216 protein-coding genes, 3 tRNA genes, 2 pseudogenes and 1 riboswitch are annotated in these 223,553 nt (G+C 62.1%); of the genes and pseudogenes, 119 read left to right on the top strand and 102 right to left on the bottom strand.

The window, feature by feature from the left end:
• Positions 1 to 139 precede the first annotated feature (139 nt).
• The 4 genes from NKI06_RS03715 to erpA all read right to left on the bottom strand — a co-directional run bounded on the left by NKI06_RS03715 (position 140) and on the right by erpA (position 2,058).
• Positions 140 to 394, bottom strand: coding sequence for a hypothetical protein (locus NKI06_RS03715; protein WP_352984105.1), 255 nt, complete (start codon positions 392 to 394; stop codon positions 140 to 142).
• Positions 395 to 510: 116 nt separating this feature from the next.
• Positions 511 to 1,305 carry an exodeoxyribonuclease III gene (gene xth, locus NKI06_RS03710; RefSeq protein ID WP_352984104.1) on the bottom strand — a complete coding sequence of 265 codons (795 nt, stop codon included), beginning with the start codon at positions 1,303 to 1,305 and terminating at the stop codon, positions 511 to 513.
• Positions 1,306 to 1,313: 8 nt separating this feature from the next.
• Positions 1,314 to 1,706, bottom strand: a complete 393-nt coding sequence (locus tag NKI06_RS03705) for a VOC family protein (protein ID WP_023681658.1) — start codon at positions 1,704 to 1,706, stop codon at positions 1,314 to 1,316.
• A 4-nt stretch (positions 1,707 to 1,710) separates the two neighbouring features.
• Complete coding sequence (gene erpA, locus NKI06_RS03700) at positions 1,711 to 2,058, bottom strand: iron-sulfur cluster insertion protein ErpA (RefSeq protein WP_027050337.1); 348 nt, start codon at positions 2,056 to 2,058, stop codon at positions 1,711 to 1,713.
• A gap of 76 nt (positions 2,059 to 2,134) precedes the next feature.
• On the opposite strand from erpA, the gene NKI06_RS03695 reads away from it, so the two are divergent.
• The 13 genes from NKI06_RS03695 to NKI06_RS03635 all read left to right on the top strand — a co-directional run bounded on the left by NKI06_RS03695 (position 2,135) and on the right by NKI06_RS03635 (position 18,353).
• Entirely contained in the window at positions 2,135 to 3,349 is a 1,215-nt protein-coding gene (locus NKI06_RS03695; protein WP_023716245.1) for a deoxyguanosinetriphosphate triphosphohydrolase, read from the top strand.
• Between the two features lie 62 nt (positions 3,350 to 3,411).
• The gene (gene argS, locus NKI06_RS03690) at positions 3,412 to 5,175 is read left to right on the top strand and encodes an arginine--tRNA ligase (protein WP_023739016.1); all 1,764 of its coding nucleotides are present in this window, start codon (positions 3,412 to 3,414) and stop codon (positions 5,173 to 5,175) included.
• Between the two features lie 103 nt (positions 5,176 to 5,278).
• Positions 5,279 to 8,683, top strand: a complete 3,405-nt coding sequence (locus NKI06_RS03685; protein WP_352984102.1) for an SPOR domain-containing protein — start codon at positions 5,279 to 5,281, stop codon at positions 8,681 to 8,683.
• Between the two features lie 133 nt (positions 8,684 to 8,816).
• Positions 8,817 to 9,836, top strand: a complete 1,020-nt coding sequence (gene nagZ, locus NKI06_RS03680) for a beta-N-acetylhexosaminidase (RefSeq protein WP_023735289.1) — start codon at positions 8,817 to 8,819, stop codon at positions 9,834 to 9,836.
• Between the two features lie 174 nt (positions 9,837 to 10,010).
• Positions 10,011 to 10,811 carry a segregation and condensation protein A gene (locus tag NKI06_RS03675; protein WP_023667690.1) on the top strand — a complete coding sequence of 267 codons (801 nt, stop codon included), beginning with the start codon at positions 10,011 to 10,013 and terminating at the stop codon, positions 10,809 to 10,811.
• Positions 10,808 to 11,575, top strand: coding sequence for an SMC-Scp complex subunit ScpB (gene scpB / locus NKI06_RS03670; protein ID WP_352984101.1), 768 nt, complete (start codon positions 10,808 to 10,810; stop codon positions 11,573 to 11,575). Before NKI06_RS03675 ends, scpB begins: the two co-directional genes overlap by 4 nt.
• A 180-nt stretch (positions 11,576 to 11,755) precedes the next feature.
• Positions 11,756 to 11,977 carry a twin-arginine translocase TatA/TatE family subunit gene (locus tag NKI06_RS03665; RefSeq protein WP_023667688.1) on the top strand — a complete coding sequence of 74 codons (222 nt, stop codon included), beginning with the start codon at positions 11,756 to 11,758 and terminating at the stop codon, positions 11,975 to 11,977.
• An 86-nt stretch (positions 11,978 to 12,063) separates the two neighbouring features.
• A complete protein-coding gene (tatB, locus tag NKI06_RS03660) occupies positions 12,064 to 12,804 on the top strand; it encodes a Sec-independent protein translocase protein TatB (protein ID WP_352984100.1) in 741 nt (246 codons plus the stop codon).
• Entirely contained in the window at positions 12,801 to 13,676 is an 876-nt protein-coding gene (tatC, locus tag NKI06_RS03655; protein WP_023667686.1) for a twin-arginine translocase subunit TatC, read from the top strand. The genes tatB and tatC overlap by 4 nt, the downstream gene beginning before the upstream one ends.
• 109 nt (positions 13,677 to 13,785) lie before the next feature.
• Complete coding sequence (gene serS / locus NKI06_RS03650) at positions 13,786 to 15,090, top strand: serine--tRNA ligase (protein WP_352459112.1); 1,305 nt, start codon at positions 13,786 to 13,788, stop codon at positions 15,088 to 15,090.
• Positions 15,090 to 15,851, top strand: coding sequence for a 5'/3'-nucleotidase SurE (surE, locus tag NKI06_RS03645; RefSeq protein ID WP_352984098.1), 762 nt, complete (start codon positions 15,090 to 15,092; stop codon positions 15,849 to 15,851). Before serS ends, surE begins: the two co-directional genes overlap by 1 nt.
• A gap of 26 nt (positions 15,852 to 15,877) precedes the next feature.
• On the top strand, positions 15,878 to 16,531 hold the full coding sequence (locus NKI06_RS03640; RefSeq protein WP_023667683.1) for a protein-L-isoaspartate(D-aspartate) O-methyltransferase: 654 nt from the start codon (positions 15,878 to 15,880) through the stop codon (positions 16,529 to 16,531).
• A gap of 322 nt (positions 16,532 to 16,853) precedes the next feature.
• Positions 16,854 to 18,353, top strand: coding sequence for a peptidoglycan DD-metalloendopeptidase family protein (locus NKI06_RS03635; protein WP_352984097.1), 1,500 nt, complete (start codon positions 16,854 to 16,856; stop codon positions 18,351 to 18,353).
• Positions 18,354 to 18,463: 110 nt separating this feature from the next.
• Here the strand turns inward: NKI06_RS03635 and NKI06_RS03630 are convergent, their stop codons facing one another.
• The gene (locus tag NKI06_RS03630) at positions 18,464 to 19,339 is read right to left on the bottom strand and encodes an ATP-binding protein (protein ID WP_023667681.1); all 876 of its coding nucleotides are present in this window, start codon (positions 19,337 to 19,339) and stop codon (positions 18,464 to 18,466) included.
• A gap of 271 nt (positions 19,340 to 19,610) precedes the next feature.
• On the opposite strand from NKI06_RS03630, the gene yajC reads away from it, so the two are divergent.
• From yajC to NKI06_RS03605, 5 genes are all read left to right on the top strand, one after another.
• Positions 19,611 to 19,958, top strand: a complete 348-nt coding sequence (gene yajC / locus NKI06_RS03625; protein ID WP_023667680.1) for a preprotein translocase subunit YajC — start codon at positions 19,611 to 19,613, stop codon at positions 19,956 to 19,958.
• A gap of 54 nt (positions 19,959 to 20,012) precedes the next feature.
• A complete protein-coding gene (locus NKI06_RS03620; RefSeq protein ID WP_352984095.1) occupies positions 20,013 to 21,008 on the top strand; it encodes a SecDF P1 head subdomain-containing protein in 996 nt (331 codons plus the stop codon).
• A 217-nt stretch (positions 21,009 to 21,225) separates the two neighbouring features.
• Complete coding sequence (secDF, locus tag NKI06_RS03615) at positions 21,226 to 23,778, top strand: protein translocase subunit SecDF (RefSeq protein ID WP_023667677.1); 2,553 nt, start codon at positions 21,226 to 21,228, stop codon at positions 23,776 to 23,778.
• A gap of 11 nt (positions 23,779 to 23,789) precedes the next feature.
• Positions 23,790 to 24,179, top strand: a complete 390-nt coding sequence (locus NKI06_RS03610) for an Mth938-like domain-containing protein (protein ID WP_023667676.1) — start codon at positions 23,790 to 23,792, stop codon at positions 24,177 to 24,179.
• A 25-nt stretch (positions 24,180 to 24,204) separates the two neighbouring features.
• A complete protein-coding gene (locus NKI06_RS03605; protein ID WP_023681641.1) occupies positions 24,205 to 25,023 on the top strand; it encodes a phytoene/squalene synthase family protein in 819 nt (272 codons plus the stop codon).
• Between the two features lie 36 nt (positions 25,024 to 25,059).
• Here the strand turns inward: NKI06_RS03605 and trmFO are convergent, their stop codons facing one another.
• A complete protein-coding gene (trmFO, locus tag NKI06_RS03600; protein WP_023681640.1) occupies positions 25,060 to 26,472 on the bottom strand; it encodes a methylenetetrahydrofolate--tRNA-(uracil(54)-C(5))-methyltransferase (FADH(2)-oxidizing) TrmFO in 1,413 nt (470 codons plus the stop codon).
• An 18-nt stretch (positions 26,473 to 26,490) separates the two neighbouring features.
• Between trmFO and NKI06_RS03595 the strand changes: the two genes are divergently transcribed.
• Entirely contained in the window at positions 26,491 to 26,817 is a 327-nt protein-coding gene (locus NKI06_RS03595; RefSeq protein ID WP_352984093.1) for a hypothetical protein, read from the top strand.
• A 171-nt stretch (positions 26,818 to 26,988) separates the two neighbouring features.
• On the opposite strand, the gene NKI06_RS03590 is transcribed toward NKI06_RS03595, so the two are convergent.
• Positions 26,989 to 27,132, bottom strand: a complete 144-nt coding sequence (locus tag NKI06_RS03590) for a DUF1127 domain-containing protein (protein WP_023667673.1) — start codon at positions 27,130 to 27,132, stop codon at positions 26,989 to 26,991.
• Positions 27,133 to 27,183: 51 nt separating this feature from the next.
• Positions 27,184 to 27,324, bottom strand: coding sequence for a DUF1127 domain-containing protein (locus NKI06_RS03585; RefSeq protein WP_006335194.1), 141 nt, complete (start codon positions 27,322 to 27,324; stop codon positions 27,184 to 27,186).
• Between the two features lie 235 nt (positions 27,325 to 27,559).
• On the opposite strand from NKI06_RS03585, the gene NKI06_RS03580 reads away from it, so the two are divergent.
• From NKI06_RS03580 to NKI06_RS03570, 3 genes are all read left to right on the top strand, one after another.
• The gene (locus tag NKI06_RS03580; RefSeq protein ID WP_352984092.1) at positions 27,560 to 28,672 is read left to right on the top strand and encodes a DUF2157 domain-containing protein; all 1,113 of its coding nucleotides are present in this window, start codon (positions 27,560 to 27,562) and stop codon (positions 28,670 to 28,672) included.
• Positions 28,669 to 29,250, top strand: coding sequence for a GDYXXLXY domain-containing protein (locus tag NKI06_RS03575; RefSeq protein ID WP_352984117.1), 582 nt, complete (start codon positions 28,669 to 28,671; stop codon positions 29,248 to 29,250). The genes NKI06_RS03580 and NKI06_RS03575 overlap by 4 nt, the downstream gene beginning before the upstream one ends.
• 75 nt (positions 29,251 to 29,325) lie before the next feature.
• On the top strand, positions 29,326 to 30,774 hold the full coding sequence (locus tag NKI06_RS03570; RefSeq protein WP_023710679.1) for an aromatic amino acid lyase: 1,449 nt from the start codon (positions 29,326 to 29,328) through the stop codon (positions 30,772 to 30,774).
• Positions 30,775 to 30,875: 101 nt separating this feature from the next.
• Here NKI06_RS03570 and NKI06_RS03565 read toward each other — a convergent pair.
• Positions 30,876 to 30,960, bottom strand: a tRNA-Leu gene (locus NKI06_RS03565).
• A gap of 352 nt (positions 30,961 to 31,312) precedes the next feature.
• Here NKI06_RS03565 and tig point away from each other — a divergent pair.
• From tig to NKI06_RS03545, 4 genes are all read left to right on the top strand, one after another.
• Positions 31,313 to 32,788 (top strand): trigger factor, encoded by a 1,476-nt coding sequence (gene tig / locus NKI06_RS03560; protein WP_352984090.1) that lies wholly within the window; start codon positions 31,313 to 31,315, stop codon positions 32,786 to 32,788.
• A 260-nt stretch (positions 32,789 to 33,048) separates the two neighbouring features.
• On the top strand, positions 33,049 to 33,429 hold the full coding sequence (locus tag NKI06_RS03555) for a c-type cytochrome (protein WP_023667668.1): 381 nt from the start codon (positions 33,049 to 33,051) through the stop codon (positions 33,427 to 33,429).
• A 153-nt stretch (positions 33,430 to 33,582) separates the two neighbouring features.
• Positions 33,583 to 34,515 carry a heme o synthase gene (locus NKI06_RS03550; protein ID WP_023805335.1) on the top strand — a complete coding sequence of 311 codons (933 nt, stop codon included), beginning with the start codon at positions 33,583 to 33,585 and terminating at the stop codon, positions 34,513 to 34,515.
• 179 nt (positions 34,516 to 34,694) lie between these two features.
• The gene (locus NKI06_RS03545) at positions 34,695 to 35,516 is read left to right on the top strand and encodes a DUF2189 domain-containing protein (protein ID WP_352984088.1); all 822 of its coding nucleotides are present in this window, start codon (positions 34,695 to 34,697) and stop codon (positions 35,514 to 35,516) included.
• A gap of 63 nt (positions 35,517 to 35,579) precedes the next feature.
• Here the strand turns inward: NKI06_RS03545 and NKI06_RS03540 are convergent, their stop codons facing one another.
• The 7 genes from NKI06_RS03540 to NKI06_RS03510 form a co-directional block, all read right to left on the bottom strand.
• Positions 35,580 to 35,978 (bottom strand): cytochrome C oxidase subunit IV family protein, encoded by a 399-nt coding sequence (locus tag NKI06_RS03540; protein WP_023667665.1) that lies wholly within the window; start codon positions 35,976 to 35,978, stop codon positions 35,580 to 35,582.
• 9 nt (positions 35,979 to 35,987) lie between these two features.
• Positions 35,988 to 36,710 carry a heme-copper oxidase subunit III family protein gene (locus NKI06_RS03535; protein WP_352984087.1) on the bottom strand — a complete coding sequence of 241 codons (723 nt, stop codon included), beginning with the start codon at positions 36,708 to 36,710 and terminating at the stop codon, positions 35,988 to 35,990.
• A 13-nt stretch (positions 36,711 to 36,723) separates the two neighbouring features.
• Positions 36,724 to 37,428, bottom strand: a complete 705-nt coding sequence (locus tag NKI06_RS03530; RefSeq protein ID WP_023681632.1) for a cytochrome c oxidase subunit 3 — start codon at positions 37,426 to 37,428, stop codon at positions 36,724 to 36,726.
• Positions 37,425 to 39,194, bottom strand: a complete 1,770-nt coding sequence (gene ctaD, locus NKI06_RS03525; protein WP_023681631.1) for a cytochrome c oxidase subunit I — start codon at positions 39,192 to 39,194, stop codon at positions 37,425 to 37,427. The genes NKI06_RS03530 and ctaD overlap by 4 nt, the downstream gene beginning before the upstream one ends.
• 22 nt (positions 39,195 to 39,216) lie before the next feature.
• Entirely contained in the window at positions 39,217 to 40,101 is an 885-nt protein-coding gene (locus NKI06_RS03520) for a cytochrome c oxidase subunit II (RefSeq protein WP_023667661.1), read from the bottom strand.
• A gap of 228 nt (positions 40,102 to 40,329) precedes the next feature.
• Entirely contained in the window at positions 40,330 to 41,256 is a 927-nt protein-coding gene (locus tag NKI06_RS03515; RefSeq protein WP_352984085.1) for a DMT family transporter, read from the bottom strand.
• A gap of 132 nt (positions 41,257 to 41,388) precedes the next feature.
• Positions 41,389 to 42,030, bottom strand: coding sequence for a glutathione S-transferase family protein (locus NKI06_RS03510; protein WP_031203521.1), 642 nt, complete (start codon positions 42,028 to 42,030; stop codon positions 41,389 to 41,391).
• 158 nt (positions 42,031 to 42,188) lie between these two features.
• Between NKI06_RS03510 and NKI06_RS03505 the strand changes: the two genes are divergently transcribed.
• Complete coding sequence (locus NKI06_RS03505) at positions 42,189 to 43,103, top strand: LysR family transcriptional regulator (protein ID WP_023695468.1); 915 nt, start codon at positions 42,189 to 42,191, stop codon at positions 43,101 to 43,103.
• A gap of 25 nt (positions 43,104 to 43,128) precedes the next feature.
• On the opposite strand, the gene NKI06_RS03500 is transcribed toward NKI06_RS03505, so the two are convergent.
• The 4 genes and pseudogenes from NKI06_RS03500 to NKI06_RS03485 form a co-directional block, all read right to left on the bottom strand.
• A complete protein-coding gene (locus NKI06_RS03500; protein WP_023695467.1) occupies positions 43,129 to 43,749 on the bottom strand; it encodes an isochorismatase family protein in 621 nt (206 codons plus the stop codon).
• A gap of 172 nt (positions 43,750 to 43,921) precedes the next feature.
• On the bottom strand, positions 43,922 to 44,320 hold the full coding sequence (locus tag NKI06_RS03495; protein ID WP_023695466.1) for a RidA family protein: 399 nt from the start codon (positions 44,318 to 44,320) through the stop codon (positions 43,922 to 43,924).
• 196 nt (positions 44,321 to 44,516) lie between these two features.
• Positions 44,517 to 44,678, bottom strand: a pseudogene (locus NKI06_RS03490) (JAB domain-containing protein); the annotation flags it as partial.
• A 114-nt stretch (positions 44,679 to 44,792) separates the two neighbouring features.
• Positions 44,793 to 45,017, bottom strand: coding sequence for a helix-turn-helix domain-containing protein (locus NKI06_RS03485; RefSeq protein ID WP_352984083.1), 225 nt, complete (start codon positions 45,015 to 45,017; stop codon positions 44,793 to 44,795).
• 491 nt (positions 45,018 to 45,508) lie between these two features.
• On the opposite strand from NKI06_RS03485, the gene NKI06_RS03480 reads away from it, so the two are divergent.
• The 3 genes from NKI06_RS03480 to NKI06_RS03465 all read left to right on the top strand — a co-directional run bounded on the left by NKI06_RS03480 (position 45,509) and on the right by NKI06_RS03465 (position 49,658).
• On the top strand, positions 45,509 to 47,350 hold the full coding sequence (locus tag NKI06_RS03480; RefSeq protein WP_352984082.1) for a mechanosensitive ion channel family protein: 1,842 nt from the start codon (positions 45,509 to 45,511) through the stop codon (positions 47,348 to 47,350).
• Positions 47,351 to 48,138: 788 nt separating this feature from the next.
• Positions 48,139 to 48,447: a hypothetical protein gene (locus NKI06_RS03470; protein WP_352984080.1), complete on the top strand. Its 309-nt coding sequence runs from the start codon at positions 48,139 to 48,141 to the stop codon at positions 48,445 to 48,447.
• A 170-nt stretch (positions 48,448 to 48,617) separates the two neighbouring features.
• A complete protein-coding gene (locus NKI06_RS03465; protein WP_352984079.1) occupies positions 48,618 to 49,658 on the top strand; it encodes an NAD(P)-dependent alcohol dehydrogenase in 1,041 nt (346 codons plus the stop codon).
• A gap of 145 nt (positions 49,659 to 49,803) precedes the next feature.
• Here the strand turns inward: NKI06_RS03465 and NKI06_RS03460 are convergent, their stop codons facing one another.
• From NKI06_RS03460 to NKI06_RS03435, 6 genes are all read right to left on the bottom strand, one after another.
• The gene (locus NKI06_RS03460; protein WP_352984115.1) at positions 49,804 to 50,634 is read right to left on the bottom strand and encodes a bile acid:sodium symporter family protein; all 831 of its coding nucleotides are present in this window, start codon (positions 50,632 to 50,634) and stop codon (positions 49,804 to 49,806) included.
• Between the two features lie 97 nt (positions 50,635 to 50,731).
• A complete protein-coding gene (locus tag NKI06_RS03455; RefSeq protein WP_352984077.1) occupies positions 50,732 to 51,766 on the bottom strand; it encodes a catalase family protein in 1,035 nt (344 codons plus the stop codon).
• Positions 51,767 to 51,847: 81 nt separating this feature from the next.
• The gene (locus NKI06_RS03450; protein WP_352984075.1) at positions 51,848 to 53,167 is read right to left on the bottom strand and encodes a Dyp-type peroxidase; all 1,320 of its coding nucleotides are present in this window, start codon (positions 53,165 to 53,167) and stop codon (positions 51,848 to 51,850) included.
• Positions 53,168 to 53,200: 33 nt separating this feature from the next.
• Complete coding sequence (locus tag NKI06_RS03445; RefSeq protein WP_352984073.1) at positions 53,201 to 53,731, bottom strand: hypothetical protein; 531 nt, start codon at positions 53,729 to 53,731, stop codon at positions 53,201 to 53,203.
• A gap of 148 nt (positions 53,732 to 53,879) precedes the next feature.
• Complete coding sequence (locus NKI06_RS03440) at positions 53,880 to 54,341, bottom strand: hypothetical protein (protein ID WP_352984072.1); 462 nt, start codon at positions 54,339 to 54,341, stop codon at positions 53,880 to 53,882.
• A 124-nt stretch (positions 54,342 to 54,465) separates the two neighbouring features.
• Entirely contained in the window at positions 54,466 to 54,774 is a 309-nt protein-coding gene (locus NKI06_RS03435) for a hypothetical protein (RefSeq protein WP_352984070.1), read from the bottom strand.
• 119 nt (positions 54,775 to 54,893) lie between these two features.
• On the opposite strand from NKI06_RS03435, the gene NKI06_RS03430 reads away from it, so the two are divergent.
• The 13 genes from NKI06_RS03430 (at position 54,894) to NKI06_RS03370 (ending at position 69,509) form a co-directional block, all read left to right on the top strand.
• Positions 54,894 to 56,615, top strand: a complete 1,722-nt coding sequence (locus tag NKI06_RS03430) for a hypothetical protein (RefSeq protein WP_352984069.1) — start codon at positions 54,894 to 54,896, stop codon at positions 56,613 to 56,615.
• 431 nt (positions 56,616 to 57,046) lie between these two features.
• Positions 57,047 to 58,015 (top strand): ABC transporter substrate-binding protein, encoded by a 969-nt coding sequence (locus tag NKI06_RS03425; protein ID WP_352984113.1) that lies wholly within the window; start codon positions 57,047 to 57,049, stop codon positions 58,013 to 58,015.
• A 44-nt stretch (positions 58,016 to 58,059) separates the two neighbouring features.
• On the top strand, positions 58,060 to 58,743 hold the full coding sequence (locus tag NKI06_RS03420; protein WP_352984111.1) for a L,D-transpeptidase: 684 nt from the start codon (positions 58,060 to 58,062) through the stop codon (positions 58,741 to 58,743).
• Positions 58,744 to 58,767: 24 nt separating this feature from the next.
• Entirely contained in the window at positions 58,768 to 59,094 is a 327-nt protein-coding gene (locus tag NKI06_RS03415) for a hypothetical protein (RefSeq protein WP_352984066.1), read from the top strand.
• 337 nt (positions 59,095 to 59,431) lie between these two features.
• A complete protein-coding gene (locus NKI06_RS03410; protein ID WP_352984065.1) occupies positions 59,432 to 60,556 on the top strand; it encodes an HlyD family secretion protein in 1,125 nt (374 codons plus the stop codon).
• Positions 60,546 to 61,592, top strand: a complete 1,047-nt coding sequence (locus NKI06_RS03405) for a DUF2955 domain-containing protein (protein ID WP_352984063.1) — start codon at positions 60,546 to 60,548, stop codon at positions 61,590 to 61,592. The genes NKI06_RS03410 and NKI06_RS03405 overlap by 11 nt, the downstream gene beginning before the upstream one ends.
• 395 nt (positions 61,593 to 61,987) lie before the next feature.
• The gene (locus NKI06_RS03400) at positions 61,988 to 63,358 is read left to right on the top strand and encodes a DUF3300 domain-containing protein (RefSeq protein ID WP_352984061.1); all 1,371 of its coding nucleotides are present in this window, start codon (positions 61,988 to 61,990) and stop codon (positions 63,356 to 63,358) included.
• A 26-nt stretch (positions 63,359 to 63,384) separates the two neighbouring features.
• Complete coding sequence (locus NKI06_RS03395) at positions 63,385 to 64,341, top strand: DUF2950 family protein (RefSeq protein WP_502900569.1); 957 nt, start codon at positions 63,385 to 63,387, stop codon at positions 64,339 to 64,341.
• Between the two features lie 178 nt (positions 64,342 to 64,519).
• Positions 64,520 to 64,783, top strand: a complete 264-nt coding sequence (locus tag NKI06_RS03390; protein ID WP_352984059.1) for a hypothetical protein — start codon at positions 64,520 to 64,522, stop codon at positions 64,781 to 64,783.
• A gap of 233 nt (positions 64,784 to 65,016) precedes the next feature.
• Complete coding sequence (locus tag NKI06_RS03385) at positions 65,017 to 66,270, top strand: alpha/beta hydrolase (protein WP_502900570.1); 1,254 nt, start codon at positions 65,017 to 65,019, stop codon at positions 66,268 to 66,270.
• 71 nt (positions 66,271 to 66,341) lie between these two features.
• On the top strand, positions 66,342 to 67,352 hold the full coding sequence (locus NKI06_RS03380) for an Lnb N-terminal periplasmic domain-containing protein (RefSeq protein ID WP_352984107.1): 1,011 nt from the start codon (positions 66,342 to 66,344) through the stop codon (positions 67,350 to 67,352).
• Between the two features lie 209 nt (positions 67,353 to 67,561).
• Positions 67,562 to 68,872: a hypothetical protein gene (locus NKI06_RS03375; RefSeq protein WP_352984055.1), complete on the top strand. Its 1,311-nt coding sequence runs from the start codon at positions 67,562 to 67,564 to the stop codon at positions 68,870 to 68,872.
• Positions 68,873 to 69,092: 220 nt separating this feature from the next.
• A complete protein-coding gene (locus tag NKI06_RS03370; RefSeq protein WP_352984053.1) occupies positions 69,093 to 69,509 on the top strand; it encodes a hypothetical protein in 417 nt (138 codons plus the stop codon).
• On the opposite strand, the gene NKI06_RS03365 is transcribed toward NKI06_RS03370, so the two are convergent.
• The 4 genes from NKI06_RS03365 to ltrA form a co-directional block, all read right to left on the bottom strand.
• Positions 69,463 to 69,993, bottom strand: a complete 531-nt coding sequence (locus tag NKI06_RS03365; protein WP_352984051.1) for a Ros/MucR family transcriptional regulator — start codon at positions 69,991 to 69,993, stop codon at positions 69,463 to 69,465. The two genes, NKI06_RS03370 and NKI06_RS03365, sit on opposite strands and share 47 nt — an antisense overlap.
• 538 nt (positions 69,994 to 70,531) lie before the next feature.
• Complete coding sequence (locus tag NKI06_RS03355; RefSeq protein WP_352984049.1) at positions 70,532 to 70,780, bottom strand: conjugal transfer protein TraD; 249 nt, start codon at positions 70,778 to 70,780, stop codon at positions 70,532 to 70,534.
• A 1-nt stretch (position 70,781) separates the two neighbouring features.
• Positions 70,782 to 71,108: a conjugal transfer protein TraD gene (locus NKI06_RS03350; protein ID WP_352984047.1), complete on the bottom strand. Its 327-nt coding sequence runs from the start codon at positions 71,106 to 71,108 to the stop codon at positions 70,782 to 70,784.
• A gap of 292 nt (positions 71,109 to 71,400) precedes the next feature.
• Positions 71,401 to 72,927: a group II intron reverse transcriptase/maturase gene (ltrA, locus tag NKI06_RS03345; protein ID WP_352984045.1), complete on the bottom strand. Its 1,527-nt coding sequence runs from the start codon at positions 72,925 to 72,927 to the stop codon at positions 71,401 to 71,403.
• 634 nt (positions 72,928 to 73,561) lie between these two features.
• Here ltrA and traA point away from each other — a divergent pair.
• Positions 73,562 to 76,609 (top strand): Ti-type conjugative transfer relaxase TraA, encoded by a 3,048-nt coding sequence (traA, locus tag NKI06_RS03340; protein ID WP_352984043.1) that lies wholly within the window; start codon positions 73,562 to 73,564, stop codon positions 76,607 to 76,609.
• Positions 76,610 to 76,739: 130 nt separating this feature from the next.
• A complete protein-coding gene (locus NKI06_RS03335) occupies positions 76,740 to 76,943 on the top strand; it encodes a helix-turn-helix transcriptional regulator (RefSeq protein ID WP_352984039.1) in 204 nt (67 codons plus the stop codon).
• Here the strand turns inward: NKI06_RS03335 and NKI06_RS03330 are convergent.
• Positions 76,934 to 77,164: a helix-turn-helix domain-containing protein gene (locus NKI06_RS03330; protein WP_352984038.1), complete on the bottom strand. Its 231-nt coding sequence runs from the start codon at positions 77,162 to 77,164 to the stop codon at positions 76,934 to 76,936. The genes NKI06_RS03335 and NKI06_RS03330 overlap by 10 nt on opposite strands.
• Before the next feature lie 135 nt (positions 77,165 to 77,299).
• On the opposite strand from NKI06_RS03330, the gene NKI06_RS03325 reads away from it, so the two are divergent.
• Positions 77,300 to 77,905, top strand: a complete 606-nt coding sequence (locus NKI06_RS03325; protein WP_352984036.1) for a hypothetical protein — start codon at positions 77,300 to 77,302, stop codon at positions 77,903 to 77,905.
• A 564-nt stretch (positions 77,906 to 78,469) separates the two neighbouring features.
• Here the strand turns inward: NKI06_RS03325 and NKI06_RS03320 are convergent.
• The 4 genes from NKI06_RS03320 to NKI06_RS03305 are packed head-to-tail and all read right to left on the bottom strand — an operon-like array spanning position 78,470 to position 80,638.
• Entirely contained in the window at positions 78,470 to 78,919 is a 450-nt protein-coding gene (locus tag NKI06_RS03320; protein ID WP_352984035.1) for a ubiquitination-like system serine protease family protein, read from the bottom strand.
• Entirely contained in the window at positions 78,916 to 80,109 is a 1,194-nt protein-coding gene (locus NKI06_RS03315) for a ThiF family adenylyltransferase (protein ID WP_352984033.1), read from the bottom strand. Before NKI06_RS03315 ends, NKI06_RS03320 begins: the two co-directional genes overlap by 4 nt.
• Complete coding sequence (locus tag NKI06_RS03310; protein ID WP_224670365.1) at positions 80,084 to 80,380, bottom strand: multiubiquitin domain-containing protein; 297 nt, start codon at positions 80,378 to 80,380, stop codon at positions 80,084 to 80,086. Before NKI06_RS03310 ends, NKI06_RS03315 begins: the two co-directional genes overlap by 26 nt.
• A 15-nt stretch (positions 80,381 to 80,395) precedes the next feature.
• Positions 80,396 to 80,638 carry a DUF2188 domain-containing protein gene (locus tag NKI06_RS03305; protein ID WP_224670364.1) on the bottom strand — a complete coding sequence of 81 codons (243 nt, stop codon included), beginning with the start codon at positions 80,636 to 80,638 and terminating at the stop codon, positions 80,396 to 80,398.
• 114 nt (positions 80,639 to 80,752) lie between these two features.
• On the opposite strand from NKI06_RS03305, the gene NKI06_RS03300 reads away from it, so the two are divergent.
• Both NKI06_RS03300 and NKI06_RS03295 read left to right on the top strand, forming a co-directional pair.
• A complete protein-coding gene (locus tag NKI06_RS03300) occupies positions 80,753 to 81,109 on the top strand; it encodes a helix-turn-helix domain-containing protein (protein ID WP_352984031.1) in 357 nt (118 codons plus the stop codon).
• Positions 81,106 to 81,996 carry an ImmA/IrrE family metallo-endopeptidase gene (locus tag NKI06_RS03295; RefSeq protein ID WP_352984029.1) on the top strand — a complete coding sequence of 297 codons (891 nt, stop codon included), beginning with the start codon at positions 81,106 to 81,108 and terminating at the stop codon, positions 81,994 to 81,996. The genes NKI06_RS03300 and NKI06_RS03295 overlap by 4 nt, the downstream gene beginning before the upstream one ends.
• Before the next feature lie 310 nt (positions 81,997 to 82,306).
• On the opposite strand, the gene NKI06_RS03290 is transcribed toward NKI06_RS03295, so the two are convergent.
• From NKI06_RS03290 to map, 3 genes are all read right to left on the bottom strand, one after another.
• Entirely contained in the window at positions 82,307 to 83,560 is a 1,254-nt protein-coding gene (locus NKI06_RS03290; RefSeq protein WP_352984027.1) for a tyrosine-type recombinase/integrase, read from the bottom strand.
• A gap of 147 nt (positions 83,561 to 83,707) precedes the next feature.
• On the bottom strand, positions 83,708 to 84,373 hold the full coding sequence (locus NKI06_RS03285; RefSeq protein WP_352984025.1) for a JAB domain-containing protein: 666 nt from the start codon (positions 84,371 to 84,373) through the stop codon (positions 83,708 to 83,710).
• 113 nt (positions 84,374 to 84,486) lie between these two features.
• A complete protein-coding gene (map, locus tag NKI06_RS03280) occupies positions 84,487 to 85,320 on the bottom strand; it encodes a type I methionyl aminopeptidase (protein ID WP_023695465.1) in 834 nt (277 codons plus the stop codon).
• A 279-nt stretch (positions 85,321 to 85,599) separates the two neighbouring features.
• Here map and NKI06_RS03275 point away from each other — a divergent pair, with 279 nt between their 5' ends.
• From NKI06_RS03275 to NKI06_RS03265, 3 genes are all read left to right on the top strand, one after another.
• A complete protein-coding gene (locus NKI06_RS03275; RefSeq protein ID WP_023688240.1) occupies positions 85,600 to 85,896 on the top strand; it encodes a DUF982 domain-containing protein in 297 nt (98 codons plus the stop codon).
• 146 nt (positions 85,897 to 86,042) lie between these two features.
• A complete protein-coding gene (locus NKI06_RS03270; protein WP_023691124.1) occupies positions 86,043 to 86,318 on the top strand; it encodes a DUF6074 family protein in 276 nt (91 codons plus the stop codon).
• A 335-nt stretch (positions 86,319 to 86,653) separates the two neighbouring features.
• Positions 86,654 to 87,322 carry a DUF2161 domain-containing phosphodiesterase gene (locus NKI06_RS03265; RefSeq protein WP_023705981.1) on the top strand — a complete coding sequence of 223 codons (669 nt, stop codon included), beginning with the start codon at positions 86,654 to 86,656 and terminating at the stop codon, positions 87,320 to 87,322.
• 140 nt (positions 87,323 to 87,462) lie between these two features.
• Here the strand turns inward: NKI06_RS03265 and NKI06_RS03260 are convergent.
• The 3 genes from NKI06_RS03260 to phaC form a co-directional block, all read right to left on the bottom strand.
• Positions 87,463 to 87,537 (bottom strand) — tRNA-Glu (locus tag NKI06_RS03260).
• 263 nt (positions 87,538 to 87,800) lie between these two features.
• Positions 87,801 to 88,922, bottom strand: a complete 1,122-nt coding sequence (locus NKI06_RS03255; protein WP_245259993.1) for a D-Ala-D-Ala carboxypeptidase family metallohydrolase — start codon at positions 88,920 to 88,922, stop codon at positions 87,801 to 87,803.
• Positions 88,923 to 89,282: 360 nt separating this feature from the next.
• Positions 89,283 to 91,118: a class I poly(R)-hydroxyalkanoic acid synthase gene (phaC, locus tag NKI06_RS03250; RefSeq protein ID WP_352984022.1), complete on the bottom strand. Its 1,836-nt coding sequence runs from the start codon at positions 91,116 to 91,118 to the stop codon at positions 89,283 to 89,285.
• A gap of 97 nt (positions 91,119 to 91,215) precedes the next feature.
• Between phaC and NKI06_RS03245 the strand changes: the two genes are divergently transcribed.
• The 4 genes from NKI06_RS03245 to recJ all read left to right on the top strand — a co-directional run bounded on the left by NKI06_RS03245 (position 91,216) and on the right by recJ (position 96,332).
• On the top strand, positions 91,216 to 91,626 hold the full coding sequence (locus NKI06_RS03245) for a hypothetical protein (RefSeq protein WP_023818133.1): 411 nt from the start codon (positions 91,216 to 91,218) through the stop codon (positions 91,624 to 91,626).
• A gap of 90 nt (positions 91,627 to 91,716) precedes the next feature.
• On the top strand, positions 91,717 to 92,934 hold the full coding sequence (locus tag NKI06_RS03240; RefSeq protein ID WP_352650309.1) for an LL-diaminopimelate aminotransferase: 1,218 nt from the start codon (positions 91,717 to 91,719) through the stop codon (positions 92,932 to 92,934).
• 50 nt (positions 92,935 to 92,984) lie between these two features.
• Complete coding sequence (locus NKI06_RS03235; RefSeq protein WP_023815393.1) at positions 92,985 to 94,298, top strand: homoserine dehydrogenase; 1,314 nt, start codon at positions 92,985 to 92,987, stop codon at positions 94,296 to 94,298.
• 249 nt (positions 94,299 to 94,547) lie between these two features.
• Positions 94,548 to 96,332 (top strand): single-stranded-DNA-specific exonuclease RecJ, encoded by a 1,785-nt coding sequence (gene recJ, locus NKI06_RS03230; RefSeq protein WP_352984020.1) that lies wholly within the window; start codon positions 94,548 to 94,550, stop codon positions 96,330 to 96,332.
• A gap of 15 nt (positions 96,333 to 96,347) precedes the next feature.
• Here recJ and NKI06_RS03225 read toward each other — a convergent pair whose 3' ends face one another.
• The 3 genes from NKI06_RS03225 to folE form a co-directional block, all read right to left on the bottom strand.
• The gene (locus NKI06_RS03225) at positions 96,348 to 97,319 is read right to left on the bottom strand and encodes a patatin family protein (RefSeq protein ID WP_023667624.1); all 972 of its coding nucleotides are present in this window, start codon (positions 97,317 to 97,319) and stop codon (positions 96,348 to 96,350) included.
• Between the two features lie 84 nt (positions 97,320 to 97,403).
• Positions 97,404 to 97,862 carry a phosphoribosyl-AMP cyclohydrolase gene (hisI, locus tag NKI06_RS03220; protein ID WP_023695458.1) on the bottom strand — a complete coding sequence of 153 codons (459 nt, stop codon included), beginning with the start codon at positions 97,860 to 97,862 and terminating at the stop codon, positions 97,404 to 97,406.
• A 35-nt stretch (positions 97,863 to 97,897) separates the two neighbouring features.
• Entirely contained in the window at positions 97,898 to 98,533 is a 636-nt protein-coding gene (gene folE, locus NKI06_RS03215) for a GTP cyclohydrolase I FolE (RefSeq protein ID WP_023667622.1), read from the bottom strand.
• Positions 98,534 to 98,774: 241 nt separating this feature from the next.
• Here folE and NKI06_RS03210 point away from each other — a divergent pair, with 241 nt between their 5' ends.
• On the top strand, positions 98,775 to 99,221 hold the full coding sequence (locus tag NKI06_RS03210; RefSeq protein WP_023821420.1) for an iron-sulfur cluster assembly scaffold protein: 447 nt from the start codon (positions 98,775 to 98,777) through the stop codon (positions 99,219 to 99,221).
• An 87-nt stretch (positions 99,222 to 99,308) separates the two neighbouring features.
• On the opposite strand, the gene NKI06_RS03205 is transcribed toward NKI06_RS03210, so the two are convergent.
• Positions 99,309 to 100,226, bottom strand: coding sequence for a LysR substrate-binding domain-containing protein (locus NKI06_RS03205; protein WP_352984017.1), 918 nt, complete (start codon positions 100,224 to 100,226; stop codon positions 99,309 to 99,311).
• Between the two features lie 93 nt (positions 100,227 to 100,319).
• On the opposite strand from NKI06_RS03205, the gene NKI06_RS03200 reads away from it, so the two are divergent.
• The 6 genes from NKI06_RS03200 (at position 100,320) to NKI06_RS03175 (ending at position 107,062) form a co-directional block, all read left to right on the top strand.
• The gene (locus NKI06_RS03200; RefSeq protein ID WP_023667618.1) at positions 100,320 to 100,478 is read left to right on the top strand and encodes a hypothetical protein; all 159 of its coding nucleotides are present in this window, start codon (positions 100,320 to 100,322) and stop codon (positions 100,476 to 100,478) included.
• 123 nt (positions 100,479 to 100,601) lie between these two features.
• Positions 100,602 to 100,967 carry a membrane protein insertion efficiency factor YidD gene (yidD, locus tag NKI06_RS03195; RefSeq protein ID WP_352984015.1) on the top strand — a complete coding sequence of 122 codons (366 nt, stop codon included), beginning with the start codon at positions 100,602 to 100,604 and terminating at the stop codon, positions 100,965 to 100,967.
• A 161-nt stretch (positions 100,968 to 101,128) separates the two neighbouring features.
• A complete protein-coding gene (blaOXA, locus tag NKI06_RS03190; protein ID WP_352984012.1) occupies positions 101,129 to 101,944 on the top strand; it encodes a class D beta-lactamase in 816 nt (271 codons plus the stop codon).
• A gap of 134 nt (positions 101,945 to 102,078) precedes the next feature.
• Positions 102,079 to 103,842, top strand: a complete 1,764-nt coding sequence (locus NKI06_RS03185; protein ID WP_023825667.1) for an adenylate/guanylate cyclase domain-containing protein — start codon at positions 102,079 to 102,081, stop codon at positions 103,840 to 103,842.
• Between the two features lie 222 nt (positions 103,843 to 104,064).
• On the top strand, positions 104,065 to 106,038 hold the full coding sequence (gene thrS / locus NKI06_RS03180; protein WP_352984010.1) for a threonine--tRNA ligase: 1,974 nt from the start codon (positions 104,065 to 104,067) through the stop codon (positions 106,036 to 106,038).
• Positions 106,039 to 106,123: 85 nt separating this feature from the next.
• The gene (locus tag NKI06_RS03175) at positions 106,124 to 107,062 is read left to right on the top strand and encodes a lysophospholipid acyltransferase family protein (RefSeq protein WP_023725700.1); all 939 of its coding nucleotides are present in this window, start codon (positions 106,124 to 106,126) and stop codon (positions 107,060 to 107,062) included.
• An 84-nt stretch (positions 107,063 to 107,146) separates the two neighbouring features.
• On the opposite strand, the gene NKI06_RS03170 is transcribed toward NKI06_RS03175, so the two are convergent.
• Together NKI06_RS03170 and NKI06_RS03165 are read right to left on the bottom strand one after the other, a co-directional pair.
• Positions 107,147 to 108,037, bottom strand: a complete 891-nt coding sequence (locus NKI06_RS03170) for an ankyrin repeat domain-containing protein (RefSeq protein ID WP_352459103.1) — start codon at positions 108,035 to 108,037, stop codon at positions 107,147 to 107,149.
• 156 nt (positions 108,038 to 108,193) lie between these two features.
• A complete protein-coding gene (locus NKI06_RS03165; protein WP_023695450.1) occupies positions 108,194 to 109,156 on the bottom strand; it encodes an RgsD C-terminal domain-containing protein in 963 nt (320 codons plus the stop codon).
• Between the two features lie 165 nt (positions 109,157 to 109,321).
• On the opposite strand from NKI06_RS03165, the gene NKI06_RS03160 reads away from it, so the two are divergent.
• Positions 109,322 to 109,906 (top strand): nitroreductase family protein, encoded by a 585-nt coding sequence (locus tag NKI06_RS03160; RefSeq protein WP_023723386.1) that lies wholly within the window; start codon positions 109,322 to 109,324, stop codon positions 109,904 to 109,906.
• Between the two features lie 111 nt (positions 109,907 to 110,017).
• A complete protein-coding gene (locus NKI06_RS03155; protein WP_352984007.1) occupies positions 110,018 to 111,919 on the top strand; it encodes a CASTOR/POLLUX-related putative ion channel in 1,902 nt (633 codons plus the stop codon).
• On the opposite strand, the gene NKI06_RS03150 is transcribed toward NKI06_RS03155, so the two are convergent.
• Positions 111,916 to 112,791, bottom strand: coding sequence for an HpcH/HpaI aldolase/citrate lyase family protein (locus NKI06_RS03150; protein ID WP_352984004.1), 876 nt, complete (start codon positions 112,789 to 112,791; stop codon positions 111,916 to 111,918). The two genes, NKI06_RS03155 and NKI06_RS03150, sit on opposite strands and share 4 nt — an antisense overlap.
• The gene (locus tag NKI06_RS03145; protein ID WP_460221626.1) at positions 112,791 to 113,303 is read right to left on the bottom strand and encodes a MaoC family dehydratase; all 513 of its coding nucleotides are present in this window, start codon (positions 113,301 to 113,303) and stop codon (positions 112,791 to 112,793) included. The genes NKI06_RS03150 and NKI06_RS03145 overlap by 1 nt, the downstream gene beginning before the upstream one ends.
• A 91-nt stretch (positions 113,304 to 113,394) precedes the next feature.
• On the opposite strand from NKI06_RS03145, the gene NKI06_RS03140 reads away from it, so the two are divergent.
• Complete coding sequence (locus NKI06_RS03140) at positions 113,395 to 114,516, top strand: DUF2336 domain-containing protein (RefSeq protein ID WP_352984002.1); 1,122 nt, start codon at positions 113,395 to 113,397, stop codon at positions 114,514 to 114,516.
• A 4-nt stretch (positions 114,517 to 114,520) separates the two neighbouring features.
• On the opposite strand, the gene NKI06_RS03135 is transcribed toward NKI06_RS03140, so the two are convergent.
• Both NKI06_RS03135 and parE read right to left on the bottom strand, forming a co-directional pair.
• Positions 114,521 to 116,590 (bottom strand): FUSC family protein, encoded by a 2,070-nt coding sequence (locus tag NKI06_RS03135; protein WP_352983998.1) that lies wholly within the window; start codon positions 116,588 to 116,590, stop codon positions 114,521 to 114,523.
• 102 nt (positions 116,591 to 116,692) lie between these two features.
• On the bottom strand, positions 116,693 to 118,747 hold the full coding sequence (gene parE / locus NKI06_RS03130; protein WP_352983996.1) for a DNA topoisomerase IV subunit B: 2,055 nt from the start codon (positions 118,745 to 118,747) through the stop codon (positions 116,693 to 116,695).
• 257 nt (positions 118,748 to 119,004) lie between these two features.
• Here parE and cpaB point away from each other — a divergent pair, with 257 nt between their 5' ends.
• The 10 genes from cpaB (at position 119,005) to NKI06_RS03080 (ending at position 129,165) form a co-directional block, all read left to right on the top strand.
• Positions 119,005 to 119,910 (top strand): Flp pilus assembly protein CpaB, encoded by a 906-nt coding sequence (gene cpaB, locus NKI06_RS03125; RefSeq protein ID WP_352983993.1) that lies wholly within the window; start codon positions 119,005 to 119,007, stop codon positions 119,908 to 119,910.
• Positions 119,911 to 119,988: 78 nt separating this feature from the next.
• Entirely contained in the window at positions 119,989 to 121,389 is a 1,401-nt protein-coding gene (locus NKI06_RS03120; RefSeq protein WP_031197419.1) for a type II and III secretion system protein family protein, read from the top strand.
• A 4-nt stretch (positions 121,390 to 121,393) separates the two neighbouring features.
• A complete protein-coding gene (locus tag NKI06_RS03115; protein ID WP_023667602.1) occupies positions 121,394 to 121,660 on the top strand; it encodes a hypothetical protein in 267 nt (88 codons plus the stop codon).
• A gap of 44 nt (positions 121,661 to 121,704) precedes the next feature.
• Positions 121,705 to 122,919, top strand: coding sequence for a CpaE/TadZ family protein (locus NKI06_RS03110; protein ID WP_352511669.1), 1,215 nt, complete (start codon positions 121,705 to 121,707; stop codon positions 122,917 to 122,919).
• Positions 122,916 to 124,337 carry a TadA family conjugal transfer-associated ATPase gene (locus NKI06_RS03105; protein ID WP_023667600.1) on the top strand — a complete coding sequence of 474 codons (1,422 nt, stop codon included), beginning with the start codon at positions 122,916 to 122,918 and terminating at the stop codon, positions 124,335 to 124,337. The genes NKI06_RS03110 and NKI06_RS03105 overlap by 4 nt, the downstream gene beginning before the upstream one ends.
• A gap of 4 nt (positions 124,338 to 124,341) precedes the next feature.
• Positions 124,342 to 125,307, top strand: a complete 966-nt coding sequence (locus NKI06_RS03100; RefSeq protein ID WP_023704530.1) for a type II secretion system F family protein — start codon at positions 124,342 to 124,344, stop codon at positions 125,305 to 125,307.
• Position 125,308: 1 nt separating this feature from the next.
• On the top strand, positions 125,309 to 126,274 hold the full coding sequence (locus NKI06_RS03095) for a type II secretion system F family protein (RefSeq protein WP_352983989.1): 966 nt from the start codon (positions 125,309 to 125,311) through the stop codon (positions 126,272 to 126,274).
• Positions 126,275 to 126,405: 131 nt separating this feature from the next.
• On the top strand, positions 126,406 to 127,236 hold the full coding sequence (locus tag NKI06_RS03090) for a PA3715 family protein (protein ID WP_352983986.1): 831 nt from the start codon (positions 126,406 to 126,408) through the stop codon (positions 127,234 to 127,236).
• Positions 127,237 to 127,369: 133 nt separating this feature from the next.
• Positions 127,370 to 127,840: a hypothetical protein gene (locus NKI06_RS03085; protein ID WP_352983984.1), complete on the top strand. Its 471-nt coding sequence runs from the start codon at positions 127,370 to 127,372 to the stop codon at positions 127,838 to 127,840.
• 161 nt (positions 127,841 to 128,001) lie between these two features.
• Positions 128,002 to 129,165 (top strand): GGDEF domain-containing protein, encoded by a 1,164-nt coding sequence (locus tag NKI06_RS03080; protein WP_352511665.1) that lies wholly within the window; start codon positions 128,002 to 128,004, stop codon positions 129,163 to 129,165.
• Between the two features lie 12 nt (positions 129,166 to 129,177).
• Here NKI06_RS03080 and gcvP read toward each other — a convergent pair whose 3' ends face one another.
• From gcvP to gcvT, 3 genes are read right to left on the bottom strand one after another with little or no spacing between them, the layout of a single operon-like run.
• Positions 129,178 to 131,988, bottom strand: coding sequence for an aminomethyl-transferring glycine dehydrogenase (gcvP, locus tag NKI06_RS03075; RefSeq protein ID WP_352983980.1), 2,811 nt, complete (start codon positions 131,986 to 131,988; stop codon positions 129,178 to 129,180).
• A gap of 17 nt (positions 131,989 to 132,005) precedes the next feature.
• Positions 132,006 to 132,374, bottom strand: a complete 369-nt coding sequence (gene gcvH, locus NKI06_RS03070; RefSeq protein WP_023688297.1) for a glycine cleavage system protein GcvH — start codon at positions 132,372 to 132,374, stop codon at positions 132,006 to 132,008.
• A 5-nt stretch (positions 132,375 to 132,379) separates the two neighbouring features.
• Positions 132,380 to 133,480, bottom strand: a complete 1,101-nt coding sequence (gcvT, locus tag NKI06_RS03065) for a glycine cleavage system aminomethyltransferase GcvT (protein ID WP_352983978.1) — start codon at positions 133,478 to 133,480, stop codon at positions 132,380 to 132,382.
• A 149-nt stretch (positions 133,481 to 133,629) separates the two neighbouring features.
• Positions 133,630 to 133,716: riboswitch (glycine riboswitch) on the bottom strand.
• A gap of 198 nt (positions 133,717 to 133,914) precedes the next feature.
• Here gcvT and NKI06_RS03060 point away from each other — a divergent pair.
• A complete protein-coding gene (locus tag NKI06_RS03060) occupies positions 133,915 to 134,916 on the top strand; it encodes a hypothetical protein (RefSeq protein ID WP_352983976.1) in 1,002 nt (333 codons plus the stop codon).
• 152 nt (positions 134,917 to 135,068) lie between these two features.
• On the opposite strand, the gene NKI06_RS03055 is transcribed toward NKI06_RS03060, so the two are convergent.
• From NKI06_RS03055 to NKI06_RS03030, 6 genes are all read right to left on the bottom strand, one after another.
• Entirely contained in the window at positions 135,069 to 135,860 is a 792-nt protein-coding gene (locus NKI06_RS03055; RefSeq protein ID WP_352983974.1) for a molybdopterin-binding protein, read from the bottom strand.
• 1 nt (position 135,861) lies between these two features.
• On the bottom strand, positions 135,862 to 136,737 hold the full coding sequence (locus NKI06_RS03050; protein ID WP_352983971.1) for a cytochrome b/b6 domain-containing protein: 876 nt from the start codon (positions 136,735 to 136,737) through the stop codon (positions 135,862 to 135,864).
• Positions 136,738 to 136,873: 136 nt separating this feature from the next.
• Positions 136,874 to 137,566, bottom strand: a complete 693-nt coding sequence (locus NKI06_RS03045; protein WP_352983968.1) for a DUF1345 domain-containing protein — start codon at positions 137,564 to 137,566, stop codon at positions 136,874 to 136,876.
• 21 nt (positions 137,567 to 137,587) lie between these two features.
• Positions 137,588 to 138,061, bottom strand: a complete 474-nt coding sequence (locus NKI06_RS03040; protein ID WP_023695438.1) for a YaiI/YqxD family protein — start codon at positions 138,059 to 138,061, stop codon at positions 137,588 to 137,590.
• Between the two features lie 64 nt (positions 138,062 to 138,125).
• Positions 138,126 to 138,695, bottom strand: coding sequence for an S-(hydroxymethyl)glutathione synthase (gfa, locus tag NKI06_RS03035; RefSeq protein WP_023725716.1), 570 nt, complete (start codon positions 138,693 to 138,695; stop codon positions 138,126 to 138,128).
• Positions 138,696 to 138,817: 122 nt separating this feature from the next.
• Positions 138,818 to 139,945 (bottom strand): S-(hydroxymethyl)glutathione dehydrogenase/class III alcohol dehydrogenase, encoded by a 1,128-nt coding sequence (locus NKI06_RS03030; protein WP_352983964.1) that lies wholly within the window; start codon positions 139,943 to 139,945, stop codon positions 138,818 to 138,820.
• A 236-nt stretch (positions 139,946 to 140,181) separates the two neighbouring features.
• Here NKI06_RS03030 and NKI06_RS03025 point away from each other — a divergent pair, with 236 nt between their 5' ends.
• The 4 genes from NKI06_RS03025 to NKI06_RS03010 all read left to right on the top strand — a co-directional run bounded on the left by NKI06_RS03025 (position 140,182) and on the right by NKI06_RS03010 (position 147,507).
• On the top strand, positions 140,182 to 142,194 hold the full coding sequence (locus NKI06_RS03025) for an acetyl-CoA carboxylase biotin carboxylase subunit (RefSeq protein ID WP_352983962.1): 2,013 nt from the start codon (positions 140,182 to 140,184) through the stop codon (positions 142,192 to 142,194).
• A gap of 260 nt (positions 142,195 to 142,454) precedes the next feature.
• Positions 142,455 to 145,982 (top strand): DNA polymerase III subunit alpha, encoded by a 3,528-nt coding sequence (gene dnaE / locus NKI06_RS03020; protein ID WP_352983959.1) that lies wholly within the window; start codon positions 142,455 to 142,457, stop codon positions 145,980 to 145,982.
• A gap of 169 nt (positions 145,983 to 146,151) precedes the next feature.
• Positions 146,152 to 146,550, top strand: coding sequence for a nuclear transport factor 2 family protein (locus NKI06_RS03015; RefSeq protein WP_352983956.1), 399 nt, complete (start codon positions 146,152 to 146,154; stop codon positions 146,548 to 146,550).
• Positions 146,551 to 146,703: 153 nt separating this feature from the next.
• On the top strand, positions 146,704 to 147,507 hold the full coding sequence (locus NKI06_RS03010; RefSeq protein WP_023667582.1) for a potassium channel family protein: 804 nt from the start codon (positions 146,704 to 146,706) through the stop codon (positions 147,505 to 147,507).
• Positions 147,508 to 147,514: 7 nt separating this feature from the next.
• Here the strand turns inward: NKI06_RS03010 and NKI06_RS03005 are convergent, their stop codons facing one another.
• Complete coding sequence (locus NKI06_RS03005) at positions 147,515 to 148,396, bottom strand: DMT family transporter (protein WP_023729857.1); 882 nt, start codon at positions 148,394 to 148,396, stop codon at positions 147,515 to 147,517.
• A gap of 183 nt (positions 148,397 to 148,579) precedes the next feature.
• Between NKI06_RS03005 and NKI06_RS03000 the strand changes: the two genes are divergently transcribed.
• Positions 148,580 to 149,086, top strand: coding sequence for a hypothetical protein (locus NKI06_RS03000; RefSeq protein ID WP_352983954.1), 507 nt, complete (start codon positions 148,580 to 148,582; stop codon positions 149,084 to 149,086).
• 6 nt (positions 149,087 to 149,092) lie between these two features.
• Here NKI06_RS03000 and NKI06_RS02995 read toward each other — a convergent pair whose 3' ends face one another.
• Complete coding sequence (locus NKI06_RS02995) at positions 149,093 to 150,421, bottom strand: DNA polymerase IV (RefSeq protein ID WP_352983951.1); 1,329 nt, start codon at positions 150,419 to 150,421, stop codon at positions 149,093 to 149,095.
• A 67-nt stretch (positions 150,422 to 150,488) separates the two neighbouring features.
• Between NKI06_RS02995 and NKI06_RS02990 the strand changes: the two genes are divergently transcribed.
• The gene (locus NKI06_RS02990) at positions 150,489 to 151,064 is read left to right on the top strand and encodes a GNAT family N-acetyltransferase (RefSeq protein ID WP_352983949.1); all 576 of its coding nucleotides are present in this window, start codon (positions 150,489 to 150,491) and stop codon (positions 151,062 to 151,064) included.
• Positions 151,065 to 151,163: 99 nt separating this feature from the next.
• Positions 151,164 to 152,651 (top strand): hypothetical protein, encoded by a 1,488-nt coding sequence (locus tag NKI06_RS02985; RefSeq protein WP_352983947.1) that lies wholly within the window; start codon positions 151,164 to 151,166, stop codon positions 152,649 to 152,651.
• 24 nt (positions 152,652 to 152,675) lie between these two features.
• Here NKI06_RS02985 and NKI06_RS02980 read toward each other — a convergent pair whose 3' ends face one another.
• On the bottom strand, positions 152,676 to 153,329 hold the full coding sequence (locus NKI06_RS02980; protein WP_352983945.1) for a hypothetical protein: 654 nt from the start codon (positions 153,327 to 153,329) through the stop codon (positions 152,676 to 152,678).
• Positions 153,326 to 153,625 carry a DUF3572 domain-containing protein gene (locus tag NKI06_RS02975; protein WP_023691161.1) on the bottom strand — a complete coding sequence of 100 codons (300 nt, stop codon included), beginning with the start codon at positions 153,623 to 153,625 and terminating at the stop codon, positions 153,326 to 153,328. Before NKI06_RS02975 ends, NKI06_RS02980 begins: the two co-directional genes overlap by 4 nt.
• 239 nt (positions 153,626 to 153,864) lie before the next feature.
• On the opposite strand from NKI06_RS02975, the gene NKI06_RS02970 reads away from it, so the two are divergent.
• Both NKI06_RS02970 and NKI06_RS02965 read left to right on the top strand, forming a co-directional pair.
• Positions 153,865 to 154,236: a response regulator gene (locus NKI06_RS02970; RefSeq protein ID WP_023667574.1), complete on the top strand. Its 372-nt coding sequence runs from the start codon at positions 153,865 to 153,867 to the stop codon at positions 154,234 to 154,236.
• Between the two features lie 24 nt (positions 154,237 to 154,260).
• The gene (locus NKI06_RS02965; protein WP_023681572.1) at positions 154,261 to 155,634 is read left to right on the top strand and encodes a PleD family two-component system response regulator; all 1,374 of its coding nucleotides are present in this window, start codon (positions 154,261 to 154,263) and stop codon (positions 155,632 to 155,634) included.
• Positions 155,635 to 156,040: 406 nt separating this feature from the next.
• On the opposite strand, the gene rpmG is transcribed toward NKI06_RS02965, so the two are convergent.
• From rpmG to NKI06_RS02925, 8 genes are all read right to left on the bottom strand, one after another.
• Positions 156,041 to 156,208 carry a 50S ribosomal protein L33 gene (gene rpmG / locus NKI06_RS02960; protein WP_006201775.1) on the bottom strand — a complete coding sequence of 56 codons (168 nt, stop codon included), beginning with the start codon at positions 156,206 to 156,208 and terminating at the stop codon, positions 156,041 to 156,043.
• 424 nt (positions 156,209 to 156,632) lie between these two features.
• Positions 156,633 to 157,088 carry a YqfO family protein gene (locus NKI06_RS02955; protein ID WP_352983942.1) on the bottom strand — a complete coding sequence of 152 codons (456 nt, stop codon included), beginning with the start codon at positions 157,086 to 157,088 and terminating at the stop codon, positions 156,633 to 156,635.
• A 114-nt stretch (positions 157,089 to 157,202) separates the two neighbouring features.
• A complete protein-coding gene (locus NKI06_RS02950; protein ID WP_023688313.1) occupies positions 157,203 to 158,378 on the bottom strand; it encodes an MFS transporter in 1,176 nt (391 codons plus the stop codon).
• Positions 158,379 to 158,457: 79 nt separating this feature from the next.
• Complete coding sequence (locus NKI06_RS02945; protein ID WP_352983939.1) at positions 158,458 to 159,198, bottom strand: NUDIX hydrolase; 741 nt, start codon at positions 159,196 to 159,198, stop codon at positions 158,458 to 158,460.
• A gap of 87 nt (positions 159,199 to 159,285) precedes the next feature.
• Entirely contained in the window at positions 159,286 to 159,738 is a 453-nt protein-coding gene (locus NKI06_RS02940) for a DUF983 domain-containing protein (protein ID WP_031194788.1), read from the bottom strand.
• Positions 159,738 to 162,044, bottom strand: a complete 2,307-nt coding sequence (gene rnr / locus NKI06_RS02935; protein ID WP_352983936.1) for a ribonuclease R — start codon at positions 162,042 to 162,044, stop codon at positions 159,738 to 159,740. The genes NKI06_RS02940 and rnr overlap by 1 nt, the downstream gene beginning before the upstream one ends.
• A gap of 4 nt (positions 162,045 to 162,048) precedes the next feature.
• Positions 162,049 to 164,712: a type I DNA topoisomerase gene (gene topA, locus NKI06_RS02930; RefSeq protein ID WP_352983935.1), complete on the bottom strand. Its 2,664-nt coding sequence runs from the start codon at positions 164,710 to 164,712 to the stop codon at positions 162,049 to 162,051.
• 316 nt (positions 164,713 to 165,028) lie between these two features.
• Positions 165,029 to 165,406, bottom strand: coding sequence for a COG4315 family predicted lipoprotein (locus NKI06_RS02925; protein WP_023751518.1), 378 nt, complete (start codon positions 165,404 to 165,406; stop codon positions 165,029 to 165,031).
• A 218-nt stretch (positions 165,407 to 165,624) separates the two neighbouring features.
• On the opposite strand from NKI06_RS02925, the gene NKI06_RS02920 reads away from it, so the two are divergent.
• The 4 genes from NKI06_RS02920 (at position 165,625) to NKI06_RS02905 (ending at position 170,735) form a co-directional block, all read left to right on the top strand.
• A complete protein-coding gene (locus NKI06_RS02920; protein ID WP_352983932.1) occupies positions 165,625 to 166,371 on the top strand; it encodes a cytochrome c biogenesis CcdA family protein in 747 nt (248 codons plus the stop codon).
• A 121-nt stretch (positions 166,372 to 166,492) separates the two neighbouring features.
• Complete coding sequence (gene glmU / locus NKI06_RS02915) at positions 166,493 to 167,866, top strand: bifunctional UDP-N-acetylglucosamine diphosphorylase/glucosamine-1-phosphate N-acetyltransferase GlmU (RefSeq protein ID WP_352983931.1); 1,374 nt, start codon at positions 166,493 to 166,495, stop codon at positions 167,864 to 167,866.
• 194 nt (positions 167,867 to 168,060) lie between these two features.
• Positions 168,061 to 169,884, top strand: coding sequence for a glutamine--fructose-6-phosphate transaminase (isomerizing) (glmS, locus tag NKI06_RS02910; RefSeq protein WP_352983928.1), 1,824 nt, complete (start codon positions 168,061 to 168,063; stop codon positions 169,882 to 169,884).
• Positions 169,885 to 169,976: 92 nt separating this feature from the next.
• Entirely contained in the window at positions 169,977 to 170,735 is a 759-nt protein-coding gene (locus NKI06_RS02905; protein ID WP_027050381.1) for a DUF502 domain-containing protein, read from the top strand.
• Here NKI06_RS02905 and recG read toward each other — a convergent pair.
• Positions 170,687 to 172,795 (bottom strand): ATP-dependent DNA helicase RecG, encoded by a 2,109-nt coding sequence (gene recG / locus NKI06_RS02900; protein ID WP_352983924.1) that lies wholly within the window; start codon positions 172,793 to 172,795, stop codon positions 170,687 to 170,689. The two genes, NKI06_RS02905 and recG, sit on opposite strands and share 49 nt — an antisense overlap.
• Before the next feature lie 314 nt (positions 172,796 to 173,109).
• On the opposite strand from recG, the gene NKI06_RS02895 reads away from it, so the two are divergent.
• The 3 genes from NKI06_RS02895 (at position 173,110) to NKI06_RS02885 (ending at position 178,414) form a co-directional block, all read left to right on the top strand.
• Complete coding sequence (locus NKI06_RS02895; protein ID WP_023681561.1) at positions 173,110 to 173,397, top strand: FAD assembly factor SdhE; 288 nt, start codon at positions 173,110 to 173,112, stop codon at positions 173,395 to 173,397.
• Between the two features lie 10 nt (positions 173,398 to 173,407).
• Positions 173,408 to 176,905 (top strand): transcription-repair coupling factor, encoded by a 3,498-nt coding sequence (gene mfd / locus NKI06_RS02890; RefSeq protein ID WP_352535543.1) that lies wholly within the window; start codon positions 173,408 to 173,410, stop codon positions 176,903 to 176,905.
• A 135-nt stretch (positions 176,906 to 177,040) separates the two neighbouring features.
• Positions 177,041 to 178,414 carry a class II 3-deoxy-7-phosphoheptulonate synthase gene (locus tag NKI06_RS02885; protein WP_352459085.1) on the top strand — a complete coding sequence of 458 codons (1,374 nt, stop codon included), beginning with the start codon at positions 177,041 to 177,043 and terminating at the stop codon, positions 178,412 to 178,414.
• A 58-nt stretch (positions 178,415 to 178,472) separates the two neighbouring features.
• Here the strand turns inward: NKI06_RS02885 and NKI06_RS02880 are convergent, their stop codons facing one another.
• The 3 genes from NKI06_RS02880 to NKI06_RS02870 form a co-directional block, all read right to left on the bottom strand.
• Positions 178,473 to 179,243, bottom strand: coding sequence for an RES family NAD+ phosphorylase (locus NKI06_RS02880; protein WP_352983921.1), 771 nt, complete (start codon positions 179,241 to 179,243; stop codon positions 178,473 to 178,475).
• On the bottom strand, positions 179,203 to 179,601 hold the full coding sequence (locus NKI06_RS02875) for an antitoxin Xre/MbcA/ParS toxin-binding domain-containing protein (protein ID WP_352983919.1): 399 nt from the start codon (positions 179,599 to 179,601) through the stop codon (positions 179,203 to 179,205). Before NKI06_RS02875 ends, NKI06_RS02880 begins: the two co-directional genes overlap by 41 nt.
• Positions 179,602 to 179,706: 105 nt before the next feature.
• A complete protein-coding gene (locus NKI06_RS02870; protein WP_352983916.1) occupies positions 179,707 to 180,777 on the bottom strand; it encodes a GGDEF domain-containing protein in 1,071 nt (356 codons plus the stop codon).
• A 338-nt stretch (positions 180,778 to 181,115) separates the two neighbouring features.
• On the opposite strand from NKI06_RS02870, the gene NKI06_RS02865 reads away from it, so the two are divergent.
• The 3 genes from NKI06_RS02865 to NKI06_RS02855 all read left to right on the top strand — a co-directional run bounded on the left by NKI06_RS02865 (position 181,116) and on the right by NKI06_RS02855 (position 182,603).
• Entirely contained in the window at positions 181,116 to 181,535 is a 420-nt protein-coding gene (locus tag NKI06_RS02865; RefSeq protein ID WP_023667555.1) for a GFA family protein, read from the top strand.
• A 75-nt stretch (positions 181,536 to 181,610) separates the two neighbouring features.
• Positions 181,611 to 181,970, top strand: a complete 360-nt coding sequence (locus NKI06_RS02860) for a diacylglycerol kinase (RefSeq protein ID WP_023830668.1) — start codon at positions 181,611 to 181,613, stop codon at positions 181,968 to 181,970.
• Between the two features lie 45 nt (positions 181,971 to 182,015).
• On the top strand, positions 182,016 to 182,603 hold the full coding sequence (locus tag NKI06_RS02855; RefSeq protein WP_352983913.1) for a hemerythrin domain-containing protein: 588 nt from the start codon (positions 182,016 to 182,018) through the stop codon (positions 182,601 to 182,603).
• Between the two features lie 3 nt (positions 182,604 to 182,606).
• Here the strand turns inward: NKI06_RS02855 and NKI06_RS02850 are convergent, their stop codons facing one another.
• Positions 182,607 to 183,215: a DedA family protein gene (locus NKI06_RS02850; RefSeq protein ID WP_023688331.1), complete on the bottom strand. Its 609-nt coding sequence runs from the start codon at positions 183,213 to 183,215 to the stop codon at positions 182,607 to 182,609.
• Positions 183,212 to 183,775, bottom strand: coding sequence for a DUF1003 domain-containing protein (locus NKI06_RS02845; RefSeq protein WP_352983907.1), 564 nt, complete (start codon positions 183,773 to 183,775; stop codon positions 183,212 to 183,214). Before NKI06_RS02845 ends, NKI06_RS02850 begins: the two co-directional genes overlap by 4 nt.
• A 91-nt stretch (positions 183,776 to 183,866) precedes the next feature.
• On the opposite strand from NKI06_RS02845, the gene NKI06_RS02840 reads away from it, so the two are divergent.
• The 6 genes from NKI06_RS02840 (at position 183,867) to NKI06_RS02815 (ending at position 190,917) form a co-directional block, all read left to right on the top strand.
• The gene (locus NKI06_RS02840) at positions 183,867 to 184,583 is read left to right on the top strand and encodes a DNA-3-methyladenine glycosylase I (protein WP_352983904.1); all 717 of its coding nucleotides are present in this window, start codon (positions 183,867 to 183,869) and stop codon (positions 184,581 to 184,583) included.
• A 62-nt stretch (positions 184,584 to 184,645) separates the two neighbouring features.
• Entirely contained in the window at positions 184,646 to 186,361 is a 1,716-nt protein-coding gene (locus NKI06_RS02835; RefSeq protein WP_023681548.1) for an NAD+ synthase, read from the top strand.
• A gap of 32 nt (positions 186,362 to 186,393) precedes the next feature.
• Positions 186,394 to 187,278, top strand: coding sequence for an SPFH domain-containing protein (locus NKI06_RS02830; RefSeq protein ID WP_352983901.1), 885 nt, complete (start codon positions 186,394 to 186,396; stop codon positions 187,276 to 187,278).
• Between the two features lie 13 nt (positions 187,279 to 187,291).
• Positions 187,292 to 188,242 carry a diacylglycerol kinase catalytic domain-containing protein gene (locus NKI06_RS02825; RefSeq protein ID WP_352983897.1) on the top strand — a complete coding sequence of 317 codons (951 nt, stop codon included), beginning with the start codon at positions 187,292 to 187,294 and terminating at the stop codon, positions 188,240 to 188,242.
• Positions 188,243 to 188,312: 70 nt separating this feature from the next.
• Positions 188,313 to 188,723, top strand: a complete 411-nt coding sequence (locus NKI06_RS02820; protein WP_352983894.1) for a GNAT family N-acetyltransferase — start codon at positions 188,313 to 188,315, stop codon at positions 188,721 to 188,723.
• Positions 188,724 to 189,111: 388 nt separating this feature from the next.
• The gene (locus NKI06_RS02815; protein ID WP_352983891.1) at positions 189,112 to 190,917 is read left to right on the top strand and encodes an ABC transporter ATP-binding protein; all 1,806 of its coding nucleotides are present in this window, start codon (positions 189,112 to 189,114) and stop codon (positions 190,915 to 190,917) included.
• Positions 190,918 to 190,960: 43 nt separating this feature from the next.
• Here the strand turns inward: NKI06_RS02815 and NKI06_RS02810 are convergent, their stop codons facing one another.
• The 7 genes from NKI06_RS02810 to NKI06_RS02780 all read right to left on the bottom strand — a co-directional run bounded on the left by NKI06_RS02810 (position 190,961) and on the right by NKI06_RS02780 (position 195,326).
• A complete protein-coding gene (locus NKI06_RS02810) occupies positions 190,961 to 191,374 on the bottom strand; it encodes a GFA family protein (protein ID WP_352740015.1) in 414 nt (137 codons plus the stop codon).
• Between the two features lie 20 nt (positions 191,375 to 191,394).
• Positions 191,395 to 191,859: an SRPBCC family protein gene (locus NKI06_RS02805; RefSeq protein ID WP_023681542.1), complete on the bottom strand. Its 465-nt coding sequence runs from the start codon at positions 191,857 to 191,859 to the stop codon at positions 191,395 to 191,397.
• Positions 191,856 to 192,176 (bottom strand): ArsR/SmtB family transcription factor, encoded by a 321-nt coding sequence (locus NKI06_RS02800; protein WP_023741436.1) that lies wholly within the window; start codon positions 192,174 to 192,176, stop codon positions 191,856 to 191,858. Before NKI06_RS02800 ends, NKI06_RS02805 begins: the two co-directional genes overlap by 4 nt.
• A 185-nt stretch (positions 192,177 to 192,361) precedes the next feature.
• A complete protein-coding gene (locus NKI06_RS02795; protein WP_023667541.1) occupies positions 192,362 to 192,859 on the bottom strand; it encodes an NUDIX hydrolase in 498 nt (165 codons plus the stop codon).
• A 206-nt stretch (positions 192,860 to 193,065) separates the two neighbouring features.
• Positions 193,066 to 193,566, bottom strand: coding sequence for a xanthine phosphoribosyltransferase (gpt, locus tag NKI06_RS02790; RefSeq protein ID WP_023667540.1), 501 nt, complete (start codon positions 193,564 to 193,566; stop codon positions 193,066 to 193,068).
• Between the two features lie 87 nt (positions 193,567 to 193,653).
• On the bottom strand, positions 193,654 to 194,487 hold the full coding sequence (locus NKI06_RS02785; RefSeq protein ID WP_023681540.1) for a universal stress protein: 834 nt from the start codon (positions 194,485 to 194,487) through the stop codon (positions 193,654 to 193,656).
• Between the two features lie 98 nt (positions 194,488 to 194,585).
• Entirely contained in the window at positions 194,586 to 195,326 is a 741-nt protein-coding gene (locus NKI06_RS02780) for a competence/damage-inducible protein A (protein ID WP_352983887.1), read from the bottom strand.
• A 175-nt stretch (positions 195,327 to 195,501) separates the two neighbouring features.
• Between NKI06_RS02780 and NKI06_RS02775 the strand changes: the two genes are divergently transcribed.
• Positions 195,502 to 196,503 (top strand): alpha/beta fold hydrolase, encoded by a 1,002-nt coding sequence (locus NKI06_RS02775; protein ID WP_352983884.1) that lies wholly within the window; start codon positions 195,502 to 195,504, stop codon positions 196,501 to 196,503.
• Positions 196,504 to 196,568: 65 nt separating this feature from the next.
• Complete coding sequence (locus NKI06_RS02770) at positions 196,569 to 196,838, top strand: hypothetical protein (protein WP_352983882.1); 270 nt, start codon at positions 196,569 to 196,571, stop codon at positions 196,836 to 196,838.
• A gap of 117 nt (positions 196,839 to 196,955) precedes the next feature.
• On the opposite strand, the gene NKI06_RS02765 is transcribed toward NKI06_RS02770, so the two are convergent.
• The 4 genes from NKI06_RS02765 to NKI06_RS02750 all read right to left on the bottom strand — a co-directional run bounded on the left by NKI06_RS02765 (position 196,956) and on the right by NKI06_RS02750 (position 199,153).
• Entirely contained in the window at positions 196,956 to 197,195 is a 240-nt protein-coding gene (locus NKI06_RS02765) for a DUF2188 domain-containing protein (RefSeq protein ID WP_023667535.1), read from the bottom strand.
• A 59-nt stretch (positions 197,196 to 197,254) separates the two neighbouring features.
• A complete protein-coding gene (locus NKI06_RS02760) occupies positions 197,255 to 197,533 on the bottom strand; it encodes a DUF982 domain-containing protein (protein WP_032891817.1) in 279 nt (92 codons plus the stop codon).
• 83 nt (positions 197,534 to 197,616) lie between these two features.
• Positions 197,617 to 197,931 (bottom strand): SH3 domain-containing protein, encoded by a 315-nt coding sequence (locus NKI06_RS02755; protein WP_023691186.1) that lies wholly within the window; start codon positions 197,929 to 197,931, stop codon positions 197,617 to 197,619.
• Between the two features lie 124 nt (positions 197,932 to 198,055).
• The gene (locus NKI06_RS02750) at positions 198,056 to 199,153 is read right to left on the bottom strand and encodes an NADH:flavin oxidoreductase/NADH oxidase (protein WP_352983879.1); all 1,098 of its coding nucleotides are present in this window, start codon (positions 199,151 to 199,153) and stop codon (positions 198,056 to 198,058) included.
• 144 nt (positions 199,154 to 199,297) lie between these two features.
• Between NKI06_RS02750 and NKI06_RS02745 the strand changes: the two genes are divergently transcribed.
• Positions 199,298 to 199,876 (top strand): NUDIX domain-containing protein, encoded by a 579-nt coding sequence (locus NKI06_RS02745; RefSeq protein ID WP_352983877.1) that lies wholly within the window; start codon positions 199,298 to 199,300, stop codon positions 199,874 to 199,876.
• A gap of 88 nt (positions 199,877 to 199,964) precedes the next feature.
• Positions 199,965 to 200,936, top strand: a complete 972-nt coding sequence (locus tag NKI06_RS02740; protein WP_352983874.1) for an ATP-grasp fold amidoligase family protein — start codon at positions 199,965 to 199,967, stop codon at positions 200,934 to 200,936.
• Between the two features lie 367 nt (positions 200,937 to 201,303).
• On the opposite strand, the gene NKI06_RS02735 is transcribed toward NKI06_RS02740, so the two are convergent.
• Together NKI06_RS02735 and NKI06_RS02730 are read right to left on the bottom strand one after the other, a co-directional pair.
• Positions 201,304 to 201,492 carry a hypothetical protein gene (locus tag NKI06_RS02735; RefSeq protein ID WP_023688348.1) on the bottom strand — a complete coding sequence of 63 codons (189 nt, stop codon included), beginning with the start codon at positions 201,490 to 201,492 and terminating at the stop codon, positions 201,304 to 201,306.
• 724 nt (positions 201,493 to 202,216) lie between these two features.
• The gene (locus NKI06_RS02730) at positions 202,217 to 202,438 is read right to left on the bottom strand and encodes a hypothetical protein (RefSeq protein ID WP_023681532.1); all 222 of its coding nucleotides are present in this window, start codon (positions 202,436 to 202,438) and stop codon (positions 202,217 to 202,219) included.
• 86 nt (positions 202,439 to 202,524) lie between these two features.
• Here NKI06_RS02730 and NKI06_RS02725 point away from each other — a divergent pair, with 86 nt between their 5' ends.
• Positions 202,525 to 203,388 carry an ATP-dependent DNA ligase gene (locus NKI06_RS02725; protein ID WP_023667527.1) on the top strand — a complete coding sequence of 288 codons (864 nt, stop codon included), beginning with the start codon at positions 202,525 to 202,527 and terminating at the stop codon, positions 203,386 to 203,388.
• Here the strand turns inward: NKI06_RS02725 and NKI06_RS02720 are convergent.
• From NKI06_RS02720 to NKI06_RS02700, 5 genes are all read right to left on the bottom strand, one after another.
• Complete coding sequence (locus tag NKI06_RS02720) at positions 203,385 to 203,633, bottom strand: hypothetical protein (protein WP_023695401.1); 249 nt, start codon at positions 203,631 to 203,633, stop codon at positions 203,385 to 203,387. The two genes, NKI06_RS02725 and NKI06_RS02720, sit on opposite strands and share 4 nt — an antisense overlap.
• A gap of 953 nt (positions 203,634 to 204,586) precedes the next feature.
• On the bottom strand, positions 204,587 to 204,778 hold the full coding sequence (locus tag NKI06_RS02715) for a hypothetical protein (RefSeq protein WP_023667524.1): 192 nt from the start codon (positions 204,776 to 204,778) through the stop codon (positions 204,587 to 204,589).
• A gap of 747 nt (positions 204,779 to 205,525) precedes the next feature.
• Positions 205,526 to 205,611, bottom strand: a tRNA-Leu gene (locus NKI06_RS02710).
• Between the two features lie 127 nt (positions 205,612 to 205,738).
• Positions 205,739 to 206,401 (bottom strand): outer membrane protein, encoded by a 663-nt coding sequence (locus tag NKI06_RS02705; RefSeq protein WP_352983872.1) that lies wholly within the window; start codon positions 206,399 to 206,401, stop codon positions 205,739 to 205,741.
• Between the two features lie 128 nt (positions 206,402 to 206,529).
• Entirely contained in the window at positions 206,530 to 207,381 is an 852-nt protein-coding gene (locus tag NKI06_RS02700) for an alpha/beta fold hydrolase (RefSeq protein ID WP_352983869.1), read from the bottom strand.
• Positions 207,382 to 207,635: 254 nt separating this feature from the next.
• Here NKI06_RS02700 and ade point away from each other — a divergent pair, with 254 nt between their 5' ends.
• Positions 207,636 to 209,447, top strand: coding sequence for an adenine deaminase (gene ade / locus NKI06_RS02695; protein ID WP_352983867.1), 1,812 nt, complete (start codon positions 207,636 to 207,638; stop codon positions 209,445 to 209,447).
• Between the two features lie 22 nt (positions 209,448 to 209,469).
• On the opposite strand, the gene NKI06_RS02690 is transcribed toward ade, so the two are convergent.
• From NKI06_RS02690 to NKI06_RS02680, 3 genes are all read right to left on the bottom strand, one after another.
• Positions 209,470 to 210,633: an alpha/beta hydrolase gene (locus NKI06_RS02690; RefSeq protein ID WP_352983864.1), complete on the bottom strand. Its 1,164-nt coding sequence runs from the start codon at positions 210,631 to 210,633 to the stop codon at positions 209,470 to 209,472.
• Between the two features lie 133 nt (positions 210,634 to 210,766).
• Positions 210,767 to 211,840, bottom strand: coding sequence for an alpha/beta hydrolase (locus NKI06_RS02685; protein WP_023695396.1), 1,074 nt, complete (start codon positions 211,838 to 211,840; stop codon positions 210,767 to 210,769).
• 146 nt (positions 211,841 to 211,986) lie between these two features.
• On the bottom strand, positions 211,987 to 213,390 hold the full coding sequence (locus NKI06_RS02680; protein ID WP_352983863.1) for an aminopeptidase P family N-terminal domain-containing protein: 1,404 nt from the start codon (positions 213,388 to 213,390) through the stop codon (positions 211,987 to 211,989).
• 124 nt (positions 213,391 to 213,514) lie between these two features.
• On the opposite strand from NKI06_RS02680, the gene ilvA reads away from it, so the two are divergent.
• The 3 genes from ilvA to NKI06_RS02665 all read left to right on the top strand — a co-directional run bounded on the left by ilvA (position 213,515) and on the right by NKI06_RS02665 (position 216,168).
• Positions 213,515 to 214,771 (top strand): threonine ammonia-lyase IlvA, encoded by a 1,257-nt coding sequence (gene ilvA / locus NKI06_RS02675; RefSeq protein WP_023725751.1) that lies wholly within the window; start codon positions 213,515 to 213,517, stop codon positions 214,769 to 214,771.
• Entirely contained in the window at positions 214,768 to 215,313 is a 546-nt protein-coding gene (locus NKI06_RS02670; RefSeq protein ID WP_352983861.1) for a DUF1697 domain-containing protein, read from the top strand. Before ilvA ends, NKI06_RS02670 begins: the two co-directional genes overlap by 4 nt.
• Before the next feature lie 150 nt (positions 215,314 to 215,463).
• Positions 215,464 to 216,168: an outer membrane protein gene (locus tag NKI06_RS02665; protein ID WP_352983859.1), complete on the top strand. Its 705-nt coding sequence runs from the start codon at positions 215,464 to 215,466 to the stop codon at positions 216,166 to 216,168.
• Positions 216,169 to 216,273: 105 nt separating this feature from the next.
• Here the strand turns inward: NKI06_RS02665 and NKI06_RS02660 are convergent, their stop codons facing one another.
• Complete coding sequence (locus NKI06_RS02660) at positions 216,274 to 216,567, bottom strand: DUF2218 domain-containing protein (protein WP_023681521.1); 294 nt, start codon at positions 216,565 to 216,567, stop codon at positions 216,274 to 216,276.
• A gap of 133 nt (positions 216,568 to 216,700) precedes the next feature.
• The gene (locus NKI06_RS02655) at positions 216,701 to 217,141 is read right to left on the bottom strand and encodes a VOC family protein (protein ID WP_023681520.1); all 441 of its coding nucleotides are present in this window, start codon (positions 217,139 to 217,141) and stop codon (positions 216,701 to 216,703) included.
• A 353-nt stretch (positions 217,142 to 217,494) separates the two neighbouring features.
• Between NKI06_RS02655 and NKI06_RS02650 the strand changes: the two genes are divergently transcribed.
• From NKI06_RS02650 to NKI06_RS02625, 6 genes are all read left to right on the top strand, one after another.
• Positions 217,495 to 218,091, top strand: coding sequence for a cold-shock protein (locus tag NKI06_RS02650; protein WP_352757901.1), 597 nt, complete (start codon positions 217,495 to 217,497; stop codon positions 218,089 to 218,091).
• 113 nt (positions 218,092 to 218,204) lie between these two features.
• Positions 218,205 to 218,777, top strand: a complete 573-nt coding sequence (locus NKI06_RS02645) for a DUF192 domain-containing protein (RefSeq protein WP_352983858.1) — start codon at positions 218,205 to 218,207, stop codon at positions 218,775 to 218,777.
• 10 nt (positions 218,778 to 218,787) lie between these two features.
• Positions 218,788 to 219,555, top strand: a complete 768-nt coding sequence (locus tag NKI06_RS02640; RefSeq protein ID WP_352983856.1) for an alpha/beta fold hydrolase — start codon at positions 218,788 to 218,790, stop codon at positions 219,553 to 219,555.
• A 101-nt stretch (positions 219,556 to 219,656) separates the two neighbouring features.
• Positions 219,657 to 219,983: a hypothetical protein gene (locus NKI06_RS02635; protein WP_352983854.1), complete on the top strand. Its 327-nt coding sequence runs from the start codon at positions 219,657 to 219,659 to the stop codon at positions 219,981 to 219,983.
• Positions 219,984 to 220,053: 70 nt separating this feature from the next.
• Complete coding sequence (locus NKI06_RS02630; protein ID WP_023710587.1) at positions 220,054 to 220,368, top strand: hypothetical protein; 315 nt, start codon at positions 220,054 to 220,056, stop codon at positions 220,366 to 220,368.
• A gap of 39 nt (positions 220,369 to 220,407) precedes the next feature.
• The gene (locus NKI06_RS02625) at positions 220,408 to 220,908 is read left to right on the top strand and encodes a GNAT family N-acetyltransferase (protein ID WP_023822942.1); all 501 of its coding nucleotides are present in this window, start codon (positions 220,408 to 220,410) and stop codon (positions 220,906 to 220,908) included.
• Here the strand turns inward: NKI06_RS02625 and NKI06_RS02620 are convergent.
• Positions 220,905 to 221,519: an HD domain-containing protein gene (locus tag NKI06_RS02620; protein ID WP_352983852.1), complete on the bottom strand. Its 615-nt coding sequence runs from the start codon at positions 221,517 to 221,519 to the stop codon at positions 220,905 to 220,907. The two genes, NKI06_RS02625 and NKI06_RS02620, sit on opposite strands and share 4 nt — an antisense overlap.
• Positions 221,520 to 221,652: 133 nt before the next feature.
• On the opposite strand from NKI06_RS02620, the gene cysE reads away from it, so the two are divergent.
• The 3 genes and pseudogenes from cysE to NKI06_RS02605 form a co-directional block, all read left to right on the top strand.
• On the top strand, positions 221,653 to 222,501 hold the full coding sequence (gene cysE / locus NKI06_RS02615) for a serine O-acetyltransferase (protein WP_023667506.1): 849 nt from the start codon (positions 221,653 to 221,655) through the stop codon (positions 222,499 to 222,501).
• A 256-nt stretch (positions 222,502 to 222,757) separates the two neighbouring features.
• Complete coding sequence (locus NKI06_RS02610; RefSeq protein WP_006200852.1) at positions 222,758 to 222,961, top strand: DUF3126 family protein; 204 nt, start codon at positions 222,758 to 222,760, stop codon at positions 222,959 to 222,961.
• Positions 222,962 to 223,215: 254 nt separating this feature from the next.
• Positions 223,216 to 223,553, top strand: a pseudogene (locus NKI06_RS02605) (hypothetical protein); the annotation flags it as partial.

Raw genomic sequence — 223,553 nt, 5'->3', positions numbered from 1 at the left:
CAGAAGCTCAATCGTCTCGGCCCAGCCGTCATCAACAAGCGATTCGTGTGTCATCGCAGTGTAGAATCACACCCGATTCCGCAGGGCAATACCTATCTTAGCGCCTATGCCCGCAAGGGGGGAGATTAGCTCACATCCATCAGTTCTCGGTGAGTTCCGCCGGCGCCGCTCTGTGTACCGGCACCGAGATCGGCGTGACGTGCAGATGCGGCTTCATCGTGCTGTCGGGGCAGCTGTCGCCGATCTTGGTCCATGAGGTGTTGTTGAGCACCAGGTCGCAGCGGGCCATATGGCTCTTGTCTGACACCGTCAGGCAGGTGACCTGGCCGACCTGGTAGGACTTGCCATTGGCCAGGCACTGCTGGTCGGCAAGTGCCGCTGCAGGGGAGGCCATGGCAAATGCTAGGCCGATCGGGCAAAGGAGGAATCGTAGTGCCATGGAACCCCAGCCGCCATGCTGATCTCTGACTGAATGGCGCGATTGTGGCGATATCAGGGTTTCGGCTGATATCAGGCCGGCAGCAGCGCCAGATCAATCGCCACCGGCACATGATCGGAAGGCTTTTCCCAGGCGCGCACATGCTTTTCGATCGAGGCCGAGGAAAAGCGGTTGGCCGCTTCGGGCGACAACAGCAGATGGTCGATGCGGATGCCGTTGTTCTTCTGCCAGGCGCCGGCCTGGTAGTCCCAGAAGGTGTAGACGTCGGCCGCATCGGTGACGGCGCGCACCGCCTCGGTAAAGCCGAGATTCTTCAGTCGCCGGAAGGCTTGCCGGGTCTGCGGCTGGAACAGCGCATCGCCAAGCCAGTTCTCGGGGAAGCGCGCATCGACCGGCTCGGGGATGACATTGTAGTCGCCGGCCAGCACCAGCGCCTCCTCCAGAAGCAGCCGTTGCTCGGCCCAGCGATGCAGCCGTTCCATCCAGGCCAGCTTGTAGGGAAACTTCTTCTCGTCATCGACCGGGTTGCCGTTGGGCAGATAGAGCGAGGCGACGCGCAGCGCGCCCTGGTCGGTCGAGATCACGCCCTCGATGAAGCGCGCCTGCTCGTCGGTGTCATCACCGGGCAGGCCCCTGATAACCTCGTCGAAGGGAAGCTTCGACAGCAGGGCGACGCCGTTAAAGCCCTTCTGGCCATGGGTTTCCACGTTGTAGCCAAGCGCCTCGATCTCGGCGCGCGGGAACTGCTCGTCGACCGACTTGATCTCCTGCAGGCAGACGATGTCGGGCTGGCTTTCGCTCAGCCAGTGGGTGAGGTTGCCGATGCGGGCGCGAATGCCGTTTATGTTCCAGGTGACGATTTTCATGGGCGGCCTCAGGGATGTTCGGGCGAAAGACGTTCGACAAGCCCGATCGTATTGCCTGCCGGGTCCTTTAGAAAGGCCATCCACTCGCTTTCCCCCGCCGTTCCGAACGTGCCTTCGGTGTCGTTGTGGACGAGCGCCGGCGGTGCGGTGAAGGGAACGCCGGACGCTTTCGCCTCGGCGTGGAAGGCTTCGAGCCCGGCTATATCGAGATAGACGGTGCCGGCCGGAACGCCATCGGTGAACAGCAACCTGATATCACCGGCCATGATGAAGGCGATGCCCGGCGGATCGTAGCGGGCATGAACGCTGAGGCCGAGCACATCGTGCCAGAAGGCCAGCGTGACGTCGAGGTCGCGCCCGGCCGACAGTGCGACCTGACGGACCGCGCCGACGCCGGACATCTGCCTAGATGGAGAAACTGGTGCCGCAGCCGCAGGAGGCGACTGCATTGGGGTTGCGGATCTGGAACGACTGGCCCATCAGATCGTCGACGAAGTCGATCACCGAGCCGCCCATATAGACCAGCGACAAATCGTCGATCAGCACGGTGGCGCCGTCCTTTTCGATGGCGACGTCGTCGTCATTGCGCGTATCGACCAGGTCGAACTTGTAGGAAAAGCCGGAGCAGCCGCCGCCCTCTACTGAGACGCGCAGCGCCGTCTTGCCGGCCTCGCCAGAGACGATTTTCGCGATCCGCCTGGCGGCGGACTCGGTCATCTCGACTTTCATGGCAGTCTTGGCATCAGCGCCCATGGGCGTCACCTTGCTTTCGGTTTCACATGATAGGTATGAAGCGGGAAGGGGCAAGTCAACTGCGGCGGCATCAGCCATGACAAATGAGCTTGGCGACATTGGGTTCGGCTATCGGCCGCGCGCGGCCTATGCCAGCGACCCAGCCAGGTCGCGCGGGCGGCTCTATGACGAGGTCGAGAGCCCGACTCGCACGCCATTCCAGCGCGACCGCGACCGCATCATCCATTCCACCGCGTTCCGCCGCCTGAAGCACAAGACGCAGGTGTTCGTCGCCCATGAAGGCGACCACTATCGCACCCGGCTGACGCATTCGATCGAGGTCGCGCAGATTGCGCGGGCTCTGGCGCGAGCGCTGCGCGGCGACGAGGATCTGGCCGAGGCGGTCGCCTTGGTGCACGATTTCGGTCACACGCCGTTCGGCCATACCGGCGAGGACGCGCTGAACGAGCGGATGGCCCAATGGGGCGGCTTCGACCACAATGCGCAGTCGCTGCGCGTGGTGACGCGGCTGGAGCGGCGCTATGCCGAGTTCGACGGGCTAAACCTGACCTGGGAAACGCTGGAAGGGCTGGTCAAGCACAATGGGCCGCTGACAGATGCCAAGGGAAAAGGGCTCAAAGGCCCGGTGCCGCAGGCGATCCGCGACTATTCCGAGCTGCACGACCTCGAACTCGACCATTTCGCCGGCATCGAGGCGCAATGTGCTGCGATCGCCGACGATATCGCCTACAACACCCATGACATCGACGACGGCCTGCGCTCCGGCTTCCTGACCTTGGACATGCTGGAAACGGTGGCGCTGCCGGGATCGATCCTGGCAAGCGTGCGCGCGCGCTATCCGGGCCTGGACGATGTGCGCACCGGCCATGAGCTGATGCGCCGGCAGATCACGATGATGGTCGAGGATGTCATTGTTTCCACCACCGCCAATCTTGAGCGCATCAAGCCTGACAGCGCCGAAGCGGTGCGGGCGGCGGGCGAAACGATGGTGACCTTTTCCGCTGACGTGGCGGCGACCGAGAAGGAATTGAAGACCTTTCTCTACAAGCATCTCTACCGGCATGACGAGGTGATGCGCGTTCGCACTGAGGCCGAGCAGATCGTGCGCGACCTGTTCGATGTCTATTTCGCCGATCCGCGCGCCATGCCGGACGGCTGGCGGGAGGGGCTCGACCGGGCGGAGGACCGCATCAAGGCGCGCAGCGTCGCCGATTTCCTGGCGGGGATGACGGATACCTACGCCTTGAAGGAACACCGCCGTCTGTTTGACCATACGCCCGATTTAAGCTAGGGCGGGCGCGATTTGCCGGCCAATGAGCCGGTTCCCCTGCACAGTCCGCCAGAGCAAGACCCATGAACATCTTCGCCGATTTCAGCGCGCGAATCACAAAAGCCGTCGAAGCGCTTGATTTGAAAGACAGTAATGGCGTTTCGCCCGACCTGTCGCGCATCGCCGTCGAGCCGCCGCGCGACGCCAGCCATGGCGATCTCGCCACCAATGCGGCGATGGTACTGGCCAAGCCCACCGGGCAGAACCCGCGCGCGCTGGCCGAGCGGCTGGTGGAAGTGCTGCGCAGCGACGCCGATGTTGCCGAAGCCGACGTCGCCGGTCCCGGCTTCGTCAATCTCCGGCTCAAGGACGCTTTCTGGCAGGCACATCTGACTGCGCTGCTGGGCGAGGGGCAAAACTACGGCCGCTCGACCATTGGTGGCGGCAAGAAGACCAATGTCGAATATGTCTCGGCCAATCCGACCGGGCCGATGCATGTCGGCCATTGCCGGGGCGCGGTTGTCGGCGACACGCTTGCAAATCTGATGGCCTTCGCCGGCTATGACGTCACCAAGGAATACATCATCAACGACGCCGGCGCGCAGATCGACGTGCTCGGGCGTTCGGCCTTCCTGCGCTACCGCGAAGCGCTGGGCGACGACATTGGCGAGATACCGGCCGGTCTCTATCCCGGCGATTACCTTGTGCCGGTCGGTCAGGCGCTGGCTGCCGAATTTGGCCGCAAGCTCTTGCAGATGCCCGACGATGAGTCGCTGGTAATCGTCAAGGACCGCACGATCGACGCCATGATGGTGATGATCCGCGAGGATCTGGCGTTGCTCAATGTCCATCACGACGTTTTCTTCTCCGAGCGCACGCTGCATGCCGACAATGCCAGGAGGATCCGCTCGGCGATCAACGATCTGACGCTGAAGGGCCATATCTACAAGGGCAAGCTGCCGCCGCCCAAGGGCGAGAAGCCGGACGACTGGGAAGACCGCGAGCAGACGCTGTTCCGCTCGACGGCGGTCGGCGACGACATGGACCGGGCGCTGGTCAAGTCCGACGGCTCGTTCACCTATTTCGCCGCCGACGTCGCCTATCTCAAGGACAAGGTCGACCGCGGTTTCGTCGGCCTGATCTATGTGCTGGGCGCCGACCATGGCGGCTACGTCAAGCGGCTGGAAGCGCTGGCGCGGGCGATTGCAGGCGATGATCTGAAGCTGCAACTCACGGTGCTGCTGTGCAATCTGGTGAAGCTGTTTCGCGATGGCGAACCGGTTCGGATGTCGAAGCGGTCGGGCGACTTCGTGACCTTGCGCGAAGCGGTGGAGGAGGTGGGCCGCGATGCTATCCGCTTCATGATGCTCTACCGCAAGAGCGACGCGCCGCTCGACTTCGATTTCGCCAAGGTCACCGAACAGTCCAAGGACAATCCCGTGTTCTACGTGCAGTACGCTTCGGCGCGCTGTCATTCGGTGTTCCGGCAGGCGAGCGAGCAACTGGGCGAGGCCAATTTCGACCGCAACAGCCTGGCCGCGGCCTCGGCGTCGCTCACCGACGAGGGCGAGATCGGCCTGATCCGGAAGCTGGCTGAATATCCAAGGCTGATCGAATCCGCGGCCCTTGCGCTGGAGCCGCACCGGCTGGCATTCTACCTCTACGATCTGGCTTCCACCTTCCATGGACACTGGAATCGGGGCACCGAGAATCCCGACTTACGTTTTGTTAAGGTTAACGACCGACAATTGACTCATGCCAGACTAGGGCTGGTGCAGGCTGTTTCGGATGTTTTGACTTCCGGCCTGACGCTGATTGGGGCTGATGCGCCCACTGAGATGCGTTAGGTTTAACTAAAACACCTGTCACCATTTGCCCACATTGCGCTGGTAAGGGCCAACCCTACGCGACGTCCATGGCGTCCGAATGAGTGCGAGTTCGGGAACAATAATGGCAGACAGAACCCAGCTGAGAGTAGCCGACAACAACGACATCGCCGAAGATGATCCGTTCGCTGAACTGACCAGGATCATGGGTTTCGATCCGCGCCAGCCGGTCAAGCCGCAGGCGCCAGCCGTCGAGACGGCTGCGGACGAGGGCGATTTCGACATCGACCTCGAGAAGGAGTTGATGGGCGAATTCGGCGATGAAGTCGGTTCCATGGAGGCCAGCCAGCCAGCTCCCGAGGTTCACCAGCCTGCCGCTGAACCCTACGACTCTGCTGCCGAGATTCACGAGCCGGCTTTCGAAACCACCGATGCCGCGATGGACGATGCGCTGGCTGCTTCGCTGGAATATGATTTCGTCTTCGACGATGCCGCCGATCTGGATTTCGGCGCTGCCCCGCAGGCTGCGGCTGCTCCCGTTGAACCCTCGTTTGCCGAACCTTCGTTTGCCGAGCCCGCATTCGACGAAGCTGCATTCGACGATGATTTCGACAATGCCGTCGCCAGCTCGCTGGAAAACGTATCGCCGCTCGAAGACGACCTGCCGATGGATGACGAGCTTGCCGCTTCGCTCGAGCAGGGGTTGCTGCTCGATGACGATGCGACCGTCGCCCATGCCGCAGATGTCGCCCAGGTTGCTGCTGCGACTGCCGACGATCTCGCGTTCGACGATGATTTCGACAATGCCGTCTCGATGTCGCTGGAAGACGAGCTGACGCTGGACGGTCCTGCGCCGGCCCAGGACCAGTATGCCGCGCCAGTAGCCGAGGCGCCGATCCATACCTTCGACGCCGTCGGAGTCGCCGACCACACTGTTGCCGACGAGGATTTTGCGGGTCATTTCGATGACGCGATGGCCGATGTCGACATGGACTTTGCGGCCCAGGATTTTGCAGCTCAGGATTTTGCAGCCCAGGATTTTGCAGCCGAGCATTTCGAGCCGCAGGCTTTCGAGGCTCAGCCTGTTGAGGCCGAGGATCCGGAAGAGAGCGATCTGCAGGTCAGCGCGCCGGTTGAGATGGATGCGCCGGAAGTGGACGAGACGCCGGCCTGGACCGTGGAGGCCAGCCCCTCTCATGAGACTGCGCACGAAGCATTCGACGATTTCGATCTGAGCATCGATGATGCGCTTGCCGATCACGAGCCGGTGGCCGAGACCGCACCCGCTCCGGTTCAGCCAACTCCGGTCGCACCAGCCTATGTGGCGCCTACCAATATGGCGACCCCGGCCGCTCCGGTAGCTGACGAACGGACGTTGGAAGATGAACTCAACGCGCTGCTTGGCGCCATGACCACACCACGCCCGGCGCCAGTCGCCCCGATTCCGGTGGTCACCGAGCCCACCAGGGCTGCCGCCATCGAGCCCACCAGGACTTATGAGCCGGTTGCCCCGGTGCAGCGGTCCGTCGCGACGCCGGTCGCTCCGGTCGATAATCTCGACTGGGACCTAGACGAACACGCGCCTGCTCCTCAGGAGGCCCAGGCGGACGATGCCGATTTCGACGATCTGCTTGCCGGCGAACTTGAAGGCCATGTGCCCGAGATCGAGTTCGATGATCACGCCTTCGACGCGGCGCTGGCCAACGGCATCGATCTCGGTCATGACGATACGGCAGCACCGGTCGCTGGCGATTGGCGCTCGACGCCGCCGGAGCCGGCGCGTTCGTGGAGCCGCGTGACTCCCACCCCGGCCCAGCCTTCCTTTGCAGCGCAGCCGCAAGCTTCTTTTGCAGAAAAGCCGTCCATGCCGCCGGCGGCAGCGCCAAGCTATCGCGACCAGCCGGTTGCCGCTGCTGCCTATGTGGCGCCGACGCCATCGCGCCAGGCGCCGCCTCAGGCCTATGACGAGATGCCGGATGTCGAGACGGTCGATGTGCCGGAGCGTGTGGTGGCGATTGCCGACGACCTCGACATTCCAGAACTCAGCTTCGAGCAAGACGAGCCGGCCGCCTATGACGACATCGACGCCGAATTCGCCGGCATGCTCAACGACATGAACGCGGTGGAAGTGGCGCCGCCCACTGCCGCACGCAGTGCCGGCTATGATGACGATTCCTACAGTTCCGGCTTCAGTTCGGGCCACGAGCTCGACCAGCGCGCCTATGCGGCGCGGCCAGCCGAAGTGCTTGCAGCCACGCAAGCTCACCACGCCGATGCCGCCGGCGGCTTCGACATGGACGATCTGCCCGGCAGCCAGCCGGTTTCGCAGGCCGACGATTTCGCGGTCGACGAACTCGACTACGATCCGGATCTGGACGAGGCAATGGCGGTGCCGGGCCTCGCCGAGCAGGAAGCCGCACGGCCGCGCAGGAGCGGCCTGCTGGTCGCGGGGGTCGTTGCTGCGGTTGCGATTGCCGGCGGCCTTGGCGCCTTCGCCTTGTCGTTCGGCGGCAAGGGCGGCAGCGATGCGCCGGTCATTGTCAAGGCCGACAACAGGCCGATCAAGGTCAAGCCCGAAAATCCGGGCGGCGCCGTGGTGCCGAACCAGGACAACAAGGTTTATGATGCGGTCGCCAAGGGCACCAAGCCGGCCGAGCCGGTTCAGGAGAAGCTAGTCACCAACACCGAAGAGCCGGTCGATGTGAAGGCGCAGGAGCCTGAAAGCCGCGTCGTCGATCTGTCGCCCGACGATACCGACGCTGCCCCAGGCCCCGACGCTGCCGGCAACCCCGAAGCTGCCGTCAACCCCGACGCGGCTGTCGCGCCGGCGCCAAAATCCGAGGACCGCATCGCGCAGGTGCTGCAGGAAGCCGACAAGAACCCCGATACCGTCGCCGTTGCCCCGCGCAAGGTGCGGACCATGGTGGTCAAGCCCGACGGCTCGTTGGTGGCCCGCGAGGACTCGACGCCGGCCGCGCCGCAGGTTGCGGCGACTGAGCCGCTTGACCCGGCGCCGCAGCACGTCGCCCCTTCGGCCGATGCCGAGCAGACCGGCACCGTGGCGCCTGCCGATCAGGCAAATAGCGACCAGGCAAGTGCCGAGACCGCCAAGCCGGTCAAGCCGGTGAAGCCGGCGGCCACGCCGAAGGCTGAGACCCAGTCCGCCAACACGCCGCAGACGGTTGCCGTGGCGCCGCAGCGCCCGTCCGACCAGCCGGTCGACGTGGTCGGCGAGGTCAAGCCCGACCAGGTTGCCTCCATTCCGGCGACGGCTTCGACATCGGGCGGTTCGTGGTCGATGCAGATCGCTTCGCAGCCGACGGTCGAAAGCGCCCAGGCCAACTACGCCGACCTGCAGCGCCGCTATGGAAATGTGCTCGCCGGTCGCACCGCCAACATCGTCAAGGCGGAGATCGCCGGCAAGGGCACCTTCTACCGTGTCCGGGTGCCTGCGCAATCGCGCAACGATGCGATCAATCTGTGCACCAGCTACAAGGCTGCCGGAGGCAACTGCTTCGTGTCGCGGTAAGGCCGGATCCATTTATCAGAGCCGGTGCGTTCCCAAGGGTCGCGCCGGCTTTTTCATGTGGATGGGCGAGAGGTTGAGGCGCTTGCCGTCCGGGGAGATTCCCTTTGGCGGCGCGAAGCCCTAAACTGGTGGAATGACCGAATCAAAATCCATGATCCTCGGCTGTGCCGGGAAATCGCTGACCCGCGAAGAAATCCGTTTCTATCGCAATGAATGCCCGTGGGGCTTCATCCTGTTTGCGCGCAATATCGGCGAAACGGAGCAGATCCGCGATCTGGTCGCCGAAATGCGCGACTGTATCGGGCGCCCCGATGCGCTGGTGTTCATCGATCAGGAAGGTGGCCGGGTGCAGCGCCTGCGGCCGCCGCTGGCGCCGAACTATCCCGCCGGCGGCGCGCTCGGTGCATTGTGGCGCAAGGACCATGATGCCGGCACCCGCGCTGCCTGGCTGATGGCGCGGCTGCACGCCTTCGACCTGTTGCGCTTCGGTATCTCGGCCGATTGCCTGCCGGTGCTGGACGTGCCGATCGAGGGCGCCAGCGACGTCATCGGCGCGCGCGCCTATGGCAAGGAGCCGCGCCCGGTCATCGAACTTGGCCGCGCCGCCGCGGAAGGGCTGATGTCCGGCGGCGTGTTGCCGGTCATGAAGCATATTCCGGGCCATGGACGCGCCTTCGCCGACACGCATTTCGAGCTGCCTGTGGTCGACGCCTCGCTGAGCGACCTGCAGCGGCATGATTTCGCCCCTTTCCGCGAGCTTAGCCATCTGCCGATGGCGATGACGGCGCATGTCGTCTACAGCGCCATCGATCCGAACAACCCAGCGACCACCTCAGGCAAGGTCATCGACGAGATCATCCGCCGCGAGATCGGCTTCGACGGGCTGTTGATGAGCGACGACACCTCGATGAAGGCACTTTCTGGGGATTTCCCGACAAAGGCGGCCTCGATCCTTGCGGCGGGCTGCGATCTGGTCCTTCACTGCAATGGCGTTTTCGAGGAGATGGCAGGCATCGCATCGCGAACCACGGGACTTGAAGGGACGTCGCTGGAGCGCGCCAACCGGGCGCTGACCTATATAAGGGATCGCGACCGGGCCGACGAAACCGAGATACGCGCCGAGTTTGCCACCTATTTCGATGCGGTGGCCTAGAGACGGATGATTTCAGGTCTGTTCGACCTGAAATCTGAATCCGTCTCTAAATCAGATAGAGAGAGCATGATGTCGTCCGAAAACCGCTTCACACTTTTCGGCATCATGCTCTAACCAGAGGTAAAGGAACAAGTGGCGGAGACATTGGACAGCAAGGCTGCGAAGGCCGCACCGATGGACCGTCTGTGGGCCGAGAACGACGATTCACGGGTCACCGGCGACCCGTCGCTGGTCGTCGACGTCGCCGGGTTCGAAGGTCCGCTCGACCTCTTGCTGCATCTCGCCCGCAACCAAAAGGTCGATCTGTCGCGGATTTCCATCTTGGCGCTGGTCGAGCAATATCTGACCTTCGTCGAGACGGCGAGGGCGCTGAGGCTTGAGCTTGCCGCCGACTACCTGGTGATGGCGGCGTGGCTGGCCTTCCTCAAGTCGAAGCTCCTCATCCCCAAGCAGCCCGGCGAGGAAGGCGAAAGCGGCGAGGAACTGGCCGCGGTGCTGCAGTTCCGGCTGAAGCGTCTGGAGGCCATGCGCGACGCCTCGGCAAGGCTGGTCAACCGCAACCGGCTCGGCCGCGACGTGTTTGCACGCGGCATGCCTGAGATGGTCATCGTCGAGAAGCGTAACGCCTATTCGGCCTCGCTCTACGATTTGCTCACCGCCTATGCGCAGCAGCGCCAGAAACAGGCGATCACCAATGTGACAATTGCCCGGCGTGGCGTGTGGTCGCTCAAGGATGCGCGCGATATCCTGACCCGGCTGATCGGCTCGCTGCGCGACTGGACGGCGCTGGACAGCTATCTGATCAATTACCTGACCAGCCCGGACGAACGGCGTACCGCGATTGCCAGCTCGTTTGCGGCGTCGCTGGAACTGGTGCGCGAAGGCAGCATCGAGATGCGACAGGACCAGGTGTTCGCGCCGCTCTATCTGCGCGGCCGCGCGCAACCAATCAAGGCAGTCGAGGTGGCATCATGAGCGAACGCGCCAACGCTTCGGTCATTCCGTTCAAGGTCGAAGAAGAGACCGAGGAGGGCATTATCGCCCAGGATCCGACTGATACCCTGCTTCTGAATCCTGGCGAACGGCTGCATATGGCCGAAGCCATACGCATGGCCGAGGCGATTGTGTTCGCCAGCGCCGAGCCGGTCAGCGAAAAGCAGCTCGCAGCCAGATTGCCCGACGGCATCAGCATAGCCGCTGCCATGGCTGAGCTGCAGCAGATCTATGCGCGGCGCGGCGTCAATCTGGTCCGGGTCGGCGATGCCTGGGCTTTCCGTACCGCCGGCGATCTCGCCTTCCTGATGAGCCGCGACACGGTGCAGCAGCGCAAGCTGTCGCGCGCGGCGCTCGAAGTGCTGGCGATCATCGCCTACCACCAGCCGGTGACGCGCGCCGAGATCGAGGACATCAGAGGCGTCGAGACCTCGAAGGGCACGCTGGATACGCTGCTCGAAACGGAATGGGTGCGCATGCGCGGCCGCCGCCGCACGCCCGGCCGTCCCGTCACCTACGGCACGACAGACACTTTCCTCGACCATTTCGCACTGGAGGATATCCGCGATCTTCCCGGCATGGACGAACTGAAGGGGGCAGGGCTGCTTTCCGGCCGAATGCCGTCGAATTTCGCCATCCCGTTGCCGCCGGCCGATCCGGACGCGCTGGCCGAGGACGAGGATGCGTTGACCGACATCGATCTCGAGGAACTCGGCCTGCTGACGCCGCGCGTCACGGAAGATTGACCGCAAGCGGCTGTCAAAAAGCTGCATTGCTGCGGTAGATGCGCCGATTGGTAGCGGGCAGCTTTGCCGAAAATGCGTGACATAAGCCGCGCCTTCATAAACTTTGTCGCTGTTGTGTTTGAATCCCAACGCGAAAACGCATAGATCATCGCCAGGGAAAACATTCGAGAGAGAGTTACAATGGGTTCATTTTCGATTTGGCACTGGATGATCGTGCTGGTGATCGTGCTGCTGGTGTTCGGCCGCGGCAAGATTCCCGAGCTGATGGGCGACATGGCCAAGGGCATCAAGAGTTTCAAGAAGGGCATGGCCGACGACGACACCGCCGATGACAAGCGCACCGTCGAGCACCGCCCGGACGAGACCGTTTCGGCAGTGAAGGAAAAGGCCAGCAAGAGCTGAGCCGAAGGTTGTTGCTTTTGTGCAAGTCGTTGTCCCAAAACCGCTTCGCACTTTTGGGCGACAAGCACTAGTCGGAACTGATTGCCATGTTTGAAGTCGGCTGGACCGAAATGCTGGTGATCGCGATCGTCATGATCGTGGTCGTCGGACCCAAGGATTTGCCCAATATGCTGCGCACCTTCGGCCGCACGACGGCGAAGCTGCGTGCCATGGCCTCTGACTTCCAGAAGCAGTTCAACGAGGCGTTGAAGGAAGCCGAGCTCGACGACGTCAAGAAGTCTGTCGATACGCTGCGCGGCCTCAATCCGGCGGCCGAGATCCGCAAGCAGCTCAATCCGTTCGAACAGGCGGCAGCAGAGGTTCGCTCCGGCGTCGATGCGGTGATGAAGCCGAAGCCCGCCGTCGACCCCGCAACGCCGGCGGCAGAAACACCACAGGCGGCCGAGCCGCTCAAGAACGGCGCGACGGTGATGCCCGGCGTCAACGGACCGGAAACAGCGCCGGCGGCGCCGATCCTTCCGGCGAAGACCGACGAGGCGGGGGTGACACCGGCTGCAGCAACAGCAGCGCCACGAAACGCGCGCGCCAAGGGGGCTGCGATATCAAAGGCCCCGGCAACCAAAACAGCGGCAGCCAAGGCAGCACCGGCAAAGCCGGCGCCTGCGGCGAAGGTTGCGGCCAAGCCGTCAGCGGCGCCCGCCAAGGCTGCACCCGGAAAAGCCGCCACCAAGCCGGCTGCTGCACCGAAGGCAGTCACAAAGGCTGAGCCGAAGCCTGCGCCGGCCACGAAGCCCGCGTCCAAGAAGACGGCGGGGGCCGCCAAGTGAGCATTACGGACAGCGAAAAGGACGAGATCGAGAAGTCGTCGGCTCCGCTGATGGAGCATCTGATCGAACTGCGCCGGCGGCTGATCTGGTCGATCGGCGGTTTCTTCGTCGCCTTCCTCGTCTGCTTCTTCTTTGCCAAGAAGCTGTTCAATCTTTTGGTCGTTCCGTTCAAATGGGCCACGCAGTGGGCCGGGCTCGATCCGCACAAGGTCGAGCTGATCTATACGGCGCCGCAGGAATTCTTCTTCACCCAGGTCAAGCTCGCCATGTTCGGCGGCATGGTCATCGCCTTTCCGCTGATCGCCACGCAGATCTACAAATTCATCGCGCCAGGCCTCTACAAGAACGAACGCAACGCCTTCCTGCCGTTCCTGATCGCATCGCCGATCCTGTTCCTGATGGGAGCGTCGCTGGTCTATTTCTTCTTCACGCCGATGGTGATGTGGTTCTTCCTCGCCATGCAGCAGGCCGGCACCGACGACCAGGTGCAGATTTCGCTGCTGCCGAAAGTGTCGGAATATCTCAGCCTGATCATGACGCTGATCTTCTCTTTCGGCCTGGTGTTCCAGCTGCCGGTGGTGACCAGTCTGATGACGCGCGTCGGCATGCTGTCGTCGAAGGCGCTGGCCGAGAAGCGCAAATGGGCGATCGTCATCGCCTTCGTCGTCGCGGCGGTGCTGACGCCGCCTGATCCGATGAGCCAGATCGGTTTGGCCATCCCGACCATCCTGCTCTACGAGGTGTCGATCTGGGCGGCCCGGCTGATCGAGCGCGATCAGGTCAAGCAGAAGCTGGCGCGCGAGAAGCAGGAAGCCGCCGAAGCCGTGGCCGAAAAGGCGGCGGACGCGTCCTCAAAGCAGGCTCGTTCATAGGCTGTCGCGTTCGGGTATCCGCGTTAGCGGAAAAACGCGACAGCCGCCATCTTGCATCGATGAAGGATGCGGTTTACCCCCTCAGCCTTATTCTGAGGACGAACCAACCATGCTTGATATCAAATGGATTCGCGACAACCCGAAGGCCCTTGTCGAGGCGCTGGCCAAGCGCTCGTGGTCGGTTGACGAGGCGCAGTCCACGGTCGATGAGCTGATCAAGAAGGACGAAGCGCGGCGCGAGCACGTCACCGAGCTGCAGACCAAGCAGGAACGCCGCAACGCCGCCTCGAAGGAGATCGGCAACGCCATGCGTTCGGGCGACACGGCACTTGCCGAAAAGCTCAAGGCCGAAGTCGGCGATATCAAGACCTTCATCCAGAATGGCGAGGCGCGCGAGCGCGAGCTCGACAAGACGCTGAACGATGCGCTGGCGGTGCTGCCGAATGTGCCGCTCGACGACGTGCCGGTCGGCAAGGACGAGCACGACAATGTCGTCAAGCATATCGTCGGCGAGGTGCCGACTCGGCCGAACTGGGTGAAGGAGCATTTCGAGATCGGCGAAGCGCTCGGCATGATGGATTTCGAGCGGGCGGCAAAGCTGTCGGGATCACGCTTCACCGTGCTGAAGAGCGGGCTGGCGCGGATGGAGCGCGCCATCGGCCAGTTCATGCTCGATCTGCACACGACCGAGCATGGCTATGAAGAAGTCATCCCGCCACTGATGGTGCGCGACGAAGTGCTTTTCGGGACCAACCAGCTGCCGAAATTCGAGGACGACCTGTTCTTCGTGCAGCATGGCGATGGCCGGCTCGGGTTGATTCCAACCGCCGAGGTCCCGCTCACCAACCTGGTGCGCGAAGAAATCACGGCCCATGAAAAGCTGCCGCTGCGCTATACGGCGCTGACGCCGTGTTTCCGCTCGGAAGCGGGCTCCGCCGGCCGCGACACGCGCGGCATGTTGCGCCAGCACCAGTTCTACAAGGTCGAGCTGGTCTCGGTCACCGACCAGGAGTCTTCGCTCGCCGAGCACGAGCGGATGACGCAGTGCGCGGAAGAGGTGCTGAAGCGACTGGAGCTGCCGTTCCGCACCATGGTCCTGTGCACGGGCGACATGGGGTTTGGCGCGCGCAAGACCTACGACATCGAGGTCTGGCTGCCCGGCCAGAACGCCTATCGCGAAATCTCGTCCTGCTCGGTCTGCGGCGACTTCCAGGCCAGGCGCATGGATGCCCGCTACAAGGACCGGGATGGCAAGGGCAACCGCTTTGTGCACACGCTGAACGGTTCGGGCACCGCTGTCGGCCGTGCGCTGATTGCCGTCATCGAAAACTACCAGAATGAGGATGGCAGCGTAACCATTCCTGAAGTGCTGCGGCCTTATATGGGCGGTCTGGCGAAGATCGAATCGAAGTAATGCGCATCCTTCTGACCAATGATGACGGCATCCATGCCGAGGGCCTGGCGTCGCTCGAACGCATCGCCCGCACGCTGTCGGACGATGTCTGGGTCGTGGCGCCGGAGCAGGACCAGTCCGGCTACGCGCACTCCCTGTCGATCTCGGAGCCGCTCCGGCTGCGCAAGATCGGCGAGAAACACTACGCCGTGCGCGGCACGCCGACCGACTGCGTCATCATGGGCGTCAAGAAGATCCTGCCTGGCGCGCCGGACCTGATCCTGTCCGGTGTCAATTCCGGCGCCAACATCGCTGACGACGTCACCTATTCCGGCACCGTCGCCGGCGCCATGGAAGGCGCGCTGCTCGGCATCCGCTCGATCGCACTCAGCCAGGGTTATTCCTATGTCGGCGAGGACCGCGTCGTTCCCTATGAGACCACCGAGGCGCTGGCGCCGGCGTTGCTGAAAAAGCTCGTCGCCATGCCGCTGCCGGACGGCGTGCTGCTCAACGTCAACTTTCCCAACTGCCTCCCTGAGGAGGTTGCCGGCACCGTCGTGACGTCGCAGGGCAAGCTGGTGCACAGCCTTTGGGTCGACGAGCGCCGCGACGGGCGCGGCCTGCCTTATTACTGGCTGCGCTTCGGCCGCGAGCCGGTCGAGGGCAAGCAGGGCACCGATCTCCATGCTCTGCGCAACCGGCTCGTGTCTGTGACGCCGCTGCAGCTTGACCTCACCGCGCATGAAATCCGTGACCAACTGACCAAGGCGCTGTCTGAATAAGGTGTTCGCATGAAGAAGGTTCTGGCATGAACTTGCCGCTCGACGATCGCGAGGGTTTTGCCGCTTTCCTGCTGCGCCTGCGCGGCCAAGGCGCGGTGCCGAAGGCGCTGATCGCAGCCTTCGAGGCGACGCCGCGGCGCGGCTTCCTCAACGGCCAGTTCCATTCCATCGCCTGGTCGGACGGCATGCTGCCGATCGAATGCGGCGAGGCGATCGAGGGCGCCGATCTGCAGGCGGCGGTGATTGCGGCCCTGGCAATAGAGCCCGGCAACCGGGTGCTGGAGATCGGCACCGGCTCGGGCTACACGGCAGCGGTGATGTCGCGGCTCGCGGCGCGCATCGTCAGCGTCGACCGCTACAAGACGCTGGCCGAGCAGGCCAGGCAACGCTTCGAGGCGCTCGGCATCGGCAATGTCATCGTGCGCCAGGCCGACGGTTCCAACGGGCTTGCCAATGAAGCGCCGTTCGACCGCATCGTAGCCTGGGCGGCTTTCGACAGCCTGCCGCGCTTCCTGCTCGACCAATTGTCGAGCGGCGGCATCGTCATTGCCCCGATCGGGCCGGAGGAGGGCGAGCAGGTGCTGGCCAAGCTGACCAAGGTCGGCAGCCGCTTCGAGCGCGAGGATATCGGCACCGTGCGCCTGCAGCCGATCCTGCGCAGCGTCGCGGCGGTTATTTAGGTGCGCTGATATTCATGTGAGGCCGGCCTGCAAATGGCAGGTTCCTGCGCTTCCGGTGCTCACATGTTTGAGTACGCTCCGCTCCGGCCTTCGCCGGTCGAAGCCGTCATAAATGCCTCCGCTCTATGAAGGCTACGGCCGGCGTAGGCCGGTTCTCAGAACCTGTCATTTTCGACTCGGGCCGATCTGAATCAACGCAGCTTCGGCGCATTCGAAAATGTTTTAAGAAAATTTGCGTCTGATTCTATGGGGTTAACCCGCCAGTAACATTAACGCGCTTTAATCATGACCAGTGTGTACCGGGTCTGTGCGGGTTAGTGCGATGCAATTCAGTGTTTTGAAGGCAAACGGGCGTACTCTGTCGCGGGGCTGCGCTGTCCTCATGCTAGCCGGAGTGGCGGCGGGGTGTAGCTCCCAAGTCTCGCGGTTCAATGGTGTCGACGACGTCTTCACCTCCTCGACCAACAATCAGCGCGCCATCATCGACAAGCAGAGCACTGCGCAGCCCTATCCGGGCGATGTGGCGGCCGAGCCGATCGCTGCGGCACCTGTCGATGGCAGCCATAACCAGTCGGTCAGCCGCTCCAGCCTGGAGCCGGTCACCGTCCAGCAGCTGCCGCCGCCGAGCGCGCCCAAAGCTGCTCCGATGCGCACCGCTTCCGCGCCGGCGCTTGCACCGGCACCGCATGTCGACAGAACGACTACCGGCACCGTCCAGCCGGCGAGGCCGTTCAAGAATGCCGGTGACTCCGATCCGAAACCACTTGCGGCTGGTACGCCGCATGCGACCGAGATCGTGGTCAGCGACGGCGAGACCATTTCCGGCATCGCTCATCGCTATCATGTGCCCGCCGACGTGATCATGAAGGTCAACGGCTTGAGCGCCACCAAGGGGCTGAAGACCGGTCAGAAACTGGTCATCCCGGCCTATGCCTATTCAAGCAAGGGGACAGAGCCGAAACTTGCCGACGGCAAGCCGGCAAACAGCCCCAAGGCGCCGGCGCCGGAGAAGGTCGCCGTACTGCCGCAGCAGCCGAAACTCAAGGACGGCAAGTCCGCCGCGCAGGTTGACGCTTCGGCAGCGAACAAGCCGAAGACCGACAAGCCGGCGCAGACGGCCTCGGCCGCGCCAAAAGCCGGCGCGGGCACCTACACGGTCCAGTCGGGCGACAGCCTGTCCTCCATCGCCAGGAAGACCGGCGTTGGCGTCGTGGCGCTGAAGCAGGCGAACGGCATGCAGGACGGCCTGCTCAAGATCGGCCAGACGCTGAAGGTTCCGGCAGGTGGCACCGCAACGGTCGCCAGCGCCAAGCCGGCCAAAGTTGATCCGGTGACGACCGCGACCACCCAACCGCCGGCAAAGCCGACGGAGACACTCGCCACCTACACGCCGCCGAAGAAGGACGCCAAGGTTATCCAGCAGGCCGAGGACGACGATGCTGTTGCGCCCGATGCCACCGGCATCGGCAAGATGCGTTGGCCGGTGCGTGGCCGCGTCATCTCCAATTTTGGTGGCGGCAAGGATGGTGTCGACATCGCCGTGCCTGAGGGGACGCCGGTCAAGGCGGCCGAGAACGGCGTGGTCATCTATGCCGGCGACGGCCTCAAGGAATTCGGCAATACGGTGCTGGTGCGCCACGAAAACGGGCTGGTCACCGTCTATGGCCACGCCAGGTCGATCGAGGTGCAGCGCGGCCAGAAGGTCAAGCGCGGCCAGGAAATCGCGCTGTCGGGCATGAGCGGCACCACCGACTCGCCGAAACTGCACTTCGAAGTGCGCAAGAACTCGGCCCCGGTCGATCCCTCAGGTTATCTCGAATAGTCGGGAATAGAACAATAAACGTTTTGCAGGCCGTCTGACCTCCAGTCCGGCCCGCCGGCTCAGCCCGCTCCGCAAGGGGCGGGCTTTTTCAGTGACCTGACGGAAATCAATCAGTCGTTCAGCGGCTTGCCGAGCCGGCCGGCCAGATCCTGAGTGAATTGCCAGGCGACGCGGCCCGAGCGGCTGCCGCGTGTCGTTGCCCATTCCAGGGCGTCGGCGCGCAGCTGCTCCGGGTCGATCTTCAGTCCATGATGGGTGGCATAGCCGTTGACCATATCGAGATATTCGTCCTGCGAACATTTGTGGAAGCCGAGCCACAGGCCGAAGCGGTCGGACAGCGAAACCTTTTCCTCGACCGCCTCGGACGGGTTGATGGCGGTCGAGCGCTCATTGTCGATCATGTCGCGCGGCAACAGGTGCCGGCGGTTCGACGTGGCGTAGAAGATGACATTGGCCGGGCGGCCCTCGACGCCGCCTTCAAGGGCTGCCTTCAGCGACTTGTAGGAGGTGTCGTCATGGTCGAAGGAGAGGTCGTCGCAAAACAGGATGAAGCGAAACGGCGCCGCCTTCAGCAGGCCCATCAGCCTGGGCAGCGTGTCGATATCCTCGCGATGGATCTCGATCAGCTTGAGCGGCAGGTCGGATTTGGCCTGGGCGTTGATCTGCGCATGCACGGCCTTGACCAGCGAGGATTTGCCCATGCCGCGCGCACCCCACAACAACACATTGTTGGCGGCATGGCCGGCGGCGAAACGTTCCGTGTTTTCGACCAGAATGTCGCGCACGCGGTCGACGCCGCGGATCAGGCCGATGTCGACGCGGTTGACCTTGCGCACCGGCTCGAGATAGCCGGGGTCGGCCTGCCAGACGAAGCAATCGGCAACCGCAAGATCGGTTTGCGGCACCGGCGGCGGGGCGAGGCGGGTGACCGCCTCGATCAGGCGGTCGAGCTTTTGGTTCAGGGCCTCGATGGTGCTGTCGGTCATGTCTCGTCTTTTATGTTTCCGCACGAACGTGCGTAGGGGCCGAAATCGTCTTGATCCGGGCGAGATAGAAACGGGTTCCAAGCTTTTGTTTGGGCATGATCTTTTGCGAAAACCACGCCCGTATTCCGGGAGCATGCTCTAACACGGGTCAACCGGCCGGAAAAGCAGCTGAAAGCCCGGCCGCGCAGTTGCATTGGTAACTTTACCCACTATATTCCGGCCAAATTTGGCGAGGCCGCCCTACGGCCTTCTTCGTAACCAGGAGTTCTTGATGTTCGTCACACCGGCATACGCCCAAGCTACCGGAACTCCGCTTGGTCCGTTCGGGGATATCGGCATGATACTCCCGTTCGTTCTGATCTTCGTGATCATGTATTTCCTCATCATCCGGCCGCAGCGCGCCCAGTTGAAGAAGCGCCAGGAGATGATCTCGGCCGTGCGCCGTGGCGACACGGTCATCACCGGCGGCGGCTTCGTCGGCAAGGTGACCAAGGTGATCGACGACAATGAGCTTGAGATCGACCTTGGCGGCGGCACCAAGGTGACGGCGCTGCGCTCGACGATCGCCGATGTTCGGGTCAAGGGCGAGCCGGTGGCCAACCAGAACGCCAAGAAGTAAGCCAGTTTCCCAAGCGGAGCGATCCGCGGGCAGAGCTCTGACAAAAGACGGCGTATGGTCCATTTTTCGCGCGTGAAAATGATCCTGATCTGGCTTGCTATGGCCACAATGCTCGTTGACGCGCCCAGTCTTCACGCTGCCGGCGCGGACGTGCTGCTTCGATTGGACGCGACCGATGTGATCGATCGCCGGTTGGAGGCGACGCGTGACGAAATCAGGACGCTGCTGCGCGATGCAAGGATCGGCTATACTGGTCTTGCTAAGTCGGGTCGGGCCGTTCAGGTGCATATCACCGACGCCGCTCAGGTCGGCGCGGCCAAGATGGCATTGGAGGCGGTGACTGATCCTGTCCTTGGCAGCGCTGGTCCGGTCCAGGAAGTGATCCTGGATGATACCGGAGCAGCGTTGCTCAAGTTCACGGTAACAGACACAGGTATCAAGTATCGGATGTCGATCGCGCTTGCGCAGTCGATCGTGGTCATTAAGAATCGCCTGCGTGATCTTGGTGTAGCCGACCCAGTAGTGCGGCCAGAGGGCGAAGACGGTATGCTGGTCCGGACCTCGGGCGTTGCGGATTTGCAAAGGCTGAGGAGAATTCTCACCCGAACCGGAATGCTGACTTTTCAGTGGGTTGATGAGTCGATGCCGGTCGCTGATGCGATCAATGGCCGGACGCCCGCTGGCTCGGTGGTGGTTTATTCGAAGGACGATCCACCGGTTCCCTATCTGGTTGAGAGCCGAACGATCGTTTCCAGTGACGACATTGTCAATGCTCAGGCGACTCCCAACTCCGTCACAAATGAGCCGGCGGTTTCGTTCACCTTCGATTCCAGGGCAACGGCACGCGTTGCGCAGGCGACCTCGCAGAATGTCGGCAAGCTATTTGCGATGATCCTCGACAACCAAGTGCTTTCGGTGCCAGTCGTCCGCGAGCCAATTCTTAACGGCCGCGGCCAGATATCGGGCAACCTTACAAAGGAGAACGCCGATGATCTGGCCTTGCTTTTGCGTTCCGGACCGATGCCTGCACAATTGAAAATAGTCGAGTAGCGCACGATAGCGCCCGGCGGTGATCAGAATTAGAATGGAACCGACAGAGGCGATTGACGCCGAAACCGCTGCCGGCGGCAGCGCCAAATTGACCTCAGCGCGCTCGACAATCGGCGAAGTGCGGGTTAAGGGCGAGCCGGTGGCAAATAAGAACGCCAAGAAATAACCGAATTGTCGGCGGAACGATCCGCCAGTACGCCCTGACGGACAACGCCATATGCTGTATTTTTCGCGCCTGAAGATGATCCTGATCTGGATCGCCGTGGCCGTCACATTCATCCTTGCCGCGCCAAATCTCTTCCCGGCCAGCACATTGGCGCAATTGCCCAACTGGGTGCCGAAGCGGCAGATGACGCTTGGTCTCGATCTGCAGGGCGGTTCGCACATCCTCTTGCAGATGGACCAGAATGATCTCGTCAAGGCGCAGCTGGAAACGACGCGCGACGAGATCCGCACGCTGCTGCGCGATGCCAAGGTGGGCTATACCGGCCTTGGCGGCACCGGCAGGACCGTACAAGTGCGCATCACCGATCCAACCCAGATCGATGCCGCCAAGGCGGCGCTTAAGCCGCTGACCGATCCGGTCGCCGCCGGCCTGTTCACCGGTGGCTCCATCCAGGAAATGTCCCTGGATGATTCCGAAGCCGGGCTGCTCAAATTCACCGTCACCGACGCCGGCATCAAATACCGCACCTCAGCCGCATTGGCGCAGTCGATCGAAGTCGTCGAGCGTCGCGTCAACGAACTCGGCACCACCGAGCCGATCGTGCAGCGGCAGGGCGACGACCGTGTGCTCGTCCAGGTGCCGGGCCTGCAGGATCCGCAAAGGCTGAAGGAGATCATTGGCCAGACCGCCAAGATGACCTTCCAGATGGTCGATACCTCGATGTCGGTGCAGGATGCGCTGAACGGCCGCCCGCCGGCAGGCTCCTCGGTACTTTATTCGCAGGACGATCCGCCGGTTCCGTATCTGGTGGAAAATCGCGTCATCGTGTCCGGCGAGGATCTTGCCAAGGCCACCGCAACTTATGATTCCCGAAACAACGAGCCAGTGGTTTCGTTCGTCTTCAACTCGCGCGGTGCGACACGGTTCGGCCAGGCGACGCAGCAGAATGTCGGCAAGCCGTTCGCCATCATCCTCGACAATCAGGTGATTTCGGCGCCGGTGATCCGCGAACCGATCCTCGGCGGCAGCGGCCAGATTTCAGGCAATTTCACCGCCGAAAGCGCCAACGACCTCGCCGTGCTGCTGCGCGCCGGTGCGTTGCCGGCAAAGCTGACCGTGATCGAAGAACGCACGGTGGGCCCGGGCCTCGGCCAGGATTCGATCCATGCCGGCAAGGTCGCCGGCATCATCGGCTCCATTCTCGTCGTCGCCTTCATGTTCGTCGCGTACGGACTTCTCGGCTTCCTCGCCAACATTGCGCTCGCCGTGCACGTGGCGATGATCGTCGGGGTCTTGTCGCTGCTTGGCGCGACGCTGACCTTGCCCGGCATTGCCGGTATCGTGCTGACCATCGGCATGGCGGTCGATTCCAACGTGCTGATCTATGAGCGCATCCGCGAGGAGCGACGGGCCGGCCGTTCGGTCATCCAGTCGATCGACACCGGCTTCACCAAGGCGTTGGCGACCATCGTGGATTCCAACGTGACGTCGCTGATTGCCACGGTCGTGCTGTTCTATCTCGGCACCGGACCGGTCAAGGGCTTCGCCATCACCTATGCCATCGGCATCCTGACCACGGTGTTCACCGCCTTCACCTTCACCCGTCTGCTGGTGTCGATCTGGCTGCGCCGCGCGCGTCCGAAGGAATTGCCGCGTGCGCCGGTGACCTTCGTTCCGGCCGGCACGAAAATCCCGTTCATGGGCATCCGCCGCTGGACCTTCGCACTGTCCAGCCTGCTGTCGATCGCGTCGGTTATCGGATTCCTGACCATCGACATCAACTACGGCATCGACTTCAAGGGCGGCTCGATCATCGAGGTGCAGTCCAAGCAAGGCGACGCCGATATTGGCGATATCAGAAGCCGGCTGTCGGAGCTAAACATCGGTGAAGTGCAGGTCCAGCAATTCGGCGCGCCGAACGACGTGCTGATCCGCGTCGGCACCCAGGATGGCGGCGAGAACGCCGAGCAGACCGTCATCGACAAGGTGCGCGGCGAGCTCCAGGACAATTACGATTTTCGCCGCGTCGAGGTGGTGGGCCCGACGGTTTCGGGCGAGCTGGCCAAGCAAGGCACGATCGCCATGATCATCGCGCTGATCGGCATCCTGGTCTATGTCTGGTTCCGCTTCGAATGGCAGTTCGCGGTCGGCGCGATCGTGGCGACGGTGCACGATGTGGTGATGACGCTGGGCTTCTTCGTCATCACCGGGCTCGAATTCAACCAGTCTTCGCTGGCTGCGATCCTGACCATTATCGGCTATTCGCTCAATGACACGATCGTCGTCTATGACCGTGTTCGAGAAGATTTGCGAAAATACAAACGAATGCCGCTCCCGCAATTGTTGAACAACGCCATCAACGAGACGCTTTCGAGAACGACGCTGACTTCGGTGACGACCATCCTGGCGCTGCTGGCGCTGGTGTTGTTCGGCGGCGAGGTGATCCGCTCGTTCACCATGGCGATGCTGTTCGGCGTCGTCTTCGGCACCTATTCGTCGATCTTCATCGCAGCGCCCTTGCTGATCCTGTTCAGGCTCAGGCCGCAGGGAGCGAGCGCCGATGAGGAGAAGCCGGTTGGTGGCGGCAAGGCCATGGCGACCTGACGGCCGCGCTGGTGGCAAAAGGCATCGTCATTCGCGAGGCGCATTTCCCCGGACGGGCGCCGATCGAAGCCTACGGCAATGGCGGCTTCCGCTTCGCCGACATGTCGCATCGCGGCTCGCTTCTTTGCCTGCCCTCCGGCATCCATGGCTGGGAGCCGGCCGATCCGCTGGCCCTGACGGCGGCGGATTTCGACCTGCTGCTGGCCGAGGCCGACAAGGTCGAGATCCTGCTGGTCGGCACAGGCAAGGATTTGCGGCCCTTGCCGGCAGCACTTCGGGCGGCGCTGAAGGCGGCTGGCATTGGCTCCGACCCGATGTCGACGGGGGCAGCGGTGCGGACCTACAATGTTCTGCTTGCCGAAGACCGCGCCGTGGCCGCGGCGCTCATCGCCGTCGACTGACGTGACCGATACAGCTGACATCGTCATGGAGGCGGTGCGCGCCGGCGACCATGACCGCTATGTCAGCGCACTCTATGCACCGGCCGACAAGCGCGCGGCGCTGTTTTCGCTTTACGCCTTCAATGCCGAGATTGCGTCTGTCCGAGACCGCATCCACGAGGCATTGCCGGGCGAAGTGAGGCTGCAATGGTGGCGCGATGTCATCGCTGCTGAAGCCGCAGCCACAGGCAACCCGCTCGCCGATGCGCTGAAGGCGACGATTTCTGCCCATGGCCTGCCCAAAACTGCCTTCGACAACATGCTCGAGGCCCGCATCTTCGACCTCTATGACGATCCGATGCCGTCGCGCACCGATCTCGAGGGCTATTGCGGCGAGACGGCGGCCGCGCTGATCCAGCTGGCGGCGATGGTGCTCGATCCCAATGAGGCGCCGCGCTTTGCCGAACTGGCGGGCAGGGCCGGCTGCGCCCAGGCGATGACCGGCCTGTTGCTGCTGTTGCCGCTGCATCGCCGACGCGGGCAATGCTTCGTGCCGGCGGATATCCTTGCCGCGGCCGGCTCGTCGCCGGAGGAGTTCGTCAGCGGCGACGGCGGCCCCGGCGCTCAGCGCGCGGTGGCTGCGATGATTGCATTGGCGCAGGAGCATCTCCGCGCTTTCGAGCAAGGGGCGTCCGCACTTCCGGAAACGCTGCGCCCGGCGTTCCTGCCGCTGGCGCTGACCAGCGCCTATCTCGGCAAGATGGGCAATGGCCGCTCGCCGCTTGGTGGCGCAGCCCGGCTTTCGGCTCTGCGCCGGCATTGGCTGTTGCTCAGGCGCGCAACGCGGGGATGGCCAGCGAGTTGACGTAAACGTCAATCGCGTTAGGACTCTGAGACTTGGCTATTCAGCAGCTTCCGCTGTTTGCGCCGGCAGCCCTAGCCACTCCCGACAATCTGCCCGCGCGCGTGAGGTGATCGCGTGGCGCTTGGCCACCGTCTTGTCCTTGCCGCGCAGGCGTTTGCCTTCGGTCTTCGGTGCTTCCACCGGCGGGAACAGGCCGAAATTGACGTTCATCGGCTGGAACGAGCGTTTGCCCGGCTCGTCGTCTGAGACGATGTGGCCGCCGGTGATGTGGTTGAGCAGGGCGCCGAAGGCGGTGGTGAGCGGCGGCAGGGACGGCGCGTGGCCGAGACGCTCGGCGGCGGCGAAGCGGCCGGCGAGCAGGCCGATCGCCGCGCTCTCGACATAGCCCTCGCAGCCGGTGATCTGGCCGGCAAAGCGCAGGCCGGGCCGCGACTTCAGCTGCAGGGAAGCGTCGAGCAAGGTCGGCGAGTTGATGTAGGTGTTGCGGTGCAGGCCGCCGAGGCGCGCGAAGTCGGCGTTTTCCAGGCCCGGAATGGTGCGGAACACGCGCACCTGCTCGGCATGCTTCAGCTTGGTCTGGAAACCGACCATGTTGTAGAGCGTGCCCAGCGCATTGTCCTGGCGCAGCTGCACCACGGCATAGGCTTTTACCGTCGGATTGTGGGCATTGGTCAGCCCCATCGGCTTCATCGGCCCGTAGCGCAGCGTCTCGACGCCGCGCTCGGCCATGATTTCGATCGGCAGGCAGCCGTCGAAATAGGGCGTGCCTTCCCACTGCTTGAATTCGGTCTTGTGGCCGTCGACCAGCGCCTGTACGAAGGCGAGATACTGGTCCTTGTCCATCGGGCAGTTGATGTAATCCTTGCCGGTGCCGCCGGGCCCAACCTTGTCGTAGCGCGACTGGAACCAGCAGGTGTCCATGTCGATCGTGTCGAAATGGATGATCGGGGCAATCGCGTCGAAGAAGGCCAGTGCGTCGGCGCCGGTCGCCTCGGCGATCGACTGGGCGAGCGAAGGTGCGGTCAGCGGTCCCGTGGCGATGATCGCCTGGTCCCATTCCGCCGGCGGCAGGCCCGGCACTTCCTCGCGCTCGATGGTGATCAGCGGGTGCGCTTCAAGCTTTTTCGTCACCGCGTCGGAGAAACCGTCGCGATCCACGGCCAGCGCGCCGCCTGCCGGCACCTGGTTGGCGTCGCCGGCACTCATGATCAGCGAGCCGGCCAGCCGCATTTCGGCATGCAGCAGGCCGACGGCGTTGTTCTCGGCATCGTCGGAGCGGAAGGAATTGGAACAGACAAGTTCGGCAAGCCCATCGGTCTTGTGCGCATCGGTGCCGCGCACCGGGCGCATCTCATGCAAAATGACGGGAACACCGGCTTGTGCTGCCTGCCAGGCGGCTTCGGAGCCGGCGAGGCCGCCGCCGACGATGTGGATAGGATTTTTGCTCATGAGCGCCGGAATAATCGCTTGGCGCGCCGTTTGCAATTGGCCGGTGCGAGCGTGGGTCATTGTCGTGCAACGACGGAGCTCGAGTTTCTTATGTCCGCGGCGACGCTTGGATGGCGGCGCAAAGCGCCTCGATCGACCGCAAGCACAGCCGCAAACCTGCCCCAAAAACAACAACACCCGCCGCGGGAGGAGGTGCGGCGGGTGTCGTTTTTGGGGCCGATCCTCGGGAGGAGGTGGGGATCGGCCGTATTCGCCATTGCCGGGGAGGAGGTCGGCTTTGACGAAATTCTTTTCGCCGGATCGAGGGAGGCGAAATCCCTGGAAGACGACCTGCGTTCACTTTGAAGACGAACTAGCGTTCGCTTCGGAAAGACGAACTGCGTTCGCTTTGGAAACAGCGCCCGCCGCGGGAGGAGGTGCGGCGGGCGCCGTTTTGGTGGTCAACCCTCGGGAGGAGGTGAAGGCTGACCGTATCCGTCAGGGTCGGGGAGGAGGTCGACCCTGGCGAAATTCTGGTTAGATCGTCGCCCTGCGGGCGATGATCTTGATCTCGTCACGGACGATGCCGAGATCATGGAGCTGACGGTTCGAAAGGCGACCCAGCTCGGTAACGGTGTCGCGGTAAACGCGCCAGTTACGATAGTTGCGGATCAGGTTCATTGTCGTTCTCTTTTTCAAAACTGGTTCGGACCATTTGCGATCCGAAGAGGATTAGACCGCCTTGCGGGCGACGTAGTGGATGTCGCTGCGGCTGATGCCGAGGTCGGTCAGTTCACGGTTCGACAGGCGGCTCAGCTCGGAGACGGTGTCCCGGTAGCGGCGCCAGTTGCGGTAGTTGCGGATCAGGTTCATGGTAGTGCTCGTTTCGTCTTTCTTCGGATCATTCCGTTTGTGTACGAACAGTAAATAGGCTGGGTTATATCGATTTAAAAGTGCTGTTGGCGCATGGCAGCAATGCAAATTGTGCAATGCAACATTAACGCGCGTTCGCGGCTTCGTCATGAAGAAACCCGAATCGGAAAATGACGTTGCGTCAACGATTTGAGCGGATCGGCTGTCAGAAAGACCAAGGTGGGGGAGAAGCGGCATGGCGAGCTATTCGTCGCGGGCGAGGGCCGATATCGGGCGGTGGCTGCAGGCTGGCCTGATCGACGCGAAGACGGCCGATGCGCTTAAGCGCGACATCGACGCAAACGAGCGCAAATCGCTGAGCTTCGGCACTATATTGGCCATGATGGCGGCGCTGCTGTTCGGCGCCGCGATCCTGCTCTTCGTCGCCGCCAACTGGGACGCCATCCCGCGGCTGGTGCGGGTCGCGGCACTGTTTGCCGTCATTCTCGCCGGCTATGTCGGCGGCGCGGTGTTGAAGATGCGCGACCATGCGGCGATCGGCGAGGCGCTGTGGATCGTGGCCGCCGCGGCCTTCGGCGGATCGATCGCGCTGATCGGCCAGATGTACCATCTCACGGGTGACGAAGCCTCGGCCATCGTCACCTGGGGCATCGGCACCGCATTTGCCGCGGTGGCGTTGCGCTCGAACCCGCTGACGGTCGCTGCCGTCGGCATATCCGTTGCCTGGCTGTTCGTGCGCGCGTTCGACTTTTATGACCGCCCCGTATTTCCGGATTTCTTCGTCATCATGGCGCCGGTGCTTTTTGTCGTCTCGTTGTGGACGCGCAGCCAGCCGGCACGCCACCTGATCATTCTCTCGGTCATTTTCTATATCGCGGTGCGCGGCCTGGACCAGAACACGCTCGCCCTGGCTATTCCTCTCGTCGTGGTGTCGGCGCTGCTGTTTGCGGTTTCGATCTTCGCCGCCGGGCCGGCCGACCGGATCTTGCAACTCGGCGGGCGGCTGCCTTTGCACGCCTTGATCGGCTTTCTCACCGGGCTGGCGATGATCCAGATCGAACTGGGCGATGATAACGCCTTCAGCAACGGCTTTGCCGTCGCCTCGGTTATCGCGCTGGCCGGGATTGCGGCGGCGATCGTTCTGGGCGGGCGCGAGAGCAGGGGGCTGCGCTGGGTTGCTTATGCCGGCTTTGCCTTCGAACTTGCCATTATCTACGTCGTGACCTTGCAGACGATGCTCGGCACGGCCGGCTTCTTCCTGGCTGCCGCGGTGCTTTTCGGCACCCTGGCTCTCGTCATCATCCGTGTGGAAAAACGCATGAAGGCCCCGGAAGGAGCGGCAGCATAATGTCTGGAAAGAAACTTGTCATCTCGGCGCTGGTCCTGGCGCTCGTCCAGATCGGCTTCCTGAGCTGGATCATCGCCGGCCGCGCGGCGATCCTGCGCAACGGAAAGGAGGTCTTGCTGAAAGTCGAGCCGGTCGATCCGCGCGATCTGCTGCGCGGCGACTATATTATCCTCGGCTATGAAATATCGCGCTTGCCGGTGAAGCTGATCGCCAACATCCCGGCCGGCCAGCTCGTGAGCGAGATCACGCCGATCGTGGTCCGGCTGAAGCCAGGTGCCGACGGCTATTGGCATGCGACCACGGCCTGGTTCGGCAAGGCTCCGACGCCGGCGACCGCCGACGAAGCCGATATTGTCGGCCAGGTCGCGCCGGGCTGGACGCTTGATCCTGAATCCACGATCGCACCGCAATACGGCATCGACCGCTTCTACCTACCTGAGGGCCAGGGCATGGCGATCCAGAACGACATGCGGGTGCGGCCATTCGGCGTGCGCATCGCGCTCGCCGCCAGTGGCCAGGCACAGATCAAGGCGCTGATGGACGGCGACAAGACATTGTTTGAGGAACCGCTCTACTAGAAGACATTACCCAGGGCATGGATTTCGGCAACGATCGATCGCTTCGCCCTCATGCAAACCAGACGGGCGAAGACAATGCCGATTACGGTGACGACGCGCGAAGATATCAATCTCGATGCCGTTTTGCGCGTCGCCTGGAGAAACGACACGGTCGAAATCGGCGACAAGGCCTTGCAACGCATTGCCGAATGCCGCGCCTCGTTCCTGAAACTCATTGAGTCCGATCCGCCGCCGGTCATCTACGGCGTCACCACCGCGATGGGCGAGCTGGCAAGCCGCAAGCTCGAACTTGACGAGCGCGACCGCCATGCGCGCATCAAGGCTTTTGCTGCCGCCACATCGTTCGGTGAGCCATTGCCTGAGCGCGTCGTAAGGGCGATCGTGTTGGCGCGGCTGACCAACTTTATCGAAGGCAATGCCGCGACCACGCCGCGCATCGCACGGGCGGTCGCGGCGATGCTCGACGGCGGCCCGATGCCGGTGGTGCCGTCGCAAGGGCAGGGTGGCGCCGGCGAGATCCTGGCGCTCTATCCGCTGTTTGCTGCGCTTACCGCCAGCCTTGAGCTTGAGGTGAAGGAGCGCGGTTCGCTGATCAACGGCTCGCCCTGCGCTGCGGCACTGGTGGCGGACGCAGCACTTGCCGCGCGTCGTCGCCTCGCCATGGCGCACAAGGTGTTCGCGCTGTCGATCGAAGCGTTTCGTGCGCCGCTCGAGCATTATGATGCAGCGCTCGACGGGCTCTGGGGCGACGAACACGAAGCGGCCGCCTTGCAAGGGTTGCGGCAGTTTCTGGTCGGCGCAGGGGATGGACGGCGCAATTATCAGGCGCCGGTCAGCTACCGCATCGTGCCGCGTGTGCTCGGCCATGCGCATCGGGCGCTGGCCGGCGCCGAGCAGGCGGCGACCGTATCGCTGGCCTCGATCTCGGACAATCCAGTCTATATCCCGCCCGACGCGGCGCACCCGCTGGGGCGCTGCATCTCGACCGGCGGCTATCACAATGCCATGGCGACGCCGGCGCTCGACGATCTGGCGGCGATCTGGGCCGATCTCTGCCTGCTCTGCGACCGCCACGCCTCAAAGCTGCTGAACGGCAAGGTGTCGCTGCTGCCCGACCTGTTGATGACCGGGCGGCATTGGGCCGACAGCGACGGGCACGGCAATGTCGGCTATGTGCCGATGGCGATCACCGGCTATCTCGAACAGGCCAAACTCGCGGCGCAGCGCACCTTCATTCCGGGCACCGAATCGGCCGGCGCCGGCCAGGACGACGTCGCCACCACCGCATTCTTCGCCTGGACCAAGGAAGCGACGGCCGGCCGCTGCCTCGATGCGGCAATGGCGATGCTGGCGATGATCGCCTCGCAGGCCCTGTACGTGACTGAACGCGCCGCGCCGCCGGCATTGCAGGATTTTGTCGCGGATATCAGGAAGATCGTGCCGCCGGTCGACGCCGACCGGGTGCTGGGGCCGGAGCTGGCGAAATTGGCGGAGTGGTTTACCGGTCAAGTGTTTGAAGTGTAGGCCGTCGCCGCCAGTCCTCCTACGCCACGGCTTCGGAGGACACCCTTCGCTTTATCAAGCTCCTGGGTGGCCTGCCACCCGAAGCTCGATAGAGCGAAGGGTGGTGCGGATGAAGGGACTCGAACCCCCACGCCTTTCGGCACTGGAACCTAAATCCAGGGCGTCTACCAGTTCCGCCACATCCGCATTTGTCGGCAATCCCATGTAGCCATCATTCTGTCAATGTCGGGGCGAAAATGTCTGCCGTTGGGGCGGTCATTCGCTGCAACGCGAAGATGGTTGAAAATTGGCCTCGCCTGTGACAAAAGGCGTGTCAAATGTGACGGGACGCGCCGATCCGCTTCTGCAGAATGTGATAAGAAGTAGGAAAAACAAGAACTTATTCACATCTTGGAACGCAGTTTGGAACAATTTGAGCCGTAATTTCGGTCAAATCGCCAGGTTCCGTACCAAAAGCCATTCCCGGCAAGATTGTACCGGCAGGCTGTGAACGGCAAGACGCCGTGGCAGCCTCTTTGGTGAAGATAAAGGTTTTACGATGCAGGTCACCGAAACGCTCAACTCCGGTCTCAAGCGCGAGATCAAGATCACCGTGCCGGCCGGTGATATGGAAGCCAAGCTGATGGCGCGGCTGTCCGACGCCAGGAACAAGGTCCGCATCAACGGCTTCCGTCCCGGCAAGGTGCCTGTGCAGCATTTGCGCAAGGTCTACGGCAAGTCGTTCATGGCCGAAGTGGTCAATGAGATCCTCAACGATTCGACCCGTTCGATCATCACGGGGCGCGGCGAAAAGGCCGCCATGGAGCCTGAAGTGATCATGACGGAAGACGAGAAAGAGGCCGAGAAGATCCTGGCCGGCGGCGCCGACTTCGAATTCCGCCTCAACTACGAGGTCATCCCGGCGATCGAGATCAAGGATTTCTCCGACATCAAGGTGACGCGCCAGGTATTCGAAGTGCCGGACAGCGAGATCGACGAGCAGGTCCAGCGCGTTGCCGAATCGGCGCGAAGCTTCGAGCCGAAGACCGGCAAGGCCGCCGAAGGCGATCGCGTTTCGATCGACTATGTCGGCAAGATCGACGGCGAGGCCTTTTCCGGCGGCGCCGGCACCGACCAGCCGCTGGTTCTGGGGTCCAAGGAATTCATTCCGGGCTTCGAGGACCAACTGATCGGCGCCAAGGCCGGCGACGAGAAGCAGGTCACGGTCACTTTCCCGGAAAACTACCAGGCCGCGCATCTGGCCGGCAAGGAAGCCACCTTCGACGTCACCGTCAAGGAAGTGTCCAAGCCCGGCGCGCTGGAAATCAACGACGAGATGGCCAAGAACCTCGGCCTGGAATCGCTGGAGCGCCTGCGCGACGTGGTGCGCGGCCAGATCGAGAACCAGTTCGGCTCGATGACGCGCCAGAAGGTCAAGCGTCAGCTGCTCGACCAGCTTGACGCGGCCTATTCGTTCGAGGCGCCGTCGAAGCTCGTCGATGCCGAGTTCAACAACATCTGGACCCAGGTCAACCGCGATCTCGAAGCCGCCGGCCGTACCTTCGCCGACGAGGAGACGACGGAAGAAGAGGCACGCGCCGAATATCTGCGGCTTGCCGAGCGCCGCGTGCGTCTCGGCCTGGTTTTGGCCGAGATCGGCGAGAAGGCCGGCGTCACCGTTTCCGACGAGGAACTGCAGCGCGGCCTGTTCGAGCAGGTGCGCCGCTACCCGGCCAACCAGCAGCAGGAAGCCTTCGAGTTCTATCGCAGCAATCCGGAAGCCCTGAACACGCTGCGCGCGCCGATGTTCGAGGAGAAGGTCGTCGACCATCTGCTCAGCCAGATCTCGGTCACCGACGTCAAGGTCAGCAAGGAAGAGCTGATGGCTGACGACGAAGAGGGCGATACAGCCAAGGCCAAGCCGGCGAAGAAGGCCGCTGCCAAGAAGGCCGACAAGGCTGAAAAGGCCGACGACGCGGAAGAGCCGAAGAAGAAGGCAGCCCCGAAGAAGAAGGCCGCCAAGGACGCCGAATAAGCGCCTGACGACAAGATCAGAAAAGGCCGCCCTCGAGGCGGCCTTTTTCGTTGTGGCGGATGTGCCTTGAGCCACCGCAGCCCACCTGAACCTTTGTACGGTCGACCTGTTCTACCTACCGGCCAGATTCTGTGGTACACAAGTGCCGCAATTCCATCTGGGGAGGAGCGGAGAATCTATTCTGCCGTGCAGGGCGCATGCTGGTGCTACCGGCATGTGCAGACCGTCTCAGGCAAATTTGACGATCAGGGAGGAATGCCATGCGCTTGGTTGCGTTTTTCGCCGTCGTTTCCGTTGCAACTTTCATCGCCAATCCATCGCGGGCACAGGACGCCGCGGCGGGCGAGAAGGTCTTCACCAAATGCAAGGTCTGCCACGTCGCAGACCAAGATACCAACAAGATAGGCCCTTCGTTGCATGGCGTTATCGGCCGGACGGCCGGCACGCATCCGGATTTCAAATATTCCGAAGCCATGATCGCGGCCGGCACATCCGGCGTCAAATGGGATGAACCGACACTGACGACGTATCTTCACGACCCCAAGGCAATGGTCAAAGGGACGAAGATGGCGTTTCCCGGTCTCAAGAAGGACGAGGACGTCGCCAACGTCATCGCCTATCTGAAGCAATTTTCCCCGTAACCTGGCTCGTCGGCCGGCCAGAGCGTTTCACCGTCTCACGGAAACGGCGATCCGCTCGATCTCTTTGTTCTTACGCAATTCCGGACGGAAAACCGCATACGCTCTTTCTGGAATTGCTCTAGGCTGCCCGGTTTCCATCGATGGTCGTCTCAAATGTCGGTCAAGGAAAGCCTTAAGGATACCGGCGTCCGCCTCTCGGAAGCGACGGCCAGTGATTTCTTTGCGCTCTTGAAGCCTCGGGTCATGGCCCTTGCCGTCTTTACCGCCTTCGTCGGTCTGATGGTGGCGCCCGGCGCGATGAACCCGGTCATCGCCGTGATCGCCATAGGTGCGATTGCGGTTGGAGCGGGAGCGGCCGGCGCGCTCAACATGTGGTACGACGCCGACATCGACGCGCTGATGTCGCGCACGTCAAAGCGGCCGGTTCCGTCGGGCCGCGTCACGGCCGGCGAAGCTCTCGGCTTCGGCCTGGTGCTTTCCGCACTTTCGGTCATGACGCTCGGCGTGCTGGTGGGCTGGCTTGCCGCGTCACTGCTGGCCTTCACCATCTTTTTCTACGTCGTCATCTATACGATGTGGCTGAAGCGCTCGACGCCGCAGAACATCGTCATCGGCGGCGCGGCTGGTGCGCTTCCTCCGATGATCGGCTGGGCGGCGGCCACCGGCGCCATCGGCATTGAAAGCCTGATCCTGTTCCTGATCATTTTCCTGTGGACGCCGCCGCATTTCTGGGCGCTCGCACTGTTCAAGGCCGGCGACTATGCCGCTGCCGGCATCCCGATGATGCCGAACGTGGCCGGCCAGGCCTCGACCAGAAGGCAGATCTTCGCCTATTCACTGCTCCTGGCACCGATCGGAGTGCTGCCCTGGGCGTTCGGATTTACGAGCGGGGTCTATGGGATTGTTTCGGCTGCGTTGGGCGCGGGTTTCATCTGGCATGCCTGGAACGCCCTGGTCATCCTCGACAAGGAGATGAAACCGGCCAAGGCGCTGTTTGCCTATTCGATCTTCTATCTTTTCGCGATCTTTGCGGTGCTGCTTGCCGATACCATCGCGATGCGCGCGTTCATGTCAGCCGGAGGGTGACGGCATGACGCTGTGTTCGGAAACCTCGCCTTCCGGGAGCCTTTTGTAAGAACGGGCGACAAGCTCCAGTCAATGGAGTATATTGATTGCGGTGCAGGTCGCGGTTCGCGTGGCCAGTCATGCAGAACGGCAGCACCGTGAAACCGCGACCTTGCCGGACCTGGTCTGGAGGAACGGGCATGACAAGTTTTCACGTGATTGCAGGCGCCAGCGAAAAGCTGGAACACACCAAAATCCGAAAAATCAGTGTTTCCGATCTTTTCGATGCGCTCAAGCGCGGTGTTGACGATTTTATGGTCAAACCGTCGCACATCGTCTTTCTCTGCCTGATCTATCCGCTTGTCGGCGTGGTGCTCGCTGCCTGGACTTCGGGCGCCAATGCGTTGCCGATGTTGTTTCCGCTGGTGTCCGGCTTTGCGCTGATCGGTCCATTCGCGGCGATCGGCCTCTATGAGATCAGCCGCAGACGAGAAGCCGGGCTCGACACCTCCTGGACGCACGCTTTCGAGGTCAGGAATTCTCCGGCCCTGCCAGCCATCGCCGCAGTCGGGATCATGCTGGTTGCAATCTTCATCGCCTGGCTTTTGGCGGCGCAGGTGTTCTACGAATATCTCTTCGGCCCGGCTCCGCCTGTATCGATTTCGGGCTTCATCAATGAAATATTTGCCACCGGACGCGGGTGGTCTCTGATTGTCCTGGGGCACGCCATCGGCTTCGTCTTCGCCGCGGTGGTGTTGTGCACGACGGTCGTCGCCTTCCCATTGCTGCTCGACCGCGACGTCGGCGCCTACGAAGCCATCCACACGTCGGTGCGAGCGGTGCTGGCGAACCCGATCCCCATGGCTGTCTGGGGACTGATTGTCGCCGTCGCCCTGATCATAGGCTCGCTGCCGGTGTTTGCCGGGCTGGCGGTCGTGCTGCCGATCCTGGGTCACGCCACCTGGCATGTCTACCGCAAGGTTGTGGAGCCGCCATCGTCCCCGACGCGGGTAGGCCTCTGACCCTGCAGATCAGCTGATGGGAAGCTTCATCTCCGGTCTTTGACCGGAGATGAAGACTGTGCGTCAGGGCCCCGGTCCGAAGAAGGACAACCGGGTGAGAAGCGTGTAGTCCGCTTCGAAGAGCATCATCGCCACGAACACCAATATCAGAAGTGGCGGCAGGATGATCGCATAGGTCAGCGCCAGCCGCTCCCAGGCCATGTGCATGAACACGGCGACGATCAGCCCGGCCTTGAGGATCATGAAGATCAGGATCAGAGACCATCTGAGATAGCCGTGGATGCCGAGATAATCGACCATGTAGGAGCAGGCGCTGAGGATGAACAGCCATGCCCAGACCACCAGATAGAGCTTGATCGGATGTTCCTGATGAACCTCCGCGACGCCGGTCGATGGCCCTTCATGCGCATGATCAGAGTGCAGCGCGTGTTGCCCGAGGCCGTTTGCGGTTGCTTCAGCCATGTCAGCCTCTCACCAAAGATAGAAGAATGCGAAAATGAACACCCAGACCAGGTCGACGAAATGCCAGTAGAGCCCCATGATTTCGACGTTCTCGTAGCGACCCCTGCGGCTGGTGAAGAAGCCGGGACGACCGACGTCGTAGTCTCCACGCCAGACCTTTCGCGCCACGATGATGAGGAAGATCACCCCGATCGTCACATGCGTGCCGTGGAAGCCGGTGATCATGAAGAAAGTCGAGCCGAATTGTGCCGCGCCCCAGGGATTGCCCCACGGCCGTACCCCTTCGGTGATCAACTTGGTCCATTCGAAGGCTTGCATGCCGACGAAGGTGGCTCCTAGCGCTGCCGTCAGAAGCATGAGGATTGCGGTTTTGCGGCGGTCGCGGCGATAGCCGAAATTGACCGCCATGGCCATCGTTCCGCTGCTCGATATCAGCACGAAGGTCATGATGGCAATCAGGATCAGTGGAATGTCCGAACCGCCCATGCGAAGCGCAAAGACCTCGCTCGGATTGGGCCACGGCACACGTGTGGAGACGCGCGCGGTCATGTAGGAGAGCAGGAAGCAGCCGAAGATGAAGGTGTCGCTGAGCAGGAAGATCCACATCATGGCCTTGCCCCAGGACACGTTCTTGAACGCGCGCTGATCCGAGGACCAGTCGGCGGCGATGCCTTGCCAGCCTGCGGGCCGCGTCTCCGTTTGGCCGGTATGCGTCAGTGTCGTTTCTGCCATGCTCCTCGACCTCCTAGGTCAGCAACTGCCGGCAAATATCGATGAACGTCGCGGCCCAGCCGGCTAAAAGAGCGAAGATGGCGAGCCAGACGAAAAGCAGGAAATGCCAGTACATGGCGCATAATTCGACGCTGAGGCGAAGCCGTTCCGGCCGTGCCCCGTTCCAGGCGCCGGCGGTTGTCCTGCCCAGGCCCACCAGCCCTCCCACTATATGCAGGCCGTGCATCCCGGTTATCAGGTAGAAAAAACTGTTGGCCGGATTGGAGGCCAGAAAATAGCCATCGGCGGTCAGGTCCCGCCATGCCATGAGCTGCCCGATGAGGAAGGCGATCGCGGTGAGCCCAGCCGCGGCAAGGCCGAGCCTGACCGTGTCCATCTGGCGCTTGCGCGCCGCGATCGAGGCGCATTGCAGCGCGATGCTGCTCAGCACCAGCATGCCGGTGTTGAGCCAGAGCAGGCGTGGGATGGGCAGCGGCTGCCAGTCCGACAGCGCCATACGCATGAAGTAGGCGCTGGTGAACAGCGCAAACAGGCAGCCGACCACGGCGAGGAAGACACCGAGGCCGATCTTGGCGGTCGGCAGGCTCGATCGGTCGAAGGCGACAAAATCTCCTGCCACACCTTGCTCGAGCCATGGTTTCGCCATCAGCCGCTGATGCGAGAGCCACCAGCCGGCAAAGCCGGCGATCACGAGAAGGAAGACCAGGATGACGCTCATGCCGGCTCCCTGGAGGGGCCGAACGTGCCCGGCATGTTTTGCGGAATGAAGTCCTCCTTGGCGCCCGGCACGCTGTAGTCATAGGCCCAGCGATAGACGATCGGCAGATCCTTGCCGAAATTGCCATGCGCGGGTGGTGTCTGCGGCGTTTGCCATTCGAGTGTCGTGGCCCGCCATGGATTGCCACCGGCCTCGCGCCCATGGCGGATGCTCCAGATAAGATTGAACAGGAAAACGATCTGGGCGAAGCCGACGATAAACGCCATGATGCTGATGAACGAGTTCAGGTGATGCGCCGACTCCGTCATGACCGTCACGTCGGTCAGTTCGGCATAGCGCCGCGGCACGCCCATCAGGCCGATGTAATGCATGGGAAAGAAGATCAGGTAGGCGCCGAGAAATGTGACCCAGAAATGGAACCGGCCGAGCGTCTCGTTCAGCATCCGGCCGGTGACCTTCGGGTACCAGTGGTAGATCGCGCCGAAGATGACGACGATCGGAGCAACACCCATGACCATATGGAAGTGGGCGACGACGAACATCGTGTCCGACAGCGGGACGTCGACGACGACGTTGCCGAGAAACAGCCCGGTCAACCCGCCATTGACGAAGGTGACGATGAAAGCCATGGCAAACAGCATCGGTATGGTGAGATGGATGTCGCCCCGCCACAGCGTCAGCACCCAATTGTAGACCTTGATCGCCGTCGGGATGGCGATGATCAGTGTCGTGGTGGCGAAGAAGAAGCCGAAATAGGGGTGCATGCCGCTGACATACATGTGGTGCGCCCATACCACGAAGCTCAGCGCGCCGATGCCAACGATGGCCCAGACCATCATCCGGTAGCCAAAAATGTTCTTGCGCGCATGCGTGCTGATCAGATCGGAGACGATGCCGAAGGCCGGCAGCGCCACGATGTAGACTTCCGGGTGGCCGAAGAACCAGAACAGATGCTGGAACAGGATCGGGCTGCCGCCATTGTGCTGTAGCTGTTCCCCCATCTCGACGACCGCGGGCATGAAAAAGGAGGTTCCAAGCGCGCGGTCAAGCAGCATCATCACGCAGGCGACGAACAGCGCCGGAAAGGCGAGCAGCGCCATGACGGTGGCGGTGAAGATGCCCCAGACGGTCAGCGGCAGGCGCATCATCGTCATGCCGCGCGTGCGGGCCTGCAGCACCGTCACGACATAGTTCAGACCGCCCATGGTGAAGCCGATGATGAACAGGATCAGCGAGACGAGCATCAGGATGATGCCCCATTCCTGGCCGCCAGGTGTGCCGGTCATGATGGCTTGCGGCGGATAGAGCGTCCACCCGGCGCCGGTCGGTCCGCCGGGCGCAAAGAAGCTCGACACCAGCACCAGCACGGCAAGGAGGTAGATCCAGTAGCTCAGCATGTTGACATAGGGAAAGACCATGTCGCGGGCGCCGACCATCAGCGGGATCAGGTAGTTGCCGAAGCCGCCGAGGAAGAGTGCCGTGAGCAGGTAGATCACCATGATCATGCCGTGCATGGTGATGAACTGGTAGTAGGCCTCGGGGGTGATGAAATCGAACGTGCCGGGGAAGCCGAGCTGCAGCCGCATCAGCCAGGACAGCACCAGCGCGACCAGGCCGATGGCCGTTGCGGTCGCCGAATACTGGATGGCGATGACCTTGGCGTCCTGCGAGAAGACATACTTCGTCCACCAGCTGTGCGGATGGTAAAGCTCCATTTCCGCGACTTCGGCGGGCGGGACGGCATCTGCAGGCGTGATATCGACCATAGGCGGAGCACCTCCGTGCCCTTCAGCGGGACCCGACAGTTTCGAGTTTTGCCGCAACTTCTAGAGCTGACGCCGTCGCGTTGCCCGGCGCCTGTTCCACCGAGCCCGTCTGCTGCGGCGCCGACAACTGCGCGAACGTCTGCTGCTGGTCGAGCCAGGCCACATAGTCCTGCTCGGTATCGACCATGACGATGCCATGCATCATCGGGTGCCCCTGGCCGCACAGTTCGGCGCACAGAACCTGGAAGGTCCCGGTCTTGGTGGGGGTGAACCAGAAATAGGTGACCGAGCCCGGTATCATGTCCATCTTGGCGCGGAATTCCGGAACGTAGAAATCGTGCAACACATCGATCGAGCGCAGCAGCATCTTGACCGGCTTGCCGACCGGCAGATGCAGGTCGGCCGCTTCGACCACGACGTCGTCCTGGCCGCTGGGATCCTTGGCGATCACGCCCAGCGGATTTTCAGCGGTGACGTCGCGGGTGTCGGATGTGCCGAGTTTGCCGTCCTTGCCGGGCAAGCGGAAGCTCCACTGCCATTGCTGGCCGACGACTTCGACCACGGTTGCGTCGCTTGGAACGTTGACGAACCGGCTCCAGACAAACAGGCCGGGAACCAGCATGGCGGTAACACCCACTCCGGTGACGATCGTCAGCCACCATTCGAGCCGCTTGTTCTCCGGTTCGTAGGCCGCCTGGTTGCCTTCGCGGTGACGGAAGCGGAAAACGCAATAGGCCATGAATAGGACGACTGCGGCGAAGACGACGCCGGTAATCCAAAAGGTGATGATGATGGTGTTGTCGATATAGTCCCAATTCGAGGCAATCGGAGTCCACCACCATGGGCTCAGGAAGTGGAACAACACCGAGCCCACGACGATCAAAACGAGTACAACCACTATGGGCATGTCCCGTTCCTCCCGGTATTTCAGGGGGCGCGAAGCCGTCCCGGGAAAATACCAAGTGCATCATGCGTGATTTGCGATCGAAATTCTAGAGCCGGTTGTGGAAGGAGCGAAAAATTGCTTCTGCGGCGCCCGGACCTTGCTTCGTTGGTGACGCCGGAGCGACACCTGACCCCCCAAATCAGGGAGGGCAGGGGCTGGTTTGATTCGGCTTGCCTTGTTCCAGCGGGATCAAAGCGCCTTGATGATGATGCAGCCGGCCAAAAGCAGCACGACGCCGGCGAGCCGCATGCCGGAGACAAGCCGCTGCGGCAGGCGGAACCAGCCGAAGGTGTCGACGAAGATGCCGGCGACCTGCTGGCCGGCCACCGTCAGGCTGACGGCAGCTGCCGCTCCGATGACGGGGATGGCGGTGAACACGGTCGTGACATAGGTGGCGCCGGCAAAACCTCCGAGCCAGCCCCACCAGGGCATCGACGACAAGCCGGCGAGGCGAGGGCGGGGCGTCTTCGTCAGGGCAAGCGCGATCAGAAGCACCGCGGCCATGGCCAGCATCGCCACCAGGAACGAGATGGTGCCGACCGCAAACGGCGCGCCGCCAAGGTCGTGCCGAAGCAAGGCGTTTACAGCGCCTTGCACCGGAAGCACGGCGCCTGCCAGCAGCGCCAGTCCGATCCACCCTGGTCTTGAGGATGCGGTATTGTCGGCCGCGCCCTTCTGTCCCAGAACGATGAGGGCAGCCCCGGCAAGCAAGACGAGCATGCCTAAGGCAGGCCCGGCTCGCAGTCCGGCGTCGGGGATCCCGAGCCAGCCGAACGTGTCGAGGGCGAAGGATGCAAGCATCTGCCCAGCGATGAAGATCGCGACGGACACGACGGCGCCAAGGCGAGGGAACAGAAGAATGGTCGAAACAACGTAGAAGGCCGAAGCAATGCCGCCGATCGCATGCCACCATTCGGCTTGCCGAACGGCAAGCAGAGCCGGTGTCGTTCCGGTGAGGGCCGTGATCGACAACAGCACGATGGCGCCGACCGCGAGCTGAAGCGTGGTCGCGGCAAAGGGAGAGCCGACCGCCTTTGAAAGTTGGGCGTTGGCGCCAGCCTGCACTGCGAGCAGGCCACCGGCGACAAGCGCCAGAGGGATGAAGAGGATTTCCACGATCGTTTTCCTTGAATGCGGGGTGCGGCGGCTAGGGCATGATCCCAAAAAGTGGGTGCCGGGTTTTGGAAAAGATCATGCTCCAACAAAGGGTTAGGTCATGATGAGATTTCAACCAAATCTCATCATGATCTAAGCGGCAGCCGATGCTTCGGGCAGGGCGGGAACGGCAATGCCTCTGACAACTGCGGAGCGTCGGCCTATGGCGGCATACCAACGCGCCAGGTCTGGCGCGTCATCGAGGCTGAGGCCGAGCCTGGTGACGGCCGCGTTGATCCATGGCCATGTCATCACATCGGCGATGCCGTAGCTTTTGCCGACAATGTGCTCATGGTGCTTTAGCCGGCTATCGAGAACGCGGAAGACACGTCCGGTTTCGCGCTCAAAACGCTCGATCACGTAAGGGATTTTTTCCGGCGCGAAGACTTTGTAATTCCACAATTGGCCAAGCGTCGGGCCGACATGGGCCGCCTGGAACAAGGTCCAGGTCAGCGTATCGTCCGCTTCCTGCGCGCCCACCGGCTGAAGCTTGCCCGACCGTCGCGCCAGGTAGTGCAGGATGGCGCCGGATTCGAAGACCGTGCGGCGGGCGTCCCGGTCGACGATCACCGGGATCTTGTTGTTGGGATTGAGCGCCAGGAAATCAGGCTTGGTCTGGTCGCCCTTTTCGATGTCGACCAAGCGGACCGAGTAGGGCAGGCCGACCTCTTCCAGCATGATCGAGGCCTTGTGCCCGTTGGGTGTCTGGCAGGTGTAGAGTTCTATCGGCGTCATGGCTCTTCTCCGCGACCGTTCTTTCGTCGTCGGACTCCATATGGCGTGCGCGCATGCGCAGATCGACATGCCGATTCGCCCGCTTGCTCTGCGTTTTTGCACAGTGAAGCGTCATTTGACTCGCAGAGCGCAACGTTTTCTCTTATCTTTCTGCAAGAATGCACAGCTCACGCGATATCGACTGGGAAGATCTGCGCATGGTGCTGGCCGTCGCCGATGGCGCTTCGCTGGCGGCGGCGGCTCGGATCCTGGGCGTGAACCACACGACTGTGCTGCGGCGCGTCAACGCCTTCGAGGCGCGGCTGGGCATCCGCCTTTTCGATCGGTTGCCGACTGGTTATGCCCTCACCGCGGGCGGCGAGGAACTGCTGGGCGCGGCACGCACAATGGCCGAGACGGTCAATGAACTGGCGCGCAAACTGTCGGGGCAGGATCTCAGGTTCGAAGGCAGGTTGCGGGTCACCACCACCGATACGCTGATGGCGTCGGTGCTGCCGCCGATCCTGGCGGCGTTTCATAAGCTCCATCCCGGCATACGGGTCGAGGCGATGACGCAGAATTCCATCGCCAACCTGACGCAAAGGGATGCAGACGTGGCGATCAGGCCGGTGTCGCAACCGCAGGAAATCCTGGTCGGCCGGCGCATTTCGGGCGTCGCCTTCGCCGCCTACGCGACACGTTCCTATGCCGAAACGCTACCCCCGGAGCCGAGATTGGGTGCGCTGCGCTGGATCGCGCCCGACGACAGCCTGGCCAACACCGGCGTCGCCCGCTGGATGCGGTCGTCGCTGCCCGATGTCGAGATCGCCATGCGCGCCGATTCCCTGGTGACGATGTCGTATGCGGCGGGCGCCGGAATCGGGGTTGCGGCGCTGCCCTGTTATCTCGGCGACAGCCTGCCCGGGCTTGTAAGGGTCGGAGGGCTGATCGAGGAGATCGGCTCGGCGCTGTGGGTGCTGGTGCACGACGATTTGCGCCGCACGGCGCGCGTCCACGCCTTCACCAAATTCGTCTCCGGCGAATTGCAGCAGCGGCGCGACCTTCTTGAGGGCAGGCTCGTCGCCGGAGCTTGAGACGCACGCCAGCTGACGCGCGGGCTCAGCTCCGCAACAGGTTCCCAAGCTCGGCAACCGTCATCACGCGCCCGAACACCTTGCCTATGATGTCGAGGGTTGCATTGTGCGATGCCTCGTCCAGTCCGCCATTGGCGTCGCTGATGAAAGCCACCTTGTAGTCGCGCATGAAGGCGCTCCGCGCGGTGGATTCGCAGCAGATGCTGGTCACGGTGCCGATGATGATCACCGTGTCGACCCGGCCTGCGCCACGGATGTTGCGCAACACGGTCTCGAGCTGCGTGTTGTGGAAGGCATCGTAGCGGTGCTTTTTGATGACGACATCCCCAGGCAAGGGCGCAAGCGCGGCGACGATTTCGGCGCCGGCGCTGCCTTCCCGCATGCCTTTGGTTTTCAGCTTCGGCTGATAGCTGGTTTCCAGCGGCGAGATATCGAAATGGTCGCTGAGCACATGCTGGGTGTAGATCACCGGGACGCCTTGCGCGCGGCAAAGCTCGACCACCTGCCGCATCGCCGGAATGCGATGGCGGGCCATGGCCACTTCCATGACGGCGCCCTCATCGACGAAGTCGCTTTGCATGTCGATGACCAGGAGGGCTGCGCGTGGCTTGTCGAACGGCCATGGTTCGTCGCCGGGCTGGGGCATTGCGTGTTTCCTGTTTCCGACGTTGATCAGGTGAGCAGCAGGCTCTTCATCGAGACATCGCAATTCCTGCCGATGACGATGTGATCGTGGATGGATGGAGAGATCAAGGTCGTGGCAATCTCGCAGCGAGTTCCGGGATTTGTTTGGGCGACTTGACGCGTCCTCGCTTGGCCTACGGCTCGATGACCGCGATCGCATCGATCTCTATCAGGTAGCCGGGAGACATCACCGCTATCCCGACCACTACGTTTGCCGGCTTGTGATCGCCGAACAGCTCGATCTGGGCCGCTTCGATGATCGGCACGTGTTCGTCGCGTTTGTAATCGACGATGTAGATCGTGATCTTGCAGACTTGCTCGGGCCGAGCGCCGGCGGCAGCAAGCGCTCGGCCGAGATTCCCGAACGCCAGGCGCGCCTGGACTGCGAAATCACCATGGCCAACGAGCTTGCCGTGTATGTCTTCTGGCTGCTGGCCCGAGACGAACACCAGCTTGCTTCCTGTCGCAACGACGACCTGGGAGTACATTTCCGGAATCGGCAGGTCATTTGGATTTATGCATTCGAGCGTCATTGAATAGATCTCCTGCAATGGCTGTCGGGAACTGGCTGCTTCGTATTCGCGGGTCTACCACATTGTCGCCGAAGCGGGCGCTTCCGTCGCAATATCACTTCTACACCGCAACCGTGGGCATTTGAGCCAAAGCGGAATGTTGCTGATTGGCTCGCGAGCGGTGGCGTTTGGGTGACGGCGCCGGCGAGCGTCGGGCTCAGATCAGCAGCAGGCCCTTCATCGAGGCATTGCCTTTCTTGCCGATGATGATGTGGTCGTGGACGGCGATGCCGAGCGGCTTGGCGCTGTCGATGATCTGCTTGGTCATTTCGATGTCCGCACGCGATGGTGTCGGATCGCCTGATGGGTGATTATGCAACTTCCTCTCGCTGTAAGCTATCTAGTTGAAAGATATTGTAAAAATCTCTACATCCGAGAACGTGAGGGGCGGCTTCTGGGGGCGGTATTGGATGCCCCCCGTCACTAACCACGCTCACTCACCGCCGTGCATGCTGAATCGCTTTGACGCACGGCACGCCACTGTATTCTTGTGATCCCACGTCTCCAGTTCCTCAATTGGGTACAACACGGCTTTGCCAAGCTTGACGTACGCCGGACCAATCCTCTTGGCCCGCCAATTTCGCAGCGTTCCAACAGAAATGGTGCCGCGATAGCGTTCCGAAACTTCCTCAGCTGTCAAAAACTTCCTGTTATCCATCAAGCTCCCCAAATGTCCGACGTCGAGAACATGGGAGCAGGCTCAAGCACGCTCCCAAACCCTTGGTCATGCAGTTGCGCGGCCACCAGTAGGCATGTGCATCAGAAATAAAAGGCGCTAAGTGAGGGAGTAGAAGCAGGGGATATGTCTGGATAGAAATCGGATCAACTGCCAACGGAGTGTGCAAGATCGGTCGACCCGGGCCAACCGGAAAATGAGGAGTGCAATCACCGGTCCCATCGCCGCGACCCGTTAGTGTTTGCGTTGATGTCGGAGACGAATTGGATGAGGCGACGCCTTTCGGCGAGTTCGAGCCAGCCAAGAAGGCCGCGCGGGCGAGCGCAAGAAACACGAGGCGAAAGAGAGCAAGAACAAATCGGTGCGTCACTCGACCCCTGCGGGGCAATTGGCTCGCAAAAAAGCTTGAATTGTTCGACGGTCGCGCGCTGGATGATCGCCGGAACTGGCTTCCGAAGCGCTGAGGGGGGAATATGGACACGACGGCGGAACCGGACGTTACTACGTTGATTTCGGGCTTCGAAGAGCTTGCCGAGCGGTTGGTCACTGGACTGTTTGCGCGGGCTGCCGCTATAAGCGGCGTCCCCGTTGAGTTTAGTAACCTCAGGACCTCGCTCGTGGTCGCGGGAACTTCTCTTCCCACCCTCCTCTTCCAGATTGTGTTGGTTGTTGCGCTCGTCGCGGGCGTGTTCATCCTTCTCGCCCGGCGCTTCATGAGCGCGAGTACTAACAGCAGTGCCTGGCGCAGATTCTTCGCGCGCTTAGCGGCAGCTGTGGCGGCGCTGGTGATAGGGTTCATTGGTTCGCGAATACTGGCCGGTTCGGGCCTGCCTTTGCAAACCCTTCACCTTTGGACGGTAGCGACCGTGATCGGCCTCTTCATCCTGTCGGCCGTCAGAGCGCTGTTGATAGCATCGCGGCGAACCGAGTTCGCGGAGCGCTCTGTCCATCTGGCGGCACTCGTGCGCGACCTCTCGCTTGCTATTGGTTTGGCGCTCATCGGCGTCACGTTGCTCGGGACGTTGCGGCTCTGGAGCGCCGGACCAGCCTTGGGGGACCTACTGCGAACAGGGTTGGGAATTCCAATCTATTTTTTGTTTGCATGGGCGGTATGGCGGCACAGAAGGACAATGGCAGCCGCCGTCGCCGGGCCGCGTCCCAGAGGCCGCTGGCGCACGCGTCTCGCGAAAATGTGGCCGGCAATCGTAATCGCGTTCGTGATAATCACCTTTCTCAGCACCCAAGCCGCGCTGACCCTGGGAGTATCGCATCGCGGATCGGCCGTTATGGTGACCGCCTTGCTGTTCCTCGCCGCGCCACATCTCGACGCAATGATAGGAAACTGGGCGCAGCGCGGATTGGAGTCTCCCGACATCTCGATCTTGGCAGCGGCAGGGCGGCAGACCGCTCGCTTCACCATCGTGGCTGTCATGATTGCCATGCTGGGAACGCTATGGGTGGCCCCGCTGGCTGCCGGGTTCGGCATAGATCTGCGACAGGTTGCAAAGGGCGCATCCGGTGTGGCGCTGATCATGTTGGTGGCCGCGTTTCTGTGGAACGTGGTCGGCACAGCGACGGCTCGCGCCTTGCGCGCTGAATTGCCCACCGTAGATGCTGATGAGGAGGCGGTGGGTGCGCCGCGTTCGCGGCTGGGCACGCTGGTGCCTCTGATAAGCGCGGTTGGCAAATCGAGCATTCTGGCTTTGGCTTTGCTCTCGGTCCTGGTGTCGATCGGGGTCAACGTCTGGCCGTTGATCGCCGGCTTGAGCGTGTTCGGGCTGGCCATCGGCTTCGGCTCGCAGACGCTGGTGAAGGACTTGGTCTCCGGGTTGTTTTTCCTGATCGACGATGCATTCCGCTTTGGTGAATATATCGAGACGTCAGGTGCCAAGGGAACCGTAGAGAAAATCTCGGTCCGCTCGGTTTCCCTGCGCCATCAGCGCGGTGCCTTGGCGACAATTCCCTATGGGGAAATAGGCAAGATCCAGAATTTCAGCCGTGACTGGATGATCGAGAAACTGACCTTTCGCGTAGCATTCAACACCGATGTCGACAAAGTCCGCAAGATTTTCAAGAAGATCGGCCAGGATATTTCGGCCAACCCGGAGCTTGCCGGAGATTTGCTCGCCCCGTTTAAAAGCCAGGGAATTGCCGAGGTGGAGGACGGCACTCTGGTTATCCGGGCGAAATTCATGGCGAAGGCCGGCAAACACTTTATGATCCGCCGCGCCGTCTTGCTCGCAGTGCACCAGGCGTTTCAGGAAAACGGCATTAAGGCCGTCCCAAAGCCACTGACATCCAATCCCGGGGCCTGAACATTTCGGATAATCACGGCTACCTTCGTGAACTCGTGTCGCTACCGAACGTGCGCGCACGGCACCGCGCGCATTCTACGGTGTGCAGCTCCCCTTCCTTTAACTAGCTTGTCTATCTGATGCGGGGCGCTGCAGGAGGGGAGGGCGTTCGCGAAAACAATTGTGCTTGGCTGTGTGCCAGCCTGCCACTGCATCTTTCGAACCTTCCCTTGGGGGTATCTTTTGCCGGACGAGGTTGGGCAGCGTGATGTGGAAGCGGCAGAGACTTCAGGCATCCTGAAACCATGTGTCGCTGGCCACCTAGATATTTGGAGAGTACGAACTCCCGGCAGGAAATCCTTCTCGTGTCGGCGGAGGAAATAAACTCGCTTTGGAATCTAATGAGGACTGGGTCTGCGTGCTCGGCCGCCAGGTCGTACCGCTTCAGCGCGCGCCTGAGATGGCAAGCTTCGATACGAACGATCGGATACGCCGGGGGATCGAATGGTTCACTGCGGCCGAATACTTCTACTGCGATGGAATAGGCCTTGATAGGGGTCGCCTCTTCCCGGCGCTCGCGGCCGGTGGCATCAAAGTCCGCCCTGTCTAGGATCAGGGCAGGTTGGGCACGACAAGCCGCGATCGGGATTGCGCGCTCCCCAGGTGCGGGCGTCTCCGCCTGGATTGCCATTTCTTAATCCCTGCAACCGCTGCTTTTGTTGCTGTGCGGTTACATGCTTATCCACGTAACTTACCTTCTGCTGCAGTCACTTTGGAATAGGATGGCTTCAGGTCGATGAACTGGCATCATGAACACAAAAGGCGGATCGTCTGACAGATACCGAGCGGTCTCGGCGGCAGTGCGCCGATACCCCCAGTTTGAATTGACGATCCATCGGCTGATGGACCGAAGTGAGAGCTTTCGCGACATTTGCGAGGAACTCGCCGATGCAGAGTTTGCGCTTTCGAAGGTCGACGAGGCCCCGCCGGCATTGCGCGAAGCCAGACGAGCCGAATGGCAGGAACTCTTTGATCGCTTGGTTAAAGAGGTAGGAGCAGCAGTGCTGAACACCGACGCCGCCCGGAAATCAGGCATCAATCCTTGGCCGCAATGGTGAACAGTTATGTTTGCGCTGACGCTCGACGGAGAATTCACCGTAATCGGATTGACGAACCATCATCATGCGGCAGCACTAGCAACCTGAAGTCGGATCCACGAGATAATTTCGATCCTTAAAACTGGTAGAATTACGATCCATCGACCACCATCTCATCGACCAAGGGCACAATGATGAAAGCATTCCAATTCATCGCAGCGCAGAAACCGGCGGAACTCCGCGAGGTGCCGGTGCCCGAGCCGGGTGCGGGCCAGGTTCTGATCAAGATCGGGGGCGCTGGCGCCTGTCACTCCGACCTTCACATACTCGAAGCACCGCCAAAGCCAGGGCCTGCCCGAAAGCCCTTCACTCTAGGCCACGAGAACGCGGGCTGGGTCGAGAAGCTAGGGCCAGGCGCAACAGGGTTCTCCATTGGCGACCCAGTGATTGTCTACGGCCCCTGGGGTTGCGGCCTTTGCATGAACTGTCGGGTGGGTAGGGAGAACTATTGCCAAAATCCCGGCGATACCAAGGCAGGCGGCCTAGGTTCCGACGGCGGCATGGCGCCCTATTTCCTCGTCCCATCCACCCGATTCCTCATCCCGCTGGGGACCCTGGATCCTCGCGACGCGGCTCCACTTAGCGATGCCGCTCTCACAAGCTATCACGCGGTTAAACGCTCGCTTCACCTACTTGGTCCGGGCTCGACGGCTGTAGTGATCGGTGCCGGCGGCCTCGGGCAGATGGCGATTCAGATCTTGCGAGTGCTCAGCGGGGCAACGACGATCATTGCCGTCGACACTTCCTCGGACAAGCTTGCGATCGCCAAGAGCATGGGCGCCGACGAGGCGTTGATCTCGAGCGACGCAGCGGTTACGCGTATTAAGGACATGACGCGAGGACAGGGCGCTGAGCTTGTCCTTGATTTGGTCGGCGCGAATCCGACCCTCGATATGGCCGCGCGCGTGGCTCGAGTGCTGGGCCACCTCACGATTGTCGGCCTAGGTAGTGGAGCTGTTCCCGTCAACTTCCGCGGCCCGGCGATGGAGTGCTCGGTGTCGTCGCCCTACTGGGGTTACATCCCGGAGCTGATCGAGGTTGTCAGCCTCGCGCAGGCGGGAAAGATCAAGATGTTAGTGGAACACTTTCCGCTCGAGCGGGCGGCCGAGGCCTACCACCTTCTTCACGAAGGAAAGATTAACGGACGCGCGGTCATTACACCCCACGACTGACCCTAACCGCTCACGGGAATTTCAGCGGCCGACAGGGCAATGATACGGGCGCATTCACCGGGGAAACAGGCCTCCCCGCTGCGGACAGTGAAATTCCACTCGAAGCGTAGAGCTGAGGCTTTCACTCGAATTGCAACGTCTCGTGTCAACGATTGGCCAGCGCTCGGGCAAGCGGCATTAGTAGGATCAATCCGACATTCGAGACAACGATTACGATTACGACGACTTTTGGGTCGCTAAAGTTTTGACTTGCAACCACGAGGGCCGCAGCAATATTTCGCTGTGCAGTACCGAGCGCCATGACCCGTCTGGTGCCGGCATCGTCCCCACCGAGCAGCCAACCAATCGCAAAGCCCAATACGATAAAAAGAAATCCTGCAAGAATTGCGCGGGTACCGAAAACGTCCAAAATCTTGTCGAAATTCGTTATGACGATCAACAATGTCATCACGATAAGGCTGACGTTGGCAATCGAGCCAAGTACTGGCTTCACCCGGGGCGCCAAGTCCTCGTAACGCGCTTTGAAGACCAGCCCAACTGCGAGCGGGAGCAGCATGAGCAGTACGAGGGAGCGAGCAATCTTCCACGCATCGACCGTGACACCAGGAAGGAGCAGCGGCAGGACGATGGGTAGGTAGCCGACTGTGATGACCATCAACAGCACCATCGCACCAACCGCAAATGCAAGGTTGCCCTTGGCAACTTCTGCGAGCTTAGGCAAAAATGGCGCCCCGGCCGAACATCCAAGCACAAGCAGTCCAACTGCAAAGGGTTCGTCGAGCCAGAGCACCTTCGCCAGGGCGAATGCACCCAGGGGCATCAAAACAAAATTGGCCAGGATTGCGAGAAAGACCAGCCAGATATTACCGAGGGGTTCAGAGATTTGGGCGACGGTGAGACCTGAGCCCATCGCCAACATGCTCGAAACGACAAAGACCAATGTCGCAACGGTCCCTGCCAGACTTAAAAGTACCATCAAGTTGACGTCTCCCTCATCGGGATTAGAGGACACTTCACCCTCAAGTTCGGTCTACCAACGGCGAAACAAGCGTACGCCTCGACGACACGCGACCTCACTGCGGCAATGAGGTTGGTTCTGCCCGAACGACACCATTGGCGGTTCGGCGGTACTCGGACACCATCTCGTAGACCACCCTTCGCGCGCGGTTCATGTTGCCAATGGGCCGGTGCTCGGGAAGCGCATGCCACGGGTTGAAGGCAAGGGTTTCCGCCATTTCTATGCCCTTCATGGTGATGTCCTGGCGTGGAATGCGAACGATCGCCACGCGCTGGAATGGAGATTGCGATTCGTCCCAAACCGTAAGCGGTTCCTCGATTGGCATCCTCACGGGATCAGTCTGAACCTGAACCATGAAATCAAAATAGACGTCGCTCTCAACGACCTGCTTCCTCATCGCTTCGCGCAGGAAATCGGGCCCCTCAGACGCCGGCGGGCGGTTTGCCGTGTTGAAGATCGGTTTGGCACTGAATTTTATCGCATTCGGACCAAGCATGTACGGAACCTGGCTGAAATACCGAACCTGGAGCGGGTTGTAGAACGGCTCTAGTGACTGGCGCAAATATAGCGCGTGCTCTGGTCGGTGCGCTTCATAAAAGCGCGCCCGGTCTTCGGGTGCGCTGGCTATGTGCAGGGCCTCGTAGCTCTCAAAAGACCGAGCAAGGAAGCCCGGGAAATTTATCATGATGAAGTCTTGCGTCAGCGCATGCCTCTCGGACGCCAGAAGCTTTTCCCCCTCGACGCCGAGAAGTTTTATGGCCATGCCCCCGGAACGCGGGAGACGTGTGTCGGGATAGCTGAAGACGTCTCCCGCAGAAAACCGGATAAGTGCATCGAATTTGCGCGGTGTCTTGAACACGCCATGGCGCAGAGCGTAGGAAAAATCGTCGAGCACGATAAACTCCGCGGTTACGAGGCCGTGGGTTTTCGGATGTGCATCGCGCTGGATGGATGTGGAACCCGGAGGATACTGTCCACGCAGCCGATCCATCGTCAATTTCTTGAGAGTTTCAATAAAAATCTCTTCGGACGGGTGAAGCGTTTCTTCTGCCAAGCCCGGAGTGTAGGTATCTGCTTGCGCTTCGGACATTAAATCATCTCCTTCATGACGGTCGCTTGAACCTGAGACATCACCCTGCCACGGTCCATTCATAACTCGCTTCGTTCGGCCTTAGGTGTCCAGGTCCGCCAGCCAGCGCAGCGCTCGAAGTCCAGGGGCGAAGAAATACTCGCCACCTCTGTTGGTGACGAAGGCAGGCAGCCCCTTCAAACGCTGACGGATCGGTTCCTGCGGGATGGTGAACTGACCGGTTCCGTCGTTTGGACCAATCATTGGATCTTTTTCGCCTCTTGCCCCGATGAAGAGACCGTCGTTCACCCACTCTTTCTTCACAAACTCGAACTGACGCTCCAGATCGGCGCCAACGAAGACGAACACGATCCCCCGGTCCACACCGTCATCTTCCATGACGTCCGCCGGGAGCATCGGGCCATAGGCCGTGCCGCGCCGCAACACGCGATGAATGCGAGCGACCCCGATAATGCTGGAATCGCGCGGATTCATTCGCCGTGCGTGGGAGCCCATCGGGCATCTCAAGCCTCTTGGGTCTTCAGCCGCATAGAGGAAATCGTCGTTGCGGCGCCGATCGGCGCCGAGCTCTGGGTCATCGCGCTCAGGAGCAAGAGCGAGCGGCGCACCGCTGGGCCATCGCCCGACGATCTTGGCGGCGAGACGGCCTTCGTCCTCCGGACCGGAGGCGCTTGCACGCAGGTATTGTCGAAAGGCCGCCACGCGGGTGTGGTACTTCACCACGGCGAGATAGGTGCCGTTTCTGCCAAAGGCCTCGGGGACGGGCGTCGGCGACAGTTCACCCACTTCATTGGGGTAGCCAAGGAAAAACTCGCCCGCCTTGATAGGCGCCTCTTGCGGGTTCGTGCCTGGTCTGCCGCTGCCCTCTATGCCGGGATTGCTGATACCATCCTTGAACCCGAAGGGGTTACGCAAGTCGGCCGGCACATGGCAGTCGAGCCGCCAGATCGCCTCAACACCGGGCAGCCTTTTCAACGCCTCGCGCGCGGGTGCGAGAACTGCCTCAAGATGCGCGGTATCTGGCGATATCGCGCTGATGGCGATGTGGACCTCCGGCCTGCCGAGGGGCGATTCCCAGTGCTCCGGCGCATCCTCGCCGACATCGCCCAGCATGGCCGCACGCGCGGCCATGCCTTGCTGAAACGCTATCGGGAAGCTGTCGAGCGAGGCCTGCGGTACGCCCAGCGCTTTCAGGCCTTGGAAAGTCAGCGCGGTGCTGACCCAGGTTTGTGCGGCAGGATCGGCCGGGTGGGTCGCATCGGCAAGGTTTGGGATCAACCGACGTAGCAGCTCGCGACCGGCACGCCTGTCGTCGACGCGCAGGAGTATGTACGCGCCGGCGTATGGCACGGGACGGGGTTGTAAGGCCCCGTTCTGTATGTCGTCCAATTCGAGCTTCATATCCCCACCCTACGCGGCATGACCAAGTCCGACCTAGTCCGCCGCTTCAGCGAGCAACGCCTTCAAGGCCGGATGCTGCAGGGCCTCAGCGGCCCCGGGCTCGTCGAGCACGCTTTGGAACGCCTTCTGCAACCGCAGTGCCTTGCGGACTTCCTTGGCGGTAGCGCCGGGGTAGTATGAGTAGGTAAGGAGCTCCTCGACCTTGTTGTCTTTCCAGAATTTTACGAAGGCGTCGCGGTCACCAGGAGGCGGCCAGCCTTCCGTGTACTTCCACGCAGCGTTGAAGAGGCCAAACGTCGGACCTGGCGTTATTTCCATGGAATAGAAATCGCTGAGATAGCTATCATCGTCGCCATCGAAGTCGCTCGTAAACACGAGATATTTGTCGTCGATGATGAAGAATCGTTCAAAGTGGAGGATGCCCAGGATATCGGATCCTGCTCCCCAACCGCCTTCCTTTGCTACCGCCGCTACTCTACGAAGGTTCTCGAGCTCACCCGGCTTGATTTTGGCGACTAGCGTATATGTGTTGGTCGTGCCTGAAGCTGTCTGTTTGCTATCCATGGTTATTTCTCCTTGAACCGTCAGACGCGATAATCGGGTCTCGCTACAGGCCGCGAGGGTAGGGGTACTTGGTGGTGAATTCCTGGTGGGTCTACCAATCAACCGGCGTCACCTAGGGGCAGGCGACGGCAATACGTCAGGCGGGGCATCATCGCGCCCATCTGACGAACCGCACGATCACTTCCTCGACGATGACCATGGTCATGACGACAATAATCAGCGGCACCACGCCATGCAGCATCCCTTCGAAGCGAACCCTGTCCCCGAAAACGAACGTAATCGCCTCCAGGATCACGAACTTGGAAAGGAACAGCACCACCCACGCGCCGAAGAATCGCATGAACTTCATGAAGGGGCCTTGCCTTGCCTGGAAGAACACGGCGACCCGATGCTCGATAGCGATCGTCCCCTTCAGAAGGGCCTGCAACAAGATGGCGGCGAGCAACGACACGCTGAAGGAAGAGACAGTGACGCTGTCAGAAAACTCATCGAACAGGTTCAAGACCACGAGGTCGATCAGGACTCCAAAGAGATAGCGTATGATCAATCGCTGGCGGTCAGTCGGCATCTCGGCCGTGGCCGGCAAGAAACCGTGGATTTTATCAGCCATGACGTCCCCTCGGAAAACACCCTGAAACTCCGCATTACTTTAACATCGGCCGTTTCGACGCGCCACGTAACTAACTGTAAGTATCGTAGGGGGGCTCCTGCCCCTGGTGACGAAAAGATCCAGCTTACCGTGCCGGCGGAGGATTGAGACGTAATCGCACGGCGGCATCGTCGTTTCGCAATTCTGCTCCTACCTCTTTAACCAAGCGATCCACGAGTTCCTGCCATTCGGCTCGTCTGGCTTCGCGCAATGCCGGCGGGGCCTCGTCGACCTTCGAAAGCGCAGACGCTGCATCGGCGAGTTCCTCGCAAATGTCGCGAAAGCTCTCACTTTGGTCCATCAGCCGAGGAATCGTCGGTTCAAACTGAGGGAAACGACGCACTGCCGCCGAAACCGCTTGGTGTCTGTCAGACAATCCGACCATCGTGATCATGACGCCAGTTCATCGACCTGCGGTAACCCTATTGTAAAGACACCGCAGAAGAAGGTAAGTTACGTAGATACGCGTGTAACCGCACAAGAACAAAAGCAGCGGTTGCAGGGGGTTGAAACATGGTGATTGAGGTGGGAATGTCCTCAACTGAGGACCAACAGATCTCCCCCGATGCTTGTCGTGCCCAACTTGCCCTGATACTCAACAGTGCGGATTTCGATGCCACCAGCCGCGAAAAGCGCTTCCTCAGCCACGTGGTCGAGGAGACATTGTCGGGGCGCGGCGATCGCATCAAGGCCTATTCAATCGCGGTCGAAGTATTCGGCCGCAGTGAATCATTCGATCCCCAGACGGATCCGATCGTCCGCGTCGAGGCTGGCCACCTGAGGCGTGCGCTCGAGCATTATTATCTGACTTCCGGACATGCCGACTCAATTCGTATTGCGATCCCAAAAGGTGGCTACGTCCCAGCCTTCTCGTTGCGCTCGCAATCGGTGCTGCCGAACCTACCAGCGCCCGTTGTTTCTGCAGCTATCGCTGACCATCCGGGCCTGCGGTTGACGCCACGACTGCTGCTGTCGGCTGTAGTTGTGGCCTTGCTCGCGGCTGGAGCATCTGCATTGGGATGGCGGTGGCAAGCAGCCAAAGCGGGCGTGCCGGAAACACCTCGGGTGCTTGTGGAGTCATTCGAGGATCTGACCGGCACACCCGCGGCGGCAGCCATCGCAAGTGGATTGAAGCAGGACGTTATCGGTCAGCTCTCCAAGTTCAAGGACATCGTCGTCGTAGAGTCGGTTGCAAAGCAGGAAGATCCCTCGATTGCGAGACCACGATTTGTCCTGGCCGGAAGCGTCAACCTGGCGGGCGACGCCTTTCGGCTTCGGGTCCGGCTGCTCAACCGGGCGGATAACTCGGTTCTATGGGCCGAAAGCTATGATGGCGGGCTGAAAGTCACGGAAGTTGTCAAAGCCCAGACCGACATCGCGCGCAATGTTTCCACGAGCCTTGCCCAGGCATACGGCGTCATATTCCAGGCGGACGTCAATCTCCACGTCGACAATCCGCCTGACGATTGGGCCGCCTACTCTTGCACGCTTTCCTTCTATGCTTATCGGGTCGGTCTCGATGCAGAAAGCCGTTCATTAGTTCGGGCGTGTCTCGAAAAGGCTGTGAACCGCTTTCCCAGCTACGCTACCGCCTGGGGGCTTCTTTCGCTAATTTACATCGACGACTATCGCTTCGAGTTTCCAAGCGACCCCGCATCGTCTGCCGGCGCGCTCGAGCGCGCTTCGGCTGCCGCAAAGCGGGCAGTGGCACTTGACCCTTTCAACATTCGGGGGCGCCAGGCCGAGATGCTTTCGCTCTTTTTCAACAAGGAGACCGATGCGGCATTGAAAGTGGGAAAGCAAACTTTGACCATCAACCCGAATGACACGGAGTTTATGGGCGAATATGGAAAGCGCCTGGCGCTTTCCGGAAATTGGGATGATGGATGCCAGTTGATTGCGGAGGCGCGCCGACGCAATCCAGGCTCCTCAGCTTACTACGAGTCGGATCTGGCACTTTGCGCCTATTTCAGCGGCGATTACGCGCAGGCCGCCATGTGGATCAAGAAATCGACGGCTCCATCAAATCCGTTCTACCACGTGATAGCTGCCGCTATCTTCGGCGAAGGAGGATACAGAAAGGAGGCTGATCGCGAGGTTGCATGGCTGAAGCAAAATCAACCCAACCTGGTGAAGAATATGCGTCAGGTGGTTTCGACGCGGTGGGCCCGTCCGCAAGACGTCGACTTCATCACCGGCTCGCTGAGGAAAGCCGGCCTCGACATCAAGGGTTGATCGCAATGTTCAGCCCGGTTTCTATCGGTCGACTAGAACGGTCGGAAGCGATCATGAGCTTCTCATCAGGCATGGCGGCCTCCCTCGTCGGAACGTTTGCTGTCACTAGCGATCGGGGTCATGGTGAGGGCGCCGATGTCGCCTGATTTTCTATGTGATCGACATTGCTCGATACTAAGCCGTGGATGCGAGCCCCGTGGTTTTCCGGGGGAGATTCGGCGTTGCTTCGAACGACCTCGCAGTCTGAAAGTTACCCTTCTCTCCACGTAACTTACGTTCCACTGCCTGCTCGGTCCGGTACTCTTGGGCCAATGCGACCGATAGGCGGGATGGAACGCCGACTGGCAGACAGAAGCGATCTCGGCGGCGGTGTGCCGTTTCCGCGGTGGTCGGGGGACTTTTCGCCGCCGCCGTCATCGCAGGGGGAGACAATGGAAAGTCGATTTCGGGGGTATCTGCTGAAGATGTCGCTGGCGGCGCTAACGACGCTGGCGGTGCATGGCCGGTCTCTAGCCGCTGACCTCCTCATTGCAATGCCGAACTGGCCCTCGGGCCAGGCGGCGGCGAATATCATCAAGTACGGCATAAAGGAGAGACTCAATCTGGACGCCGACGTGCGCGAGATGGGATCCATGACCGCTTTTGCGGGAATGGATGCCGGGGAGGTCGACATCTATCCGGAAGTCTGGCTTCCCAATCTCGATGCACTCGTCAAGAAATACGTCGACGGGCGCAAGACCGTTGACCTCAGTCCCAGGGGTGTGTTGGCAACGCAGGGTATCTGCGTGACGCGCGAAACGGCGGACAAATATGGCGTCAGGGACATTTCCGATCTTGCCGATCCGAAGAAAGCGGCTGTGTTCGATACCGACGGCGATGGCAAAGGCGAAGTGTGGATCGGCGCGCTGGGCTGGTCATCGACGAGCATCGAGATGATCCGAGCCAAGAGCTACGGATATGAAAAAACGATGACGCTCCTTCAAATGCCGGAAGACATGGCCATGGCTGCACTCGATGCGGCCGCGGCAACCGGGCAACCGATGGCATTCTACTGCTACAGTCCGCACCATATGTTCAAGCTCCATGATATCGTGCAATTGACTGAGCCGAAACACGACCCCGCCAAGTGGCACATCGTGATGCCTAGCGACGACCCTGACTGGCTTACGAAGTCGGAGGCGCCGGTGGCGTGGGACGCATCGCATTTCTACATCGGGTTTGCTTCATCGACGGCAAAGCGCCTGCCGAAAGTGGCTGCCTTCCTCTCCCATGTCGACTTCACCGCAGAGGAGGTCACCGAGATGAGCTACGCGTTGCAGGTCGCTCGGCAGGATCCCGCCAAGTTTGCACAGGCATGGGTTGCAAAGCATCAAGACCGGCTTAGCGCCTGGTCGAACTAGAGGCAGGGACGACCATGATCTTCTCGTTCGCAAACCGGTCCGCCATGTCGAAAGGCAATGATCGCAGAACGGCAGGCCGCTGCCTCGTTCTTGGCATAGTGCTTGTCATGACCGCGATCGGTATCACATTGGCGTATGCCGCTCAGACTCAGGTATTCGATCCGCAGACGCATAAGTGGGTCGACTACGACAAGAAGAAAGCGCGGAAATATTACGCCGCTCACAAGGAGGTGCCCGAGGCATTTCGCCCGCAGATGGTCAAATTCCGCACCGCGGAGGCGCCCGGTACGATCATCATCGATGGCAATAAGCATTTTCTCTATCTTGTGCAGTCGGGTCAGCAGGCCATGCGTTACGGCATCGGCGTCGGTCGGGAAGGCTTTGGATGGGCCGGCATCGTGCGCGTCGGCCGCATGGCGGAGTGGCCGACCTGGACGCCCCCGGCCGAAATGGTCGCTCGTGATCCGAACGCTGCCAAATATGCAACGGGCATGCCGGGAGGGCCTGACAATCCGCTCGGCGCCAGGGCGCTTTATCTCTACGAGGGCGATCAGGACACGATCTACCGGATACACGGCACGCCGGAGCCGTGGACGATCGGGCTCGACGTGTCATCAGGGTGTATCCGGATGCGGAACGACGACATCACCGACTTCGCTGCCCGCGTCAACGTCGGCGCCAAAGTCATCGTTCTTATGCAAGGGGCGGCCCTTTACAGAGGCGTTTAAGCGACATTCGGAGAGGGACAAGCAATGTCGGTAAAACCTGCAGTGAAAAGTTCAATCCTGGTTATAGCTCTTGTATCCATGGTGCAGACTTTGAGTGCTTGCGTCAGCACGCCGCCGCCTGCTCCGGAGCAGATGTCGAGGACCCAGGTTGAGACCGCTCCGGCGGATCTGCAGCTCCTCTGCGCCAACGCCGTCGCCAAGTCGAGCGGGGCCGACAGCGCCAAGATCCTTCCGATGTCATCGAGCAGGATCGATTCCAAAACCTATCAGGTTGAACTCGATGCCGGCGGCAAGAAGACAAGTTGCCTCGTGGACACAGATGGCACCGTCAAATCCGTAGAGCCCATCTGATCCGATTCGGCTTTGGCATTGGAGCGATCGAGCGAGCCACCAACTATGGTTTACCAGTTGGACATCCGATGGCACGAGTAGCTTATCAAAGTGCGACATCCGCAGTTGCAACCACGTAAATAACGTCCCAGTCGGCTGTAACCGTTAAGAGACTGTGTATAGTCCAAAGGCGCCGGAGGGGGCGGTTACGCAATGAAAACCGGAACGCAGGTAAGTCATCGCTACTCGCACGTGCGCCGGGAGTCCGCATGCCGGCGTGCTTGGGCCGAAGTTGACCAGGAACCAGGCATCCGTGCGCGACGCAATGCCTTCTTAGTCTGACAGGGAGAAGATGCCCATGGCGTCCGACGCAACCGAAACCTCTCAAGACAACGCCGCCGACGGCGCCGATAGACAAGCGACGAAGGGAAATCCGCTGCGCCGGGTCGCACTGACCGTGCTGCTGCTGGCTTGCCTGCTGTTCGTCGTTGCGGTCTTCATGGAAAGGCGCACGCCTTCTTCATCGCAAGCGACTGTCAGCGCCTATGTCGTCGGCATCGCGCCGGAGGTGACCGGACGGGTCGTCGAAGTGGGCGTGACCGACAACAGCGGTGTGAAATCTGGCCAGATGCTGTTTCGTATCGATCCGCAGCAATACCAACTGGCCGTCGCCGAGGCAGAAGCAAAGCTTGCCCGGGTCGGCCAATCACTCGGCGCTTCGACAGCCGCCATCGATGCCGTCCAGGCACGCCTCGTGCAAGCTCAGGCAGTTCGCGACAACGTCCAGGAGCAAGCCAATCGGGCCATGGAGCTCGTCAAGCGCGGCGTCTATTCCAAGGCGAAGTATGACGAGGCGAAGGCGGCGGTGGACCAGGCAAATGCCTCGGTCGTTGCCGCTGAAGCGGACCTTAAGCAGGCGCAGGAAGAACTTGGCCCGTCAGGCGCCGACAATCCGCAGTTGAAAGAGGCGCTCGCGACGCTTCAACGTACGCAGCTTGATCTCCTGCGCACCACGGTCCTGGCGCCAGCGGAGGGCGTTGTCACCAACCTCCAGCTTTCCGTCGGAGGCGTTGTCGGCGCGGGCCAGAGCGCCATGACCTTCATCGATGTCGGCACGGTATGGATCACCGCTGCGTTCAAGGAGAACAGCCTCGAGAACGTCGCCGCCGGCAACCGCGCGGACGTGTTGTTTGACCTCTTGCCCGGCCAGGTTTTCGGTGCCACGGTCGAGAGCGTCGGGATGGGCGTGGCGCAGGGAAGCGTCGACCCAAAGACCGGGTTGCCGAAGATCTCTACCGAAAGCGGATGGGTGAGAACGCCACAGAGCTTTCCGGTTCGCCTGATCCTCGACGACGGCAGGCCTAAGGGCGTGCGCTACGGGTCGCAGGCGAACGTGGTGATCTATACCGGCGACCATCCGGTGACCAACACAATCGGCCGCATCTGGCTGCGCGTGTTGTCGGTCCTGACCTATGTCAGCTGACGGCGACCTTGTGCACGCCAATGCCAAGCGCAAGGGATTGCGCATCGCCGTGGCAGTAGCCGTCGGCTTCACGTGGTCGGTTCTGTCAGGGGCCATCATCCCCTTTCTGGGACCATTGTTCGCAGCGCAGTTCCTGATCTCCAGTTCCCGCCCGCTGCAGCTGAAACAAGCCCTGGGAATGGCGATTCTCATTGTCATCACCGGCGCACTCCTCCAGGCCGTCGCAATACTGACAGGCGACCGGCCACCGGTGCTGCTGCTGTTGCTCGGGCTTCTCTATTTTGTCTGTTTCTACCTGCAGGCGAATGGCAAGGGCGGTGGAGCGATCTTTCTTGTCCTGGTGGTCGCCGTGATGGTGCCGTTGCTGACCGTACTCAACCGCGATCTGGGCGATTCCATCCTGTCGATCCTTGTCCAGGGCGTGGTCAGCGGAGCGATCCTGATGTGGATCGCCCATGCGGTCGTACCCGACCGAGGCAGCGCGGATGTTCAGGCCCCGGCTCCCGCTGCAAACCCGCGCGCTGCGCGCTATGCCGTCGCGAATGCCATCATTTTGCTCATCGCCGTGCTCGCTTGCCTGACACGGGACGGCCTCGCCACGGCGATCGTCATTCCGATCACCGTCGCATCCCTGTTGTCGCAGCTCGATGTCATCGCAAGCGCAAGGGCAGCCTTCGGCCTTGTCCTGGTCAATCTCCTCGGGGGCGTGGCTGCATCCGTTGCGTTTGCATTTCTGCAGATTCGTCCCACTTCCCCTACGTTGTTTGTCCTGGTGCTGCTCGCCGGCCTGGTATTTGGCGGCCGCGCTGCGCTGGGCAATTCTGCTGCCAAGGTCTACGCGGGCGCGCTGACAATCTTCCTCATCCTGTTTGGAACGGGCGTCTCGCCCTTGCCGGGATCGGCAGCGGAATCCTTTGCCACGCGAGTAAACTACATATTGGTGGCCATCGCCTTTACGATATTCATGACGGCGTTGCTTTGGCCGGGCCCGGTGCGCAGCGCTGAAGACAGGGTGTCGGTCATGAAGCGCTTGTGACCGCTTGGGGAGGCTTCCTTCGGTTTCATCCAGACCTCGTCTTGACGGTATCCCGTTTCGCCGAAGCGGCCGACAAAAGACCTAGCCGATCGCCATCGAAAGCCGCTGGCCGGATGCTTGTTTCGACGCCCAAGAACATCTCACGGTTCGGATCCGGCGGGTATCGGCGCCGCGCCCTCGAACACTGTTGCTTGCTGGAGACATTCGATCCGAAAGATGGCTCCGAGGTTGTTTGATTTGCTGGTGAGGGCCCTCAGTTCTGCACGTAGCATACAGTTACTTACCTTCCGCATCGGCAGCCAATGCGCCAGCGTATCACCAAGGCAAGAACATCACCCGGACTTGGCGACAAGACGTCGTTGACAACGGGGTTGACGTAACGTGGGAGGATGACGATGGAGATCAAGTTTCCGCGCTCGCATGCTGGCGCTGTGGCCTTGATCGCGTTCTTGATGTGCTCGGCTCAGACTTCTTTCGCAATTGCTCAGGATCAAGCTGCTGCTACGGCTAGCGCAGCGGCTACCCAAGCGCCCGAACCGCTCGACGAGGACGAACTCGAAGTTTTGGTGGCGCGTATAGCGCTTTACCCCGATGAACTTGTCGCGGTCATTTCCGAAGCGTCGCTTTATCCATTGCAGATCGTGGAAGCGAGCCGGTTTTTGGATCAGGTCGTGAAGAAGCCTGGCCTGAAACCGAAGGAAAGCTGGGACGGCAGCGTCATCTCACTGCTCAACTATCCCGACATCGTCAAGATGATGAGCGACGATCTGGAGTGGACCCAGTCGCTTGGCGACGCACTGACGTATCAGCAAAAAGACGTTCTGGTCGCTATCCAGCAGTTGCGCGACACGGCCGTCGCCAAAGGCGTGATCAAGTCCGATGACAAGATCAAGGTTGTCGAAGAGAACGACAATGTCGTCATCCGGTCCGCCAGCGCGGACAAGGTCTACGTTCCACGGTACGAGCCTGAAATGCTCTATGCCACCGACTATCCGGCTGCTCCGATTGCCTATTATCCAGACCCCTACCCAAGTTATTATTATCCTACTGCGCCCTATTTCGCGGCCTTCGTGACGGGTGCCATCTGGGCAGCTTCGGTGGACTGGAATGGTGGGGGTGTGTGGGGAGGGCGCTGGAACGGCAACGATATCGATATCGACTGCAACAACTGCTTCAACAACATCAACGGCAAGGTCAATTTCAACGACGTCGACTGGAAAAACGTCGACCGTTCCAAGATAAATTTCGACAAAAACCAATTCGCCAAGATCGACAATACGAGTATCGGCAATCGCGTCAAAACGAACGATCGCAACAATATGCGCGATAAGGCATCCGAATTGAGGAGAGGTCAGATCAGCGCGCTGCCTGGGAATTCGGCGAAGGTGAAAGACATCCGCCAACGCCAAATCAGAGAGGGTTTGAAAGCCCGGCCCCCGGCGGCACGGCCGGATCTCAAAAAGCCAACCAACACCAAGCCAATTGCGTCGGTGCGAAAAGATGACCGTTCTGCAGTCAGGGCGCCTGGGAAAATCAATCGCCCGGTCGGCAAGCCGAGGCCCGCAGCGAGAGTGGACAACAGACCGAGGAAGCCTTCCGGTCTTGGCAACGTGAACTCGGGAAAGCGTCAGCAGATAGCCTCCAACCGCGGCGCGAGGAGCATGGGAGGCGGAATTCGCAGCGGCGGCGGCGGCCACAAGATCATCAGGCCGGGTGGTGGCAGGCAGGGCGGTGGCGGGCGCGGCGGTGGCGGGCGCAGGCGTTGATAAGTTTGGCGAGAGGAAAACCGACCATGAACACGTCCGTCCGGAGTCTTGTTCTACGTTCGCTGCTCGGTGCCGGAATGATCTTGAGCATTGGCGCGGGCTCCGCAAATTTTGCCGGCGCGCAGGAGGTGCACGGCCTCTCGGATTACGTGGCCAAAAAAGGTCCGCCGCTTTTCGATGATCCCCCGGCGGCCGTGGAAGCGTTTAAATCGGCCCTCGCGAAGGACGATTTCGATGGACTGGCGGCATTGCTTGGACTGGATGCCGCGAAGCTGCGGACAAGCGAAGGCGTGATGGATACCTACGCGCAGATCCGGCAAGGTGCTGCGAAGACGGTGATCGTGCGCGATCTTGGCGACCGCAAGGAACTCGATATTGGCGACAAGCTGTGGCCCCTGCCGTTCCCCGTCATCAAGGCTAAAGACGGCAAATGGGCTTTCGACACCCAGGCCGGTATCGAAGAAATCATCAACCGGCGTGTCGGCGAAAATGAGATCGCGGCGATCGAAACGGCCCGCTCCTACGTGGACGCTCAGCGTGACTACGCCGCCGAAGACCGCGACGGCGATGGCGTACTGGAATACGCCCAGAAGCTGATCAGTAGCGACGGCCAGGCCGACGGGCTATATTGGCCATCTGACGAGACCTATGGCGTCAGTCCGGCAGGCGATTTCATCAATCAGGCTGTTATCGACAAGGCGAAGAAAGGCAATGGCTATTTTGGCTATCGCTTCCGCATCCTGACTGGCCAAGGCAAGAAGATCGCCGGGGGCGCCTACGACTATGTCATCAACGGCAACATGATGGCCGGTTTCGCGCTTTTGGCCTGGCCTGTGAAGTATGCGGAAACGGGCGTCAAAACCTTTGAGGTCAATCAGCAAGGTATTGTCTACGAGGCCGATCTAGGGCCGAACACGGAGGCCGTGGCCCGAGGGATAAAGGTGTTCAATCCCGATGACAAATGGCAGGTGACCGGTGACTAGCTTCAGTCTGAAACCCTATGCCTTGTTGCCGATCTTAGGCTGCTTCCAAATTCAACTTCATGATCAAACAGAACTGGTGGTTCACGACCCTGCTGGAATCGGCTGGGATCGTTCACTGCAACGGGCGAGAAAGCCTTGCAAAAAGCAACAGAGGCCGTGTCGAAACAGATATTGTAAAATGTGGAAGTCGCTGGTCGCCGCCATTGCTGTTCTTGCCGTTGGTGGTTCGGCTTTGGCAGCCAGCGTGGTGAATAAGGACAGCGAGATCCGCACGCTGATCGTGACACAAGGCAGCGGCAAGATGAAGCTAGCGTTGCACGCAGGTGAAACCGTGGAATTCTGCCCAAAAGGCTGTTTCGTCACCTGGCCCAATGGTGATCTCGGAGCCCTGACCGGGTCGGAATCCATAGAGATTTCGGGTGGCGTGGCCCGCATCAAGTAACGAGTACGTTTCGACGCCAGCAGTTGCGAAAAACAGAAGATTCCGATACTTCATTTGGCAGTGTGGAGCGGCATGCCCAGCAGTCCTCGGATCCACTATCGTGGCAATCTGCATCGACTGATCGGTTGGCGACAACGGTACTAACCACCTTGTCGAGGTTGTACACTTTGGGGGGCGTTTTGGGAACCTGCGTTATAAGTAAATTAGAAGTCGGGCGTGCCACAAACGCATTCCTGGCATTTGCATTGGTCGGCCTGCTTCTCGGCTGCGCGTCTCGCCCGAAGAATGTTTTGTTGCCGGTGGCCGATACGTCCCCGTCATCAAGCAAGGTGGAGATGCTGGTGACGACGACGCGCGCCCGTTCTGCCAACCCGGCCGAAATGTATACGGGCGAGCGGGGAAGCGATCCTTCATTTGCGGACATTACGGTATCTATCCCGCCGGCGTCGGTCCGGAAGGTCGGCGAGGTCGCCTGGCCCAAGAGGCTGCCCTCAAACCCGGCTACCGATTTCGCAGTGGTGAAAGCCGACGAATTAGCACGCGACGGCGCGAAGGCATGGCTGCACGCCTCCGTCAGGAAGAGCCCGGACCACAGTGTCCTGGTCTTTATCCATGGCTTCAACAACCGCTTCGAGGACTCTCTTTATCGCTTTGCGCAGATTGCCAAGGATACCGGTACCGACAGCGCTCCCATTTTGGTCACATGGCCTTCCCGAGGCAGTACACTCGCCTATGGCTACGATCGCGAAAGCACGAACTACACGCGAGATGCGCTCGAGACACTGTTCCAATACCTGGCCCACGATCCCGAAGTAAAAGAGGTTTCGATCCTCGCCCATTCAATGGGTAATTGGCTTGCCCTGGAATCGTTGCGCCAAATGGCCATCCGCAATGGCGGACTGCCGGCGAAGTTCAAGAACGTCATGCTGGCCGCACCCGATGTCGATGTCGATGTGTTCCGCACGCAGATTGCCGACATGGGAAAACAGCATCCGCGGTTCACCCTCTTTGTCTCGCAGGACGACCGTGCGCTCGCATTTTCACGGCGGGTCTGGGGTAATATCCCGCGGCTTGGATCGATTAATCCGGAAGAGGCTCCCTACAAGGAGGAACTTGCCAGCGAAAATGTAACCGTTATCGACCTGACGAAGGTCAAATCGGGCGACAGTCTGAATCACGGCAAGTTCGCCTCGTCTCCTCAGATCGTTCAGTTGATTGGAGCGCGGATGGCTGCTGGCCAGACCCTGACCGACAGCAGGGTGGGCCTTGGCGACACGATCGTGCAGGCGACGACCGGCGCGGCGGCGGCGGCTGGCAGCGCTGCAGGGTTGGTAATTTCTGCACCCGTTGCAGTGGTCGATCAAAACACCAGGGAGAACTACGGCAGTGAAGTCGAGAACTTGACCGGCTCTCCAAACACCCAGGCCGGCAACGCCAACAAGAGTTGTACGTCACCCTCGACCCCTGCGAAGCACTGCAAGAAGTGAGGCTAGCAAAGTTTATTGATGCCCGCCGCCCCGCAGCGACGCGTCTGTGGATTTTTTACGCTAGAGGGAAGGTGCATCGCATCGCTCGGATATCGCTCGCCATTATCCTGTCACTAGCCGCTGCAATTTTGACGGCCTGGGCCGGACTTGCCATCTGGTACCGTCTGCCCTTGGCAGAGCTTGGACGGACTGTGGCCTGCGCCGTTTTCATCTTATTCGGTATTGGCACCGTCATGGCCATCTTCAGCCGTTTTCGCTTCAGGGCGCTCGTCCTATTTCTCGGCGCGTTCGCTTCGGTTCTGGTCTGGTGGAGCACCATCAAGCCCCCGGCCGACGCCGGGTGGGCGCCAGATGTCGCCCGTCAGGTAACCGGGACACTCGACGGAAATTTGTTGACGCTGAAAGACGTGCGCGACTTCGAATGGCGCAGCGACACCGATTTCACCGAACGTTGGACAGACCGGACCTACGACCTTTCCACCGTTCAGAGCGCCGACCTCTTCATGTCCTATTGGGCTGGACCTAAAATGGCCCACGTCATCATGAGCTTCGGCTTCTCCGACGGTGCCTATCTTGCCTGGTCCATTGAGGTGCGGCGTCGTGTCGGTGGCAAGTTTTCGCCCGTAGCAGACCTGTTCAAGAGCAATCCCCTGGTCATTATCGCTGCCGACGAGCGAGACGTGGTCGGCGTGAGATCAAATGTTCGGGGAGAGGATGTCCAGATCTATCGCCTGAGAGCGTCGCCGGACGCGGCCCGGGCGCTTCTGCTGGAATACGTCTCGGATGCAAATGCGCTTGCCGCGACGCCTGCGTTCTACAACTCCATCACGACGAACTGCACGACGACGATCGTCAAGATGATGCGAGCGGTCGGTGACGCCGTTCCCCTCGACTGGCGCCTTATCGTTAACGGCTATCTTCCCGAGTATGCCTACGACCGGGGTGCGCTCGACACCCGCTTGCCAATGTTGACCTTAAGGGAGCTAGCCCACATAGGCGACCGTGCGCGGAAGTCTGGCCTGTCGCCGGATTTTTCGAGGTTGATCCGTGTTGGTGTGCCGTCACCCGGGCGTGGTTCTTGACCTGGGAACAGGCTCGCAGGTGGGAACAAAGCGCCAAGGACTGGGCATCGCAGGGCCTTTTTCGACAAATGCTGAAGAGCGGGCGGCAACCTGTCGAATGGCGCAGCCACGCCGCTGGCCGCCGAACAACTCGCCCAGCGGGATCAATTTGCACCTGGCATTGGGCGGCAGTATTGAGACGCAACCGCAATCCACCGCAGAGATCCGCAATGAATGATACTGCCCATGCGACTGGTCGATCGGACAACGCCGCAGCTGACACCCATCGGAAGGCGCTGGAGGTCAATCTCGACCCAACGAGTTTCGGCTCGTTTGCCGAGATCGGTGCGGGTCAGGAGGTGGCGCGATGGTTTCTGCGCGTTGGCGCCGCGTCTGGCACGGTGGCCAAAACCGTCTCAGCCTATGACAAGGAAGTGAGCGACGACCTCTACGGCTCCGGAACACGCTATGTGTCCAGGCCACGGCTTGAGACGATGCTTGATCATGAATGGAAATCGCTTGTGCAACAGATCGGTGACACGCGTGGCAAAGATACGCGCCTGTTTGCTTTCGCCGATACCATCGCCGCCCGCAACTTTGCGGGCACCAACGATTGCCATGGCTGGATCGGCGTCCGCTTTCAGGATCAGCCGCGTGCTGAGGCGAGCCACATCTTGCTCCACGTAAACCTTCGCGATAATTCAAACCTGCTTCAGCAGGAGGCGGTGGGCATTCTCGGTGTGAGCCTGCTGCATGCGCTGCTGAGTGAGCGGGCAGCCCCCGGCGATTTGCCCGCGAGGATGTTTGACAGCCTTGCAAATGATCGCATCGAAATTGATCAGATCGTGATGGGAGGCCGCGCGTTCGCGGGTTGCGACGTGCGCGAACTGCACATGGCTTTGGCACGCGACGGCAGGGCTGAGGCGGTGACGCTGGATAGTGATGGCGTGGCCGTCGCTGCGAACGAGTTTCTCTATAGGAAGTCGGTGGCCATCGCACCGTTGGCGAGCGACCCGCGCGACGACCTTTCACCTGAAGCGTTTGCGGCGTGCCTGGCAACGCTCCGCCGCGAGGTCGCTGGGAATCCTGAGGTGAAGGATGTCATCGATGTGCGTCTGATGATCGTCGATTCTGATACCCCGTTGCCTGCAATGGGCGAGGGCGCGGCGATGATGATGCGGCACCGCCAGTTGTACCGCGCCACCGCATTCGTGCGTCGATACACGCAGGCGCCTTTGCGCTTTGCCGTGCCGCTGCCTGCGTTGATACGGGTTCTCGACGATGTGAGGTACCAGCACCTCGAAGGCCGCCTGCTCGAGGGTATCGCGCGGCTTTTCGGCTCCAACGTACGCGTACTGGCATATCCATGCTCTCGCGAGGAGTTGCTTCCCCTGCTGGAAACTGAGCTGGGACGCGGATGGGAGGTTGACGATGGCCGGCAATGGATCACTGCCGACCAGTTGCGCCCCGCACCCCCTCTAGTGCATCTTTATGAATATCTGCTGGCCAGCGGCTTCCTGGTTGCGATACCTCCCAGCTAGCGATGTATGTCGTGCAAACTCTTCAACACTCGGCGCTCCGAAACGACATCTTTCGACGCCCACCAGCAGATTGGACTGAACTACAGGTTCTGACGCGTGAGACCTGGTCATGTTCGTGCGCGAGCACCTTGGCAAGCGCTTCCTTTTCAAGCGAAATTGCAATCGTTTCCCTTCGATTCGATCGGCCTCAGCGTGTGAGGCGCAAGCGGGAGTGTCGGGGATGCAGATTTTCGATAAGATCGAGGCGCTGCTGGATGCGGGTGAAGCCTTGACGGCACTGAAGGAAGCGCGAGCGCTCGTTCATCAATTTGGCCGCAGGTCCGGTGTCCTCGCGGGCGCGATCGACGATCTCATCATTGACCTCTCGACGCTATCATTCGTCGCCGATGCTTACGGTGACCGCACCGCAGAGGCGGCGCGCACCCTGGCCCGAAGAAGATTGCTGAAGATCAAGTTGCTCGCCCCTCGTCGGAGCGGCGAGGCCCCGCCGCACCGCAGAGTGATCCGACAAAACACGAAGCCCCGCCGCAAGGCGGGGCTTCGCCATGTTCAGGTCAGGCGCAGCCTAGGCCTCTGTCAGATGCAGCAGGTTACGCTTTGGCTCGCGCCTTGCGCGCCTTCTTCACGGGCGACTTGATTGCCACCGCAGTGGTTCTCGCTGCCGCCGCACGCACGGCCGGTTTGCGTTTTTCTGCCGCGGCAGACGTGGGCGTCGCCGCCTTGCGCCCGAGCCCTATTGATTTCGCCAGGGCCGAGCGGGTGGCCGCGTAGTTCGGCGCGACCATTGGATAGTCGGACGGCAGGTTCCACTTCTGCCGATACTGGTCGGGGGTCAGATTAAAATGCTGGAGATGCCGCTTGAGCGACTTGAATTTCTTTCCGTCTTCCAGACAGATAATGAAGTCCGGCGTTACCGATTTCTTGATCGAAACTGCCGGCTCCTGTTTTACCACGGGTTCTACCGCCGGCGTGCCGATGCCATTCAAGGCGGCATGGATGTCGCCGATTAGTTTCGGCAACTCGCCAACCGGTACTGGATTGTTCGATACATAGGCCGCGACAATGTCAGCCGTTATCGACACGGTCTCCAGTTGGTTGCCTTGCTCGAGAGCAGTGGTCATATAATTTCCCTTTTTTTGTATCGGATGAATTGAGCGACGTTTGATTTTTCTGCCCTGCCCACGACGCGAATAGTACGTTTCTTCGTCAAATCCACCTCTCTTGCGCAACATAACAAGAGTAAGTTTCGCTTCTGTCGTCCCATCGGCTGGGATGCCTTTGCCGATATCACCTAAAGCGAGGAGCTTCCCTCGCTTTTCAGCCCGTTCCGGCTGTGCAGAGCAGTGCCGCTGGCTCGCACCCTGGCTATAGAGTTTCTATCGACGCGCAGTGTGCATGATCGCATCTGTGGGGCGTGGGAGGTTTCGAGGGGAACACGATCTGGCCTTTGAAGTTTGCTCATAGGGCAGCGCCTGCTTTGACGAGCTTCGCCTACTCAAGCCTTGCGCCCTTCATCATCTGTATCAAGGCTCGCGCGAGAAGATTGTCGCCGGCAGCTACGAAGATCGCGCAAGCTTCATGCGCAAGCGCGAGATAGGGGCGTCGGCGGAGATCTGCTGTTCGGGGCTTCGTGCCAGCCGTTGCTCGCGCCAACTTTGGCTAAGTTCGACGTCCCATCCGCCCTTCACGCCGTTCCGCATCGAACGCCTGCCTACCCTCCGCAGTCCATAATCGTTGTGCTCGCTCGCCTTCATGACTTTGCAGCTTTGCGGCGATCCGAAGCAACGCGCCGTAGATGGTAGCGCGATCGTCATTGGTGAACTCGACAATGCCTGCTTTGACGAGGAGTCCGCCAAGTTCGATGAGCTGCCGTGTGCGCTTGCGGCGGTCAACCTGCCACGCGCGCATGTCATTGCGCGCCTGTGCCGCTTGGCGCCGATGGTGTGCCGCCCGATTGCGCTGGAGTGCTGCGTCGGTTGCGCTGAGATGCCTGAGCAACTCGCCGGGACCGGCTCTCGAAAAACATTACTCCACGCTTGGCCCATGCCTCACGCTTTGCCGTGTCTTTCGTTTCAGTGATTGCGACCAGTGCCCCAGCCAGTTCGTCGCTGCCGAGCTGATCGGCGCCGGTGGCGATCACCAGCTCGCCAAGCTGCTGCACCTTTCGCGTTTTGAGTTCTCGCGCTTTGTCTTCCAGCGCCTTCAGTTCGGCGTCGAAGTCACGTGGTTTGCGCATGGCTGTCTCCATCGGTTGTCGATGCGGCAATGATAGGCGAGCGTGTGCCGGAAGGCTTCAAGCTTGCCGAGACAGTCCGGGACGGGCTGGTCCATCCCGAGAATTTTTCGAGGGAGGGCGCGCTTATACGTCGTGCCGACGTGCGCTTTGACGTGCAAATGGTGGAGTAGAGATGAAGCGCTACTTCCCCTTTCGGAGACAAGTTTCTCCATCCCTCTCCCCGAACCGGACAGGCAAGTTTCCCTGCATCCGGCTCTCCGTGCATGAGCGAGAGATCGCTCATGGGTGTGCCTCAGTCCAACGTGAGGCGGTAGAACGCGTCCCAGAAGTCGCCCACGCTCTCGCGCTGACGGTGCCGGGATTGGGCATTCCATCCGTTCGGTTTCTCGATGCTTTGGTGAGGGTAACGCATGGTTCCGCCGTCGCGGAGGAGCCTCAGGCGCTTCGTGCCTTCGACCCATCGATGCCGTTGTCCCGTGATGTTGACGGTGAAGCGGCGACGCAGCTCTCGCCACGTTGCCTTTCGATGCTTCTTACGCAGCCAACGTCCAACGCGCTCCCAAATCCATTTGTCGAGATGGCTGAAGTCCCGACACGCCTGCGTGGCATATCGGTAATAGTTCCGCCATCCGAGCAGGATCGGGTTGAGGTTGCCGACGACTTTGGTGAGCGGCCATCCGGTAGGAATGCTCTTCACCAGGACCTTGATCCTGTGGCGCAGGTCGTTGAGCTTGCTCCTCGGGATGAAGAGGTTGCCGACCAGTCGCCCCGTGCGGAGCGCTTTGGTGCGCACCACCCGATAGCCGAGGAAGTCGAAGCCTTCCTTGGTCTCGGTGATCCGGGTCTTTTCCATCGACAGTTCCATACGAAGTTCCGTCTTCAGGAACTCCGCCAGCGCCTGCCGTTCAGCTTCCGCCTGCTCCCTCGTGCCTTCCACGAGGACGACGAAGTCGTCCGCATATCGCACCATGTAGAATGTCGGCTTGCCGTTCTTGCGGTCCAGAGTCCGCCGGCCTGCCGCCCTGCTACTCGGTTCACGGGGGCGCATGGACCATCGTCCGTACCGTTCGTCGATGGCTGTCAGGTAGATGTTCGACAGCATCGGCGAGATGATCCCGCCTTGTGGCGAGCCGGTGACGGGATGTCGGATGGTCCCCTCGATCATCACGCCAGCCTTCAGGAATGCGAAGATCAGCCTCAGCGCCTTACGGTCGCCGATGCGCCGTCGCACGCCTTCCATCATGACGTGATGGTCGATTGCGTCGAAGCAGCCCTTGATATCGCCTTCAATGGCGTAGTCGTAGACCGAAGGTCCACGGACCGATGGGTGAAGACACTTCTGGATTCGCTCCAGAGCATCATGGGTGCTCCGTCCTTTCCGGAACCCATACGAGGTCGGATAGAAATCCGCCTCGAAGATGGGTTCGAGGATCAGCTTCATGGCCATTTGCACCAAGCGATCGGTCAGCGTGGGGATTCCGAGTGGCCGGAATGCTCCCGGTTTGCCAGGCTTTGGGATGAGCCGCTGCCTGACGGGTTCCGGGTCATATGTTCCGTTGCGAAGTGCCTCGCGTATTTCGTCGAGGAACCTTGCTGCGCCACCGGCACGCTGTTCGACCGTGCGACGCGTCATCCCGTCCGTTCCCGGTGTTCGGCTGCCGCGGTTGCGGGCGAGCCGTCGCCAAGCCTCGGAAAGGGTTCTGCGGTCGCATATGAGATTGAACAGATCAGCAAAGACCTTGTCAGGTTCGTCGCTGCTCCACCGATACAGTTTGCACTGCATGTCGAGGACGAACGGGATATTCACCCCGCCGGACATGTGCCCGCCTCCTGCTTGCAAGCCGTATCCACTGCCTCCCTTCGCCATGTGAACGGCTTTCCCGTCCTCGGACTACTACGAAGGCTCCGTCCCTCGGCACCACGGTCACTGGCCGCTTCAGTCGTCCGGCGTTCGAAACCGCCGGAGATGGTGACAAGGTTCTTGGGTTCCGCAACTGATCTCTCGCTCGCTTTAGGCGCCGACTCTACCCCGTGTGGAATCCGGCCTCGGCGCCACGCAAACTCATGCCGAGGCTGGCGCACAGCAAGCTGCGCGCCTCCAATCCGCGTACTGATAGCGCGGACCAACACTCCACCGATCCGTAGATCGACCCGCCCACTTCCGAGTCGGCAGGCTCCATCTCTAAACGGGGCGTCCGCCATCGGTTCGGTTTCCCTCGCCATGGCAAGCTCGCTGGCCGAACCGCTCACGGGGTCGGAAGTCCCCGCCCGTTCGGCTTTGATGGGTTCTGCTAATTTACGGTTCCCCGGAAGCGCCCGGTTCTCCTCACCCATCTGCTTATCGCCGCATGTTGCGTCATACAGCGTGCGGGGTCCTCCACCCCGCGAGATCCATTGCAGCATGAAGGCTGAATCCCTCCTTCCTTTCAACTCCCAACGCACATCCTGTCGCGATGGCGATCTATCATCTTCACGTCAAGGTCATTGGCCGCAAGGCTGGGAGCAGCGCTGTGGCGTCGGCCGCCTACCGCTCTGCTTCGCGGCTGCGTGACGAGCGGATCGAACGCAGCCATGATTTTTCCAGCAAGCGCGGTGTCGTCCATTCCGAGGTGATGTTGCCGGAGGATGCGCCGGAGGCCTGGCGCGACCGCGAGAGGCTGTGGAATGACGTCGAGGCGTTCGAGGCGCGCAAGGATGCGCAGCTTGCCCGCGAGGTCGAGTTCGCCTTGCCGCGCGAATTGAACCAGGCGCAAGGCATCGAACTGGCGCGCGACTTTGTACAAGTCGAGTTTGTCAGCCGAGGCATGGTCGCTGATCTCAATGTGCATTGGGACAGGGCGGAGGACGGCAGTCCCAAGCCGCACGCCCATGTCATGCTCACCATGAGGGCCGTGGACGAGAACGGCTTTGGCGCCAAGGTTCGTGACTGGAACCGCGCCGAACTGGTCGAGCGCTGGCGCGAGCGATGGGCCGAGCTTGCCAATGAACGCCTTGCCGAACTCGACATCGATGCCCGCATCGATCATCGCAGTCTGGAAGCGCAGGGCATTGCCCTGGAGCCGCAAACGCAGATCGGTGCACCGGCGCAACGCATCGAGGGTGGCGGCTTTGCTGCTGGCGACATTGAAGCAGATCGCGCCGAACTGCATCGCGACATCGCGCGCAACAATGGTGCGCGCATCATTGCCGATCCATCCGTGGCGCTCGATGCCATCACGCATCAGCAATCGACCTTCACCCGAAAGGACATTGCGAAGTTTGCGCATCGCCACAGTGACGGAATGGAGCAGTTCAACGCGGTCGTGGCAGCCATCAGCGACGCACCCGACCTGATTGAACTCGGCAGGGACCGATCCGGCGAAGATCGTTTCACCACAAGGCAGATGATCGAGACCGAACAGCGCCTTCACCGCGCTGCGGAACGCATGGACATGGACGAGCGCCACGCGGTAAGTAACGTACATCGCGAGGCAGCGCTGGCGCGGGCTGCGCAACGCGGGCTTGTCTTCTCGGGCGAGCAGAGCGATGCGCTTGCGCATATCATCGATGGTCGCGGTCTTGGTGTCGTTGTCGGTTTTGCCGGAACGGGCAAGAGCGCCATGCTCGGCGTTGCGCGCCAGGCATGGGCGGCAGCGGGCTATGAGGTCCGAGGCACGGCACTCTCCGGCATTGCCGCTGAAAATCTCGAAGGCGGATCAGGAATTGCTTCGCGCACCATCGCCAGCTTAGAACATGGCTGGGGACAGGGTAGGGATCTGCTCACCGCGCGCAATGTTCTGGTGATCGACGAGGCCGGCATGGTCGGCACGCGCCAGTTGGAGCGCGTGCTCTCCCATGCGGCGGACGTTGGCGCAAAGGTCGTGCTTGTGGGTGATCCGCAGCAGTTGCAGGCGATCGAAGCCGGCGCTGCATTCCGCTCGATCCATGAGCGTCATGGTGGCGCCGAGATCGGCCAAGTGCGCCGGCAGCGCGAGGACTGGCAGCGTGATGCCACGCGCGATCTGGCAACCGGCAGGATCGGCGCCGCGATCAGCGCTTACGACGCGCAAGGCGTGGTGCATCAGGCTGCAACGCGCGACGACGCGCGAGGTCAACTCGTCGAGCGCTGGGATCGCGACAGGCAGGCAGAGCCAGACGCAAGCCGGATCATTCTCACCCACACAAACAACGAGGTGAGCGCGCTGAACCAAGCCGCGCGCGAGCGCATGCGCGCTGCCGGAGATCTCGGCGACGACGTTCAGATAAGCGTCGAACGCGGCGTGAGAATTTTTGCCAGCGGCGACCGGGTCATGTTCCTGCGCAACGAACGCGGCCTCCGCGTCAAGAACGGCACGCTTGGAATCGTTGAGGAAGTCAGCACACAGAGCATGGCCGTGCGCACCGATGACGGTCGTTCGGTCCGCTTCGATCTGAAAGATTATGCCCACATCGACCACGGCTATGCGGCGACCATTCACAAGGCGCAGGGCATGACGGTCGACCGCACCCATATCCTGGCAACGCCGGGCATGGACGCACATGGGAGTTATGTTGCGCTATCGCGTCATCGAGACGGGATGGAACTGCATTATGGCAGCGACGACTTCGCGACCCGCGAACGGCTTGTTCGTGCGCTGTCACGCGACCGTGCCAAGGACATGGCGTTGGACTACGAGCAGGTCGACCCGGCGCAACACTATGCCGAGCGGCGCGGCATCACTTTCCGCCAGCGTGTGGTCGAGATCGTGCGTCGGATCGTTCCGGAGACGCTTCGCGACAGGATCGGCGGGCTGCTGGAGGGGCTGCGCTCGCCCGGAGACGTCGAGCCCGGCCAGGATCGTGGGCGTGGACCGGGAGGGGAAAATGTCGGAGCGCAGATCAGAGATGGCGTCGCCGCGCCGGGGCAAAAAGCTCCCGCTAGGGGAGCGCAGCGCGATGCGGATGCACCGGTGGACGCGGAAGCGGCGTTGCGGCGCGCTCGCACCAACGCGCTTGTGCGTCACGCGCGCGCGATCGATGCGATCCTGAGCACTGGAAATGCGGATGGGCAGGGCAGTCCCGAGCAGATGCGTGAACTGAGAGACGCCCGCAGCGCGTTCGAGAAGGTTCGGCCGCATGGCTGGCGTGACGCCGAAGCGGCTTATGTGAAAAGCCCCGAGCTTGTCCGTGAGGCGGGCGCCGGCCGGGTCAACCGCATCGTGCTGGCTCTCCAGCTTGAAACGGAAATCCGCACCGGATTGGACAACGATCCGGGCCGCCGCGCAGACCGGTTCGTGGAACGCTGGCAAAAGCTCGGCCGGACAAGCCAGCGTCAATATCAGGCCGGCGACATGTCGGGCTACAGGTCAACGCGTTCGGCAATGTCCGACATGGCCAAGAGCCTCGAGCGCGATCCGCAACTTGAATCCCTGCTTGCCAACCGCAAGCGCGAGCTTGGCATCAACATCGATTCCGGCCGGCGCTTGGGCGCGGAACTCGCATTCAGCCATGGTATCGGCAGGGGACGCGGCATCGGGCTATAGCAATCCTCCGATTTGCCGCCGTTTTCACGCCACAGGCGGCTAAGGCGACAAATCCGATTGTGTCCAGCGTTCGATCCGTCCTGTCTGTCCCATCAGATGTCGGCAACACCCAGCGAGAAGCAGGTGAGCTATGCCCGAGCCGGATCGCATCATACGCCTCAGAACCGTCCTTGACCGCACCGGCCTGTCCCGCTCGACCCTCTATCGCAAGATAGCAGAAGGCACGTTCCCGGCCCAGATCAAGATAAGCATCAACGGGGCGGGCTGGCGGGAATCCGATGTCAATCGATGGATCGCCGATCCTGTTGCATGGCGAAAAGAGCGTCAGTTCTGAGTGCGAGACAGACGAACGCCAGGGCCGCCTCCATTCTCTGGAATGAATTCAATGCCGGCGCTTTCGAACGTGCTTCTTATCAGATCCACAGTCGATTGCTTCAACGCCTCGCCTCTTTCGAAGCGAACAATCGTCTGGGTCGATATTTTGGCTTCCTTTGAGAGGTCTAAAACACCCCATCCTAATGCAGCCCGAGCCATACGGCACTGCACCGGATTCATAAAATCACCATTTTATGGTGATTTTGGTTGCTTAGATAATGCACTGTGTGTAGTCTCGGTTTCACTTGGCGGCCGGATGGGTGATGCAACACCAATCCGGCCTGGCCACGCCAAAGCTGTTGAGGAGCTCGGATCATGGCTGATTCCGACAATAGCACGACTTTGCCTTGCGTCACGTACGGGCGAGGGCAACGGCAGAGGGCGCACGCGAAAGTTCGTTTCGACGATGCAGACCCGGCTCTTGCGCTGCTCCAAGGTTGGCTGCGAGCACAGCATGTCTCGCAGGTCCTTTGCCGACTTCAACAACGCCTAGAGCGGCGCGTTCTCGACGCTTCGGCCGCTGACGCGATGGATAGGCAGGTTGGCTATTCGATCGCCTGCCAGGCGGAAGTCGAGGCCACGACTGCTGCGTTGAAGCTTCAAGACAAACTTCCCCACATACAGGCGAAATCGCTTCTCGGCGTCGTCGCCAAGCTCGAAATCATCGTCGGCGCCGATCGTGACATCGACGATCCAACAGATTTTCCCTGGCCGCATATTGCTTCGGTGCTTGATGATTTGAAGGAAATCGCCGGGAGCCTGCCTCTTGAACGCCCGAAGCGATCCGTCGTTCAGGAGGACTGTCGGCGCTATCAGGCGATAGCGACAGACCTGATCGATCTGGAAAAGCAGGATGCTAAGGCAGGCACGATGCAAATTGTACCGAACCTTGGGGCATGCAGCAGGCCGTCTCGAGCCTGATCGGGCCTCTGACATGGGCCGGGCCGGCCTTGGTTCGCAGAGCGCTTCAGATGCCCACTAGAAACATGCCATTTCGATGATGGCCAGACACCAGCATCTTCCAAAGCCTAGCTCATTGGGCAAGGTGGCGTCATAGTGACGATCTCTACGAATCTGGGGTTAGGAGTTCGATCCTCTTCGGGTGCGCCATTTTTATACTGTGAAAACATGCGGTTAGCAAGGACCTGCTTCGGCAAGAAGGGGTCGGGAAATACGTGGCGGAAGCACCACGGAAGCAATCGGCAGCGTGTCTAGGTTAGCCGTACATCGATTGCGATTGTGTCAGACCGCCCATTCCCTACTAAACCGATCACTGGTTGTGGCAATTACCAGGCGGGTTGCGGTGACGATTCTCTGCGAAAATGGCAGTGCGATCATGTCAACATGTCGAGATGCAGTTGGACGACAGGAGACAAGTCCTCCGCAACAGCTGTGGCGCCCGGCAGGATGAAACTGGGCACTGCTTGTGATTGTAGCCGCAATCAATTTCTGATTCCGGCAACTTGCCCTTCGCACCAGGGGCAGTTATTTCGCACGCTTAAACAGTGTCGCTACCCAGGCGATTAACCGTTGCCACCAACCTGGCGGTGTGGACGGGACCGGCGGTGGTGGCGGCGGTGGTGGCTTGATTTCGCCAGTGTAGACTTGGCTGGTGTAGTGATCAGCTCGTTGCGCGCGCTGCGTCTCACCATAGGTCATGCTCGGATACCAATCGATCCGCGACTGCCTGATCCAATAGTGTGATCTGCAGGGCAAAACGCCGAGGCCTATAGAGGGCTCAAGCGAGACCGTCGAGCCGTGATCGATCAATCGCCACTTCGAGGGATTGAGGGGCGTCACAACTTTATTGCCGCAGCCGCAGCAGCATAGGTGAGATGCGGTTTTAAAGCGGTTGGAAATGTAAAGCATGCCGTCGTTGAGATCCTTTGGGATGAACTCGACGTAGCAGTGCTCTATGGCTGTGCGCCGCGTCACTCGGTCTCCTCAATCGCGATTACGCCGGTTGCAATTTGGTAGCTGGAATAATGCTCGCGTCCGGCGTCGCGGTAGAAGCCGATCAAACGCTTCCATCTTATCACAGCCATCGCGGCGTTCAGCGCATTCAATTCTGCGATCTGGATGTTGGTAGCGTACTCGTTCTCCGCCTCATCGTCCTCGCCGAACGACATGCGGGTTGCGATATGATCGCTCTTGCCTGGCGTGCAGGTGAGGACGCGCACGATACCTTGCAAACCCGTCGGCGCACGCACCACGCCCATGCCGACGTCGATGAACGACACGTTGTGTTCAAGGAGCCAATCGACGATTGCCCGCTTGGACTTGCCGTTATCCAGGCACAGAAAGGCAAAGTTGATACCCTCAAGCTGCTCGATGTTTTCGGTGGTCAGCTTTGCGGGGTGCTTGATCAAGCCGCGTCTGCGCAGCTTGCCGTAGATGTCGCCCAGCGTATCGACCTTGGATTTCTTGCTTTCGAGCTCTTCCAGCGACCACGCCCCCGGTGCGCGGAACGCGTTGTGCGTGTCGAAACGGTCGCCGTCGAAGATATGAATCTCCGCGACGCGAGTCTTCGCCACGAAATCGAGGACGTACGATCCGGTGCCGCCTACGCCGATGATGGCGACGCGCTGCTCTTCGAGCTTCTCGTTATCGGCGCCGACGTGAACACGGCTTGACGCCGTGTCGATGTAATTGAAGACATCGTCATCGTCTTCGTCCGTGGCGTATACGGGGAAGGTCTGCGCCGTGACTTCCGGGCGGATCTTCTGCGCCTCGCCAACAATCCAGCCGAGATAGGCCTGCATCTTGTGGACGTAATCGCGATAGCTGGCCTTCGCCGAGAAGGTGAAGTCAGCTTGGACGCCTTTGCCGAAGTTCTGTGGCGCACTGGGATTCTCGAAGGCGCGGATTTTTGCGCCGTCCGCCTGACACGGGTGCTCCCCCGTCCAGTAGGCTACGTGAGCATCCGGCCTCTTGGTGCGCTCGTGCCCGTCAAGGACCTGCGTCTCCAACTTGGAGAAGAGAACGCCGTCCTCGCGGACTTCGCGCGAGGACGTGACGTAGGGCACATCCTTGACCAGGAGGTATCCGCTGCGGATTTCGAGATGAAAGCCCGCGTTGCGAAGCGCGAGCAAATCATCGCTACGAGCGAGTAGCCGGTGTGACATCGAATTCCATGTCCTTCTTCACCTGCACGGACTCGCCTTCGATAAGAGTGCCGGTCGGTTTGTCGTTGTTGCCCTTGCTATACTGAACCGCATAGCGCTGGTTCTCCGGCAGCGGCGCCGCGCTGATCAAGACCAGCAGCTGCGCATAGGAGAGGGGGCCCTTCTCGACCTCATAGGGCGTACCGTTCACGTAGATTGTGATCATGTGGTCGTTGCCGCCGCCGTGGCCGGGGCTGCCCCCGCCATTACCGTTGTTGTTACTGTTCGCCATGTCTATGCTCCTTGCTTAGTGTTTCTTGTCACGAGGCGGGAAAGGATCGCGTCCCGGAGCGACCGTATCAGAGTCGCGCCATTTCGCGTCGCGGCCCTGAATTCTAACCTCACCACCGCCGAGGCTGCGGACCGTTGCCTTTGCCTGCTGTTCGGCATTGGACTGTTTGTGGTGCACGCTTTCGGGTGTGGCCGAACCGGCCTTCTTCACCGCCCAATCCGTGCCGTGCTTCACTACAAAGCGATCATTCTTCGACATTCGCTGTCTCCAATTTTGACTTGCGCCTTGCGATTTCGTCATGGCACACTTGTTACTATCACCATCGTTTGCCTTTCATGGCGAAGATGTCAAGTTATTTATGTCGGAGACACCATGGGCGAACACCAAGCCACTGAAATCTTTAACAAACGGCTCAGAGAAGCGCGCGACCTGCGGGGTTTGAGCCAAGCCCAACTGGCGGCCAAAGCGGGTCTGCCGCCCGCTTCCGTCTCGCATTTCGAATCGGGACCTAGGAAACCGTCCTTCGATAATCTCAAGGCTCTGGCCAAGGCATTGGACGTGACGACGGACTATTTGCTTGGTCGTTCCGAAACACCCGACGCATCGGCGGAAACAGTTGGCCGACTTCACCGTGATCTACACAAATTGTCATCACAAGACCTGGAGCTAGCTCAGGATTTCGTCGAGCTTCTGCTCAAGAAGCGCAACTCCGGAAACGATCAAACATGAGTGCGGGACCGCGACTGGCTCGTCGCTTACTTGCGGAGTCGGCAGCGACCCAAGTGCTGCGCGCAAACAACATTGAAGGACCATGGGTCGATCCGATAGCGATTGCCAAGGCTAAGGGAATCGAAGTTCGCGCAAAGCCGGATACCGCCGACGGCGTATCAGGAATGCTCCTCAAGGCAGGCGACGAGTTCGGAATACTCTACGCTACGAAAATTCCAAGCCGTGGTTTCCAACGATTCAGCGTTGCCCATGAACTGGGGCACTACTGCATCGAGGGACATTCGGACGCGCTTCTCGATAGCGGGATGCACATCTCATACGCAGGGTTCCAATCTTCCGATCCTTACGAGCAGGAAGCGGATCACTTCGCGGCAGCGTTGTTGATGCCGGAGAGAGCGTTCAAGTGCGCGATTGACGAATATGATGCTGGCCTCGCTTGCGTCGAGGCACTGAGCAAGCAATGCGAAACATCACTAACCGCGACTGCCATACGTTACGTCACGCTGACTGCTGATGGAGTTGCGGTGTTGTTGACTAAGGGCGACGGCGTGGAATGGTGCTTCATGTCGGATGGCCTGAGGCAAGCGAAGGGATTGAGGTTCATTCGCAAAGGGGCGCCGGTTCCGGATACCACGCTGACGGCTTCTTTCAATACTCGCCCGGATGATGAGCGAGCTGGCCAAAGCGATTCCAGAGAGGCCTATCTCAATGACTGGATGGGCGGTGATCGTTCATATCGCGTGACGGAAGAAGTCATCGGTTTGGGTCGGTACGGACGCAGCCTCACGATACTGACTTGTAAGGGCTTGTCCATGCGCTCCGAAGCCGACGAAGACGAAGAGGACGAAGACAAGTTGATTGAAAGCTGGACGCCACGATTCAAGTGATTGCGGCTCGGTGGAGGTGGATGGCCGCGGTCTCCAGTCCTGCAAGTCGCTTTGGGCGGGCAGACGTTTCGCTTCACCTGTTCACTCGGACGTCCGCTTGTTGGACCCGGGCACGTCATCTTAACGACCGACTTTAGGCGCAGAGCTACCGTCTCTATCTTGGTGCCCAGCTTTGTTCTGAAGTGGTGGAAAATGGCGCACCCGACAGGATTCGAACCTGTGACCTCTGCCTTCGGAGGTCTGTTTCTAGGGGAAGCTCTAAACGTCTGCCAGCGATCACAGATGTGATGCCGGAGAGGAATAGCAATCGTCACGCAGCTTCCTTGAATGTGGCTTTGCGCTTCTTCTTCACCAAGATATCGCGGACAAACTTGTCCCACCGCGCCATGGCGGCACGCTTTTCCGGCATGTAATTCCAGCGATCGTAGCTCTTGGAACTGACGTCCTGCAGAGTATGGTTCTGTAATCGGTCTCGGATCTCTTTTGAGAGCCCAGCCTTGCCGGCAAGCGTCTTCCATGTTCGCCGGAGATCGCGGTTTGTCACGACGGGGATCACCTCGCGATCGCGTTGGCGCCACATGAACGAATAGAGCGTGCCATGGCTGACCGGCTTGGACGGGTCGGTCGCGGATGGAAAAAACCAGCCAAATTCATTCGGCTTGATCGACCCGATAAGTTCCGCCGCCGTCTTGGGCACGGGGATGGCGTGAGGCTTTCCATTCTTAGTCTTGGACCAATCGATAATGCACTCGGCCGCATCCCATTGATCGACGTGTAGCCGAGCGATCTCCTCGACGCGCTGGCCGGTCAGCATTAGAATTCTTACGGCACGCGTGTAAGGGGGGTGGACCGGCGCATCTGGAGATTCGAGCCAACGATAGAGACGGATAAATTCCTCCTCGTCCAACCAGCGCGTTCCAACTTTTTTCGGTTCGGTTGGAATGCCCGCCGCTGGATTGTAGACGAGACGAAAGCGACGGACCGAGGTTGTTCGGTAGTCATGCTCGGATTTCAGCCCCCAACTGTATGCCGATCGAATATAGCTGCGAACATGATCGGCCATAGACCGTTTGCCTCGCTGATAAATCGGGCGAATAAGGTCCCTGATCTCGTCAGGCTCGATGTCGCGGGCAGGGCGGTTGCGACCGAGCGAATCGGCGATCTTGTTCAAGCCCTTTTCGGCCTCCTTCCAAGACGGTTTTCCATCTGCCTTTAGCGACGCGACGTAAGCCTCGAACAGATCGGCGACCGTGCCTGGTCGCGTGTCGCCGGCTATCTTGATGCTGCGTCCCTTCTGGATCATGTCGGCGAAGTCGCGTCTGAAAATCTCGCGAGCCTGGCTGAGACTCATTGACGGATACGACCCGAGCTTTTTCTTGAGACGCTTTTGGTCTCGCCACTGCTGGGCCATCCAGTCCGCCGTTATGCGGGTCGGCATTGGCTTTATCGCTAGAACGAGGCGGCCTGTTCCATGACCCTCGCCATCGACAAGGTTCTGCTGCTTACTGGTCTCCTCGACCTGCTTCAAAGCGTGGCGAATCTCTCCATCGGTAAGGCTTGGCACTGGGGTCTCCCGTAGGCTTTCGAGTGGGATCGGCTGACGGGTAGTAGGGGTCTGTGGTTGGGTTCAAAACGGGCTTCGATCCCCCTAAAACCGACCCCAATATGCCACAATGTCCGACTCTGCGACAAGTCGAAAAAGCAATATCTATCAACGTGCTAAAGAGTGATCGTACGTGATTGAAAAGAGGCGAGTGGGATGATTATGCACCAGGATGACGGCGCTGGCCGACAGTTCGAGCGCGCGCTTGATCACTTCGCGCGGATAGACCGGCGTGTGGTCCACGGTGCCGACCTGCTGTACCTCGTCGGCGATCAGCACGTTCTTCTTGTCGAGGAACAGGATGCGGAAATGTTCGCGGTTCTCGAACGCCATCGCCGAGCGGCAGTACGCAAGAAGCTGCGTCCAGTTGGACAGCACCTCGCGGTCGCGAACCTCGGTCCGCGCCATGCGCTGCGCGGCAGCGGCAATCACCTTCAGGTCGACGGCCACGGCGGGGCCGATGCCCTTCACCTCCTGCAGCAGCGCCACCGGTGCGCCAAGCACTTCGCCAAAAGTGCCGAAGCGCGCCAAAAGCGCCTTGGCGATCGGCTTGGTGTCGACGCGCGGGATCAGGCGAAACAGCAGCAGTTCGAGAAGTTCGTAGTCGGGCAGGGCGTCTGCGCCGCCGGCAACGAAGCGCTCGCGCAAACGGTCGCGATGGCCGTGATAGTGTGGCGTCTCGGTCAGTTTGTCCTTGGGCGTCTTGTCCTTCGCCGGTGGTTCAAGCCACCGCTCGGAGAAGAACCCCCGTTCGTCGTCGCCACTCTTCCCCATCGACCCCCCACACTCCCCGAAGGCTTCGACGGCAGATTAGAGCGGTAAGCAGCGCGCGGTCGAGTTTTTTCGGCGACGGCGCCTCAAAGCTGCGGCTTGAGGCGATCTTGTTTTCAGCTGACCGGCGGCAGGCCGGGGCGGTCGAGCTTGTTTGGCGACAGGGTGAAAATCTCGCAGCCAGTTTCGGTGACGCCGATCGTGTGTTCGTACTGCGCCGACAGCGAGCGGTCGCGCGTCACCGCCGTCCAGCCGTCCGACAGCACTTTCACATGCGGCCGGCCAAGATTGATCATGGGCTCGATGGTGAAGATCATGCCCGGCCGCATCTCGACGCCTTCCGAGGCGGTGCCATAGTGCAGGATGTTGGGTGCGTCGTGGAACAGCTGGCCAACGCCGTGGCCGCAGAAATCGCGCACCACCGAGCAGCGCTCGGCCTCGGCATAGGTCTGGATGGCGGCGCCGATGGCGCCGGTGCGGGCGCCGGGCCGGACCGCCGCGATGCCGCGCATCAGGCACTCGTGGGTTACTTCGAGCAGGCGTTCGGCGGCGCGCTTGATGGTGCCGACGGGATACATGCGCGAGGAATCGCCGTGCCAGCCGTCGAGGATGTAGGTGACGTCGATGTTGACGATGTCGCCATCCTTCAACGGCTTGTTGTCTGGAATGCCGTGGCAGACGACGTGGTTGATCGAGGTGCAGGACGCTTTGGTGTAGCCGCGGTAGTTGAGCGTCGCCGGTAGCGCGCCTTGGTCCATGCCGAATTCGAAGACGAAACGGTCGATGGTCTCGGTGGTGACACCCGGCTGGACCATCGGCACCAGTTCATCAAGGCAGCGCGCGGTGAGATCGCAGGCCTTGCGCATGCCGGCAAATCCTTCTTCGCCGTAGAGGCGGATCTGGCCGGTGTTCCTGAGGGGTGCCGTGGCGGCGTCGAGATAGGTGACCATAGTGTCCGTTTGCCTGTAAGCGGGCGGCGCATATCAGCCCGTTAGAAAATTTCCCCAGATTTGGCACTGCAAGCCGCAAGGTTCAAGGAAGAACTGCCGGCAATGGACTGATACTGGCGATATTCCTGGCTTGCGCGGCCGCTCAGATGACATCCAGGTTCGCGATCTCCTCCGAATGCCGAGATCGCACTGACGACACATTTTCGCGCAAAAGCAGCCAAAGCAACTTTTGACGACGAACGGCGTTGCTGTGGTCGACGCCAGTTCGGGAGATATAGAATGGACAGATTGCAATTCGAGGTGCCGGTGCGCATCGCGCCCGCGCCCGGGCTGCCGGTAGAGGAAATATACAGCGTCGAACAGGCGCTGGATATCCTGCATGACTGGCCAAAGAAGCGACAGGGCAAGGTCTATGAAGCGGCGTTCAATGCCTGTTTCGGCGCCACGGTGGATGTGGTCAGGACTGAGGACGCATGGCGCGCCTTCATGGCGTTTTGCCGGGTCAGTGGCCTGCTGGCCAGGGACATGATGGTTACGGCCAAGCGCGCCGGCGAGGCGAGGGGCCTGAGGGTCTAGAGTTCTGCTTGGCCTGGAGGCCGGCCAACCGACTCGTTCCAATCGGCGCGGACTCCGCGGCGTTAAGGTTCCGTTTCCGACTTCACAGCTAGGCATGAGCCATAGAGCAGCGTCTGATTCGTTGCGTCGGTTTCATGGTGCAGAACATGTCTTCAGCCAATGTGCGTACCTTCCCGCTAGATCGGCAGACCGTGCTGGTGCGCGAGGTCGCCGCAAGGCTGGGCAGACTGCACGGCGACACGGCCACGTCGTTCTGGAAGGCCACGGCGCGCGAACTCCTCGACAAGGCGGTCGCGGCCGGCTGCGATGCGGCTTCGGCGGCCAACGATGTCCGCCGGTTTTTTGCCGCGGTCCAGGACGAGATGCATTTCAAGGCGGACGATGCCGCACCAGGGCAGCGCCGGACGCGCACCCGCCTCTAGCTTCGAACAGAGCACCGACACGCGCTCACTGTGGCCAACCGTGGACCGGTCTTGGCGTCGACGATCTCGGGCCTTGCGCTGTCGATCGTGCCGTCCCAGCCACGGCGAGCGCCTTGTTGAACGCGAGACAGGCGATGAAATACTGGTCGCGCTCGGCCCTGGCGACGTCGGTCATCGCCAAGGAAATCGTCGAGCGCTATGGCGGGACCGTCACGCCGGAGAACCTGCCTGACGGATGGCTTTTGCAGATGGTGGGATCGAGGCGGTTTAGCGCAAGGCGTCGGCCTCTCGGCGATCCCTGTGCCGGTCCGGTCCGAATCGGCTATGCCTGCGCGATGCAGGAAACGTCTCTCTATATCCCGGTGAAGCGGTTTCTCGAGAGCCTGGAATTCACGGTCAAGGGCGAAGTCGGCCACTGCGATATCGTGGCGGTGCGCGACGGCGAGCCGCCTGTGCTGGTCATCTGCGAACTGAAATTGCAGTTCAACCTCGAACTGGTGCTGCAAGGTGTCGATCGCGCCGCGGCATGCGACGAAGTGTGGCTGGCGGCGCGCATGTCGGCGCGTGGCAAAGGCCGCGAGCACGACCGCCGTTTTCGCGCGCTGTGCCGGCGGCTCGGCTTCGGGCTTCTGGCTGTCAGCGGCAAGGGGGAGGTCGAATTGCTGCTCAGCCCGGCGGCTCTGCCGCCGCGTCGCGATCCGAAGCGCCGCTCCCGACTGATGGAGGAACACCGTCGCCGGCGCGGCGATCCGGTGGTCGGCGGTGGTTCGCGCGCCCCGATCATGACCGCCTACCGGCAGGATGCGCTGGCCTGCGCCGCAGCCATGACCGACGGGCCGAAACGCCCGCGCGATCTGAAAGCAATTTCGCCGCGCGCGCCCAGCATCCTCTTGGACAATGTCTATGGCTGGTTCGCCAGGGCCGAGCGCGGCGTCTACGCGCTGACCGAGGGTGGTCACGCGGCGTTACAGCGCTGGCCGCAGGTAGCGCACGACCAGGGGTGAGTGGCCGGAGATTGCCGGCGCCGAGGGAAACCTCGGCACGGCAGCCGCTGTTCGCCGTTTCAACCGATGCGCCGCGCCACCCTTCCAGCCGCTGCTCGTTCGGCGGCTGCCGCGAGGCTTCCTGTTTTCCTGAAAAGATCTGGTACGCCCAAGGGGAATCGAACCCCTGTTACCGCCGTGAAAGGGCGGTGTCCTAACCGCTAGACGATGGGCGCGCTCAGACGAAGCGGCTTATAATTGCGTTGTTGCCAACCGGCAACCCATCAGCCGCCAGATGCGGAAACTTTTTTCAAGAGGGGCAAGAAAAGCCAGTTTGGTGAGCCAGCGCAGGTTTCTGGCCTCGCGTCGTTGCACATCTTTGGATGAACGCGCCGCGCAGTCGTGGGTGCCTCGGCTAATCTCGAACGTCGCTGATAGCTAATCGGAAAAAACGGCGGGCTGCTAACAGCCCCTCGGCCCGTTTGCCGAAATGGGGATGCTACCCCCGCCGGCGGCAGCGCCAATTCCAGTCGCGCTCGGGGCCGACGTCGACGTGAACGGATTCGGTATGGCAGTAGGTGCCGACGCCACCGCGGCCGGGCATGGTTCGGATGTAGCTCGCCAGTTCCCATTTGGAGACGCCGGGAACCTGGATGTCGGCGGCGGCGCAATACATGTGCAGCGAATTCTTGGCGCCGTTGGCGCGGCGGTTGCGGGCCGGGTCGCGGTAGCCTGATGTGACCATCATCTTGCGGCCGTAATGGCCTTCGATGGTCTTCAGCACACGCACCAGCGACGGCTTCAGGCAGGCGACGTCGACGCTCTCGTTTTGCTTCAACAGGCCATTGGGCGCCAGCCGGGCGAGGCCGGCGGCGGAGGCCACCTGATAGGCGCCGCCCGAACCCTCGTCCTCGTTCAGGTCGACGTCGCTTTCGTCGTCGAGGCCGGATTTGCGCTTGATCTCGAACAGCGCCGTCTGGCGCACGCCGGGCAAGGCATCGCTGCCGGTGATGTGGTTGCTCTCGTTGCCAAGCGAGGCAAGCTGCAAGGGCTTGTCGGCGGAATTGGCTGACGCTAGCGTGATGATCGGCTTTGCCGGGACGGCCTTCTGGGAAGCAACCGCAGGCTGTTCGCCCGAGCGCGAGTTGACCAGCGGAGCAGGTGCCGCCGAGGTTGGCGTGGTGCTGAACAGTGAGGCCAGGAAGCCCTTCTTCGGCGTGTCGATCTGCTGGGGCGCGGCGGTCACGTAGACCTCGTTGGTCGCGGGTGCCGCTGCCGTCGCTTTCGGTGCGGTCACGCCGGCATCGGCGGCGGCGATCTTCTGCGCCACGGCGTCCGTTGCGGCCGCGGTCTGTGCTGACTGCTGCAGCGACTGCGGCGTCTGGCCGACAATGGTTTCGGAGCCGGCGGGAACATTGACCGGGAAGCCGGTGCCGGGCTTGGCCACCGGCACATAGGCGACCTGCTCGGGCAGTGTCGCATCGCCCGCTGCCGTCATCATCATCTGCGGCCCGGTGGATGTGACCTGCACGGTCGAATCGCCCGGCGCCGCAGGGCTGGCGCCGGAAGCCGCGGCGATGTCAGAAGCGGTCGCGTTGTAGCCAGGCATGCCGACGGACATTGTGGGGTCGCTGGCGGAGGTGCAGGACGCCAGAAGCACGGAGAAAAGCGCTGCCGCTATAGTGCGACCTTCTCTCCCCGCGAGACGCGATCCTACTGATTTCAAAACTAAATTCCCCCTCGGTGTCCGGTCGGCCTGCTATTGGTGCGGCGTCGAAACGTTCACATCCAATAACCTTGTGTTCCCAAACCGGAAACGAGACTTGTGTCAATTCTGCAAGCCTCTGAATTATTTGCTCGTTGGAGGCCAATTGAGGCTTCTTGAAGGTTGACGACACCATTTCGCCCCGTTTTGCCGGCCCGTCAACTCACCAGACATTACATTCCGTTACACACAGGCACCTGCAAAAGGTGCCGGCCGTTACACGCGGACCTTCACATAGGTGCCGGGGGCATCACCCAGAGTTTTCATATGCTTGCCCGGTTTGCGGGCCGGAACGAGGGTGTCGTCCTGGGTTTCGATCCAGTGCTGCCAGTGCGTCCACCAGGAGCCGGGATGCTCCACCGCCGAGGCGAGCCACTGGCCAAAATCGCCCGTCGGTTTGCCGCCGGTCCAGTACTGGTATTTCTTGGCTGCCGGCGGGTTGACGACACCGGCAATGTGGCCGGAACCAGCCATCACAAACTCGACATCGCCGCCGAAATATTGCGAGCCGAGAAACACCGAAAGGGCCGGCGCGATGTGATCTTCCTTCGACGCCAGGTTGTAAACCGGGATGGTGACGTCGGCCAGCGACACAGTGCGGCCGGCGAGTTCCATCACGCCACGAGTCAGATTGTTCTCAAGATAACAGTTGCGCAGGTAGAAGGAGTGGTTTGCAGCCGCCATGCGGGTGGAATCGGCGTTCCAGTAGAGCAGGTCGAAGGGCAGGGGATCCTTGCCGCGCATGTAATTGTTGATGACATAAGGCCAGATCAGGTCGCCCGAGCGCAGCATGTTGAAGGCGGTCGCCATCTTGGTGCCGTCGAGGTAGCCCTTTTCGTTCATCGATTTCTCGACCGCTGCCACCTGGTCCTCATCGACGAAGACTTTCAGGTCGCCGGCATGGGTGAAGTCGACCTGCGTGGTGAAGAAGGTCGCCGATTTGATGCGGTTGTCGCCTTCCTGTGCCAGCAGTGCGAGTGCGGCCGCCAGCAGCGTGCCGCCGACGCAATAGCCGATGGCGTTGACCTCTTTCTCGCCGGTCGCCTTCTCGATCATGTCGAGGCCGTATTGCAGGCCTTCCCGTATGTAAGCTTCCCAGCCCTTGGCGCCGTGCCGCTCGTCGGGATTGATCCAGGAGATGACGAACACGGTATGGCCTTGCTCGATCGCCCAGCGGATGAAGGACTTTTGCGGGTTGAGATCGAGGATGTAGAACTTGTTGATCCAGGGCGGGCAGATCAGCAGCGGGCGCTTGAGCACCGTCTCCGTCGTCGGATCGTACTGGATGATTTCGGCGACATCGCTGCGGCCGACCACCTTGCCGGGAGATGTCGCGACGTTCTTGCCGATCTCGAAGGGCGAATAGTCAGCTTGTCTCAGCTTCAGGTCGCCCTTGCCGGCGGCGATGTCTTCGGCCAGCATCTTCATGCCGCGCACCAGGTTTTCTCCATTCGAGGCGACGGTTTCTCGAAACAGCTCCGGATTGGTCAGGATGAAGTTCGACGGCGAGATGGCATTGGACACCTGCTTGACGTAGAAGCTCGCCTTGTGGCGGGTGTGGTCGTCGAGGCCTTCGGCGTGCTCGACCAGGTCGGCCGCCCAGCGCGAGGTGACGAGATAGGCCTGTTTGAGGAAATCGAAGAAAGCGTTGCGACCCCATTCGGGGTCTTGAAAACGCTTGTCGCCGCGCTCGGGCTTGACCGCATCGTCCGGCGCTTCAGCATTCGGGCTAACCTTCTGGATGGCGTTGCCCCAGACCGTCATGTAGCCGGCGAACAGTCGCGTCTGCGCTTCCAGCGCGCGTTGCGGGTCGGCCAGCCAATATTCGCTGAGCTTGGAAAAGGTTTTGACCATGTCGACCACGGGTTCGGCGACATGATCGCGCACCTCGCCCTTTTCGCGCGGCTCGGCCCAGGCGGAGGCGGCTTTGCCGGCCTGCTCGATCATGCGCGCCATGTTCAACGCAAAGCGTTCCGGGTCTTTCACCAGATATTGCTCGACGGTCGAAGATTGATCATCTTCCGCTTTGCTCGAATCAGGTGTTTTGGACATGGCTCGCGGGGTTCCTCCCGAGGCGTTTTCTTGACATATTATCATGGGACATCTGACCGGGTCCAATGCGCTGTACCCCGGCTGCCAGGAAAACAATATGACGATTAACACCGGCAAGACCATTTTTTCGGGGGCAGGCCGCTTTTGCCGCATCGCGGTTGCAATCGCCTGTCTGGCGCCAGGGCTGCTGGCGGCAAGTGGCTGCACGAGCGCCAACACCGGCAACGGGATGAATGTCGGCCTGACTCAGGGCGCGCAGGACACCGGCTCTTATCCCAATCTCAACATCCCACCGCAGGTGGCGGCAAAGCAACTCACCCCTGAGGAGACGCAGGCCAAGCTTGCCCAGTTGAAGGGCGAACAGCAGGGGCAAGTGGCCAAGGGCGGCGGCGGTGCCCCGTCCACCAGCCCGGCGGCGCTGAATTCGCTGGCGAAGAACCATGGCAAGGACACGCTGAAGCAGATCGAAGCCAAATGCGATCCCGCCCTCGACCCTACCTGCAAATAAGGCTATATCGCGCGCCGAAAGCGGTCTTTGCCAAGGGCGCCTAGCCAAGCCAACTGTGCTGAAGCCAATCTTAAATCGTCTGGAACTGACATGGAAGAATTTCACAAGGTCCGCCGGCTTCCGCCCTACGTGTTCGAGCAGGTCAACCGGCTGAAGGCCAGCGCCCGTTCGCGCGGCGCTGACATTATCGACCTTGGCATGGGCAATCCCGACCTGCCGACTCCGAAGGCGATCGTCGACAAATTGTGCGAAGTGGTGCGCGATCCGCGCACGCATCGCTATTCCTCCTCGCGCGGCATCCCAGGTCTGCGCCGCGCCCAGGCCGCCTATTATCAGCGCCGTTTCGGCGTGAAGCTCAATCCCGACACGCAGGTGGTGGCGACGCTCGGTTCGAAGGAAGGCTTCGCCAATATGGCGCAGGCGATCACCGCGCCGGGCGACGTGATCCTGTGCCCCAACCCGACCTATCCGATCCATGCTTTCGGCTTCATCATGTCGGGCGGCGTCATCCGTTCGCTGCAGGTCGAGCCGGATGACGGCTTCATCCCGGCGCTCGAGCGCGGTGTCCGTCATTCGATCCCGAAGCCACTGGCATTGATCCTCAACTATCCGTCTAACCCGACGGCGCTGGTCGCCTCGCTCGATTTCTACAAGGACGTGGTCGCCTTCGCCAAGAAGAACGACATCATCATCCTGTCGGACCTTGCCTATTCGGAGATCTATTTCGACGGCAATCCGCCGCCTTCGGTGCTGCAAGTGCCGGGCGCCATCGATGTCTGCGTCGAGTTCACCTCGATGTCGAAGACCTTCTCCATGCCCGGCTGGCGCATGGGCTTTGCCGTCGGCAATGAGCGGCTGATCTCGGCGTTGACGCGGGTGAAGTCCTATCTCGACTACGGCGCCTTCACGCCGATCCAGGTGGCGGCGGCGCATGCGCTGAATGGCGACGGCGCCGACATCGCCGAAGTGCGCGAGGTCTATTTGAAGCGCCGCGACGTCATGGTCGACGCCTTCAGCCGCGCCGGCTGGACCATTCCGGCACCGGCTGCCTCGATGTTCGCCTGGGCGCCGATCCCGGAGCCGTTCAAGCATCTCGGCTCGCTTGAGTTTTCCAAGCTCCTGATCGAGCACGCCGACGTGGCGGTGGCGCCGGGCATCGGCTTTGGCGAGCATGGCGACGATCATGTCCGCATCGCGCTGGTCGAGAACGAGCACCGGATCCGGCAGGCGGCGCGCAACATCAAGCGCTTCCTGGCGTCCAGCGCCAAGCAGCCGAACAATGTGGTGCCGCTCGCCGGGCATCGCTAAAGTCGCCGCACATCTTATTCGAGTAGATTTTTTGAGGGGCGTCGCCGGGCATGGCTGAAGCGTTGCGTGTTGGAATTGCGGGTCTGGGTACGGTTGGCGCCTCGGTGGCGCGCGTGCTGCGCGACAAGGCAGCGGAGCTGACGCGCCAGTGCGGACGCGATGTCATCGTCACCGCTGTTTCGGCTCGCAATGCCAAGCGCGACCGTGGCGTCGACCTCAGCGCCGCCAAATGGTTCGATGATCCGGTGAAGATGGCGCAGACCGCCGACATCGACGTCTTTGTCGAGTTGATCGGCGGCGATGAAGGCCCGGCGCGTTCGTCGGTCAAGGCAGCACTTGAGGCTGGGCGCCACGTCGTCACCGCCAACAAGGCGCTGTTGGCCAAGCACGGCGTGGCGCTTGCCGAAATCGCCGAGAAGAAGGGCGTGCTGCTCAACTACGAGGCGGCAGTTGCCGGCGGCATCCCGGTCATCAAGACGATGCGCGAGGCGATGGCCGGCAATTCGGTCACCCGCGTCTTCGGCATCCTGAACGGCACCTGCAACTACATCCTGACCCGCATGGAGGCCGAGGGCATCTCCTTCGACGAGTGCCTGAAGGACGCGCAACGGCTGGGCTACGCCGAAGCCGATCCGACTTTCGATATCGAGGGCCATGACACGGCGCATAAATTGTCGATCCTGACCAGCCTGGCCTTCGGCACCAAGATCGCCGCCAACGACATCTACATGGAAGGCATTTCCAATATCAGCCAGGCCGATATCCGCGCTGCCGCCGATCTCGGCTACCGGATAAAACTGCTCGGTGTCGCGCAGCGCACCGACAGCGGCATCGAGCAGCGCGTGCACCCGACCATGGTGCCGACCGCGTCGGTGATCGCACAGGTGCATGGCGTGACCAATGCGGTGGCCATCGAAACCGACATTCTGGGCGAGCTGCTGCTCTCCGGCCCCGGCGCCGGCGGCAACGCCACCGCGTCCGCCGTGGTCGGCGATATCGCCGACATTGCCAAGAGCCGGCCGGGCTTCCAGCACGGTCCGGTGTTCGGCCTGCCGGCCAAGGAACTGCGGCCCTACAAGAAGGCGCAGATGCGCAGCCATGCCGGCGGCTATTTCATCCGACTGACCGTGCATGATCGCATCGGCGTCTTTGCCGCGATCGCCAAGCGCATGGCCGACAACGACATTTCGCTGGAATCGATCGTCCAGCATGCCGTCAGCGGTGAGACCGACGCGCAAAAGACGGTGATCCTGGTCACCCACGAGACGACGGAAGCAGCGGTGCGCAAGGCTGTCGACGGCATCACCAAGGACGGCCACCTCACAGACAAGCCGCAGGTTATCCGCATCGAGCGTGCGGGCTAGGCCAAGTCATTTTTCTCCTTTAACCGATTGATGCTGCTGCTGAAAAGTGGTTTCGGACGCCATAATGCTCTATCTCTTTGATTTGGAGCCGGATTGAGATTTCAGGTCGAACCCACCAATCATCATCGGGTTCTGGCGGAGGCGTGAGCCGCGAGATCAAGGCGCGTCACCAGGAGGTGGAAAAGTTGAGACTTTCCTGTTTAGCCGTCGCATATTGCCGGAAATGACAATCTGTAGACTACGCTCCCTATGACGGGCGACAAACGCTTCTTCCTCGATGTCAGGCAGTCGGCGACCGGTGTTTCCTGGGAACACCGGTTGAGCGAGCGGCAGGACATGACTGCGCTGGCCATAGCGCAGGGCCACGGCGTGCCCGACATTGTGGCGCGCGTGCTCGCCGGGCGGGGCGTCACCGCGGACCAGGCCGAGCGCTTCCTCGATCCGACGATCCGCAATCTGTTGCCGGATCCGGCTTCGCTGACCGACATGGGCAAGGCTGCGACCCGCATCGCCGAAGCGGTCATGGCCAAGGAGAAGGTGGCAATCTTCGGCGACTACGATGTCGACGGCGCCGCCTCTTCGGCGTTGCTCAAGCGCTTCCTGACACATTTCTCGGTGCCTTCGGAGATCTACATTCCCGACCGCATCTTCGAGGGCTACGGCCCCAATCCGGAGGCTATGCGCGAACTGGTCTCGCGCGGCGCGACGCTGATCGTCACCGTCGATTGCGGCACCAACAGCGCTGTCTCCATCGATGCCGCCAAGGCCGCAGGCGCCGATGTGGTGGTGCTCGACCACCATCAGGTCGGCGGCCCGCTGCCGGAGGCGACCGCAGTCGTCAATCCCAATCGCGAGGACGACCTTTCCGGGCAAGGCCATCTGTGCGCCGCCGGTGTCGTCTTCCTCACTCTGGTGCAGACGGCGAGGGTCCTGCGCAGCCGATTGCCCGACGCATCGCCACCGGACCTGTTGTCGTTGCTCGACCTGGCGGCGCTGGCCACGGTTTGCGATGTGGTGCCGCTCATCGGCGTGAACCGCGCTTTCGTCGTCAAGGGACTACAGATGGCGCGGCAGCAGAAGAATGAGGGGCTCGCCGCACTGGCGCGGGTGTCCCGCATCGGTGAGCCGATAAGCACCTTTCATCTCGCCTATCTGATTGGGCCGCGCATCAATGCCGGCGGCCGCATCGGCGATGCGGCACTCGGCAGCCGGCTGCTCGCCACCGACGATCCGGTTGAAGCCGGGACCATTGCCGAGACACTCGACCGGCTCAACCAGGAACGCCAGCAGATGGAGCTGGAGATGCTGGCAGCGGCGCGCGCCGAGGCTGCCGCCGAACTTGCCGGCGGCAACGGGCCGGCCATCATCCTCACCGCCAGCACCAATTGGCATCCCGGCATTGTCGGCTTGATCGCCTCGCGGCTGAAGGACCATGCGCGGCGGCCGGCCTTCGCCATCGCCTTCAACGCCAATGGCATCGGCACCGGCTCTGGCCGTTCGGTGTCGGGCTTCGATCTCGGACGGCTGGTGCGCGCAGCCGCCGATGCCGGGCTGATCGTCAAGGGCGGCGGCCACGGCATGGCCGCCGGCATCACGGTAGAACGCGGCAAGCTCGGCGAACTCCGTGCTTTCTTCGAGGAGCGCGCGGCGGCCGAAGTGTTCCGGCTGCAGGACGAAGAAAGTCTGGCCGTCGACGGCGCGCTCGCCGCCGAGGGCGCGACGGTTGCTTTGCTCGATGCGCTGGAAAAGGCCGGGCCTTTCGGCGCCGGCCATGTCGCGCCGGTGTTCGCGCTGCCGCGCCATCGGCTGGCCGACGCGCGGGCCGTCGGCACCAACCACATCCGGGCTGATCTGCAGTCGGAAAGCGGCGGCCGCATCCAGGGCATCGCCTTTCGATCCGTCGATACCGCGCTGGGCGAATTCCTGTTCAAGAACAGGGGCAACACGATCCATGTCGCCGGCTCGCTGTCGGGGAATTATTGGAACGGCAACCGTACGGTGCAGTTCCGCATCACCGATGCGGCCAAAGCCTGACATTGCCGAATTGGTTTAAGCGAGAACCGTCTGCAGCCGCTTCAACTCGCTGATCTGCGCCATCGTCGCCTGGTAACCGACGCTGATCGCCTCATCCGCGCGGTGGAATTCGGTCAAGCCGATATGGCTGAGTTTCGGTTGCAGCGACATGTCGGGCGGGTCGCCCGCCAGCCTTGCGCGTGAAATCCGGTCCTGGATGATGTTGAAGGCTTCGACCATGACGCCGGTGATGCCGAGACGGCTCTGGTGCGGCTGGTGGTCGGGGCTGGCCTGGCCTGGCCGGGGCGCGTCCTTCTCGATGAGCAGTTCGCCGGCGCTGTGCTTGATGACGGCGGCGCGGCCGAACAGATCGTAGTGAAGGTTGACCGCGACGACCAGCGGCTGCTCGTAGGCGCGGCAGACCGAAACCGGAACCGGGTTGACCAGCGCGCCGTCGACCAGAATGCGGCCGTTGCAATTCACAGGTTCGAACACGCCGGGCAGCGCATAGGAAGCCCGCATCGCGGTGATCAGCGAACCGCTGGACAGCCAGATCTCATGGCCGGTGCGAATTTCGGCGCCAACGGCCACGAAGGGTTTCGTCAGATCCTCGAAGCGGATGCCTGCCATGTGCTCGCGCAGCCTGACGTCCAGTTTCATGCCGCCGAACAGGCCGCTGCCGCGCAGATTGAGGTCGAGCAGGCCGAAGATGCGCCGCTTGGTCAGGCTGCGGGCGAACTCCTCGAGTTCGTCCAGCTTGCCGGCGAGATAGCAGCCGCCAACCAGCGCGCCGATCGAGGTGCCGGCGATCATCGAGACTTCGATGCCGGCTTCGTCGAGCGCGCGCAGCACGCCAATGTGCGCCCAGCCGCGTGCGCAGCCGCCGCCCAGCGCGAGCGAAATGCCTGTCTTGCCCGCGGGTTGCGGGTCAGGCACCCCGCCGGACGATGAGGGGCCATTGGCCTCCCGCACGTCCGGTCTGCTACGCAATGACGCCCACTCGAGCATCATGATCTCCCTTGTCCCGCGTCCGTTCTACAGGAAGGACGTTTGAGAATAGTGAATATGAGTGGTTTGCGACTGTTGAATGGTTCACGCGGGCTTCCGATACGTTTTTTCCGCATCGAACAGCGGCGTGCTGCCATCGTCGGCAAGCGTTGCCTTGCCGCCGATTAGCCCCACCGTCCGATAAAAACATGAACGCCGGCCGGTGTGACAAGTTGCGTCGTGGCCCAACACTTTGACGCGCAACCATATGGCGTCCTGGTCACAATCCGTGAGCATCTCGACGACGGTCTGAAAATTGCCTGATGTTTCGCCCTTCTTCCACAGCGTGCTGCGCGAGCGCGACCAGTAGTGCGCGATGCCGGTTTCGAGCGTCAGCGCCAGCGCCTCGGCATTCATATGCGCGACCATCAGCAGCATACCGTCAGCGGCGTCGGTAACGACGACGGTGACCAGCCCGGCAGCATCGAAGCGCGGGGAAAACACCGCGCCTTCTTCGAGAGCCTTCTTGTCTGATGGAGCCTTGGGAAATGTTAGTGCCGACATCGCCGGTCCTTGATCTAGCGATGCCGGCGAGGGGCTTACGCCCCGAGGCCGCGCACCATGGTGACGAAACGGACCTGTTCCTCGGGCGTGTCCTTGAACACGCCGGTGAAGGTCGAGGTCAGCGTGGTGGAGCCCTGCTTGCGGATGCCGCGCATGGCCATGCACATATGCTCGGCCTCGATCATGACGGCGACACCGCGCGGATTGAGCACGTCCTGGATGACGCCGGCGATCTGTGCGGTCATGGCCTCCTGGGTCTGCAGGCGATGGGCGAAGATATCGACCACACGGGCAATCTTGGACAGGCCGACGACCTTGCCGTCCGGGAGGTAGCCGACATGCGCCTTGCCGATGATCGGCACCATGTGGTGCTCGCAATGCGAGTGGAACTGGATGTCCCTGACGATGACGAGATCGTCATAGCCGGCGACTTCCTCGAAAGTGCGGCCGAGCTCTTCGGCCGGGCACATGTCATAGCCGTTGAACATTTCGAGAAAGGCCTTGGTGACGCGCTTGGGCGTGTCGATCAGGCCCTCGCGGTCCGGATTGTCGCCGGTCCAGCGCAACAGCGTGCGCACGGCGGCCTCGACCTCGGCTTCGCTCGGCCTGTCGGTGACCGGCTTGTCCAGATAGTCGGAAGGGGGCATTATTTTCTTGATGACGGCATCCATAAAGGCGTCTCCCGTAGTTCCTCTCTCAGGAGGAACGAGTTGAACGGACCACGACCTTTCGGGTGCTGAAAACTCGCCCGGTTTCCAGCCCGCAAGCGGCGTGAACGAAATGGGCAAGGACGATGGCTTTGCGTTGCCTTGTCGATACCCGACTGCCACCATTATATATGGTCGTACGCAGCGAATGAAAGACGCTACAACGGCAATCGCTGTTCGCTTGGCGGCGACGGATTGGAAAAATATGATTGACGACGTCTACAATGCGAAAATTCTGGGTTTTGCCGGAAACATCGCCCGCATCGGCCGGCTCGATCATCCGGATGCGACGGCCAAGGCCCATTCCAAATTGTGCGGCTCGACGGTGACCATCGACCTCAAGATGGACAATGGCGTCGTCACCGATTTCGCGCATGACGTGAAGGCCTGCGCCCTCGGCCAGGCCTCGTCCTCGATCATGGCTCAACATGTCATCGGCGCCAGCGCCGACGAATTGCGGGCGGTGCGCGACACCATGCTGAAGATGCTCAAGGAAAACGGCGCGCCGCCGCAAGGCCGCTTTGCCGATCTGAGATATCTGGAGCCGGTGCGCGACTACAAGGCGCGCCATGCCTCGACCATGCTGACCTTCGATGCGGTCGTCGATGCCATCGGTCAGATCGAGAAGAAACGCGCCGAACAAGCGGCGTGATGTTGGTACATGACGGCTCCTCCAACAGCCGGTGAATTGTCAAAATTGGGCGCTGAACACGTCGAGGAGCTTCTCACGTAACCGGGCTCATGCCTTGGTTTGCTGCGCCCGTCTGCTTTCGGCAAATTCGCTTCTCACCCAGTCGGCGAAGGCCATGGCCGGCTCCGCCAGGTCCTTCAAACTCCTGGCGACCAGCCAGTAGGCGCCGGATGCGACATCGATGTCGAACGGCTTGATCAGCGCGCCGGATGCAATCTCCTCGCCGATCTGCAACAGGTCGCCCAGTGCCACGCCGTGGCCGAGCAGGGCCGCCTGCTTCGACAGCGACACATCCGCCAGCATCGGGCCGCGCGCCGGAATGGCGTCGGCAGCGACGCCGGCGGCCTCGAACCAGCGCGCCCAGCCCTGGCGGTTTTCCTCGTGCAGCAGCGTGTAGCGGGCAAGGTCGAGCGGCTTTTCGAGGGTAGGGCCTGATGCCAGCAATGCCGGCGACAGGACCGGCGAATCGACGGTCGAGGCGAGCCATTCGGCCTCGCTGCGCGGCCATGAGGTGGCGCGCGCGCTGAAGCGCAGGGCGAGTTCAGGCTGATCGCTGCGGAACTCGATCGGCCTTGGGTCGACCTCGAGGGAAACGTCGATATCAGGCCGCAACTGGCTGAACCGGTTGAGCCGCGGCAACAGCCACACAGAGGCCAGCGACGGCTCGACACTGACGCGAACCACCGACTGTGCCGGGGCCGCCACCAGGTCCGAAAGCAGCCTGTCGATGTCGTCGAAACTCCTGACCAACTGATCGAGCAGGCGCTGGCCGGCCTCGGTCAGCTCGACGCGGCGGTGATGACGGCGGAACAAGGGCTGGTGCAGGAACTGCTCGAGTTCGCGGATCTGCCGGCTGATGGCGGCCTGCGAGACGAACAGCTCCTCGGCGGCCCGGCTAAAGCTCAATTGCCGGCCGGCTGCCTCGAAACTTCGCAAGGCCGTCAGTGGCAGCCGTCCGCGCTTCATTCGCATAACCCAGAGTTATCCGAAACGGAAATTATACTCGTTTGAAGGCGAAGGCCAGTGGGCGTCTAATCCGCTCTTAGAGGAGACACGGACATGATCCAGTTTCTGGAAATCTTTGGCGATGTGATGCGGATCGCGACGTTTCAATGGCGTGGCGACAGGCAGCATCATGTGCAGCGCACCGAGCAAAGGCCGGCCACCCGCTGGGCGGCTCCAGCGGAGCGGCATCCCTTTCGCCGCTCGCGACCCTGAAGCCGACAAAGAGGCGAGTGAGTGAAGAGGATTGCGTTTGCCGGCCGAAGCTCACATCTATCGGTTTGGAAACGCAAGCTGACTCGGAAGCCGGTTTCGGGTCGCGTTCGGAAAGAGACTGCGGTGGGCGACCAGCATCGGCATGTGCATGCCGCCGGACGGACCCGGCGCGGGCGCAACTGGCCCAGTCCCTGGCGCAAAACACCCGGCCGCATTTTCGGCACGTCGCTGGTGCGCCTCTATCAACTGACGCTGTCCGGATTTGTCGGCAATTCCTGCCGGCATCTGCCGACCTGTTCCGAATACGCGCATGAGGCGATCGCCCGCCACGGCCTGTGGGCCGGCGGCTGGATGGGGCTGTTTCGCGTGCTGCGCTGCGGTCCGTTCGGTACGCATGGCATCGACCGCGTGCCGGAGGTGCTCGCCCCGCGCTACGTCTGGTTCATGCCATGGCGTTACTGGCAGATCGGCAGGAAGCGCGAGGCCTGACGGCAGCGCCAGAGCAGCCTCATCCCATATCGCCGAGGCCGTATTTCTTTACGATCCGGTAGGGTTAACAACGGGCTGCACAAAGACTGCGCATTTGAGTCAAAATCGAGCCAAGACAGTTCGCTAAGCGGCTCCTGGTCATTCCCCAGGAGAGAGCTCGCATGCGCCGGATCGAAACCCATCCCTTCATCATTGCCGCGATCCTGTTCCTGCTGGCCTGGTTTTTGGGATTTCCGATGCGGGCGCAATCGGCGCCGCTTGGCGATGTCGCCTGTACGCTTATCCAGGACGCGGCGAGCGGCGAGACGCTCTACCAGAATGGCGTCTGCGACCAACGCGTCAGCCCGGCATCGACCTTCAAGGTGCCGCTGGCGCTGATCGGCTACGACAGCGGTGTCCTCAGCGACGCGCATACACCGAGCTGGGATTACAAGCCTGAGTTCAACGCCGTGAAGCGCGACCACAAGGCCGTCGACCCGACGATCTGGGAGCGCGACTCGATCGTATGGTATTCGCGCGAGATCATGCGCCGGCTCGGCGCAAAAAGCTTTGCCCTCTACGTCTCGAAATTCGGCTACGGCAACATGGATGTCTCGGGCGATGCCGACAAGGACAACGGGCTCACGCAATCCTGGATAAATTCCTCGCTTGAGATATCGCCGGTCGAACAGACAGCCTTCCTGCGCCGGCTGCTCGCCGGCAAGATGCCGGTTTCTGCCAAGGCACATGAGATGACCCGAGCCATCCTGCCGAGTTTCCAGGCCGACGGCTGGACGGTGCAGGGCAAGACCGGCAGCACCAGGCTGGGAAACAGCAACGACAAGCGCTCGCTGGGCTGGTTCGTCGGCTGGGCCGAAAAGGGCGGCCGGCGGATCGTCTTCGCCCGGCTGGTCGTCGATACCAAACCGATCGACACACCGAAGGGCCCGGCGACCCGCGGGGCGTTCCTGAGGGATTTGCCGCAACTGGTGAAGTGAGTTGCCGCGACAAATCCCGGCGGCTGTGCCAATGACCGCTGCGGAAATGTATCAGTCGACGTTCCGGCTCGTGGACTCTGTCGACCGTCGCCCTTACAATCCCGGTCCTGTTGCTCTTGAAAGCAATGCACCACATGACCGAAGGACGCGTCCAACGCCGTCTTGCCGCAATTCTGGCCGCTGACGTGGTGGGGTATACGCGCCTGATGGGCAGCGACGAGGCCGGCACACTTGCCGATCTGAAGGAGATACGGGCCCACCTTATCGACCCAAATATGGCCGAGCACCAAGGTCGCATCTTCAAAACGACTGGCGACGGCATCCTCGCCGAGTTTCCAAGTGTCGTGAACGCCGTGGCTTGTGCCGTTGCCATGCAGCGTGCCATGTCGGGTCGCAGCGCAAAACTGTCCGAGGACCGAAGAATACAATTCCGCGTTGGGATCAACCTCGGTGACGTAATCGTCGAGGATGACGATCTGTTGGGTGACGGCGTGAACGTGGCGACAAGGCTCGAAGGCATCGCTCCTGTTGGAGGTGTTATGGTTTCGGGCACGGTGCGAGATCACCTCGGAAACCGGCTTGAACTGCAATTCGACGACATTGGTGAGCAGATACTTAAAAATATTGAACGCCCCGTGCGAGCTTATGCGGTGCGCCTCGACGGTCCCGAAGCGGCGCCCACTTCGCCGGCGTCGCTTGCTGATAAGCCATCCATCGCTTTGCTGCCGTTCGTCAATATGAGCGACGACCGTCAGCAGGACTACTTTGCGGATGGGATCACAGAGAACGTCATCACCGGATTGTCTCGGTTTCGCGATCTTTCCGTCATCGCCAGTAATTCGACGTTTGCTTACAAGGGCAAAGCCACGAAGATACAGGATGCCAGCCGAGAGCTGGGTGCCCGCTATATCTTGGAGGGCAGTGTACAGAGGTCGAAGGACCGGGTCCGGATTACCGCCCAGCTCATTGACGGCAAGACTGGGCGGCACCTTTGGGCAGAGCGCTACGACCGAGGCATCGAGGACATCTTTGCCGTGCAGGACGATGTCACTGAAAGAATAATCGGCAGTTTAGCCACAGCGTACGGAGGCCGACTGTTAAAGGCGTGGCAAGAGCGCCCGGAAGTCGCGGGGACGCGGAATTTTGAGGCGCTGGACTATTTCGTGCGCGGCATGGAGTCTCTCAACCGCTACACAAAACAAGACAACTTGCGTGCTCGGGAACTCTTTGAGAAGGCAGGCGAACTCGATCCGAAGTTCGGAAAGGCGTTTGCCAAGCTCGCTTGGACGCACATGATCGACGCAAGCGACGGTTGGAGCGCGAATCCCGAGGCTTCACTGGCATGTGGCCTGAAATACGCCAATTTGGCGATCGAACGGGACGACGCCGAGGCATGGGGGCACTATGCGCTCGCAGGGCACTGCCTATTTTGCGGACAATACGAACGCGCTATCGTTGAGTATCAACGCGCCCTTGAGCTTAATCCAAATGACGCCGACGTGCTGTTGGATTACGGTTCCTGCCTAAGCTATTGTGGGAGGGCACAGGAAGGCCTTGAGACGGCGCAAAAAGCCATGCGTCTCAACCCTCACTACCCCGAGTGGTACATCCTACAGATTGGCCAGATTTACTACGACGTTCGCAGATATCGTGAAGCGATCGCGGCGTTGGAAGGTCTACGAACCCTCGACACCGTATACCAACACTTATACCTGGCAGCGAGCTACGCGGCTTTAGGGAGCGAAGACGAAGCGCAGCAGGTCATCGAGCACATTTTGCAGCTGGAGCCGCGAGCCACAATCACGATGAGAACGACCTCGGACATGGCGCCATACAAGAACTCAGGTGACTTGGAACATCTTCGCGAGAACTTGCGCAAGGCAGGCCTGCGCGAGTGAGTGAAAGCTCGCGCTAGCCTTGAACGGCTGCAAAGTGGCGGTCCTTGGTCGTTCCGATCGGGGAGGCCAATGGCAACGTTCCAACTGGAATTCAAACTGACACACTACCAGCGCTCTTTACCTCACACCGTGCTGCCTCTAAAACCCGCCCGCTGCCGGATGCCTCCGGCTTCACACCACGACCACCCGCGCTCGTTTGCGGGACTGGATAGGAGATACCCGATGCTGAATTCCGTTTCCCTGACATTTCCCGATGGCTCCGTCCGCGACTATGACGCGGCGATGACCGGTGCGGGCCTCGCCGAATCGATCTCGAAGTCGCTGGCCAAGAAGGCTGTCGCCTATGCCATCGACGGCACCGTTCGCGATCTTTCCGACCCGCTTGGCAAGTCCGGCAAGGTCGAGATCATCACCCGCAGCGATCCGCGCGCGCTGGAACTCATCCGTCATGATGCAGCACACGTGCTGGCGGAGGCCGTGCAGGAACTGTGGCCGGGAACGCAAGTGACCATCGGGCCGGTGATCGAGAACGGATTCTATTACGACTTCGCCCGCAACGAGCCGTTCACGCCTGACGATTTCCCGGTGATCGAAAAGAAGATGCGCGAGATCATTGCGCGTAACAAGCCGTTCACCAAGGAAGTCTGGTCGCGCGACAAGGCGAAAAAGGTCTTTGCCGAGAAGGGCGAGCGCTACAAGTTCGAACTGATCGACGCCATTCCCGAAGACCAGGATCTCAAGATCTATTCCCAGGGTGACTGGTTCGACCTCTGCCGCGGCCCACACATGGCCTCCACCGGGCAGATCGGCAACGCCTTCAAGCTGATGAAGGTGGCCGGCGCCTATTGGCGTGGCGATTCGAACAACCCGATGCTGACCCGCATCTACGGCACGGCCTGGGCCGAGCAGGCTGAACTCGATGCCTACCAGACGATGCTGGAAGAGGCAGAGAAGCGCGACCACCGCAAACTCGGCCGCGAGATGGACCTGTTCCATTTCCAGGAAGAGGGGCCGGGCGTCGTCTTCTGGCACGCCAAGGGCTGGAAGATGTTCCAGAATCTGGTCAACTACATGCGCCGTCGCCTCGACGAGCAAGGCTACCAGGAGGTCAACGCACCGCAGGTTCTCGACAAGAGCCTGTGGGAGACGTCGGGCCACTGGGGCTGGTATCGCGATGCCATGTTCAAGGTGACGGTGGCCGGCGACGACACCGACGACGACCGCGTGTTCGCGCTGAAGCCGATGAATTGTCCGGGCCACGTGCAGATCTTCAAGCATGGGTTGAAATCCTATCGAGATCTGCCCGTAAAGCTTGCGGAATTCGGCAATGTGCATCGTTACGAACCGTCCGGCGCCTTGCACGGGCTGATGCGCGTGCGCGGCTTCACGCAGGACGATGCGCATATCTTCTGCACCGAGGAGCAGCTGGCCGCGGAGTGCCTGCGCATCAACGATCTGATCCTGTCGACCTACGCCGATTTCGGCTTCGACGATGTCAGCGTGAAGCTGTCGACGCGGCCGGATAAGCGCGTCGGCACCGACGAGGCCTGGGATCATGCCGAGGCGATCATGGGCAACGTGCTGGATACAATCAGGACGCGCTCGGGAAACCGCATCAAGACCTCGATCAATCCGGGCGAGGGCGCTTTCTACGGGCCGAAATTCGAATATGTGCTGAAGGACGCCATCGGCCGCGAATGGCAGTGCGGCACCACGCAGGTCGACTTCAATCTGCCGGAACGCTTTGGCGCCTTCTACATCGGTTCGGATTCGGAAAAGAAGCAGCCGGTGATGGTGCATCGCGCCATCTGCGGTTCGATGGAACGCTTTCTCGGCATCCTGATCGAGCATTATTCCGGTCATTTCCCGCTGTGGTTCGCGCCGCTGCAGGTGGTTGTGGCGACGATCACCTCGGATGCTGACGACTATGCGCGAAAGGTCGTCGCACAGTTGAAGGCGGCAGGACTTTTGGCCGAACCGGATCTGCGCAACGAGAAGATCAACTACAAGGTGCGTGAGCATTCGCTGGCCAAGGTTCCTGTGATCCTCGTATGCGGCAAGCGCGAGGCGGAGGAGGAGACGGTCAACATCCGCCGGCTCGGCTCGCGCGATCAGGAATCGCTCAAGCTGGCGGAGGCGCTGAAGCTGCTTTCTGACGAGGCTATTTCGCCCGACCGCAGGCGAAGCGCGGCCTGAGCAAACAATGTTTCGTAGAAATGGCGGTGGAGCGATCCACCGCCATTTTCACATGCCTGTCACGCGAACCTTGTAACGAGCCCCCATGCTCAAGCTGAAGATACGGGAAAGACCGTTTCCCGAACTCTCCTACGCCAATGCGAGCCAGCCGGCGCTGACGCGCTGGTTCATCCATTCCATTGAAGGCCTCTCGGGGCGTGACCGGTATGCCGCGCTCTACGATTTCTGGCGCCGTCAGGTGGCGCCGACGGGCGAGCGGGTGTTCAGCCGCATGCTGGAGCTGATCGACGTCAAGGTGCGCAGCACCGATCGGTGGCCGCCGGCGGGGCTGCCGGACACGCCGCTGGTGATCGTCGCCAACCACCCGTTCGGCATTGGCGACGGCATTGCAGTGCTTTCGCTGGTCGAGCAGCTCGGGCGTCCGTTCCGCGTCATGATCCACAAGGATCTGCTGAAGGTCCGCGAAATGGAACCGTACTCGCTGCCGATCGACTTTTCCGAGACCAAGGACGCGGTGAAGAACAACATGGCGGTGCGCCACGAGGCAGTGCGGCTGTTGAAAGAGGGCGTCACCATAGTGGTATTTCCGGCCGGCGGCGTCGCCACCGCGCCGAGAGGCTTTGGCCGGGCGCGCGATCTGCCGTGGAAGATGTTTCCGGCGCGCCTCGTGCAGGACGCCAAGGCGTCGGTGGTGCCGATGCATTTTTCCGGGCAGAACGGCCGGCTGTTCCATCTGGTCAGCGGCCCGATGAACATGGGGGAGCGCGAAGGAAGGCTGGCGAAATTCGTCGGCAAGGCGTCGCTGACGTTGCGCCTTTCAATGCTCATCCGCGAATTCGCGCGGCTGTCCGGCAAAGCGATCGACGTTCGCGTCGGCAACGTACTGCGCTGGGATGAGCTGGAGCCGCTGCGCGACCGCAAGACCTTGCTTGATCGCCTTCATCGCGGCGTCTTCGATCTGGCGCCCGACGCACCGCGCAGCCGCGTCCACTTCCTGCCGCGCCGTATGCGCAAGGCAGCCTGAGAGACGCTAACTAGGGCGTGTACTCATAAACGACGTTCAGTCGGTCAACTTTTCGACAACCTCGGCCTTTTTGCTCAATAGCTCCTAGGGCAGTGGGAGCGGTTTGTCGCTGAGTGTACGCAAGTAGGCGATCAGGTTGACCCGTTCGGTCTCGTCCGGGACGCCAGGCACCTCCATGTAAACACCCGGCGTGGTGAGCATGGGCTCAAGCAGATATGTGTTCAGGTCCTCGTACGTCCATACACCCTCTAAGGCCAGCAAGGTGTCGGAGTAACGCATATTTGCCATGGATGCCTTGTCGCGGCCGACGACGCCCCATAAGTTCGGTCCCGTTTTGATCCCTCCCTGTGGCTCGGCATTGTGGCAACCGTGGCACACGTGTGTGAAGTAGGTTCGGCCTTTCTCGACATCGGCAGCAGCCAACTTCATCGAGATCGGAGCTGGCGTTGGCAACACGACGCCGTGCGACATGAGATAGTCAGCAACTTCGCGTTGCCCCTTGAATTTTGCCAGATGGAGCGGTGTCTTGCCGTCCTTTGTCTTCGCATTCACGTCCGCGCCGGCCTCAACCAGTGCTTTCACGCAATCGAGGCAACCGAGATTGACCGCGATGTGGATAGCGTTTTCGCGGCTGCGCTTCGAATTTGGATTTGCGCCCCCGTCCAGCAACAGATTGATCAAATCGGTCCTGCGTTTTGCCAAAGCCAGAATAAGGGCAGGACCCAAACGCGGGTCCGGGACGGCGTTGACGTCGGCACCGCGTTCAATGAGCAGTTTTGCCGCTGCAAAATGACCGCCTTTGACCGCAAGATAGAGTGGTGTCGTGCGCCCGTCGCTCTCATCGACGCCGGCACCAGCGTCGAGCGCTGCCGTGATCGCCGCGACATCGCCCTTCATGGCGGCGTCGTGAATGCCGGCGGCATGCGATACAATCGGTGCAAGCAGTAGTGGAATGAAAAGCAAGGACATGCGCATTTGGCATCTCCCAAGGCAAACTGCGGTACGGGTCATGCTTTCAAGGCCGCAAAAACATACCACGAATGCCGGATCGTGGCCACTCCAACCGGTGCCTAGAAACGAATCGCAAGGTCGATCCGTCCGGCTGTGGCTTCGGGCTTATGAGTCCACAACCTAGTCGGCGCCTTCCTCGGGATCGATGGCCGACGCCTCGGTGGCCAGCACCTCGATCTCCTGGTTCTGCCCAGCGACCACGGTGAAATCCTTCTGGTAGATGCGGTCGCGGTTCTTGGCGATGATGGTGTATTGGCCTTCGGCCAGCACCATCGAGGCGAAGGCGCCGACGGCCTCCTTGATCGGATCGCCGGATTCGTTGAGCAGCGACCAGGATGTATCGGCGATGGCCTCGCCGCCGGTCTCGCGCACCAGCTTCATGGTCTCCTCCGCCGCGCGATGCTCGACGGTGGCTTCGGTCAGCTTGCCGGCCTCGACGCGGATGTCGGAGCGAATGACGGCATTGACCGCGCCATAGGTGGAGACGACATGATAAACGCCGGCGTTGAGCCGCACGACGCTGTTCGGCTCGACATCGGGAATGATCAAAGCGCGGTCGCCATTGGCCTCGGCGGTGCCCTCATAAATGGAGAAGCGCAGTTTTTTCGGCGGAATACGCACGCCGCCCGACAGCACCGCGTCGAGCTTGAGGCCGCCGGCATCGAGCACCAGGCTTTCGCGCCTGGCGTCCTTGCCGACGGTGATGCGCTTGGTGGCGCCGGCGCGTCCGTATGAGGCGTGGACCAGATAGCTGCCGGGTTCGAGCTGAAACACGGCGCTGCCGCCATGCGCGGAAGCCACCATCGGCAGCTTGCCGTCGCCGGCGGCCTCGGGCTTGAAGACGCGCCAGACGATGCCGCGCGTGATGTCGGCGCCCTTGTCGGTCAACTGCGCCGACAGCGTTATGGCACCGCCACCACCGAGTGCCAGCGGCGTCTCGCCCTTGGGCGGTGCATAGCTCGAAATATCGGGGAGTTTCAGATTGCCGATGCCGTCGGCATTCTGCGCCATGGCCATCGAGGCCGGCGCAAACAGCGCTACGGCGAGCCAAATCAGGAAAAGGCGCGATGTCCCCTCAAACATGCCTTGCGTTGAAGCCCAAGGCGGTGGCAATTTCAAGGCTTAAGAGTCCGACCGCCTTGGCAACAGGTTCTTTCGTCCGGCGCGCCCGCGCCAATGCCCGAGCCGCCCCGATCCGCAATGGCGCGCTTCAGCTCAAAATCGAGTGCTTTAGGAGACCTGGCCCCCATGGCGTCGCCGATCATCGACTTCCTGCTGACCCGAAACTCCGCACCGATTCCTGAATTGAAGGAACCGGCGCCCAGCGATGGCGATATCGCGACCATGATCGCGGCTGCAAGCCGGGTGCCCGATCACGGCCGGCTGGAGCCGTGGCGCTTCATCCTTTATCGCGGCGAGGCGCGCGTCGAGATCGGCAGGAAGCTGGCGGCGCTCGCCGAACAGCGCGAAGGACCGCTGCCGGAAAACCGCCGCAACCAGGAACTGGCTCGGTTTTCGCGTGCGCCGCTGGTGATCGGCGTGGTCTCGAGCCCGAAGGACAATCCAAAAATCCCGCAATGGGAAATGTTCCTGTCCGGCGGCATGGCGGCGATGAACCTGATGATCGCAGCCAATGCGCTGGGCTACGGCACCAACATGATCAGCAACTGGTATTCCGACGTGGCGGAGGGCAGGGCGCTGCTGGGAGTGGCGCCACAGGAACGTGTTGTCGGCTTCGTCCATATCGGCTGCTATCAGGGACCGGCGCCGGAACGGCCGCGGCCCGATCCGGCAAAGCTCTATGCCGATTATGCGGGGCCGTGGAACGGCTGACACCCGAAAGCGATTCCCCTTTATTTAAACACAGGCTAAGACAGCGGCTTCGGCGATGCGTTGGGGGTTGGCGCATCGACCATGGGGATTTTTTTGGGGGTCGCCGGCGACATGAAGAAACGAGACTCGCTGCGAACCCGGCTGCGCTATGGGTTTGACAAGAGCATGGCGGCCGGGCCGATCGCGCTGATCGGCTGGCTCGCCGTCGCTTCGCTGCTGATCATCATCGCCGCCGCGGCTTTTCTTGCGGTGACCCGCATCGCGCCGGAGGGCGGCGAACCACTGAACTTCTTCGAAGCATTCTGGGAATCGCTGATGCGCACGCTCGATTCCGGCACGATGGGCGGCGACACCGGCTGGGCCTTTCGTCTCGTCATGCTCTTTGTCACGCTCGCCGGCATCTTCGTCGTGTCGGCCCTCATCGGCGTGCTCAGCGCCGGCGTCGACAGCAAGCTCGATGAATTGCGCAAGGGCCGTTCGCGGGTGCTGGAGAGCGACCACACCATCGTCCTCAACTGGTCGCCGTCGATCTTCGACGTCATCTCCGAACTCGTCATTGCCAATGCCAGCCGCCGCCATCCGCGCATTGTCGTCATGGCCAATATGGACAAGGTGGCGATGGAGGACGAGATCGCCGCCAAAGTCGGCAGACTGGGCAATACACGCATCATCTGCCGCAGCGGCGACCCGACCGACCTCTACGATCTGGCCATCGTCAACCCGCAGACCTCGCGCTCGATCATCGTGCTGTCGCCGGACGGCGACGACCCGGATTCGCAGGTGATCAAGACGGTGCTGGCGCTGGCCAACGACCCGAACCGGCGCACGGCGCCCTATAACATCGCCGCCGAGATCCGCGACGGAAAGAACGCCGAGGTCGCCCGCGTCGTCGGCGGGGCCGAGGTACAGCTTGTCCTGGCCGACCAGCTGATCTCGCGCATCGTCGTGCATTCGAGCCGGCAGTCGGGTCTCAGCGGCGTCTATTCGGAGCTGCTCGATTTCGACGGCTGCGAAATCTACACGACCGAGCAGCCTGATCTCACCGGCAAGACCTTCGGCGAGGCAGTGATGGCGTATGAGCATTGCACGCTGATCGGGCTCTGCGACCAGCAGGGGCGCGTCAATCTCAACCCGCCGTCGGAGCTGGTAATCGGCAAGGACATGCGCGCCATCATCATTGCCGAGGACGATGCCGCCATCAAGCTGGGAAGCGCCGGAGCCAAGATCGATGCCGCGGCGATTCTTCGCCATCAGCCCATCGAGGCGAAGCCGGAGCGCACGCTGATCCTTGGCTGGAACCGGCGCGGTCCGATCATAACCTATGAACTGTCGCGCTATGTCGCGCCTGGTTCGATCCTGACCATCGCCGCCGATACGCCAGGCCTCGAACAGGAAGTTGCCGGGCTGCCGGTCGTCGGCGACAATCTGTCGGTTTCCTGCCGGATCACCGACACGTCGAGCAGCACAGCACTGGCAAGCCTGGACGTGCCTTCCTACGACCACGTGCTCGTCCTCGGCTACAGCGAGACCATGGCAGCGCAGCCCGCCGATACGCGCACGCTGGTGACGCTGCTGCATTTGCGCAAAATCGCAGACGATGCCGGCACGCATATCTCGATTGTCAGCGAAATGATCGACGTGCGCAACCGCGAGTTGGCGGCGGTGACCAAGGCCGATGACTTCGTCGTCAGCAACCGGCTGGTCAGCCTGATGCTGGCGCAGGCATCGGAGAACCAGAATCTCGCCGCGATCTTCGATGACCTGCTCGACGAGGAGGGCTCCGAAATCTACATGCGTCCGGTCGGCCACTATGTCGCCATCGATCAGCCGGTGACGTTCTGGACGATCGCGGAATCGGCGCGGCTGCGCGGCGAGATCGCCATCGGACATAGGCGCGTTCGCGCTGCGCAGAGTGATGAGCGGGCTCTGGGCGGCGTCACCGTCAACCCGTTGAAGTCGCAAGCGCTGGCCTACCTGCCTGAGGACCGGGTCATCGTGCTGGCGCGGGACTAAACCCCGACTGCCTTGGCGCGAGCCAGAAGCCGTTCGGCGAGCCTGAGATGCGGCCGGTCATACATCTTGCCGTCAATGCCGACCACGCCGGGATTTCCGGCCGCCTCGAAGGCCGCGACGATGGCCTGCGAGCGTTGCACTGCCTCCGCCGATGGCGTGAAGGCGGCGTTGATGACCGGCACTTGCGCCGGATGGATCGCCATCTTGCCGGTAAAGCCGTCACGCTCGGCCTCCGTGCATTCGGCTTCGAAGGCGGCCATGTCGCGAAAGGCGGGGAAAACCGTGTCGATCGCCGCGACTTCAGCTGCGCCGGCGGCAAGGATGGTCATGGTGCGGGCAAGGCGGAAGACATCGGTGTAGCGGCCGTTGTCGTCGCGCGCAGCCTGCGCGCCGATCGCCGCCGACAGATCTTCGGCACCCCAGGTGAGGCCGGCAAGCCTGGCGCTTGCCCCGGCATAGGTCGCGGCGGCCAGCAACCCAGCAGCGGTCTCGGTAATGATCGGCAGGATCTTGATCGCGCCATCCGGCAATCCGTTTTCGGCCTCATGTACGCGGAGCTTTACGGATAGCTGCTGGACATCCTGGCCGCTGTTCGACTTCGGCAGCATGATGCCGTCGGGTTTGACCGGAACCAGGGCGGCCAGATCATCGTCGGTCAACCCGGTCGATAGGTCGTTGACTCTGATATAGATGGCGGAGCTTGTCTGCTGCCGGTTGCCGGCGATAAAGCGTGCCGCGATGTCGCGTGCCGTCGCCTTGTTTTGTGGCGCCACCGAATCCTCGAGATCGACGATGACCAGGTCGGCGCCGGCGCCAAAACCCTTCTCCAGTTTCTTTTTGGAATCCCCGGGCACAAACAGCAGCGAGCGCATCACGCCGCCTTTTTCATCATCATCGCCTGGCGCGTGCATTTGGCAACGAGCACATCGTTCTGATTGTAGGCGTGATGCTCGAACTCGACGATGCCGCGGTCCGGCTTCGATTTCGAGTCCCTGACTGAGAGCACCGTCGTTTCGACACGGATGGTGTCGCCGTGGAAGACCGGGTGCGGAAACACCGTCTCCTTCATGCCGAGATTGGCAATTGTGGTGCCGACGGTGATGTCATTGACGGAAATGCCGATCATCAGGCCGAGCGTGAACAGCGAATTGACCAGCGGTCTGCCCCATTCGCTCTTGGCGGCGAAGTCGAAGTCGATGTGCAGCGGCTGCGGGTTCAGCGTCATCACCGAGAACAGCATGTTATCGCTTTCGGTGACGGTCTTGCGCAGCGTGTGCCGAAAGACATGTCCGACGACGAACTCTTCGAGATAAAGCCCGGGCATCGTTTTTCTCCTCCGCTGCCTGACGGTTGATAGGCGCTGCCCATGCCGCCCGCAAGCCAGTTAATAAACATGGTGAACCGTTCGTAAACCATTTCTGCCTAGGGTCATTCCTGGGGCCGGAAGCTTTCCGGCAAGGGGCGTAGCAGGCAGTATGGTTGTCTCGCATTTTCTCAAATGGATCTACACCGCGAGAGTTTCGGAGCGCGCCGCGGCGGCGAGCGCGCTGGCCCGCGCCTACGTCAATTCCGACCTGCCTTTCGAAGACCGTTGCGCGGCCGAAGCGGCGCTGACGCTGCTGCTCGACGACGCCTCGTCGAAGGTGCGGCTGGCTATGGCCGAAGCGCTGTCGATGAGCCATCACGCGCCGCTGCAGATCATCAGCGCGCTTGCCTCCGATCAGCCGGAAGTGGCAGCCCTGGTGCTGGCGCGCTCCCCGCTGCTCACCGATGCCGACCTGATCGACCGCGTCGCGGCCGGGCACAAGGCGACGCAAAAACTGATCGCCGACCGGCCGGTCGTTTCGATGGCGGTTGCCGCGGCAATCGCCGAGATCGGCGAACCGGAAGCGTGTGCCGTGCTGCTCGCCAATGACGGCGCCGATATAGCCTCACTCTCTTTCCGCCGCATCGCCGAGCGGCATGGCCATATCGCTCATTTGCGCGAGGCAATGGTCACGGATGTGCGGCTGCCGGCCGACTGCCGGCACATGCTGCTGGTCAAGCTCGGCGAAACGCTGAAGGCTTCGCCGCTGGTGATGGCGCTGATGGGGGCGGCCAGGGCCGAGCGTATAACGCGCGATGCTTGCGTCAAGGCTTCGGTGCGGCTCGTCGAAGGCACGCGCGCGGAGGAACATGCTGCACTCATCGAACATCTGCGCCTGCGCGGCGACCTGACCGCAAGTTTCATCATCCGTGCCATTGCCCACGGCAAGGTCGACTTTTTCGGCTCGGCCCTGGTTGCGCTCAGCCAGCAGTCGGAGCAGCGGGTGCGGGCCTTGCTCGCCGGCGGCCAGGACGTTGCGCTGCAGGCGCTGTTCCGCAGCGCCGGCCTCGCCGCTTCCACCCACGGCATCATCCTGCGCGCGCTCAAAATCTGGCGCGAAGTCGCCAACGGCAAGCGCCTCGCCGGCGTGCAGGAGGTCAGCTGGCTGATGCTGAAGGAGCTCGGCGGTCCGGCCACCGAGGGCGATCTCGCCGGCCTGGTCAAGTCGATCCATCTCGACGCGCTGCGGGAAAACGCGCGCGGGCATGCGCTGGCGATAGCCGCGGCCTGACGCCCTAAACTCCGTCCTTGGCGAAGAAATCCGGGAAATCCTCGATCGCGGCGGCGATGATGCGCAGCGAGGCTGCGATCTGCAGCATATCCGCACCGCCGCTGCGCTCTGAAAGGCTGGCTGCATATTGCCGGGCCACAGTGACAGTTGCTGTCTGCGGATCGCCGGGTGCGCGAAAGAGCAGTTCACGCGCCAGGCCGCGCAGGAAATTGGCAATCGAGAGCGCGGTGTCGGAAGGAGTGGACGGGCTCTGCTGCGCGGCGCGCAGGCGCAGGATTTCGAGGCCGACGGCAACGGCGGCGACCCCGCCGCCCAAGATCGCATCGCCCTTCCTGCCGGCATTTTGCAAGAGCGGCATCAGCTGGTTGATGCGGTCATAGGCCAGACTCTCGAAGGCCGAACGCCGCGGTACCCGCTCGTGCAGACACAGCCGCGCCAGATCCTCGCGCATGGCGCGCACGATGCGGTTGGCCGCGCGCCATGGATCCACCGGCAGCACCACGATGAAGACGCCGATGGCCAGCAGGATGCCGACCAGCACCGACGCCGAGCCGGCGAAGAACGGGCCTGGGGCATAGGTCATCGCCTGATGCGGGCTGAGGAAGGCGAGGAAATTGATTGCAAACGCCGTCGCCACGCCGACGGTGCGTGGATTGGCCATGCCCAGCGCCGTCGGTACCAGGATCGGCACGACAAACAGCGTGAACCAGCCGAAGCCGGGCAGGGCAGGCAGCGCGACCTGGCCGACAAGGAAGGCAAAGGGCAAAGCCAGCAGCGTTCCCTTGAAGAAGCCCCAGGACACCCGCACCGGGTCAGGCCGCGCGGCGAAAAGACTGGAGACGACGGCAACGAGGATGACGGTGCCGGCCGCATCGGACCATTTCGTCGTCAGCCAGAAGGCGGCGACCGCCAACGTGGCAAGGCCGGCGCGTATGGCATTGCGCGAAGCCCCGGGATAATCGCGGTGCACCACCAGCGCAGGCGGCTGCCTGTTGCTCCGGCTGGGGCCCGTCACCGGTGCGCGCAGGGCGTCGAGGCCGCGCAGCACCTGCTTGAAGGCTTCGGCGAAATCGGCGGCGATGGTGAGGCGGGTTATGGTGCCGACCCTGTCGTCGCCCTGATCGGTCGAGGCGTCGGGCATTTGCCGGGCCTTGCCGGCAATCGCGTCGAGCCGCGTCACCCAGGGCGACGTGTCGTCCAGCGCCTCGGGCGTCGCTGCCAGCTCGCTGACCAACGACTGCAGTTCGGAGCGTACCGGAATGAGCGCTGCGTTTTTCGGCGCGGCATGCGAATGCAGCGCGCGTGCCGCCGACAGCGCCGACAGAAGCTGACCGATGGTGAGGCGGACCGGATGGGCGCGGGTGGCGAAGCTCGGGGCTTCGAGCCGGGCATAGGTGCGCATCTCGGCCAGCATCTGGGCGTCGCTGATCAGCTTGCGGTGCAGGCCGGCCAGCGTCGCCGGGTCGCCGCCGGAAAAAGCGCCGCCTGCATAGGTTGCAAGGTCGAGGATGCTGCGCTTCAGCCTGGAGATGATGGCGTCAGCGGCCAGCTTGGGCAGAATCAGCCGGCTGGTCAGGCCGGCGCAGACGATGCCGAGCACGATCTCGGCGCAGCGCGCGACAGCGAGATCGACGATCACATGCGGTTGGCCGAAAGCCGGCAGCCCAATGATCATCGCGGTATAGCCGGCAAGTGCGGCGCCATAGGCTTCCGGATTGCGCAGCAGCGACGAAACCAGCGTGCACAGCCCAATCCAGATGGATAGCGCCGTGACCAGCAGCCAGGGATTGGTGCCGAAAACCGAGGTGATGCCGATCGCCGCAAGTCCACCGGCCAGCGTGCCGAGCAGCCGGTAAAAACCTTTCGCCAGCACCATGCCGGCGACCGGCTGGGCGACGATGAAGACCGTCATCATCGCCCATTGCGGGTGGTCGAGTTTCAACGCGTAAGCAGCGAGAAGCACGATCAGACCGGCCGAAACCGTGCGCAGGGCGAAAATCCAATCCGAGCGCGTCGGCTGCGTCAGGCCCGCCAAACTGGTTTCGAAGTAGCTCTTCAGCCGCGCCCGGATCACAAGCTGGTCTCCGTATCGGAAGTGCAGGCTAGAGCAATTCGAGGAAAAGTGTGAAACGGTTTTCCGCCCGGAACTGCGTCAAAACGAAGAGTCGGCCGGCGCTCAGATATCCAGCACTTCCGTCGCGGCGAATTCGGCGCGTTCCTGGATGAAGCGGAAGCGGGCTTCCGGCTTGGTGCCCATCAGCGCGTCGACAGCATCCTTGGTCGCCGCCACGGCGTCGATGACATCGACCCTGAGCAGCGTGCGCTTCCTCGGGTCCATGGTGGTTTCCTTGAGCTGCGCGGCCATCATCTCGCCCAGGCCCTTGAAGCGGCCGATCTCGACCTTGGCGCGGCCGGTGAATTCGGTCCGCAACAGCTCGTCCTTGTGCGCATCGTCCCTGGCATAGGCAACCTTGCCGCCTTGCCGGATCGAATAGAGCGGCGGCACCGCCAGATAGAGATGGCCGCCATTCACCAGGTTCGGCATTTCCTGGTAGAAGAAGGTGATCAGCAGCGAGGCTATGTGAGCGCCGTCGACGTCGGCGTCGGTCATGATGATCACGCGGTCGTAGCGCAAATCCTCGTCGCGGTATTTCGAGCGCGTGCCGCAACCGAGCGCCTGAATCAGGTCCGATATCTGCTGGTTGGCGGCGAGCTTGTCGTTGCCGGCGCTGGCGACGTTGAGGATTTTTCCGCGCAGCGGCAGCACCGCCTGGCTCGCACGGTCGCGCGCCTGCTTGGCCGAGCCGCCGGCCGAGTCGCCTTCGACGATGAACAGTTCGGCGCCCGCGGCGGCGTTCTGCGTGCAGTCGGCGAGCTTGCCGGGAAGGCGCAGCTTGCGCACCGCGCTCTTGCGCGACACATCCTTTTCCTGGCGCCGGCGCACCCGCTCGTCGGCGCGCGCAATCACCCATTCCAGCAGCTTGGAGGCTTCCTGCGGATTGTCGGCCAGCCAGTGGTCGAAGGGATCGCGGATGGCGGTCTCGACAATGCGAATGGCTTCGATCGTTGCCAGCCTGTCCTTGGTCTGGCCGACGAATTCCGGCTCGCGGATGAAAACCGACAGCATGCCGGCCGCCGAGATCATAACGTCTTCGGAGGTGACGATCGAGGCGCGCTTGTTGCCGACCAAGTCGGCATAGGCCCGAAGCCCGCGCGTCAGCACATTGCGAAAGCCGGCCTCATGCGTGCCGCCTTCGCCGGTCGGGATGGTGTTGCAGTAGGAGTTGACGAAGCCGTCACCGCCGAACCAGGTCACCGCCCATTCCAGCGAGCCGTGGCCGCCCTGTTTTTCGCTCTTGCCGGCGAAGATCTCGCGGGTCACCTGGAAGTCGTCGCCAAGCGATGCCTTGAGATAGTCCTTCAAGCCGCCGGGGAAATGGAACTCCGCCTTGGCGGGCGTCTGGTCCTTTTCCTTGATCAGCGATGGGTCGCAGCTCCAGCGGATCTCGACGCCGCCGAACAGATAGGCTTTCGAGCGGGTCATGCGATAGAGCCGCGCCGGCTCGAAGGCGGCGCCCTTGCCGAAAATCTGCTCGTCGGGATGGAAGCGGATTTTGGTGCCGCGCCGGTTGTGCACTTCGCCGAGCTGCTCCAGCCCGCTCACCGGAACGCCGCGCGAGAACCTTTGGCGGTAAAGCTGGCGACCGCGCGCGACTTCGACTTCGAGATGGTCCGACAGCGCATTGACGACCGAGACGCCGACACCGTGCAGACCGCCGGAGGTCTCATAGACCTTGCTATCGAACTTGCCGCCCGAATGCAGCGTCGTCATGATGACTTCGAGCGCCGGCTTCTTGAATTTCGGATGCGGATCGACCGGGATGCCGCGGCCATTGTCGGTAACGGTCAGAAACCCGTCGGCCGACAGCTCAACATCGATGAAGGTGGCATGGCCGGCGACCGCCTCGTCCATCGAATTGTCGATGACCTCGGCAAACAGATGGTGCATCGCCTTGTCGTCGGTGCCGCCAATATACATGCCGGGACGGCGCCGCACCGGCTCCAGCCCCTCCAGCACCTCGATGTCGGCGGCGCTATAGCCCTCGCTGCCGTCCTTGGTCGCGGCAGGACGCTTCGTGGCCTGCACCAGCGGGTCGGCCGGGCGCGAAGGTGTCCGAGCCGGTTGGGGCTGCTTTTCCAGATTGCCGAAAAGATCGTTGTTGTCGTCCATGCCTGCCATAGAATCCGGTGCCGCGAATCACCCGTCGATACTGCCACGCTTTTCGGCGCCAAGCGACGGAAGTTCCTGTTACGTTCGGGGATTAAACCCTTCTTATCCTAAAACCTTTCGATAACCAAGCCGGCGGAAATAGGTCCAGCGAGAGGGGCCGCGATTCCTGAATCTTTAACAAAGCGGCCTAGCGTCGCCTCAACAAAACAAAAGACCACGAATGTCAGGGGTTGGTTGTGAGGGGCAAGGCCATAACGATGATTGGCATCGCTGCCGTCTTCGGCGCGATTTCAATCTTTGCCGCGGATTTCTGGGTGAAAAGCCAGGCCAAGGCCGATGCCGAAGAGAAAACGGCGTCGATCCCGGCGCCCGCCGTCCCCAAGATCGTCTTCAAGACCATCGTGGTGGCCAACGCGCCGTTGCGTTACGGCATGGAGCTTGACCGGGCGCAGCTCAGCGAAATCCCATGGTCCGAGGATTCGGTGCCGCAGGGCGCGTTCACCACAGTCAATGCATTGCTCGCCGAAGGCAGCCGCGTGGTATTGTCGCCGATCGAGATCAACGAGCCGGTGCTGATCAGCAAATTGTCGGGGCCGAACGGCCGCGCGACGCTATCCAACATGATGACGCCCGGCATGCGGGCGGTGACAATCCGCACCGACGAGATCGCCGGTGTCGGCGGCTTCGTCATGCCGGGCGACCGGGTCGACGTGGTGCTGACACGCGATGCGGGCGAAATCCAGGAAGTGGCCAAGAACGCGCAGGGCGCTGCCGGATCGACCGTTACCTCCGAGATCGTCGTCTCCGACGCCAAGGTGCTGACCGTGGGGCAGGGCGCCGACGAGCGCCAGACCACACCGCAGATCGCCAATTCCGTCACCATCGAGGTGACGACCGAAGGCGCGCAGAAAGTGGCGCTTGCCCGCACCGTCGGCACCTTGTCGCTGTCGCTCCGCTCGGCCGCAGACGGAGGGGCCTCCAAGGACGGCGTCACCACCATCTCGTCCTTCGGCGGATCGGTCGCCTCCGGCGTCCAGGCCGCTGCCGGCGCGCTGTTCACTGCCGCGACCAAGGAGCCTGAGAAGCCGAAATTCAAGACGATCATCGTGACGCGCGGCACGCAGGTCGAAGAATACCAGGTTCCTGCGCGGGACCAGCAATAACTGCCGGTGGGGACCGGGCGAGGGACGGGACAGATGTCGGGACTTCATGCATTTCGAACTACGAAAGGGCTGCGCCCAATGCGGGCGCTTGCGGTGGGGGCTTGCCTGGCCGCGGCCGCAATGCTCGGCCTCAGTGCGCCAGCCAAGGCCGACAACGATATCGTCCATGTCTCGTCGACAACGAATGCGTCGATCAAGGTAGCCAAGGGCAAGCCGAAGACGGTCATGACCAATGCCGCCTTCTACCAGATCGTCATCGGCGATCCGGAGATCGCCAACGTCAATCCGCTGACCGACAAATCCTTCTATGTGCTGGGCAACAATCTCGGCACCACCGGCATCGCGCTGTTCGACGAGAACAAGCAGTTGGTCGGCACCGTCGACATCGAGGTGACGCTGGACACCGACCAGCTGGCCAGCACCATTCGCGCCAGCGTGCCGGACGCCAAGATCAAGGTCGGCTCGGCCAATGGCCGCGTCGTGCTGTCGGGCGAGGCCGATGACGCGGTCGCCGCCGAGAAGGCAAGCAAGATCGCCAGCCGCTTCTCCGGCAATGAAGAAGTGATCAATTCGGTCAACATCTCGTCCTCGCAGCAGGTTCAGCTCAACGTCCGCTTCGTCGAGATCAATCGCCAGGCCGGACAGGATCTCGGCGCCAAATACAGCGCCAATTTCGCTTACGGCATTGGCGGGCGCGACGTCACCCTCGATCCTGGCACGGTGCCGGGAGCCGGCAATGGCGAGATCATCGGCCGGCTGCTGTCCAACGGCCTGTCGATCGACGTCGCCATCAAGGCGCTGGAGGAACGTGGTCTCGCCAGGCGGCTGGCCGAGCCGAACCTGATCGCCCGCTCGGGCCAGACGGCAAGCTTCCTCGCCGGCGGCGAGTTCCCGATCCCGGTCTCCGAGGACAATGGCAAGATTTCCGTCAGCTACAAGAAATACGGCGTCAGCCTCGACTTCACGCCGACGGTTCTCAAGGACGGGCTGGTGAGCCTCGACATCGCGCCGGAAGTGTCCTCGATCGACGCTTCGGCCTCCTACAATATCGGCAATATCTCGGTCCCGGGCTTTATCGTGCGCCGCGCCAAAACATCCGTCGACCTGAAGAATGGCCAGAGCTTCATGATCGCCGGCCTGCTGCAGTCACAGAACGACATTACCACATCGCGTCTTCCCGGCCTCGGCAAGCTGCCGGTGCTCGGCTCGCTGTTCTCCTCCAAATCCTATCAGCGGCGCGAGACCGATCTGGTGATCATCGTCACCCCCTATCTGGTCAAGCCGGTCGATCCGTCGAAGAAGCTGCTCGAGCCGACCGACGGCACGCAGCCGGCCAGCAATGTCGACTATTTCCTCAACAACACCGAGGAAGTGAAATCGTCCGAAGCCAATCGTGCAGTGGCAATGGCCAGCGGCAGTACGGCACAGCCGGCCGCGGTCACCACCGTCGGGCATTTCCTCGACCTGCCGAAGGATTGAAGCCATGCGCGTGGAATCATGCATCGCCCTGCTGATCGCCGGCCTCGCCGGCGGCTGCACCAGCGACGACTATGTCCGCTCCGAGGGACCGACGATTGCCGCCGGCAACGCACAGGCCGCCAATACGGCCATGCAGATGGTCGATCCCTGGAAATACGGCGTCCAGAACACCAGGCTGCTGGTGCCGGCGCAGCGCAGTGAGGCGGCAGTCAACGCCGCCGACCAGGCTGCTGCTGCCAAGGCCGTGCAACCGACAGCGACAACCGATTGATTTGCCCGGTGATTTGACCGGGAATGACCTGACAGGCTGACAAAATGGCAAGCGGCATCAAGACCAAGAAGATCCTGCTGGTGTCCAGCGACCGGACCTTTGCGCAGGATACGCGCACCGCGTTCGCGGCCTCGGAGGTGATCCAGCTTTCGACCGTCGAGAAGAACATTACCGAACTGCGCGGCGAGGTCCAGGAAGCCGATTTCGGCGCGCTCATCGTCGACATGGATGCGGCAAAGCTGGAAGAGATCGAGTCGCTGCAGCGCATCATGCGCCGGCTTGAAGGCCGCGTTCCGGTGGTCGTCGTCACCCAGGAATTCAACGCAGCCGCAGTGCGTATCCTGGTGCAGCTCCAGGTCGCCGATTTCCTGGTCAAGCCGATCACCACCGCCGATCTGGTGCGGTCGGTCGTGCGCGCGCTGCAAGGGCCGGGGCGCGAGGAAAACACAGAGTCGCAGATCTATACCTTCATGCCGGCCGCCGGCGGCGTCGGCACCACGACGCTGGCGCTGCAGACCGCCTTCCAGCTGCATCATTCGGTGACGCGCGGCGCGTCGACCTGCGTGGTCGACCTCAACTTCCAGCAAGGCGCCTGCGCCGAATATCTCGACCTTGAGCCGCGCTTCGACATCACCGAAATCGAGAACCAGCCCGAGCGCCTCGACCGTCAGCTGCTGGATGTGATGCTGTCCAAGCATTCGAGCGGGCTCTGCGTGCTGGCGGCGCCAACGCATCCGTCGGAAATGCGCTCGTTTAAGACCGACGTCGTGGTGCGCATGCTCGATCTCGTCTCGGCCTATTTCGACAACGTCGTCATCGACATGCCGCGCACCTGGTTTCCGTGGACGGAAACGGTGCTGCTTGGCTCCAACAAGCTTTACATCGTCGCCGAAATGACGGTGCCGTGCCTGCGCCATACGCAGCGGCTGATCCAGGCGGTCTACGAGACGGCAGGCAAGGAAGTGAAGCCGAACGTGATCGTCAACCGTTTCGAGCAGAAGATGTTCGACAACGGCATCAAGCAGGCGGATGTCCAGGAAATCCTGGGCGAGCATTTCGTCGGCGGCATCTCCAACAATTACCGGCTTGTGCGTGAAGCTGTCGACCGCGGCGTGCCGCTGCATGAGATCGACCCGAACGCCAATGTCGTCAACGATCTGAAGAGGATCATCCTGCCGGAAGAAGCCGTGGTGACGCCGGAGAAATCGCGCTCGCTGTTCGGCATCGGCAGGGGCCTCCTGAAGAGGAAAGCCGGATGACCAGCCGCTTCTCGACCCTGCAGAACCGTGACGTCCGCGCGCTGAAGCCGGCCGAGGCGGCGCCGGTCGCGCATCACGCCGTGGTCATCCCGACGAACCGCAAGGCCTTGCCGCCGAAGCCGGAGACAACACCGGGAAAAAGCGCCAACAAGGTGCTCGATGCCCGCGTGCGCATCCACCGGCTGCTGCTCGAGGAAATCAACCTGGTCGCGCTGGAGCGCCTGCCCAAGGATGAGATGCGCCGGCAGGTGCAGGAGTTCGTGTCGGAAAAGACCCGCCAGGAGCGTATGGCGATCAACACCGTCGAACTTGAAGCGCTGGTCGATGACATCGTCGATGAGATGGTCGGCCTCGGCCCGCTGGAACCGCTGCTCAAGGACCCCGACATCAACGACATCCTGATCAACGGCCACCAGAACTGCTTCGTTGAAAAACGGGGCAAGCTGCAGCAGGTCCATATCCCGTTCAAGGACGAGGCGCACCTGTTGCGCATCGTCAACAAGATCGTCGCCGCCGTCGGCCGCCGGGTCGACGAATCGCAGCCGATGGTCGATGCCCGCATGCTCGACGGCTCGCGCTTCAACGCCGCCATTCGCCCGGTCGCCGTCGACGGGCCGCTGGTGTCGATCCGCAAGTTTTCAAAGAACAAGCTCGGCCTGCACAAGCTGGTCGAGTTCGGCGCCATCACCCAGAACATGGCCGAGGTGCTGGCGGCTGCAGTCCACGCCCGCAAGACGACCATCATCTCGGGCGGCACCGGCACCGGCAAGACGACGATGCTCAACGCATTGTCGGCCTTCATTCCGGAAGACGAACGGCTGATCACCATCGAGGACGCGGCCGAACTGCAGCTGCAGCAGCCGCATGTCGCGCGCATGGAAACGCGCCCCGCCAACATCGAAGGTCATGGCGAGCTGAAGCAGCGCGACCTGGTCAAGAACGCGCTGCGCATGCGCCCCGACCGCGTCATCCTCGGCGAGTGCCGCGGCGAGGAGGCCTTCGACATGCTGCAGGCGATGAACACCGGACATGAAGGCTCGATGGCGACCATCCACGCCAACACGCCGCGCGACGCCATTTCACGCCTCGAGCAGATGCTGGGCATGACCGGCATGCCGATGACGGTGCAGTCGATCCGCAGTCAGATCGCCAGCGCGCTCGACCTTATCGTCCAGCTGACGCGACTGTCGGACGGCAAGCGCAAGGTGACCAGCGTCGCCGAGGTGACCGGCATGGAAGGGGACGTCATCCAGATGCAGGAGATATTCCGCTTCGTGCGCACTGGCATGGAGGCCGACGGCAAGATCCTCGGTCACTACGAGGCGACCGGCATTCGCCCGCGTTTCCTCGAGGACCTGCGCAATATGGGCATTGAATTCCCCGGCAAATATTTCGAACCCGGCCGGCCGCAGGAGTAGCCGGGTGTTCGAGAATTTCAGCCCGATCTATGTCGTCTATGCCGCGGCAGCGCTGACCGGCATCATGATCGCCGAAGGCTGCTATCTGCTCTATGCCGGCCGCAGCGACAAGCGCCTGGCCATCAACCGGCGCATGAGGCTGCAGGAAAACAAGATCAGCCAGGAACAGGTGCTGATTCAGCTGCGCAAGGAACGCGGCCTCGATTCCGGCACGTCATTCTTCTCGCCCGACCGTTTTCGCGCGCTGCGCACGCAGTCTGGCATGGTGATGCCGTTGCCGAAATTCCTGACGATGACGACGGGCGTGGCGCTGGCCATGATGCTCGTCGCGCTCTGGTACGGCCTGCCGCTGTTGCTCGCCATTTTGCTGTTTGTGGTGCTGACAGCGCTGCTGCCGGTGATTGTGCTGCGTTCCAAGCGTGCCCGGCGGGTGAAGCGTTTCGGCGTGCAGTTGCCGGAGGCGCTGGAATTGATCACGCGCGGCTTGAAGGCCGGGCATCCGGTTCCGGTGGCGATCTCGATGGTGTCGCGCGAGATGTCCGATCCGATCGGCACCGAATTCGGCGTTATCTCCGACGAGGTGACTTATGGTTCCGACCTGGTTTCGGCGCTGAATTCACTGTTCGACCGCGTCGGCCAGGAGGATCTGCCGCTGTTCGTCACCGCGGTTTCCATCCAGACGAGTTCGGGCGGCAATCTGCGCGAGATCCTCGACGGGCTGTCGACGACGATCCGCGAACGCGGCAAGCTGCGCCGCAAGGTGCGCGCCATTTCGACTGAGGGTCGTATGTCGGCCTATATCCTGACGGCGGTGCCGGCACTGCTGTTCGCCACCATCATGGTGATGATGCCGCAATTCTATCAGAGCGTCTGGGATGTACCGAAGACGTGGTATCTGCTGGGCGGTTCCGTGACATGGCTGATGCTGGGCAACATCATCATGTTCAAGATGTCGAACTTCCGGTTCTGAGATGGAGCAGATGATCCAGTTTCTTGCATCGCTGGCGCCGACGTCGCTGATGCCGGTAGCCGCGCTGCTGCTGGTGTTGGGTGGCAGCGCGGTGGCATGGCCGCTCGTGGTAGCCAAAGGCGACCGCAACGATCTCAAGCGCCGGCTCAAGATCGACGACAGCAAGACTCCCCAACAGGCCGAGGCGGCGCCGAAGAAGAACCAGAGCGCCGTGCGCGAGAAGGCGGTGAAGCGGGCGCAGGAATTCTACGCCAAGAGCGATCCGGAAAATGTCGCCCGGTTGCGTATGAAGCTGATCCAGGCGGGCTATATGGAGCCGCGCGCGATCGGCACATTCTTCCTGATCCGCTTCGCCTGCCTGGTGGGCGCAACGATCGGCGCGTTCCTGGTCAACCATTGGATGGGCAGCGCCGATTCCACCGCGACCAGCCGCTGGACCTTCATCATCCTGTCGGGAGCCGCCGGCTATTTCGTGCCCGGCCTGGTGCTCAGCCAGAAGGTGCGGGAAAAGATGAGCGAATACCGCAACGGCTTTCCCGACTTCATGGATTTGATGATCGTCTGCTCCGATGCGGGCATGAGCATGGAGGCAGGCATCGAGCGGGTCTCGAAGGAACTGGCCAAGACCTATCCGTCGCTGAGCCAAAACCTGCAGCTGGTGTCGCTGGAACTCAGGGCCGGCCGCAGCCTCGACGATGCCTTGAAGGCGCTCGCCGACCGCCTCAGCCTGGACGAGGTGCGCTCCTTCGCCACGCTTTTGCAGCAGTCGAAGGAACTCGGCACCAGCCTTGCCGGGGCGCTGCGCGTGTTCTCCGACGAAATGCGCCACAAGCGCATGTCGCTGGCCGAGGAGAAGGCACATGCCTTGCCGGCCAAGATGTCGGTGCCGGTGGTGGTGTGCATCCTGCCGGTGGTGCTGATGATCGCCGTCATCCCGATCATCGTCAAAATGACGGCGGTTCAGTAGATACCTAGGGGATTGCCCGGCGGCTTCTTGCGGTTACTCACTCCAACTACGCTTCATCTGGATGTCGAAACCCGGCCGGTTCGGTCGCTCTCCTTCGGCAAAATCCGCAAAGCAAAATGAGTGAGCCGTCCATGCGAATAGTCTTGTGCACCGCTTTCCTCGGCCTGGCCGCCACCAGTCTGTCGCCGGCCTCGGCCGCGGCCGACGATTGCGGCGATGCTGCCGCCCTGGTTCAACAGGCCTATCCCAGGGCCCAAAAGAGCGCAGACGGCGCCTCGTTCACGCTCGAACCCCATACCAGCATCGCCGTGACGCTCCCGGATACGCCGTTTGGCCTCGTCTGCAAGATATGGCCTGCCCATGACGATCTGTTGCTGGTCGCGGTGCCGCTCATCGACAGCAGCCAATCCAGTGACGACGGGCATGTCGGCGATGTCGACCTTCTGGTCGTCGACAGGAAGACCCGGCAGGTGCGCCAGCGCCTGCTCCAGCCCGGGCTGATGACCGATGATGCCATCGCCATCAACAAGGTCGAATTCGATACCGGCCGCTATGGCCTGGCGCCCGGTGTCACCGGCTTTGGCCTGCGCATCCAAATGGCGAGCCATTCGCGGCCCAATCCCTTCAGCGAAACCGACCTGCGGCTCTATGCCCTTCACGGCGGTGATCTGCGCCTGGTGCTCGACGGCATCATCGTGGCCGGCTTTGGCGGCGAAGGCGACACCAATTGCGCAGGATCCTTTCAATCCAACCGGGTCAGCCTGGCGATGAGCCCGGCGAGACATCACGGCTATCACGACATCACAGTGTTCGAGCGGTTGGACACCGACAATCCGTCTGTCGACAAGAATGGCGAGTGCCAGTCCCATCCCGGCAGGTCCATGAAACGAACCTACCGGCTGCGCTACGACGGCAGGCGCTATCAGTTTCCGGCGGGGCTCAAGGCGCTGGAGCCGGAATAGGCTTCGGTTGGTTAATGGCTTCTGTGCCCGAAACCAAATTTTAGGCGCGTTTCCGCACTGAAGTTTAATCGCCCTGTTGTAGTCTGCTTCCTCAGAGAACGACCCGGTAAATCGGGCGATTGGGGCCAGGGGCATGCGTCACAGAAGTTTCTCGGCAATGGCCGCGCTAGCGGCGGTCTTGATGGTCGGCGGCTGCACGACCGACAACGTCGACAAAACCAAGACCACATCGATCCAACCGGTGGCAAAAGACGTCAGCACCTCCGACCTTGCGCAAGGCAAGGCGCAGTTCCGCGAGGCCAATTACGGCCTTGCCGAACAGCATTTCCGCAAGGCCGTGGAACTGAAGGCCGACAGTGCCGAGGGATGGATGGGGCTTGCCGCCTCCTATGACGAACTCGGCCGCTTCGACTTCGCCGACCGCGCCTACGACCAGCTTTTGAAGGTTGCCGGGCGCAAGCCGCAGATTGTCAACAATATGGGCTATTCGCAGCTGCTGCGCGGCAACAAGAAGAAGGCGAGAGCGCTGCTCATGGAAGCAAGGGCCGGCATGGCCGACCCGAGCGTGATCAACGCCAATCTGGCGCTGCTCAACAAGGGCTGAGACTAGGGACACTCGCGTGCCGAGCTTCGCGGGACGGCAGTCGACGCTTTGTAAACCCTGTCGGCAGGTTGCTTTGAAAACCGGCCGAAAACGGTATCTCCGGCCGGTTGCATGCCTATGATGCGCCACAAATCGAAGATCCCAAAGGTTGCCGCTCATCCATGCTGGATTTCAGTTCGCTATTGCTGGCGGCTGCGCTGTCGGGCACATGCCTGAGCGTCACCATGTTTGTGATCTGGTTCACGGCGCCGCGTGCACGCTTCGTGCTGACGGTTGCGTGCGGCATTCTCGTCCTTGTCGCCCACGTCATCGTCTTCTGGCGCTACACGAGGGAGCCCAGTCCGTTGCTTTGTCAGGCAGCGTTGGCGCTGCTCAGCCTCGGTTTCCTGGCGCTTTCACTTTCGGCCATGCAATATCTTGGTGTGCGCAATTACAGCCGCGCTGTCCTGCCGGCCATGCTCGCGATCGCTGTCTGCGCCGGCGTGACCTATCTCGGTTTCGATGGTGTCGGCTTCATCCTCACCTATACGACGGTAACAGTGCTGCTCGCCTCGATCGGGGTGATGTTCTGGATCAAGGGCGGTCAGGATCGCGGCATTCTGCTGGTCGTTTCGGCGCTAAGCGGCGTCTGCGGCGTATCCTTCGGGCTCTGCGGCGCCGTGCTTCTGGTCAAGGGCCAGTGGGTGCTCGGCGTCGCACCCGACAATTGGGCCGAGCGGTTGAATTCGGTCGTGGCGGTCGCCTGCATGACGGCTCTCGGCGCGCTGACGCTGTCGCTGCATCATCTGCAGGCACAGATCGAACTGAAGGCCGAGACCCTGACCGACCCGTTGACCGGTCTGATGAACCGGCGGGCTTTAAACTCGCTCTATCGCGAGCGCGTCTTCGGCCCGTTCATGTCGGTCGCCATGTTCGACCTCGACCACTTCAAGCGAACCAACGATGTCTATGGCCATCCCGTCGGCGATCGGGTGCTCTGCCGTTTCGCCGCAGTCATCAAGAAGTATGACAGGGTTGGCGTCGACGCCTTCCGGCTGGGCGGCGAGGAGTTCGCGTTGGTCATGTCTCGGATGACCGAAGACAAGGCCTACGATCTCGCCAGCAGGATCGGCGTCGCCTTCGGCACGGAAGTGGTGCCGACGCCGCGCGGGCCGTTGCGCAGCAGCGTCAGCGGCGGCATTGGCTTTGGCAAGGAAGACGGCAGCAGCCTGGATGAAGTGCTGGCCGAGGCCGACCGGGCGCTCTACGCGGCCAAGAACGAGGGGCGAAATCGCGTGCTTGTCCTCAACGGCAAAGCCGACGGACCGGCCCTGCGCTCAGCCTGACAGGCCAGAGTGTTATTCGGCGGCGCCGAGATATTCCGACAGCGGCGGGCAGGAGCAGACGAGGTTGCGGTCGCCGGCGACATTGTCGATGCGCGAGACCGGCGGCCAGTATTTGGCCGCTGTATCGACATCGCCGGCGGGGTAGGCCGCTTCCAGCCGCGAATAGGGGTGGGTCCACTGGCCGGCAACGGTTTCGGCCGCCGTGTGCGGGGCATTGACCAGCGGGTTGTCCTCGATCGGCCATTCGCCCTTCGCCACTTTCGCTGCCTCGCCGGCGATGGCGATCATCGCCTCGCAGAACCGGTCGAGTTCGCGCTTGGGCTCGGACTCGGTGGGCTCGACCATCAGCGTGCCGGCGACAGGGAACGACATGGTCGGCGCGTGAAAACCGTAATCGATCAGCCGCTTGGCGATATCGTCGACGCTGATGCCGGCGCTCTCCTTGAGGACGCGCGTGTCGAGGATGCATTCATGCGCGATGCGATCGTGCCTGCCTTTGTAGAGAAGCGGGAAGTGCGGCGCGAGCCGCGTCGCCACATAATTGGCCGAGATGATCGCCGTCTCCGTCGCCTGCTTCAGGCCGGCGGCCCCCATCATGCGGATGTACATCCAGGTGATCGGCAGGATGGAAGCGCTGCCGAACGGGGCAGCGGACACGGCATGCGCCGAGCCCTCCGTGACATGACCCGGCAGATAGGGTTTCAGATGCGCCCTGACGCCGATCGGACCGACGCCCGGACCGCCGCCGCCATGCGGGATGCAGAAGGTCTTGTGCAGGTTCATGTGGCAGACATCGGCGCCGATGTCTGCGGGCCGCGCCAGGGCGACCAGCGCGTTAAGGTTGGCGCCGTCGAAATAGACCTGGCCGCCATGTTCGTGAATGAGAGCGCACAGGTGGCGCGCGCCTTCCTCGTAGACGCCGTGCGTCGAGGGATAGGTGAACATCAGAGCTGCGAGATTCTTAGAATGCTCGTTGGCCTTGGCTCGCATATCGTCCATGTCGATATTGCCGTCCTCCAGGCAACGCACGACGACGACGCTCATGCCGGCCATCGCCGCACTCGCCGGATTGGTGCCATGCGCGGACTGGGGGATCAGGCAGATGATGCGATGGCCTTCACCGCGCGCGCGATGATAGGCGCGGATGGCGAGCAGACCGGCATATTCGCCTTGGCTGCCGGCATTGGGCTGCAGGCTGACGGCGTCGAAGCCGGTGATCTCCGCCAGCCAGCCTTCCAGCTCGCCGACCATAGCGCGATACCCGGCCGAATGGCTGGCCGGCGCGAAGGGATGCAGGTTGGCGACAGCAGGCCAGCTGACCGGCATCATTTCGGCCGCCGCGTTGAGCTTCATGGTGCAGGAGCCCAACGGGATCATGGTGCGGTCGAGCGCCAAATCCTTGTCGGCTAGCCTGCGCAGCAGGCGCATCATGTCGGTCTCGGAGTGGTTTTCGCGGAAAACCGGCTGGGTCAGAAACTCCTTGCCGCGCGGCTTGCCGGGCATCGCGCCGGCCTCAGTAGCGCCGGACTTGGCGCCGAACAGGGCGGCGATAGCCTCGAGATCCGCCTCGGTCGAGGTTTCGTCGAAGGCGATGCTGATGCAGTCGGCATCGATGACGCGCAGCAGCCGGCCACCTTTTTCAGCGGCAGCGGCGATCGAAGCTGCCTTGCCCTTCACTTCGGCCGTCACCGTGTCGAAACGGCTTGAGCCGAGCACGGAAACACCAGCGGTTTTCAGGCCTGCTGCGAGGCCGTTGGCGAGCTCATGAATTCGGGCTGCGATCGCCTGCAAACCACTGGGCCCGTGCCAGATCGCGTATGCGGTCGCCATGTTGGCAAGCAGCGCCTGCGCGGTGCAGATGTTGGAGGTCGCCTTGTCGCGGCGGATATGCTGTTCGCGCGTCTGCAGGGCGAGGCGATAGCCGGGACGGCCCTTGCTGTCGATCGACTGGCCGACGAGGCGGCCGGGCATCAGCCGGGTCAGCTTGTCGGAGACGGCGCAATAGGCGGCGTGCGGGCCGCCAAAGCCCATCGGCACGCCAAAGCGCTGCATCGGGCCGACGGCGATGTCGGCGCCAAGCCTGGCCGGCGCTTCGGTCAGCGTGAGCGCAAGCGGATCGGCAATGAAGACGACCACGGCGCCGGTGGCGCGAGCCTTCTCGATCGCCGCCTTGTGGTCGCCATAGACGCCAAACGTGTCCGGCCAGGAGACCAGCAGGGCGGCGGTGTTGTCGTCGATGGTCTCGCCATCGATCTCGATGCCGAGCGGCTCGGCGCGGGTGCGCACGACGTCCAGCGTCTGCGGATGCGGCGTGCCGGCCAGCGCCACCTTGGTGCGCTTGTCGCGATGATGGCGCAGCGCGATGCCGACCGCTTCGGCCACCGCCGTCGCTTCGTCGAGCAGGGAAGCCGAAGCCACCGGCAGGCCGGTCAATTCGGTGACCAGGGTCTGGAAGTTGAACAGCATTTCCAAGCGGCCCTGGCTGATCTCGGCCTGGTAGGGCGTATAGGCGGTGTACCAGGCCGGGTTCTCGAACAGGTTGCGCTGGATGACCGGCGGCACGTGGACGCCGTGATAGCCGGCGCCGATGAAGCTCTTCAGCACCGTGTTTTTTGCCATGATCGCCGACAATTCGGCCAGCGCTTCGGCTTCGCTCGCCGGCGCGGGAAGGGTCAGCGGCAGATCGAGGCGGATCGACTGCGGCACGGCCTGGCTAATCAGCGTCTCGACGGAGGGAACGCCGATCACGGCAAGCATGGCTCTGACGTCGTTTACATCAGGACCGATGTGGCGGGCCGAGAAGGGGGTAAGTGCTGCGTTCATGGCAATAGGTCCTGATGTCAACCGATATGGGCTTTGTAGGCGGCCTCATCCATGAGGCCTGCGAGTTGGCCTTCGTCGGCGAGCTTCATCTTCCACAGCCAGCCGTCGCCGGTCGCAGCGGAGTTGACCAGCGACGGGTCCGAGGACAGCGCGCCGTTCGCGTCGGTGATCTCGCCATCAACCGGCGCATAGACATCGGAGGCCGCCTTGACGGATTCGACGACCACGGCGGTGTCGCCCTTGCTGAGCTTGGTGCCGATTTGAGGCAGTTCGACGAAGACGAGATCGCCAAGCTGTTCCTGCGCATAGTCGGTTATCCCGACGGTGGCGATGCCTCCCTCGACGCTCAGCCATTCGTGATCTTGTGTGAAATAGGTTTTTGCCATCGGAATTATCCTTTGCGGTAGCGATGAGGAGTGAAGGGCAAGGAACTGATATCGACCGGGATTTTCGTCCCGCGAACGTCGGCGAACAGTTTCGTGCCCGGCTTGGCCAAGGCCGTTGACACATAGCCCATGGCGACGGGATGGCCGGCCGACGGGCCGAAGCCGCCTGATGTCACGTAGCCGGCCGGATCGCCGTCGGCATCGAACAAAGCAGCGCCGGCGCGCACCGGCTGGCGGCCGTCCGGCTTCAGGCCGACGCGCTTTTGCGACGGCCCGCGCTCCAGGATGGACCGCAGCGCATCGGCGCCGATGAAGGACCCGCCGGCGCGGAGATCTTTGGGGATCGCCCACATCAGGCCGGCACTGGCCGGATCGATCTCCGGCGTGATGTCCTGGCCGTGCAGGCACAGGCCGGCCTCCAACCGCAGCGAGTCGCGGGCAGCAAGGCCGATCCACAACACACGCTCGTCCTCGAGCAGTTTCGTGACCAGAGCGCGCGCATCCGCCTCCGGCAGGCCGATCTCGAAGCCGTCCTCGCCGGTGTAGCCGGAGCGGCTCATGAACCAGTTTTGCTTCGGCTCGATGCCATGCATGAACAAGAGTGAGCCGGTCTCGATGCCGGCGCGGGACAAGGCAGCCCAGGCTTCCGGCCCCTGGATCGCCAGGAAGACGCGGTCGAGCGCATCGACTTTGACGTCGAAGTCCGCGGCCAGCGCACGCAAATGCTTCTCGTCCTCGACCGCATTCCCGGCGTTGGCGACCACCATGAAGCGCTCGGCGCCGAGCCGGGTGACGATCAGATCGTCGATGATCCCGGCGGCCTCGTTGAGGAAGAAAGTATATTTGGACTGTGAAATCTCAAGCGCGCCGGCATCGAGCGGACTGGCGCGGTTGAGCAGTGCCGCAGCGCCCGGTCCGCTGACAGCGAACAGCTTCATATGCGAAATGTCGAACAGGCCGGCATGTTCGCGGGTGTGAAGGTGCTCCTTCATCACGCCGGCCGGATAGGTCAGCGGCATCGACCAGCCCGCAAAGGCGCCAAAGCGTGCGCCGGCGGCGGTGTGCAGATCTTCGAGAGGAAGGTGTTTGGTGTCGTCGCCCGTCATGTCATCTCCAGAGTCGCACGCAATCGGCCGCTGCTGGCGACCAGTCCGTGCCCCTCTGTCTGAAGCCTGAGAGACTCGCGCAACCGGAACTCTGTCGGCGACGCTTACACCTTCGGCGCGGGGGCAAGCCCCGACTTTCCAGAGTGTCTTTCCCGTCTACGGTTCTTTTGCCTGAGAGATTTCGGGCGATTTCCCCTTCGGCGGCAGCTCGCGCTGCTCTCTCCCGCAAACAGGTAGGACTCAAAACTTGAGCCCTCGACGCGCCATCCATAGCTTGTCGGCGACACCTTGTCACCTGCCAGAGACCGTAAAGCGCGTCGTCTTTACAGTCTTCGCTAACCAAGCCGTTTGCCGGTTTTTCAAGACAATGCCGATATTCTGGGCTGATAGTTTGGCCGGCAATTGCGTTGGGCACGGCGGATGGGGATTGACAGATGGGCGAACGGATCGGGAGCGTGCCGGTGGCGGGGCTGGCCTCGAAGGACCGCATCACGGCGGAAGATGTCGTCATGCTGCGTCGCGAAGTGTTCGCCGACGGCGTGGTGACGCGCGGCGAGGCTGAAGCACTGTTCGCGCTCGATGCGACAGCGACGGACAAATGCCCGCAATGGCCTGAATTCTTCGTCGAGGCCGTTACCGACTACATCGTCCACCAGGAAAAGCCGGCAGGCTATATCTCTGAAGACAATGCCGCTAGGCTGATACAGACCATCTCGCGCGACGGAATGGTCGACAGTGTGACCCAACTGGAGCTGCTGGTGCATGTGCTGGAAAGGGCGAAATCATCGCCCGGCCGGCTCTCCGCCTATGCGCTCGAGCAGGTCGCCAACGCGGTGGTCGACGGCAAGGGACCACTGATGCTCGGCGGCGCGCTGGTTCCCGGGCTGGTCGCCAAGGCCGAGGTCGATCTGTTGCGCCGCATTCTCCATGCCTATGGCGGCGACGGTAACATCGCCATCACACGGGTTGAGGCCGAGGTGCTGTTCCAGATCAACGAGCAGACCGCAGCGGCCCACAACGACCCGTCCTGGAACGAGTTGTTCGTCAAGGCGCTCGCCAATTTCGTCATGTGTTCGGCCGGCTACGAAGCGCCGACGCGCGATGTGGCGCTGCGCCGTGACAGCTTCTTGGACCAGGCCGAGCCCGAGATCGGCGGCTTCTTCAGCCGCATGGTCTCGGGCGGACTGGCCGGCATCATGGAAGCCTATCGTTCGCCCGGCGATATCGAGGCCGAATGGGAGTCGAAGAACCGTGCCGCCGAGGCACTCGCGCGCCGCGCCGAGACGATCGACGCCAGCGAGGCGAAATGGCTGGCCGATCGCATCGGCACCGACCGCCCGCTGCGTGACAATGAACGCGCGCTGCTGACGCTGATCAAACTCGCCTCGCCCGAGATACATCCGGCGCTCAAGCCGCTGCTCGACAAGGTTGCTTAAGCCGCGCCGTTTTCTGCGACCGTTTTGCAGAGGACGATATTGGAGTGTCTTCAGGCCAATCGCCAAGTTCGGCCACGCGCTCGAAACCGGCTTCCTCAGGCAAGCTCGGTTCGGTCGGAGTCAGATCGTGCTCGGTCAGAATGCGAGGCCTATCAAATCCCGCCATACCAGTCATAGCCATTGTCTTCCCAATAGCCGCCGCGGCCGCCGCCGATATTGCCAAAACTGTCGACGAGCTCGATCTTGTAGAGATACTTCGGCATCTTGTAGCCGAGCTGTCGTTCGACGCGCACGCGCAGCGGCGCGCCGTTTTCGACCGGCAGCGGCTTGCCGTTGAGGCCGTAGGCGAGGATCGTCTGCGGGTGACGGGCATCGATCAGGTCGATGGTGCCATAATATTTGATTTCCCCGGAGAGGCTACGATCGATCGTGTCGAGGCAGTGGAACATGACATAGCTGGCCTGCGGCTTGACCACAGCCTGGTCGAGCACCAGCGACAGCGGGGTGCCGGTCCATTTGGCGATGCAGCTCCAGCCTTCGACACAGTCGTGGCGGGTGATCTGCGTGCGGCTCGGCATGTTCTCCAACTGCTCGCGGCTGAGCGACAGCGGCTTTTCGACCAGGCCCGTTACCTCCAGCCGCCAGTCGGCGAAATTGTTGGCGAGCAGGCCCTTGTAGGTGTCATCCTCGGGCGCGGTGACGCCGTTCGGCCGCTGCGGCTGGCGGATGTCGGCCTCGGTGAATTCCGGCGCCAGAGCATCGCGGCCGGCAAGCCAGCGTTGCGCGCGGTAGGTCAGGCCATTGGCGTTTTCGAGGAAACTGCGCAGGCCGTCACCCATGCCGAGCTGGCTGTCGAAGGCATCGCAGCCCGACAACATGATGCCGGAAACGCCGAGGCCGGCGCCCGTCAGGAACTTTCGGCGGCTGATCTGGAATTTGGCCATCTCACGCACTCCTCTCGGTGTGGCCATGCCTTGGCGGATCGGTGCGGTACCAGCCGGTGATGATCGAGCGCAGTTCGTTGATCGGGCCGGCGGCGAGGATCATCATCATATGGACGATGAAAAAGCCGACCAGCAGCACCATCACCGTGAAATGGATGGTGCGCGCCGTCTGCCTTCCGCCGAGCAGTTCGTTGAGCCAGGGCAGCACCGAGTTCATGCTCGGCGACATGGCAAGGCCGGTGATGATCATGAGTGGCAACAGCACGAACAGTACGCCGCCATAGGCCATTTTCTGCAGCGTGTTGTATTCGCGTGTGTGGTGGAACCTGAGCTTGGCGTGCTCGATGATGTCCTGCGGCAGCCGCTTGAGATCGTCAAGGCGCGGCGCCAGATCGCGGCGCAGATGGCCGTTGACCAGGCTGGCGACCAGCCAGACGACCAAGGTGGTTGTCAGTATCCAGGCGAAGAAGAAATGCACGACGCGGGCGGTGCCGAGATCGTAATAGGACGGGATTGTCGCCCAGGACGGGAAGGCACGCGACGTTTGCTGCCCGGCCGGGCCCGACCAGCCGAGCACGCCTGTGGTGTCGAAGCGATGTCCGAAGATTTCGGTATAGCCGCGCGGGCCGGTGGCGGTGTTTTCGGCGCCGATGGCAAAGACGGTGTTGTTGTACTCGAAGCCGGATTGCTTGCCGATGTAGAGCTGCGGCCGGGCATTGAAGATCTGCAGGCCGGACAAAAGCATGAAGAACAGCGAGATCGCCCACAGCCAGTGCGTCAGGCGGGTCCAGCGCGATTGCCGGTAGATCAGCGTCGCATCCTTCGTTGAGGCGGCATCGACGCCTGCGCCGGGCTGACTCATGGTAATGGTTTCCATCTTTTCCTCGCCTCCGGCTGCGCGATCCTGGGATGGCCGCGCTCGTCCTTGTCCTCCCAATACGTCGCTATCGAAAGCGATGTTTCATGCGGTCACGTTTTTATTACGGGCACGGATTTATCGCGGGCACGGATACTCAATTGCCGAGGCTCACCGCGAGATTGACGACGGCGGCGACGATGACGGCGTTGAAGAAGAACGACAGGATCGAATGGACAAGCACCACGCGGCGCATATGCGAGGTCGTGATCGCGGTGTCGGCGGTCTGCGCGGTCATGCCGATCACCGTCGCGAAATAGAGAAAGTCCCAACCGTCCGGCCGTTTGTTGCCGGGAAAATCGAGGCCGCCGACCGGTATCTTCTTCTTGGTTTCGGCATCGATCGCGTCGCCGTCCATCCAGTAGACATGCGCATAGTGGAGGGCGGCCATGGCATGGATGGTGAACCAGCCAAGCGGGATCGACAGCATGGCGAAGCCGAGTTCGATGGGGTCGCGATCCTTGTGATTGATCAAAAGGAACAGCAGGACAATGGCCATGGCGACGATGCCGAGCGTGATGGCAAAGATGCCCAGCACTGGGAGGTCCAGTTCGCGCGCGTTCTTGCTGAGATAGCGGCCGGACAGCAGCGGCATCTTGGCGATGACGAGCGCGATGAAGACGACGAAGAAGGAATCGGCGGCAATCGAGATCGAATAGGCAAGCCGCGTGGAGACGGGGAGCGATCCAATCAAAGGCAATACCGCGGCAAATACGACCAGACCGACGGCTAGCGACACAAAGAACTGCTTGTGCCGCTGCAAGGGGTTATTCGGCGATGTGTCGGCCATAGCCCGACCTCGGATGATGCTTCACGTCTGGTCGGGTGTGACGGATTTCAGAGCCCGCCGCAAGATACGGTCGAGCTCACCCAGGAAACGCGAGCGATCCTGTGGCGCAAAGCTGGCATTGTAGCCCTTGCTCTCGCCGGTTTCGCGCAGATGCTGCTTCAAATCGCGCATTGCAACCGCCATGCCGATGGTCTCCGGCGTGAACGGCCGGCCGGTTGGCCCAAGCACATGCGCGCCGAGCGCCACGGTGCGAGCGGCAAGCGGGATGTCGGCGGTGATCACGATGTCGTTGGGTTTTGCGTTCTCGACGATCCAATCGTCAGCGGCATCGGCGCTTTTAGAGACGACGACGTTGCGAATCATCGGATCGCGCGACGGACGCAGCCCGCCATTGGAGACGTAGGTGACGACCACGCCATGGCGCTCGGCGACCTTCTCGACCTCGGCTTTCACCGGGCAGGCGTCGGCGTCGACGTAGATGGCGGGTGCGGGCATTATCTCTCCAAAACGGACATGGGGCCGGCATGTTACCCGGCCCCATGCCAGAAATCTCGTACCGTCAGGCCGGCAGCGCGCCCGACTTCTTCGCCGTCCAGGTGGCTATGTAATCCATCAGGCCGGGATTGAGACAGTCATAGGGCTCGAGGCCCATCGACTTCAACTGGCCGCGGATGCCGTCCATGCGCTTGGGGTCGACACCGGATTCGATGATCGACGAAACGAAAGCGGTGAAGCCCGGCGGTGACCAGCCGTCTTCCTGGAAGCGCTCGGGATGGATGAAGGACAGACCCTTGAACGGATGGTCGCGCTCGACCGGTCCGTGCATATGGACACCGCAGCCGGTGCAGGCGTGACGCTGGATAAGTGCCGAGGGGTCGACCACTTTCAGCTTGTCGCCGTTTTCGGTGACTGTGACGTCGCCGGTGCCGGCGACCGCCACGACCGAGAACACCGCGCCGTCCGGTTTCCAGCATTTGGTGCAGCCGCAGGCGTGGTTGTGGGCGATCTGGCCCTTGACCGTCACCTTCACCGGCTTGCTGGTGCAGGCGCAGACCAGCGTGCCGCCGGCAAAGCTTGCGCTCTCCTTTGGCAAGCCATTGTCGATTTTGGGATGCAGTTTCTCAGGCATTGTCTTCCTCCCTTGTTGAACCTGTGCAACTTCGGTCGCTGGCCCTTCGGTCGGCGGCTTGTTCTTCCTCCGTTTGGTGTGCGATCGGACGCAAAACCGGGCGCCACTTTTGCTGATCGCATTTAGTAAACGACGACGCTCCTGATCGACTTGCCCTCATGCATGAGGTCGAAGCCCTTGTTGATGTCGTCAAGCTTCAGCAAATGGGTGATCATCGGGTCGATCTGGATCTTGCCGTCCATGTACCAGTCGACGATTTTTGGCACGTCAGTGCGGCCGCGCGCGCCGCCGAAGGCGGTGCCCATCCAGGTGCGGCCGGTGACCAGCTGGAACGGCCGGGTCGAAATCTCCTGGCCGGCGCCGGCAACGCCGATGACGACCGACTTGCCCCAGCCGCGATGCGAGGCTTCCAGTGCCTGGCGCATCACCTTGGTATTGCCGGTGCAGTCGAATGTGTAGTCGGCGCCGCCGATCTGGTCGGCGCCGCGCTTGGTCAGGTTGACGAGGTGAGGGACGATGTCGCCGTCGATCTCCTTCGGGTTGACGAAATGCGTCATGCCGAAGCGCTCGCCCCATGCCTTCTTGTCGTTGTTGAGGTCGACACCGATGATCATGTCAGCGCCGGCGAGCTTCAGGCCCTGGATGACGTTGAGGCCGATGCCACCGAGACCAAAGACGACAGCAGTCGCGCCTTGCTCGACCTTCGCGGTGTTGATGACCGCGCCGATGCCGGTGGTGACGCCGCAACCAATGTAGCAGATTTTGTCGAAGGGCGCGTCCGGGTTGACCTTGGCGACGGCGATCTCGGGCAAAACGGTGAAATTGGAGAAGGTCGAGCAGCCCATATAGTGGAAGATCTTGTCCTTGCCGATCGAGAAGCGCGAGGAGCCATCGGGCATCAAGCCTTGGCCCTGCGTGGCGCGGATGGCGGTGCACAAATTGGTCTTGCGCGACAGGCAGGATGGGCACTGCCGGCATTCCGGCGTGTAGAGCGGGATGACGTGGTCGCCCTTCTTGACCGAGGTGACGCCCTTGCCGACATCGACGACAACGCCAGCGCCTTCATGGCCGAGGATTGCCGGAAACAGGCCTTCGGGATCGGCGCCCGACAGGGTGAACTCGTCGGTGTGGCAGATGCCGGTCGCCTTGATCTCGACCAGCACCTCGCCTTCGCGCGGTCCGTCGAGGTCGACCTCCATGATTTCCAACGGCTTTCCGGCGGCGACAGCGACAGCGGCGCGGGTTTTCATTAGGCAATTCCTCCCAAGGCGATTGGTCTTCAGGCTTTCAGGGTTTTTATACTGTTTCAACCCGATTTGGCGACCAAATATGGCGCAAATCTTGGCCCAGTCGTCGGCGAGCCCAACCTTCGCCCCTCGGCACGGCCCTGGCGGGCAGGGAGTGTCTTGATGGTGCGCTGCCGGCGGTGCTTGAGCCCGGCTGCCGAAGCCCATAAGAAGGACGAAAGACCGAGGAAACGCCTTCGATGTTCACGAAAATCCTGATCGCCAATCGCGGCGAGATTGCTTGCCGCGTCATCAAGACGGCGCGCAGGATGGGGATTGCCACCGTAGCGGTCTATTCCGACGCCGATCGCGACGCCGTGCACGTCGAAATGGCCGACGAAGCCGTGCATATCGGGCCATCGCCTGCCGCGCAAAGCTATCTTCTGCCTGAAAAGATCATCGCTGCCTGCAAGGAGACGGGCGCGCAGGCCGTGCATCCCGGCTACGGTTTTCTGTCGGAGCGGGCCGCCTTCTGCGAAGCGCTTGAGGCTGAGGGCATTGTCTTCATCGGTCCGAAACCCAAGGCTATCAAGGCGATGGGCGACAAGATCGAATCGAAGAAGTTCGCCAAGGCCGCTGAGGTGTCGACGGTTCCCGGCTGGCTTGGTGTCATCGAAAATGCCGACCATGCCGAAAAGATCGCCGGCGAGATCGGTTATCCCGTGATGATCAAGGCCTCGGCCGGCGGCGGCGGTAAAGGCATGCGCATTGCCTGGAGCCAGTCGGAAGTGCGCGACGGCTTCGACCGGGCGCGCTCGGAGGCGAAAAGCTCGTTCGGCGACGACCGAGTCTTCATCGAAAAGTTCGTCGTCGATCCGCGTCATATCGAAATCCAGGTGCTGGCCGACGCGCATGGCACCGCCCTCTATCTCGGCGAGCGCGAATGCTCGATCCAGCGCCGGAACCAGAAGGTTGCGGAAGAGGCGCCGTCGCCATTCCTCGATGCCAGGACGCGCAAGGCCATGGGCGAGCAGGCCGTGGCGCTGGCCAAGGCGGTCGACTACCAGAGCGCCGGCACCGTCGAGTTCATCGTCGATGCTGAAAAGAACTTCTATTTCCTTGAAATGAATACACGATTGCAGGTCGAGCATCCGGTGACGGAGCTTGTTACCGGCATCGACCTGGTCGAGCAGATGATCCGTGTCGCCGCCGGCGAGAAGCTGGCGATCGAGCAGAGCGACGTCAAGCTGAACGGCTGGGCGGTGGAAAGCCGGCTCTATGCCGAGGATCCCTATCGCAATTTCCTGCCCTCGATCGGCCGGTTGACGCGCTACCGGCCGCCGGAGGAGGGCAAGTTCGGCGATGTCTTCATCCGCAACGACACCGGCGTCACCGAAGGCTCCGAGATTTCGATGTTCTATGATCCGATGGTGGCAAAACTCTGCACCTGGGCGCCCACGCGTATCGAGGCCATCGATGCCATGTCGGAAGCGCTGGACAGTTTCGTCGTCGACGGCATCGAGCACAACATCCCGTTCCTGGCGGCGCTGATGCAGCATCCGCGCTGGCGCGAGGGGCGGATATCGACGGGCTTCATCGCCGAGGAATATCCTGACGGCTTCGCGCCGATCGTGCCCAATGGCGCTGAAAAGGCAGTGCTGGCGGCGATCGCCACCGCGGTCGAGCTTCTGCGCCGCGATCGGCTTGACCGGCTGGGCGGGCGGCTGGCGCCGCATTCGGGCGCACTCAAGCGCGATTGGGTGGTGAAGCTCGGCGACGACTATCTCCAGGCTTCGATCATCGAGGGCATGATCTCCATTCCGATGGAAATCGATCTGTCGGTCGATGGCGGCAAAGCGCTGACCGTGGCGTCCGACTGGCGGCCGGGCGACCTCATCTGGCGCGGCACTGTCGGTGCCCGCAAGGTCACGGCGCAGATCAGGCCGCTGCCGAACGGCCTGCGCATCGCCTGGAAGGGCATGTCGGTGACGGCGCGCGCCATGCTGCCGCGAACGGCGGAGCTGGAAAGGCTGATGCCGGAGAAGGTGGCGCCGGACACGTCCAAGATGCTGCTTTGCCCGATGCCGGGCCTGGTCGTGTCGATCGCGGTTGCCGAGGGGCAGGAGGTCAAGGCCGGCGAGACGCTGGCCGTGGTCGAGGCGATGAAGATGGAAAACGTGCTGCGCGCCGACCGCGATCTTGTCGTGTCGAAGCTCAACGCCAAGCCGGGTGACAGCCTGGCTGTCGATGCGGTGATCATGGAGTTCGCCTAGAGATTGTTTGGAAATTCTACTCCGGCGGCCATCTGAAGGTGGTTTCTGCGCTTCCCGTGCTCACGGACCAATGGCCGCTGCGCTCCGGTTCTCGGAACCACCATCATATGACTCGCCAGAGCGAATTTCGAACAATCTCTGAGCCGTGCGGCTGGGTACGGAAGCCTGTGGTCGGTGGTCATTTGTGCTGGACTGGCATCGCCCGGTCCGGGACAATACATCTCCATCGACTCAAAGCCCTTCGAGCAATTTGAAACATCATGGCGGATGACAAACTTCCACGCGATCCCCTGAGGCGCGAAGCAGCGCTCGCTGCTGCGCGCCCGGAGGCGCCGGCGCGGCCGTTCATCCATCTGCGCGTGCATTCGGCGTATTCGCTGCTCGAGGGCGCCTTGCAGGTCGCCGCCGTTGTCGGTCATGCAGTCAAGGACGAGTGCCCGGCAATCGCAGTCACCGACACAAACAATCTGTTCGGCGCGCTGGAATTTGCCCAGAAGGCGGTGAAGGAAGGCATCCAGCCGATTATCGGTTGCCAGATCGATCTCGCCTTTTCCGGCGAGACCAGCGACGCGCAGCGCGACCGCCGCCGCCATGGTCCGGAGATGCACGCCGTGGTGCTGCTCGCCGCCACCGAGGCCGGCTACAGCAACCTCGTCAGGCTGGTCAGCCAGGTCTATCTGGAGACGCCGCCGGGCGAGCCCGTGCATCTGACGTCAGCAATGCTGGAAGGCCATAGCGATGGCCTGATCTGCCTCAGCGGCGGGCCGCGCGGCCCGATCGGCCGGGCGCTGAAGGAGGATCGCCGAGATCTTGCCGAGACGCGGCTTCTGGCACTCAAGGCGCTGTTCGGCGACCGGCTCTATGTCGAGCTGGACCGTGTTTCCGGTTATGACCGCGCTATCGAGAAATCATCGGTCGACCTTGCCTATATCCATGATCTGCCGCTGGTCGCCACGAATGAGGCGTTCTTCGCCGCCCGCGACGACTATGACGCGCATGATGCTCTGATCGCCATTGCCGAGGGTTCGGTGGTTGCCGCCGACAACCGTCGCCGGCTGACTTCGGACAATTTCCTGCGCAGCCAGGCGGATATGGCGCGGCTGTTCGCCGACCTGCCGGAAGCGGTCGACAACACCGTCGAGATCGCGCTGCGCTGTTCCTATTATCCCAAGACCCGCAATCCGATCCTGCCACGCTTTACCGGCGGCGATGTCGCCGACAATGAGGTGGCGCTGAAAGCGGAGGCCGATGAACTGCGCCGGCAGGCCCATGAAGGTCTCGACGCCCGGCTGGCGGCGCATGGACCCACCGCCGGCTACACGGTCGAACAATACCGCGAGCGGCTCGATTTCGAGCTCTCCATCATCGAGAAGATGAAATTTCCCGGTTACTTCCTGATCGTGGCCGACTTCATCAAATGGGCGAAGGCGCAAGGCATTCCGGTCGGGCCGGGCCGTGGTTCGGGCGCCGGATCGCTGGTCGCTTACTCCACCACCATCACCGATATCGATCCGCTGCGCTTCTCGCTGCTGTTCGAGCGCTTCCTCAATCCGGACCGCGTGTCGATGCCCGACTTCGACATCGACTTCTGCCAGGATCGGCGCGAAGAGGTCATCCGCTACGTCCAGCAGAAATATGGCCGCGACCAGGTGGGACAAATCATCACCTTCGGTACGCTGCAGGCGCGCGCGGTGCTGCGCGACGTCGGCCGCGTGCTGCAAATGCCTTACGGCCAAGTCGACAAGCTCTCCAAAATGGTGCCGCAGAACCCGGCCAATCCGGTCAAGCTGGCGGATGCCATCGCCAACGAGCCGCGCTTTGCCGAGGAGGCCGAGAAGGAGCCGATCGTGCAGACGCTGCTCGATATGGCGCAAAAGCTGGAAGGGCTCTACCGCCACGCTTCGACGCACGCCGCCGGCATCGTCATCGGCGACCGGCCCTTGTCGGAACTGGTGCCGATGTACCGCGATCCGCGCTCCGACATGCCGGTCACCCAGTTCAACATGAAATATGTCGAGCAGGCCGGGCTCGTAAAATTCGACTTCCTCGGCCTGAAGACGCTGACGGTGCTGGAGACGGCGGTGAAGCTGATCCGCCGGCGCGGCATCGAGATCGACCTGGCGACGATCCCGCTCGACGATCCTGAAACCTACGCCATGCTGTCGCGCGGCGAAGTGGTCGGTGTGTTCCAGGTGGAAAGTGCCGGCATGCGCAAGGCGCTGATCGGCATGCGGCCCGACTGCATTGAGGACATCATCGCGCTGGTGGCGCTCTACCGTCCCGGCCCGATGGAGAACATCCCGACCTACAACGCCAGAAAGCATGGCGAAGAGGAGATGGCATCGATCCATCCCAAGATCGACCATCTGGTGAAGGAGACGCAAGGCGTCATCGTCTACCAGGAACAGGTGATGCAGATCGCGCAGGAACTGTCGGGCTATTCGCTCGGCGAAGCCGATCTGCTGCGTCGCGCGATGGGCAAGAAGATCCGCGCCGAAATGGACAAGCAGCGCGAGCGTTTCGTCACCGGTGCGGTCGAACGCGGCGTCGGCAAGCCGCAGGCCGACTTCATCTTCGACCTTCTGGCCAAGTTCGCCGACTACGGCTTCAACAAATCGCACGCGGCCGCCTACGCCGTCGTGTCCTACCAGACCGCCTATCTCAAGGCGCATTACCCCGTCGAGTTCCTGGCGGCGTCGATGACGCTCGACATGGGCAATACCGACAAACTCGCCGATTTCCGCCAGGATGCGCTGCGTCTCGGCATCGAGGTGGTGGCGCCGTCGGTGATGACCAGCTTCCGCAATTTCGAGGTCGGCGAGAACCGCATTTACTATTCGCTGGCGGCCCTCAAGGGCGTCGGCGACGCTGCGGTCGAGCACATCGTCGCCATGCGCGGCGAAAAGCCGTTCAAGAATCTCGCCGATTTCTGTGAAAGGGTCGATCCCAAGATCGTCGGCAAGCGCGTCTTCGAAAGCCTGATCATGGCCGGCGCGCTCGACTGCTTCGGCCACGACCGCGCCCAGATGATGGCCGGCGTCGAACGGATGATGGGGCTGGCTTCGCTGGCGCAGCAGAATGCCATTTCGGGCCAGCACGACATTTTCGGCGCGTCGCTCGGCGCGCAGCAGCAGGCGCTCAATTTGCCGCAGACCGATCCGTGGCTTGCCGCCGACCGGCTGCACCGTGAATTCCAGGTCGTCGGCTTCTATCTTTCGGCGCATCCGCTCGACGAGTACAAGGCGGCCCTGCAGAAGATGCGCGTGCAGAACTGGGGCGAGTTCTCGGCTGCGGTCAAACGCGGTGCCGCCGCGGGCCGGCTCGCCGGCACCGTCACCACCAAGCAGGAGCGCAAGACCCGAACCGGCAACAAGATGGGCGTCATCGCCTTTTCCGACACATCTGGCCAATATGAAGCCGTGCTGTTTTCGGAAGGGTTGGCGCAGTATCGCGATCTGCTCGAGCCCGGACGTTCGGTGGTGATCACCGTTTCGGCCGAGGATAGGCCCGAAGGGGTCAATCTGCGCATCCAGACGGTGCAGTCGCTGGAGGATGAGGCCAGCCGTATCCAGAAGGCGCTGCGCATCTTCGTTCGAAATGACGGGCCTGCGTCGGCGATTCAATCGCAGCTTACCCAGCGTGGGGAAAGTCAGGTAAGCATTATCGTCATCAAAGAAGAGGCGCAGGGCGAGATCGAGATCGAATTGCCCAACCGCTACCGCATCTCGCCGCAGATCGCGTCGGCCATGCGCGCGGTGCCGGGTGTGGTCGAAGTCGAGCTCGTCTAGGCTGCGCTGATATACACGGCAATCCCATCGACGTCGGCCAGTGCATGACGGCATAAAGATGCTCTGGGCCTGACATTGCAGCCGATAGGGCCAGCGTGCGGGGCGTGGTTGACCTGACCTTCCTTTGAACCACATGCGTTGAGCAGAAACTTCACAGGAACGCACAATCATGCCCAGCCGCGAACGCGTCGAAGCCTTCCTCAAGGAGGTGGTCGAAGGCAGCCACGTCAAAGCGATCGCCGACTTCTACCATGACGATGCCACCATGCAGGAAAATCTCGGCGTCCCGCGGCGCGGCAAGGAAACACTGATGGCGCATGAGCAGGCAGCACTCGACCGGATCGAGAAGATGCACACCCATCCTGTCCAGACATTCCTGGTCGATGGCGACAATGTCGCCATCCGCTGGACCTTCGACCGTGTCGACAAGGCCGGCACCGTGCGCCGGCTGGAAGAGGTGGCCCTGCAGCGCTGGCGTGGTGACCGGATTGCGGAGGAGCGGTTCGTCTACGACACCGCCTCGGCCTGGCGCCTCCTCGGGCCGGACGGCAAGGTGGTGGAGGGCTGACGGTCACCGGGGCCACTAGATCATGATGAGATTTGGTTGAAATCTCATCATGATCTAACCCTTTGTTGGAGCATGATCTTTTCCAAAAACCGGCACCCACTTTTTGGGATCATGCTCTAGACGGCCCCGGCTGGGACAGTTACGCACTTGGTGATGAAAGCAGCCGAGAAGGACGGATTGCAGCAAAGCTCAGCGATGGCGCGGCTGCGTGACCGGCTGCGCAAGCTCTATCACGGACGCACGCCGGCGGCGTTCCGGTTTCAGCTGGTGGCGGTCATCATCGACCTCGCCATCATCGCCTTCTTCGTTGCCACGCCGGTGCTCCAGGACAAGCCGTCATTCCTGTGGCTCGACTATACCGTCGCCGCATTGGTCGCCGCCGACCTGATTGCCCGGCTGTTAGCCTCCAACGACATGCTGCGGCTGATGAAACAGCCGACATCCTGGGTCGATGTCTTCATCCTTCTGACGCTGCTGATGCCGACGGCGCTGGCAAATCTGGCGTTCCTGCGCATCCTGCGGCTGTGGTCGCTGTCGCGCAGCGGCTCGCTGTGGCGGCATTTCGAGATGCGCGGGCTAAGGCCATGGCGCGAGGCGAGCCAGGCGGTCATCAACCTTTTGACGTTTCTCTTCGTCATCACCGGTTTCGTCTACACCTTCTTCTTCCGCTCCGGCGCCGGCCTCGAAAACTATGTCGATGCGCTTTATTTCACCGTTGCCACGGTGACGACGACCGGTTTCGGCGACATCGTGCTGCCGGGAATTGCCGGCAAGCTGACCGCAATCGTCACCATGATCATCGGCATCTCGCTGTTCGTCAGACTGGCGACCGCGATTTTTCGACCCGCCAAGGTGTTCTTTCCCTGTCCGCAGTGCGGACTGCAACGGCATGAGCCGGACGCCGTGCACTGCAAGGCCTGCGGGCATCTCCTCAACATACCGGATGAGGGGAATTGACCGACCGCTACGAGGCCGCGACCTCGGCCGGCTTTGGCGCCTTGCGCTGCAGGTTGAGCAGGTTGCCCATCAGGATCAGCAGGGCGCCGCCGGCTGTAAAGATGTCGATCTGTTCGCTGTAGAGCAGCCAGCCGATCAGCGCCGACAGTGGCACGCGCAGGAAATCCATCGGTGAAACCACCGTAGCGTCGGCATAGGTGAGGGCACGCGCCATGCAGAAATGCGACGACATGCCGGTGAAGGCAATCAGCAGGATCCATGGCCAGAGTTCGAGCGGTGGGTTGCGCCATTCATAAAGCGCCGGGATCAGGCCGACCACCGACTGGATGATCAGCATCCAGAAGATGATGCGCACGACGCTGTCGGTGCGTGTCAGCGACTTGACCATGACCACCGAAATGCCGAAGCAGACAGCGGCGCCGAGCACGATCAGGTGCCCCGGATCGACGGCGCCAACGCCGGGCCGCACGATGATCACCACGCCGATCAGCCCCAGCGCGATCGCCGCCAGCTTGGGTCGGGAGAGCCTTTCGCCGAGGAAGGCCACCGCCAGCAGGGCCGTCCAGATCGGCGTCGTGAATTCGATCGAAATCAGCACGGCCAGCGGGATCAGTGTCAATGCGTAAAGCCATGCCGCCTGGCCGGTATAGTGGATGACATTGCGGGCGAGATGGGCGACGGGGCGCTGCGTGCGCATCGCCGCAAAGCCGCCGCTCACAATCACCAGCGGCAGCAGGATGAAAAAGCCGATCACCGAGCGCAGTTCCAGCACCTGGAACACGTTGAGCTCCGCGGTCGTGGCGCGGCCGGCGACCGACATCGCCAGGAACGAGGCGATCGACAGCGCCATCCAGAACGCGGCTTTGGGGATCGATGGGGAAGGTGCCATAGGCGCTATGTCGCAAGCCGGGACTTCTATCGCAACCGTTAGGCGACGCATTCGACTGGGCCAGACCCGTTGCAAAACAGCCATGCTGGAAGTGGAACCTGACGCAACGGCAGGCGTTGGTTCCCGGTATTGGCCAATTGCTGCACGCATCGTTTCTTCAACATCAACGGGGGAGAGATTCCGATGAAATCATTCGCGCGGTTTCTGCTAGCCGGCTGCCTGCTAACTGCAAGCGCCACGGCCGATGCCGACGAGGCGAATTTTCTCAGCTCCTTGCAAGGGAATTTCTCCGGCAATGGGACAGTCAAGGTCACCACCGACGCACCGACGGTGAATGTGTCCTGCACCTTCAATTCCGACGCGACCTCGAGTTCATTGTCGCTTGACGGCAATTGCCGTGGTCTTGTCGTGGTGACGCGCGCCATCAGCGCCAATCTGAAGGCCCGCGGGGCGAAGTATACTGGCGTCTATGTCGGGTCGCGCACCGGGCCGGCACAGCTCGCCGGCAGCCGCTCCGGCACCGCGATCAGTCTCGGCATTCGCTGGGCGGCGGAGGTCAATGGCGATCGCAAGGCGCGGTTGACGGTCGAGAAAACCAGCGGCGACGGAATGCGGTTGACCGTTACCGACGTCGATCCGAAAACCGGCAACAACGTGGTGACGAGCCGCATCGATCTCAAGCGTATCTAAGCCGTCTCACCCCTCGATCGGCTCCGGCGGGTTGGCGTTGCGGCCTTTGCCGAAGGTGTAGCCGGTTTCCACCGCCTTCTTGCCGAACTTGTCGCGCAGCGTATCGATGGCGCTTTCGGCCATGGCGCGCTTGCGCGAGCCGACGTCGACGAGATCGGGCGGATCGGCTTTCTCGTCATCCGATAGATCGCTGACACCGATGCCGAGCAGCCGGTACTTTGTCCCGTCCGCCTCCTTGCGCAAAAGCTCGAGCCCGGTCTGGAAAATACGGTCGGCCAGCCTTGTCGGGTCGCCGAGCTGGCGGTTGCGGGTGCGCAGCTTGAAATCCTGCGTCTTCAGCTTCAGCACCACGGTGCGCCCGGCAATGCCTGACTTCTTCAGCCGCGCCGAGACCCTTTCCGACAATCCCCTCAGCACTGGAACCAGTTCGCCCATTTCAGCTATGTCGGTGTCGAAAGTGGTTTCGGCCGACACACTTTTCGCATTCTGGTCGGGATCGACACGGCGGTCGTCCTGGCCGCGCGAGAGATGGTAGAGCCGGGTGCCTATCACGCCATAGCGGCGCATCAGATCGGCGCGCTCCATGCGCTGCAACTGGGCGATGCTGCGCATGCCGTCGCGTTCGAGCGTTACGGCAAAAGCCTTGCCGACGCCCCAGATCAACGTCACCGGCTGTTCGGCCAGGAAACCCAGCGCCTCGGCTTCGCCGATCACCGAAAAGCCGCGCGGCTTGCGGAAATCGGAGGCAACCTTGGCCAGGAACTTGCAGTAGGAAAGGCCGGCCGAAACGGTGATGCCGATTTCCTTTTCGACGGTCTGCGCAAAGCGCGCCAGCACCACCGCCGGCGGCATGCCGTGCAGGCGCTCGGTGCCGGCGAGGTCGAGAAACGCCTCGTCGATGGAGAGCGGTTCGACCAGCGGCGTCAGCGCCTGCATCAGCGCGCGGACCTCGCGGCCGACGCGGACGTATTTCTCCATATTGGGCGGGATGACAACCGCTTCCGGACAGGCTTCGAGCGCCTTGAACATCGGCATTGCCGAGCGCACCCCCTTGATGCGGGCGATGTAGCAGGCGGTGGAGACGACGCCGCGCTTGCCGCCGCCGATGATCAGCGGCTTGTCCTTCAGCGCCGGATTGTCGCGCTTTTCGATCGCCGCATAGAAGGCGTCGCAATCGATATGCGCCAGATGCAGCTGGTAGAGCTCGGGATGGCGGGTGAGTCGAGGGCTGCCGCAACGCTCACAGCGCCTGGTATCGCTGCGCTGAAGGGTCAGGCAGTCGCGGCAAAAACCGTGCTCGGGATTGTTGACAGGGGCCGCCATCGCTGCGAACATAAAGAGAACAGATGCAATGGTACGTCAGGACGGAAGCCGCCACAAGCGGTTAGCCGGGAGAGAACTCATGAGCACCACCATAGCGCCGCTGGCGCCTGACCTATGGGCGGATTTCGAGGATCTTTTCGGCAAGCAGGGCGCCTGTTACGGCTGCTGGTGCACGCATTTCCGGATGGCGCCGGCGGTCCGGCGGGCCAGCGACAAGCAGCGCAACAAGGATAATATCAAGGCGCGTATCGAGGCCGGGCCGCCGCCGGGGCTTTTGGCCTTCGAGGACGGCCAGGCGGTCGGCTGGATGCAGATCGGTCCACGCGCCGACGTGCCCGAATGGAACAATCGGGGCCGGGGCTCGGCGCCGGTCGATCCAACCGACGCCGTAGATCCCGGCGTCTGGGCCATCTCCTGCTTCTTCATCCGCGCCAGCGCGCGCGGCCGGGGCGTCAGCCACCGCCTGGTCGAGGGCGGCATCGCTTTTGCCCGCCAGAACAAGGCGCGGCTGGTCGAGGCGTGTCCGATCGACGTGTCGCGCGATTCGCGTTCGATCGGGCTGTTCGTCGGCTCGTCGCGTGTGTTCGAAAAGGCCGGCTTCGAGCGGCTCCTCGAACGCAAGGCCGGCCGGCCGCTGATGCGGCTGGTGTTGTAGTTAATTACCCGTCGGCGTTTGTTGATGTCCTGTGGAAGCTGTAGGTTGGTTTCATAGCAGACGAACGAAGCGTTCCTTTTTGGTCAAATGGAGAATTTTGTGAACCGTGTCTTGCCGCTTGCTTTCCTTCTCGCCCTCAGCGCTCCTGCCTTTGGCCAGGCTGTCGATGCCCAAGGTGCCAAGCAACTTTCCGATGAGCTCTCTCGCTATGTCGGCAAACAGGCGCTCAATGAAGGCATTTTGAAGATCTCAGCCGAGGAGGGTGCCTACAAGATCACCTTCGATGTGAAGGCGCTTGTGGCGAAGATGCCGAAGCAGGATCTGAAGCGGTTCGATTTCCCGCCCGTCACGCTGCGGATCAAACCGCGCAGCGACGGAGGCTGGGATGTCGCCTCGGATTTCTCTACGACTGGGTCCATCGAGGTAAATGGCCCAAATGGCCTGAACACCGGGCAAATCGTTGTCAAGGATGGCAAGTTCACGGGCGTCTATGACCCGGAACTGGCGGCATTTACCAGCGGCACCAGTTCGATTGCGGGCATGACGATGACGTCGCGCCAAGTCAGTCAATTGACCGATTTGAGCGTGGGGCTGGGCTCTTCCAAATTTGACGCCAGCAAGTCGGCCAACGGCGGCGTCGATCTTAATTTCACACAGGCGATGGCGGACTTCGTCGAAACGGTCAAAATCGATGACCGGTCAATCGCAGCGCTCCGGGCACCGGAGCTCGCTGTGAACGTGACCGCTAAGGCCATTCAGACCAAGCCGCTTCTGGATCTTTTGGCGTTCGCCGTCGCCCATGAGGACGAGGCCCGGCTGAAGGCCGATCAAGCAGAGTTCAAAACGCTTCTGCTCGGTGCGCTGCCGCTATGGGAACGGATCGATGGGACCTACGCATTCAAAAACCTTGCCATTGAAACATATGCCGGCAATTTCGGCGCGGCGCAGCTGAACACCGTTGTCGGCATGGACGGCATCACCAAGGACGGCAAGATCAGCTACGCATTCAAGGTTTCCGGCCTGACAATACCGCAGCAGATGCTGCCCAGTTGGACCGTTCCGTTGCTGCCGACGGATCTCGACCTGAATTTCGGCGGCGCCAACATCGATCTCGACAGTATGGCTCGGAAAACCATAGAAACCCTCGATTTCAGTAAGGATCCACCGCTTCCGGCAGATTTCGGCGATGAGATTTCCGCCGATTTCTTGGCCAAGACACCAAAGTTCGTGCTTGGACACAGCACGGTCAAGAATGGTGACATTGAGGTCGCCATGGAAGGCGAAATGACCTTCCCCGACAAGAAGCCCGATGCCAACGTGACGATCGACGTGACTGGCTACGACAAGATCGTGGCAAGCCTGCAGGAGGCGGCGAAGACGGACCCGCAGGCCTCGCAGGCTTTTACCGGCGCGCTGGCCATCAAGGGATTCGCCAAGACGCTGCCGGGCGGTCGTATCGAATGGGTGATCAACGCCAGGCACGACGGGTCGGTGACGGTCAACGGCGCCATGCTGAAGGGGCCTGATCCGGTCGTGGAAGACAACACCGATCAGGATGCGAGCCCTGGGACAGCAACGAAGCCCTGAGCGCTGGACTCAGAGGCGACTAACTCAGAGCCCGAGCGCGCTTGCGATCTTCGGCGCGGCCTCGTGCCAGTCCTCGACGGAGATGATGTCGTCCGGCACCGGCGGCAGGAAGGCGCGCAGCGAATTGTCGGCCATCAGGTGGAAGAGGTGGGCGTCGGCAACCGAGTTGCGTGCCGAGATGAGGTTGGCGGGCTGGTCGTCGACAAAGGCTACCGGCCGGCCTCTGCTACCACGCAATTTGGCCACCGCGGGTCCCTTGGCCATTTCGGTGGTCAATAGCGGATAGGGCAGACCGAGCGCATCGAGATGGGCGCGGCGGGCGGCGCGATGCCGGTGCGGCATGGCGGTCAAAAGGACGATCTCGACGCGGTCGCTGAGGCTGGCAAGCGCTTGTTCGGCACCGTCGCTAACGCTCTGCCAGTCGGCCTGCGTATCGAAGAAATCTCCGAGAAGTGCCGTCACCTCCGGCTGTTCGATCAGCCGGCCGCTCGCCGTTTCGGCAATGTTGCCGGTGAGACGGAAGGAGGCCAGGGTCAGGCCGAAGCCGCGCGATTTCAGGAAATGCGGAAACGGCCGGATGAATTCGAGCACGACATCGTCGACATCGAGGATCAGCAGAGGCCGGTCGTCGGCTGCAAGTTCGGCGATCTGGCGTGCCGTCTCGGGATCGTCGCTCATATCGAATGCTCATGGTCGTCGCCGCCAAGAGGCAGCGCGCGCAACGCCTTGCCGACTGAGGCAGGCGGGGTGCCGGTTTCCTCGGCAAAGCGCAGCAAGGTCGGCTCGTGGGCGAGGATGAACTGCAGCACGCCGGCAAGGAATCCCGGTTCGGCCGCGGCGCGGCGGATGGCGGACGCCTCGATGCCGGTGATGGCCAGGAAGCGCGGCAGGAGTTCGGGGTCGGCGGCGACGAAGCCCAGTGCCTTCACGGCAATGGTTTCCGCTTCCTCGCGCATTGACGCTGCGTTTGCCATCACTACTTTCTCGTTGCGGAAATGAGTCTCTTTTCCGCAGTAATCGCAAGCGTCGCCTGCGGCAAGCCACAGCCCCGATCCAATGTGGTTTTCGAGGTGGAATCCGAATGGCTTTTGCCGCTTCGGGTTTCCATTTCGTCAATCATATTGCCTTAAGAGTGGGCGAGGGTTTGGTGTGCTTCGACAAGGGCGCATAGCGGCAGGGCTTCGGGCAGAAGCCTGGCCGGGACGGGAAATCGATGCCTAAGAAGGTCATGATCGTCGAGGACAACGAGCTCAATATGAAGCTCTTTCGCGACCTCATCGAAGCCAGCGGTTATGAAACGGTGCGCACGCGCAACGGGCTCGAGGCGCTCGATCTGGCGCGCCAGCACAGGCCCGACCTGATCCTGATGGACATCCAGCTGCCCGAAGTGTCGGGGCTGGAAGTGACGAAATGGCTGAAGGAGGACGACGACCTCCATTCCATTCCGGTCATCGCCGTCACCGCCTTCGCCATGAAGGGCGACGAGGAACGCATTCGCCAGGGCGGTTGCGAGGCCTACATCTCCAAGCCGATCTCGGTGCCGCGTTTCATCGAGACCATCAAATCCTATCTCGGTGATGCCTGATGCCTTCAGCCGGAGCCTTGTGACATGACCGCGCGGATCCTCGTCGTCGACGACATCCCTGCCAATGTCAAACTTCTCGAGGTTCGGCTGCTGGCCGAATATTTCGAGGTGTTGACGGCCTCCAACGGGCCGGACGCGATCGAGACCTGCGAAAACGGCAAGGTCGATGTCGTGCTGCTCGACGTGATGATGCCCGGCATGGACGGGTTCGAGGTCTGCAAGCGGCTGAAAAGCGATCCGGCGACCGCGCATATACCGGTGGTCATGGTGACCGCGCTGGGCCATGTTGCCGACCGGGTGCGCGGCCTCGAGGCAGGCGCCGACGACTTTCTCACCAAGCCGGTCAACGATCTGCAACTGATGACGCGGGTGAAGAGCCTGGTCAGGCTGAAGTCGCTGACAGACGAGCTGCGGCTGCGCGCATCGACCACCCGCAACATCGGCATCGAGGCGCTGTTGAGCCGCAGCTTCGCGTCGGAGGACGCCACGCCGAAGGTGCTGTTGATCGACGAGCGCAAATCGTCGGTTGAGCGCATCCAGAACATGCTGCGCGGCAGCGCCGAGCTCGACATTGCCACCGATCCGCATGCCGGCTTCTTCCAGGCCGCCGAGGCGCCCTATGAGTGCGTGCTGATCTCGACCGGTTTTACCGATTTCGATCCGCTGCGGTTGTGTTCGCAATTGCGTTCGCTCGACCGCACCCGCTTCCTGCCGATCATCCTGATTGCCGACGAAGGCGAGGAGGGCCGCATCATCAGAGGCCTCGAACTCGGCATCAACGACTATCTGATGCGGCCGATCGACCAGCAGGAGCTGACGGCGCGGCTGCGTACCCAGGTGCGGCGCAAGCGCTATAACGATCAGCTGCGCGCCAGCGTCGCCCAGACCATCGAGATGGCGGTGACCGACGCATTGACCGGGCTGCACAACCGCCGCTACCTCGACAGTCATCTGCAGACGCTGTTCGACCGCGCCGTGGCGCGGCGGCGGCCTCTGTCGGTGATGATCACCGATCTCGACCGCTTCAAGACCGTCAATGACTCGCATGGCCATGATGGCGGCGACGATGTGCTGCGCGAGTTCGCAAGGCGGCTGCGCAAGAACGTCAGGGGCATCGACCTTGCCTGCCGCTTCGGCGGCGAGGAATTCGTCGTTGTGATGCCGGACACGGACGGCGCGGTGGCGGAGAAGGTTGCCGAGCGCATTCGCGCCGAAATCGCCCAGCTGCCGTTTGCCATCGGCCCTGAAGGCAAGGCGATCGAAGTCACGGTCAGCGTCGGCGTGTCATCGGTTCTGAAGGGCGCGGACACGGTCGCGGCGTTGATGAAACGTGCCGACGTGGCGCTCTACGAAGCCAAAAGTGGCGGCCGCAACCGGGTCGTCGCCAAGGCAGCGTAGGCTAGACCACCGATTATGCAGTCAATCGGACAGGGTTAGGAATTTACCTTAATCCAAGCGATTCGGCAGGCTTGGTTAAGAAACTATTGATTTTCAAACATTGTTGCGCAAATGTGCGGTGCAAGAACAAGGGCGATGCGGGCACGAGGGTAGACAGCCGCATCGCTTCGCCGAATACCCCATGATGCTCAGGTCCGCCGCATCTCCTGGGTCCGTGGGGTCGGCCGGCCGGCGCTGGCACATAGTGGCCTCCTCGTACCGCTGCCATACGCCGACCGGCCCCCTTTTTTGCCAAAAATGAGATGAGCACTTCGCGCCAAACAGCGGAGGGTTCTGGCTTTCGGGGCCTTGAATCAAAAACGCCGCCCGGAGGGCGGCGCTTTTGACAGAGCGTATGAAAACCAGATTACTTGATCTTGGTTTCCTTGAACTCGACATGCTTCTTGGCGACAGGGTCGTATTTGCGGAACGACAGCTTGTCGGTCTTGGTACGGCTGTTCTTGCTGGTCACGTAGAAGAAACCGGTGTCGGCGGTCGACAGAAGCTTGATCTTGATGTTTGCGGCTTTGGCCATTGTATCAGTCCGTTATGTTCGTGGGGTTTTGGCCGCTGGAGCGGGGGAAAACACCCGGACGCGGGAAACTTGGCGCGACACATAAAGAACGTGCCCGGAAAGTCAAGCCCGACGCCTTGCCTCTGTCGTAAGCACATGAGTTGTCCGGATTAGGTAGCACGTGAGTTGTCCGGTTTTATCATCGGCGCGATGGAGGCTGAGGACGAGACGGACAGCATGGCTATGGGCCGGCGAATGCCGGGACGCAGCGAAGCGGCGGGTTGGGCAGGGTGGATTGTCACCCCCGCCCAATTCTTCGCAGGCTCAGGGCGTTCGAATCTCGAAAAACCAAGCAATTGGCTTTTCGTCCGCTACGAGGCCGCTTCTCACCCCACAAGGAGAGAAGGTAAGGTCGCTGTTGCTCGCCCTCAGCGGGGCCGGATTTCTAGGCTTCTTCCTTAACTGGAAGCGCTTTCTTCCAGTCCCCGGTGGTGTTCCACCAGCGATTCGGATTGGCGCGGTCGTCCAGGCCCTTGGAGCGGCTGGCGAGCATTGGCTGGATGCGGATCACCGGCTCCTGGTAGGAATGCGCCTGGAAAATCGCCTCGACGACGCGGGCGGCGAGCGCCTGGTCGTCGGGCAACTCGAACGAGACCTCGACGGTGCCGGGGCGGCGGCGCAGTTCGGTTTCGACGCCGGCGGCTGCACCTTCCAGCGGTCGGTAGCGTTCGATGCCGTGCGCGGTTTGATAGGCGTTGCGGTCGTATTTGCCCATTGCCAGCGGCGCGATCGCGACCACGGCGTCCATGATGCGGTCGACATCGGCTGCCGGGGCCTGGAAGCTGACAAGCAGCAGAAGCGTCATGCGCAGAGATGTGGTTTCAAAGCCGCTGTCGATCATCGCCGTATCCTCAAACTCGGGTTTTTTGGGACACCCTTTTAGCTGAGGTCTCCTGACACGGTTCTGTCAGCAGCGGCGACATCCCGTCAGGATGCGCAGGCTGCGGCGGACAGGCTACCAGATCTTGCGGATCAGCCTGGCGCTGACCAAGGCGATATAGGCGGCAAAGAACAGGCCGAGCGACCAGCCGAAGCCGGAGGGCCCGAAGGCATCCATGCCGATGCCGATCGCCTGCGGGCCAAGCACCATGCCGACGCCGTAGCAGAGCACGAAGGCGGCGTTGGCCGAGGCCAGTTCATGGCCGGAGAGCTGCGAGCCCAGATGGGCAAGGCCGATCGTGTACATGGCGGCCACCACGCCGCCCCAGACAAACAGAAGCGCCGCCATCAGGTGCCAATTGCCGGCGAAGAACGGCATGAAGATGGTGCCGGCAAGTCCGACCGTGGCGCAGGCCAAAAGCAGATAGCGGCGGTCTGAGACGCGGTCGCTGATCATACCGATAGGGATCTGCAACAGCACGTTGCCGAGGCCGATCATGGTGAGCAGGAGGGCTGCATCCGCCTCGGAATAGCCGATGCGGTTGCCATAGACGGGGAACAGCGCAAAGCCGCCGGTCTCGACAGCGCCGAACACCAGCACGGCGGCGGTCGCTGTCGGCACCAGCCAGATATAGCGCAGGAAGTTGCTGGTTTCGCCGTCAACCACGATTGTGGGACTTTCATTGCGTGCGGCCAGCACCGGGATTGCGGCCAGCGCGACCAGGACGATGATGACGCCAAACGGCAAGAAGCCGGTGCTGCCAATATGGGCGAAGATCCATGGCCCGGCGGCGAAGCCGAGCGACAGCACGGTGGCATAGATGCCGAGCACCAGGCCGCGCCGGCGCGGCGGCGCCGAGGTGCTGATCCAGAATTCCGACAGGATGAACAGCACCGTCAGCGCGATGTGCAGCACGATGCGTAGTGGGAACCACATCCAGAAGTCCGGCGCGAAGTGGAAGCCGACAAAGGCGAGCGCGCCGGCGGCGATCATGGCGATCATCGTCCAGGCGACGCCGAAGCGCATCGCCAGCGGCGTGGCCAGCGGGGCGCCGGCGATCGAGGCGAGGCCGGCGACCGCGGTGTTGAGGCCGATCATCGATGCCGAGTGGCCGCGGCTCTCGAGAATAACGCTGAGCAGCGGCATGCCGAGGCCTATGGCGATGCCGACGACGCTGATCGACGAGATCGCGGCGATCATCGGTAGCCAATGTACGCGCTCGTCGCCCTCTTGCTGGGTATCGACCGTCATGGGATGCCTGAATACTCTGTCTGTTTGATATTGCGTAATTCCGGACGGAAAACCGCGTCACATTTTTCCTGGAATTGCTCTAAAGAATTTCGCGAACGAAGCGGTTGCGGACAAGCCGGTAGAACGGCACCGACCCACCGGGTCGCAGGCGCGGGTCGTCGGCAAGCCGCGTCTCCAGCTCCTGCAAGATCGTTCGGGTGATGTCGGGGATATCGGCCTCTCTGGCCTTGGCGAGCGGCAGCCAGACCAGTTCTTCCAGCTCATTGGTCGGGCCGCCACCCGGCAGTTCCACGGCGACATCGCTGCGCCAGGCGCTGAAGAAGCGGGTGTCGAAACGACGCACGCGATTGGGCGGGGTGATGGCGCGGGCGATGAAGCGCAGCGGCGCCAGCGAAGGCTGGACGCCGTGCTCGACAAAGCCCTGCCAGTCGCGTTTGTCGGTTGCGAAAGAGCCTTTGCGGCCGATGAGCAGGCCGGCTTCCTCATAGGTCTCGCGGATGGCCGAGAGCGCGATGGCACGGGCCCGCGACGGGCTGATGCGGCCGACGCCGGCGGTCAGCCTGGCTTCTTCCTCCGGGAGCAATGGGGTGGCAACGGCAATGCGGCTGTCGGCCGAATCGGTGCGGCCGCCGGGAAAGACGAACTTGCCGGGCATGAAGGCGTGGCCTGCATGGCGCCGGCCCATCAGCACCAGAATCTCGTCGCCCTCGCGATCGAGCAGGATCAGGGTGGCGGCATCGCGCGGGCGTATGGGCAGGCCGCTGTGGGCGGCCGCGCCACGGTCCATCCTGCTGACTTCCGCCTTGGTCATACCTTCCATGCGCAGGACCTAGCGGAAACTTCTGGCAAACGAAAGTGGCCTTTCACGGTCGGCATGTTGCGCCAGGCGACATTGCCCTGACGCAAACTAGGTTCCGGGATGCGGCTCGGTGCCGTCTTTTTCGCCGCCGAAGCCGTGCATATAGAGCGCCCATTGCAGTCCGATGACGGCGCCCTTGACCGGTTGCAGCAGAGCGACCGACAACACGATGGTCAGCGGCACCCAAATGGCGATGTGCTGCCACATGGAGAGCGTCGAGGTCGCCTCGACGCCCATGAAGGCGCCGAGAACGATGTGGCCGACAATGACGATGACGAGATAAGCGGGCAGGTCGTCGGCGCGGTGGTGGTGGAACTCCTCACCGCACACGGCGCATTTGTCGACGCTTTTGGTGAAGCCGGCGAACAACCTGCCTTCGCCGCAATGCGGGCAGCGGCCAAGGGCGCCGCGCTTCATCGCCGTCCACAGCGGGCGGGCGACTCGGCCCGAATGATGTTCGCCGCCGAAAACCTGCTTCTGGATTCCCATTTCGCTTGCCATTATCGTCTCCTGCCGCGCGACCCCGGGCGCGATTGCGACGCGCGGGCGCGGCCTTTTGCCTTGTGAAACGACCGTTTGGAGCCGGGCAGGGGCTTCGGGTCGGTCAGCATCTCGAAACGCATCGCGCCGGCCATAGGCGCCACCTCGATCAGGCGAACCTCGACGCGGTCGGCAAGCTGATAGCCCTTGCCGGTGCGTTCTCCGAACAGCGATCGCGCGGTTTCGTCATATATATAGTAATCGCCATCCAGACTTGACACCGGGATGAAGCCATCTGCGCCAAACTGCGGCAATTGGACAAATAGTCCCGATTTGGTGACGCCCGAGATGCGGGCGTCGAAGCGGTCGTCGATGCGCTCGGCGAGGTAGGCGGCGATCAGCCGGTCGACGGTGTCGCGCTCGGCCGCCATGGCGCGGCGCTCGGTGCCGGAGATCAGCACCGCGACGTCTTCCAGCCGCGTCTCTTCGTCCTGCGTCAGCCCGCCGGGGCCGAGCCCAAGTGCGGCAATCAGCCCGCGATGCACGATCAGATCGGCATAGCGGCGGATCGGCGAGGTGAAATGCGCGTAGCGCTTCAGGTTGAGGCCGAAATGGCCGATGTTCTTGGGCGAATATTCGGCCTGACTCTGCGAGCGCAGCACCACTTCGTTGACCAGCCCCTCATTGTCGGCGCCACGCACGCGCTCGAGAATGCCGTTGAACTGGGCGGGCCGCATCTGCGCGCCACGCGCCAGCGACAGGCCGAGCGTCTGCAGGAACTCGCGCAGCGATTCCTGCTTGGCCAGCGACGGCGCATCGTGGACGCGGTAGACCAGCGCCTGCTTCTTCGCTTCCAGCGTTTCGGCGGCGGCGACATTGGCCTGGATCATGAATTCTTCGATCAGCTTGTGGGCATCGAGCCGCTCCGGGACGATGACGCGGTCGACGGTGCCGTCCGGCTTGAGCAGGATCTTGCGCTCCGGCAGATCAAGCTCGAGCGGCTGGCGGCCATCGCGGCCGCGCTTGAGGATGGCGTAGGCGTCCCACAGCGGCTTCAGCACCGTATCGAGGATCGGGCCGGTCTTGTCGTCAGGAAGGCCGTCTATCGCGGCCTGGGCCTGCGGATAGGCGAGCTTTGCCGCCGATTTCATCATGACGCGGTGGAAGGTGTGACGCAGCTTGCGGCCATCGGCGGCAAAAATCATGCGCACGGCAAGCGCGGGACGGTCGTGGCCTTCGCGCAGCGAGCACAGGTCGTTGGAGATGCGCTCTGGCAGCATCGGCACGACGCGGTCGGGGAAATAGACAGAATTGCCGCGTTTCAGCGCCTCGCGATCGAGTGCGGTGCCATAGCGGACATAGGCCCCGACATCGGCGATCGCCACTGTGGCGATCACGCCGCCGGGGTTCTTCTCCTCGAGGTCGGGCGTGGCGAAGACGGCGTCGTCATGGTCCTTGGCGTCGGCCGGGTCGATGGTCACCAGCGGCAGGTCGCGCCAGTCCTCGCGGTGAGCAAGCGTCGCCGGTTTTACCGCCTCGGATTCGGCGATGACGTCGGCCGGGAAGATATGCGGAATGTCGTGCGCGTGGATGGCGATCATCGAGACCGCCTTTTCGCTGGTCAGCGAGCCCAGCACCGCCAGCACTTTTGCGCGCGGCAAACCATACCGGGAGGCCCGCGCCGGCTCGACCTCGACAAGGTCGCCGTTCCTGGCGCCGTTCTGGAATTCCTTGTCGACGATCAGTTCGGGCTGGCGACGTTCGACCGGCTCGATTCGGAAGGTGCCGTCCCTCAGGATACGGAAGACGCCCAGCACGGCATCGGTGCGCTTCTCGAAAATCTTCATCACCCGGCCCGTATAGGCGGGCCCGGTCGCATCGTCGGTCGGGAAGGTCTTGGCCAGCACACGGTCGCCGATGCCCGGCTGCGGGCCATTGCCGCCGCGGGAGACGCGGATCGAGATGACCGGCGGTTCGCCGGTGCCGACGGCCTCCGCCGGATGCGCCAGCAGGATGCCGTCGCCGTCGCGGCCAAAAATGTCGAGTACGGCGACGTGCGGCAGAGCGCCGACGCGGGCCAACCGCTTGCGCTCTTTGGTCAGGATGCCTTCGTCCTGCAGGTCGCGCAGAATGTCCTTCAGCCAGATGCGGTCGTCGCCGCGCAATGCAAACGCCTTTGCGATGTCGCGTTTTCCCGCGCGGTCGGGGTTCTCGGCGATGTAGCGCAGGATTTCGTCACGCGAGGGCCTGTAGTCGTCCTTGACCTTGGCCCTCGTGTCGGCGGTGCGCGGATCGCCGTGGCTTCTACCGGTGATCCTGCGCGCCACGCTGCTATCCCTTTTTCTTCGCCGCCGGCTTCTTGGTCGCCGACTTCTTGGCTGTGGTTTTCTTGCCAGTGGTTGTTTTGGCAGTGGTTTTCTTGGCTGTGGGGGCCTTGGCGGCTGCCGCCTTGCGGAACGGCTTCTTGCCGCCGCCCTTGGCTTCCTTCTCGGCAATCAGCGCCACCGCGTCCTCGACGGTCACCGACTGCGGATCCTTGCCCTTGGGCAGTGTCGCGTTGACCTTGCCGTAGTTGACATAGGGCCCGTATTTGCCATCGCGCACGACGATCTTGCCGCCGCCATCGGGATGGTCGCCGAGTTCCTTCAGCGCGGCAGCAGTGCCGCCATTGCGGCCGCCCTTGCCCTTCAGCTGCTTCTCGGCGATCACGGTGACAGCGCGGTTGAGGCCGATCGAGAACACATCCTCTATGCTGTCGACATTGGCATAGGTGCCATCATGCAAAACGAATGGACCATAGCGGCCAAGCCCGGCGGAGATCATCTTGCCGGATTCAGGATGCTTGCCGATGTCGCGCGGCAGCGACAGCAGCGCCAAGGCCTTTTCATGATCGATCGAGTCGGGCGTCCAACCCTTGGGCAGGCTGGAGCGCTTGGCTTCCTTGCCGTCGCCGCGCTGGATATAAGGACCGAAGCGGCCTGAGCGCAGCGTGATTTCCTCTGCTGTGTAGGGATCGTTGCCGAGCACCTTGGTGCCGTCCTCGCCGTCGCCATTCTCGCCATTCGGGTTGGCGGCATCGCCGAGCTGGCGGGTAAAAGAACATTCCGGATAGTTGGAGCAGCCGACGAAGGCGCCGAACTTGCCGAGTTTCAGCGACAGATTGCCGGAGCCGCATTTTGGGCAGATGCGGGGATTCGAGCCATCCTCCCGCGCGGGGAACACCAGCGGCGCCAGTTCCTCGTTCAGCGCATCGAGCACGTCGGTGACGCGCAGTTCCTTGATGTCGGCAACGGCGCCGGAGAAATCCTTCCAGAAGTCGCGCAGCACGTCCTTCCAGGCGAGCTTGCCGTCGGAAATCTCGTCAAGCTTTTCCTCGAGTGAGGCCGTGAAGTCATATTCGACATAACGCTCGAAGAAGCTTTCGAGGAAAGCCGACAGCAGCCGGCCCTTGGCCTGCGGCACCAGCCGGCGCTTGTCGATGGTGACGTAGTCACGGTCTTCCAACGTCTTCAGGATCGCGGTGTAGGTCGACGGACGGCCGATGCCGAGCTCTTCCAGCTTCTTGATCAGCGACGCCTCGGAGTAGCGCGGCGGCGGCTCGGTGGTGTGCTGGGTGGCATTGATCGCCTGCCGGGCCAGCTGCTCGCCGGCACGGATCTCGGGCAGACGACGGTTTTCCTCGTCTTCGGCGTCGTCGTCCTTCTGGTCGGTGTAGGCGGCGATGAAGCCGTCGAAGCGAACGACGGAACCGACGGCGCGAAGCTCCGCGGTGCGAGCGCCATTGACCGCCTCGATTTCGACCGTGGTACGCTCGATCTCGGCCGACTGCATCTGGCTGGCGATGGCGCGCTTCCAGATCAATTCGTAAAGCCGCAGCTGGTCGGAATCGAGATACTGCCTGACCGAAGCCGGCGTGCGCATGAAATCGGTCGGGCGGACCGCCTCGTGCGCTTCCTGGGCATTCTTAGCCTTGGCTGTGTACTGGCGCGGCTTTTCCGGGAGGTATCTTGGGCCGAATTCCTTGGCGATGGTGTCGCGGGCGGCGTCGATCGCCTCCGGCGCCATCTGCACGCCGTCGGTTCGCATATAGGTGATCAGGCCGGTGGTCTCGCCGCCGATCTCCATGCCTTCATAGAGGCGCTGCGCCACTTGCATGGTGCGCGTCGCCGAAAAGCCGAGGCCCGACGATGCCGCCTGCTGCAGCGTCGAAGTGGTGAAGGGCGGGCCAGGATTGCGCCGCGTCGGCTTGGCTTCCACCGACAGAGCCTTGAAGGTCGCGCCTTCGAGCATGCCCTTGATATCGTCGGCCTGCGCCTTGCTGGCGATGTCGAGCTTCTGCAGCTTCTTGCGCTCGAACGCGGTCAGCCGCGCCTCGAAGCTGTCGTTACGTGGCGTGCCGAGGAGGGCAGCGATCTGCCAGTATTCCTCGCGGACGAAACGTTCGATTTCGGATTCGCGGTCGCAGACCAGGCGCAGCGCCACCGACTGGACGCGGCCGGCGGAACGGGCGCCCGGCAATTTGCGCCACAGCACCGGCGACAGCGTGAAGCCGACGAGATAATCGAGTGCGCGGCGAGCCAGATAGGCATCGACCAATGGCGCATCGATCTGGCGCGGATTGGCCATCGCTTCCAGCACCGACGACTTGGTGATGGCATTGAAGACGACGCGGCTGACCGGCTTGTCCTTCAACACGCGCTTCTGCTTGAGCACCTCCAGCACGTGCCAGGAAATGGCTTCGCCCTCGCGATCCGGATCGGTGGCGAGGATCAGGCCATCGGCATCCTTGACCGCGTTGGCTATGTCGGTGAGACGCTTTCCGGACGCGGTGTCGACCGCCCAGGACATGGCGAAATCCTCGTCGGGACGCACCGAACCATCCTTGGCCGGCAGATCGCGGACATGGCCGAACGAGGCCAGAACCTTGAAGTTCTTGCCGAGATACTTGTTGATTGTCTTTGCCTTGGCCGGCGATTCGACGACGACGACGTCCATGAGGTCTCATATCAGCTGTGGGGCGGCAGAAGAATTCCGCTGCGTGACGCATTCAATTGGTCGCTCACATGGCCGCGCTTTTGCGATCGGTCAAGGGCAAGCGGCCAAAATGCGGAGGCGTGTGCCGCAATACACTCTTAGAGTGTATGGAGAAGATCACAAAATTTTTGTCTGGGACGGTTCGTGTTTCGAGCCACCGGGAAAGGCGCCGCGACCAGTTCGTGCTGCGCGTAAATGCCGAACTGGTCGCCGGGTCGCTTGGAGCCGGCGGCCAGCCGAGTCCCGCCGATGGGGTGCGGGATAGAGGTTCGGACGATCAGTCGGCCTTGACGATGTGCCAGACTTCGCCGACGCCGTCGCCGGTGATGTCACCGGCCTTCTTGTCCTTGATGAAGGTGTAGACCGGCTTGCCGTCATAGGCCCACATCTTGGTGCCGTCGGTGCGGTCGACGATGGTCCATTCGTCGTCCGCCTTGGCGCCGTCCTCGGCCTTCAGCGGCGGCCAGTTGGTGGCGCATTTGTCGTAGCAGTTGGTCTTGCCCTTCTCGTCCTTGTCATAGGTATAGAGCGTCATGCCATTGGCATCGGTGTAGATCTTGGTGCCACCGACTTCGGCTTCCTTCCACGCTTCGGCGGCGAAGGATGCGGCGGTGCTGAGCAGAAGGGCGGCCAGGCCGACAGTGATGCTTTTCATGGAAATCTCCCTGGTGATCCGACGAAGCGCGCAGAAATCGCGGCTTCGCTGTGTGAACGCTCGGCGAGGGGCATTTCTTCCCCGACTTGGTCAACTTGGGATTGGTCGGTAACAATTCGTCCGGCCGGACCGTATGTGTAGCCAAATGCCACACGATGGTGATTGGCGAACACGGTTTTGCACCGCTATACCGGCGCCAAGGAATCTGGAGTTCTGGAATGCCATTGGACATCGGCTATGTCAGCGCGGTCGGAGCGGGGGCGATCTCGTTCCTGTCGCCTTGCGTGCTGCCGCTGGTGCCGCCCTATCTCTGCTACATGGCCGGCGTGTCGGTCGACGACTTTCGCGGCGATGCCCGCGTCACCGCCAAGGCCGGCGCCCGCGGGGCGCTCATCTATTCCTCGCTCGCCTTCGTACTCGGTTTCTCCACCGTGTTCGTGGCGCTTGGCGCCGGCGCCTCGACCATCGGCCACTGGCTGCGCGTCTGGCAGGAGCCGCTGGCGATGGCGGCCGGGGTGCTGATCATCCTGATGGGGCTGAATTTCCTCGGCATCCTGCGCATACCACTTCTGTCGCGCGAGGCGCGCTTTCAGTCGCAGGGCAAGCCTGCCAGCATGGTCGCCGCCTATGTCATGGGGCTGGCCTTCGCCTTTGGCTGGACGCCGTGCATCGGCCCGGTGCTGGGGCCGATCCTGACCTTGGCCGGCGGTCGCGAGACGGTGGGCGAGGGCGCTCTTCTGCTTGCCGCCTATTCGCTTGGCCTCGGCATTCCGTTCCTGATTGCTGCCCTGTTCTCCGGCGCCTTCATGCGCTTCCTCGGCAGGTTCCGCGTCCATCTCGGCCGCGTCGAAAAAGCCATCGGCGCGCTGCTGGTCGTCGCCGGCGTGTTCTTCCTCACCGGCGGCGTGCAGACGGTGTCCTACTGGCTGCTCGAGAATTTTCCGGTGCTGGGCCGGCTGGGGTAGCGATCCGCTGATCGAGAGTGAACTGCCTCATCACCTCACCGGAATTTAACCGCATTGGTGCAGCATGACGCCAGATGCTACCACTCTGCGATTCCTGATCCCTTTCATACGGTTGCCATCCATGAGCCAGAGATCCTGCCTGTCCGTCATTCTCGCCGCCGGTGAAGGCACGCGCATGAAGAGCGCGATGCCGAAGGTGCTGCACCAGATCGCCGGACTGCCGATGGTCGCCCATGTGGTGAAAGCGGCCGAGGCCGCCGGCGCCCGCAGCCAGGCGCTGGTGATCGGCCATGGCGCCGATGATATGCGCAAGGCGGCGGCGAAATTCGCGCCCAAGGCCGAGACCTTCGTGCAGGAGAAGCGGCTCGGCACTGCGCATGCCGTGCGGGCTGCGCGCGATGCGATATCAAAGGGTTATGACGATATTCTCGTGATGTTCGGCGACACGCCGCTGATCGATGCTGAAGCCCTGGTGACCGCGCGGCGAAAGCTTGCCGATGGCGCGGCTGTTGTGGTGATCGGCTTCCGCCCGCCCAGCCCGACCGGCTATGGCCGGCTGATCGAAAAGGGCGGCAAGCTCACCGCCATCCGCGAGGAGAAGGACTGCTCCGCCGAGGAAAAGAAGATCGGCTTCTGTAATGCCGGCATGATGGCGGTGGCGGGCAAGCATGCGCTCGACCTGCTCGACCAGGTTGGCAACAAGAACGCCAAGGGCGAGTTCTATCTCACCGACATCGTCGAGATCGCCAGTGCGAAAGGGCTCGATGTCGTTGCCACCGAAACCAGCTTCGAGAGTGCGCTCGGCATCAACAACCGAGCCGAACTGGCGCAGGCCGAAGGCATCTGGCAGGTGCGCCGGCGCTACGAGGCCATGCGGTCGGGCGTAACGCTGATCGCGCCGGAAACCGTGTATTTCTCGCATGACACCGAAATCGGCGCCGATACGATCGTCGAGCCCAATGTCTGGTTCGGACCGGGCGTGAAAATTGCAACCGGCGCCAAGATCCACGCTTTCAGCCACATCGAAGGCGCCACCATTGCCTCCAACTGCGTTGTCGGGCCGTTCGCGCGGCTGCGGCCGGGTGCCGATCTTCGCAACAAGGCCAAGGTCGGCAATTTCTGCGAGGTCAAGCAGGCGGTCATCGAGGAGGGCGCCAAGGTCAATCATCTGACTTATATCGGCGATGCCCGTGTGGGCGCGGGTGCCAATATCGGCGCCGGCACCATTACCTGCAACTATGACGGCTACTCGAAGTTTTTCACCGACATCGGCGAGGGCGCCTTCATCGGTTCGAACTCGTCGCTGGTGGCGCCGGTTACGATCGGCAAGGGCGGCTACATCGCCTCGGGCAGCGTCATAACCGAAAGCGTGCCGGACGATGCGCTGGCCTTCGGCCGCGCCCGCCAGAAGACCATTCCCGGCAAGGGCAAGGAATTGCGCGAGCGCTTCGCGTCTGCCGCAGCGGCGAAGAAAAAGGCCGGCACCGGCCATTAACCGCCGAAGCAATTGAACAACCGAGGAATTGCGGTAACCGGATTGCAAGAGCGGTGTGTCATGGTGCATCGGGTTGAGAAGCGTTCCGTTACAGCAGACGAAACGCAAAGTGACTTTCGCGGCGGGCCGGCAATCCCTAGATAGCGCTGGTTTTCCATCGGGACTGGTTTTCCAGGTGAATCGGGGGCAGGCGCATGTGCGGTATCGTCGGAATTGTCGGCCAGAGCCAAGTCGCGCCGCTCATTGTCGATGCTTTGAAGCGGCTTGAATATCGTGGCTATGACTCGGCCGGCGTCGCTACAGTCGAGAAGGGCGCGCTCGGTCGCCGCCGCGCCGAAGGCAAGCTGATCAATCTCGAACGCCGGCTGAAGGACGAGCCGCTCGATGGCACGATCGGCATCGGCCACACGCGCTGGGCGACGCATGGTGTGCCGAACGAGACCAACGCCCATCCGCATTTCTCCGACGGCGTCGCCATCGTCCACAATGGCATCATCGAGAATTTCGCCGAGTTGCGCCACGAGCTGATCCGCGACAGCTATTCCTTCTCGTCGCAGACCGACACCGAGGTCGTAGCACATCTGGTGGCGCGCGAACTCGCCAAGGGGTTGAAGCCGATCGAGGCGGCGCATCAGGCGCTGAAGCGGCTGGAAGGCGCCTTTGCTCTGGCCATCATGTTCACCGGCGACGAGGACCTCATCGTCGGCGCCCGCAATGGCCCGCCGCTGGCCGTCGGCCATGGCGATGGCGAGATGTTTCTGGGCTCCGACGCCATCGCGCTGGCGCCCTTCACCAATTCCATCACCTACCTTGAAGACGGCGACTGGGCGGTGGTGCGCCGCGATGGCGTCACCATCTTCGACATCGACGGCAAAGAGGTTGCCCGCAAGCGCCAGCAATCGCTGTCGACCAGCTTCATGGTCGACAAGGGCAACCGCCGCCATTTCATGGAAAAGGAAATCCATGAACAGCCCGAGGTGATCTCGCATACGCTGGCGCACTACGTCGATTTCGTCTCTGGCGTGTCGAAGCCGCTGGAACTGCCGTTCGACTTCGCCAAGATTGGCCGGCTGGCGATCTCGGCCTGCGGCACCGCCTATCTCGCGGGGTTGATCAGCAAATACTGGTTCGAGCGCTATGCGCGGCTGCCGGTCGACATCGATGTCGCCTCGGAATTCCGCTACCGCGAAATGCCATTATCCGCTGATGATGCCGCCTTCTTCATCTCGCAGTCCGGCGAAACCGCCGACACGCTGGCCTCGCTGCGCTATTGCCGCAAGGCGGGCATGAAGATCGGCGCCATCGTCAATGTGCGCGAATCGACCATGGCGCGCGAATCCGACGTCGTGCTGCCGACGCTGGCCGGCCCGGAGATCGGCGTCGCCTCGACCAAGGCTTTCACCTGCCAGCTCTCGGTGCTGGCCTCGCTGGCGGTGCGCGCCGGCGTGGCGCGCGGCACGATCTCGAAGGATGAGGAAAAGACGCTGGTGCGCGCTCTTTCGGAGGCGCCCCGCTACGCCAACCAGGTGCTCAAGCTTGAGGAGCAGATCGAGCGCATTGCGCGCGAAATCTCGCGCTACAAGGACGTGCTCTATCTCGGCCGCGACACCAATTTCCCGCTGGCCATGGAAGGCGCGCTGAAACTCAAGGAAATCTCCTACATCCATGCCGAGGGTTATGCCGCGGGCGAGCTGAAGCATGGGCCTATCGCGCTGATCGACGAAAACATGCCGGTCATCGTCATCGCGCCGCATGACCGTATCTTCGAAAAGACCGTGTCGAACATGCAGGAAGTGGCGGCGCGCGGCGGCAAGATCATCCTGATCACCGACGCCAAGGGCGCGGCGCAGGTCAGCGTCAAGACGATGGAGACGATCATCCTGCCCGACGTGCCGGAAATCATCTCGCCGATTATCTATGCGCTGCCGATCCAGATGCTGGCCTACTACGCCGCCGTCTTTATGGGGACAGACGTCGACCAGCCGCGCAATCTAGCGAAATCGGTGACCGTGGAGTAGTCGGCGCTCATCGGCGGTCTTAAAAACTTCGCGGTTCCAAAGCGCCGTTCGCTTCACTAGTGTGGCCCTGCAACCCGCGTCCCCGGTGAACCATGTCTGATGCTCCCAGAACTTCCGGCATGACCCGGCTGAGGAACTATTTCCTCACAGGCTTTATCGTCTGCGCGCCGCTGGCGATCACCGCCTATATCGCCTGGTCGTTCGTCGGCTGGGTCGATTCCTGGGTGAAGCCGTACATTCCGGCGCGCTACAGCCCCGACACCTATTTGCCGTTTCCGGTGCCCGGCTTCGGCCTGATCGTGGCGCTCGTGCTGATCACGCTGATCGGCTTCATGACCGCCAACATCGTCGGCCGCGCGATCGTCAATTTCGGCGAACGGCTGCTTGGCCGTATGCCGCTGGTGCGCGGCATCTACGGTTCCCTGAAGCAGATATTCCAGACGGTGCTTTCGAACAAGGGTGATATGTTCCGCCAGGTCGGGCTGGTCGAATATCCGCGAAAAGGCGTCTGGTCGCTGGTGTTCGTCGCCAGTGAAAAGGAAACCGAGATCAACCAGAAGCTCGACCATGCAGGCGACCCGATGATCGCCGTGTTCATGCCGTGCACGCCGAACCCTACCACCGGTTTCCTGATGTACGTGCCGAAATCCGACATCGTGCTGCTCGACATGACGATTGAGGACGGCGCCAGGCTGATCGTCTCGGCCGGGCTGGTGGCGCCCGAAGTCAAGCCGAAAATGGTGACGATGAACGGCCAGCCGATCGACGGAGATCTCGCCAACCCGCCGCTTGGTGCTTTGGCTCAGCCGGCACGCAAGAGCCGCACGGCCTCGTCGCGGCCGAACAAATAGAGCAGCAGCCGCAGCGCCTCGCCGCGCTCAGACTGTAGTTCCGGATCACGCGACAGGATCAGCCTTGCATCGTCGCGGGCTGCTTCGAGCAAGTCGGCGTGCACCTCGATGCGCGCCACCTGGAAGCCCGGCGTGCCGGACTGGCGGGTGCCGAGCAATTCGCCTTCGCCGCGCAGCTTCAGATCCTCTTCGGCGATCAGGAACCCGTCCTCGGTCTCGCGCATCACCGACAGCCGGCGCTTGGCCGTTTCGCCGAGCGGGTCCTTGTAGAGCAGCACGCAGGAAGAAGGCTTGTCGCCGCGGCCGACGCGGCCGCGCAACTGGTGCAGTTGCGCCAGGCCAAAACGTTCGGCATGCTCGATGACCATAATGGTGGCGTCCGGCACGTCGACGCCGACCTCGATGACGGTGGTGGCGATCAGGATGCGGGTTTCGCCGGCCTTGAACGCGCGCATCGCCTCGTCCTTTTCGGCGCCCTTCATGCGGCCGTGGACGAGGCCGATTCGATCGCCGAACAAGGGCTGCAGCGAGGCAAAACGGTCCTCGGCCGACATCAACTTGATCTCTTCGGATTCCTCGACCAGCGGGCAGATCCAGTAGATCTTCTGGCCGTCGGCAACCGCGTCCAGCATGCGACCGACCAGTTCGTCCAGCCGTTCCAGTGGCAGCGTGACGGTGCGGATCGGCTGGCGGCCAACCGGCTTTTCCGTCAGCTTGGAGACGTCCATGTCGCCGAAGGCGGTCAGCACCAGAGTGCGCGGGATCGGCGTCGCCGTCATCACCAGCATGTCCGGGGCGTCGCCCTTGGCGGTGATGGCAAGCCGCTGGTGGACGCCGAAGCGGTGTTGCTCGTCGACCACGGCAAAGACGAGGTCGTGATAGGTCACCGTTTCCTGGAACAGCGCATGGGTGCCGACGACGATGTCGATGTCGCCGCTGGCCAGGCCCGCCAGCGTATCGGCGCGCTCGCGGCCCTTTTCGCGGCCGTTGAGGATGGCGACGCGCAGGCCGGCCTGTTCGGCCAAAGGCGTGATCGTCGCCAGATGCTGGCGCGCCAGGATCTCGGTCGGCGCCATCAAGGCCGCCTGGCCACCGGCCTCGACTGCGCGCCCCATGGCCAGCAGCGCCACCACCGTCTTGCCGGAGCCGACATCGCCTTGCAGCAGGCGCAGCATGCGCTCGGGGTCGGCCAGATCGGCATTGATTTCGGCAAGCGCGAATTCCTGGCTGCCGGTCAATGAATAGGGCAGGGCTGCGCGCAGTTTCTCGACGATGCGACCGTCGCCGATGAGCGGCCGGCCCGACAGCCGGCGCACTTTTGCCCGCACCAATGCCAGCGACACCTGGCCGGCGAGAAGCTCGTCATAGGCAAGGCGGCGCCATGCCACCCCCTCGATGGCGACATCGATCGGGTCCGCGGGATAGTGGACGCGGGCGAGCGCGTCGGCAAAGGCCGGAAAGGTCTGCTTGCGCATGAAGGCAGCGTCCTGCCACTCCGGCAATTCCGGCAGCCGGCCGAGCGCCTGGCCGATGGCGCGGCGCAGCACTTTTCCGGACAGGCCCGCAGTGAGCGGATAGACCGGTTCGACCAGCGGCAGGCTCTCAGTGTCACCTGCCAAAGCGATATGGTCGGGATGGACCATGGTCGGGCGGCCGTTGAACCATTCCATACGGCCGGAGACGACGACATGCTCGCCCACCGGCATCGCTTTTTCGAGATAGGCGGCATGGGCGTGGAAGAAGGTCAACCCGATCTCGCCGGTGTCGTCATGGGCATAGACGCGGTAAGGCACCGACCGGTTGCCGCGCGGCGGCGGCTGGTGGCGGTCGATGCGCACGTCGAGCGTGACGATGGCGCCGGCCGGCGCAAGCGCGATGCCGGGACGATTGCGGCGGTCTATGACGGTGTGCGGCAGAACGAACACCCGGGCGCCGGCGCGCGCCGGCCGTTCGCCGAGATCGGCCGCCACCACCTTCTCGATCAGAGCGCCAACCTTGGGGCCGACGCCGGCAAGCGAAGTGATCGGGACGAAGAGAGGGTCGAGGAGGGAGGGGCGCATGGCTTCACTCTCCCCCCTGTGGGGAGGGTCGATCCTCGAAGCGGAGCGGGATGGGGGTAGGTGCGCGGCTAACTTTCGAGGAAGTCGGTAGGTCAGCGCCGCACCCCCACCCCGTCTCACTCGCTTCGCTTTGCGAAGCGTGCTCGCCGACCCTCCCCACAAGGGGGAGGGTGAAGTGCGGGCGGTGTCCGGCACCAGCGTTGTCAGGAGTGTTCTTCACACCAGGGATGTTTAGCCGCCCACCCGTGCGTTGCAAGGCTGACACCGCCCTCTATCCACGCTATATGCGCCGCACCAAGCAAGGATGCGGCACGATGACCGGGACGAAACGATCAAGCGAGGGGCTGGATATCAGGCGCCGCAAGCTGTTGTTCCGCTCCTGGCATCGCGGGATGCGCGAGATGGACCTTATCCTCGGTACGTTTGCCGACAACGAGATCGGCGCCTTGACCGGCGATGAAATCGACCAATATGAAAGGCTCCTCGACATCCCCGACACCGAATTCCTGCCCATGGTCACCGGCGAACGCCCGGTTCCCAGGAATATCGACTGTGCCGTCCTGCAAAAGATCCTGGCATCGCGCCGGACCATGACATTTTAAACGTGCAACCATGAGCCTCATTCCCAAAATCGGTCTGCCGAAAGGCCGTGCCGGCCAGTTCATCGTCGACGGCGTTGCCGATGGCTACGAAGCCTTTGCGCTGGTGCAGGCGATCCATGAGATTGCGCCTGACAAACCGGTGCTGTTCGTGGCGCGCGACGGCCAGCGCCTGCCGTCGATCATCGAGGCGCTGACCTTTGCCGCCCCCGGCCTGCCGGTGCTGGAGTTGCCGGCCTGGGATTGCCTGCCCTATGACCGCGTTTCGCCAGGCTCCGATGCCGCCGCCAAGCGGCTCGACGCCCTGACGGCGATGATCGCGCTGGCAAAAAAGCCGCATCGCGCGGTCATCCTGACCACTGCCAATGCGCTGCTGCAGCGCATTCCGCCGGCCGATCTGGTCGAAGCGCAGACTTTCCACGCAAAGCCCGGCAACCAAATCGACATGAACGCGCTGGTGTCCCGGCTGGAGATTTCCGGCTTCGAGCGAGTGCCGACGGTGCGCGGTATCGGCGAATTCGCCGTGCGCGGCGGCATCCTCGACCTCTACGCACCCGGCTGGACGGAAGCACTGCGGCTCGATTTCTTCGGCGACACGCTGGAATCGATCCGCGTCTTCGACGCCGCCACGCAGCGCACCACCGGCCAGCGCAAGTCGATGGCGCTGCAGGCGATGAGTGAAGTGGCGCTGACCCCCGAAACCATCAGCCGCTTCCGCCGCTCCTATATCGAAGCCTTTGGCGCGCCGCAGCGCGACGACGGCCTTTATGCGGCGGTGAGCGAAGGGCGGCGCTTTGCCGGCATGGAGCACTGGCTGCCGCTGTTCTACGAGCGGCTGGAGACAGTGTTTGATTATCTGCCGGATGCGCCTGTCATCTTCGACCATCTGGCGCACGAAGCGCTGGCTGAGCGTCACACGCTGATCCTCGACCACTACGAAGCGCGCCGCAAACAGGCCGACGCCGCCTTGAAGGACGCCGTGCCCTACAAGCCGGTGGCGCCGGACCTGCTCTATCTCTCACCGGAAAACCTCGTAGCGTCGCTCGGACCGCGCGAAGCCATCGACTTCACCGCCTTCGACGCGCCCGATGTCGGGGCCAAGAAGGTCTTCCATGGCGGCTCGCGCCATGGCCGCAGCTTTGCCGAGGAACGGGCTGACCCAAACATCAACGTCTTCGATGTCGTCGTAAAACACATCGCCGACGAGCGCGCGGCGCGCCGCCGGGTCATCGTCGCCGGCTGGACCGAAGGCTCGCTCGACCGGTTGGGCCAGATCCTGGCCGAGCACCATCTCGGCAATCTCGTGCCGGTGGCGACGCTGGCCGAGGCGGAAAAGCTCGAGCCGGGGCAGGCGGCACTCGCCGTGCTGCCGCTGGAATCCGGCTTCGAGACCGAACAGCTGGTTGTCGTCGCCGAGCAGGACATTCTGGGCGACCGGCTGATCCGCCGCTCGAAGCGCAAGAAGCGCGCGTCGGATTTCATCGCCGAGGCCTCGTCGCTGTCGGCCGGCGACATCGTCGTCCACGCCGATCACGGCATTGGCCGCTTCATCGGCCTGCGCACCATCGAGGCGGTCGGTGCGCCGCATGACTGCCTGGAAATCCACTATGCCGGCGACGACCGGCTGTTCCTGCCGGTGGAAAACATCGAGCTTCTGTCGCGCTACGGCTCTGACACAGCCGAGGCGACGCTGGACAAGCTCGGCGGCGGCGCCTGGCAGTCGCGCAAGGCGCGGCTGAAGAAGCGCCTGCTCGACATGGCCGGACAGCTGATCCGCATTGCCGCCGAGCGCCAGATGCGTACCGCGCCGCCCATGGTGCCGGCGGAAGGGCTTTACGGCGAATTCTCGGCGCGCTTTCCCTACGAGGAGACCGACGACCAGCAGGGCGCGATCGATGCCGTCGTGGACGATCTCGGCGCCGGCAAGCCGATGGACCGGCTGATCTGCGGCGATGTCGGCTTCGGCAAGACCGAAGTGGCGTTGCGCGCCGCCTTCATCGCGGCGATGGAAGGGTTCCAGGTCGCGGTCGTGGTGCCGACGACGCTGTTGTCGCGCCAGCATTTCAAGACCTTTTCGCAGCGCTTCTCCGGCCTGCCGATCCGCGTCGGCCAGGCCTCGCGGCTGGTCGGCGCCAAGGAACTGGCGGAAACCAAGAAAGCCATCGCCGAGGGGCAGGTCGACATCGTCATCGGCACCCATGCACTGCTCGGGTCGGCGATCTCGTTCAAGAATCTCGGCCTGCTGATCATCGACGAGGAGCAGCATTTTGGCGTCAAGCACAAGGAACGGCTGAAGGACCTCAAGACCGACGTCCACGTGCTGACGCTGTCGGCGACGCCGATCCCGCGCACGCTGCAGCTTGCCTTGACCGGCGTGCGCGAACTGTCGCTGATCGCCACGCCGCCGGTCGACCGCATGGCGGTGCGCACCTTCATCTCGCCCTTCGATCCGCTGGTCATCCGCGAGACGCTGCTGCGCGAACGCTATCGCGGCGGCCATTCCTTCTATGTCGTGCCGCGCATCAGCGATCTCGCCGAAATCCATGATTTCCTGCGCGAATCCGTCCCCGAGCTGAAGGTGGCGGTGGCCCATGGCCAGATGCCGCCGGGCGAACTCGACGACATCATGAACGCCTTCTATGACGGCCAGTACGACGTGCTGTTGTCGACCACCATCGTCGAATCCGGGCTCGACATTCCGACCGCCAACACGCTGATCATCCATCGCGCCGATATGTTCGGCCTGTCGCAGCTCTACCAGCTGCGCGGCCGCGTCGGCCGTTCCAAGGTGCGGGCATATGCGTTGTTCACGCTGCCGGCCAATCGCAAGCTCACCGACACGGCCGAGCGCCGGCTGAAGGTGCTGCAGTCGCTGGACACGCTTGGCGCGGGCTTCCAGCTCGCCAGCCACGACCTCGACATCCGTGGCGCCGGCAACCTTCTGGGCGAAGAGCAATCCGGTCATATCAAGGAGGTCGGCTTCGAACTCTACCAGCAGATGCTGGAGGAGGCGGTGGCCGAGGTGAAGGATTCCGGCGAGGTTCAGGATGGCGGCTGGTCGCCGCAGATCGCCGTCGGCACGGCTGTCATGATCCCGGAGAGCTATGTGCCGGACCTGCAGCTCAGGCTGGCGCTCTACCGCCGCCTCGGCGACCTCGAAAACACCGAGGAAATCGACGCTTTCGGCGCCGAACTGATCGACCGCTTCGGCCCGCTGCCGGAAGAGGTGAAGCATCTCTTGAAGATTGTCTTCATCAAGGCGCTATGCCGCAGGGCCAATGTCGAAAAGCTGGATGCCGGCCCCAAGGGCGTCGTCATCCACTTCCGCAAGCGCGAGTTCTCCAACCCGGTCGGGCTGGTCAAATACATCGGCGAGCAGGGTTCGCTGGCCAAGATCAGGACCGACCACAGCGTGGTCTTCATCCGCGACTGGCCAACGGCGGAGAAGCGCCTGGCGGGCTCGGCCGTCGTCATGACGCAACTGGCGCGGCTGGTGGAGAAGGCCGCATAGCCCGCCGGCTATCATTCGCCAGCGCTTGAATTCCGGTCTAGAATAGGAAATCGGCTTCGTGTATGGAGCCGCCATCCCCATATGGGGCGGGAATGGCGGGCAAAAGCCTGCTGGAAAGAGCGTTTGGGTGCAGCGATGACGAAATGGTCGCCGAATTCTTGGAGAGCAAAGCCGATCAAGCAGGTTCCTGCCTATCCGGACCTCGCCGCGCTGAAGAACACGGAAGCCCAGCTCGCCACCTTTCCGCCGCTGGTTTTTGCCGGTGAGGCGCGCAAGCTGAAGAAGCAGCTTGCGGCTGTCGCTGCCGGCGACGCATTCCTTCTGCAGGGCGGCGATTGCGCCGAGAGTTTCGCCGAACATGGCGCCGACAACATCCGCGACTTCTTCCGCGTCTTCTTGCAGATGTCGGTGGTGCTGACCTTTGCCGGCGCGCAGCCGGTGGTGAAGGTCGGCCGTGTCGCCGGCCAGTTCGCCAAGCCGCGCTCGTCCGACAATGAGACCAAGGGCGAGGTGACGCTGCCAAGCTACCGTGGCGACATCATCAACGGCATCGAGTTCGACCCCAAGTCGCGTATTCCCGACCCGGCCCGCCAGGAAATGGCCTACCGCCAGTCGGCGGCGACGCTTAACCTGCTGCGTGCCTTCGCCCAAGGCGGCTACGCCAGCCTGGAGAATGTGCATCGCTGGATGCTGGGCTTCGTCTCCGACAGCCCGCAAGGCGAGAAGTATGGCATGCTCGCCAACCGCATCACCGAGACGATGGACTTCATGAAGGCCGTCGGCATCACCTCGGAGACCAACTACGCGCTGCGCGAGACCGACTTTTACACCAGCCACGAGGCGCTGCTGCTCGGCTATGAAGAAGCACTGACCCGCGTCGATTCGACCTCGGGCGACTGGTACGCAACGTCGGGCCACATGATCTGGATCGGCGACCGCACCCGCCAGCCCGACCATGCCCATGTCGAATATTGCCGCGGCATCAAGAACCCGCTTGGCCTCAAATGCGGCCCGTCGCTGACGGCTGACGGTCTGCTGGAGCTGATCGACCTGCTCAATCCGGAGAACGAGCCGGGCCGGCTGACGCTGATCGCCCGCTTCGGCTCCGACAAGGTCGCCGACCATTTGCCGAAGCTGGTGCGCGCGGTGCAGAAGGAAGGCCGCAGCGTGGTGTGGTCGTCCGACCCGATGCACGGCAACACGATCGAGGCCGCCGGCTACAAGACGCGGCCGTTCGACCGCATCCTCAAGGAAGTCCAGACCTTCTTCGAGGTGCATCGCGCCGAAGGCACGCATCCCGGCGGCATCCATGTCGAAATGACCGGCAAGAATGTTACCGAATGCACCGGCGGCGCCCGCGCCATCACCGCCGAGGAATTGCAGGACCGCTACCACACCCATTGCGACCCGCGCCTCAACGCCGACCAGGCGATCGAATTGGCTTTCCTCGTCTCCGACCTGTTGAAGAAGAGCCATCCCGTGCAGCACAAGCAGGCGGCCAACGGCTGAACCCGTTTTCAGATTGAAGTGGAAAGCGCCGGAGAGATCCGGTGCTTTTTCGTTTTGATCAACGCCCGCGTTCCCAGCGCAATCCGTTGAGCCGGGGATCGTTGGCAAAGGCAGTTCTGGAAAACTCGATCCGCTTCTCCGGAAATTCTGAGATGGCCTGGACGCCGAACGAGCCGAGCCGGATGCGCCAGGTATGCGGCTCCAGCGGCTTGGCCTTGGCAAAACCGCGGCATGTCAGCAGCGCTACATTGGTGCCCTTCGGATCGCGCGCCGAGCGGTAGCGGATCGCCGCCAGCCCGACCTCGCGAGCGACATCGGCAATCGCCTGGCTGGCGGCATAGTCGGTCGGATGCGTCCAATGGGCCCGGTCGCGGTCGAGCGGCGGCCGCGTCAGGTCGATGGCCTTGTCGGTACGGATCGCGGCGGCGAAGGCGGTGTATTCGGCGGCGTCGTGCGGCCATGGCGTGTCGGGCGAATCGGCGAAGAACAGCAGGCGGTAGAAGGCCATTTCGGCGACCGCCGTCATGATCGTCTCCGCCGCATAGTAGACGCCAAGAGTGCGGCCGGCGCGGCGGAAGCGCGAGCCGTAGGGATAGATCGAGCCGTAGCGGAAGGGCGTCGCCAGCAGATAGTGGAGATGCCTGCATTCCATGGGGATCTGCGGCTTGGTCTCCTCGATCAGATCCTCGAGCAGCGCCTGTTCGTCCAGCGTGTCAACGATCTTCAGGGTCGAGACGCGGTGCTGCGCCTCGACCATGCGCCAGTATTTGCCGTCGAGCCGGACGGCTTCAGACGAGAGCGCGTCGGGAGTCCAGATAGGCAATGACATCGACAAGCCCGGTAATGGTGAGGATCTTTTCAAGCGGGCTGCCATCGAACGCGGTATTGGCGTTCTTCAGCCATGCCCGGGCTATCGTCTCGTCACCGCCGACAATGGCGTCGAGCGAACGGAACAGCCGCACGAACAGCACCGCGAGTTCGAACGGCTTGGTGCCGCGCTCCAGCAGGAATTCCTGCCTGCGCATGCGTGAAACCGTGGCTTCCGAGACGCCGATGATCGACGCAAGCACCCTGGCGGTTATATCCAAGAGTTCGGCGGCGCGCAGCGTGGCCTTGGTCAGAACCGCATTTTCGGCCGCATTCGCGGTCAGATCAGGGGCGGCAGCATTGGGTTGTGTAACAGACATGGCCTCTCTCTTTCCATGGAAAATATAGGCCACGAAAATTCATATGGAAAGAGGCGGGATCCGATAAATTTGCCCGTGCCCGGGAATTGGCTGCACGCCGAAGCGTCAGTCTTTCTTGTATAGCAGCCAGTTCTTGCCGGTGCGGCCGGCCATTGTCGAGTGCCGGGTGACGCGGTTGCGCCCGCCAACCTTGGAGCGGTAGAGCGCCCGGTCGGCCTTGGTGTAAAGATCCTCCGGGCTTTCCGCTTCGGAAGCCATGCAGATGCCCATGGAAACGGTCACCGTGCCGTAATTGGCGCCGGTCTGGCTGCTGGTGAACGGCGTCTGTTCGATCAGCACGCGGATGCGTTCGGCGATCTCGTAAGTGGTATCCTCGCTGGCGCCCTCGACGATCAGCGCGAATTCCTCGCCGCCGGTGCGGGCTACGAACATGTCTTCACGGATGCTGGTCTGGAAGATTTCAGCGACGATCTGGATGATCTTGTCGCCGACCGGGTGGCCGTAGCGATCGTTGACACCCTTGAAATGGTCGATGTCGGCAAGGATCAGGGCGTTGAACAGGATCCCCTTGTTGGAGGTGTAAATCGCCGTGATTTGCTTGTCGAAGGCGCGGCGGTTCCAGATATGGGTCAAGGGGTCGGTGTCGGCGAGCCGCTTGTACTCCTCAAGCTTCGACTTGACGCTCTCCAGTTCCGCCGTCTTGTCGCTCAGCGTGGTTGCAACCTGCTTGCCGTGGTCGAGGGTCGAGTTGGTGGCCGCCGCCATGGCGCTGGCGACCTTCTGCAGCAGATCCTGCGAAAGCAGGCTGCGGTTGGCGAGGCCGCTTGACGTCTCATCGAGGATCTTGCCGTATTTCTCGATATGGCTACGTTCGCTGCGCAGCAGCAAGGCGATGTCCTCGAGTTCCCTGGCCAGCACGTCGCGCGCCTGCTCGACAATGCCGGGACCGTGATGCTGGGCAAAGAAAGCGCGGCCGATGCGGTCGAGATCGTCCTGCGTCGGCTGGTTGCCCAGCGCGACGACGGCCAGGCCGAGTTCGCGATTGGTGCCTTTCAGTGCTTCGTAGAAGATTTCGTAATTGCGCGGCAGGCCAAGCACGCCGAGCTGACGCATGGTCGCCACAATGGCTGTTGCAATGTCGCTGTTTCGGTCGGTCTGGACGGCTGCCGGCTGCATGTTTTGTTCACTCTGCCTCTGGGAACCATCGCAGACCGTGCGAGATGCCGCCGACCGGAGAGTGCCAGCCGTATTTCGGATCATCCTGCGAAAGACACGTCCCCAATCGCGACATTCGCTTGGCAACGACCATAGATGCGCCGGCGCTAAAGTTTCCTTAATGTGCCGCCAGGTAACGCGTCCGTTCTACCGCAGGCTGCAGAAATGGTTTGCAAAGATCCTGAGGTCAGGTCCGAACACGCCCACCCCATGTCGCATTTGCCGGTGCCCGGCTGCGGCAAAACTGAAATCCTCTCGGCCAGCGGCGAAGCCGTGGACGATGGCTGGTGGAGGTAGGGATGAGCAACAACCACAGCGGATCTTGCCTTTGTGGAGCCGTGCGTTTCCAGACGCGAGGGCCGTTGCGCGGCGTCATTTATTGCCACTGTTCGCAGTGCCGCAAGCAGAGCGGGCATTTTTACGCCGCGACCAACGTCGCCGACGGCGACATCACGATAACCGGCGCCGACAACATCAGCTGGTACGAATCGTCTTCCTTTGCCAAGCGCGGCTTTTGCAAGATCTGCGGCTCGGTGCTGTTCTGGAAGCCGGGTCAGGATGCCTATGTCTCAGTTCTGGCCGGATCGTTCGACAACCCGACCGGGCTCGAAGGCCAATGCCACATCTTTGTCGGCGACAAGGGCGATTACTATACGATCGACGATGGACTGCCGCAGTTCGAGAAGTCGACGCCGACGATCAAGGTTGCGGAGGAGTGATTTTGCGGCGGCTGCCTTATTCCCTTGATCCAGCCATTGCGATATCCCCTGCCGGTGATTCGAAGGGGATGCGGCATGCAGCGGCTGATCGGTGCTTACTTCAATTCTGTGCGAGCCTTTCGCAAGCTCGCCGCCAGCGAAAGGGCATTTCAGCAGGAACTGATGCTGCTGGTGCTGGCGCTGCCGCTCGGCTGGTTCGTCTCGGTGTCGTGGAGCGGCTACGCGCTGTTGATAGGTGCGATGCTGCTGCTCATCATGGTCGAAGTGCTCAACACCGGCATCGAGGCAGCCTGCGATGCCTTCAGTCGCGAGTTCAACGTCGACATCCAGCTCGCCAAGGACTGCGGCTCGCTGGCGGTGCTGATTTCGGTCGTCATCGTCGCCGGCGTCTGGGGAATCGCCCTCATCGAGCGCATCACGGGACTACCGATCTGATCTGAACGCTCCCATATGTGTTAGTCACCAAAGGAGACTGGCGTCGTGGAAGCCAATTTTCTGCTGCTTGAAAGAGCCGGCCTGCCGGAAGACCTGCGCTGGCTGGCGGAAAAATATCCGCGCGAGACATGGCAGGGTCACGCCAACATCCACGGCATGGCAAACATGTGGCTGCAGCGGCACGATATGTTCCGAGAGCTGGGCGGCATGCTCACCAACGGCATTGGCGACTATCGCGAAGGCAGGCTGACGGCGCCGGATTTCGCCCGCTGGTTCGCGCCGCGGCTGAACCACTTTCTAGGCAATCTCGACGGCCACCACAATGTCGAGGACTACCAATATTTCCCGGCTTTCGCCAAGGCGGAGCCGCGCCTGAAGCGCGGCTTCGAAATCCTCGATGCCGACCATCACACCATTCATGAGGGGTTGGAGCGCAACGTCGAGACGGCGAACGCCTTCATCCGCACGCTCGAGGAGAGCGAGGACAGGCAGCGCTTCGCCGCCGAGGCCTATGCGGACGAGAACAGCCGGCTGATCGCCATGCTGAAGCGGCATCTGGCCGACGAGGAAGATCTCATCATCCCGCTGATCCTCGATCGCGGCGACCGGGCTCTGGTCGAGGACGACGACTGAACCTTACGATGTGGTTTCGCTGTCGCGGGCGTCCTTGGCGCGCTCCTTGCCGGCGACGGTGCGGGCGATGAGCCAGGCAAGGATGGCGACACCCAGACCTATGGCAAGCGCGATCAGCAGCCGTTCGTGATGGAGCAGTGCCTTGCCTATCATCTGCTCGGCGCCGAGGCCGAAGACGTAGCCGATGCCGCAGAACAAAGCCGCCCAGACCAGCGACGACACCGCGTTGAGGATAACGAAGCGCGCTACCGAAATGCTGGCGAAACCGGCCGCGATGCCGCCGACCAGGCGCAGGCCATAGATGTAGCGGTTGGACAGGACGAAGATGTTGGGATGGGACGAGACGAGACGGTAGGCGTGGTTGAAGCCGGGCCTCGCCTTCAGTTTCAGCACCCTGGGATGGTCGGCAAAGCTGCGGCCGAGAATGAAGAAAAACGTGTCGCCGACGAAGGCGCCAATGGCGGCCGTGAGGAAAGCCTTCCAGAGGATGAAGACATGCTGATGGGCGAAGAAGCCGCCGAGGATGGCCGCACTTTCGCCTTCGGCGACACAGCCCAGGAAAACCGCGATCAACCCATATTGCTCGATGAGGTGATGGACGATCCCGGTCATTGAGAGGTTTGCCGGCCCGACAGTTTTTCGTCTATGCGGTTCACCTGTTCGGCCAGGCGCGCGATGTCCTCGCGCACGCCGATGATCTGGCTGTGGCGCAGTTCGTCCAGCTTTTCATGCAGAGCCATGATCTCGATCTCGGCCTTGAGGTTGACCTCATAGTCATGCGCGGCGTCGATGCGGTCGCGCGCGGCCTGGCGGTTCTGCGACATCATGATCACCGGCGCCTGCAAGGCGGCGATCGTCGACAGCACCAGGTTGAGGAAGATGAAGGGGTAGGGGTCGAACGAGTCTCGCCCGAGCAGCCACCAATTGGCGCCGATCCACAGCACCAGGAAAGCAATGAAGGACAGGATGAACGTCCACGAGCCGCCGATGCGGGCAATGGCATCGGCGATCCGGTCGCCGGCGCCCTGAAGGCCGGTGAGGCTGTCGTTGATATCCTGCGAGATGGGCTTGCGGTCGACGGTGCTCTGCAACACCCGCCGCTCGAGCTCGCTGAGGCCCTCCGGCGTTCGCTTCAGCCAGCGGTTGGCCAGTTCTGGCACGGTCTTGTGCATGGATGTCTCCATAGGAAAAGCATCGGCTTGGCAGCCTCGTTTGCATATAGGAAGATGGCGTTTCGTCAAAAGCGCGGCGCGAGGATGCAGGATGCCCGATTTCGCGAAGATTCGCGCCCGTGCTGCAAAACGCAAAGGCGGCGACGCGGTGCTGACCTCGCTGCTCGGGCCGGCGTGTGACAATGCTGCTGTTGCCGACATTACGGACGATCGCATCCTGTCGACGATGGCCGAGCGGGTGTTTGCCGCCGGCTTCGTCTGGCGCGTCATCGAACAGAAATGGCCGGGCTTCGAGGAAGCCTTTCTCCATTTCGAGCCGAAACGGCTGTTGTTCCAACCTGATGACTTCTGGCACGACCTGACGGCTGATCAACGCATTGTGCGCAACCTGCAGAAGATCAAATCCGTCCGCGACAACGCCGCCTTCGTTGAGCGTGTGTCGAAGGAACATGGCGGTTTCGGCAAATTCCTCGCGGAGTGGCCTGACGACGACCAGGTCGGGCTGATGGCGTATCTCGGCAAGCATGGCAGCCGGCTTGGCGGCAACACCGGCCAGTATTTCCTGCGCTGGCTGCAATGGGACGCCTTCGTCATCTCGGCCGATATGGTCGCGGCTTTGCGTGACGCCGGCCTCGACATCGCCGAAAGTCCGACGTCGAAGAGGGATCTCGACAGGATTCAGGCGCAGATCAACAAATGGGCGCAGGAAACCGGCCTGCCGCGCCGGCACATTTCGCGCATTCTGGCGATGTCGATCGGAGAGAACCATTCGCCGCAATCGCTGCGCGAATATATGGGCGACGACTGATCACCGAATTGGTCCAAACGAACGCCATTGCTCGGGCAAATTTGCCGCGCTAAACCGCACAGATGACCCAGAAGACCGCACCCGATATTCTGCGCATCGCCGTTGCCCAGCTCAACCCGACGGTCGGCGATGTCGCCGGCAATCTTGCCAAGGCGCGCGAGGCGAGGGCGGATGCCGCCCGCCAGGGCGCCGACATCGTGCTCTACACCGAGCTTTTCCTTGCCGGTTATCCGCCGGAGGATCTGGTGCTGAAGCCGGCCTTCCTCAAGGTTTGCGAGAAGGCCGCTCAGGATTTCGCCGCGGATACCTCCGATGGCGGGCCGGGCGTCATCATCGGCACGCCGCTGAAGCGCAAGAGCGGCACCCACAATTCGATCATCGTCGCCGATGGCGGCAAGATCCTCGCCGAGCGCTACAAGCTCGATTTGCCAAACTATGGCGAGTTCGACGAGAAGCGCGTCTTCCAGGCCGGCCCCGAGGCTCAGGGACCCGTCAACTTCCGCGGTGTGCGCATCGGAATTCCGATCTGCGAGGACATCTGGGGCGACGTCGGCATCTGTGAAACCCTGGCCGAGAGCGGCGCGGAAATCCTGCTGGTGCCGAACGGCTCGCCCTACTACCGCGCCAAGATGGACGTGCGCCATCAGGTCGTTATCCGCCAGGTCATCGAGACCGGTTTGCCGATGATCTATGCCAATCAGATCGGCGGCCAGGATGAGCTGATCTTCGACGGCGCCTCTTTTGCCATCGGCGCCGACAAGACGCTCGCCTTCCAGATGAGCCAGTTCGAGGAAACTGTCGACGTCACCACCTGGAAGCGCAACCGCGTCGCCGCAGGCGCGCAAAACGCAGAAGAGTTCGACGGCTGGGTCTGCTCGGAAGGGCCGATGTCGAAAATCCCCGAGCGCGAGGAGGCGGACTACCGCGCCTGCATGCTCGGCCTGCGCGACTACGTCAACAAGAACGGCTTCAAGAACGTCGTGCTGGGTCTCTCCGGCGGCATCGATTCGGCGATCTGCGCCGCATTGGCCGTCGATGCGCTCGGCGAGGAGCGGCTGCGGGCGGTGATGATGCCCTACCGCTATACCTCGGAGGATTCGCTGAAGGATGCCGAGGATTGCGCCCGTGCGCTTGGCTGCCGCTATGACATCGTGCCGATCTTCGAACCGGTCGAGGGTTTCCTACACACGCTGGCGCAGCTTTTTGAAGGCACCAAGGAAGGCATCACCGAAGAGAATCTACAGAGCCGCGCGCGCGGCACGATCCTGATGGCGATTTCCAACAAGTTCGGCTCGATGGTCGTCACCACGGGCAACAAGAGCGAGATGTCGGTGGGCTACGCCACGCTTTATGGCGACATGAATGGCGGCTTCAACCCGATAAAAGACCTCTACAAGATGCAGGTCTATGCGCTGTCGCGCTGGCGCAACAGCCATGTGCCGCCGGGCGCGCTCGGTCCCTCAGGCGAGGTGATCCCCAGGAATATCATCGACAAGGCGCCGTCGGCGGAATTGCGCGAGAACCAGACCGACCAGGATTCGCTGCCGCCCTATCCGGTGCTGGACGACATTCTGGAATGCCTGGTCGAGAACGAAATGGGCGTCGACGACATCGTGGCGCGCGGCCACGACCGGGCGACGGTGACGCGCGTCGAACATTTGCTCTACATTGCCGAGTACAAACGCCGGCAAGCGGCGCCGGGTGTGAAGATCACCCGGAAGAATTTTGGCCGCGACCGCCGTTATCCCATCACCAACCGTTTCAGGGATCGCGGCTGAACTTCGTTTAATTAGAGAACCTTGGGGCTTTCATGTTTTTCAGCTATTTCAAGGGAACGCCTGAATATCACATCCTGCGCTTCAAGAACGGCAAGGTCCGTGAGCAGGGGCGCGGCATCTCCTTCTGGTACGGGACGTTCGGCACCACCATCGCCATGGTGCCGGTGACGTCGCTCGACAACCCTTTCATCTTCACCGAGACGACGGCGAATTTCCAGGATCTGGCAATCCAGGGGTCGGTCAGCTACCGCATCATCGATCCACTCAAGGCAGCCGAAGGTTTTGATTTCAGCGCCAAGCTCAGCCGTGCCGACGTCGTCGGCGACGGCCGGGAGAAGATCGCCGAGCGCCTGGTGCTTGCGATACAGAGCCGCGCCCGCGCGGTGGTTTCGAGCATGACGCTGGAACAGGCGCTGGCCGAGGTGACCAAGCTCGGTGGCAATCTGGCCGAACTGCTGCGCAACGATCCGATTGCCGCGACCGCCGGCCTGTCGATCGAGGAGGTCCACATCACCTCAGTCCAGCCGACGCCGGAGATCCGCAAGGCGCTCCAGACCGAATATCGCGAGGCGCTGCAGCGCCAGGCCGATGCCGCGATCTATGGGCGCCGTGCCTGGGGCGTGGAGAAGGAGCGCGAGATCAAGCAGAGCGAACTGGCGACCGAAATCGAGCTTGCCGAACGCAACAAGCTGCTGGTCGACACCGAAGCGCGCAACAAGCTGACGCTTGCCGAGGCGCAAGCCAAGGCGCCGCAGCTGGAACTGACCGTCTATTCGTCGGCGCCCGCCCACGTGCTGACGGCGATGGCCTTCAAGGCCTGGGCGGAAAAGGGCGGTTCGGTCGGCAATCTGTCGATCACGCCTGATATGCTCACCAGCGCGCTCAGCCAGCTTTCCACGCCGAAAGCCGGGTCCTGAAAGGCAAGCTCGGGTGGCAAGCGACCAGAGCGGCAGGCCGATCGACCGGGTGATCGTCGTCACCCGCAAGACCGAGCTGGAGGAACTGACGACGCGCTTCAACACGCAGGGACAGGCGCGCTTTTATCTCCGGCAGGCCGGCATGAATTTCGACCCGGTCAAGGCGGCGCATGACGTCTATCACCAGGCGCTCGACCGGGTAATGGGTTCGCTTCCCCAAGGCCTCAAACAGTTGCGGCTCGACCGCGAACTGGTCCCGCAGTTCGAATTCGGCTCCGACGCGGTGATCGCGCTCGGTCAGGACGGGCTGGTGTCCAACACCGCGAAGTACCTCCCGTACCAGCCGCTGATCGGCATCAACCCGAACCCGGCGCTTTTCGACGGCGTGTTGCTGCCGTGGAATGCCGACGATACCGAAAAGGTCCTCGGCCTGACGATCGCCGGCAAGGCGAAGCGCCAGGCGGTGGTGATGGCCGAAGCGCGCTCCAATGACGGACGCCGGCTAATCGCCTTCAACGATCTGTTCGTCGGCGCCTCCACGCGTGTCTCGGCGCGCTACGAATTGACCTATGGCGGCAGGACCGAGCGCCAGTCGTCGAGCGGCATTATCATCTCCACGGGCGCCGGCTCTACCGGCTGGCTGCGCTCGGTGATGGCGGGCGCCGCGGGACTGGCCGCGGCCTATGGTGACAACTCCGTGCCGACCGTGCCGCCGCAAGGCTATGACCGCGAAGGCGAACAGCTGTTCTTTTCGGTGCGCGAACCGTTTCCGAGCAACACGACCGGCGTGTCGCTGGTCCATGGCGTCATCACCCGCGACCGGCCGCTGGTGGTGTCGTCGCGGCAGAGCCGGGGCGGCGTCATCTTCAGCGACGGCATGGAGGTCGATTTCGTCGACTTCAATTCCGGCACCGACGTGACCATCGCGATCGCCGACCAGAAGGCCTATCTCGTAGTGCCATAAGCGCGCCACGTGGGCAGCCAAATCACCGGCCGGACTGAATTCGGCCGCCCTCCATTCTTTGCGAGGCACCATGCCCGACTGTAAGATCAGCTTCGACATGTCACGGATCGATTTCCGGGCGACCTCCGACCTGTTGATGGCAAGTTATTGGGGCGCCGGCCGCAGCGATGAGTTTCATCGCCGCGCCTTTGCCAACTCGTTCTGCACCGCGGCCTATATCGACGGGAACCAAGTCGGTTTTGGCCGGGCCATCACCGACCGTACGGTGTTTGCCTATCTCGCCGACATCATCATCTGGCCGCAGCATCGCGGCCAAGGAATTGGCTTGCAACTGGTGCAGGCGCTCATCGACCACCCTGAACTCAGCACGGTCTCGCACTGGAGCCTGTCGACCAGTGACGCGCATGGCCTTTATGAGAAGCTGGGCTTCAAGGCATCGACCGACGGCCGCTACATGCGCCTCGATCGCAACCCGGAATGAGGCATAGCGAGGGGGTTGACCGGCTGTTGTTGCAAAATAACCTTACTGGTTGGACCAGTTACGCTTTGCCACGTGCCCGGCCTTGGCGATCCTTCATGGCGTCTCTATAAGGACCGCTCCGCAAGTGTCTTGCGGGAGGTCCGAATGGCAGTATTTCACATGGTAATGCGAGGCCGCGAAGCCTAGGTCTCACCTGGCGTCCGGCGAAGGTTTGTCCTTCGCGCCGATGCCGGGTCGAGTACAGGCTTCTGCCGATGCCGGTCGCCACCCGACGAATCGGGCGCGCCGCCACCTATGCCGAACCTCCGCAGCCCCGGGCGAATTGCCCAGCGCGGTTTTCAATTTCAGACCTTACCGGGACCGGGCAGATTTGCGCCCGGATGACAACATGGCTCGTTTCCGAATCGATCTGCGTGCAAGCGCCTTTCGCAGCGTTCTTGGCTTCACGCTCAGCCACTGGCGGCGCCAGCCGTGGCGGCTTTCGCTGATCATGGGCAGCTTCCTGCTGTCGACCCTGGCCGACGTCTTGACGCCGCTCTATTCCGGCCGGCTGGTCGACGCCGTCGCCAGCAGTGCGTTGGCTGACGATGTCGCGTGGAATGCGGCAATGGCGGCGTTCTCCGCGCTCATCGCTTTGGCGCTGACCGGCGTGGTGCTGCGCAACCTGGCTTTCATGGGTATTGTCGAGCTGACGCTGAAGATGATGGCCGACATCGCCGCCGACGCGTTCTATCGCGTGCAGCGCTTCTCAACCGACTGGCACGCCAATAGCTTTGCCGGATCGACGGTGCGCAAGGTTACGCGCGGCATGTGGGCTCTCGACCTGCTCAACGACACCATCCTGATTGCGTTGCTGCCGTCGGTCGCCATGCTGGTCGGCTCGACGTTGCTGCTCGGCTGGTTCTGGCCGCTGATGGGGCTGGTCGTGGCAGTCGGCTCGCTGCTGTTCATCACCGTGACGGCGCTGCTGTCGCTCGGCTATGTCGCGCCCGCGGCACGGCTCGCCAACAGCTGGGATACGCGGCTTGGCGGCTCGCTTGCCGATGCGGTGAGCTGCAATGCCGTGGTCAAGGGTTTCGGCGCCGAGACGCGCGAGGAAACGCGTCTTGCCAAGGTCGTCGCCAAATGGCGCGCGCGGACCAGCCGCACTTGGGTGCGCGGCACCATCAACGGCACGACGCAAGGCGCCATGCTGCTGGTGCTGCGGACGGCAGTAATCGGCCTGTCGCTGATGCTGTGGGCCTGGGGCCAGGCAAGTGCGGGCGATGTCGCCTTCGTGCTGACCTCGTTCTTCGTGCTGCAGGGCTACCTCAGGGACATCGGCACGCATATCCGCAATTTGCAGCGTTCGGTCAACGACATGGAGGAACTGGTCGATTTCCAGTCGCAACCGCTCGGCGTCGAGGACCGGCCCGGCGCCAAGCCGATCCGGATCACGCATGGCCACATCGCCTTCGATAACGTCACCTTCCACTATGGTAGCCATCGCTTGCCGCTCTACCGCGACTTTTCGTTGGAGATAGCGGCGGGCGAGCGGGTCGGACTGGTCGGCCATTCCGGCTCGGGCAAGACGACCTTCGTGAAGCTGATCCAGCGTCTCTATGATGTCAGCGGCGGCAGGATCCTGATCGATGGCCAAGACATCTCCCAGGTTGCACAGGCGTCGCTGCGCGCGCAGATTGCCATCGTCCAGCAGGAGCCCATCCTGTTCCACCGCTCGCTGGCGGAAAACATCGCCTATGCCCGTCCGGACGCCACGCAGGCCGAGATCGAGCATGCCGCCAAGCTCGCCAGCGCGCACGACTTCATCACCAGCCTGCCGAAGGGCTACGGCACGCTGGTCGGTGAACGCGGCGTGAAACTGTCGGGCGGCGAGCGCCAGCGGGTGGCGATCGCACGCGCCTTCCTGGCGGATGCGCGCATCCTGATCCTGGACGAGGCGACATCGAGCCTCGATTCGGAATCGGAAGTACTGATCCAGCAGGCGATGGAGCGGCTGATGGTTGGCCGCACGACGCTGGTCATCGCTCACCGTCTGTCGACGGTGCGGGCGCTGGACAGGCTGCTCGTGTTCGACCGTGGCAAGATCGTCGAGGAAGGCTCGCATGACGAGCTGATCCGGCTGAAGGGCGGCATCTACCGCCGCCTGTTCGAGCGGCAGGCGCTGGAACTGACCAAGGGCCTGGTGATCTGAGCTGAACGCAGAGCCCTATCCGAGGGATAGGGCTCTGCCTGGTTCATCCAGGCATTCGCTCGAATGGCTGAAGCGCTGGGTCGATCGTGTCCCAGGCGTGGCCGCGCACGGTGTAGGTGACCGCCTGCGGGTCGAACTGGCCGGGATCATCGAGGCTCGTGGCCTGGATAGCCGTCACCTCCGGCATGGCGACGAACGTTACGTAGACCGGCGTGCCGCAGGTCGGGCAAAAGGCCTGGGCTTTTTCATTGCCGCTGTCGGCGATCATCCGCCATGTGCTCGGCTCGCCGGTGATCTTTACGTCAGTGCGCCGGCCGAAGGTCACATAGGAACAATGGCCAGTACCGCTGCGCTTCTGGCAATCGAGGCATTGGCAGTGGTTCTGAAAGATCGGCTCGCCGCTGGCCTCATAGCGGATCGCGCCGCAGGCGCAGCCGCCGGTAAAGTGCTTGGTCATCGTCGTTCTCCGCGGTTGCTTCAGGCCGATTTCGGCTTGGCGAAAAGGTCAATGCCCGTGCCGGTTTCGAGGAAGGATTTCATACTGGACAGCACGGCCGGCCAGCCTTGGCTGATGCCTTTGGCCATGCCGCTGCCGGCTTCGAGCTCGTCATGGCTGACGGTCAGCTTGACCATGGTGTCGTATTCCTCGATGGCGAACGTCACCCGGCTGTGCTTGGTGGGATCGTCGGCCTGCGAGGCGTTGGCCCAGCTCATGACCAGCCGGGTTGGCGGCGAGATTTCGACGACCTTGCCAACGAGTTCGACGGTCCGTTCGTCATTGGCGCGGATGTGTTCCCATTTCGAGCCGGGCTTCCAGTCGGAGACGTTTTCGTGGCCCCAGTAGCGCTTGGCGATATCGGGCCTGGTGATGGCTTCGAACACCTTTTGTGGCGTCGATCTGATGTAGGTCACGTAGACAAAACTGGTGGTTTCCCGGGTCATTGGTCGTCTCCTTCGAGTTCTTGTTTCAGGTCGTGCAGCAGGCTCAGCCGCTGCCGTTCGAATTTTCGCACCCACCGCTCGTAGACTTCGTGCAGCGGCACGGGGTTGATGAAATGCAGCTTCTCTCGGCCACGCTTGACCGTGCTGATCAGATTGGCCGCCTCCAGAAGATCGATGTGCTGGGTCGCGGATTGCCTTGCCATGTCGAGGTTTTGGCAAAGCTCGCCGAGCGTCTGGCCGTTCTTCTCACACAGAAGATCGAGCAGCATTCTGCGGGTCGGGTCGCCCAGCGCTTTGAAAACCTTGTCGGCGTCCATCGGTCTCACTCATCTTGAAGACACAATATGCAGGTAAATGCCTGCATGTCAAGCTGTGGCTAAGCTTGGCCTGAAGGGGAGGGATTTATAGTGTCGGATTGCTGGCGCGCGGAGCGAAGCACCGAGCCCGGAATCGGGGCAAGAACCGGTGCGGGCGCGCAGGACTATGCAGCGGTGGCTGTGAGCTAGGCTCTAACGACGAACTTGTCGGGATCGGCGCAGAAATGGGCGATGATCTGGCAGAGGTCCGGCTCGTTGACCATGCGTACGGCCTCGGCCCCATTGACCCATTTGCGGGTGCGCGCGCGCTTTTCCTTCCAGCGGTCGGCAACGTGCTCGACCTGCAGCGGAAACACCAGCACTTCGCAAGGGACTTCCTCGCCGGACGCGAGGGCCTTGGCGTAGAAGTAACGACCGGCCTCGAAAAGCGAAATCTTGCCACGCAATCCGGCTTCCTCGCCCGCCTCGCGCGCCGCTGCCTCGCAGAGCGGCTCCCTGGCCTCGGGCCAGCCCTTCGGCAGCACCCAACGCCCGGTGTCTCGGCTGGTGATCAGCATGATCTCGACGCCGTCTTCGTTATTGCGCCATGGCAAAGCGGCAACCTGCAGGCGACAAGGCGAAGTGCCGAAGAGCTTGCGGACCCTTTCAGCCAGATGGTCGTGTGTCGCCGGTGTCGTCAGCATCAGTGAAAGCTACCCCAGCCCTCAGAATCGTTAGCCGCCGTATGAATCTTACCGACAAGTGTAAGTCTTAAAAGTAAAAAACATCACACCAACCGTCCAATCCGCCAACAGGCGTCGATTCGACAGAATAATGTGCCTTCCAGTGTCTGTTTTCATAGCAGACGGGGCGGGTTTGGCCGTCTGGGCAGAAATGGGGCTGGCGCGAATCAGCCGGCGTGATCGTCGGCGATCGGCTTCTGGTAGGTGAAACCCATGTCCCAGGGAAAGTAGATCCAGGTGTCCTGGCTGACTTCGGTGATGAAGGTGTCGACCAGCGGCCGGCCTTTCGGCTTGGCGTAGACGGTGGCGAAATGCGCCTTGGGCATCATGGCGCGCACGATGCCTGCCGTCTTGCCGGTGTCTGTGAGGTCGTCGATGATCAGCACGCCCGCGCCATCATCGGCGAGCAGCGCCGGCGTGATCTCCTTCAGCACCTGCAATTGCCCCTGGCTGGTGTAGTCGTGATAGGAGGCGACGCAGACCGTCTCGATGACGCGTATGCCGAGTTCGCGTGAGATGATGGCAGCGGGAACCAGGCCCCCACGGGTGATGCAGACGATGGCCTTCCACTGACCCTTGTTGGCGCCGGCAAGCCGCCAGGCGAGCGCCCGGGCATCGCGGTGGAACTGGTCCCAGGAGACCGGAAAGGCTTTTTCGGGAAGGGACATTCTGCACTCCGCGCGCAACATTGTGGAATGCGCGCGGAATTAACTGGAAAGTCAGGGCATTGGCAAGGGCGGGGCCAGTCTGTGGAGTTACCGCGACAAAAAGGCCGCAACCGGCACGCTGCGCAACACGGTGCGCGTGACGCCGCCGAACAAAAGCTGACGCAGCCAGGAATGGCTGTAGGCGCCGAGCACCAGAAGGTCGGCTCCGGTCTCGGCGATCCGGGTCTGGATGACGTCATCGACCGAAGCATTACCCGATTTCTGCACCGACACGCTGACCGTTGCGCCATGCCTGGAGAGTGCCGCGGCGATCTCGGCGCCGGCGGCTTCCGGGTTGTCATCCAGCGTATCCGGCGGATCGATGACCAGAATGTCGGTCTTTTCGGCCTCGATGATGAAGGGCAGCGCGTCGAAGGCGGCACGCGCCGCCTCCTTGCTGCCGTTCCAGGCCAGCAGCACATGTTTGAATGTGGTGACCAACGGCCCCTCATGCGGCACCACCAGCACTGGCCGGCCGGCATCGTAAACCAGCGTGTCGACATCGGCGCTCGTGTCGCCCCCGGTCTCGCGCTGCGCGGCAATGATCAGATCGGCGGCGCGCACGCTGGAAATACCCGTCAGCGCGCTGTCGCCGGAAAAGCTCTCGAGGCTGCGCCATTCGAAGGAAAGGCCGGAATTCTCGATCCGCCCAACGAAAAGCGCCTGCAATTTCTCGGCGCGCTCGCGGTTCATGTCGGCGGAGACCTGCAGGAACTCAGTGTCGGGGAAGCCGGTTGCCGAGGTGTAGGGAACGGGCAGCGCTTCGGCATGGATGCCGATGAGATGGCTCTCGAACCGGTCGGCAAGCGGGATGGCGCAGTCGAGCACGCGTTCGGCGTCCTGTTCGTTCTGCAATATGGCGACGATGGTCTTGAAGCGCATGCGAAATCCCTCAAATCTGCCAGCGCGTGCTGCGCCCGAGGGAAAACGTGGGAGTGCGGTGCTTGGTTCCGGCCCGGCGATGGTCCGCGAACCCAGGGTCAATTGGCGGCGGTGAAGCCGGCCACCATCGCCTCGACGTCCTTGCGTGCCGAATCCAGCGCCTCCTGGCTGCGGGCGCGGACCACCAGCTCCGTCCAGAATTTGCCGTCGCCATATTTCGGATAGGAGCCGATGATGGTGTCGGGATGCGCCTTCTGGATGTCGCCCACGGGACCGCCGATCAGGCCTTCGCCGAACGGGCAATGGACGGTGGCCGACAGCATCTTGGTGCCGGCCTTCAGCGTCGGCACGACATTGTCGAGCATGGCCTGGAAAATCGCCGGCACGCCGGCCATGACATGGACGTTGCCGATGCGAAAGCCGGGCGCGACGGAGACCGGATTGTCGATATGGTCGGCGCCGCGCGGCATGCGCGCCATGCGCTTGCGGGCCTCGGTGTATTCGATGCCGCGCGCGGCATAGCTCTCGCCCAGCATGGCATAGGCCTTGGCGTCGTATTCGCAGGGCACCCCAAAAGCCTTGGAAATGGAATCGGCGGTGATGTCGTCATGCGTTGGGCCGATGCCGCCGGTGGTGAAGACATAGGTGTAGCGGGCGCGTACGGCATTCACCGCAGCGACAATCTCGTCCTCCTCGTCGGGAACGATGCGCACTTCCTTCAGGTCGATGCCGATGGCCGTCATGATGTCGGCGAGGTGGCCGATATTTTTATCCTTGGTGCGGCCGGACAGAATCTCGTCGCCGATGACAAGCATGGCGGCAGTGACGATTTCAGGCATGGAAGGCTCCGGCAAACAGGCCCGTTGGCAGACAAGGTCGCCTGAGGCAGAAAGAAGGTCGCCTGAGATAGCGCGCCATCGAACTGGCGGCAATGCCGACACAAGCCGCCATCTGCCTTGCCGAGCGTTCGTCAGTGGGTGATGGTGCGCGCCGGTCCGCTTCCCGGGTGAAAACATGCTGGTATCGATTCTGCTTTGGCTTGTCGCCGGCCTGTCCGTGCTGGCTCTCGTCATCGTGGCCTGCCTGGTGGCCGCTACGCTCTGGATTGCCGCCAAGGCCGAAAGGCTGGTGCCGGCCAGCGGAAACTTCGTCGAGATCGACGGCAGCCGCATCCATTATGTCGAAACGGGCGAGGGACGGCCGATCCTGTTCGTGCACGGACTTGGCGCGCAGCTCCACCAGTTTCGCCACACGCTGTTTGAGCGCTCTGGCCCTGGCTACCGCCTCATTGCACTCGACCGGCCGGGATCGGGCTATTCTGTTCGCGCGCGAGGAGCCACCGGCCGTCTGCCTGAACAGGCCGAGATCATCAGGCGCTTCATCGAAACACTCGGGCTGGAAAGGCCGCTCGTGGTCGGGCACTCGCTGGGGGGCGCCGTCGCGCTGACCCTGGCCTTGGAGCATCCCGGCGCGATTTCCGGCATCGCCTTGCTGGCGCCGCTGACCCATCTGGAAGCCGGCGTCCGCGAGAAAGCGGGCCTGCTCTATATCCGTTCGCGGCTTTGGCGCTGGATCATGGCCTACACCGTCGCGATACCGACAAGCCTCAGATATGCGCGGCAGACACTGGAGTTCATCTTCTCGCCGCAGGCCGTTCCCGCCGACTACATGATCGATGGCGGCGGATGGCTCGGGCTGAGGCCTGTCCATTTCCATGCGACCTCCACCGATTTCGTGGCGGTCGAAGAGGATCTTGGCCGCATCGAAGAGCGCTATGGAGAGATCGCCATGCCGGCCGGGATTTTCTTCGGGACAGCCGATCGCGTCATCGCCATGCGCATACATGGGGAGCCGATGAAGGACAGGATCGAAGGGCTCGATTTCGAGACGGTCGAAGGCCTCGGCCACATGCCGCAATTCGACGAGCCGGACCGCGTCATCACCTTCATCAAGCGCATTGCCGAGCGGACATTCGCCGGCCAAGACCTCACCACAGCCTCACAACAATTTCACTGAACCATTCGGCTGATATCCGGTTTTACCCCGTGTCGCACCCAAGGCGGCAGATACGGAGTAATTCAATGTACAGGAAAGTTTTTGCAGCATCCGTGCTGACGATCGGTCTTGCCACATCGGCGATGGCGCAGTCATCGGACGGCACGTATTCCAACCATCACAGCTGGTGGCCGTTCGGCAACGAGCAGTCATCGACCGTCGACCAGAGCACCACCGGCAGCATCAATGCCGACGGCAGCCAAGGCTATGGCGCTACGGGGCCGTGCGCCTCCGACCCGTCAGGACCCTACGGAAATGTGAGGCCCAACGTGAACGATCAATATTGCGGCAAGTGATCAAGCCGCGGCTTCGACTGACCGGCAGGATGTCCCGCCTGTTTGTTTTGACGCAATTCCCAAGGGAATTGCTTAGGCGAGCATCCACGGCCGGCAGCGAAAGCTGAGGGGCAAGGATCAGTCGGAAACTTCGGTCTGCGGCCGGTCGCGGCCGTCGGCCAGTTCGTCGTGCCACTTGCCTTCGGCATCCTCATACTGGATGCCGTCCGTGGCGCCGGCGATCTGCTGTTCGGCCGAGGCGATCTCGGCGGCGCGCAGCGCATCCTGGTGGGTCGGGAATGTCTCCGAGAATGTCGAACCGACCTTGTAGGCCCAGCCCCCGTCATGCTCGACGATCTTGTAAGTCAGCTTCGCCATGAAATCCTCCGGTTCGTCCGTCCGCTCAATGCGGCCCGTTTTTCATTGCAATTTGGGCTTCAATGCAACTTGGCGTCTGGCAGCCGGTCTTCGGGAACCAGCACTTCCGATTCCTTGGCCGCTTCGATCAAGGCCCTGCGTGCATCGGCCGTCGAACGATAACCTTCCAGCACTTTGAGGCAAGTGTCGAGAGCATCACGATGGCGCGGGCCGCGATTGAGCGGCCACACCGTCATCAGACACTCCGCCGCTTCCTGGGTGCTGCGGATCTGGCGATATTTGCCGACATGGCCGAGTTCGACCACGACCGGGGTTTCAAAAGGTTTGTTATCCATGATGGCCGCAACGCAAAGCAGCCAATATGGTTGCAAAAATGGCCGTCAGCCTGCGCCCAAACGTCTCACAACCGCAATCGTTGGTCTCAGTAACCGCAGTCGTTGCGCAGCCAGTGGGCGTTGGCCCAGCCGGTCCGTCCGCCGATTTCGACCTGGTACCAGTTGCCCCGGCGGTCGAAAATCTCCGTGTGGTCGCCGTTGAACAATTGCCCGATCATGCGCGACGACGAGTTCGGCCGTGCGCGCACGGCGAGAAACCCGCTGCCGGTATCCAGATCGTAGTGCCTGGACAGGCCGTGCACCGTGCCTTCGCAATATTGCGCGCCGACCGGAGACGACGCGGCGAACGACAGTGCGACCACCAGAGCGGCTGCCGCCGGATAGATTGCCCTTGATGCCATGGACTTTGCTCCCAATCCGGCCGCCAAGGCGGCCTGCCCCCAGGGACTATAGCGGGCGGATTAAAGCGAAGCTGCGGCAATCTGTCCAGCAGATGCGTTTGGCGCATCCGTCGGCGCTGCCTGTTCAGCCCTTCGTCCAATGCTGCATCGTCGTCACCGAGCGGGCGAGCTGTGGCGCGGGATGGATTTTCTCGCTGAAGGTGGCGGCGGCGCGCCAGCCCCAGCGCGGATCGGCGAGGAAGGCGCGGGCCAGCGCGACCATGTCGGCGCGGCCGTCGGCGACGATCGCCTCTGCCTGCGAGGGATCGTCGATCAGGCCGACAGCCCGTGTCGGGATGCCGGCGCCCTTGCGCACCGCTTCGGCCAGATGCACCTGATAGCCGGCGCCGGTCGGCAGCTTCTGCAACGGCGAATTGCCGCCGCTCGAACAGCAGATATAGGCAACATCAAGCGCCTTCAAGGCTTTGGCCACCTCGATCGCCTCGTCGACCTCGAAGCCGCCATCGACCCAGTCCTTTACCGACAGGCGGGCGCCAAGCATCAGGTTTGGAACTGCATTCCTCACCGATTTGGCGATCTCGATGAGGAAACGCATGCGGTTTTCCAGCGAGCCGCCCCAGCGGTCGGTGCGCTGGTTGGAAAGCGGCGACAGGAACTGGAAGATCAGATAGCCGTGCGCGGCGTGCAACTCGAGGAAGTCGAAGCCGGCGCGCTCGGCCCGCCTCGCGGCTTGAGTGAAGCGCTCGATAAGCTGCAGGATTTCATCCTCCTCCAGCGCATGCGGCACATTCCAGCCGGTGTCATAGGCGATGGCCGAGGCCGAGACGGTCTGCCAGGGATCCTCGCCCGGCTGCAATGGGCCGCCGCCTTCCCAGGGCTTTCGGTTGGAGGCCTTGCGGCCGGCATGGGCAAGCTGAATGCCGAATTTCGTTTCCGGCGCGGCGACGCGCCTTGCTGCATCCAGCGTGCGCCGGGCGGCCGCCTCGTTGTCGTCGGAATAGAGGCCGAGGCAGCCATGGGTGATGCGGCCGCGCCGTTCGACGTCGGTCATCTCGACGGTGACCATGCCGGCGCCCGACATCGCCAGGTTCATCCAGTGATAGAGATGCCAGTCGCTGGCCGAGCCGTCTTCGGCGGAATACTGGCACATCGGCGCCACCGCGATACGATTCGGAAAGGTCAGGCCATCGAGGGCGATCGGCTGGAAAAGCGCTGCGGTCATCAAAAGAACTCCGGAGAGGGACTGCAGCTATTTAGGCGATGGCAGTTGCCGGCACCAGACACGAGGCGGTGAAAGCTTCGCCGTTTCGGTTGCGCGCAAAACCGTTCGCGGTTACGCCATGGCGCCGACAGCTTGGAGCTCATCATGGAAGATCGTATCCGCATCCGCTCGGAGGAAGTCCTGTCCGACGACTGGGCGGTTCTGAAGAAGACCGTCCTCGATTACCGTCGGCGAGACGGGCAGTGGGAGACGCAGATTCGCCAGACCTACGATCGTGGCGACGGCGCGGTGATCCTGCCTTTCGATCCCGAGCGTCAGACGGTGCTTCTGGTGCGGCAGTTCCGCTACCCCGCCTACGTCACCGGCTACCGCGAACCGCTGATCGAGGCCTGCGCCGGCCTGCTCGACGAAAACGATCCCGAAACCGCCATCCTCAAGGAGGCCGAGGAAGAGCTCGGCTATCGCTTACAGAACATCGAGCGGCTGTTTTCCCCCTATATGAGCCCAGGCAGCGTCACTGAACGGCTGTGGTTCTTTGTGGCGCGCTATTCACCCGCCGACCGCATCTCGGCCGGCGGCGGCGCGGCCGACGAGGGCGAGGACATCGAGGTTCTGGAAATGCCTCTTGATGAAGCGCTGGCCGGCATTTCAGACGGTCGCATCATCGACGCCAAGACGATCATCCTGATCCAGCATTTGAAACTGTACCCGATGAAGGGCTAGCTCGGCGAAGCTCGACGTGCCTCACTGCTGCGGGCAGGGTGGCCGTCCACTTCGCGGATGAAGTTGCGCAAGTTGCAAGGACACCGGAATGGCGCGTGGCGCAAAGGCATGGCTGAAGCGAAACAGCGCGCGGGCATCTCTCCTGTTGCTGAACGCCGCGCTGCTTGTCCGCTATCGCCGGTTGACCCAGCGTTTCCTTGAGCGAATGCGGCATCTGCCGAATTTTGCAGCCCCGGTGACGTTTACGGAAAAGGTCCACTGGCGCAAGATTTTCGATGACGATCCTCGCTTTATCGGCCTTCTCGACAAGCTCAAGTCCAAGGAAATCGTCAGGGAGCGGCTTCCCGGGCTCGCCATCCCGGAGGTGCTGTGGCAGGGCGACGATCCGCGCCAGATCCCCTTCGATGACCTGAAAATCCCATACGCCGTCAAATGCAACCACGGTTGCGCCATGAATGTCATCGTTCGCGATCCGGCCAACGCCGACCGGGAGGCGATCATTGCCGAGATGACGGAATACCTTGGCCAAACCTATGGCGCCCGCAAGCTGGAGCGCAGCTATGCGCACATAGAGCGGCGGGTTTTCGTCGAAGCGCTTGTCGGCAAGGACCAGGATTATGACCCGGTCGACTACAAATTCTGTGTGCTGGCTGGCCGCGTCGCCTACATCGTCGTCGTCGCCTTCCGTTCCACGGCCAAGAATACCGCCCACCTGGATCGCGATTGGCGCCCGCTGAACATCGTCCAGGGCGCGATCGACTCGAGCCTGGAAATTCCCCCTCCCAAGAGCCTGGCGCGGATGATCGAGGCAGCCGAGGCGCTCGGCAGCGAGTTCGACATGGTGCGTGTCGATTTCTACGAGGAGGAGGGGGAGCCGATCTTCGGAGAATTCACGGTCTACCCACGCAGCGGCTTGCTGCAATTCGACCCGGCTGCCTTCGACCGCGAACTGGGCGCGCATTGGGATATTGGCGCGTCAGCTTACCTAAGTTGTTTGCCCAGCCGATTTGCCCAACGATACAAGGCAATGCTCGTCGCCGCCGGCTATCTCGACGTTTGACGGCTACTCGGTGGCGTGCCACCCGAAGCTCGAAGAGCGAAGGGTGGTGCGCAGAACTCATACGATTAGAGATCGAGGGAAACTGATAGCTCAGCAGGGAGTCGTGATTTCGAAGTGCCGTCTCAACTGAGCCGTAGCGGTCAATTCGTCCTGCTGGGATCAATCTTCGTGAGCCGCTGCCTGGTCTCGGCCATGCGCCTTTGCGCAGATCGGATTCGGCAACACAAGGCGGGATTCATAGCGACGCCGCAATCTTCGTCCAGCAAGTTTTCGGCGCGCTTCCTGCTGCGACTCGGCCGATTACCGCTAAGGTTACCGGCAAGCTCTCCCACGTCCGGACTGGGTCGAGATCATTTGAAGAACTCTTTCAGCTTGTTGAGTCGACTGTCGCCAGAGGCCTTCCGGCCTTCAGGACACGCCGCCTCGCCGATCGTATCCTGCTGGATAAAGCGAGGTTCTCAGCCACCATTTTCTCGCTGAGTACCAGCGCGAACTCGGTCTGTTTGATGCGCTGCTGAGCATCAGCGAGTTGCATCGTGAAAAGATCGGTTGCCATTGTTGATCCGGGATCCGCGAGATTCATGATTGCGTAACACATGGCGGCCGAAATCGTTCCTAGTTGTCGGGCGAAGCCGGTGCCGCAAAGGGCGGCTGAGTTTGAACTTCCCACCCGACCAGACGTCCGCGAGCGCCAAGGCATCGAGAGCCCAGTGATCGGAGGGCCACTACGAGCGGGCGCAACCCGACCACTTAAGTGATCAGCCTCGCTACAGCCTTGACAGGTACAGTCGCGGCCTCATGAAGGGGAGGTATCAATGGTCTCGGCGATTGGAAACCAACATCGGCAGGCAGCTGAAACTCGACCGAAACCCGCAAAGACAGAACCGGGCGAAGGATTTGCGCCAGGCAAAAGCGCAGACAGCGTAGGACATCGCGCCAAGGCAATGGCGGCAGAAAGTGGCGACACGGATTCTGGCGCCCAGGGGCGCGCCGCATCGACAATCGCCAGGATGGATATCACCGTTTTGGCTCCACAGAGCGAAGAGCCGCCTTTGGAGTAGCCCGGGCGGCCGTGCCGCTGCCTCGGTCCTTGTGCAGCACAACGCGCGCTGGCTACGCTCGGTGGACATCGTCGTCTCGAAACACTTCGGGCGTTGCACTGCCGCGAGCCGCCTTCGCTGCTGGTCGAGGGGCTGTAACCCTTGGTGAGGCCGGCATCGCCTCGCCGGTCGTTGCGAGCCCACGATCGCGCGGCCAAGCGACCTTCCCTGTGTCGGTCTCTATTTGATACTAGGGGACGGCGGTTTCATCACGGGCAATTGCAGCTGGTCAATGGTTGCGACGATGCCGGCGGCAATGGCTTCCGCCTCATGGATCAGTTCCGGACCATAGAGCCCATTGACCATCTCTTCGCTCGGCAGCACGCCAGGAGGACAGTGCTCTTCCATTGTGCGCCGGATGAGCGTCAGCGCTGCCCGGCATTGGTCGGCTTCGATCTTCATAGCCCTTCAAACATCCAATTCGTCTAAAATGTTCCGGAACTAATTTAGCAATTGCTAATTGAAGTCGCAGTTCTGAGAGTCAGTGCATGCGTCTGAAATTCATCAAGCCCATGGAACCCGAACTGGTCGACACGCCGCCGATGGGCGATGATTGGATTCATGAGATCAAATTCGATGGCTACCGCACCCAGGTCATCAAGGATGATGACGGGATTCGGCTGATCACCAAGAACGGTTATGATTGGACGGGCCGCTACATCCAACTTGCCGGTGAGGCGGAAGCGATCGAGGCGAAAGACTTCATCATCGACGGCGAGACCATTACGATCAATGAGGCTGGCCTATCCGACTTCCATGCGCATCAATCAGCCGCGACCAGCCGCAAGCCTTCGCGCGATCTGTATCTGCTAGCATTCGACCTCTTGCACCTGAACGGGCATGACTTGCGGAACACGCCGGTGGAAGACCGTCGCGAGATACTCCGGGCGTTGATCCCGGACGGCGGCCGAATTCAGTTCAGCGAAGCGATGCCGGGCACTGGCGACGCCGTCTTTCACCTGGTCGACCAGGCTGGGCTTGAAGGTATCGTTTCAAAGCGGAAGGGCAGCAAGTATCGGTCGGGTCCGACGACGAACTGGCGCAAGATCAAGTGCTATGCCGAAAAGGAGATGGACATCATCGGCGTGCAGCGCGAGGCCGGCAAGCCTGCCATGGTGCTGATGGCCGACAAAGGCCACTATGCCGGCGGCGCCTTCGTCACCTTCAAGGCGGACAAGCGCCAGCGCCTATGGGACCGCGTGCAAGGCAAGATTGGCGGGCCGGCGCCGAAAGGGCTCAAGAGTGACAAGGCCGAATGGCTAAAGCCGGGCCTGGTCGGCCGCGTGCGGTTCCTAAAGGGCGAGGAGAAGCTTCGCCATGCCAAGCTGCTGGATTTCCGGGAGGAGACTTAGCCCGGAGGCTTGTCCCGGGGCTGTGCCGGTCCTGTCCCGTTCCACTGGATGAACTTCGCCCTCTGGCCGGTGATGGTCTCGATCGACTTCAACAGGGGTCCATGGACCTTACGTAGAGCTTGGTAGTGCTCGCCGTGGTACGCCAGGAGCGGCCCGACGATGCTCTTGTGCAGCGCTTCGGCTGCCGCCAGGAAGCGCTCGATTTCAGCCCGGGAAAGTTGTTCCGAAGGTTTGGTTCTGGCCATTGGCGCTCTCCATTGAGGGGTCGCCGCAACGAGGACTATAATCCTACATGCCGGACTGCCTGACAAGAGGGCTCGCCGGCCTTACCCCGCAGGTAGCAGTAGGGCGACGGCGCCAAGCGCAGCCATCAGGAGCAGCCACCAGCAAAGATGAGCAACGGCAGGCCCGGCGACCTCATTTGGCACACGGGACAAACAAGAAGGTCGCCGAGCCTTACCGGCGCTGCTTTGTGAGGGAGACGACGCCGGATGAGATGAGAGTATGCGATCGTGCTAATCTCTGCGAACCATGCGAACGAAGGAAAGCCTTGTGGCACCGACGTTGAGATCAAGGTCGGGCGGGGCGCTGATCGCTGCGGCAGGATTCTTCCAAAGCGGTAGTGAGTCCAGAGCGGAACATTAGCGTCGGCTAACGGTTAATTCGGCAGTGTTCCGAACCGTGATTGGTAGAGCGATGGTGACGTTTCATCTTGTCTATTTTTCCGGCCTCACGGCAGACCAGCTGCTAGGCAGCGCCGTTCCTATCCTGGCGTGTTTGCTGCTTTATAACGCTCTGGCTACGGACGCCTAACTGATGGGTCGGCCAGCGGCCGGCATCCTTGGCAGCCGGCGATTGCCATCCCGATGCCAACTTCAAGACCTATCACGAGGCCAAAGACAAGCTTGCCGACGAAATCAATGGCGAGGGCCGGACAGGACGCCACACGTCCAGGCAGGGCTCTCTGACGGCATTGGCGATGGCCCGTTGGCAATTCGGGGGTCCATTGTTCCCATTTCTGTTTCTCCCAAAACTGCCCGCTGCCTCACGGGGGCGAGCTTTTTCGTTATAGGGCCCTCCGCGCTGGGCAATCTGTTCCAGGAGCTTCTGTGATGCCTCTATGACGCGGCAAACCTTGGAAAAGGTTTCCGTGGCAGGACCGGGGTACGATTCTAACCAACTACCGCTGTATAGGCCACTAGCGCCCGACGATCCGGCTAATCATGTCGTCATCAGGTGCGCTGTCGGTGAATTCCCGTAGCAGCGCCTTCGCGTGGTCTACCCAATGCTCTTCAGCCAGGTTCAACTCCCGAACGGATCTCCTGAAGGTCTCGCACACCACATCGAAATCGAAGGCGTCAATGCTGTAGCCTTCCTCGTCATGGTCCATCGGCCGCCTCCCCTATGGGGGAAACTGTACGGAATCGTACGAAGCAAGTGCAAGCGCATTCAAAAGCAATTGGCTGATGCCGCCCGATCGTTCCACAATGTGTTGCTAATATGCAGCACCGACTGAATCTCCGATCAGCGGCACTTGTGGTTGGTTCCAACAGCTGCACGTTGACGGCAAGATGCCAAAGCCAACGACATGCGGGCGACGAAGATGGACAAGCGACAAAACACAAGAAATGTTGAGTTGGTCGGTCTTCTGGCCGTGCCGTTGTCAGTTCTAATCACGCTGCTGATAGCTGGAATGATCCTTTGCTGAAATTTTCAAGTGGCAAAAGGCTGGGGCGGCGGGTTTTCCCCTTTGAAAGAAGTCACCATGTCCCAATCCGTCGAACCCCCGATATTGCCAGAGGATAGCCCAGACCGTGGGGTGAACTGTGAAGTCGCATTAGAAGCCGCGTTTGCGGCCTTGGTGACTGCGTCAGAAGCGCAAGGTTGGACGCCACAGGAAACGGCCGCAACTCTTCTTAAAATCGCGACGGAGCATGCCCACCGGGTTAAGGCCGCTGCGGCCCCAGCCGGCTCCTAAGGGAGTGCCTTGACCTGGCCCGCGCGGTCGGTCGCTACCGACAGGAGTGTTGCAGCAGGTATTCCAGCAAGAGTGTTAAACCTCTTCAGTTGCTACCCGCGTCAGCCTTTTCTATGGTAGCCAGTGAGTTCTTACAGAACAAATCCTAAGCATTTCAAATGGTGCGGACGACGGGAATCGAACCCGTACGATCAGAGATCGAGGGATTTTAAGTCCCTTGCGTCTACCAATTCCGCCACGTCCGCAGGCCAGCCCTTTTCAGACGCCAGCGAAAACCCGTCAAGCCATCTTTTGCCGAATCTCGAACTCATGAAAGGTGGTTCGTGATTTCAAACAATTGGTTGTCGCGAAAATTTCAGTCGCCGAGAACGCTCAGAATTTGTAGCTGAGATTGATACCGACCGCGTTCAGTTTCACATCCTGATCTCGATCGTTGAAGGGTTCCGCCACGTCATAGTGCTCGGAGCCGAAATCATAATAGCGATATTGCGCGCCGACGATGAATTTGTCGGTCAGCGCATAGTCGACCCCGGCACCCAAGGTCCAGCCGACATTCGTGCGTGTGCCGGCGAACGACGCGCCCGCGACTTGCGACGTTTCGATGCCGGCAAAGGCGACGCCGCCGACGCCGTAGACCAGCACGCGGTCGATGGCGAAGCCCGCTTTGGCGTTGACAGATCCGAACCACTTGATGTCCGTGCGGAATGTGCTGCCAAGGCCTGATACGGCCGTACCGTCGATGGCGGAATAACTGAGCTCCGCCTCGGCGCCGAGCACCGCCTGATCGAACTGCCACAGGCCGGCGACATGGCCGCCGACGAAACCGCCGTCAATGTCGGGCGAGATGGAAAACGGCGCGCCTTCCGTCACTGATATGTCGGACTGGCCCCAGCCGTAGCCGGCCTGCAGGCCGGCATAGTAGCCGGTCCAGTCGAAGCCTGGTTCGGTCATCGTCACCGCCATCGGGTCGGCGGCGAATGCCGGCGCGGCCAGAGCAATCAGAAATCCGGCACTGGCAATGGTCAGACAGCGCATCGAGTTCTCCGAAAAGGCGGTTAAGAAGGCGCCTTGCCGGAAGGTAATCCTATTCGCCGCAAAACGGAACCCATTGTTCAACAATCGGAAGCACCCGTTGCTGCGCTGGGGTGCTCTAGCTGGGGGCGCTATTTGGCGTCAATGAAGTCCAGCGCCGCCTGGCTATATTCGTCCGACGCCTGCAGCATGGCGAAATGACTGGCGTTGGGCAGGATGATGAGCTTGGCGCCCGGAATGACGGAGGCCATGTATTCGGTGTGTTCGCGCTTGATCGCCTCGTCATGGTCGCCGGCAACGATCGCGGTCGGCGTGGTTATCTTGCCGAGCTGTTCCTTGGTCCAGGCCGGCTCCGACTCCCACATGTGGCTGATCTGCGCCACGAAGGCATCGTACTGGTCGGGAGTCTTCGACAGTTTCTTGTAGTCGCGTCCCGAGCGGTCGATATAGGCGGCAAAGGTCTTGTTGGTCAGCACACCCGGATCGACACCATCGGTGGTGACATTGGCGGCCTGCGCAAAGAGCCGTGTCAGCCGCTCCGGATGATGCAGCGCGATGTCGATGCCGATAATGCCGCCGTCGCTCCAGCCGACAAGAGCGGTCTTGTCGATCTTGAGATAGTCGAGCAGCGCAAGATAGTCCGACGCCATGAGGTCATAGCCGTAAGCCTGCTCGGTGCGGGTAGAGCGGCCATGGCCGCGGCTGTCGGCGATAATAACCTTGTGCGTCTTGGACATGGTCGCCACCTGGCTTGCCCAGATGTCGCCATGGCCAAGGCCGCCATGGATCAGGAAAATCGGATCACCGGCGCCGAAAACGGCGTAGTACATCTGAATGCCGTTGACCGGCGCATATCCGCTCTGTTCAGGCTTGGGCATGGCCGCCGGTTCGGGCAAGGTCTGCCAACGTTCCTCGGCGGATGCAAAGCCGGCCGAGATCAGGAACAGGGTGACGAAGGCGAGTGCTTTCAGGAACCGGGTCATGACTTCACCTCAGGAGGTTTCGGCCTCATCACAACAAAAACCCGCCTCGCGGCGGGTCGTCGGCGCAAATCAGCACCGTCGGCAGAATAGTAGCATAAGTGCCGGCACAAGCCAAACTGAATGACCGCCGTGACGCTCGCCGGTGTGAACAGGTGCAGCGCATCCGCCGGCGAATTCTCATCGAGCGGATTTCGTCCGTGATCGCTGGCCAAAACCTTGCCGGCTTGGCACAGTCTGGCAAACAGGAGTCTTTCATGGCCAAGCAGCCGTCGGCGACGAAACCCAAGCCCTGGACCGAGATGGCGACGCATCTGGTCGACGTCGCGACGGGGCGCAAGCCTGCCGATCTCGTCATTCGCAACGGCCGCTGGGTGAACGTGCACTCCGGCGAAATCATAGCCGGCACCGACATCGCCGTTGCCGGCGGCCGCTTCGCCTATTGCGGGCCGAATGCCAGCCATGCCATCGGCCAGGGCACCAAGGTGGTCGACGCCGGCGGCCGCTATCTCGTGCCCGGCCTGTGCGACGCGCACATGCATGTCGAGAGCGGCATGGTGACGGTGACCGAGTTCTGCCGCGCCGTCATCCCGCACGGCACCACCTCGATGTTCATCGATCCGCATGAGATCGCCAACGTGCTGGGCCTGCCCGGCGTGCGGCTGATGCATGACGAGGCCGTCGCCATGCCGATCAACGTGCACGTCCAGATGCCGTCCTGCGTGCCGTCGGCGCCGGGTCTGGAGCATGCCGGGGCCGAACTGACGGTCGCCGATGTCACCGAGGCGATGACCTGGGAAAACATCATCGGGCTCGGCGAAGTGATGAATTTTCCCGGTGTCGTGGCCAATGATCCGGTCATGTCGGGCGAGATCGCCGCAACGATCAAGGCCGGCAAGACGGTCGGCGGCCACTATGCGTCGCGCGATCTCGGCCTGCCGTTCCATGGCTATGTCGCCGGCGGGCCGGAGGACGACCATGAAGGCACACGCGCCGAGGACGCAATCGCCCGTGTGCGCCAGGGTATGAAGGCAATGCTGCGGCTGGGCTCGGCCTGGTACGATGTTGCCTCGCAGATCAAGGCGGTGACCGAGAGCGGTCTCGACCCGCGCAACTTCATCCTGTGCACCGACGACAGCCATTCCGGCACGCTGGTGCATGAAGGCCATATGGACCGGGTGGTGCGCCACGCCATCCAACAGGGATTGAAGCCGGTGACGGCGATCCAGATGGCGACGCTGAATACCGCCCAGCATTTCAAGCTGGAGCGCGAACTGGGCTCGATCGCGCCGGGACGGCTGGCCGATCTGCTGATCGTCTCCGATCTTGCCGCCATGACCATCGACGAGGTCTATGGCCGCGGTATCAGGCTGGCCAAGGGCGGCAAGCTCGAGATCGACATTCCGGCCTATGATTACCCCAAATCGGCGAAGAACACCGTCAAGCTCGGCAAGAAGCTGAAGCCAGGCGACTTCGACATTGCGGCGCCCAAGGGCGCCAACGAGGTGCGGGTGCGGGTCATCGGCGTGATCGAAAACCAGGCGCCGACGCGGGCGCTGGAGGCCGACCTGCCGGTCGAGGACGGGCTGGTCGCCATGGACCGCCGCAACGACATCTGCCAGATCGCGCTGGTCGAGCGCCACCGCGGCACCGGCGGCGTCACCAATGCCTTCGTCTCAGGCTTCGGCTATATGGGCGACTGCGCCATGGCGTCGAGCGTCGCACATGATGCCCACCACATCATCTGCGTCGGCACCAACAAGGAAGACATGGCGCTGGCCGTCAACCGGCTGGGCGAGGTCGGCGGGGGCGTGGTGCTGTTTTCGAAGGGCAAGGAGCTTGCGCTGGTCGAAATGCCGATCGCCGGGCTGATGTCGGACGAGCGGGCGGAAATCGTGGCGGCCAAGGCGGAGAAACTGACCGAGGCGATGCGCAAGATGGGCTGCTCGCTTAACAACGCCTACATGCAGCACTCGCTGCTGGCGCTGGTCGTCATTCCGGAGCTCAGGATTTCCGATGTCGGCCTGATCGACGTGACGACGTTCCAGAAGGTCGATCTTTTTATCTGAGATCAGCCCCGGTGCTTGGCTCTCATCCGCCGGTGGCGATGGTCAGCACCTTGAATGGCGTGGTGATGATGATCTCGGCGACGGATCCGACTGCCTTGCCGAGGCCTCGGCCGAGATTGTCGATCTGGCCCTGCGTGGGTTCGTCCGATGCCAGGCCGGCTGGAGCGCGCAGACGGTCGCCGAGCAATTGCACCAGGAACGGGTTGTCGGCGAATTTGGCGTGGTTCAGGCGGTCGCCGCCCTTGATCTGGCTGAGGTCGGCCACAACGACGCCGTAACTGGCAATGTCGGCGGCGTTGCCGTAGTCGCCGACGCGCGGCTTGTCGCCGGATAGCAGACTGGACAGTCTCAGAGCACGGTCGTCGGCGGAAAGCAGGATGACGAACGGCCTGTCGGGCTTGCCGTAGCGGATCATCTGCTTCTTAAAGACGTCGACATCGATATCGGGCGATGCCAGGACGACACGGCCGAGCTTGCCGTCGAGATCGCGGTCGCCGGTGATCGCCAGCTGGCGCAGCGCTTCCATCGTCACCCAGGTTCCCATCGAATGCGCGATGATGTCGATGCTCTTGACCCGTGTCTTGGCGAGCATCCTGAGCGTCGCCTCGAGGTCGTCGCGCGCGGCGTTGGCGCTGTCCTTGTCGTAGATATAGCCCGTGGTCTTGCCGCTCGAAGCCCACGAAAACAAGATCGGCGTACCGGGATATTCGGTGTCGTGGGCGATCTGCGTCAGCCGGTAGACCCCATCGTCGAAGCCGTTGTTGAAGCCGTGGACGAAGACCAGCGCGCGGTCGCCATTCATGGTGATGTTGGCGCCGACAGCCTTGGCGAATTGCGAGGCGTCGCCATAGTGGACGACGTCGGTGGCGGTGAATTGCTTGGCCGGGTTCGAATTGGCCGAGCCCTTGGCGCGCTCGATGGCGCCGACCTGGTGGACCTTCGGCACGGTGACGTCGACGCGGGCGTAGCTGGTGGTCAGCGAGCGATCGCCATCGAACACCTGGCGTGGGTCCTTGGTCGCCTGCTTGCGGGTGGTGGCGACGAAGATTTCGTGGGTGGCCGCGATGTCGGAGGCAGGCACCGAAACCGTCGTCTTGTTCAACAGGTCATGGGTGTTCGGGCCGGCGCAGCCAGCGGCAGCGAGCGCGAACGCAAGGACCAGGACAGTCTTCCATCGCTCGTTCACGCGGGCTCCCGCTGGCGCATTGGCGCCGACTTCAATGTCGTAGAGGGAGAGACCGGCCCGGTCCAGTTGAAAGTGATCGGGCCGAGCGGCATTCGCGACCTCACGCGGCGACGGTCGCCGCAAGGCAACAGCCTTATTGTCCGAGCGCGCTGATGCGGTCGGTCACCGTCTGGTCGCTGGCAAAGCCGTCATCCTCGCGCAGCCGCTGGCCGATCATCTTCACCAGTTCGGGATTGTCGGCGAACTTGGTGTGGTTGAAGCTGTCGCCTCCCTTGACCTTGGAGAGGTCGACCACGGTGACGCCATAAGCGGCGAGGTCGGCGGCATCCTTGTAGTCGCCGACGCGTGGCCGCGAGCCTGCGATCAGGCCTGAGAGCCGCAGCGCCCGGTCGTCGTCGGAGAGCAGCAGGATGAACGGCTTGTCCGGCTTGCCGTAGCGGCGCATCTGGCTCTTGAAGACGTCGACGTCGATGTCGGGAGAGGCGAGCACGACATCGCCGAGCTTGCCGCCGAGATCGCGGTCGCCGGTGATGGCCATCTGGCGCAGCGTTTCCATGGTCACCCAGGTTCCGAGCGAGTGGGCGACGATGTCGATGCGCCGCGCGCCGGACTGCTGCAGCATGCGCAATGTCACCTCCAGCTGATCGCGGGCGGCGCTGGCGCTTTCCTTGTCATAGACATAGTCGGTGGTTCTGGCGCCGGATGCCCAGGAAAACAGCACCGGCGTGCCGGGATAGCCGGAATCGTGGACGATCTGGGTCAGGCGGTAGACCGCGTCGTCGAAGCCGGTGTTGTAGCCATGCACGAAGACCATGACGCGGCCGCCGCGCGCGGCAATGTCGGCATTGAGCGCGCTTGAGAATTGAGGCTGCGCATCGTAGCCGACGACCTCGGAAGCCATGAAGTATTTCGCCGGGTCGTTCGACTTGCCGCGCGAGCGGCGCTCGATCTGGCCGGTCTGGTGGGTGCCGGGAACGGTGACGGTGACGCGGGCGTAGTTCAGCGTCGCCGAGCGTTCGCCGTCGAAAACTTTGTTGGGATCGTCGGATTTCTTGCGTGTGGTGGCAATGAAGATCGAGTGATTGCCCGAGATTTCGGTCACCGGCGTGGACATGACGGCGCTGCCGAGCAGTTCCTCGGTTTTGCGGCCGCCGCAGCCGGCGATCAACAGGGCAAGTGCAAGAATGCAAATCGTCTTCAAACGCACGTCAAAAATTCCAATCGAAAGATGAATTCACATAGAATTCACTTTGAGGCCCAAAGGCCTGTCTACCCTCGGCCCGTCTACCCTCCGCGACACCTCCCGGACAGTGAGAGTGCGGCAGAAGTAAGTCGTGTCCAGCCGAAATGTGGTCAGCGTCGGGTCACAGCCATCGCACTGTTGCGCGAAAGCCAGAATGGCGGCAGGAACGCAGGGATGTTGGAGAAGGGCAATACCTCGGGCTTGAGCCTGATGCCGAGCACATCGCCCATGAAGGCGCGGCGCGCCTCGATGCGGCGCCATGCCTCGGGATAACGGGCCGCGATCTCCTCGCGCAACGCCTCATCGGCAAGCACGATACCGTCTTCGATGTTGGTGGTGAAATAGCTGGTTCCGGTCGCCGGAATGATGTCGACCTGCAGCGCCATGCCCGATTGCAGCTTGATGTCCGAGCCCGAAAACACCGGCGAATGCATCCATTCGTCGATGTGAACGAGATGGCCGGGGTTGAGCGAGACGCCGAAGAACGGGTCGCCTATGCGGTCATGCACTGCTTTCCAAAGCGCTCCGCCGGCAACGCCTATGCCGATGGTCTCGTACCAGTCGACGACGGCGGCGAAATAGGGCGCTACCAGCTGTTCGACATAGTCGCTTATCTCGCGCGGCAGTTCGGCCGCGCTCTCGACCAGGAAGCCGGCGCGGGCGTTGAGCGAACCCTGGATGCCGTACGCCATGGTGACGGGATCGCCGCGCTTGATGATGTCGAGGTGCGGGCTAGGCAAGCCGTAGGGCGCACGCCTGCCGGCGGACAGCATCGGGTGGCAGCACAGGGGCAGGCCGTTGATCCCCATCAGCCGCGCGGCCTGCAATTCGCTCATGCCGGGCTCAATATTCCCAAGCACGTTGCGCAGGCCCTGCGAGGAAAAGGTCGCGGCGAATTCGAAGGACGCCAATTGGTCTGCCTCGTTGATGGCGCGTAGACCGTCGGATGGATTCATCAACAGGTTGGCGGCGTTGACCACCGCGCCTCTGTCGCCGGCCAGTGTGCGCAGCGTATCGGCGATGAAGGAAGGCAGGTCGAGCGTCGTCTCGCCAAAGCCGCCATCGCCGGGGCCGAACGGCTTCCAGCCGATGGCGCCGATCTTCTGGCCGGCCTTCAGGCCGCAGGCGGCAAGCGTGTCGGATAGAGAGGCCGAGCGGTCGCGTGGCTGCGCCGGCAGCGAGAAGGTCTGGTAGAGGACGCGCTCGTAAGGCCCGTCGCAGATTTCGGCATAGCCCCAGCCCTCATTGCCGACGAGAAGCTTTGACTGGCTGCCGGGGACGATGACCAGCAACGTCTCCTCGAAACGCGGATCGTAACCACTGAGATAGGCGACATTGGCCGCGTGCTCGCGGTCGCCATAGACGGCAAAGGCGTCGAGCCCGGCCTTGGCGCCGCGCGCCAGCAGAGCCTCGATGCGCGCTTCGTAGGTCCGCCGCTGAACTAGCGGCATCACTGTTGGCTCGCCGAATTCAGGAAGGTCTACGGTCTTCAGGGCGACAGCCGAAACAGGCATGAAGATGGCTCCAATGGATTTCCTGCTGGCGCGTCAAAGCGGCCGCGCCGCATCGGTGGCTGCAAACGGCGAATTGTGCAATAGGCTTCGCCTTCGAACCATTCGATCCAGAGGTGACGGCGCCATGAACAGTTTCTCCTCCCGTGTCGCCACCGCCGCAGCCGCGATCCGCGAGATCTTTCCCGAAACGCCGCTGCAGGAAAACGACTATCTGTCGAAGAAGACGGGGGCTCGGGTGCTGTTGAAGCGCGAGGATCTTTCGCCGGTGCGCTCCTACAAGATCCGCGGCGCCTTCAACTTTTTCCGCAAGGCGCTTGCCGCCGGCAACGAGGCCGAGCTGTTCGTCTGCGCCTCGGCCGGCAACCATGCGCAGGGCTTTGCCTTCGTCTGCCGCCATTTCGGCAAGAAGGGCGTGGTCTTCATGCCGGTGACGACGCCGCAGCAAAAGATCGACAAGACGCGGCTGTTCGGCGGCGATTTCGTCGAGATCAGGCTGGTCGGCGACTTCTTCGACGACTGCTACCGCGCCGCCTTCGAATTCACCGAAAGTTCCGGCGCGCATATGGTGCCGCCCTTCGACCACAAGGACATTATCGAGGGGCAGGCGACGGTCGCCTATGAGATCGCCGGCCAGATGCCAGGCGCGCGCATGCCCGACATCATCATGCTGCCGGTCGGCGGCGGTGGCCTGGCCGCGGGGGTGACGCACTATTTCGCCGATCAGCAACGTGACGCGCGCTACGTCTTTTGCGAACCGGCCGGTGCGCCGAGCCTGCATCAGAGCCTCGCCAGCGGCAAGCGCGTCCGGCTCGCCAATGTCGACAATTTCGTCGACGGCGCGGCGGTGGCCGAGATCGGCCGCGAGCCGTTGCGCCACCTCAAGGAGTTCGCCGCTCAGGCGGTGCGGCTGATCCCTGAGAACCGGCTCTGCGCCACCATGATCGAGATGCTCAACATCGAAGGTGTGGTGCTGGAGCCGGCCGGTGCCTTGGCGATCGACGCGTTGAAGGATTTTTCGCGCAAGGAAATCCGCGGCAAGACCATCGTCGCGGTGGTGTCGGGCGGCAATTTCGATTTCGAGCGGCTGCCCGACGTGAAGGAGCGGGCGCTGCGCTTCGAGGGGCTGAAGAAATATTTTATCATCCGCTTTCCGCAGCGGCCGGGCGCGCTGCGCGACTTCCTCGAACTGCTCGGTCCCGACGATGATATCGCCCGCTTCGAATATCTGAAGAAATCGGCACGCAATTTCGGCTCTGTGCTTATCGGCATCGAAACCAAAGACCGGCGTAACTTCGATCTGCTGAGGGCAAATTTCGAGGCCGAGGGCGTGCACTATCAGGACATCACCGACAACGAGACCCTGGCCGGGTTCATCATATGAGCGGTGCCGTGTTCGTCGCGCTGTTTTCCGGCATCAATGTCGGCGGCAACCGCATCGTCAAGATGGCGGAGTTGCGGGCGTTTTTCGAGGCGCTCGGCTTCACCGATGTCGCCAGCTATGTGCAGAGCGGCAATGTCGTGTTCCGGACCAAGAAGGGCGACGCCGCCACGCTGACCAAACAGATAGAGGCGGCCTTCGAGAAAAAATGGGGCTTTCACTCGCGCATCATGGTGCGCGATCTCTCCTGGTTCGAACGGTTGGTGAAGGAGAATCCTTATCCGGAAGTCGCCGGCGATCCGACCAAGCTTCACGCCTACACGCTGGAGCGCCAGCCGACGGCGGACGAGATCGCCAGGCTTGCCGAAAAATGCACCGGCCCGGAAAGCTTCGAGGTCAAGGGCGACGTGCTCTACCTCAAGGCGCCAGACGGGCTGGGTAAATCAGTGTTTGCCAACCTCATTCCACGCGTTCTGAAAGTGCCAGGCACCGCGCGCAACTGGCGGTCGGTGCTGGCGCTGCTGCAGATGGCGCGTTCGCTTTGAATCGCTTAGATCTGCGTTGCGGTTGCGATGCTAATTAAGTCTCGGCTAAACAGTTGTTTTTCTGCAACAATTTCCGATTTTCCGGCCTGGGCAGCTTAATGAATACTGCATGTCTGTGCTATGCTCTTTCCGACTGCATTGGGGAGTTTCATGAAACGTCTGCTTCTCGCATCCACTTTCCTGATTTCGGCTTGCGGCGCGACGTTCGCCGCCGACGTGGTTGAGACCGTACCGGCAGGGTTTGTCTGGTCGGGTGGCTATGTCGGCATCAACGCCGGCTATGGCTGGGGACGCGGTGACGCGGTCGACCAGACGGATTCCTTCTTCGACGAGGAGCTTGGTCAGACCCATGACGTCGATACCGACGGCTTCCTCGGCGGCGTTCAGGCCGGTTACAACTGGCAGTCCGGAGCATTCGTCTATGGCGTCGAAGCCGATCTGGGCTATCTCGGCATCGAGGGCGACAGGACTATCGTCGAAGAGCCCGACAATTTCGGATCGGCGAAACTGGGCGTCTATGGCGATCTGACGGCACGTCTGGGCTACGCCACCGACAGGTTGCTGATCTACGCCAAGGGCGGCGCGGCGGCGACTCACTACAAATTGAGTTATGGCGATACTTTCGATTTTGACGGGGTGCCCGACCCGGACAGCAGCGCATCGAGGAGCGGAGGCCGCTTCGGCTATACGATCGGTGGCGGTGTCGAATGGGCCTTCGCCGACAAATGGACCACGAAGCTGGAATACCAGTACTTCGACTTCGGCAAGGTCCGTTTGACAGATATCGAGGGCAACGACGCAAAGGTGAAGATCGACGCCCATACGATCAAGATCGGCCTGAACTACAAGTTCTGATCGATCCGTCGTTCCGACGGTTCAGATGGCGTCGCAACCAAGTGACGCCATAACGTTGTCCGGGGCTGGCAGCTTCCGGTGTTCGCCGTCGCGCCTGATCTGAGGTCAGGTCGCCGGAGCCTGCTTCCACTCGAAAGTCAGTTCCTCGCGGAAGGCAAAGCGCTTGATGTGATCGGCAACGACGCTCTCCATGCGCTCCAGCGATCCGCTTTCATCCGTCGACACCGTGATATGCAGCGCTGCCGCATCGGCATCGAGAACCGTGCGGCCGAGCGACAGATCGATGGTGCCGTGGTTCGGATCGAACTCGACGGGAAATTTGTGCGCCCAGTGCTTGCACAGCTGCTGCAAATAGCGGCTGGCATATGCGGTGGTGACATCGGCACGGCTGGTCGGCATGAACGAATTCTCCTGGATGAGGCACTGGCTTTGCTTGGCTGGCGCGACAGGCAGGTAAATAGGTGCCGTTGGTCGAAATGGCAAAGGCGGCCGGCTTGTCGGCGCGGCCGCCTCGCTCAAGATGGCGTGATCGCTACCAGGTGCCGGTGTTCGGCATCGATGCCCACGGCTCGGCCTTGGGTTTGGCCGGGCCCTTCTGCAGCAGTTCGAAGGAGATGCCGTCCGGCGACTTGACGAAGGCCATGTTGCCGTCGCGCGGCGGCCGGTTGATGACGACGCCATTGTCCATCAGATGCTGACATGTGGCGTAGATGTCGTCGACCTCATAGGCGAGGTGGCCGAAATTGCGTCCGCCCTTGTACTCCTCCGGGTCCCAATTGTAGGTCAGTTCTATCAGCGGCGCCTTCTCAGTGATGCCGCTTTCTACATCCTCGGAGGCGGCGAGGAAGATCAGCGTGAAGCGGCCCTGCTCGTTTTCGTAGCGGCGCACTTCCTTAAGGCCGAGCTTGTTGCAGTAGAAATCGAGCGAGACATCGACGTCGGCGACACGGACCATTGTGTGGAGGTAGCGCATGGGATTTCCTCGGGGATGTTTGGGTTGCGAGGCAACATAAGGTCCACCCCGCCGAAGGGCAACGACCATCGACTGAAAGTGGTCACCGGTTTTGGAAAAATCAGATTGCTCTGACAAAAGCGCCGGACACAAGTGGTTGCCGATTTCGGCGAAATCCCTTGCAAATTGCCGACCGGTTGACCGCCCTGATGGATCGTCATTGCTGTCGGCAGCGACGCCGGCAACAACAAGTCAGCTATTCCTGTATTCAACCGTGAAAAAAGGCACGGCAGGTCTTGCACACCCCGGAAGCGGCGGTGTTAATCTAATGTCAAGAATCACTTGCGGTTTTCTTGAAAAAAGGGGGCGTTCTTATGGGGGATAAGGCCTCTTTCACGAGGCGGGATGAGAACCTTGACGACGCCCTGAAGAGTGACAGTGGCGGCGATAGCGCCGACCTTGTCGAAATCGCCGGCGCCATCAAATGGTTCGACGTGGCCAAGGGCTACGGTTTCATACTGCCCGATGACGGTTCTTCGGGCGACATCCTCCTCCATGTCACCTGCCTTCGAAAGGACGGTTTTCAGACGGCATTGGAGGGCGCGCGTGTCGTGTGCCTTGTCAAGCATGGCGACCGTGGTTTGCAGGCTTTCCGGGTGCTGTCCATGGACACCGCCACCGCGGTCCATCCGGCCGAGATGCAGGAACAGCGCACCCATGTGGCGGTGACGCCGGAAAGCGGGCTCGAGCGGGCGCTGGTTAAGTGGTTCAACCGCACCAAGGGCTTCGGCTTTCTGACGCGCGGCGAGGGCACCGAGGATATCTTCGTCCATATGGAGACGCTGCGCCGCTATGGCATCACCGAGCTCAGGCCCGGACAGGTCGTGCTGGTGCGTTTCGGACGCGGTGACAAGGGCCTCATGGCTGCCGAGATTCACCCTGATATGGGCACCTTGCCGGTCGCGCATTAGGACGCGAGCCTTCCTGAGGAAGTCAGGACGGCGTTTTTCTTGGTTTCACCACGATCTTATCCGAATACCTGAGACCACTTTTAGGGATCATGGTCTTTGGTCGAGGATTTCCAATGGCGTACAGGAACTGGCTGACAGCGGGCGCGCTCTGCGTCATCGTTGCGGTAGCCGCAGGCGCTTACTTCTATTCCGGGCAGCCGACCGCATCCCAGCAGACGATCGCCGGCGGTCAGGCGATGATCCTTCCCGTCGATCCGACACCCTTGGTCGTGGCGACGAAAGGGGGCGATAAATCCTTTTCGATCGAAGTCGCCGACACCGACTCGGAACGCGAGGCCGGCCTGATGTATCGCCAGGATATGGCCGACAATCATGGCATGCTGTTCGTCTTCGAGATGCAGAAGCAGGTCGGCTTCTGGATGCACAACACGCCGATGCCGCTCGACCTGATCTTTGTTGGACAGGACGGCAAGGTCCGGGCCATCAAGCACGGCACTCCATTGTCCGATGCAGTCATCTCGCCGGGTGTGCCAGTGCGCTTCGTGCTGGAGCTCAAGGCCGGCACCGCCGCCAAAAACGGCATCGACTATGGCGATCTGCTGCGCCATCCGGCCGTCGGCACGGTGTCCGGCCCCGGCATGCCGCCATCGGACAAGGGCAACGCGCCCACGCCCGGCGCCGGCTGAGCCGCTCCCGATGCAATTCTTCTCCCATGACGGGTTCGACTTCGCCTTCCTCGACCGCCAGCCGGCGTCGGGGGCGGGCGATCCGGTGCTGATGATCCACGGCTTTGCCTCCAGCCACTATGTCAACTGGGTATCGCCCGGCTGGTTCAAGACGCTGAACGATGCCGGCTATCGCGCCATCGCCTTCGACAATCGCGGCCACGGCTCGTCGTCGAAAAGCTATGACGAGGCCGACTACACCCCGGCCAAGATGGCCTCGGACGCGGCAGCGCTGCTCGACCATCTCGGCATCGGGCGCGCGCATGTCATGGGCTACTCGATGGGCGCGCGCATTTCCGCGTTTCTGGCGCTGTCCGATCCCGACAAGGTGGCGACGCTGGTCTTCGGCGGCCTCGGCATCGGCATGGTTGACGGCGTCGGCGACTGGGATCCGATCGCCGAGGCGCTGCTGGCCGACGATCCGACCGCCACCAGCCATCCGCGCGGTCGCTCGTTTCGCGCCTTTGCGGATCAGACACGCAGCGACCGCCGGGCACTGGCGGCCTGCATCGCCACGTCGCGCGAACTGCTCAGCGAACACGACATGACGCGCATCGCCCAACCGACGCTGATTGCGGTCGGGACGACAGACGATATCGGCGGCTCGCCCGACGAGCTCGCCGCGCTGATGCCGAATGCCAAGTCATTTCACATCGACGGCCGTGACCATATGCTGGCGGTGGGCGACAAGACCTTCAAGCAGCGGGTTTTGGAGTTTTATGCCGAAAATCCGCTTTAACCGGTAAGCGATTTTCGGGCGATATGGATTGGGCGGCCGGCGAGGGGTGGCAAACAATGGCACAATGGGGAAGAAGCGCCGACGCTCTGCCGGGCCCCGTCGTGACAAGCATGTTCGGCAAGCGTTCCGTCATCCTGGCGCTGCTCGCCTTCGGTGCCGGTGTGATAGCGCTGACCACAATGGTGGCGCTGCCGGCCCACGCATCCGAGCGTGCCCAGAACATCGCCACGGCTTTCTTCATGGCGGTTTTCCTGCTGGCAGGGCCGTTGGCGCATATTGCCGGATTGATTTTCGGGCTGATGGCGCTGGTGCGTTCGAACGATAGCCGCGTGCTTGGGGTCGTCGGCATCCTGCTCAACGGCGGCTCCCTGGCGGTTGGCTTCCTGCTGCTTGTGGCAATGGCATCGACGATAGGCGCTTTCACCTGATCGGGGACGAGTAATGGCCGGATGGGGAAGAAGCACGATAGCAATGCCCGGCGTGGTGGGGCGGAGCAGCTTGGGCAAACGCTCGGTGATCCTGGCCCTGCTGGCGTTCGCAATGGATTTTGCGGCGGTGGTCACGCTGGCGTTGATGCCAGGCGAGGCGTCGCTGGCCGCTCAAAACGTCCTCGGCGGGGTTTTTCTGGTGGTGTTTCTCGTTGCGGCGCCGCTGGCGCACATCACCGGCGTGGTTTTTGGCTTGATGGCACTGGGACGTTCAAACGACAATCGTGTCCTCGGCATCGTCGGTATCATCCTCAACGGGCTGTCGTTGGTGATCGGCCTGTTCTTTGTTTGGGCGGCGACCAAGTCCGTTGGCGCCTTCAGGTGATCGATCTTCGTCTGGCTTGCAGCCGGAGGCGGTGCCGCTTTGGTTGATCTTCTCGTCACCTACATGGAGATGCGCCCGCGCGATTTGGCGCCTGCACGCGTCAGCCCTGCAGCAGCGACCACGGTGGCGCCGGAAAGGCTGGACTGCGCCGCTTACATCGACCTCTACCGCGCTGTCGGCGAGCCGGTGCAGTGGGACCAGCGGCTGCGCATGCCGGCGGAAGACCTCGAGCGCCTGCTGGCGCTGCCCTCGACACATATCCATGTGCTGCGCGTCGAGGGCGAGGCCGCTGGTCTGTGCGAATTCAACGGCGTCGGCCAGCCTGAGGTCGAGCTGGTTCATTTCGGGCTGGTTCCCGCCTTCCAGGGTCGCAGGCTCGGCCCGTTCCTGCTCGACCAGGCGCTTCGCGCCATCTGGTCGCGGGCGCCGCAAAGGGTCTGGCTTCATACCGACACATACGACCATCCGGCCGCGCAATCGGTCTACAGGCGCGCCGGTTTCAAAGCCTATGCGCAGCGCATGGAGACATTTCCGGATTAGGATTTGAGCGTTTCTAGAGACCGCGCCAGGTTTTGCCTGGCCTGGGGCTCGAACCTGTGGCGGAATTCCTGCGTGTGAAAAATATGCTGGCGCGCGAGGAAAGTCTTGAGAATCGCGCCGCGGCCGGCGCGCCACATAGGCTCCTCGACCCAGCCATATTCGCGTCGGACCGCTTGTTCATAGGCGTCGAAAGCGTCGGCTGACGCACCCAGTATCGCTAGGTCCATGTCGAGGAAAAGCGCTGCGTCGCGGAGGGCGTTCTCATCGGCAAGGCCCCGTGGTTGAAGGCTGGGCAGTTCATGCGTGGCAGTGGCGACGATCATCGCCGCGATGCGGCCGAGGCGCTCCGGATCGGTGCGGGCGGCAAGTTTGTCCTGCGCAAGTGCTGCACTCCTGGCCTCGTTGTCCTTGGCGCGGCTGTCATATATGGCGTCATGGAACCAGATTGCGGCTTCGACGGCGCCGGAATCATGCAGCGATACTCGATATTCGTCCGCCAGCGCCAGCAACGCCTCGATATGGGCGAGGTTGTGATAGTGGCGATCCGGAGCTTGATAGAGCGCGGAGAGCGCGCGTTTCAGCGGAGCGTCGATCAAGGGTTCGTTTTCCATGGCGGCTTGAATTTCCGTGAACCAAATCCATTTCACCGAGCACTAAGGAAAATTGAGTTCAATCGTGCTATGATCTGGCTTATATGTGCCGCCGGAGAATAGGCAAGCGGCCAGGACGCAGGATAAGACGTCGATGAACAGCATCAGCATTTCCCGCCCCACAATGGTCCAGCCGGTCGATCCGATCTGGCGTTCGGTCCGCGACGAGGCGATGGAAGCGGTCAACCGCGACCCGCTTCTGGCGGCGTTCCTCTATTCGACCATCCTCAACCAGGAGAGCCTGGAGGAAGCTGTCATCCATCGGCTCGCCGAGCGGCTCGCGCATCAGGACATCGGCTCCGACCTCATCCGCCAGACGTTCAAGTCGATGCTGGCCGACGACAAGGAATGGTCGTCGATCGTGCGTGTCGACATCCAGGCCTATTACGACCGCGACCCGGCTTGCGACCGCTTCATCATGCCAGTGCTCTATTTCAAGGGTTTCCACGCCATCCAGACGCATAGGCTGGCCCATTGGCTGTGGAATCAGGGCCGCAAGGATTTCGCCCTCTATCTGCAGAGCCGCTCGTCTTCGGTGTTCCAGACCGACATCAACCCGGCCGCCCGCATCGGCAAGGGCATCTTCATCGACCACGCCACCGGCCTCGTCGTGGGCGAGACGGCGGTGATCGAGGACGATGTGTCGATCCTGCACGGCGTGACGCTGGGCGGCACGGGCAAGGCCGGCGGCGACCGCCACCCCAAGATCCGTTACGGCGTACTGATCGGCGCCGGCGCCAAGATTCTCGGCAATATCGAGATCGGCCATTGCTCGAAGATCGCGGCAGGCTCGGTCGTGCTGTCGCCGGTGCCGCACAACAAGACGGTTGCCGGCGTACCGGCCCGCGTCGTCGGCGAGACCGGCTGCGACCAGCCTTCGCGCCAGATGGACCAGCTTTTGCCGTCGCAATCGATGGACCAGGTCGTCAGCTTCGACATCTGATTTGCAACACCCGGCGCGCCGGACTGAAGTCCGGTTGCCGGCGCCGTTGCCTCTGAAGCATGATGCCGAAAAGTGTGAGGCGGTTTTCGGACGACATCATGCTCTACCTCCTTGATTTAGAGGCGGATTTGGATTCGACCTGAAATCATCCGGCCCCAGGGTTCGCGTTCTATCCAGCCGGCTTGCCTTTACATCGCCATTGTCGACGTGCCAGAAGCGCGTTCCAACGAGCAAGCCCGACGATCGGAGAAGACTTTTGAAGCCGGACGAAATCAGAAAGCTGGACGCCTATTTCAAGCGCGTCTTCCAGAATCCCAAACTCGAGGTGAAGGCGCGGCCGCGCAAGGAAGATTCGGCCGAGGTCTATGTCGGCGACGAGTTCCTCGGCATCGTCTTCAAGGACGAGGACGACGGCGACTATAATTTCTCGATGGCGATCCTCGACATCGATCTGGCCTGATCGCGGAACTGGGGATCGGAGTTGCCTATCTCCAACGAAGTGGGGAGATGAAGAGCAAGCCTCGGCGATCCTTCCCACCCCCCTCTGTCCTGCCGGACATCTCCCCCGCAAGGGGGGAGATCGGCAGTTCCTCGGCTCTTCTTCTGCAACCCGATAATTGGCGAAAGCAGTGATGGGGGCGTAATCTCCCCCTTGCGGGCATAGGCGCTAAGATAGGTATTGCCCTGCGGAATCGGGTGTGATTCTACACTGCGATGACACACGAATCGCTTGCAGACGACGGTTGGGCCGAGACGATTGAGCTTCTCGGCGGCGAAGATTTGCTCACGCAGAGCGCCCGCGAGACGAAGGCGTTCCTGCGCCCGCGCGGCGTCAGGTCGGCGAGCGACCTGTTGCGCCTGACACTGGCTTACTGCCTTGGCAAGGTTGGCATGCGGGGCGTCGTGGCCTGGGCGGCGGCGAGCGGGATAGCCGACATTTCGGACGTGGCGTTGCTCGGCCGGCTGCGCAATGCAGGACCATGGCTGCAGCAGTTGATTGGGCACCTTTTGAAGCGCGAGGATGCAGGTTTGGCCAAAGGCCGACTGGTTCG

Origin of the sequence: Mesorhizobium sp. M0772 (assembly GCF_040320135.1) — a bacterium.
In the GTDB taxonomy this organism is placed as follows: domain Bacteria; phylum Pseudomonadota; class Alphaproteobacteria; order Rhizobiales; family Rhizobiaceae; genus Mesorhizobium.
Note: the sequence above shows the minus strand (reverse complement) of the source record. Positions and strands in the feature narration are given on the sequence as shown.

Bases quoted from the DNA above. Each gene is read 5' to 3' on its own strand.
- NKI06_RS03705 (WP_023681658.1), bottom strand. From the start codon at position 1,706: ATGTCCGGCGTCGGCGCGGTCCGTCAGGTCGCACTGTCGGCCGGGCGC.
- ltrA (WP_352984045.1), bottom strand. From the start codon at position 72,927: ATGTCCGGCGGGGTGAATATCCCGTTCGTCCTCGACATGCAGTGCAAA.
- NKI06_RS02965 (WP_023681572.1), top strand. From the start codon at position 154,261: ATGACCGCGCGGATCCTCGTCGTCGACGACATCCCTGCCAATGTCAAA.
- NKI06_RS03450 (WP_352984075.1), bottom strand. From the start codon at position 53,167: ATGAAGCTCGAATTGGACGACATACAGAACGGGGCCTTACAACCCCGT.
- NKI06_RS02740 (WP_352983874.1), top strand. From the start codon at position 199,965: ATGGCGCGTGGCGCAAAGGCATGGCTGAAGCGAAACAGCGCGCGGGCA.
- NKI06_RS03695 (WP_023716245.1), top strand. From the start codon at position 2,135: ATGACAAATGAGCTTGGCGACATTGGGTTCGGCTATCGGCCGCGCGCG.
- NKI06_RS03640 (WP_023667683.1), top strand. From the start codon at position 15,878: ATGAACTTGCCGCTCGACGATCGCGAGGGTTTTGCCGCTTTCCTGCTG.
- NKI06_RS03530 (WP_023681632.1), bottom strand. From the start codon at position 37,428: ATGAGCGTCATCCTGGTCTTCCTTCTCGTGATCGCCGGCTTTGCCGGC.
- NKI06_RS03245 (WP_023818133.1), top strand. From the start codon at position 91,216: ATGACGATTAACACCGGCAAGACCATTTTTTCGGGGGCAGGCCGCTTT.
- NKI06_RS03365 (WP_352984051.1), bottom strand. From the start codon at position 69,993: ATGACCACTGCTCTCGAGCAAGGCAACCAACTGGAGACCGTGTCGATA.
- NKI06_RS02650 (WP_352757901.1), top strand. From the start codon at position 217,495: ATGGGGGATAAGGCCTCTTTCACGAGGCGGGATGAGAACCTTGACGAC.
- NKI06_RS02765 (WP_023667535.1), bottom strand. From the start codon at position 197,195: ATGGCGAAGCTGACTTACAAGATCGTCGAGCATGACGGGGGCTGGGCC.
- NKI06_RS02820 (WP_352983894.1), top strand. From the start codon at position 188,313: ATGCCCGACTGTAAGATCAGCTTCGACATGTCACGGATCGATTTCCGG.
- ade (WP_352983867.1), top strand. From the start codon at position 207,636: ATGGCCAAGCAGCCGTCGGCGACGAAACCCAAGCCCTGGACCGAGATG.
- NKI06_RS03400 (WP_352984061.1), top strand. From the start codon at position 61,988: ATGGAGATCAAGTTTCCGCGCTCGCATGCTGGCGCTGTGGCCTTGATC.
- NKI06_RS02950 (WP_023688313.1), bottom strand. From the start codon at position 158,378: ATGACGGTCGATACCCAGCAAGAGGGCGACGAGCGCGTACATTGGCTA.
- NKI06_RS03015 (WP_352983956.1), top strand. From the start codon at position 146,152: ATGCCCAGCCGCGAACGCGTCGAAGCCTTCCTCAAGGAGGTGGTCGAA.
- surE (WP_352984098.1), top strand. From the start codon at position 15,090: ATGCGCATCCTTCTGACCAATGATGACGGCATCCATGCCGAGGGCCTG.
- NKI06_RS03630 (WP_023667681.1), bottom strand. From the start codon at position 19,339: ATGACCGACAGCACCATCGAGGCCCTGAACCAAAAGCTCGACCGCCTG.
- NKI06_RS02995 (WP_352983951.1), bottom strand. From the start codon at position 150,421: ATGTTCGCAGCGATGGCGGCCCCTGTCAACAATCCCGAGCACGGTTTT.
- NKI06_RS03590 (WP_023667673.1), bottom strand. From the start codon at position 27,132: ATGAACCTGATCCGCAACTATCGTAACTGGCGCGTTTACCGCGACACC.
- NKI06_RS03205 (WP_352984017.1), bottom strand. From the start codon at position 100,226: ATGAAGCGCGGACGGCTGCCACTGACGGCCTTGCGAAGTTTCGAGGCA.
- NKI06_RS02800 (WP_023741436.1), bottom strand. From the start codon at position 192,176: ATGGACGCCGACAAGGTTTTCAAAGCGCTGGGCGACCCGACCCGCAGA.
- NKI06_RS02720 (WP_023695401.1), bottom strand. From the start codon at position 203,633: ATGGCCAGAACCAAACCTTCGGAACAACTTTCCCGGGCTGAAATCGAG.
- NKI06_RS03105 (WP_023667600.1), top strand. From the start codon at position 122,916: ATGACCAGCCGCTTCTCGACCCTGCAGAACCGTGACGTCCGCGCGCTG.
- NKI06_RS03295 (WP_352984029.1), top strand. From the start codon at position 81,106: ATGAGTGCGGGACCGCGACTGGCTCGTCGCTTACTTGCGGAGTCGGCA.
- NKI06_RS03555 (WP_023667668.1), top strand. From the start codon at position 33,049: ATGCGCTTGGTTGCGTTTTTCGCCGTCGTTTCCGTTGCAACTTTCATC.
- NKI06_RS03435 (WP_352984070.1), bottom strand. From the start codon at position 54,774: ATGATCACGATGGTCGGATTGTCTGACAGACACCAAGCGGTTTCGGCG.
- NKI06_RS03160 (WP_023723386.1), top strand. From the start codon at position 109,322: ATGGCGTCGCCGATCATCGACTTCCTGCTGACCCGAAACTCCGCACCG.
- NKI06_RS03520 (WP_023667661.1), bottom strand. From the start codon at position 40,101: ATGCCCATAGTGGTTGTACTCGTTTTGATCGTCGTGGGCTCGGTGTTG.
- NKI06_RS02680 (WP_352983863.1), bottom strand. From the start codon at position 213,390: ATGCCTGTTTCGGCTGTCGCCCTGAAGACCGTAGACCTTCCTGAATTC.
- NKI06_RS02655 (WP_023681520.1), bottom strand. From the start codon at position 217,141: ATGCGCTACCTCCACACAATGGTCCGTGTCGCCGACGTCGATGTCTCG.
- NKI06_RS03315 (WP_352984033.1), bottom strand. From the start codon at position 80,109: ATGTCACACCGGCTACTCGCTCGTAGCGATGATTTGCTCGCGCTTCGC.
- NKI06_RS02925 (WP_023751518.1), bottom strand. From the start codon at position 165,406: ATGAAAAGCATCACTGTCGGCCTGGCCGCCCTTCTGCTCAGCACCGCC.
- map (WP_023695465.1), bottom strand. From the start codon at position 85,320: ATGGTCACCTATCTCGACGCCGCCACGGCACCCCTCAGGAACACCGGC.
- NKI06_RS02775 (WP_352983884.1), top strand. From the start codon at position 195,502: ATGCTGGTATCGATTCTGCTTTGGCTTGTCGCCGGCCTGTCCGTGCTG.
- hisI (WP_023695458.1), bottom strand. From the start codon at position 97,862: ATGTCGGCACTAACATTTCCCAAGGCTCCATCAGACAAGAAGGCTCTC.
- dnaE (WP_352983959.1), top strand. From the start codon at position 142,455: ATGGCGGATGACAAACTTCCACGCGATCCCCTGAGGCGCGAAGCAGCG.
- secDF (WP_023667677.1), top strand. From the start codon at position 21,226: ATGCTGTATTTTTCGCGCCTGAAGATGATCCTGATCTGGATCGCCGTG.
- recG (WP_352983924.1), bottom strand. From the start codon at position 172,795: ATGCGCCCCTCCCTCCTCGACCCTCTCTTCGTCCCGATCACTTCGCTT.
- NKI06_RS03200 (WP_023667618.1), top strand. From the start codon at position 100,320: ATGATCCAGTTTCTGGAAATCTTTGGCGATGTGATGCGGATCGCGACG.
- NKI06_RS02850 (WP_023688331.1), bottom strand. From the start codon at position 183,215: ATGACCGGGATCGTCCATCACCTCATCGAGCAATATGGGTTGATCGCG.
- NKI06_RS03370 (WP_352984053.1), top strand. From the start codon at position 69,093: ATGCAGATTTTCGATAAGATCGAGGCGCTGCTGGATGCGGGTGAAGCC.
- NKI06_RS03110 (WP_352511669.1), top strand. From the start codon at position 121,705: ATGGCAAGCGGCATCAAGACCAAGAAGATCCTGCTGGTGTCCAGCGAC.
- NKI06_RS03715 (WP_352984105.1), bottom strand. From the start codon at position 394: ATGGCCTCCCCTGCAGCGGCACTTGCCGACCAGCAGTGCCTGGCCAAT.
- NKI06_RS03310 (WP_224670365.1), bottom strand. From the start codon at position 80,380: ATGGCGAACAGTAACAACAACGGTAATGGCGGGGGCAGCCCCGGCCAC.
- NKI06_RS03545 (WP_352984088.1), top strand. From the start codon at position 34,695: ATGACAAGTTTTCACGTGATTGCAGGCGCCAGCGAAAAGCTGGAACAC.
- NKI06_RS03350 (WP_352984047.1), bottom strand. From the start codon at position 71,108: ATGCGCAAACCACGTGACTTCGACGCCGAACTGAAGGCGCTGGAAGAC.
- NKI06_RS02795 (WP_023667541.1), bottom strand. From the start codon at position 192,859: ATGCTGACGACACCGGCGACACACGACCATCTGGCTGAAAGGGTCCGC.
- NKI06_RS03480 (WP_352984082.1), top strand. From the start codon at position 45,509: ATGGACACGACGGCGGAACCGGACGTTACTACGTTGATTTCGGGCTTC.
- NKI06_RS02815 (WP_352983891.1), top strand. From the start codon at position 189,112: ATGGCTCGTTTCCGAATCGATCTGCGTGCAAGCGCCTTTCGCAGCGTT.
- NKI06_RS03585 (WP_006335194.1), bottom strand. From the start codon at position 27,324: ATGAACCTGATCCGCAACTACCGCAACTGGCGCCGCTACCGGGACACC.
- NKI06_RS02955 (WP_352983942.1), bottom strand. From the start codon at position 157,088: ATGATCGACAGCGGCTTTGAAACCACATCTCTGCGCATGACGCTTCTG.
- yajC (WP_023667680.1), top strand. From the start codon at position 19,611: ATGTTCGTCACACCGGCATACGCCCAAGCTACCGGAACTCCGCTTGGT.
- blaOXA (WP_352984012.1), top strand. From the start codon at position 101,129: ATGCGCCGGATCGAAACCCATCCCTTCATCATTGCCGCGATCCTGTTC.
- NKI06_RS02975 (WP_023691161.1), bottom strand. From the start codon at position 153,625: ATGGCAAACGCAGCGTCAATGCGCGAGGAAGCGGAAACCATTGCCGTG.
- NKI06_RS03430 (WP_352984069.1), top strand. From the start codon at position 54,894: ATGGTGATTGAGGTGGGAATGTCCTCAACTGAGGACCAACAGATCTCC.
- NKI06_RS03045 (WP_352983968.1), bottom strand. From the start codon at position 137,566: ATGGCCGACACATCGCCGAATAACCCCTTGCAGCGGCACAAGCAGTTC.
- NKI06_RS03255 (WP_245259993.1), bottom strand. From the start codon at position 88,922: ATGTCCGTCGGCATGCCTGGCTACAACGCGACCGCTTCTGACATCGCC.
- gcvP (WP_352983980.1), bottom strand. From the start codon at position 131,988: ATGAACGCAGCACTTACCCCCTTCTCGGCCCGCCACATCGGTCCTGAT.
- tig (WP_352984090.1), top strand. From the start codon at position 31,313: ATGCAGGTCACCGAAACGCTCAACTCCGGTCTCAAGCGCGAGATCAAG.
- NKI06_RS02875 (WP_352983919.1), bottom strand. From the start codon at position 179,601: ATGTCTGTTACACAACCCAATGCTGCCGCCCCTGATCTGACCGCGAAT.
- folE (WP_023667622.1), bottom strand. From the start codon at position 98,533: ATGGATGCCGTCATCAAGAAAATAATGCCCCCTTCCGACTATCTGGAC.
- NKI06_RS03470 (WP_352984080.1), top strand. From the start codon at position 48,139: ATGAACACAAAAGGCGGATCGTCTGACAGATACCGAGCGGTCTCGGCG.
- NKI06_RS03665 (WP_023667688.1), top strand. From the start codon at position 11,756: ATGGGTTCATTTTCGATTTGGCACTGGATGATCGTGCTGGTGATCGTG.
- NKI06_RS02895 (WP_023681561.1), top strand. From the start codon at position 173,110: ATGACCGGGACGAAACGATCAAGCGAGGGGCTGGATATCAGGCGCCGC.
- NKI06_RS03580 (WP_352984092.1), top strand. From the start codon at position 27,560: ATGGCGAGCTATTCGTCGCGGGCGAGGGCCGATATCGGGCGGTGGCTG.
- NKI06_RS03030 (WP_352983964.1), bottom strand. From the start codon at position 139,945: ATGAAAACCCGCGCCGCTGTCGCTGTCGCCGCCGGAAAGCCGTTGGAA.
- NKI06_RS02885 (WP_352459085.1), top strand. From the start codon at position 177,041: ATGACGAAATGGTCGCCGAATTCTTGGAGAGCAAAGCCGATCAAGCAG.
- NKI06_RS03080 (WP_352511665.1), top strand. From the start codon at position 128,002: ATGCTGGATTTCAGTTCGCTATTGCTGGCGGCTGCGCTGTCGGGCACA.
- NKI06_RS03465 (WP_352984079.1), top strand. From the start codon at position 48,618: ATGATGAAAGCATTCCAATTCATCGCAGCGCAGAAACCGGCGGAACTC.
- NKI06_RS02980 (WP_352983945.1), bottom strand. From the start codon at position 153,329: ATGAGCGACGATCCCGAGACGGCACGCCAGATCGCCGAACTTGCAGCC.
- gcvH (WP_023688297.1), bottom strand. From the start codon at position 132,374: ATGGCAAAAACCTATTTCACACAAGATCACGAATGGCTGAGCGTCGAG.
- gpt (WP_023667540.1), bottom strand. From the start codon at position 193,566: ATGTCCCTTCCCGAAAAAGCCTTTCCGGTCTCCTGGGACCAGTTCCAC.
- NKI06_RS03440 (WP_352984072.1), bottom strand. From the start codon at position 54,341: ATGGCTGATAAAATCCACGGTTTCTTGCCGGCCACGGCCGAGATGCCG.
- NKI06_RS03240 (WP_352650309.1), top strand. From the start codon at position 91,717: ATGGAAGAATTTCACAAGGTCCGCCGGCTTCCGCCCTACGTGTTCGAG.
- NKI06_RS03225 (WP_023667624.1), bottom strand. From the start codon at position 97,319: ATGCTCGAGTGGGCGTCATTGCGTAGCAGACCGGACGTGCGGGAGGCC.
- NKI06_RS02755 (WP_023691186.1), bottom strand. From the start codon at position 197,931: ATGGCATCAAGGGCAATCTATCCGGCGGCAGCCGCTCTGGTGGTCGCA.
- cysE (WP_023667506.1), top strand. From the start codon at position 221,653: ATGAACAGCATCAGCATTTCCCGCCCCACAATGGTCCAGCCGGTCGAT.
- NKI06_RS03170 (WP_352459103.1), bottom strand. From the start codon at position 108,037: ATGCGCATGTCCTTGCTTTTCATTCCACTACTGCTTGCACCGATTGTA.
- NKI06_RS02785 (WP_023681540.1), bottom strand. From the start codon at position 194,487: ATGCGCTTCAAGACCATCGTCGCCATATTGCAGAACGAACAGGACGCC.
- glmU (WP_352983931.1), top strand. From the start codon at position 166,493: ATGAGCCAGAGATCCTGCCTGTCCGTCATTCTCGCCGCCGGTGAAGGC.
- glmS (WP_352983928.1), top strand. From the start codon at position 168,061: ATGTGCGGTATCGTCGGAATTGTCGGCCAGAGCCAAGTCGCGCCGCTC.
- NKI06_RS03155 (WP_352984007.1), top strand. From the start codon at position 110,018: ATGAAGAAACGAGACTCGCTGCGAACCCGGCTGCGCTATGGGTTTGAC.
- NKI06_RS02880 (WP_352983921.1), bottom strand. From the start codon at position 179,243: ATGTCATTGCCTATCTGGACTCCCGACGCGCTCTCGTCTGAAGCCGTC.
- gfa (WP_023725716.1), bottom strand. From the start codon at position 138,695: ATGCCTGAGAAACTGCATCCCAAAATCGACAATGGCTTGCCAAAGGAG.
- NKI06_RS03460 (WP_352984115.1), bottom strand. From the start codon at position 50,634: ATGGTACTTTTAAGTCTGGCAGGGACCGTTGCGACATTGGTCTTTGTC.
- NKI06_RS02780 (WP_352983887.1), bottom strand. From the start codon at position 195,326: ATGCCTGAAATCGTCACTGCCGCCATGCTTGTCATCGGCGACGAGATT.
- NKI06_RS02770 (WP_352983882.1), top strand. From the start codon at position 196,569: ATGTACAGGAAAGTTTTTGCAGCATCCGTGCTGACGATCGGTCTTGCC.
- NKI06_RS03235 (WP_023815393.1), top strand. From the start codon at position 92,985: ATGGCTGAAGCGTTGCGTGTTGGAATTGCGGGTCTGGGTACGGTTGGC.
- NKI06_RS02845 (WP_352983907.1), bottom strand. From the start codon at position 183,775: ATGCACAAGACCGTGCCAGAACTGGCCAACCGCTGGCTGAAGCGAACG.
- argS (WP_023739016.1), top strand. From the start codon at position 3,412: ATGAACATCTTCGCCGATTTCAGCGCGCGAATCACAAAAGCCGTCGAA.
- NKI06_RS02865 (WP_023667555.1), top strand. From the start codon at position 181,116: ATGAGCAACAACCACAGCGGATCTTGCCTTTGTGGAGCCGTGCGTTTC.
- NKI06_RS02660 (WP_023681521.1), bottom strand. From the start codon at position 216,567: ATGCCGACCAGCCGTGCCGATGTCACCACCGCATATGCCAGCCGCTAT.
- NKI06_RS03050 (WP_352983971.1), bottom strand. From the start codon at position 136,737: ATGGAAACCATTACCATGAGTCAGCCCGGCGCAGGCGTCGATGCCGCC.
- NKI06_RS03420 (WP_352984111.1), top strand. From the start codon at position 58,060: ATGTCGAAAGGCAATGATCGCAGAACGGCAGGCCGCTGCCTCGTTCTT.
- NKI06_RS03040 (WP_023695438.1), bottom strand. From the start codon at position 138,061: ATGCCCGCACCCGCCATCTACGTCGACGCCGACGCCTGCCCGGTGAAA.
- NKI06_RS03405 (WP_352984063.1), top strand. From the start codon at position 60,546: ATGTCAGCTGACGGCGACCTTGTGCACGCCAATGCCAAGCGCAAGGGA.
- NKI06_RS03375 (WP_352984055.1), top strand. From the start codon at position 67,562: ATGAATGATACTGCCCATGCGACTGGTCGATCGGACAACGCCGCAGCT.
- NKI06_RS02835 (WP_023681548.1), top strand. From the start codon at position 184,646: ATGACCCAGAAGACCGCACCCGATATTCTGCGCATCGCCGTTGCCCAG.
- NKI06_RS03415 (WP_352984066.1), top strand. From the start codon at position 58,768: ATGTCGGTAAAACCTGCAGTGAAAAGTTCAATCCTGGTTATAGCTCTT.
- recJ (WP_352984020.1), top strand. From the start codon at position 94,548: ATGACGGGCGACAAACGCTTCTTCCTCGATGTCAGGCAGTCGGCGACC.
- NKI06_RS03410 (WP_352984065.1), top strand. From the start codon at position 59,432: ATGGCGTCCGACGCAACCGAAACCTCTCAAGACAACGCCGCCGACGGC.
- NKI06_RS03635 (WP_352984097.1), top strand. From the start codon at position 16,854: ATGCAATTCAGTGTTTTGAAGGCAAACGGGCGTACTCTGTCGCGGGGC.
- traA (WP_352984043.1), top strand. From the start codon at position 73,562: ATGGCGATCTATCATCTTCACGTCAAGGTCATTGGCCGCAAGGCTGGG.
- NKI06_RS03060 (WP_352983976.1), top strand. From the start codon at position 133,915: ATGGGCGAACGGATCGGGAGCGTGCCGGTGGCGGGGCTGGCCTCGAAG.
- NKI06_RS02905 (WP_027050381.1), top strand. From the start codon at position 169,977: ATGTCTGATGCTCCCAGAACTTCCGGCATGACCCGGCTGAGGAACTAT.
- scpB (WP_352984101.1), top strand. From the start codon at position 10,808: ATGAGCGAACGCGCCAACGCTTCGGTCATTCCGTTCAAGGTCGAAGAA.
- NKI06_RS03055 (WP_352983974.1), bottom strand. From the start codon at position 135,860: ATGGCCAAATTCCAGATCAGCCGCCGAAAGTTCCTGACGGGCGCCGGC.
- gcvT (WP_352983978.1), bottom strand. From the start codon at position 133,480: ATGACGGGCGACGACACCAAACACCTTCCTCTCGAAGATCTGCACACC.
- NKI06_RS03570 (WP_023710679.1), top strand. From the start codon at position 29,326: ATGCCGATTACGGTGACGACGCGCGAAGATATCAATCTCGATGCCGTT.
- NKI06_RS03300 (WP_352984031.1), top strand. From the start codon at position 80,753: ATGGGCGAACACCAAGCCACTGAAATCTTTAACAAACGGCTCAGAGAA.
- NKI06_RS02645 (WP_352983858.1), top strand. From the start codon at position 218,205: ATGGCGTACAGGAACTGGCTGACAGCGGGCGCGCTCTGCGTCATCGTT.
- NKI06_RS03505 (WP_023695468.1), top strand. From the start codon at position 42,189: ATGCACAGCTCACGCGATATCGACTGGGAAGATCTGCGCATGGTGCTG.
- NKI06_RS02745 (WP_352983877.1), top strand. From the start codon at position 199,298: ATGGAAGATCGTATCCGCATCCGCTCGGAGGAAGTCCTGTCCGACGAC.
- serS (WP_352459112.1), top strand. From the start codon at position 13,786: ATGCTTGATATCAAATGGATTCGCGACAACCCGAAGGCCCTTGTCGAG.
- NKI06_RS03425 (WP_352984113.1), top strand. From the start codon at position 57,047: ATGGAAAGTCGATTTCGGGGGTATCTGCTGAAGATGTCGCTGGCGGCG.
- NKI06_RS03140 (WP_352984002.1), top strand. From the start codon at position 113,395: ATGGTTGTCTCGCATTTTCTCAAATGGATCTACACCGCGAGAGTTTCG.
- NKI06_RS03620 (WP_352984095.1), top strand. From the start codon at position 20,013: ATGGTCCATTTTTCGCGCGTGAAAATGATCCTGATCTGGCTTGCTATG.
- NKI06_RS02870 (WP_352983916.1), bottom strand. From the start codon at position 180,777: ATGCAGCCGGCAGCCGTCCAGACCGACCGAAACAGCGACATTGCAACA.
- NKI06_RS03455 (WP_352984077.1), bottom strand. From the start codon at position 51,766: ATGTCCGAAGCGCAAGCAGATACCTACACTCCGGGCTTGGCAGAAGAA.
- NKI06_RS02810 (WP_352740015.1), bottom strand. From the start codon at position 191,374: ATGACCAAGCACTTTACCGGCGGCTGCGCCTGCGGCGCGATCCGCTAT.
- NKI06_RS03165 (WP_023695450.1), bottom strand. From the start codon at position 109,156: ATGTTTGAGGGGACATCGCGCCTTTTCCTGATTTGGCTCGCCGTAGCG.
- NKI06_RS03115 (WP_023667602.1), top strand. From the start codon at position 121,394: ATGCGCGTGGAATCATGCATCGCCCTGCTGATCGCCGGCCTCGCCGGC.
- mfd (WP_352535543.1), top strand. From the start codon at position 173,408: ATGAGCCTCATTCCCAAAATCGGTCTGCCGAAAGGCCGTGCCGGCCAG.
- NKI06_RS02665 (WP_352983859.1), top strand. From the start codon at position 215,464: ATGAAACGTCTGCTTCTCGCATCCACTTTCCTGATTTCGGCTTGCGGC.
- NKI06_RS03540 (WP_023667665.1), bottom strand. From the start codon at position 35,978: ATGGCTGAAGCAACCGCAAACGGCCTCGGGCAACACGCGCTGCACTCT.
- NKI06_RS03685 (WP_352984102.1), top strand. From the start codon at position 5,279: ATGGCAGACAGAACCCAGCTGAGAGTAGCCGACAACAACGACATCGCC.
- NKI06_RS02735 (WP_023688348.1), bottom strand. From the start codon at position 201,492: ATGGCAACCGATCTTTTCACGATGCAACTCGCTGATGCTCAGCAGCGC.
- ctaD (WP_023681631.1), bottom strand. From the start codon at position 39,194: ATGGTCGATATCACGCCTGCAGATGCCGTCCCGCCCGCCGAAGTCGCG.
- NKI06_RS03550 (WP_023805335.1), top strand. From the start codon at position 33,583: ATGTCGGTCAAGGAAAGCCTTAAGGATACCGGCGTCCGCCTCTCGGAA.
- NKI06_RS03500 (WP_023695467.1), bottom strand. From the start codon at position 43,749: ATGCCCCAGCCCGGCGACGAACCATGGCCGTTCGACAAGCCACGCGCA.
- NKI06_RS03390 (WP_352984059.1), top strand. From the start codon at position 64,520: ATGTGGAAGTCGCTGGTCGCCGCCATTGCTGTTCTTGCCGTTGGTGGT.
- NKI06_RS03150 (WP_352984004.1), bottom strand. From the start codon at position 112,791: ATGCGCTCGCTGCTGTTTGTGCCCGGGGATTCCAAAAAGAAACTGGAG.
- rpmG (WP_006201775.1), bottom strand. From the start codon at position 156,208: ATGGCCAAAGCCGCAAACATCAAGATCAAGCTTCTGTCGACCGCCGAC.
- NKI06_RS02700 (WP_352983869.1), bottom strand. From the start codon at position 207,381: ATGACCCGGTTCCTGAAAGCACTCGCCTTCGTCACCCTGTTCCTGATC.
- NKI06_RS03535 (WP_352984087.1), bottom strand. From the start codon at position 36,710: ATGGCAGAAACGACACTGACGCATACCGGCCAAACGGAGACGCGGCCC.
- phaC (WP_352984022.1), bottom strand. From the start codon at position 91,118: ATGTCCAAAACACCTGATTCGAGCAAAGCGGAAGATGATCAATCTTCG.
- NKI06_RS03090 (WP_352983986.1), top strand. From the start codon at position 126,406: ATGCGAATAGTCTTGTGCACCGCTTTCCTCGGCCTGGCCGCCACCAGT.
- NKI06_RS03265 (WP_023705981.1), top strand. From the start codon at position 86,654: ATGCAGGAAACGTCTCTCTATATCCCGGTGAAGCGGTTTCTCGAGAGC.
- topA (WP_352983935.1), bottom strand. From the start codon at position 164,712: ATGGACGTCGTCGTCGTCGAATCGCCGGCCAAGGCAAAGACAATCAAC.
- NKI06_RS03005 (WP_023729857.1), bottom strand. From the start codon at position 148,396: ATGGCACCTTCCCCATCGATCCCCAAAGCCGCGTTCTGGATGGCGCTG.
- NKI06_RS03120 (WP_031197419.1), top strand. From the start codon at position 119,989: ATGCGGGCGCTTGCGGTGGGGGCTTGCCTGGCCGCGGCCGCAATGCTC.
- parE (WP_352983996.1), bottom strand. From the start codon at position 118,747: ATGGACGACAACAACGATCTTTTCGGCAATCTGGAAAAGCAGCCCCAA.
- NKI06_RS03325 (WP_352984036.1), top strand. From the start codon at position 77,300: ATGGCTGATTCCGACAATAGCACGACTTTGCCTTGCGTCACGTACGGG.
- NKI06_RS03000 (WP_352983954.1), top strand. From the start codon at position 148,580: ATGAAATCATTCGCGCGGTTTCTGCTAGCCGGCTGCCTGCTAACTGCA.
- NKI06_RS03305 (WP_224670364.1), bottom strand. From the start codon at position 80,638: ATGTCGAAGAATGATCGCTTTGTAGTGAAGCACGGCACGGATTGGGCG.
- xth (WP_352984104.1), bottom strand. From the start codon at position 1,305: ATGAAAATCGTCACCTGGAACATAAACGGCATTCGCGCCCGCATCGGC.
- cpaB (WP_352983993.1), top strand. From the start codon at position 119,005: ATGATTGGCATCGCTGCCGTCTTCGGCGCGATTTCAATCTTTGCCGCG.
- NKI06_RS02805 (WP_023681542.1), bottom strand. From the start codon at position 191,859: ATGACCCGGGAAACCACCAGTTTTGTCTACGTGACCTACATCAGATCG.
- NKI06_RS02640 (WP_352983856.1), top strand. From the start codon at position 218,788: ATGCAATTCTTCTCCCATGACGGGTTCGACTTCGCCTTCCTCGACCGC.
- NKI06_RS03335 (WP_352984039.1), top strand. From the start codon at position 76,740: ATGCCCGAGCCGGATCGCATCATACGCCTCAGAACCGTCCTTGACCGC.
- ilvA (WP_023725751.1), top strand. From the start codon at position 213,515: ATGAACAGTTTCTCCTCCCGTGTCGCCACCGCCGCAGCCGCGATCCGC.
- NKI06_RS03495 (WP_023695466.1), bottom strand. From the start codon at position 44,320: ATGACGCTCGAATGCATAAATCCAAATGACCTGCCGATTCCGGAAATG.
- NKI06_RS03095 (WP_352983989.1), top strand. From the start codon at position 125,309: ATGGAGCAGATGATCCAGTTTCTTGCATCGCTGGCGCCGACGTCGCTG.
- NKI06_RS02730 (WP_023681532.1), bottom strand. From the start codon at position 202,438: ATGAAGATCGAAGCCGACCAATGCCGGGCAGCGCTGACGCTCATCCGG.
- NKI06_RS03025 (WP_352983962.1), top strand. From the start codon at position 140,182: ATGTTCACGAAAATCCTGATCGCCAATCGCGGCGAGATTGCTTGCCGC.
- NKI06_RS02920 (WP_352983932.1), top strand. From the start codon at position 165,625: ATGCCATTGGACATCGGCTATGTCAGCGCGGTCGGAGCGGGGGCGATC.
- NKI06_RS03285 (WP_352984025.1), bottom strand. From the start codon at position 84,373: ATGGGGAAGAGTGGCGACGACGAACGGGGGTTCTTCTCCGAGCGGTGG.
- tatB (WP_352984100.1), top strand. From the start codon at position 12,064: ATGTTTGAAGTCGGCTGGACCGAAATGCTGGTGATCGCGATCGTCATG.
- NKI06_RS02715 (WP_023667524.1), bottom strand. From the start codon at position 204,778: ATGGACCATGACGAGGAAGGCTACAGCATTGACGCCTTCGATTTCGAT.
- NKI06_RS03355 (WP_352984049.1), bottom strand. From the start codon at position 70,780: ATGCGCGCGTGGCAGGTTGACCGCCGCAAGCGCACACGGCAGCTCATC.
- NKI06_RS02830 (WP_352983901.1), top strand. From the start codon at position 186,394: ATGTTTTTCAGCTATTTCAAGGGAACGCCTGAATATCACATCCTGCGC.
- nagZ (WP_023735289.1), top strand. From the start codon at position 8,817: ATGACCGAATCAAAATCCATGATCCTCGGCTGTGCCGGGAAATCGCTG.
- NKI06_RS03175 (WP_023725700.1), top strand. From the start codon at position 106,124: ATGCTCAAGCTGAAGATACGGGAAAGACCGTTTCCCGAACTCTCCTAC.
- NKI06_RS03675 (WP_023667690.1), top strand. From the start codon at position 10,011: ATGGACCGTCTGTGGGCCGAGAACGACGATTCACGGGTCACCGGCGAC.
- NKI06_RS02990 (WP_352983949.1), top strand. From the start codon at position 150,489: ATGAGCACCACCATAGCGCCGCTGGCGCCTGACCTATGGGCGGATTTC.
- NKI06_RS03085 (WP_352983984.1), top strand. From the start codon at position 127,370: ATGCGTCACAGAAGTTTCTCGGCAATGGCCGCGCTAGCGGCGGTCTTG.
- NKI06_RS03445 (WP_352984073.1), bottom strand. From the start codon at position 53,731: ATGGATAGCAAACAGACAGCTTCAGGCACGACCAACACATATACGCTA.
- NKI06_RS02970 (WP_023667574.1), top strand. From the start codon at position 153,865: ATGCCTAAGAAGGTCATGATCGTCGAGGACAACGAGCTCAATATGAAG.
- NKI06_RS02705 (WP_352983872.1), bottom strand. From the start codon at position 206,401: ATGCGCTGTCTGACCATTGCCAGTGCCGGATTTCTGATTGCTCTGGCC.
- NKI06_RS02620 (WP_352983852.1), bottom strand. From the start codon at position 221,519: ATGGAAAACGAACCCTTGATCGACGCTCCGCTGAAACGCGCGCTCTCC.
- NKI06_RS03395 (WP_502900569.1), top strand. From the start codon at position 63,385: ATGAACACGTCCGTCCGGAGTCTTGTTCTACGTTCGCTGCTCGGTGCC.
- NKI06_RS02940 (WP_031194788.1), bottom strand. From the start codon at position 159,738: ATGGCAAGCGAAATGGGAATCCAGAAGCAGGTTTTCGGCGGCGAACAT.
- NKI06_RS02860 (WP_023830668.1), top strand. From the start codon at position 181,611: ATGCAGCGGCTGATCGGTGCTTACTTCAATTCTGTGCGAGCCTTTCGC.
- NKI06_RS02725 (WP_023667527.1), top strand. From the start codon at position 202,525: ATGCGTCTGAAATTCATCAAGCCCATGGAACCCGAACTGGTCGACACG.
- NKI06_RS03330 (WP_352984038.1), bottom strand. From the start codon at position 77,164: ATGAATCCGGTGCAGTGCCGTATGGCTCGGGCTGCATTAGGATGGGGT.
- NKI06_RS03270 (WP_023691124.1), top strand. From the start codon at position 86,043: ATGTCTTCAGCCAATGTGCGTACCTTCCCGCTAGATCGGCAGACCGTG.
- NKI06_RS02750 (WP_352983879.1), bottom strand. From the start codon at position 199,153: ATGACCGCAGCGCTTTTCCAGCCGATCGCCCTCGATGGCCTGACCTTT.
- NKI06_RS03605 (WP_023681641.1), top strand. From the start codon at position 24,205: ATGGAGGCGGTGCGCGCCGGCGACCATGACCGCTATGTCAGCGCACTC.
- NKI06_RS02670 (WP_352983861.1), top strand. From the start codon at position 214,768: ATGAGCGGTGCCGTGTTCGTCGCGCTGTTTTCCGGCATCAATGTCGGC.
- thrS (WP_352984010.1), top strand. From the start codon at position 104,065: ATGCTGAATTCCGTTTCCCTGACATTTCCCGATGGCTCCGTCCGCGAC.
- NKI06_RS03010 (WP_023667582.1), top strand. From the start codon at position 146,704: ATGAAAGCAGCCGAGAAGGACGGATTGCAGCAAAGCTCAGCGATGGCG.
- NKI06_RS02945 (WP_352983939.1), bottom strand. From the start codon at position 159,198: ATGGAAGGTATGACCAAGGCGGAAGTCAGCAGGATGGACCGTGGCGCG.
- NKI06_RS03510 (WP_031203521.1), bottom strand. From the start codon at position 42,030: ATGACGCCGATAGAACTCTACACCTGCCAGACACCCAACGGGCACAAG.
- NKI06_RS03210 (WP_023821420.1), top strand. From the start codon at position 98,775: ATGATTGACGACGTCTACAATGCGAAAATTCTGGGTTTTGCCGGAAAC.
- NKI06_RS03185 (WP_023825667.1), top strand. From the start codon at position 102,079: ATGACCGAAGGACGCGTCCAACGCCGTCTTGCCGCAATTCTGGCCGCT.
- NKI06_RS02840 (WP_352983904.1), top strand. From the start codon at position 183,867: ATGCCCGATTTCGCGAAGATTCGCGCCCGTGCTGCAAAACGCAAAGGC.
- NKI06_RS03485 (WP_352984083.1), bottom strand. From the start codon at position 45,017: ATGGATAACAGGAAGTTTTTGACAGCTGAGGAAGTTTCGGAACGCTAT.
- erpA (WP_027050337.1), bottom strand. From the start codon at position 2,058: ATGGGCGCTGATGCCAAGACTGCCATGAAAGTCGAGATGACCGAGTCC.
- trmFO (WP_023681640.1), bottom strand. From the start codon at position 26,472: ATGAGCAAAAATCCTATCCACATCGTCGGCGGCGGCCTCGCCGGCTCC.
- NKI06_RS03275 (WP_023688240.1), top strand. From the start codon at position 85,600: ATGGACAGATTGCAATTCGAGGTGCCGGTGCGCATCGCGCCCGCGCCC.